General features: G+C 54.4%; 195 protein-coding genes, 3 tRNA genes and 3 pseudogenes (1 of these 201 cut by a window edge). 81 read left to right on the top strand and 120 right to left on the bottom strand.

Annotated elements, in window-relative coordinates:
* Window positions 1-488: the 5' portion of a DUF2490 domain-containing protein gene (locus tag JJL52_RS08910; protein ID WP_202052054.1), read on the bottom strand. Its footprint begins 229 nt before the window's first position; only the first 488 of its 717 coding nucleotides appear in the window; its start codon is at window positions 486-488; its stop codon lies off the left edge, out of view.
* A 302-nt stretch (window positions 489-790) separates the two neighbouring features.
* Here JJL52_RS08910 and sodC point away from each other — a divergent pair, with 302 nt between their 5' ends.
* The 4 genes from sodC to JJL52_RS08890 all read left to right on the top strand — a co-directional run bounded on the left by sodC (window position 791) and on the right by JJL52_RS08890 (window position 6,357).
* Window positions 791-1,312: a superoxide dismutase family protein gene (sodC, locus tag JJL52_RS08905; RefSeq protein WP_202052053.1), complete on the top strand. Its 522-nt coding sequence runs from the start codon at window positions 791-793 to the stop codon at window positions 1,310-1,312.
* A gap of 523 nt (window positions 1,313-1,835) precedes the next feature.
* On the top strand, window positions 1,836-3,041 hold the full coding sequence (locus JJL52_RS08900) for an efflux RND transporter periplasmic adaptor subunit (protein WP_202052052.1): 1,206 nt from the start codon (window positions 1,836-1,838) through the stop codon (window positions 3,039-3,041).
* Complete coding sequence (locus tag JJL52_RS08895) at window positions 3,038-4,990, top strand: MacB family efflux pump subunit (RefSeq protein WP_202052051.1); 1,953 nt, start codon at window positions 3,038-3,040, stop codon at window positions 4,988-4,990. The genes JJL52_RS08900 and JJL52_RS08895 overlap by 4 nt, the downstream gene beginning before the upstream one ends.
* On the top strand, window positions 4,990-6,357 hold the full coding sequence (locus JJL52_RS08890) for an efflux transporter outer membrane subunit (protein ID WP_236994145.1): 1,368 nt from the start codon (window positions 4,990-4,992) through the stop codon (window positions 6,355-6,357). Before JJL52_RS08895 ends, JJL52_RS08890 begins: the two co-directional genes overlap by 1 nt.
* A 462-nt stretch (window positions 6,358-6,819) precedes the next feature.
* Here the strand turns inward: JJL52_RS08890 and JJL52_RS08885 are convergent, their stop codons facing one another.
* Window positions 6,820-7,605: a hypothetical protein gene (locus JJL52_RS08885; RefSeq protein WP_202052049.1), complete on the bottom strand. Its 786-nt coding sequence runs from the start codon at window positions 7,603-7,605 to the stop codon at window positions 6,820-6,822.
* A 192-nt stretch (window positions 7,606-7,797) separates the two neighbouring features.
* Between JJL52_RS08885 and JJL52_RS08880 the strand changes: the two genes are divergently transcribed.
* The 4 genes from JJL52_RS08880 to JJL52_RS08865 all read left to right on the top strand — a co-directional run bounded on the left by JJL52_RS08880 (window position 7,798) and on the right by JJL52_RS08865 (window position 12,161).
* The gene (locus JJL52_RS08880; protein ID WP_336885052.1) at window positions 7,798-8,217 is read left to right on the top strand and encodes an acyl-CoA thioesterase; all 420 of its coding nucleotides are present in this window, start codon (window positions 7,798-7,800) and stop codon (window positions 8,215-8,217) included.
* Window positions 8,218-8,222: 5 nt separating this feature from the next.
* Window positions 8,223-8,804: a LolA family protein gene (locus JJL52_RS08875; protein ID WP_236994144.1), complete on the top strand. Its 582-nt coding sequence runs from the start codon at window positions 8,223-8,225 to the stop codon at window positions 8,802-8,804.
* The gene (locus tag JJL52_RS08870) at window positions 8,779-11,133 is read left to right on the top strand and encodes an MMPL family transporter (RefSeq protein WP_202052048.1); all 2,355 of its coding nucleotides are present in this window, start codon (window positions 8,779-8,781) and stop codon (window positions 11,131-11,133) included. Before JJL52_RS08875 ends, JJL52_RS08870 begins: the two co-directional genes overlap by 26 nt.
* Before the next feature lie 488 nt (window positions 11,134-11,621).
* Window positions 11,622-12,161 carry a gamma carbonic anhydrase family protein gene (locus tag JJL52_RS08865; protein ID WP_202052047.1) on the top strand — a complete coding sequence of 180 codons (540 nt, stop codon included), beginning with the start codon at window positions 11,622-11,624 and terminating at the stop codon, window positions 12,159-12,161.
* A 61-nt stretch (window positions 12,162-12,222) separates the two neighbouring features.
* On the opposite strand, the gene JJL52_RS08860 is transcribed toward JJL52_RS08865, so the two are convergent.
* From JJL52_RS08860 to metH, 6 genes are all read right to left on the bottom strand, one after another.
* Complete coding sequence (locus JJL52_RS08860; RefSeq protein WP_202052046.1) at window positions 12,223-12,705, bottom strand: PepSY domain-containing protein; 483 nt, start codon at window positions 12,703-12,705, stop codon at window positions 12,223-12,225.
* A gap of 372 nt (window positions 12,706-13,077) precedes the next feature.
* Window positions 13,078-17,346: a DEAD/DEAH box helicase gene (locus JJL52_RS08855; RefSeq protein ID WP_202052045.1), complete on the bottom strand. Its 4,269-nt coding sequence runs from the start codon at window positions 17,344-17,346 to the stop codon at window positions 13,078-13,080.
* Window positions 17,347-17,579: 233 nt separating this feature from the next.
* A complete protein-coding gene (typA, locus tag JJL52_RS08850) occupies window positions 17,580-19,394 on the bottom strand; it encodes a translational GTPase TypA (RefSeq protein WP_202052044.1) in 1,815 nt (604 codons plus the stop codon).
* Between the two features lie 232 nt (window positions 19,395-19,626).
* Complete coding sequence (locus JJL52_RS08845; RefSeq protein WP_202052043.1) at window positions 19,627-19,878, bottom strand: glutaredoxin family protein; 252 nt, start codon at window positions 19,876-19,878, stop codon at window positions 19,627-19,629.
* On the bottom strand, window positions 19,878-20,384 hold the full coding sequence (locus tag JJL52_RS08840) for a TIGR00645 family protein (protein ID WP_202052042.1): 507 nt from the start codon (window positions 20,382-20,384) through the stop codon (window positions 19,878-19,880). Before JJL52_RS08840 ends, JJL52_RS08845 begins: the two co-directional genes overlap by 1 nt.
* 90 nt (window positions 20,385-20,474) lie before the next feature.
* Window positions 20,475-24,149 carry a methionine synthase gene (gene metH / locus JJL52_RS08835; RefSeq protein WP_202052041.1) on the bottom strand — a complete coding sequence of 1,225 codons (3,675 nt, stop codon included), beginning with the start codon at window positions 24,147-24,149 and terminating at the stop codon, window positions 20,475-20,477.
* 100 nt (window positions 24,150-24,249) lie between these two features.
* Between metH and JJL52_RS08830 the strand changes: the two genes are divergently transcribed.
* A complete protein-coding gene (locus JJL52_RS08830) occupies window positions 24,250-24,438 on the top strand; it encodes a DUF2970 domain-containing protein (protein ID WP_202052040.1) in 189 nt (62 codons plus the stop codon).
* 95 nt (window positions 24,439-24,533) lie between these two features.
* On the opposite strand, the gene JJL52_RS08825 is transcribed toward JJL52_RS08830, so the two are convergent.
* Both JJL52_RS08825 and JJL52_RS08820 read right to left on the bottom strand, forming a co-directional pair.
* A complete protein-coding gene (locus JJL52_RS08825; protein ID WP_202052039.1) occupies window positions 24,534-24,959 on the bottom strand; it encodes a hypothetical protein in 426 nt (141 codons plus the stop codon).
* Between the two features lie 28 nt (window positions 24,960-24,987).
* Window positions 24,988-25,365 carry a hypothetical protein gene (locus tag JJL52_RS08820; RefSeq protein WP_202052038.1) on the bottom strand — a complete coding sequence of 126 codons (378 nt, stop codon included), beginning with the start codon at window positions 25,363-25,365 and terminating at the stop codon, window positions 24,988-24,990.
* 661 nt (window positions 25,366-26,026) lie between these two features.
* On the opposite strand from JJL52_RS08820, the gene JJL52_RS08815 reads away from it, so the two are divergent.
* The 12 genes from JJL52_RS08815 (at window position 26,027) to JJL52_RS08760 (ending at window position 41,662) form a co-directional block, all read left to right on the top strand.
* A complete protein-coding gene (locus JJL52_RS08815; RefSeq protein ID WP_202052037.1) occupies window positions 26,027-26,455 on the top strand; it encodes a hypothetical protein in 429 nt (142 codons plus the stop codon).
* 75 nt (window positions 26,456-26,530) lie between these two features.
* Complete coding sequence (locus JJL52_RS08810; protein WP_202052036.1) at window positions 26,531-27,265, top strand: tetratricopeptide repeat protein; 735 nt, start codon at window positions 26,531-26,533, stop codon at window positions 27,263-27,265.
* 106 nt (window positions 27,266-27,371) lie between these two features.
* Entirely contained in the window at window positions 27,372-30,881 is a 3,510-nt protein-coding gene (smc, locus tag JJL52_RS08805) for a chromosome segregation protein SMC (protein WP_202052035.1), read from the top strand.
* Window positions 30,881-31,621, top strand: a complete 741-nt coding sequence (locus JJL52_RS08800; protein ID WP_202052034.1) for a cell division protein ZipA C-terminal FtsZ-binding domain-containing protein — start codon at window positions 30,881-30,883, stop codon at window positions 31,619-31,621. The genes smc and JJL52_RS08800 overlap by 1 nt, the downstream gene beginning before the upstream one ends.
* Window positions 31,622-31,708: 87 nt before the next feature.
* A complete protein-coding gene (locus JJL52_RS08795) occupies window positions 31,709-33,616 on the top strand; it encodes a helix-hairpin-helix domain-containing protein (RefSeq protein ID WP_202052033.1) in 1,908 nt (635 codons plus the stop codon).
* 115 nt (window positions 33,617-33,731) lie between these two features.
* Window positions 33,732-34,865 carry a diguanylate cyclase gene (locus tag JJL52_RS08790; protein ID WP_202052032.1) on the top strand — a complete coding sequence of 378 codons (1,134 nt, stop codon included), beginning with the start codon at window positions 33,732-33,734 and terminating at the stop codon, window positions 34,863-34,865.
* Window positions 34,866-34,881: 16 nt separating this feature from the next.
* The gene (gene glpK, locus JJL52_RS08785) at window positions 34,882-36,372 is read left to right on the top strand and encodes a glycerol kinase GlpK (protein WP_236994143.1); all 1,491 of its coding nucleotides are present in this window, start codon (window positions 34,882-34,884) and stop codon (window positions 36,370-36,372) included.
* Between the two features lie 346 nt (window positions 36,373-36,718).
* Window positions 36,719-37,639 carry a glycine--tRNA ligase subunit alpha gene (gene glyQ, locus JJL52_RS08780; protein ID WP_202052030.1) on the top strand — a complete coding sequence of 307 codons (921 nt, stop codon included), beginning with the start codon at window positions 36,719-36,721 and terminating at the stop codon, window positions 37,637-37,639.
* Window positions 37,636-39,705 carry a glycine--tRNA ligase subunit beta gene (glyS, locus tag JJL52_RS08775; protein ID WP_202052029.1) on the top strand — a complete coding sequence of 690 codons (2,070 nt, stop codon included), beginning with the start codon at window positions 37,636-37,638 and terminating at the stop codon, window positions 39,703-39,705. Before glyQ ends, glyS begins: the two co-directional genes overlap by 4 nt.
* Window positions 39,706-39,807: 102 nt before the next feature.
* A complete protein-coding gene (gmhB, locus tag JJL52_RS08770; RefSeq protein ID WP_202052028.1) occupies window positions 39,808-40,359 on the top strand; it encodes a D-glycero-beta-D-manno-heptose 1,7-bisphosphate 7-phosphatase in 552 nt (183 codons plus the stop codon).
* Entirely contained in the window at window positions 40,319-41,062 is a 744-nt protein-coding gene (locus JJL52_RS08765) for a lysophospholipid acyltransferase family protein (RefSeq protein WP_202052027.1), read from the top strand. Before gmhB ends, JJL52_RS08765 begins: the two co-directional genes overlap by 41 nt.
* A gap of 105 nt (window positions 41,063-41,167) precedes the next feature.
* A complete protein-coding gene (locus JJL52_RS08760) occupies window positions 41,168-41,662 on the top strand; it encodes a hypothetical protein (protein ID WP_202052026.1) in 495 nt (164 codons plus the stop codon).
* Between the two features lie 59 nt (window positions 41,663-41,721).
* Here JJL52_RS08760 and JJL52_RS08755 read toward each other — a convergent pair whose 3' ends face one another.
* A complete protein-coding gene (locus tag JJL52_RS08755; RefSeq protein WP_202052025.1) occupies window positions 41,722-43,245 on the bottom strand; it encodes an SPOR domain-containing protein in 1,524 nt (507 codons plus the stop codon).
* Between the two features lie 181 nt (window positions 43,246-43,426).
* Between JJL52_RS08755 and JJL52_RS08750 the strand changes: the two genes are divergently transcribed.
* Window positions 43,427-43,951, top strand: coding sequence for a glycine cleavage system transcriptional repressor (locus tag JJL52_RS08750; RefSeq protein ID WP_202052024.1), 525 nt, complete (start codon window positions 43,427-43,429; stop codon window positions 43,949-43,951).
* Window positions 43,952-43,960: 9 nt separating this feature from the next.
* Window positions 43,961-44,431 carry a peroxiredoxin gene (locus tag JJL52_RS08745; RefSeq protein ID WP_202052023.1) on the top strand — a complete coding sequence of 157 codons (471 nt, stop codon included), beginning with the start codon at window positions 43,961-43,963 and terminating at the stop codon, window positions 44,429-44,431.
* Between the two features lie 32 nt (window positions 44,432-44,463).
* Here JJL52_RS08745 and JJL52_RS08740 read toward each other — a convergent pair whose 3' ends face one another.
* Window positions 44,464-46,470, bottom strand: a complete 2,007-nt coding sequence (locus tag JJL52_RS08740) for a diguanylate cyclase (protein WP_336885051.1) — start codon at window positions 46,468-46,470, stop codon at window positions 44,464-44,466.
* Window positions 46,471-46,822: 352 nt separating this feature from the next.
* On the opposite strand from JJL52_RS08740, the gene JJL52_RS08735 reads away from it, so the two are divergent.
* A complete protein-coding gene (locus tag JJL52_RS08735; protein ID WP_202052021.1) occupies window positions 46,823-48,241 on the top strand; it encodes a PhoH family protein in 1,419 nt (472 codons plus the stop codon).
* Here JJL52_RS08735 and JJL52_RS08730 read toward each other — a convergent pair.
* A complete protein-coding gene (locus JJL52_RS08730; RefSeq protein WP_202052020.1) occupies window positions 48,183-49,352 on the bottom strand; it encodes an AI-2E family transporter in 1,170 nt (389 codons plus the stop codon). The genes JJL52_RS08735 and JJL52_RS08730 overlap by 59 nt on opposite strands.
* 254 nt (window positions 49,353-49,606) lie before the next feature.
* Here JJL52_RS08730 and JJL52_RS08725 point away from each other — a divergent pair, with 254 nt between their 5' ends.
* From JJL52_RS08725 to JJL52_RS08710, 4 genes are all read left to right on the top strand, one after another.
* The gene (locus JJL52_RS08725) at window positions 49,607-50,626 is read left to right on the top strand and encodes an alpha/beta hydrolase (protein WP_202052019.1); all 1,020 of its coding nucleotides are present in this window, start codon (window positions 49,607-49,609) and stop codon (window positions 50,624-50,626) included.
* Window positions 50,627-50,804: 178 nt separating this feature from the next.
* A complete protein-coding gene (mrcB, locus tag JJL52_RS08720; RefSeq protein WP_202052018.1) occupies window positions 50,805-53,153 on the top strand; it encodes a penicillin-binding protein 1B in 2,349 nt (782 codons plus the stop codon).
* A 12-nt stretch (window positions 53,154-53,165) separates the two neighbouring features.
* A complete protein-coding gene (gene lolA / locus JJL52_RS08715) occupies window positions 53,166-53,795 on the top strand; it encodes an outer membrane lipoprotein periplasmic chaperone LolA (protein ID WP_202052017.1) in 630 nt (209 codons plus the stop codon).
* A 39-nt stretch (window positions 53,796-53,834) separates the two neighbouring features.
* Complete coding sequence (locus JJL52_RS08710) at window positions 53,835-55,142, top strand: replication-associated recombination protein A (RefSeq protein WP_202052016.1); 1,308 nt, start codon at window positions 53,835-53,837, stop codon at window positions 55,140-55,142.
* 243 nt (window positions 55,143-55,385) lie between these two features.
* Here JJL52_RS08710 and JJL52_RS08705 read toward each other — a convergent pair whose 3' ends face one another.
* The 4 genes from JJL52_RS08705 to JJL52_RS08690 form a co-directional block, all read right to left on the bottom strand.
* Complete coding sequence (locus tag JJL52_RS08705) at window positions 55,386-56,426, bottom strand: fatty acid desaturase (protein WP_202052015.1); 1,041 nt, start codon at window positions 56,424-56,426, stop codon at window positions 55,386-55,388.
* Window positions 56,419-58,608 carry an iron-containing redox enzyme family protein gene (locus tag JJL52_RS08700; RefSeq protein ID WP_202052014.1) on the bottom strand — a complete coding sequence of 730 codons (2,190 nt, stop codon included), beginning with the start codon at window positions 58,606-58,608 and terminating at the stop codon, window positions 56,419-56,421. Before JJL52_RS08700 ends, JJL52_RS08705 begins: the two co-directional genes overlap by 8 nt.
* Window positions 58,601-60,352, bottom strand: coding sequence for a carbamoyltransferase family protein (locus JJL52_RS08695; RefSeq protein WP_202052013.1), 1,752 nt, complete (start codon window positions 60,350-60,352; stop codon window positions 58,601-58,603). Before JJL52_RS08695 ends, JJL52_RS08700 begins: the two co-directional genes overlap by 8 nt.
* Before the next feature lie 261 nt (window positions 60,353-60,613).
* Entirely contained in the window at window positions 60,614-61,246 is a 633-nt protein-coding gene (locus tag JJL52_RS08690) for an HD domain-containing protein (protein ID WP_202052012.1), read from the bottom strand.
* Between the two features lie 211 nt (window positions 61,247-61,457).
* Here JJL52_RS08690 and recJ point away from each other — a divergent pair, with 211 nt between their 5' ends.
* The gene (gene recJ, locus JJL52_RS08685; protein ID WP_202052078.1) at window positions 61,458-63,200 is read left to right on the top strand and encodes a single-stranded-DNA-specific exonuclease RecJ; all 1,743 of its coding nucleotides are present in this window, start codon (window positions 61,458-61,460) and stop codon (window positions 63,198-63,200) included.
* A gap of 506 nt (window positions 63,201-63,706) precedes the next feature.
* Window positions 63,707-66,856, top strand: a complete 3,150-nt coding sequence (locus JJL52_RS08680; RefSeq protein ID WP_202052011.1) for a sensor domain-containing protein — start codon at window positions 63,707-63,709, stop codon at window positions 66,854-66,856.
* 21 nt (window positions 66,857-66,877) lie between these two features.
* Here JJL52_RS08680 and JJL52_RS08675 read toward each other — a convergent pair whose 3' ends face one another.
* From JJL52_RS08675 to JJL52_RS08650, 6 genes are all read right to left on the bottom strand, one after another.
* On the bottom strand, window positions 66,878-67,651 hold the full coding sequence (locus JJL52_RS08675) for an alpha/beta fold hydrolase (RefSeq protein WP_202052010.1): 774 nt from the start codon (window positions 67,649-67,651) through the stop codon (window positions 66,878-66,880).
* Window positions 67,644-68,660, bottom strand: coding sequence for a M14 family zinc carboxypeptidase (locus JJL52_RS08670; protein ID WP_202052009.1), 1,017 nt, complete (start codon window positions 68,658-68,660; stop codon window positions 67,644-67,646). Before JJL52_RS08670 ends, JJL52_RS08675 begins: the two co-directional genes overlap by 8 nt.
* Window positions 68,661-68,853: 193 nt before the next feature.
* Complete coding sequence (locus JJL52_RS08665; protein ID WP_202052008.1) at window positions 68,854-69,666, bottom strand: lysophospholipid acyltransferase family protein; 813 nt, start codon at window positions 69,664-69,666, stop codon at window positions 68,854-68,856.
* Window positions 69,638-70,429: a GNAT family N-acetyltransferase gene (locus JJL52_RS08660; protein WP_202052007.1), complete on the bottom strand. Its 792-nt coding sequence runs from the start codon at window positions 70,427-70,429 to the stop codon at window positions 69,638-69,640. The genes JJL52_RS08665 and JJL52_RS08660 overlap by 29 nt, the downstream gene beginning before the upstream one ends.
* Before the next feature lie 262 nt (window positions 70,430-70,691).
* The gene (locus JJL52_RS08655) at window positions 70,692-71,141 is read right to left on the bottom strand and encodes a CBS domain-containing protein (RefSeq protein WP_202052006.1); all 450 of its coding nucleotides are present in this window, start codon (window positions 71,139-71,141) and stop codon (window positions 70,692-70,694) included.
* Between the two features lie 503 nt (window positions 71,142-71,644).
* Window positions 71,645-71,824, bottom strand: a complete 180-nt coding sequence (locus tag JJL52_RS08650; protein ID WP_202052005.1) for a hypothetical protein — start codon at window positions 71,822-71,824, stop codon at window positions 71,645-71,647.
* Window positions 71,825-71,860: 36 nt separating this feature from the next.
* Between JJL52_RS08650 and glgC the strand changes: the two genes are divergently transcribed.
* Window positions 71,861-73,078 (top strand): glucose-1-phosphate adenylyltransferase, encoded by a 1,218-nt coding sequence (gene glgC, locus JJL52_RS08645; protein ID WP_202052004.1) that lies wholly within the window; start codon window positions 71,861-71,863, stop codon window positions 73,076-73,078.
* A gap of 80 nt (window positions 73,079-73,158) precedes the next feature.
* On the opposite strand, the gene JJL52_RS08640 is transcribed toward glgC, so the two are convergent.
* Window positions 73,159-73,587: a hypothetical protein gene (locus tag JJL52_RS08640; protein ID WP_202052003.1), complete on the bottom strand. Its 429-nt coding sequence runs from the start codon at window positions 73,585-73,587 to the stop codon at window positions 73,159-73,161.
* A gap of 124 nt (window positions 73,588-73,711) precedes the next feature.
* On the opposite strand from JJL52_RS08640, the gene JJL52_RS08635 reads away from it, so the two are divergent.
* The 3 genes from JJL52_RS08635 (at window position 73,712) to JJL52_RS08625 (ending at window position 78,012) form a co-directional block, all read left to right on the top strand.
* Complete coding sequence (locus JJL52_RS08635) at window positions 73,712-75,451, top strand: GTPase (protein WP_202052077.1); 1,740 nt, start codon at window positions 73,712-73,714, stop codon at window positions 75,449-75,451.
* Window positions 75,432-77,057 (top strand): GTPase, encoded by a 1,626-nt coding sequence (locus JJL52_RS08630; protein ID WP_202052002.1) that lies wholly within the window; start codon window positions 75,432-75,434, stop codon window positions 77,055-77,057. Before JJL52_RS08635 ends, JJL52_RS08630 begins: the two co-directional genes overlap by 20 nt.
* 79 nt (window positions 77,058-77,136) lie before the next feature.
* Window positions 77,137-78,012 carry a phosphate-starvation-inducible PsiE family protein gene (locus tag JJL52_RS08625; protein WP_202052001.1) on the top strand — a complete coding sequence of 292 codons (876 nt, stop codon included), beginning with the start codon at window positions 77,137-77,139 and terminating at the stop codon, window positions 78,010-78,012.
* Between the two features lie 18 nt (window positions 78,013-78,030).
* On the opposite strand, the gene JJL52_RS08620 is transcribed toward JJL52_RS08625, so the two are convergent.
* From JJL52_RS08620 to JJL52_RS08590, 7 genes are all read right to left on the bottom strand, one after another.
* Window positions 78,031-79,707: an ArnT family glycosyltransferase gene (locus JJL52_RS08620; protein WP_202052000.1), complete on the bottom strand. Its 1,677-nt coding sequence runs from the start codon at window positions 79,705-79,707 to the stop codon at window positions 78,031-78,033.
* Window positions 79,708-79,920: 213 nt separating this feature from the next.
* Window positions 79,921-81,192, bottom strand: a complete 1,272-nt coding sequence (locus JJL52_RS08615; protein WP_202051999.1) for an MgtC/SapB family protein — start codon at window positions 81,190-81,192, stop codon at window positions 79,921-79,923.
* Between the two features lie 12 nt (window positions 81,193-81,204).
* Window positions 81,205-82,152 (bottom strand): LOG family protein, encoded by a 948-nt coding sequence (locus tag JJL52_RS08610; RefSeq protein WP_202051998.1) that lies wholly within the window; start codon window positions 82,150-82,152, stop codon window positions 81,205-81,207.
* A gap of 71 nt (window positions 82,153-82,223) precedes the next feature.
* On the bottom strand, window positions 82,224-82,748 hold the full coding sequence (gene def, locus JJL52_RS08605; RefSeq protein ID WP_202051997.1) for a peptide deformylase: 525 nt from the start codon (window positions 82,746-82,748) through the stop codon (window positions 82,224-82,226).
* A gap of 84 nt (window positions 82,749-82,832) precedes the next feature.
* Window positions 82,833-84,926: a polyphosphate kinase 1 gene (gene ppk1 / locus JJL52_RS08600; protein ID WP_202051996.1), complete on the bottom strand. Its 2,094-nt coding sequence runs from the start codon at window positions 84,924-84,926 to the stop codon at window positions 82,833-82,835.
* Window positions 84,927-84,948: 22 nt separating this feature from the next.
* A complete protein-coding gene (locus JJL52_RS08595; RefSeq protein ID WP_202051995.1) occupies window positions 84,949-85,605 on the bottom strand; it encodes a class I SAM-dependent methyltransferase in 657 nt (218 codons plus the stop codon).
* A gap of 127 nt (window positions 85,606-85,732) precedes the next feature.
* Window positions 85,733-86,668, bottom strand: coding sequence for a 1-aminocyclopropane-1-carboxylate deaminase/D-cysteine desulfhydrase (locus JJL52_RS08590; protein ID WP_336885050.1), 936 nt, complete (start codon window positions 86,666-86,668; stop codon window positions 85,733-85,735).
* A gap of 36 nt (window positions 86,669-86,704) precedes the next feature.
* On the opposite strand from JJL52_RS08590, the gene JJL52_RS08585 reads away from it, so the two are divergent.
* Window positions 86,705-87,235, top strand: a complete 531-nt coding sequence (locus JJL52_RS08585) for a DUF4231 domain-containing protein (protein WP_202051994.1) — start codon at window positions 86,705-86,707, stop codon at window positions 87,233-87,235.
* Between the two features lie 131 nt (window positions 87,236-87,366).
* On the opposite strand, the gene JJL52_RS08580 is transcribed toward JJL52_RS08585, so the two are convergent.
* The 3 genes from JJL52_RS08580 to JJL52_RS08570 form a co-directional block, all read right to left on the bottom strand.
* On the bottom strand, window positions 87,367-89,784 hold the full coding sequence (locus tag JJL52_RS08580; RefSeq protein WP_202051993.1) for a DprA-like winged helix domain-containing protein: 2,418 nt from the start codon (window positions 89,782-89,784) through the stop codon (window positions 87,367-87,369).
* A gap of 428 nt (window positions 89,785-90,212) precedes the next feature.
* Window positions 90,213-91,043, bottom strand: coding sequence for a PHP domain-containing protein (locus tag JJL52_RS08575; protein ID WP_202051992.1), 831 nt, complete (start codon window positions 91,041-91,043; stop codon window positions 90,213-90,215).
* Window positions 91,044-91,109: 66 nt separating this feature from the next.
* A complete protein-coding gene (locus JJL52_RS08570; RefSeq protein WP_202051991.1) occupies window positions 91,110-92,930 on the bottom strand; it encodes an ABC transporter ATP-binding protein in 1,821 nt (606 codons plus the stop codon).
* A 115-nt stretch (window positions 92,931-93,045) separates the two neighbouring features.
* On the opposite strand from JJL52_RS08570, the gene JJL52_RS08565 reads away from it, so the two are divergent.
* The 5 genes from JJL52_RS08565 to JJL52_RS08545 all read left to right on the top strand — a co-directional run bounded on the left by JJL52_RS08565 (window position 93,046) and on the right by JJL52_RS08545 (window position 102,226).
* Window positions 93,046-94,950 (top strand): transglycosylase SLT domain-containing protein, encoded by a 1,905-nt coding sequence (locus JJL52_RS08565; protein ID WP_202051990.1) that lies wholly within the window; start codon window positions 93,046-93,048, stop codon window positions 94,948-94,950.
* Between the two features lie 79 nt (window positions 94,951-95,029).
* On the top strand, window positions 95,030-95,545 hold the full coding sequence (gene fabA / locus JJL52_RS08560) for a 3-hydroxyacyl-[acyl-carrier-protein] dehydratase FabA (RefSeq protein ID WP_005371715.1): 516 nt from the start codon (window positions 95,030-95,032) through the stop codon (window positions 95,543-95,545).
* A gap of 12 nt (window positions 95,546-95,557) precedes the next feature.
* On the top strand, window positions 95,558-96,778 hold the full coding sequence (fabB, locus tag JJL52_RS08555) for a beta-ketoacyl-ACP synthase I (protein WP_202051989.1): 1,221 nt from the start codon (window positions 95,558-95,560) through the stop codon (window positions 96,776-96,778).
* 93 nt (window positions 96,779-96,871) lie between these two features.
* Complete coding sequence (ttcA, locus tag JJL52_RS08550) at window positions 96,872-97,774, top strand: tRNA 2-thiocytidine(32) synthetase TtcA (RefSeq protein WP_202051988.1); 903 nt, start codon at window positions 96,872-96,874, stop codon at window positions 97,772-97,774.
* Between the two features lie 216 nt (window positions 97,775-97,990).
* Window positions 97,991-102,226 (top strand): DEAD/DEAH box helicase, encoded by a 4,236-nt coding sequence (locus JJL52_RS08545; RefSeq protein WP_202051987.1) that lies wholly within the window; start codon window positions 97,991-97,993, stop codon window positions 102,224-102,226.
* A 1,297-nt stretch (window positions 102,227-103,523) separates the two neighbouring features.
* On the opposite strand, the gene JJL52_RS08540 is transcribed toward JJL52_RS08545, so the two are convergent.
* From JJL52_RS08540 to cysQ, 23 genes are all read right to left on the bottom strand, one after another.
* Entirely contained in the window at window positions 103,524-103,916 is a 393-nt protein-coding gene (locus JJL52_RS08540; RefSeq protein WP_202051986.1) for a rhodanese-like domain-containing protein, read from the bottom strand.
* On the bottom strand, window positions 103,913-104,506 hold the full coding sequence (locus tag JJL52_RS08535; RefSeq protein ID WP_202051985.1) for a class I SAM-dependent methyltransferase: 594 nt from the start codon (window positions 104,504-104,506) through the stop codon (window positions 103,913-103,915). Before JJL52_RS08535 ends, JJL52_RS08540 begins: the two co-directional genes overlap by 4 nt.
* Entirely contained in the window at window positions 104,503-105,420 is a 918-nt protein-coding gene (locus tag JJL52_RS08530; RefSeq protein WP_202051984.1) for a LysR substrate-binding domain-containing protein, read from the bottom strand. The genes JJL52_RS08535 and JJL52_RS08530 overlap by 4 nt, the downstream gene beginning before the upstream one ends.
* Window positions 105,421-105,621: 201 nt before the next feature.
* Window positions 105,622-107,718, bottom strand: coding sequence for a polysaccharide biosynthesis protein (locus tag JJL52_RS08525; RefSeq protein WP_202051983.1), 2,097 nt, complete (start codon window positions 107,716-107,718; stop codon window positions 105,622-105,624).
* A complete protein-coding gene (locus tag JJL52_RS08520; RefSeq protein WP_202051982.1) occupies window positions 107,715-108,737 on the bottom strand; it encodes an MraY family glycosyltransferase in 1,023 nt (340 codons plus the stop codon). The genes JJL52_RS08525 and JJL52_RS08520 overlap by 4 nt, the downstream gene beginning before the upstream one ends.
* Window positions 108,734-109,720 (bottom strand): UDP-glucose 4-epimerase family protein, encoded by a 987-nt coding sequence (locus tag JJL52_RS08515; protein WP_202051981.1) that lies wholly within the window; start codon window positions 109,718-109,720, stop codon window positions 108,734-108,736. Before JJL52_RS08515 ends, JJL52_RS08520 begins: the two co-directional genes overlap by 4 nt.
* Window positions 109,717-110,844, bottom strand: coding sequence for a non-hydrolyzing UDP-N-acetylglucosamine 2-epimerase (gene wecB, locus JJL52_RS08510; RefSeq protein ID WP_202051980.1), 1,128 nt, complete (start codon window positions 110,842-110,844; stop codon window positions 109,717-109,719). Before wecB ends, JJL52_RS08515 begins: the two co-directional genes overlap by 4 nt.
* Window positions 110,837-111,847, bottom strand: coding sequence for a polysaccharide biosynthesis protein (locus tag JJL52_RS08505; RefSeq protein WP_202051979.1), 1,011 nt, complete (start codon window positions 111,845-111,847; stop codon window positions 110,837-110,839). The genes wecB and JJL52_RS08505 overlap by 8 nt, the downstream gene beginning before the upstream one ends.
* A gap of 21 nt (window positions 111,848-111,868) precedes the next feature.
* On the bottom strand, window positions 111,869-112,732 hold the full coding sequence (locus tag JJL52_RS08500) for a dTDP-4-dehydrorhamnose reductase family protein (RefSeq protein ID WP_202051978.1): 864 nt from the start codon (window positions 112,730-112,732) through the stop codon (window positions 111,869-111,871).
* Window positions 112,729-113,967 (bottom strand): glycosyltransferase family 4 protein, encoded by a 1,239-nt coding sequence (locus JJL52_RS08495; RefSeq protein ID WP_202051977.1) that lies wholly within the window; start codon window positions 113,965-113,967, stop codon window positions 112,729-112,731. The genes JJL52_RS08500 and JJL52_RS08495 overlap by 4 nt, the downstream gene beginning before the upstream one ends.
* Window positions 113,964-115,109 carry a glycosyltransferase gene (locus tag JJL52_RS08490; RefSeq protein ID WP_202051976.1) on the bottom strand — a complete coding sequence of 382 codons (1,146 nt, stop codon included), beginning with the start codon at window positions 115,107-115,109 and terminating at the stop codon, window positions 113,964-113,966. Before JJL52_RS08490 ends, JJL52_RS08495 begins: the two co-directional genes overlap by 4 nt.
* On the bottom strand, window positions 115,106-116,065 hold the full coding sequence (locus tag JJL52_RS08485) for an NAD-dependent epimerase/dehydratase family protein (protein WP_202051975.1): 960 nt from the start codon (window positions 116,063-116,065) through the stop codon (window positions 115,106-115,108). The genes JJL52_RS08490 and JJL52_RS08485 overlap by 4 nt, the downstream gene beginning before the upstream one ends.
* Before the next feature lie 59 nt (window positions 116,066-116,124).
* Window positions 116,125-117,150 (bottom strand): glycosyltransferase, encoded by a 1,026-nt coding sequence (locus JJL52_RS08480; protein ID WP_202051974.1) that lies wholly within the window; start codon window positions 117,148-117,150, stop codon window positions 116,125-116,127.
* A 44-nt stretch (window positions 117,151-117,194) separates the two neighbouring features.
* Window positions 117,195-117,857, bottom strand: coding sequence for a sulfotransferase (locus tag JJL52_RS08475; protein ID WP_202051973.1), 663 nt, complete (start codon window positions 117,855-117,857; stop codon window positions 117,195-117,197).
* 23 nt (window positions 117,858-117,880) lie between these two features.
* A complete protein-coding gene (locus JJL52_RS08470) occupies window positions 117,881-119,326 on the bottom strand; it encodes a lipopolysaccharide biosynthesis protein (protein WP_202051972.1) in 1,446 nt (481 codons plus the stop codon).
* A 45-nt stretch (window positions 119,327-119,371) separates the two neighbouring features.
* A complete protein-coding gene (locus JJL52_RS08465; protein ID WP_202051971.1) occupies window positions 119,372-119,611 on the bottom strand; it encodes an acyl carrier protein in 240 nt (79 codons plus the stop codon).
* A gap of 3 nt (window positions 119,612-119,614) precedes the next feature.
* Window positions 119,615-120,553: a ketoacyl-ACP synthase III gene (locus JJL52_RS08460; protein ID WP_202051970.1), complete on the bottom strand. Its 939-nt coding sequence runs from the start codon at window positions 120,551-120,553 to the stop codon at window positions 119,615-119,617.
* The gene (locus tag JJL52_RS08455) at window positions 120,550-121,152 is read right to left on the bottom strand and encodes a hypothetical protein (RefSeq protein ID WP_202051969.1); all 603 of its coding nucleotides are present in this window, start codon (window positions 121,150-121,152) and stop codon (window positions 120,550-120,552) included. Before JJL52_RS08455 ends, JJL52_RS08460 begins: the two co-directional genes overlap by 4 nt.
* Window positions 121,153-121,174: 22 nt before the next feature.
* Complete coding sequence (locus JJL52_RS08450) at window positions 121,175-122,122, bottom strand: hypothetical protein (protein WP_202051968.1); 948 nt, start codon at window positions 122,120-122,122, stop codon at window positions 121,175-121,177.
* Window positions 122,123-123,295, bottom strand: a complete 1,173-nt coding sequence (locus tag JJL52_RS08445) for a DegT/DnrJ/EryC1/StrS family aminotransferase (protein ID WP_202051967.1) — start codon at window positions 123,293-123,295, stop codon at window positions 122,123-122,125. It lies immediately after the preceding gene.
* Window positions 123,292-125,286, bottom strand: a complete 1,995-nt coding sequence (locus tag JJL52_RS08440; RefSeq protein ID WP_202051966.1) for an acyltransferase family protein — start codon at window positions 125,284-125,286, stop codon at window positions 123,292-123,294. The genes JJL52_RS08445 and JJL52_RS08440 overlap by 4 nt, the downstream gene beginning before the upstream one ends.
* A gap of 28 nt (window positions 125,287-125,314) precedes the next feature.
* On the bottom strand, window positions 125,315-125,941 hold the full coding sequence (cysC, locus tag JJL52_RS08435) for an adenylyl-sulfate kinase (protein ID WP_202051965.1): 627 nt from the start codon (window positions 125,939-125,941) through the stop codon (window positions 125,315-125,317).
* Window positions 125,938-126,741 (bottom strand): 3'(2'),5'-bisphosphate nucleotidase CysQ, encoded by an 804-nt coding sequence (gene cysQ / locus JJL52_RS08430; RefSeq protein WP_202051964.1) that lies wholly within the window; start codon window positions 126,739-126,741, stop codon window positions 125,938-125,940. The genes cysC and cysQ overlap by 4 nt, the downstream gene beginning before the upstream one ends.
* A gap of 488 nt (window positions 126,742-127,229) precedes the next feature.
* On the opposite strand from cysQ, the gene JJL52_RS08425 reads away from it, so the two are divergent.
* The 13 genes from JJL52_RS08425 to tpx all read left to right on the top strand — a co-directional run bounded on the left by JJL52_RS08425 (window position 127,230) and on the right by tpx (window position 141,526).
* Window positions 127,230-128,291 carry a hypothetical protein gene (locus tag JJL52_RS08425; RefSeq protein WP_202051963.1) on the top strand — a complete coding sequence of 354 codons (1,062 nt, stop codon included), beginning with the start codon at window positions 127,230-127,232 and terminating at the stop codon, window positions 128,289-128,291.
* A 463-nt stretch (window positions 128,292-128,754) separates the two neighbouring features.
* Window positions 128,755-129,870 (top strand): tRNA guanosine(34) transglycosylase Tgt, encoded by a 1,116-nt coding sequence (gene tgt / locus JJL52_RS08420; RefSeq protein ID WP_202051962.1) that lies wholly within the window; start codon window positions 128,755-128,757, stop codon window positions 129,868-129,870.
* Window positions 129,871-129,914: 44 nt separating this feature from the next.
* Window positions 129,915-130,271, top strand: coding sequence for a preprotein translocase subunit YajC (gene yajC / locus JJL52_RS08415; protein ID WP_202051961.1), 357 nt, complete (start codon window positions 129,915-129,917; stop codon window positions 130,269-130,271).
* Between the two features lie 70 nt (window positions 130,272-130,341).
* The gene (gene secD / locus JJL52_RS08410; RefSeq protein WP_202051960.1) at window positions 130,342-132,192 is read left to right on the top strand and encodes a protein translocase subunit SecD; all 1,851 of its coding nucleotides are present in this window, start codon (window positions 130,342-130,344) and stop codon (window positions 132,190-132,192) included.
* A 14-nt stretch (window positions 132,193-132,206) separates the two neighbouring features.
* Entirely contained in the window at window positions 132,207-133,139 is a 933-nt protein-coding gene (gene secF, locus JJL52_RS08405; RefSeq protein WP_202051959.1) for a protein translocase subunit SecF, read from the top strand.
* 225 nt (window positions 133,140-133,364) lie between these two features.
* Entirely contained in the window at window positions 133,365-133,796 is a 432-nt protein-coding gene (gene ndk, locus JJL52_RS08400; protein ID WP_202051958.1) for a nucleoside-diphosphate kinase, read from the top strand.
* A complete protein-coding gene (gene rlmN, locus JJL52_RS08395; RefSeq protein WP_202051957.1) occupies window positions 133,771-134,883 on the top strand; it encodes a dual-specificity RNA methyltransferase RlmN in 1,113 nt (370 codons plus the stop codon). Before ndk ends, rlmN begins: the two co-directional genes overlap by 26 nt.
* On the top strand, window positions 134,867-135,643 hold the full coding sequence (pilW, locus tag JJL52_RS08390; RefSeq protein ID WP_236994142.1) for a type IV pilus biogenesis/stability protein PilW: 777 nt from the start codon (window positions 134,867-134,869) through the stop codon (window positions 135,641-135,643). The genes rlmN and pilW overlap by 17 nt, the downstream gene beginning before the upstream one ends.
* A gap of 14 nt (window positions 135,644-135,657) precedes the next feature.
* Window positions 135,658-136,950, top strand: a complete 1,293-nt coding sequence (gene hisS, locus JJL52_RS08385) for a histidine--tRNA ligase (protein WP_202051956.1) — start codon at window positions 135,658-135,660, stop codon at window positions 136,948-136,950.
* 39 nt (window positions 136,951-136,989) lie between these two features.
* Entirely contained in the window at window positions 136,990-137,655 is a 666-nt protein-coding gene (locus tag JJL52_RS08380; RefSeq protein ID WP_202051955.1) for a tetratricopeptide repeat protein, read from the top strand.
* Window positions 137,655-138,842, top strand: coding sequence for an outer membrane protein assembly factor BamB (gene bamB, locus JJL52_RS08375; RefSeq protein ID WP_202051954.1), 1,188 nt, complete (start codon window positions 137,655-137,657; stop codon window positions 138,840-138,842). Before JJL52_RS08380 ends, bamB begins: the two co-directional genes overlap by 1 nt.
* Before the next feature lie 190 nt (window positions 138,843-139,032).
* The gene (der, locus tag JJL52_RS08370; RefSeq protein ID WP_202051953.1) at window positions 139,033-140,427 is read left to right on the top strand and encodes a ribosome biogenesis GTPase Der; all 1,395 of its coding nucleotides are present in this window, start codon (window positions 139,033-139,035) and stop codon (window positions 140,425-140,427) included.
* Window positions 140,428-141,001: 574 nt separating this feature from the next.
* Window positions 141,002-141,526, top strand: coding sequence for a thiol peroxidase (gene tpx, locus JJL52_RS08365; RefSeq protein WP_202051952.1), 525 nt, complete (start codon window positions 141,002-141,004; stop codon window positions 141,524-141,526).
* Between the two features lie 139 nt (window positions 141,527-141,665).
* Here the strand turns inward: tpx and JJL52_RS08360 are convergent, their stop codons facing one another.
* The 16 genes from JJL52_RS08360 to JJL52_RS21755 all read right to left on the bottom strand — a co-directional run bounded on the left by JJL52_RS08360 (window position 141,666) and on the right by JJL52_RS21755 (window position 157,379).
* Window positions 141,666-142,850 (bottom strand): CpaE/TadZ family protein, encoded by a 1,185-nt coding sequence (locus JJL52_RS08360; RefSeq protein ID WP_202051951.1) that lies wholly within the window; start codon window positions 142,848-142,850, stop codon window positions 141,666-141,668.
* Window positions 142,851-143,081: 231 nt separating this feature from the next.
* The gene (locus tag JJL52_RS08355) at window positions 143,082-143,594 is read right to left on the bottom strand and encodes a TadE/TadG family type IV pilus assembly protein (RefSeq protein WP_202051950.1); all 513 of its coding nucleotides are present in this window, start codon (window positions 143,592-143,594) and stop codon (window positions 143,082-143,084) included.
* Window positions 143,591-144,034, bottom strand: a complete 444-nt coding sequence (locus tag JJL52_RS08350) for a TadE/TadG family type IV pilus assembly protein (protein WP_202051949.1) — start codon at window positions 144,032-144,034, stop codon at window positions 143,591-143,593. The genes JJL52_RS08355 and JJL52_RS08350 overlap by 4 nt, the downstream gene beginning before the upstream one ends.
* Window positions 144,031-145,203: a pilus assembly protein TadG-related protein gene (locus tag JJL52_RS08345; RefSeq protein WP_202051948.1), complete on the bottom strand. Its 1,173-nt coding sequence runs from the start codon at window positions 145,201-145,203 to the stop codon at window positions 144,031-144,033. Before JJL52_RS08345 ends, JJL52_RS08350 begins: the two co-directional genes overlap by 4 nt.
* 211 nt (window positions 145,204-145,414) lie before the next feature.
* Entirely contained in the window at window positions 145,415-145,726 is a 312-nt protein-coding gene (locus JJL52_RS08340) for a hypothetical protein (protein WP_202051947.1), read from the bottom strand.
* The gene (locus JJL52_RS08335) at window positions 145,723-147,297 is read right to left on the bottom strand and encodes a type II and III secretion system protein family protein (protein ID WP_202051946.1); all 1,575 of its coding nucleotides are present in this window, start codon (window positions 147,295-147,297) and stop codon (window positions 145,723-145,725) included. The genes JJL52_RS08340 and JJL52_RS08335 overlap by 4 nt, the downstream gene beginning before the upstream one ends.
* Window positions 147,298-147,320: 23 nt before the next feature.
* Window positions 147,321-148,133: a Flp pilus assembly protein CpaB gene (gene cpaB / locus JJL52_RS08330; RefSeq protein ID WP_202051945.1), complete on the bottom strand. Its 813-nt coding sequence runs from the start codon at window positions 148,131-148,133 to the stop codon at window positions 147,321-147,323.
* Window positions 148,134-148,137: 4 nt separating this feature from the next.
* Window positions 148,138-149,418, bottom strand: coding sequence for a DUF8689 domain-containing protein (locus JJL52_RS08325; RefSeq protein ID WP_202051944.1), 1,281 nt, complete (start codon window positions 149,416-149,418; stop codon window positions 148,138-148,140).
* Window positions 149,406-149,972, bottom strand: a complete 567-nt coding sequence (locus JJL52_RS08320) for an A24 family peptidase (protein WP_336885049.1) — start codon at window positions 149,970-149,972, stop codon at window positions 149,406-149,408. The genes JJL52_RS08325 and JJL52_RS08320 overlap by 13 nt, the downstream gene beginning before the upstream one ends.
* 355 nt (window positions 149,973-150,327) lie before the next feature.
* Entirely contained in the window at window positions 150,328-150,513 is a 186-nt protein-coding gene (locus tag JJL52_RS08315; protein WP_202051942.1) for a Flp family type IVb pilin, read from the bottom strand.
* Between the two features lie 473 nt (window positions 150,514-150,986).
* On the bottom strand, window positions 150,987-151,748 hold the full coding sequence (locus JJL52_RS08310; RefSeq protein WP_202051941.1) for a phosphatase PAP2 family protein: 762 nt from the start codon (window positions 151,746-151,748) through the stop codon (window positions 150,987-150,989).
* Between the two features lie 402 nt (window positions 151,749-152,150).
* Window positions 152,151-153,092, bottom strand: a complete 942-nt coding sequence (locus JJL52_RS08305) for a tetratricopeptide repeat protein (RefSeq protein WP_202051940.1) — start codon at window positions 153,090-153,092, stop codon at window positions 152,151-152,153.
* A gap of 52 nt (window positions 153,093-153,144) precedes the next feature.
* Window positions 153,145-154,104, bottom strand: a complete 960-nt coding sequence (locus JJL52_RS08300) for a type II secretion system F family protein (RefSeq protein WP_202051939.1) — start codon at window positions 154,102-154,104, stop codon at window positions 153,145-153,147.
* Between the two features lie 9 nt (window positions 154,105-154,113).
* A complete protein-coding gene (locus tag JJL52_RS08295; protein WP_202051938.1) occupies window positions 154,114-155,088 on the bottom strand; it encodes a type II secretion system F family protein in 975 nt (324 codons plus the stop codon).
* Window positions 155,089-155,107: 19 nt separating this feature from the next.
* Window positions 155,108-156,511: a TadA family conjugal transfer-associated ATPase gene (locus JJL52_RS08290; protein ID WP_202051937.1), complete on the bottom strand. Its 1,404-nt coding sequence runs from the start codon at window positions 156,509-156,511 to the stop codon at window positions 155,108-155,110.
* A 733-nt stretch (window positions 156,512-157,244) separates the two neighbouring features.
* Window positions 157,245-157,379, bottom strand: coding sequence for an integrase core domain-containing protein (locus JJL52_RS21755; RefSeq protein WP_202052074.1), 135 nt, complete (start codon window positions 157,377-157,379; stop codon window positions 157,245-157,247).
* A 199-nt stretch (window positions 157,380-157,578) separates the two neighbouring features.
* On the opposite strand from JJL52_RS21755, the pseudogene JJL52_RS21330 reads away from it, so the two are divergent.
* Both JJL52_RS21330 and JJL52_RS08275 read left to right on the top strand, forming a co-directional pair.
* Window positions 157,579-157,978 (top strand): annotated as a pseudogene (locus JJL52_RS21330) (transposase domain-containing protein); the annotation flags it as partial.
* Window positions 157,979-158,045: 67 nt separating this feature from the next.
* On the top strand, window positions 158,046-159,863 hold the full coding sequence (locus JJL52_RS08275; protein WP_202051935.1) for a creatininase family protein: 1,818 nt from the start codon (window positions 158,046-158,048) through the stop codon (window positions 159,861-159,863).
* Between the two features lie 151 nt (window positions 159,864-160,014).
* On the opposite strand, the gene JJL52_RS08270 is transcribed toward JJL52_RS08275, so the two are convergent.
* The 6 genes from JJL52_RS08270 to JJL52_RS08245 all read right to left on the bottom strand — a co-directional run bounded on the left by JJL52_RS08270 (window position 160,015) and on the right by JJL52_RS08245 (window position 168,370).
* A complete protein-coding gene (locus tag JJL52_RS08270; RefSeq protein WP_202052073.1) occupies window positions 160,015-160,887 on the bottom strand; it encodes a class I SAM-dependent methyltransferase in 873 nt (290 codons plus the stop codon).
* Window positions 160,888-160,963: 76 nt separating this feature from the next.
* Window positions 160,964-162,190: an HlyD family secretion protein gene (locus JJL52_RS08265; protein ID WP_202051934.1), complete on the bottom strand. Its 1,227-nt coding sequence runs from the start codon at window positions 162,188-162,190 to the stop codon at window positions 160,964-160,966.
* 231 nt (window positions 162,191-162,421) lie between these two features.
* On the bottom strand, window positions 162,422-163,894 hold the full coding sequence (locus JJL52_RS08260) for an efflux transporter outer membrane subunit (protein WP_202051933.1): 1,473 nt from the start codon (window positions 163,892-163,894) through the stop codon (window positions 162,422-162,424).
* 2 nt (window positions 163,895-163,896) lie between these two features.
* Complete coding sequence (locus JJL52_RS08255; RefSeq protein WP_202051932.1) at window positions 163,897-165,549, bottom strand: DHA2 family efflux MFS transporter permease subunit; 1,653 nt, start codon at window positions 165,547-165,549, stop codon at window positions 163,897-163,899.
* A 363-nt stretch (window positions 165,550-165,912) separates the two neighbouring features.
* Window positions 165,913-166,476 (bottom strand): REP-associated tyrosine transposase, encoded by a 564-nt coding sequence (locus JJL52_RS08250; RefSeq protein ID WP_202051931.1) that lies wholly within the window; start codon window positions 166,474-166,476, stop codon window positions 165,913-165,915.
* Between the two features lie 82 nt (window positions 166,477-166,558).
* Entirely contained in the window at window positions 166,559-168,370 is a 1,812-nt protein-coding gene (locus JJL52_RS08245; protein WP_202051930.1) for a sigma 54-interacting transcriptional regulator, read from the bottom strand.
* 363 nt (window positions 168,371-168,733) lie between these two features.
* Between JJL52_RS08245 and JJL52_RS08240 the strand changes: the two genes are divergently transcribed.
* Genes JJL52_RS08240 through JJL52_RS08230 form a run of 3 tightly spaced genes read left to right on the top strand, consistent with a single transcriptional unit; the run spans window position 168,734 to window position 170,703 of the window.
* Window positions 168,734-169,345, top strand: a complete 612-nt coding sequence (locus JJL52_RS08240; RefSeq protein ID WP_202051929.1) for a LemA family protein — start codon at window positions 168,734-168,736, stop codon at window positions 169,343-169,345.
* A gap of 9 nt (window positions 169,346-169,354) precedes the next feature.
* A complete protein-coding gene (locus JJL52_RS21550) occupies window positions 169,355-170,203 on the top strand; it encodes a TPM domain-containing protein (protein WP_202051928.1) in 849 nt (282 codons plus the stop codon).
* 50 nt (window positions 170,204-170,253) lie between these two features.
* Window positions 170,254-170,703 (top strand): TPM domain-containing protein, encoded by a 450-nt coding sequence (locus tag JJL52_RS08230; protein WP_236994140.1) that lies wholly within the window; start codon window positions 170,254-170,256, stop codon window positions 170,701-170,703.
* 60 nt (window positions 170,704-170,763) lie between these two features.
* On the opposite strand, the gene JJL52_RS08225 is transcribed toward JJL52_RS08230, so the two are convergent.
* Entirely contained in the window at window positions 170,764-171,486 is a 723-nt protein-coding gene (locus JJL52_RS08225; RefSeq protein WP_202051926.1) for a 2'-5' RNA ligase family protein, read from the bottom strand.
* Window positions 171,487-171,720: 234 nt separating this feature from the next.
* Between JJL52_RS08225 and JJL52_RS08220 the strand changes: the two genes are divergently transcribed.
* Entirely contained in the window at window positions 171,721-172,881 is a 1,161-nt protein-coding gene (locus JJL52_RS08220) for a Fic family protein (protein WP_202051925.1), read from the top strand.
* An 83-nt stretch (window positions 172,882-172,964) separates the two neighbouring features.
* On the opposite strand, the gene JJL52_RS08215 is transcribed toward JJL52_RS08220, so the two are convergent.
* On the bottom strand, window positions 172,965-173,840 hold the full coding sequence (locus JJL52_RS08215; RefSeq protein WP_202051924.1) for a LysR substrate-binding domain-containing protein: 876 nt from the start codon (window positions 173,838-173,840) through the stop codon (window positions 172,965-172,967).
* A 596-nt stretch (window positions 173,841-174,436) separates the two neighbouring features.
* Here JJL52_RS08215 and katG point away from each other — a divergent pair.
* Window positions 174,437-176,626, top strand: a complete 2,190-nt coding sequence (katG, locus tag JJL52_RS08210; RefSeq protein WP_272901722.1) for a catalase/peroxidase HPI — start codon at window positions 174,437-174,439, stop codon at window positions 176,624-176,626.
* A 55-nt stretch (window positions 176,627-176,681) separates the two neighbouring features.
* On the opposite strand, the gene JJL52_RS08205 is transcribed toward katG, so the two are convergent.
* The gene (locus JJL52_RS08205; protein ID WP_202051922.1) at window positions 176,682-176,828 is read right to left on the bottom strand and encodes a hypothetical protein; all 147 of its coding nucleotides are present in this window, start codon (window positions 176,826-176,828) and stop codon (window positions 176,682-176,684) included.
* 623 nt (window positions 176,829-177,451) lie between these two features.
* The gene (locus tag JJL52_RS08200) at window positions 177,452-177,757 is read right to left on the bottom strand and encodes a hypothetical protein (protein ID WP_202051921.1); all 306 of its coding nucleotides are present in this window, start codon (window positions 177,755-177,757) and stop codon (window positions 177,452-177,454) included.
* Window positions 177,758-178,046: 289 nt separating this feature from the next.
* Here JJL52_RS08200 and JJL52_RS08195 point away from each other — a divergent pair, with 289 nt between their 5' ends.
* The 4 genes from JJL52_RS08195 to JJL52_RS08180 all read left to right on the top strand — a co-directional run bounded on the left by JJL52_RS08195 (window position 178,047) and on the right by JJL52_RS08180 (window position 181,093).
* Window positions 178,047-178,364, top strand: coding sequence for a VPEID-CTERM sorting domain-containing protein (locus JJL52_RS08195; protein ID WP_202051920.1), 318 nt, complete (start codon window positions 178,047-178,049; stop codon window positions 178,362-178,364).
* A gap of 472 nt (window positions 178,365-178,836) precedes the next feature.
* The gene (locus JJL52_RS08190; RefSeq protein WP_202051919.1) at window positions 178,837-179,127 is read left to right on the top strand and encodes a hypothetical protein; all 291 of its coding nucleotides are present in this window, start codon (window positions 178,837-178,839) and stop codon (window positions 179,125-179,127) included.
* A 531-nt stretch (window positions 179,128-179,658) separates the two neighbouring features.
* Entirely contained in the window at window positions 179,659-180,477 is an 819-nt protein-coding gene (locus JJL52_RS08185; RefSeq protein WP_202051918.1) for a pPIWI-associating nuclease domain-containing protein, read from the top strand.
* A gap of 79 nt (window positions 180,478-180,556) precedes the next feature.
* Entirely contained in the window at window positions 180,557-181,093 is a 537-nt protein-coding gene (locus JJL52_RS08180) for a hypothetical protein (RefSeq protein ID WP_202051917.1), read from the top strand.
* A 326-nt stretch (window positions 181,094-181,419) separates the two neighbouring features.
* Here the strand turns inward: JJL52_RS08180 and JJL52_RS08175 are convergent, their stop codons facing one another.
* Both JJL52_RS08175 and JJL52_RS08170 read right to left on the bottom strand, forming a co-directional pair.
* Window positions 181,420-182,118, bottom strand: a complete 699-nt coding sequence (locus tag JJL52_RS08175) for a hypothetical protein (RefSeq protein ID WP_202051916.1) — start codon at window positions 182,116-182,118, stop codon at window positions 181,420-181,422.
* A gap of 705 nt (window positions 182,119-182,823) precedes the next feature.
* A complete protein-coding gene (locus JJL52_RS08170) occupies window positions 182,824-183,216 on the bottom strand; it encodes a YfdX family protein (RefSeq protein ID WP_202051915.1) in 393 nt (130 codons plus the stop codon).
* A gap of 417 nt (window positions 183,217-183,633) precedes the next feature.
* On the opposite strand from JJL52_RS08170, the gene JJL52_RS08165 reads away from it, so the two are divergent.
* From JJL52_RS08165 to JJL52_RS08140, 6 genes are all read left to right on the top strand, one after another.
* Complete coding sequence (locus JJL52_RS08165) at window positions 183,634-184,575, top strand: glycosyltransferase family 2 protein (RefSeq protein WP_202051914.1); 942 nt, start codon at window positions 183,634-183,636, stop codon at window positions 184,573-184,575.
* Window positions 184,556-185,227 (top strand): GNAT family N-acetyltransferase, encoded by a 672-nt coding sequence (locus tag JJL52_RS08160; RefSeq protein WP_202051913.1) that lies wholly within the window; start codon window positions 184,556-184,558, stop codon window positions 185,225-185,227. The genes JJL52_RS08165 and JJL52_RS08160 overlap by 20 nt, the downstream gene beginning before the upstream one ends.
* On the top strand, window positions 185,224-185,586 hold the full coding sequence (locus JJL52_RS08155; RefSeq protein WP_202051912.1) for an EamA family transporter: 363 nt from the start codon (window positions 185,224-185,226) through the stop codon (window positions 185,584-185,586). Before JJL52_RS08160 ends, JJL52_RS08155 begins: the two co-directional genes overlap by 4 nt.
* A complete protein-coding gene (locus tag JJL52_RS08150) occupies window positions 185,583-186,452 on the top strand; it encodes a methyltransferase domain-containing protein (protein ID WP_202051911.1) in 870 nt (289 codons plus the stop codon). Before JJL52_RS08155 ends, JJL52_RS08150 begins: the two co-directional genes overlap by 4 nt.
* Entirely contained in the window at window positions 186,449-187,588 is a 1,140-nt protein-coding gene (gene rffA, locus JJL52_RS08145) for a dTDP-4-amino-4,6-dideoxygalactose transaminase (RefSeq protein WP_202051910.1), read from the top strand. Before JJL52_RS08150 ends, rffA begins: the two co-directional genes overlap by 4 nt.
* A 67-nt stretch (window positions 187,589-187,655) precedes the next feature.
* Window positions 187,656-189,275 (top strand): glycosyltransferase family protein, encoded by a 1,620-nt coding sequence (locus JJL52_RS08140; RefSeq protein WP_202051909.1) that lies wholly within the window; start codon window positions 187,656-187,658, stop codon window positions 189,273-189,275.
* 310 nt (window positions 189,276-189,585) lie between these two features.
* Here the strand turns inward: JJL52_RS08140 and JJL52_RS21750 are convergent.
* Window positions 189,586-189,754, bottom strand: a pseudogene (locus JJL52_RS21750) (IS630-like element ISCARN102 family transposase); the annotation flags it as partial.
* Window positions 189,755-190,359: 605 nt separating this feature from the next.
* Here JJL52_RS21750 and JJL52_RS08130 point away from each other — a divergent pair.
* Window positions 190,360-190,614, top strand: coding sequence for a hypothetical protein (locus JJL52_RS08130; RefSeq protein WP_202051907.1), 255 nt, complete (start codon window positions 190,360-190,362; stop codon window positions 190,612-190,614).
* Window positions 190,615-191,049: 435 nt separating this feature from the next.
* Here the strand turns inward: JJL52_RS08130 and JJL52_RS08125 are convergent, their stop codons facing one another.
* The 17 genes and pseudogenes from JJL52_RS08125 to csrA all read right to left on the bottom strand — a co-directional run bounded on the left by JJL52_RS08125 (window position 191,050) and on the right by csrA (window position 203,357).
* A complete protein-coding gene (locus tag JJL52_RS08125; protein ID WP_202051906.1) occupies window positions 191,050-191,397 on the bottom strand; it encodes a hypothetical protein in 348 nt (115 codons plus the stop codon).
* Window positions 191,398-191,701: 304 nt separating this feature from the next.
* A complete protein-coding gene (locus tag JJL52_RS08120) occupies window positions 191,702-192,187 on the bottom strand; it encodes a hypothetical protein (RefSeq protein WP_202051905.1) in 486 nt (161 codons plus the stop codon).
* 32 nt (window positions 192,188-192,219) lie between these two features.
* Window positions 192,220-192,996, bottom strand: a complete 777-nt coding sequence (locus tag JJL52_RS08115; protein WP_202051904.1) for a hypothetical protein — start codon at window positions 192,994-192,996, stop codon at window positions 192,220-192,222.
* Window positions 192,997-193,035: 39 nt separating this feature from the next.
* Window positions 193,036-193,398: a hypothetical protein gene (locus JJL52_RS08110; RefSeq protein ID WP_202051903.1), complete on the bottom strand. Its 363-nt coding sequence runs from the start codon at window positions 193,396-193,398 to the stop codon at window positions 193,036-193,038.
* Window positions 193,399-193,752: 354 nt separating this feature from the next.
* Entirely contained in the window at window positions 193,753-196,200 is a 2,448-nt protein-coding gene (locus JJL52_RS08105) for a phage/plasmid primase, P4 family (protein ID WP_202051902.1), read from the bottom strand.
* A gap of 126 nt (window positions 196,201-196,326) precedes the next feature.
* Window positions 196,327-196,560 (bottom strand): hypothetical protein, encoded by a 234-nt coding sequence (locus JJL52_RS08100; protein ID WP_202051901.1) that lies wholly within the window; start codon window positions 196,558-196,560, stop codon window positions 196,327-196,329.
* 135 nt (window positions 196,561-196,695) lie between these two features.
* Complete coding sequence (locus JJL52_RS08095) at window positions 196,696-197,667, bottom strand: hypothetical protein (protein ID WP_202051900.1); 972 nt, start codon at window positions 197,665-197,667, stop codon at window positions 196,696-196,698.
* The gene (locus JJL52_RS08090; protein ID WP_202051899.1) at window positions 197,664-198,734 is read right to left on the bottom strand and encodes a tyrosine-type recombinase/integrase; all 1,071 of its coding nucleotides are present in this window, start codon (window positions 198,732-198,734) and stop codon (window positions 197,664-197,666) included. The genes JJL52_RS08095 and JJL52_RS08090 overlap by 4 nt, the downstream gene beginning before the upstream one ends.
* A 449-nt stretch (window positions 198,735-199,183) precedes the next feature.
* A pseudogene (tnpA, locus tag JJL52_RS08085) lies at window positions 199,184-199,579 on the bottom strand (IS200/IS605 family transposase).
* Between the two features lie 455 nt (window positions 199,580-200,034).
* Window positions 200,035-200,421: a hypothetical protein gene (locus tag JJL52_RS08080; protein ID WP_202051898.1), complete on the bottom strand. Its 387-nt coding sequence runs from the start codon at window positions 200,419-200,421 to the stop codon at window positions 200,035-200,037.
* Between the two features lie 196 nt (window positions 200,422-200,617).
* Complete coding sequence (locus tag JJL52_RS08075; RefSeq protein ID WP_202051897.1) at window positions 200,618-201,052, bottom strand: hypothetical protein; 435 nt, start codon at window positions 201,050-201,052, stop codon at window positions 200,618-200,620.
* A gap of 214 nt (window positions 201,053-201,266) precedes the next feature.
* Window positions 201,267-201,797: a hypothetical protein gene (locus JJL52_RS08070; protein WP_202051896.1), complete on the bottom strand. Its 531-nt coding sequence runs from the start codon at window positions 201,795-201,797 to the stop codon at window positions 201,267-201,269.
* 611 nt (window positions 201,798-202,408) lie between these two features.
* Complete coding sequence (locus JJL52_RS08065) at window positions 202,409-202,618, bottom strand: hypothetical protein (protein ID WP_202051895.1); 210 nt, start codon at window positions 202,616-202,618, stop codon at window positions 202,409-202,411.
* 177 nt (window positions 202,619-202,795) lie between these two features.
* Window positions 202,796-202,871 (bottom strand) — tRNA-Asn (locus JJL52_RS08060).
* Window positions 202,872-202,895: 24 nt separating this feature from the next.
* Window positions 202,896-202,972, bottom strand: a tRNA-Arg gene (locus JJL52_RS08055).
* Between the two features lie 85 nt (window positions 202,973-203,057).
* A tRNA-Ser gene (locus JJL52_RS08050) sits at window positions 203,058-203,150 on the bottom strand.
* Between the two features lie 9 nt (window positions 203,151-203,159).
* Window positions 203,160-203,357, bottom strand: a complete 198-nt coding sequence (gene csrA / locus JJL52_RS08045) for a carbon storage regulator CsrA (protein WP_202051894.1) — start codon at window positions 203,355-203,357, stop codon at window positions 203,160-203,162.
* 331 nt (window positions 203,358-203,688) lie between these two features.
* On the opposite strand from csrA, the gene ettA reads away from it, so the two are divergent.
* Complete coding sequence (gene ettA / locus JJL52_RS08040; RefSeq protein ID WP_202051893.1) at window positions 203,689-205,356, top strand: energy-dependent translational throttle protein EttA; 1,668 nt, start codon at window positions 203,689-203,691, stop codon at window positions 205,354-205,356.
* Window positions 205,357-205,764: 408 nt separating this feature from the next.
* On the opposite strand, the gene JJL52_RS08035 is transcribed toward ettA, so the two are convergent.
* The 5 genes from JJL52_RS08035 to JJL52_RS08015 all read right to left on the bottom strand — a co-directional run bounded on the left by JJL52_RS08035 (window position 205,765) and on the right by JJL52_RS08015 (window position 211,122).
* The gene (locus tag JJL52_RS08035; protein ID WP_202051892.1) at window positions 205,765-206,178 is read right to left on the bottom strand and encodes a type IV pilin protein; all 414 of its coding nucleotides are present in this window, start codon (window positions 206,176-206,178) and stop codon (window positions 205,765-205,767) included.
* Window positions 206,179-206,296: 118 nt separating this feature from the next.
* Window positions 206,297-208,606 carry a PilV family protein gene (locus tag JJL52_RS08030; RefSeq protein ID WP_202051891.1) on the bottom strand — a complete coding sequence of 770 codons (2,310 nt, stop codon included), beginning with the start codon at window positions 208,604-208,606 and terminating at the stop codon, window positions 206,297-206,299.
* 29 nt (window positions 208,607-208,635) lie between these two features.
* Window positions 208,636-209,901: a hypothetical protein gene (locus JJL52_RS08025; protein WP_202051890.1), complete on the bottom strand. Its 1,266-nt coding sequence runs from the start codon at window positions 209,899-209,901 to the stop codon at window positions 208,636-208,638.
* A gap of 2 nt (window positions 209,902-209,903) precedes the next feature.
* On the bottom strand, window positions 209,904-210,605 hold the full coding sequence (locus tag JJL52_RS08020; RefSeq protein ID WP_202051889.1) for a prepilin-type N-terminal cleavage/methylation domain-containing protein: 702 nt from the start codon (window positions 210,603-210,605) through the stop codon (window positions 209,904-209,906).
* Between the two features lie 19 nt (window positions 210,606-210,624).
* Window positions 210,625-211,122: a GspH/FimT family pseudopilin gene (locus tag JJL52_RS08015; protein ID WP_202051888.1), complete on the bottom strand. Its 498-nt coding sequence runs from the start codon at window positions 211,120-211,122 to the stop codon at window positions 210,625-210,627.
* Between the two features lie 363 nt (window positions 211,123-211,485).
* Here JJL52_RS08015 and JJL52_RS08010 point away from each other — a divergent pair, with 363 nt between their 5' ends.
* The 4 genes from JJL52_RS08010 (at window position 211,486) to JJL52_RS07995 (ending at window position 214,766) form a co-directional block, all read left to right on the top strand.
* A complete protein-coding gene (locus JJL52_RS08010) occupies window positions 211,486-211,992 on the top strand; it encodes a YchJ family protein (protein ID WP_336885048.1) in 507 nt (168 codons plus the stop codon).
* Between the two features lie 245 nt (window positions 211,993-212,237).
* On the top strand, window positions 212,238-213,065 hold the full coding sequence (proC, locus tag JJL52_RS08005) for a pyrroline-5-carboxylate reductase (RefSeq protein ID WP_202051887.1): 828 nt from the start codon (window positions 212,238-212,240) through the stop codon (window positions 213,063-213,065).
* Entirely contained in the window at window positions 213,065-213,643 is a 579-nt protein-coding gene (locus JJL52_RS08000; protein WP_202051886.1) for a YggT family protein, read from the top strand. The genes proC and JJL52_RS08000 overlap by 1 nt, the downstream gene beginning before the upstream one ends.
* A gap of 118 nt (window positions 213,644-213,761) precedes the next feature.
* Entirely contained in the window at window positions 213,762-214,766 is a 1,005-nt protein-coding gene (locus JJL52_RS07995) for a DUF4124 domain-containing protein (RefSeq protein ID WP_202051885.1), read from the top strand.
* Here the strand turns inward: JJL52_RS07995 and argB are convergent.
* The 11 genes from argB to JJL52_RS07940 form a co-directional block, all read right to left on the bottom strand.
* A complete protein-coding gene (gene argB, locus JJL52_RS07990) occupies window positions 214,763-215,653 on the bottom strand; it encodes an acetylglutamate kinase (RefSeq protein WP_202051884.1) in 891 nt (296 codons plus the stop codon). The two genes, JJL52_RS07995 and argB, sit on opposite strands and share 4 nt — an antisense overlap.
* A gap of 20 nt (window positions 215,654-215,673) precedes the next feature.
* Entirely contained in the window at window positions 215,674-218,238 is a 2,565-nt protein-coding gene (locus JJL52_RS21315) for a phosphomannomutase/phosphoglucomutase (RefSeq protein ID WP_236994138.1), read from the bottom strand.
* Between the two features lie 221 nt (window positions 218,239-218,459).
* A complete protein-coding gene (gene dut, locus JJL52_RS07980; protein WP_202051883.1) occupies window positions 218,460-218,918 on the bottom strand; it encodes a dUTP diphosphatase in 459 nt (152 codons plus the stop codon).
* 170 nt (window positions 218,919-219,088) lie between these two features.
* Window positions 219,089-219,505, bottom strand: a complete 417-nt coding sequence (locus JJL52_RS07975; protein ID WP_202051882.1) for a DUF6691 family protein — start codon at window positions 219,503-219,505, stop codon at window positions 219,089-219,091.
* A complete protein-coding gene (locus JJL52_RS07970) occupies window positions 219,502-219,933 on the bottom strand; it encodes a YeeE/YedE family protein (RefSeq protein ID WP_202051881.1) in 432 nt (143 codons plus the stop codon). The genes JJL52_RS07975 and JJL52_RS07970 overlap by 4 nt, the downstream gene beginning before the upstream one ends.
* Window positions 219,934-220,614: 681 nt before the next feature.
* Complete coding sequence (locus JJL52_RS07965; protein ID WP_202051880.1) at window positions 220,615-220,752, bottom strand: hypothetical protein; 138 nt, start codon at window positions 220,750-220,752, stop codon at window positions 220,615-220,617.
* Between the two features lie 113 nt (window positions 220,753-220,865).
* Window positions 220,866-222,488: an alkaline phosphatase gene (locus JJL52_RS07960; RefSeq protein ID WP_202051879.1), complete on the bottom strand. Its 1,623-nt coding sequence runs from the start codon at window positions 222,486-222,488 to the stop codon at window positions 220,866-220,868.
* Between the two features lie 77 nt (window positions 222,489-222,565).
* Window positions 222,566-223,216 carry a DUF599 domain-containing protein gene (locus JJL52_RS07955; protein WP_202051878.1) on the bottom strand — a complete coding sequence of 217 codons (651 nt, stop codon included), beginning with the start codon at window positions 223,214-223,216 and terminating at the stop codon, window positions 222,566-222,568.
* A gap of 97 nt (window positions 223,217-223,313) precedes the next feature.
* Window positions 223,314-224,498, bottom strand: a complete 1,185-nt coding sequence (cfa, locus tag JJL52_RS07950; RefSeq protein WP_202051877.1) for a cyclopropane fatty acyl phospholipid synthase — start codon at window positions 224,496-224,498, stop codon at window positions 223,314-223,316.
* A 538-nt stretch (window positions 224,499-225,036) separates the two neighbouring features.
* Entirely contained in the window at window positions 225,037-226,239 is a 1,203-nt protein-coding gene (locus JJL52_RS07945; protein ID WP_202051876.1) for an exo-beta-N-acetylmuramidase NamZ family protein, read from the bottom strand.
* Window positions 226,240-226,276: 37 nt separating this feature from the next.
* Window positions 226,277-226,807: a DOMON-like domain-containing protein gene (locus JJL52_RS07940; protein ID WP_202051875.1), complete on the bottom strand. Its 531-nt coding sequence runs from the start codon at window positions 226,805-226,807 to the stop codon at window positions 226,277-226,279.
* A 148-nt stretch (window positions 226,808-226,955) separates the two neighbouring features.
* Here JJL52_RS07940 and JJL52_RS07935 point away from each other — a divergent pair, with 148 nt between their 5' ends.
* Complete coding sequence (locus JJL52_RS07935; RefSeq protein WP_202051874.1) at window positions 226,956-227,786, top strand: quinoprotein dehydrogenase-associated SoxYZ-like carrier; 831 nt, start codon at window positions 226,956-226,958, stop codon at window positions 227,784-227,786.
* Window positions 227,787-227,866: 80 nt separating this feature from the next.
* On the opposite strand, the gene JJL52_RS07930 is transcribed toward JJL52_RS07935, so the two are convergent.
* Entirely contained in the window at window positions 227,867-228,268 is a 402-nt protein-coding gene (locus JJL52_RS07930) for a hypothetical protein (RefSeq protein ID WP_202051873.1), read from the bottom strand.
* Between the two features lie 252 nt (window positions 228,269-228,520).
* On the opposite strand from JJL52_RS07930, the gene JJL52_RS07925 reads away from it, so the two are divergent.
* The 4 genes from JJL52_RS07925 to JJL52_RS07910 are packed head-to-tail and all read left to right on the top strand — an operon-like array spanning window position 228,521 to window position 230,444.
* Window positions 228,521-229,159, top strand: coding sequence for a beta-ketoacyl synthase chain length factor (locus JJL52_RS07925; protein WP_236994137.1), 639 nt, complete (start codon window positions 228,521-228,523; stop codon window positions 229,157-229,159).
* Window positions 229,144-229,941 (top strand): lysophospholipid acyltransferase family protein, encoded by a 798-nt coding sequence (locus tag JJL52_RS07920; RefSeq protein ID WP_202051871.1) that lies wholly within the window; start codon window positions 229,144-229,146, stop codon window positions 229,939-229,941. The genes JJL52_RS07925 and JJL52_RS07920 overlap by 16 nt, the downstream gene beginning before the upstream one ends.
* The gene (locus JJL52_RS07915) at window positions 229,931-230,179 is read left to right on the top strand and encodes a phosphopantetheine-binding protein (RefSeq protein ID WP_202051870.1); all 249 of its coding nucleotides are present in this window, start codon (window positions 229,931-229,933) and stop codon (window positions 230,177-230,179) included. The genes JJL52_RS07920 and JJL52_RS07915 overlap by 11 nt, the downstream gene beginning before the upstream one ends.
* A 7-nt stretch (window positions 230,180-230,186) precedes the next feature.
* Window positions 230,187-230,444: an acyl carrier protein gene (locus tag JJL52_RS07910; protein WP_202051869.1), complete on the top strand. Its 258-nt coding sequence runs from the start codon at window positions 230,187-230,189 to the stop codon at window positions 230,442-230,444.
* Window positions 230,445-230,686: the final 242 nt, after the last annotated feature.

The following is a 230,686-nucleotide window of genomic DNA, read 5'->3' as shown; positions in this document are numbered from 1 at the left end:
GGTTCAAATTCCAAAGGATGCATGAAGCGGATCATCTGACGAGGCCGGAAACGGACATCGTCGCCTTTCAGGAAATTGCTTTCGACCATCGTTCTGAACGTGAGGGTGCCGAAATCGGTCGGCAAAACGTAACGAAATGCCGGCCAGACATCCTGCTGGGATACATACTCTTTACCGACGTTTTGGGTCGGCAGCCAGGTATAGCCCGCCCAGATTGTCGCCCGGTCGCTCAGCGAATAGCCCAGGGCCGTGCGGACCATCCCTTGATACCAATGATCCCAGTTATCGTCGAAACGGGATTGTCCTTCCAGCCAGATGCGTCCCTTTTCGAGGCTCGGGTCCACCACTTTCAAACTGCCTTCGCCGACGATCTGCAGCCAACTGCCGGCATCCTGCAGCAGGTCGTCCGCTACAGCGGGGGACGGTGAAAGGCTGAGGGAACTCAAAATGATGGCCGTCAGTCCGAGAGGATTCATGGTTTTTTTCATACCGGTATTCCTGAAATTAAAAATTGCGATGATTTTTCTGTCAGCGAACGTGAAGCAGCACCGGATATTGCGGCTTTTTCGTACGGGAGCGTTTGCGAGTTAGCAAAATGCAGGCCATTTACGAAAACCTTGATTATTCAAATAATTGATTCAAACTCTCAAAAATGGGATAACCTTCGGACAGGGGATAAAAACCTATCGAAAAACAGCGATGGTGGAAAATAACCGAGTTTATTTCAGTTGATTTACCTTGATGCGGGTTTTACCATGGGAGAAATTTCGCCATTAATTCGGAGAGCCAAATGAAATCTATTCATGTCGTTGCCTTATTTGCTTTATCGGCCGGTTATGCCGCTGCGTCCGAAGTTTCGGTCCCGATGAATACGGTCAACGCGCAGGGGACGGTAAAAGCGGTCGGCAGCATCAAAATCAGCGAGTCGCCGGATGGCCTGGTTTTTACGCCGGTGCTTGAGGGATTGCCTGCGGGGGAGCACGGGTTTCATCTGCACGAGAATCCAAGCTGTGATGCGAAAGAAAAGGACGGTAAAATGACGCCGGCGCTTGCTGCGGGCGGACATTACGACCCGAAAGCCACGAAAAAGCATGCAGGCCCGGAAGGCAGCGGTCATTTAGGCGACTTACCGAAATTGGTCGTGGATGCGAACGGTAAGGCGGCCGAAAGTGTTACGGCTTCGCGCCTGAAAATGGAGGACATCAAAGGCCGTGCGTTGGTCATTCATGCCGGCGGCGATAATTATTCGGACGAACCCGAACCGCTCGGCGGCGGCAAGGGCCGGATTGCGTGCGGGATCATCGGAAACTGAATTTCAGATAGCCGGCTAAAGCCGTTCTCTGCTATCGCCCGTTGCCGGCGGCCTGCGTGATCGGCGATGCAAAAAGCAGATACCTTAATAAGCCTAAGGTTCAATGTGAGAATCCGCGACGGAAAAACTGCTCTGCAAGGGGGGCTTGGCTCAGCCTGCCGTTCCCACTTAACAGTCATAAAAATCGGCTTTTACCCTGTCGGATGAAAATGTAGTTCATATTACAACGATGCGTAGGGTGGATAAGCGGCAGCGCATCACCATGGGGCACCTAAATGAGTGGATGCGCTGCCGCTTATCCACCCTACAATTAGGCGAATTTTCACGGTAACCGGAACCGAGCCGGATCGTAGGTTATTTATCTTGTACCCGCGCCTGAGTCTTTAAAAGTCTGATTATCACCTCCCTCCCTTTTGAAAGTTGATCCGTCATCTCTCCGTAAAATAGCCTGAAACGCATGCAGCTATGCTACAATGCGGCCAATTTATGCGAATGATTCTTGTTTTCTTTTAAGTCGTTTTTAATGCAGGCAAAACCATTTATCACTCGCCGGCACCTCTACTGGCTTGCCGGCCTGCTTGCTGTGCTGATGACAGCGGGCGCGGCGTTGCGTTTTTATTTTCAGAAGGAAACCGAGTCGGCTCAGGCGGCGATGAAAGAGTCGATCGTCGAAATCGCCTACGGCGACATCGAAGAAAACGTGACCGCGCAAGGCAAACTGGAGCCGAAGGAATATGTCGATATCGGCGCCCAGGTCACCGGACAGTTGCAGAAACTGTTCGTCGAGATCGGCGATGTCGTCAAAACCGGCCAACAGTTGGCTCAAATCGACCCGCGCATTTATGCGGCCCGCGTGCAGGCGGATGAAGCCAGTATCAATAATCTGAAAGCGCAACTGGTCCAGCAAGAGGCGTTGATCCTGTTTGCCGACCGTCAGTATGCCCGCAATCGGAAATTGTACCCGACCAAGGCGGTCAGCCAGGAAACGCTGCAGAACAGTGAATCCAACAGCAAGGCCGCGCTGGCAGTTGCCGATTCGATTAGGGCGCAAATACAGCAAGTTGAGTCGACGCTTGCGGGGGACCGAACCAATCTGGGCTACACCAAGATTTTCGCCTCGATGGACGGCACCGTCGTGCAGCAGACTGCCCGCGAAGGCCAGACCCTGAACGCCAATCAGCAAACCCCGAATATCATGCAGCTTGCCAAGCTCGACAAGATGACCGTACGTTCTCAGACTGCGGAAGCCGACATTATGCGCATCAAGGTTGGCATGCCCGTCTATTTCACCACGCTCGGCTCGGATCAGCGCCGCTGGCAGGGTGTGGTGCGGCAGATCCTGCCGACCCCGGAAGTGGTGAACAATGTGGTTTTGTACAACGTGCTCGTCGATGTCGACAATGAGGACGGCCAGCTGATGAGCGGGATGAGCGCGCAGGTTTTCTTCGTGCTGGGCGAGGCCCGGCATGTGCCGGTGATCCCGGTCAATGCGCTGGGCAAACGGTTGCACGATCAGGACAGCGGAAAGGGCAGAGCCTACCAGGTCAAGACGGTCGAAGCCGATAACCGGGTAAGCGAAAAGGTGATTCATGTCGGATTGCAGAACCGGCGCTTCGCCGAGATTCGCGACGGCTTGTCGGTCGGCGACCGGGTCAGGCTGACGCTGGCTTCCCCCAAAAATAACCGGGGCCGGGATAGTTACAGACCGCCGAGCATGCCGCGGATATGAGCGCAAATCCGGCAAAAAACCAGCCGCTGCTGAACCTCGAACGCATCTCCCGCACGTTTCGCAGCGGCGACAATCTGATTCGGGCGCTGGACGATGTTTCCCTAAAAATCTGGCCCGGCGAGTTCGTCGCGATTATCGGCCAGTCGGGTTCGGGCAAATCGACGCTGATGAATATCCTGGGCTGTCTCGACCGGCCCACTTCAGGCACTTATCAGGTGGCCGGCCGGGATGTTTCGCTGTTCGACCCGGACGAACTGGCCGCATTGCGCCGGGCGACGTTCGGCTTCGTATTTCAGCGCTACAATCTGCTCGGTTCGGAAAGCGCGGAAGAAAATGTCCAGATTCCGGCGCTCTATGCCGGCGAAGATAAAAATACCCGCCTGGAACGGGCGCGCAAACTGCTTTCCGGCTTGGGTTTGGGCGACCGCTGCGATCATCGGCCTTCGCAATTGTCCGGCGGCCAGCAGCAGCGGGTCGCGATTGCCCGGGCGCTGATGAACGATCCGCCCGTCATGCTGGCCGACGAGCCGACCGGTGCGCTGGACAGCCGCAGCGGCCAGGAAGTGATGGCTCTGCTCAAGGAACTGCACCGGTCGGGGCGCACGATTCTGTTGATCACCCACGATGCGGGGGTGGCCGCGCATGCCGACAGAATCATCACGATCAGCGACGGCAGAATCGTCGAAGATTCGACGCCATCTGGCCTGAATGCTCACCAGACCAGCGTGGCAATCGATCCGGGCGGCAAGGCCGGCGTCTTCGCGGACATCGGCGAAGCGGTCAAGACCGCCTTGCGCGCCTTGCGGGTCAATCTGTTCCGGACCGCCTTGACCCTGCTCGGCATCATCATCGGCGTCGCCGCGGTGGTGACGATGCTGGCGGTCGGGGAGGGCAGCCAGCAGGACGTGCTGAACCAGATCAAGTCGATGGGCACCAATCTGCTGTCGATCCGCCCCGGCGCGCCCGGTTTGCGCGGCGCCAGCGACGTCATCACGCTGACGCCCGAAGACGCCGAAGCGATCCAGGAACTGCCGAATGTCGAAGTCGCCCAGCCCGAGCGCAGCAGCCGGCAAACGGTCCGCTTTGGCAATATCGATTATGCGACCAGTATCCAGGGCGTCGGCGCGGCGCTGCCCAGAGTCCGCGACTGGCCGGTTGCGGAAGGCGATTTTTTCAACGAGCGGGACATGCGCCGCTATGCGCCGGTCGTCGTGCTCGGCCAGACCGTCGCGCAGATCCTGTTTCCGGAGGGGATTGACCCGGTGGGGCGCTATATGCTGATCGGCAATATCCCGTTCGAAGTGATCGGCGTCATGACCCCGAAAGGCGCATCGGGCTTCGGCGGCGATCAGGACGATACGGTGTTCGTGCCGGTTACGACCGGCCTGATCCGCCTGTTCGGGCAGAATTATCTGAACGGAATTACCGTGCGCGTCAGCGATGTGGGCGCGATTGAAGACACCGAGGATGCGATTTCGAAATTATTGCTTTCGCGCCATCAGACCGAGGATTTCAGGATACGCAACATGGCTTCGATTCTCGAAACCGCCACCGCGACCCAAAATACCCTGACCGTGCTGCTCGGCACGGTGGCGGCAATCTCGCTGCTGGTCGGCGGCATCGGGGTGATGAACATCATGCTGGTCAGCGTGACCGAGCGTACCCGCGAAATCGGAATCCGGATGGCGGTCGGCGCGCGGCGGCGCGACATTCTGCTGCAATTCAATACCGAGGCCGCCGTGGTGTGTACGCTGGGCGGCCTGTTGGGCGTTCTGCTCGGCTTTGGGGCCGGCAAAGTCATTGCGATGTTCGAAATGACGGTGATTTTTTCCCCGTTCCCGGCCGTGATGGCATTTTCCTGCGCGTTCGGCACCGGCGTATTGTTCGGTTTTTTACCGGCGCGCAAGGCGGCGCTGCTCGACCCGGTGGTGGCGCTGGCGGCGGAATGATGCAGAGTAAACAAGGCTTTTTGGCCATTTGCCTGGCGCTGGCCGGCTGCTCGTTGGTGCCCGATTACCGGCGGCCGTCCGATGCCGTCCCCGAAGTCTGGAAGAATCCTGCACCGAAAACGCAGGCCGGAGACGCGGCCATTTCGCCGGTCTGGTGGACACTGTTCGGCAGCGCCGAGCTCGATCGTCTGATGAACGAAGCGCTGGTTAACAACCGCGACCTGACTGCGGCGACCCGGCGTATCGATCAGTTCCGGGCGCTCGCCAAAATCGCCGGCGCGCCGCTGCTGCCCGCCGTCAGTGCCGGGGGCAGTTATAACTACGAGGACGGCACCCGTTTCAACGGCGGCCAGAGCACCTGGCAAGGCCAATGGAACCTGTCTTATGAAGTCGATTTGTGGGGCCGTCTGCGCGCCGGCCGCGACAGTGCCAGGGCGCATCTGGACAATGTCCGCTTCTCGCTCGACGCGCTGCGGCTGACCGTGATGGGGGATGTCGCCCAAACTTACTTTACGCTGCTCGGCCTCAAGGACCGCCGGGTCATCGCCGAGGAGAATCTCAAAAACATCAGCGAGGTGCTGGCTATCATCGAGTCGCGCTTCGAAGCCGGCGCCGCGACCGCGCTGGATGTTGCCCAGCAACAGACCGAGCGCGCGAATGCCGCTGCGCAGGTGGCCCGTCTCAGTCAGGATATCGCGCAGACCGAGAACGCGCTCGCGGTGCTGCTCGGCCGTCCTCCGCAACAGTTCGAGCCGCAGGGAAAAACGCTGCAAGGGATTCGCATCCCCAACGCCGACCCGGCCCGTCCGGCCGCCTTGTTCGAGCAGCGTCCCGACGTCCGGGGCGCCGAAGCCGAGCTGATTGCCGCGCATGCGGATATCGGCGTTGCGCGTGCGGCCTTCTATCCAAAACTGGAACTCGGCGCGGACAACATTTTCACCGCCGCGATGATGTCGCAGCCGGCCGGCATCGGAGTCGCGGCAGCGGCAGCATTGAGCCAGCCGATCTTCCAGGGCGGACGTCTCGAAGGCGAACTCGAACGCACCAAGGCCCGGCGTAACGAACTGGTCGAGGTTTACCGGCAAACGCTGTTGATCGCCTACCGCGAAGTCGAGGACGCGCTTGCGCTAGGCGGTCAGGCCGCACGCCGCCGCGAACAGCTGCATCTTTCGGTTAACAGCGCCAGGCAGGCCTATGAATTGGGGCTGGAACGCTATCTGGCGGGTGCGACCGATTATCAGACCTTGCTGAACGTTCAGCGCAGCCTGCTGAATGCCCGGGATAGCGAGGTGCAGGCGCATGTGGATGTGCTGAGCGCCTCGGTGCTGTTGTACAAGGCGCTGGGCGGGGGCTGGCGGCGTTTGTAGTATTGCGAGGACTTGTTCTTGCCGGAACCGGTTGCTGTAAGGATTGGGTCGATCATAACTTCCCCTTTTCGTTTCCCTCGCCGAGCGCTTACCGTGACACATCCTTGCCGGCTTGGAACGCCTCAAAGAGTACAAACCGCGGTAGGGTACGCTGTGCGTACCTTTCCTGCGTTCGTTCCGTTCTAATCCTTGAAAAGGTACGCACAGCGTACCCTACAGCTCTACACCGTTGTCGCCCTCCGATGTGTCTCATGACGCGCCTGTCGGGAACGATCAGGCGGCATGCCGGGAGGTTATTTTTAGCTGAGATCTGGATAGAGAGTAAAATCCCTCTCCCTAATCCTCTCCGGAGTCCCGGAGGCCGCCGGATAAGCACAGCGCATCCGGTACCGTGCGGTGGATGCGCTGTGCTTATCCGGCCTGCGTATCTGAGAAACGGCGACGGCTTGTACCGGCTGCGGGTTAAATCGGTACGAAATCGACATTGCTGGCGCCGGCTCTTTGGATTTTCTCGGCCAGCGCTTCGGTCACGATCACGTACAGCGTCGTCCTGAGCAGGAAGATCGGCTGGCCGCGCCACATTTCTTCGCGCATCACCAGCTCCCGTTTTGCGTCGTCGATCGTTTCGTGTTTGCAGACCGGGCAGACCGAAACCGGCGAACCGCCCTTCGGATAATCCGATTCCGACCGGACCAGAATCTGGTAATACGGCTCGATTGCTGCCGGGCCATGAATCCGGTTCTGCGGATCGTCCGGATCGAGGGAAACGGGCAAGGGATTGCCGTTGCGCTTGCCGACTTTGCGGGGGCTGATCGGAACGATTTCGACATCGCCGGTCAGCTCGTCGAAGACGATCTGTTTCATTCTCGCCGAGACGACGAAGCTGCGAATATTCGGCCATAAAAAATCGGTATGGGGAAGCGACGGGCTGTCGTAATAGGCCGGCTGGAAATTGTCGCCCGGCCTGAAGGTCTCGAAAGCCGCGAAATCCGCATCCAGATAAGCGGCGACTTCCCGCTGCATGGCCGCATGTTCCTGCTCGGTAATCGGCCAGCGGCTTCGGAATCGCTGGTCGGTCCGGATTTGCGGCGGGGCCTCGAGGGTTAGAATCCGGCTGCCGCCGTAGGTCGCCTTACAGGCATTGCAGCTGACGCCGGGAAAGCGGTAAACGTATTCCAGATTGCCGTTGATCGATAAATCCTGGCTGTCGGAACTGTAGGGAGGGGACTGCATCCGAAAAAATTGCATAAGACATCTCCTGTATCGGTTCGGCCGCGGCGGCCGGGTTCGTTAATAACCGGAGTTCTCTGAGGGGCATTCCGGAGTCTAACGCAACGGCATCCAACATGCAAGTTGGCGCCGGGCCGTTTATTTTTCGGATAAAACCAATCTGACATAAAATAGCGGATTAGATTCCCGCTCTTAACCAGGAACAGCTCAGTGCAGAAACCCACCTACTGCGCCGAAATCGATCTTAAAATTCCCTTCCACGATGCGGATATGATGGAGATCGTGTGGCACGGACATTATGCGAAATATTTCGAAATCGCCCGCTGCGAACTGCTCGACCGGATCGACTACAACTATCTCGCGATGCGCGATTCGGGGTATGATTGGCCGATCATCGACCTGCGCATTCGCTATATCAAGCCGGCGGTGTTCGGACGGACCGTGACGGTCAGAGCCTTCCTCGCCGAATGGGAACATCGCCTGAAGATCGATTATTCGATTATCGATGCCGCGACCGGCGCGAAACTGGCCAAGGGGCATACGGTCCAGGTCGCGGTGGACAGGCGCAACCACGAAATGTGCCTGGAGTCGCCCCCGGTATTGCTGAAAAAGCTGGGGGTGGAGCCGTGAAACCATTGGCTATCCTTTTATTATTGTTGATGCCATGGCGGGCGACTCTGGCCGCCGACACGCTTGCGGAGATCGGCGCGAGGCTCGTCAAAACCGAATTGACAGAAGGCCGTTTCCGGCAGGAAAAAAACATCAAGGTCCTGAAGAAACCGCTGATTTCGACCGGAACCTTCATTTACCACCGAAGCCGCGGCGTGATCTGGCAAACGCTGACGCCGGTGCCTTCCATGCTGCTGGTCAATCGGACAAGATTATTGACGGCGCAGGGCGAACAGGCCCTGCCGCCGGCGTTCGGCCGGGTGTTTACCGCGATGTTCGGGGGCGATTTACAGTCGATGCAGGAAGGCTTCGAGATGGCCGGCACGAACGGTAAAAACGCGTGGCAGCTGCAATTGAAGCCGAAAGATCCTGTGCTGCAAAAAATCATTGCCGAGGTGCAGCTGACCGGGGACAAGGAACTCAGGCAGATCGACATCAAGGAAGCGAACGGCAATTCCACCCGCATCACTTTCGACCATATCGCCCATCCCGAGATTTTGACGCCCCCCCAGGAAGCCGACTTTGAACGCTTATCTTCCGCGCCTTAGCGCCGGGATCTGGCTGCTCGGGATGTTGCTGCTCGGCGTTCTCGGGTTTAACACGCTGAACCGCGACTGGCTCGAAACCGGCTTTCTGGCGCTGTTGCCGAAAATCGAGCAGCGTCCCGACGTTGCCGAGGCGATCGAACGCCACAACGCATTGATCAACCGCAAGGTGATCTGGTTGATCGGTGCGTCCGGCAGTGAGAGGGCCATCGCGAATGCCGAACAGCTCGAAAAGCGGGTCAGAGACAGCGGCTTGTTCGGCAGCATCATGATGAAGGTTAACCAGGAACAGGGCATCGATCAATACCGGCGGCTTTTCGCTCATCGCTATCGCTTGCTCGATCCGGAAACGCGGCGTTTATTGAAAGCGCAGCCCCAGGGACTGTTCGACAGGAACCTGGAGATGCTCTACAGCCCGGCCGGTCAGCTGCAGGCGGTGATGCTCGAACACGATCCTTTACTGCTGTTCTGGCGCTATATGAATGCGCAAAAACCGGCCAATCTGAATCTGGAGCAGGGCGTCGTGACCGTCCGGGATGGGCAAAAGGTTTGGGTGCTGCTGCAGGCCGATCTCGACAACGGCCGGCTGCCGCTGGACAAGCTCGAAAAGCTGCTGCAATTGAGTCGGAATGCGGCGGCCGAGATACAAAAGTCCGGCGGCGAACTGCGCGTTTCGGGCCTGCCGCTGTTCACCGCTGACGGGGCGGAGTCGGCCCGGCAGGAAATCTCGACGGTCGGCATCGGTTCCGGCATCGGTATTGTGCTGCTGTTTCTGTGGACGTTCCGCAGCATCCGGCCGCTGCTCCTGTCCGCGGCCGCGATCGCAAGCGGCTTGGCCGCTGCATTAGTCGTCAGTGTCTGGATGTTCGGCAAAATTCACATCATCACGCTGGTGTTCGGCGCGAGCCTGATCGGGGTGGTCGACGATTACGCGCAGCATTATCTCTGCGACAGTTTCGGCGACCGCGACTGGAATCCGCGCAAAGGGCTGGCGGCGATATTTCCGGCGCTGTTCCTGGGATTGATCAGCAACCTGCTCAGCTATGTGGGCCTCGGTTTTTCGCCGTTTCCGGGGCTGCAGGAAGTCGCGCTGTTTTCCGCGGTCGGGTTGTTCGCCGCCTGGCTGACCGTCGTGCTGCTGTTTCCGCTGCTTCTGGCCGGGTTCCGCTTCGCGCACGAGCCGGCGCTGCTGAAGCTTGCATTGATTTGGGAACGGCGCTGGCCGGACTGGGCTTTCAACAACCGCCGCTGGCTCGGCGCATCGGTGCTGATCGTGCTGGCGGGCGGGATGGTCCAATTGGCCCCGCGCGACGATGTGCGTTTGCTCCAGTCCGCATCCCCAGCATTGCTGCGGGACGCCGAAAAGATCCGGCAGCTTTTGCAGCTGCGGGACAACCAGTTTTTCCTCGTTTCGGGTAAAAATCAGCAGGAGTGGCATGTTAACGAACAGCGCCTGCTCGAAAAGCTCGATGCCCTGATTCGGCGCGATGCGCTGAAATCCTACGAAGGGCTCAGCCGCTATTGGCCCGATCCCGAAACCCAGCAGAGCGATTACCGTCTGGTGCAGCGGACGCTGTTCGATTCCGGCCTGGTCAAGCGTTATATGGCCGACCTGGGCTTCGACCGCGCCGCCATCGCCGCAGAACTGAAAACCTTTGCCGAAGCCGAACGTGGCACGCTGAAACTGGAAGACTGGCTGGCGGCGGCCGACGCAGGCAAGCGGTCGCTCTGGCTCGGCTGTACCGAAGGCCGCTGTGCCGGCATCGTGGCCTTGAGCCGGATCCGCGACGCTTCGGCATTGGCGTCCTTGGAGGCGCTGCCGGGCGTGGTCTGGGTCGATCATGTCGAAGAGCTCTCTTCGCTGTTCGCGCGCTATCGGATCAGGGCGAGCGTGCTGCTGTTTGCCGCCTTCGCGCTGGTGTCGGCAGGCCTGTGCTTCAAGTTCGGCCGCCGCGGTGCGCTGACCGTGATGTCGATTCCGCTTGTTGCGTCGCTGGCCGCGCTCGCGCTGACCGGCTGGTTTAATCAGCTGTTCAGCCTTTTCAATCTTTTTGCGCTGCTGCTGGTCTTGGGCATCGGCGTTGATTACGCGGCGTTCTTTTATTTGGCCGGCGAAAGGCGAACCAGCACCTCGCTGGCCGTCACCCTTTCCGGTTTGACGACCTTGCTGTCGTTCGGCCTGCTCTCAGTCAGCTCGACCGAGATCGTGCATGCGTTCGGATTTACCGTGGGGGTCGGGATTATGGCTGCGATGCTGGCGGCGCCTTTGATCGGGAGAGAGAATCCGCTCCAAGAGCCCAAAGCTCCCCGCAAGATCGCCGGAAACATTTAGGAAAAGCTCGCTCAATCCTCGTAAAAAGCGGACTGAAGACGCACCGACGACGTAGCCGTCCGGTTTTCTTTTATTTTCTAAAGATATCTTCCCGACCTACCGGCTGAGCCCGGAAGACGACATTCCCCCTTTGAAAAAGGGGAGCAGGGGGATTTGTCCTACAAATTTCTCGTTCCCACGCTCCAGCGTTCATCGTTATGCACAAGTCCTGCAAAGTTCAAGCATTGGAGTTCAAAGCTCGCTTTGAAAAGCTTGCTTTGAACGTGATAGAAGAGTAATCCAAAGCCAACTTTAGGCTCTTGCCGGTCCATTGATTGGAGTCTGCGGACGGGACCAGGGACGCATTTCGAAGCCCTTCGCTCCCAACAGGAGCCATTGAAGATGCGGGGCGGTTACGCCCCGGCGGAATGTTTCCGCAAATCTGGCCTAAGCGCCGGGGAACGGTTATATTAACCCCTTTCTGGGAACATTCTATTCAAGGAGCCAATGTGACAGTCAGAAGTTTTAAAGGTAAACGGCCGGTCGTCGGCGAGCGCGTCTATATCGACGAAAATGCGACCGTGATCGGCGACGTGACGCTCGGCGACGACGTTTCGATCTGGCCTTCGGTCGTGATTCGGGGCGATGTCGAGCGCATTACGATCGGCGAAGGCACCAATGTGCAGGACGGCTCGGTGCTGCATGTGACGCATTACGGCCAGTTCACCCAAAAAGGTTATCCCTTGACGATCGGCAAGGGTGTGACGATTGGGCACCGGGCGGTGGCGCATGCCTGCACGATCGGCGATTATTGCCTGGTCGGCATCGGCGCGATCGTGATGGACGATGCGGTGCTGGAAGACTATGTGATGCTGGGCGCGGGCGCCTTGGTGCCGCCGGGCAAGCGGCTGGAGGGCGGGCATCTGTACGTCGGTTCGCCCGCCCAGAAAAAGCGGCCGCTAACCGATTCCGAAAAAGAGTTTCTCGAATATTCCGCGGCGCATTATATTCAATTGAAGAATGAGCATTTGCAAGAGTCTTCGGAATAAACGGGTTGCGGCCGGCATTCTCCGTCAGTCTTATCGTTGACTTGCCGGCGCCTGTAGGCCGTTAATCTTCTTCGGTCTTGATAATCTTGCCGGTTGCGGCATCGACTTCGACTTCCATATCCTGGTCGTCGCTCGTTCTGATGCCGAATTCATACGTGGCGGTGCCGTCCTTTTCGATTTCATATTCCACTTTGGTAATCGTTCCGGGCTGGGCTTTCAAAGCGATTTGGCGGGCCTGCGCTTCATCGATTTTCTTCAACGCCGTAAAGGCAGGATGATCGGCGTTCGGCAGTTCCTGTTCCTTTTCGAGGATTTTGGCGGTGGCTTTGTCGCACTTAAATTCCCACTTGACACCGTCCGGGGATTTGACGTCGATCTCATAAAGGTCCACGCCTTTTTTATTTTCAAGCTTCATCTTGACGATTTCGCCTTTTGCGAGCTCGGCCACCGCTTTACGGCAGGCGTCCTCTTCCGGGGTTCCTTGGGCAGCGGCGCCGGAGGCGATGACGGGAAGGAATGCAGCGAAAATATATTTAGCGTTCATGATTTTCTCCTTGATCAAGAAGGACGGGAAACGCCGCCGATTCCTCCACGCGGATGGATCAGGAATCGGCCGGTCTGAAATGATAGTGTGACTGACGCTGAGTGTAACAGGGTTATTATCGATAATTTTGATTGATGGACATCAATAAAATTCGACAATTTTCTTGTTTTTTCATTGGGTTTTTCCCGGTAAAGGTGAGCCGATGCCATAAGGTTGAGGCTGTTATCGCGATAGACAGAAGCAGCGTAGGATGTGCCGACGTAAGGAGGCGCATCGGTCGCGAACGATACCCTGAAAGCACCCGATGCGCTTCACTGCGTTCAGCACATCCTACGCATCTTTCACGATAACGGTAATAGCATAAGGGCGGCATTATTTGTTCAGCAAGGCCCACTGCAATTGCCATTGATGTTCCGCGTCAAGAGTTTGCAGGTAATGCACGTTTTTGCCCGAGCCATGCGCCAGCGGCGCTCCGTCTTTGTAGACGAGGCGCTGGCTGTGCAGAGCGGGGATACGATCGCCGGGCGTAACGATACCGGTCAGGTTCAGCGGATCGGACGCATTGATCACGGTCAGCTCGGGCGTGATGGTCGGCTTGCGTAGATCCCGAAGCAGGCCGACCGCTTCGGGCAGCGCGAACTGCTCGCCCGCAAATCCCTGCACGAAGCGGCCGCCGCGCAGTTCGCCGCGCGCTTCGAGGCGCCGGTAAACGTATAACAGCTCGCGCCAGCTCGGCAGGTTTTCTTCCCGTTCCAGCACCTTCCGGAACACCACGCCGTAACGTTTGAGCAGCACGCGGGCGATATGTTCGACGGCCGGATAATGATCGCTCCCCAATTTGCGCAAGGGGCGCAGCAGCGACCAGCGCCCGGCCGCGGCGAAGGGATCGTAAATCGGATAGCGCTTGCCGCGCCGGTGCAGGATCTTTTGCGGCGTGACCAGGGTGCGCAGACCCTGGAAGCTGTCCGAGGTGATGAGTCCTCCGGCGGCCAGTTCGCCGAGCGCTTCTTCGAGCTGCGTCTTCAGCAGGCCGGTTTCGGCGGCCAGCTCCTGAAAAAAGCTTGCGCCCCACTCCTTGATCGCGGCATGGACTTTCATCGCATTGCCGGAAAGTGCCAGCGCCTCAACGTCCGAAACCGGCGCAAAGGCGCGCCAGGCTTCCAGATGCTCGCGCGCGACCAAGGCGACCGGCGTGTTTTTACCGGCCGATTTCGGCGCGCTGTCGCCCAGCGCTTTCAAGCGCAGCCAGATGAATTTGCCTGACGTGCAAAGTTGATCCAGTTCGGACGCGAAATAAGGTTTGATACGGCGGCTCAGAATGTCGTGTTCCCAGCAGAAGGCAGGGAGGTTACAGCCTTCGAGCTGATGCAGGGCCTTGGCGAGTGCGGCTTCGCCGGCGCCTGGCTCGTGCAGACCGTGCCAGTGGAACAGAAAGCGCATGTAAACGCTCGGTGCGACCGGCTCGATTTCCCGGCGCAACTGTTTCAGGGTGTAGCGGTGAATGCGCGCGAGCAGGCCGCGTTCGCACCATTCCACCGCCTCCGCATCTGGCGTGAAGCGGCCTTGCAGCACGACGCCCTGCTGTTCCAGGGCGGTTAGCGCCTGCCCGGTTTGCGCCGCGGATAAAGCAAGCGGTCTGCTCAGTTGTTCGGCGGTAACAGGCCCGAGTCCTTCCAGCCGGCTGCGGATCAGGTCGCGCAGGATGTCTTCGTCGGTCAATGTGTGGGCCAGAGGCACCGCCGGTATGTCCGGTGCGAGGGCGGCTTCCGGATAAATCTGCTGCAATTCGGCCAGGCGTTCGGCGGCGATCCAAAGCCTTTGGCCGTCGCTCATCTGCATCACCGTCGCGCGCCGGCTTGCCTGCAAGGCAGCGAATAATTCCGGCCATCGGTTCGGCGACTGGTCGGGCAAATTTAGCAAGCCTTCCTGTTCGGTGATGAAACCGAGTACGACCAGGGCATCGTGCAGTTCGTCCGGGTCGCGCGCTTCCGGCCAAGCTTCCTTACAGACTTGTCCGATTGCTTCCGGATTCAGGCGGCCGATTTCGGCCGCATCCTCGGGACTGCCGAAACGGCGCTGCTGTACGGCCAGCGTACGGCGTTCTTCCGCAGGTGCGTCGTCGAGGAATGCATAAGGGCGCGCGTTCAGGATTTCCTGCGCCATCGGCGACGGCGAGGTCAGGTCGCGGGCAAGCACCCGGATTTCCCCGCTTTCGATGCCTGCCAGCAAGGCCTCGAGGCCGTCAAGGTCCATCAGGTCGTGCAGGCAGTCCCACAACGTTTGCTCGACCAGCGGATGATCCGGAATCTCCCGGTCGCCGGCGATATTCTCGAAGCAGGCGAGCTGGTCCGGAAAAACGATCGCGATCAGGTCTTCCGCATCGTTGCGCTGGAACTGCGCCGGCACTTTTTTGCCGCTGCGGTTGCGCGGCACCGCCAGCGCGGTGTTCGCGACCCAGCGCCAGCGCGTCGGAAACATCGGCGCGGCGAGCAGCGCCTGGACCAACACGTCTTTGACCGAAGCGGCCTTCAGGTAGCCGGCCGGTTCGAGCAGCGGAAAACTGTGCGTCGGCCCGAGCGACAGCACGATGTTGTCCTCGGTCGCAGCCGCCTGCAGCTCGAAATTGAAGCGCCGGCAGAAGCGTTTCCGTAGCGCCAGCCCCCAGGCTTTGTTGATCCGCGAGCCGTAGGGCGAATGCACCACGAAATGCATGTCGCCGGTCTCGTCGAAAAAGCGTTCGAAGATAATCGTTTTGAACGAGGGCAGCGCGGTCAGCGCGGCTTTCGAGGAGGCGAGATAGTGATGCAGCTGTTCGGCGGCCGCGGAAGGCAAGCCGAGCCGGTGGAAAATGAAATCGTGCGCGGCATCGCCGCCTTGATCGAGCAGGCGGTCGATTGCCTCGGACAGATCCGACACCGCTTCGGAGAGCTCGCGGCTGCGGCCCGGCGCTTCGCCGAACCAGAACGGGATGTTCGGCGGCTGACCGTGCGCGTCCTCGACAAAGACCTTGCCCTGCTCGATCTTCAGCATTCGGTAGGAATTGTTGCCGAGCTGGAAGATGTCGCCCGGAATGCTCTCGAACGCGAAATCCTCGTTCAACGTGCCGACGAACAGGCCTTCCGGCTGCATGATCACATCGTAGTCGAACTGGTCCGGAATCGCGCCGCCGTTCATAATCGAGGTCAGCCGCGCGCCTTTGCGCGGCCTGAGCATCCCGTGCACGGCGTCGCGGTGCAGGTAGGCGCCGCGCCGGCCCCGGCGGGTGTGGTAGCCGTCCGCCAGCATTTTGACGACGTCCGTATATTGGTCCGGCGTCAGCTCCCGATATGGCCAGGCCTTGCGCAGGGCTTCGTACAGATCGCGTTCCGGCCACTCCCGGCAGGCGACTTCCGCGACGATCTGCTGGGCGAGCACGTCGAGCGGATGATCGGGAATCTGGATCGTGTCGAGCTGGTCGTGCGCGACCGCATTCAACAACGCGGTGCATTCCAGCAGATCGTCGCGCGTGAGCGGAAACAGCCGGCCTTTCGGGGTCGCGCCGAGCCGGTGCCCGGAACGTCCGACCCGTTGCAGGAACGCCGCGATCCCGTGCGGCGAGCCGAGCTGGCAGACCAGGTCCACATCGCCGATGTCGATGCCGAGTTCGAGCGAAGCGGTCGCGACCAGCGCCTTCAGCCGGCCCTGCTTGAGCCGGTTTTCCGCATCGAGCCGGTGTTCCTTCGCCAGGCTGCCGTGATGCGAGGTGACGAATTCCTCGCCAAGACGCTCGGCCAGCGCGGCGGCGGCCCGTTCGGCCAGCCGCCGGGTGTTCACGAAAATCAGCGTGGTATGGTGGTCGTTGACCAGTTCGACGAGACGGTCGTAGATTTCGGTCCAGACCTCGTTCGCCATCACCGCTTCCAGCGGCGAGCCGGTCACCTCGATTTTCAAATCGCGTTGCCGAGTGTGGCCTGTGTCGATGATCGTGCAGGTCTGGTCCCGGTCGCCGGTCAGGAAACGCGCGATCGTGGTCAACGGCTTCTGCGTCGCGGACAAGCCGATCCGGACCGGCGGCTTTTCGGTCAGCTGCGCCAGCCGTTCCAGCGACAGCATCAGATGCGCGCCGCGCTTGTTGCCGGCCAGCGCGTGAATTTCGTCGACGATCACGCTGCACACCGTTTTCAGCATCTCGCGCCCCGATTCGGAGGTCAGGAGGATGTACAGCGATTCCGGCGTGGTGACCAGGATGTGCGGCGGGGTGCGCTTCATCGCGATCCGCTCGGCCTGGCTGGTGTCGCCGGTCCGGGTCTGGGCGCGAATCACGACGCCGGGCAGGGCGGCTTCGAGCAATGCCATGCCGATCCCGGACAATGGCAGCTCGAGGTTTTTGTGGATGTCGTTCGACAATGCTTTCAGCGGCGAGACGTAAAGCACCAGTGTCTGGTCGGGCAGAAAGCCTTCGACGCCTTGCCTGACCAGTTGATCGATGACCGCAAGAAAGGCAGCCAGCGTTTTGCCGGAACCGGTCGGCGCGGCGATCAAGGTTGCCTGACCGGCCTGAATCGCGGGCCAGGCTTGGCTTTGCACATCGGTCGGCGCCTTGAAGCGGTCCAGAAACCAACGCGCGACGACTGGATGGAAGGAGTGCAGAGAGGAGGTCATGGTGTTAAGGTATTTTGATGAGTATACCGCACCTTTGATTTACCGGAGTTTAAAGTACCGGAGGAGCAAAAAGCAAAGCAGGTTGGGTTACGACTGCATAGACCGCAGGAGTTGGAGCAATGCAAGGAGCAATCCGCCCGACAGCGTAACCCAACTAACGAAATGTTGGGCTTCATTTCATTCAGCCCAACCTCTGCAACTGTTTTCTGTAGAAAAGAGAGGAGAAAACTTAATCAGCCCTTCGCCGCTCGTTTCCGCTCGTGTTCGAGCAGCAGTTTCTTGCGCAGCCGAATCGATTTCGGAGTAACTTCGACCAGTTCGTCTTCGTCGATGAATTCGAGCGCCTGTTCGAGCGTCATTTTCTGCACCGGGACCAGGATGATGTTTTCGTCGGAGCCGGCCGCGCGGATGTTGGTCAACTGCTTGGCTTTGCACGGATTGACGACCAGGTCGTTCGAGCGGGAATGGATGCCGACAATCATCCCCTCGTAGACTTCGTCCGCATGCACCACGAACAGTTCGCCGCGTTCCTGCAATGCGTACAGCGCATAAGCCAGCGCCTTGCCTTGCACCATCGAAATCAGCACGCCGCGTTTCCGGGTGCCGAGTTCGCCTTTTTTCATTGGCCCATAATGATCGAAAACATGGTAGAACAGGCCGGAACCTGAAGTCGAGGTCATGAATTCGGTCTGGAAGCCGATCAGCCCGCGTGACGGCACCATGTATTCCAAACGCACCCGGCCTTTGCCGTCCGGTACCATATTCAACAGGTCGCCCTTGCGTTCGCCGAGCTTTTCCATCACCGTACCCTGGTGAATTTCCTCGACTTCGATGGTGACCATTTCGAACGGTTCGTGCTTCTCATCATCAACGTCTTTCAGGATCACTTCCGGACGCGAGACGCCGAGTTCGAAGCCTTCGCGGCGCATGTTCTCGATCAGGATCGACAGATGCAGTTCGCCGCGGCCCGAGACCTTGAATTTGTCCGGATCGCCGGTGTCCTCGACGCGCAGCGCGACGTTGTGCTGCAATTCTTTTTCCAGACGCTCGCGGATCTGGCGTGAAGTCAGGAACTTGCCTTCCTTGCCCGCGAACGGCGAATTGTTGACCTGAAAGGTCATCGTGACGGTCGGCTCGTCGACGGTCAACGGCTTCATCGGTTCAACCGCTTCGGGATGGCAGAGCGTATCCGAGATTTCGAGCTTTTCGATGCCGGTAAAGGCGATGATGTCGCCCGCGCTGGCTTCCGGCACTTCGACCCGCTCCAGGCCGTGGAAACCGAACACCTGCAGGATGCGGCCCTTGCGCTCTTCGCCCTCGCGGCTGACGATGGTCAGCTGCATGTTGGTCTTGACGGTGCCGCGCTGGATCCGGCCGATCCCGATCACGCCGACGTAGGTGTTGTAGTCGAGGCTCGATACCTGCATCTGGAACGGGCCGTCCGGATCGACGTCCGGCGGGCTGACGTGTTCAACGATTGTTTCAAACAGTGGCGTCATGTCGCCGCCGGTGACGGTCGGCTCCAGGCCGGCAAAACCGTTTAGGGCCGAAGCATAGACGATCGGAAAATCGAGCTGTTCGTCGGTGGCGCCGAGGCGGTCGAACAGGTCGAACGTCTGATCGACGACCCAGTCCGGGCGTGCGCCGGGGCGGTCGATTTTGTTGATCACGACAATAGGGCGCAGGCCCAACGCAAATGCTTTCTGGGTCACGAAGCGAGTCTGCGGCATCGGCCCGTCGACCGCGTCGACCAACAGCAGCACCGAGTCGACCATCGACAGCACCCGCTCGACTTCGCCGCCGAAATCGGCGTGGCCTGGGGTGTCGACGATGTTGATGTGATAACCGTTCCAGTCCAGCGCAGTGTTCTTGGCCAGAATGGTAATGCCGCGTTCTTTTTCCAGGTCGTTCGAGTCCATGACCCGCTCGGCGACTTTCGCGTGTGCGGCAAACGTGCCGGATTGCTGCAGCAGTTTATCGACCAGCGTAGTTTTGCCGTGATCGACGTGCGCGATAATCGCGACGTTTCTTAATTTATTGATATCCATTGAGTCAATTTGAAAGGGTTAGCGAATGATTGAATGCAGCGCATCCTGTGCCCGCATCGCAAAAAGGGATTTCGGGGTTTAACGAGGGTTAAGGGAAGGAATTATACACAAAAGCCGGGCTGGTGTTTTTATCATTCAACGATTTACCGAAAAATTGCCGCTGGACCCCGATGGGCGGGGTTCCGGGCGAGCGGCATCCGGAACAGGGCGGAGGGTGGGCGTCCGTCCGGCTTTAACGCGACACCGCTTCACCGAATTGTTGCAGAAAATGGGCTGCCTGCGGTAGGTCGAAAGGCCAGCAGAGCGCGCGGCGGCTTTCCGGTTCCAGCAGAACCGGGATTTTCAGCGCATAATCGGGCTGCCATTCCGGATGTTCGGCAATGTCGACCGATTCGATCGGGAATTGCGGCGCGCACGCCGCGACGATTTCCCCGGCCTCTTCGCAGAGATGGCAGCCTTCGGTGCCGAGCAATAAGAGACGCATCAGTGTTTGCTCAGCTTATCCTGGACGCTCATCAGCAGGGCCGAAACGACCAGCGTCAGATGCACGGCCACGTACCAGAGGATTTTCTCGTTATGGGTGTCTTCGATCTTCATGAAGATTTTCAACAGATGGATCGACGAAATCGCGACGATGGTCGAGGCGATCTTCATCTTCAGGGAGCCGTAGTCGTGGGTGCCGAGCCAGTCGAGTTTCTCGGCGTCTTCGGCGATATCCAGACGGGAAACGAAGTTTTCGTAACCGCTGAACATCACGATTACGATCAGGCTGCCGACCATGGTCAGGTCGATCAGGGCCAGCACTTTCAGGATCAGGTCGGCTTCGTTCATCTCCAGGAGGTGCGGCAGGAAATGATAGAGTTCCTGGAAGAATTTGATGAACAGCGCGGCGACGACCAGACTCATCCCGACATAGACCGGCGCCAGGATCCACCGGCTGCCGTACATGATGCGTTCGAGAGAATGTTCGGTTTTTTCTTTTAATGACATGGAAGAATTAAAGGGCGTAAGAAACTAAAAAACGGGCAGGAGAGAGGCGCAAGGGGGATTTTTCCTTTCGCCTTGCGCCTTTCGTTTAACTTAATGATTCAGATGCGCCGACAGCCAGCGTTCGGCGATTTCCTCGGCGATACCTTTGCGTTTGGCATAGTCCTGCAGTTGGTCCCGGTTGATTTTGCCGACGTTGAAATACTGCGCTTCCGGATGCGCAAAATACCAGCCGCTGACTGCCGCAGCGGGATACATCGCATAACTTTCGGTCAGGGTGATGCCGGTACTCTCGGTAACGTTCAGGAGTTCGAACAGCCTGGCTTTTTCGGTATGATCCGGACAGGCAGGATAACCGGGGGCAGGGCGGATGCCTTGGTAGGCTTCTTCAATCAGTTGTTCGTTGTCGAGTTTTTCGTCCTTCGCATAGCCCCAGTAATCGGTTCTGACGGTCTGGTGCATGTATTCTGCCAAAGCTTCGGCCAGCCGGTCGGCCAACGCCTTCAACATGATGGAACTGTAGTCGTCGTGATCACGTTCGAATTCGGCCAGTTTCGCTTCGATACCGACGCCGGCGGTCACCGCGAACGCGCCGATGTAATCGGCAATGCCTTGCTCTTTCGGTGCGATGAAGTCGGACAGGCAATAGTTCGGCCGGCCCGGCGCCTTCACGTTCTGTTGGCGCAGGTGGTGCAGCACGGCGCGGACTTTGGTGCGCGATTCGTCTTCGTACACGATCACGTCGTCACCGTCGCTGTTGGCCGGGAAAAAGCCGATCACCGCGCGGGCGGTCAGCCATTCTTCGCTGATCATCTTGTGCAGCATTACCTGCGCATCATCGAACAGTTTGCGGGCTTCGGTGCCGACCACGCCGTCGTCCAGGATTTTCGGATAACGCCCGGCCAACTCCCAAGTCTGGAAGAACGGTGACCAGTCGATATACCAGACCAGGGTTTCCAGGGGGAAGCGGTCGATGACCCGGATGCCGAGAAACGAGGGTTTGACCGGAATATGGCCGTCCCATGCAGCTCTGTTTCGGCGGGCGGCTTCGATCGGATGCTGCAGGGTCTTCGCTTCCTTGCCTTTATGGCGCTCCCGGACTTCCCGGTATTCGGCGCGCACCGCTTCGGTATAACCGGCTTTCAGATCGGCGCTGAGCAGGCTGCCCGCGACGCCGACGCCGCGCGAGGCGTCCGGTACATAGACTGTTGCGCCTTCGTAATTCGGTTCGATCTTGACCGCGGTGTGCGCGCGCGAGGTGGTCGCGCCGCCGATCAATAAAGGAATTTCGAAACCCTGACGCTGCATTTCTTTCGCAATGTGCACCATTTCGTCGAGCGACGGCGTGATCAGGCCGCTGAGACCGATGATGTCGACGTTTTCCTTGCGCGCGGTCTGTAGAATCGTTTCGGCCGGCACCATCACGCCGAGGTCGATCACCTCGTAGTTGTTGCACTGCAGTACCACGCCGACGATGTTCTTGCCGATGTCGTGCACGTCGCCTTTGACCGTTGCCATCAGAATCTTGCCGTTGCTTTGGCGTTCTTCGGCCTGATCGTCTTCCATGAACGGCATCAGGTACGCGACCGCCTTTTTCATCACCCGCGCGGACTTGACGACCTGCGGCAGGAACATTTTGCCGGCCCCGAACAGGTCGCCGACCACGTTCATGCCGTCCATCAACGGGCCTTCGATGACGTGCAGCGGTTTGTCGGCTTGCAGGCGGGCTGCTTCGGTATCCTCGTCGATGAAATCGGCGATGCCTTTCACCAGCGCATGTTCGAGACGTTTATTGACCGGCCAACTGCGCCATTCCAGCTCTTCGGGCTTGACGGCGCCGCTTGAGCCGTCACCGCGGTAGCGTTCGGCGATTTCGAGCAGTTTTTCGGTTGCGCCGGGATGCCGATTCAGCACGACGTCCTCGACCGCATCGCGCAGCTCGGCCGGAATGTCTTCGTAAATCGCCAGTTGGCCCGCGTTCACGATGCCCATGTCCATACCGGCCTGGATCGCATGGTAGAGGAATACCGCATGGATCGCTTCGCGGACCGGATTGTTGCCGCGGAACGAGAACGACACGTTCGAGACGCCGCCGGAAATCAACGCATGCGGCAGGGTCGCCTTGATTTCATGGGTCGCTTCGATGAAATCGAGCCCGTAGTTGTTGTGCTCTTCGATGCCGGTCGCGATCGCGAAAATGTTCGGATCGAAAATAATGTCTTCGGGCGGAAAGCCGAGCTGTTCGGTCAGAATCCGGTAGGCGCGGGTGCAGATTTCGACCTTGCGGGCCTTGGTGTCGGCCTGGCCGACTTCGTCGAACGCCATCACGATCACCGCCGCGCCGTAGCGCCGGACCAGCTTCGCATGTTCGATGAATTTGGCTTCGCCCTCCTTCAGCGAAATCGAATTGACGATGCCCTTGCCCTGGATGCACTTGAGTCCGGCTTCGAGAATGTCCCATTTTGACGAGTCGAGCATGATCGGCACTTTTGCGATGTCCGGTTCGGCCGCGAGCAGCATCAGGAAACGCACCATCGCGTCTTTCGATTCGAGCATGCCTTCGTCCATGTTGATGTCGATCACCTGCGCGCCGTTTTCGACCTGCTGGCGGGCGACGTCGAGCGCGGCCTCGTAATCGCCGGCCACGATCAGCCGTTTGAAGACCGCCGAGCCGGTCACGTTGGTGCGTTCGCCGACATTCACGAACAGGCTGTCCGGGCCGATCGTCGTCGCTTCGAGGCCGGACAATCGGCAGGCTTTCGGGATGTCGGGGATGGGGCGGGGCGGGTAGGGCGAAACCGCCTCGACGATTGCCTGGATGTGCGCAGGCGTCGTGCCGCAGCAGCCGCCGATGATGTTCAGGTAACCCTGCTTCGCCCAATCGGCGATTTCCTGTGCCATCATTTCCGGCGATTCGTCGTATTCGCCGAATTCGTTCGGCAGCCCCGCGTTCGGATGCGCGGAGACATGGGTGTCCGCGATCGTCGACAGTTCGTCGATGTGCTGGCGCAGCTCTTTTGCGCCGAGCGCGCAGTTGAAACCGAACGAGATCGGTTCGATATGTTTCAAGGAATGCCAGAACGCGGCGACGGTTTGTCCGGACAGCGTTCTGCCCGAAGCATCGGTGATCGTACCGGAAATCATCACCGGCAGCTTGTGTCCGCTCTGTTCGAAGTAGGCATCGACTGCAAATGCGGCGGCTTTCGCGTTCAGCGTATCGAATACCGTTTCGATCAGGATGATGTCGGCGCCGCCGTCGATCAGGCCCCGGGTCGCTTCGGTGTAGGCCTCGACCAGTTCGTCGAACGAAATGTTACGGAAACCGGGATCGTTTACGTCGGGCGACATCGAGGCGGTCCGGTTGGTCGGCCCCAGTACACCGGCGACGAAGCGTGGCTTGCCCGGTGTAAGCTGTGTATAGTCGTCGCACGCCTGGCGGGCGAGACGCGCCGATTCGACATTGATTTCGTAAACCAAAGCTTCCATCCGGTAGTCGGCCATCGCGACCCGGGTCGAGTTGAAGGTGTTGGTTTCGATGATGTCCGCGCCGGCTTCCAGGTAGGCGCTGTGAATGGCTTTGATGATTGCCGGCTGGGTCAGCGACAAGAGGTCGTTGTTGCCTTTCAGGTCGATGTTCCAGTCGGCGAAACGCGCGCCCCGGTAGTCTTTTTCCTCCAGCTTGTAGCTTTGGATCATGGTGCCCATCGCGCCGTCGAGGAATAGGATTTTCTGGGAAAGGAGCTGTTTTAAATCGCGGGTTTTGTCCATGGGCAAAGGTAAAAGGTCGGGCTGGTCGTCGAAAAATTGCGGTTGGTAGGGCCGAATGACTACACTATTATTCTATTCGGATTTTTTTAAGGAGATACGAATGTCTAAACCGTCGATCGTCGATGTAATAAAAAGTGTTTTGTCCGCCGCAATAGGAGTTCAAAGCGAAAAAAACAGGCAAAAAGACTTTACGCAAGGCTCGTTGCCGGCCTATCTGATAGCGGGGCTGATCTTTACGGTCGTTTTTGTTTCCGCGATCATCTTTCTGGTACGGATGGTTACCGGTTGACCGTTATCAAGGAGTTCTTACGGGACCTCATGCCGCAAACTAAAAAGCTCAAGCATTGCTTGAGCTTTTTAGCGAGGCGGGGGCCTTGCGGCGTTTTATTCGGGAGTTTTGAAGCTTTGCGAAATGCTGGTAAACATTTCCTTGATGCCGCTGAACAGATTGCCGATCGAAAAGGATTCTTTGGTAATGAACTTGAGCCGTACGAAGGCCACTGCGAGTACGCCGGCCAGCGGAGGCATCAGTTCGAAAAAGACCGACAACAGGTAGCCGCCCACGCCCTGAAAGCCGCCCTGGTTTTTTCTGTCGCCGACGCTGAGCAGGTCTCTTTCGTAATCGCCGCTGGATTCGCTGCCCCGGACCGCTTCCAGGATAAAGACGTTTGCCTGAACCAGTAACATTTGTACAACGAAGAACACGCCGGCCGCGATCGCGACCCACATTAAAGGATTGCTGACTTTTGCTTTGTTGACCGACTGATAAACCCAGATGACGGCCAACACCATTAAAATTCCACCTATCATAGTTACACCTTTATTATTTTCTTAATTATTATTTTTTCAGGAAGAAGTAATTGAAAGAACATTTGAGCACCATGCTGTCTGCGGTCTTTTCGACGGCTTTGCAGGTTTCAAATTTGCCGCGTCCCGGTGATACTTCTTTTTTCAGTACTCCGTCCTCGACCATGTATTTTACTTCGATTCTCATCTCATTGGTACGGCCGAGCGAGTCGGTCGCAATTGTATTCAGAACGCCGTTGTCCGCAAAATCCCAGACGATATCGACGTTTTTCTTTTCGCCGTCCAGCTTTGCCGCTTCCGCATACAAATTCCATTTGCCTCGAATGTCGCTGTCATCCTTCAACTGCACATCGGCGTTTGCCGTGAAAGACGCCAGGAAGGCTACCGATGATAATAAATAGTGGCGCATGAATTTTCCCCTCAGTCCGAATCTATTACATAGAATTTAAACTATACCACACTCGTTATCCGAGGACATACTGGCACGGTAAAAAGAATGCCGCAGGCCGGGGCTGGGCCGTTTATCCGTCATTAATCCTTGACTTTAATGGAGCCTAAAGTATCATGTGCATTCCTTGCTACTAACCTGGCAATTTCTAAAAAATATTTACAATTATAGGTAGGACTAATATGGGGTTCATCTTAGATTTGACTGAGACTTTGAAAACGCCTGCTGGCATTGTTGGTTTGCTGGTTGTGGTTGGCGCGGTGTACGCCCTGGTAAAATGGGTTTTCGCTCCACACCCGGACGACGAGCAATAAATCTCTGTCTCAATCCGCTTAATCTTTATTAAGTATTTAGGCCGCCTGAACTGATCTCGAAATTATTGAGAATTAGTGGCGGCCTATTATTTTCAAACGTTTTTTCTTCCTTCTCGTTTGACGATTGCCCAAGGCGGCTTTTGCCTCCCGGCAGATTGTCCGTTCCCCCTCAGATTTTTCTTCTAAATCTGCCCTAGCGCTTCGCGGATCCGTCTGCCTTCGACAAATCGGTCGAGCTAGCAGAAAGCTTGTTATTTTTTAACGAGTCGGGTTAAAGTTTGTCTTTTATTCATTTCCGCTTGTTCTTCATGTCCGCAGAAACAGAACGAAAAGCCTCGGGACTTTCCTATATGGAAGTCAGCGAAAATTCTCCGCTCGTCGATCTGGCCAAAAGCCGCCGCCTGCGCGAAATACTGAACCGTGAAAATGCCGGCCGGCCGAAGCAGCCGGAGGCTGCTCCCATCGCGGTCGAACCCGATGATCCGTTTGATCTTCCCGAGGATGTAGCGAAAGACTTGCTGCGGGCGCGGCGGATTATCGATGAAGAGGTCGACCGGATCATGCGCTTTTTCCCCGAAAGTAGGAAAAAGAGCCTATTTAAGTTAAGATTCGGCGCCCTGGAGGAAGTCAGGGCTATGGAGGTCCGGGCGATTTTCAAACGGTTGAAGCTCGATTCCCGGCACGCGAATCTGAATCGATTGCAGAAAATCAATTATTACGGGCAGAAAGTTTCCTGACTGCACCGAAAAAAGTGGCCTGGATTTTACGGACGGCATATTTTTCCGCCTTACTCCGCGCTAAATGAGAAATCAATGATGCAAAAACATTTCATTATACTTTTCGTGCTGTCCGGACTTTTATCGGGCTGCGCGGGGCTTTACGTACAGCAGTATCCCGCTCCGGTCTATACAGGGCCCGCGCCGGTCTACCGGCAGCCGCGCGCACCTGTGGTGCAGCCGCCGCCGGCTCCGGCTCAGATTCCTGAACCCACAGTGAAAACGACGCCGATTCCGGAATTCAATCAGCAGGTGACCCCCATCGAGCCGACGCCGATGACCGGTGGGACGGACGGGGTTTTGCCGTCGTTGCCGGAGGCGGATGTCCCGGCCGTGGCGGGCGGTGTTGAAGCTCCGCCGGTGTCTCCGGGGGCAGCGGTCAATGTTCCGGCGCCGGAAGCGTTTGTTCCGGCTCCAACCCCTTTTCAACCGATAGAGCCGTCCGCTTCGTCTTCGCCTGCCGTCGGCGCGCTGGTGACGGCCGCCAATCAGAGCAGCCGGTTGGGGAACCTGGATTCCGCGATAGCCACGATCGAGCGCGCCCGCAACATCGAGCCGAACAATGCCGGGCTCTATTACAAGCTGGCGCTGTTACGGTTGAAGCAGTCCAAACCGAAGCAGGCCGAGGAACTGGCGAAAAAAGCCGCGCTTTTGGCCGGGGGCGACCGATATCTGAAGAAGCACAGCTGGCTGCTGATCGCCCATGCGCGCGAATTGCAGAAAGATTTCCCCGGCGCCAAGGCGGCACGCGACAAGGCCGCAGGTTTTTAGGTTGGCGTTCCGATGCGGCGGGCGGCGCTGAAAACAGTCGCCGCTCGCCCCATAATCACCGATAATACGCGCTCATTTTGTTCGCGTAGAATTTCTTATTTCCGTAATGAGACTGGAAAAAATCAAACTGGCGGGTTTCAAGTCGTTTGTGGACCCGACGACGATCCCGATCAACGGCAACCTGACCGCCATCGTCGGTCCGAACGGTTGCGGCAAATCGAATATCATCGACGCAGTGCGCTGGGTGATGGGCGAAAGTTCGGCTAAGCACCTGCGCGGCGGAAACATGGCCGATGTGATTTTCAACGGTTCCGCCACCCGCAAACCGATAGGCACTGCCTCGGTCGAGCTGATCTTCGACAATACCGAAGGCAAACTGGGCGGCGAATATGCCAATTACTCGACCATTTCGATCAAGCGCCAGGTGAGCCGCGACGGCCAGTCGCAGTTCATGCTGAACGGCTCGAAATGCCGGCGCAAGGACATCACAGACATTTTTCTGGGCACCGGCCTCGGTGCGCGCAGTTATGCGATCATCGAACAGGGCACCATTTCGCGGGTCGTCGAAGCGAAACCGGAAGACCTGCGCCTGCATATCGAAGAGGCGGCGGGCATTTCCAAATACAAGGAAAGGCGTCAGGAGACCGAATCCCGGATGCAGAATACCCGCGAAAATCTCGAGCGCCTGCAGGATCTTCGCGACGAAGTCGAAAAACAGCTAAAACACCTGCAAAAGCAGGCAGAGAAAGCCGAGAAATACACCGAATTGAAAAAACAGGAACGCCAGTTCAAACTCGAACTGCTGGCGATGCGCTGGCAATCGTACCAGGCTGCCGCGGCCGCTCTGGAGTCGGCGATGCAGGAAGCGGCGACCGAGCATAACCGGGCCTTCGTCGAATTGCGCGAGCTGGAAAGTGCGCTCGAAAGCAAGCGCGGCGACCATAAAAACCAACAGCAGAACCTGAACAAGGCGCAGGGCGATTATTACAGCGTGGTTGCGGAAGTCGGCAGCCTTGAGCAGGCAATCCGCCATAACGAGCAAACCCATCGCGAAACCGAGACCGAGATCGAACGAGTCAAGCGCCAGGCCGAACTGGCGCAGGGCGAGATCGATGCGGACCGGGAGCAGCTCGAAACCCTGAAGCAGGCGAAACTGACGGCGGAAGAGGCTTTACAGACTGCCGAACAACGCCAGGAAGAAAGCCTGCAATTACAGCAGGGCGTACAGCAGAAACAGAGCGACTGGCAGGCCGAATGGGAAGCGTACCGGACCGAAAGCGCGCGCCATCAGGAGCAGGTCGAAGTCGAACGGGTCAAATCCCAGCAATTGCAGAACCAGAATCGGCAATTGCAGACCCGGCGCGACCAATTACAGGCCGAGCGCGACGAATTGTCCGGGAGCGAACTGGAAGACGAAATCGAGGCGTTGGCCGAGGAGATCGATCTGCTCGAGTCGGACCGGGCCGAATTGCACGAAAAGATCGAGGCCGTGCAGCGGCTGAGCCGCGACCGTCGGGACGAGATCAAAAGCCTGCACGATACGCTGCACAAACAGCGCGCCGAACTGCACGGGATCCGGGGCAAAATTACTTCCCTGGAACTGCTTCAGCAGCATGCGATGGGCAAGGACAACAAGAAGCTGAACGAGTGGTTGAACGCTATGCAGCTCGGCGGCAGCCGGCGACTGGCCGAATGCCTGGACGTGCAGCCGGGCTGGGAAACCGCCGTCGAAACGGTGCTGGGCGGCTATCTGGAGGCAATCTGTGTCGAGGATGCCGATCCGGTCGTGGCGGAGTTGCCCCGTTTGCAGGGCGATTCGCTCGCCTTGTTCGAAACCGGTTTTAAAAATCGGCCGGAAGCCGAGCAGATCGGGGGGCTTTTGGCGGCTAAGGTCAAAGCGCCTTGGGATTTGAACGCGATTCTTGCCGGCATTTATTGTGCCGAAGAGACGGCCTCAGCCAGGCATCTGGCGTTATCGCTGAAGCCCTACGAATCGGTAATCACGTCGGACGGTGCCTGGTTCGGGCCGGGATGGATCCGGATCATCCGCGCGCAAGACAGCAAGGCCGGCGTTCTGCAGCGCGAACGGGAACTACGCCAGCTGAAGCAGCGTCAGGAAGAATTACAGGCCGAAATCGCCGTTTTCGAGGAGCGCCTCGAAACCGCCGAGGACGATCTGAAGACCGCCGAGCGCAGCCGAGACACCCTGCAGCAGGAAGATAAAACGCTGCAGAGCCGGCTGACCATGCGCAGCGCCGAGCATAGCGCCAAAACTGCGCGTTTCGAACAGCAGCAGCGCCGGATCGCCCAGTTGCGCCGCGAGCTGGAAGATATCGACGCGCATATCGCCGAGAATGCCGAACTGATCGCCGAGTCGGTCCAGTTGATGCAGGAGGCCGAACAGACGCTCGAAAAGCAGGGGCAGCAAAAATATCAACTCGAAAGCGCGAGCCAGGATCTCTTCAGCCAGCAAAAATCGGCCGAACAAATGGTACATGACGCCAGGCAAAAAGTTTTCGCGCTGAAAACCCAGATCGAGTCGCTGCTGGCCTCCGAAAATCATACCGCGAAACAGATCGAACGCCTGGAATTGCAATATCGGCAACTGCTTGACCGCAAAGCCGAGCTGGAGGCAAAACTGCAGGACACCTTGAAGCCGATCGACGAAGAAAAACAGCAGCTGCAGGATTTGAGGCTCGACCGGGAGCGGCTCGACAAGCAACTGAAAACCCAGCGCGAGTTACAGGAACAGATCGAAGCCGATATTTCGCGGTTTTCGCAGGAACAAATCCGCCTGCAAAACGTGCTCGAAAAACGCAAGGAAATACTCGACAAGATTCGTTACGAACTGCAGGAGAGTCGGGTGCGCCAGCAAACCGTCAACGAACAGTTAAGCGAGATCGAAGCCGATGCGAATGAGGTCCTGAAGCATTTGCCGGAAGAGGCCGAAGAATCGGCGTGGAAGCAAAAAGTCGACGAACTGGCCCGGCAGATCGAACGCCTCGGCGCGATCAATCTGACCGCGATCGAAGAGTTCAAGGCGCAGACCGAACGGATGAATTTCCTGAATGCGCAGCATGCCGACCTGATGGAGGCGCTGCAGACCCTGGAGCTGGCGATCAGCAAAATCGATAAGGAAAGCCGGCTGCGATTCAAGGAAACTTTCGATAAAATAAACGGCGGCTTGCAGGAAAAATTTCCGAAATTGTTCGGCGGCGGTCAGGCCTATCTGGAACTTAGCGACGAGGATCTGCTCGAGTCGGGTGTGAACATCATCGCGCGTCCGCCCGGCAAGCGTAACAGCTCGATCCATTTGCTGTCCGGCGGTGAAAAGGCGCTGACCGCGGTTGCGCTGGTGTTTTCGATTTTCGATCTGAATCCGGCGCCTTTCTGTCTGCTTGACGAGGTCGATGCGCCGCTCGACGATGCGAATGTCGGCCGCTTTTCGAAAATGGTCGAGGAAATGTCGTCCGCGGTGCAGTTTTTATATATTTCGCATAACAAGGCCACGATGGAGATCGCGCACCAGCTGGCCGGCGTCACGATGAAAGAACCGGGAGTATCCCGGATGGTCGCGGTCGATTTAGAAGAAGCAGTCAGTCTGGCGGAAACCTGATGGATAAAGAATTATTGAGAATTGTGATCATTGCAACCGGTTTGATCATCATTACCGGAATGCTGGCATGGGCATTCGTCAAAAGCAAGAAGTACCGGGAAAGTCTGGAGGAGGATTTCGAGGACGAAACGCCGCCGAAGTCCGGGCTTGCCTCGAGAACGGCCATGGATGACGAGGACTTTCTTGGCACGTTAGAAGAGGATGGCGATGACAGGATGGCAGTTGCGCCGGTAGCGGTTTCAGCCGGCAAAACGAGCCGCTATCATGAGCCGGAGGTCGAAGAGCCGGCTGCTGAATTGAATCCGGAAGATGAGGACTATGAAGATTATGAGGAGCCGGAGCCGCGCTTTCCCGCGCCCAGCATCATTCAGTTCAGCGTCATCGCGAACCAGGACGAAGGCTTTAACGGCCTCGACCTCGCCCATGCGTTCGACATCGCCGGCCTCGAATACGGCAATCTGAAAATTTACGAACGGCTCGATTCGAAACGCCTGGTGGATTTCGGCGTTGCCAGCATGCAACCGCCGGGAACCTTCCCCGAGCACGATCTGGAAAACTTCTATTGCCCGGGCATCATCTTTTTCATGCAGCCCGGCGAGCTGGAAGATGCGGTGCCGGTCTTCGACGACTTCGTGCAGACGGCCGTATTCATGGCAGCCGAGCTGGACGGCACCGTGCTCGACCATGAGCATAAGCCATTGAGCGAGAAAACGGTAGAATTGATTCGCCGGAGCCTGTAATACTTACCGGAAAAGTTTTGCCGTAAGACGGATTTCTCGCCTGAGGGCGATGATCCGTCTGGCCTTTTTTATTGCCGGTCAATTCCATTGAATAATAATAACACCCCACCCGAAGCCATTCTCAAAATCGCCGCCGAGGCACAGCCCGAGCGGTTGTCCGACGACGAACTGGTCGAATTTCTGAAGGTCTGCAACGCATATTACCGACGCGGGGAACCGATCATTTCGGATGCCTTGTACGATTTCGTGTTTCTCGAAGAGTTGCGCCGGCGCCACCCCGATCATCCTTATCTGGAAGCGGTCGAGCCCGAAAAAGCGTTTGTCGGCAAAACGGTCGCGCTGCCCGAGATGATGCTCTCGACCGAGAAGAGCTACTCGAAGGAAGGCATTGAAAAATGGCTGCAGCGAGTCGAAAAAGCGGCGCAGGACTTGGGCATTGCGTTTGACGGGCTGCGTTTTCGCGTGACGCCGAAGCTGGACGGCTTTGCGGCTTACGACGACGGCAAAATGCTTTATACCCGCGGCGACGGCCGCAAGGGGACCGACATTAGCCGGGTGTTCGAGCGCGGACTGATCGTCGGAGGAGACGGCCGGCGCGGGCAGGGCGCCGGCGAGATCGTGGTGAACCAGCGTTATTTCGCGACGCATCTGGCCGATTATTTTGAAAATGCGCGTAATTTTCAGGCCAGCATCATCAAGGAAAAGGAGCTCGAAGAACATGCGCTGGCGGCGATTCAGAACCACGCCGCGGTCTTCTTTCCGTTTGCGCAGCTGCCGGACTGGCAAGGTTCGGCAAAAGAGATTCTGGAGCAGTTCGAGACGATTGTGCACGCGGTGCCGGCCAAGGTCGAGTACGATGTCGACGGGGTGATTTTCGAAGTGACCGATGCAAGGATCAAGCAGCACATGGGCGCAACGCGCCACCATCACCGCTGGCAGATCGCCTATAAAAACAATATCGAGACTGCGGTTGTCAAAGTGCTGCGGATAATTCCGCAGACCTCGCGTTCCGGCCGGGTCAATCCGGTCGCCGAGCTGGAGCCGACCAAATTGAGCGGCGCGATGATCTCGCGTGCAACTGCGCACCATTACAAAATGGTGAAAGAAATGGGGATCGGCGAGGGGGCCGTAATCGAATTGATCCGTTCGGGGTTGGTGATTCCGAAGATCGAGCGGGTGATTACGCGGGCGGAGACGCCGCAAATTCCGGAAACCTGCCCGAGCTGCGGCACCGCGCTGATCTGGGACAGCGATTATCTGTATTGCCCGAATCCGGTCCAGTGTCCGGCGCAAATCGAAAATACGATCGAGCATTTTTTCAGGACGCTCGGCAATATCGACGGTTTCGGCGAGAGGACGATCGAGAAACTCCATGCGGCGGGAGTCAATTCGGTATACCAAATCTACCAACTGGATCGGAAATATTTGCAGCAGCTCGGTTTCGGGGAGAAAACCTCGCAAAATCTGCTCGATCAACTGGCCCGGAGCCGCCGGGATCCGATCGAGGACTGGCGTTTTCTCGGCGCATTCGGCATTTACCGAATGGGGCTCGGCAACTGCGAGCGGCTTTTGCAGCATTTTCCGCTGCTGGCCATTTTCGACCTGACATTGGACGATATCGTTTCGATCGAAGGCTTCGCGCAGAAAACCGGCGAAGCGGTGATTGCGAATCTGGCGAAAATCAAGAACGATTTCATACGCATTCATGCGCTCGGTTTCAATCTGGTCAGGACGCCGCTGCGCAGCGAGCAGGCGCAGCCCGCCAGTCCGATCGCCGGCAAAACGCTCGTGTTTACCGGCACGATGACGCACGGTTCGCGCGAGGAGATGACGCGCGAAGCCAAGCGGCTGGGCGCGAAAGTCGCCAGCGCAGTCAGCGGCAAGACCGATTTTCTGGTGACCGGTGAAGACGTCGGCGCAGCGAAAATCAGCGCAGCCGCGGCAAAAGGGGTGAAAGTGATCAGCGAAGTCGAATATCTGGCGATGTTCGACTAAATTTTATTTACAAATTAGTGCGATATGAAATAAACTTCTAGCGAAGCAGGAGGATAATAAAGCGTTAAGCTTGCTAGGAGAGAAACGATAACCTGCGACTTGCTGGGGAGAGGCCATGCTGGAAAACGACTTGACGACAGATTTGATTGTGTTGGAAAGCCACATCAGTGGCCTGTTCGATTCCATCAAGAAAGGCAGCTCGATGTTGAAGGACTTCCAGACTTTCGAGATGCGCCTATTCGATCAGAGCTCGTTGGGGGAAATGATCCGCTACATCCTGGACAGCGCGAAAGCCGTTTTCGATCTCGATCAGGTAACGCTCTGCCTGCTTGACGAATCCGGCGAATTGAGCCAGTTGCTCGCCGAAGAATCGTTCGATCCGGCGCATCATCAACGCCTGACTTTGTTGTGCGACAAGGAATTGTTCAGTACAAAGTTCGGCTATGTCCTGCATTCCTACCTTGGGTCTTTCGTGCAGGAGCATTTCGGGCATTTTTTCGTTTCTGACGATATTCCTTTGTCCCATATCGCAATTATTCCGTTGTATCAGCGGGGAGAATACCTCGGCACGCTGAATTTGGGCAGCAGCCGGCCCGGCCGTTTTTTCGGCTCGATTACGGACGATTTTCTCGCCCATTTGGGCGTGGTAGTCGGTATCTGTTTAGAGAATCGCCTGAATATCGAAACGATTCGCCGTACCAGTTATGTCGATACGCTGACCGGTGTCAACAACCGCCGTTTTCTCGAACAGCGGATCGGCGAGGAAGTTGCCCGCTGCCAGCGCAACAGCGATCCGTTGACCTGCCTGTTTCTGGACATCGACTATTTCAAATCGGTCAACGACAAATACGGCCACTTGGCAGGCGACAGCGTGTTATCGATCGTGGCGAAGACCATCAAAAGCCAGCTCAGGAATAATGACGTGCTTGCCCGTTACGGCGGCGAGGAATTCGTTGTTTTATTGAGCAATATCAATCAGTCGACCGGTCATGAAATCGCCGAACGGATTCGGATCAATGTGCAGGCCCTCAAAATCACTTTCAGCGAAATCACGATCCCTGTGACGCTCTCCATCGGACTGACGACCTATCGCTCCGATCGCAGGAATCCGTTGACGATCGCCGAGGCCGCTTCATGCTTGATCAACACCGCCGATTCCGCTTTGTACCAGGCCAAAAATAATGGCCGCAACCGGATCGAATACCACGACATTCCGATGGACCGGCCGTTTGCGCAGCTAAAAGCTTGAGTCGATGCGCTATTTGATGTCAATCGACCAGGGGACCAGCAGCTCGCGCTGCATTCTCTACGATCTGGAGGGCCGGCCGGCGGCGGTTGCCCAGCAGGAGTTCGGGCAGATTTTTCCACAATCGGGCTGGGTCGAACACGATCCCGAAGCGATCTGGCAGAGCCAGTCCTCGGTGTGCCGCGAAGCGATGCAGCGGCTCCAGCTGCGCCCGGAAGATATTGCCGGGATCGGTATCGCCAATCAGCGTGAAACGACGGTCATCTGGGACAGGCAGACAGGTAAGCCGATTTACAACGCGATTGTCTGGCAGGACCGGCGCACCGCCGAGCAGTGCACGCGCTTGCAGACGGCGGGCTGGGAAGACAAGGTGCGGGCCAAAACCGGCTTGCTGCTCGATCCGTATTTTTCCGCGACCAAGATCCGCTGGATTCTCGATCACGTGGACGGCGCGCTCGAGCAGGCGCGGCAGGGCAGGCTGGCATTCGGCACCGTCGATACCTGGCTGGTCTGGAAAATGACGCAGGGCCAACTGCACATTACCGATGTATCGAATGCTTCGCGTACACTGCTTTTCAATATCGAAACCCTGCGTTGGGACGAAGAATTGCTCGAACTGTTCGGGATTCCGACGGCTTTGCTGCCCGAAGTCAGAGCGTCGAGCGAATGTTACGGCCTGACGCGCAGCGATGAGATCGGTGCGGGCATTCCGATCGGCGCTGTGGTCGGCGACCAGCAGGCTTCCCTGTTCGGACAACTGTGCGTCGAGCCGGGCATGGCCAAGTGCACCTACGGCACCGGATCGTTTCTGGTGATGAATACCGGTGCCGAAAAAGTCCTCTCGAAGCATCGGCTGTTGACTACGGTCGCCTGGCAGATCGGCGCCCGGGTCGACTATGCGCTGGAGGGCAGCGTTTTTGTCGGCGGGGCGGCGATTCAGTGGCTGCGCGACGCCCTGCATCTGCTCGGCTCCGCCGCCGACAGCGAAACCCTGGCAAGCTCGGTCGGCGATAACGGCGGCGTTTATTTCGTGCCCGCCTTCACCGGACTCGGCGCACCGGATTGGGACCCGGACGCGCGCGGAGCGATCTTCGGCCTGACCCGCGGTACGAGCGCAGCGCATATTGCCCGTGCCGCGCTGGAAAGCATGGCCTTTCAGGTCGACGACATTTTACGGATTCTGTCCGAGGATAGCGGCACACCGGTCAGCCAATTACGGATCGACGGCGGCGCGGCGGCCAATCAATTTCTCGCCCAGTTTCAGAGCGATATTTCCGGACTCGAAGTGATCCGCCCGGCGCATCTCGAAACGACCGCGCTGGGCGCGGCCTATCTGGCGGGGATTGCCATGGAGGTGTGGACCTTGGATCAGCTGGCCGATAAATGGCGGGCCGACCGCTCCTTCAAGGGCCTGATGCCGGGTGGCGTGCAGGAAGCGCACAAAAAGCAATGGCGCAAGGCCGTTGAAAGAACCAGGGGCTGGGCCGGGCAGGAAGCGGTAGAGCGTTAGCCTTCTGCGACAGCTTTTTGTTCCCTCTCCCTCCGGGACGACTGCAGGGAGGCAGGAGGTAGGGCAACGCCTGGAGCTGTTGCCGAGAGGGTTAGGGTGAGGGAATTTAAATGGCTTTTCTGCGTTTTGCCCGCCTTTTACTGCTATAAAAGAGATTTTTCAGAAACGTAGGATGGGTAGAGCGTAAGCGAAACCCATCCTACACTCTCGGCAATCGCTCCTGTATTCCCCTTTCTCCTGCCTCCCCGCAGTCGTACCCATCCTGCCGTGTTTCGTCACAAACGCTCCCTCAAACCGAAATTTAAGATATAATCCCTGGATTTTTACTGCGTATCGTGAGTGTACCGTGGCGAGTTCGAATTACGATGTTTCGACATTTCAGGGATTGATTCTGGCCCTGCAGGAATACTGGGCAGGACAGGGCTGCGTGCTGTTGCAGCCTTTGGACCAGGAAGTGGGGGCGGGGACTTTTCATCCGGCGACCTTTCTTCGCGCGATCGGTCCCGAACCCTGGAATACCGCCTATGTCCAGCCTTCGCGCCGGCCCACCGACGGACGCTTCGGTGAAAATCCCAACCGCCTGCAGCATTATTACCAGTACCAGGTGATGCTGAAGCCTTCGCCCGACAACATTCAGGAACTCTATCTCGGCTCCTTGCGCTATCTGGGCTTCGATTTGCTCGAACACGACATCCGCTTCGTCGAGGACAACTGGGAGTCGCCGACGCTGGGCGCCTGGGGGCTTGGCTGGGAAGTCTGGCTGAACGGGATGGAAGTGACCCAGTTTACCTATTTCCAGCAGGTCGGCGGCCTCGAATGCCGCCCCGTGACGGGGGAAATCACCTACGGCATGGAACGGCTGGCGATGTACCTGCAGGGCGTGCAAAGCGTGTTCGATCTGGTCTGGACCCGGACCCCGCACGGCGTGGTGACTTACGGCGACGTATTCCATCAGAACGAAGTCGAAATGTCCTCGTTCAACTTTGATCATGCGAACGTCGATTTTCTGTTCAAATGCTTCGATACCTACGAACAGGAATGCCGGAAATTGATTCAGGTAAACCTGCCGCTGCCGGCTTACGAAATGGTGCTGAAGGCGTCGCATACCTTCAATTTGCTCGATGCGCGGCACGCGATCTCGGTCACCGAGCGCCAACGCTACATTTTACGGGTCAGGAATCTGGCCAAATCGGTTGCGGAGGCCTATTACCAGCGCCGTGAGTCGCTGGGCTTTCCAATGCTGGCCGGACAGGGAGAATCACGATGAGCGAAACCAGACATTTACTTTTCGAATTGGGTTCGGAAGAGCTGCCCCCGAAAACCTTGCTGAATCTGGCCCAGGCGCTGCAAAACGGCATTGTCGCCGGGCTAAGCGAGGCTGGTGTGGTGTTTTCCGGCAGCCGGTTTTATGCAACGCCGCGGCGATTGACGGTACTGGTCGAAAATCTCGAAACCGCACAGCCGGGCAAAAAGGTCGAAAAACGCGGTCCCGCGCTGCAGGCGGCCTATGCGCCGGACGGCAGCCCGAGCAAGGCGGCACTGGGGTTTGCGGCCAGCTGCGGCACTACCTTCGATCAGTTGCAGGAACTGAAGACCGACAAAGGCGCCTGGCTGTCCTATACGCAAGAGATCGAAGGCCGGGCAACCGCCGAACTGATCCCGGACATTATCCGCAAGAGTCTGGCCATGCTGCCGATCGCGAAACGGATGCGCTGGGGCAATTTTACCAGCGAATTCGTCCGCCCCGTGCACTGGGCCGTGCTGTTGTTCGGCGAACAAGTGATAGAAACCGAGATTTTGGGGCTGAATACCGGCCGTGCGACACAGGGTCACCGTTTTCATGCGCCGGTGCAGTTGCCGGTCGCGAATCCCGAGGCTTACGTCGGAATATTGCGCGAGCAGGGTAAAGTGATCGCCGATTTCGAAGCCAGAAAAACCCTCATCCGCGAGGCCGCGAACAAGGCCGCCGCCCAGGTAAACGGCATCGCGCATATCGAGGACGATCTGCTCGATGAAGTCGCTGCGCTGAACGAATGGCCGGTGCCGGTCACCGGCAGTTTTGATTCGCGTTTTCTGGAACTGCCGGCCGAAGTGCTGATCACGACGATGCAGACCAACCAGAAATATTTTCCGGTGAAAAATAAAGACGGCGCCTTGCTGCCGTACTTCATCACCTTCAGCAACATCGAGAGCAAACAGCCCGAGTCGATCCGGCGCGGCAACGAACGGGTGATCACCCCGCGCCTGACCGACGCCGAATTTTTCTGGAAGCAGGACCGGAAAATGCCGTTGGCCGAGCGCGTGCCGGGCATGGCCAATATCGTGTTTCAGGAGAAACTGGGCACCGTGGCGGATAAGACCGGACGGGCGGTCAAACTGGCCGAGGCGATCGCGAACCTCCTGCAGGCCGATGCCGGTCTGGCGAAGCGGGCCGCCTTATTGGCCAAAACCGATCTCCTGACCAATATGGTCGGCGAATTCGGCAACCTACAGGGCATCATGGGCCGTTATTATGCGCTTGCGGACGGCGAGCCGGCCGAAGTGGCTCAGGCCATCGAAGAGCATTATCTGCCGAAGCAGGCCGGCGGTCCGACTCCGGCCAGCGCAACCGGTCAGATCGTCGCGCTGGCCGACAAGATCGACACCTTGTGCGGCATTTTCAGCGCTGGCCTGATTCCGACCGGCGATAAGGATCCGTATGCGCTCCGGCGCGCGGCGATCGGCGTGCTCCGGATCATCATCGAAAACCGCCTGCCGCTGAATATCCGCGATCTGATCGACGTTGCGCTGGGCCAATTCACGCATGCGTTCGACATCGAGGCGACGCGCGCGCTGGTGAGCGATTTCGTGTTCGATCGGCTGAAAGGCTACTGCCTGGATCAGGGCTACTCCGCGGATGAGTTCGAGGCGGTGATGGCGGTCAATCCGCCCGAACCGCTCGACTTCGTTCAGCGCCTGGCCGCGGTCAAAGCGTTCAGGCAGCTTCCGGAGGCCGACAGTCTGGCGGCAGCGAACAAACGGATTCGCAATATTCTGAAAAAATCGGAGACGGCGCCTACCGCGTCGGTCGGAACGCTCGCCGAGGAGCAAGAGCAGCATTTGCTGACAGCCGCCACTGCGGCCGGCGATGCGATCAAGCCTTTGTTGGCGCAGCGCGATTATCAGGCTACGCTGAACCGGCTCGCGCAGCTGGAACCGGCGGTCAACGACTTTTTCGATCACGTGATGGTGATGTGCGACGATCCCGAATTGCGCGCGAACCGGCTGGCGTTGTTGACGCTGTTGTCCGAACAGTTTTTGACTTGCGCGGACATCTCGAAACTACAGTCTTGATCGGAGACCGGCGTCCCATCGATGAAGCAACAGGGTATCCGAGAGGTGAGAAAGTTCCGCACCGATTCTGCTGCGCCAGATCGAAGCGGTCCGGCTTGAAACATGGCGCATAACCGTTATGTACTGCTCGACCGGGACGGTGTAATCAACGAGGATTCCGACGTGTTCATCAAGTCGCCGGAGGAATGGCGGCCGATTCCGGGAAGCCTGGAGGCGATTGCGCTGCTGAATACTCACGGCTTCAAGGTTGTGGTGATCACGAACCAGTCCGGCATTGCGCGCGGCCTGTTCGAGCCCTCCATGCTGGAACGCATCCACCGGAAGATGCTCCGCCTGGCCGCCGAAAACGGCGGTACGATCGAGGCGATTTATTTTTGCCCGCACGGTCCGGAGGACGACTGCGACTGCCGTAAGCCGAAAGCGGGGCTGATTAGGGTCTTCGCGGCGGAGCATCGGGCCGACCTCTGCGATGCGGTGCTGGTCGGCGATTCGTTGCGCGACATTCAGGCCGCCGAAGCGGCCGGCATCCGGCCGATCTTGGTCAAGACCGGCAAAGGCCGGAAAACACTGGCTGCGAACCCCCATTTGAAAATCCCGGTTTTTGACAATTTATATGACGCTGCAAACTCCCTCGTTTCAGGGCAGGAACTTTAAAGTTTATTTCGGTTCGACGCTGCTGTTCATCGGCATGACGCTGTCGCTGTTCGTGATCTGTCCCTTGATCTTGCTCGCGGTTGCGCTGCCTTTCCGGACCCGCTACCGGATCGCCGGACTTTGGGTCAAATGGGTGCTGTGGCTTGCAAAGGTGTGCTGCGGGATCGACCATGAAATCGAAGGGATGGAACACATCGAACCGAGCCGTGTTTCGATCGTGCTGAGCAAGCACCAATCGGCCTGGGAGACGATCGCTTACCGTGATTTCCTGCCGATGCATTCGGTTTTGCTGAAACAGTCTCTGCTATGGCTGCCGCTCTGGGGATGGGCGATGGCAACGCTGAAGCCGATCGCGATCGACCGTAAAAATCAACGTGCGGCCTTGCGCAAATTGCTCGAAAAAGGCAGCGAAAATTTAAAAGCCGGCCTCTGGGTGATCATTTTTCCGGAAGGTACCCGTACCGCGCCCGGCGAAATCAAAAAATTCAATGGGGGCGGGGCAATGCTGGCCCAGCAATCGGGCTATCCGGTCGTGCCAATTGCGCATAATGCCGGCATTTACTGGCCGCGATACAGCTTTTTGAAATATCCGGGCACGATCAAGGTCAAAATCGGTCCGCCGATCGAAAGCAACGGCCGTAGGGCCGCCGACATCAATGCCGAGGCCGAAGCCTGGATTGCCGAGGCGATGAAGGAACTTTAAAAAGCAGGTCGAAGGCATGGGGCGAAAAAGCTGCAAGCCGCATCTTATGCCGATCTCCCTGGTTTTCCATTGGTTTTATAAAACAATTACTCAAGGTTTAACTGAATGAAAAAGATTTTACTGATCTCGATTTCTGCTTTACTCGCCGTGGGGTGCGCCGAGAAAGGCGAATATGAAGCGGCTGTTTTGGAGGAAATGAAGAAAGAACAGGAGGTAAAGGACTATCATATCGATCCGGAAAAAATGACCGATTGTGTCGTCGACACTACGACCCAGAACATGCCCGGCTTTGCCGAGTTTGATCCCGAACGCCGTACCGCCTATAAAAACTACACCAAAATGCTGACGCTGACGAAGTCGGCCGACCCGAAGAAAACGCTGGATGAGCTGCGCAAGGACTTCGGTTCACCGAAAGCCCTGGCCGATGCCCACAGCAATTTTACCGAAAGCATGATGAACTGCTATTCGGCCATTATGATTAAGTCCGAGCCCGAAGAAGAGGGAAAAGGGGCTCAGGAAGAGGCGAAACCGAATGCCGAACCGGCAAAAAGCGATGCCGAACCGGCTCAGCCGGCGCCGGTCGAACCCGGGAAAAAATAAATCCTGCCTGGAAATCGGTTTGACGGTATTCAGCCGTCATCGGAGGGATAAGCTCCGGCTTAAATCGCTGCGACCCAAATCGAGTTCAAACGCAGCAATTTCTTAAGCCGTGCCGAGTGGGCGCTGGCTGCCTCCTTGGTAGCGAAGCCGGGCACGCTGAGCCGGTACCAAATGGAATGCTTGATATCGATTTTCCTTACTTTGACCGAGATCCCTTTTTGCTTCAATTCTGCGGCTTTTTTTCTGGCATCGTCCATCTGTCTGAAGGCGGCCAGGTTAACCGACCATTGGCCGCCGGTGGTCCCTATCGCGGGTTTGTCTGGATAGCTTTCCGAAGCTTTTTGCAATGCGGCGCTTTTGGCCGGTTGAACCGGTAAAACCTGGATTTTGCGAACGGAAGGTTCGGAAATTTTTCGGGTCTCGCTGGCGACCGGCGGGGCGGTGACCTGAAGCGGCCCGGTTTCCGGAGAAGCCGATGCATGGACCGCGGTCGATTGGCTTCCCGGTTTTTGCGGGCTTTCATTGATAAAAGCACTGGGCGTATCGGCGCTATCCTCGATCGCCTGCTTACCGTTTTCGAGCTTTTCGCTCAAGCCGTCGAGATCTTCTTTCATGATCGACTGCAGGTCTTTCAGTTTGGCCAGTTCGGCATGTGTCTGAACGGCTAGGTAGCCGAGGTACGAAGCCGCACACAAAGCGGCGAGCGACAGGAACATCGCCGCATAGGAAAGGCGGAGGGCATTTGAGGCTTTGGCTTCAAGCCGTGCGATACGTTGCCCGAAGTCTTCCGGTGCCGAGTGCAGACGGCTCCGTTCGCCGGCATGCAGAGGCGCGTCGGGGACGATGCCGTGTTCCGGGATGAAGGCGTCTGCTTTAGGTTGGGGGAAAAGAGCCTTGACAGACGGATTCGCATCGCCCAAGGCCGTAGTTTCACTTCCGTTTGGATGATGCGGAATGCCGTCGGATTCCGGCTCTCGGTCAAGCGGGGAGCGGTCTTTGAATACGGCGCTGTCGGCAAAGGGCATTTTTTCAGGGCCTGATTCGGGAATTAGAAGTGCCGGGGCGTCCGGCGCGAAAATTTTATCCTTTCCGGCGGGCAAGGCGAAAGCATCATGAATCCTGTCGGTAGATTCGGGTTTCGGATTGCGCAAGGCGGAGAATGTGTGCTCGTCAGCAACGGACGCAAGCGCATCCTGGCTCGGAAGCGGTTCGATATTTACGGATGCCGCTGCGTATGGCGGCGGTTCCGGGGCTAGCTCGACGTCGGCGAGGGGCGAGCCGATATCCACCGGTTCGACATATTCATCATCGTCGGCTTGCAGTACGGTCAGCGCCTCGTCTTCACCCAGCGCATCGAAGGGCGGGACAGCGTCCTGACGGATCGGTAACGTCCGGTCATCGGCTACCGGCCGTGCGGAAACGTTCTCATCGGCGTCGAAACCCGTATTGATCAGCAGCCGGTCGATCGCATCCTCGTCATCATCCAGATCGGTCAACGGCTCAATGACCGGATCGACTTCGGCGATATTCGGCTCGACGCGGTAGCGTCTTTCTTTAGACTTTTTGTTTAAAAGCTCTGTCATTGGGGGGCTCTTTGGTAGTAATATAACGCTCATTTTTCCGGCTAGTTTATTGCCTGGCGAGGAAAAAATCCAATATCTTTCATTTGTTTAATTAATAGGAGTTTAAAGCTAAGCGGATGTATTTTTTGCCACAGTATTTTTGCCCCTTATCGCCCTCAGCCGATAAACCGAAGAGAAAAATATGCAATTAGCCGTTACCGTATTGGGACATAACCGGAGCTTATTCATCAGCGAAATATTATCCGCAGTCAGCGATTGCAGATGCGGTATTGTGGAAATTCGCTACAGCAAACTGGAACAGGCGCATGCAGCCTATTTGCTGATCCAGGGTAACTGGAATCAAATCGCCAAGATCGAAAATGCTCTGGAAGCGGTCGAGAAGCGTCTGGATATCAAAGTTCATATGCTGAGGCCCGAACATCAGCACAGGGAGAAAGATTTCCTTCCTTATTCCCTCGAAACGTTATCGGTCGACCGCGACAATATTATCGAAGCGGTATCGTCCTTTCTGGCCTCGCACGGAATCGAAATCGAGGAGGTGTCGGGCAGTTCGTATCAGGCGCCGTACATTTCGACTTCGGTGTTCACCACCAAATTCATCGTTCTGATCCCGCCGGAAGTCCGCTTGCTGTCGTTGCGCGAGGAATTCCTGGATTTCTGCGATCAATTGAATATCGACGCCATTCTCGAACCGATTAAACGTTAGGAGCCGGATATGACACCTTTAACGCTCGGCAACGCCGCGCCCGATCTCGAAATTCAGTCTACCGGGGGCAAAACGGTTAGATTGACCGATTACGCGGGGCAGAACGTCGTGCTGTATTTTTATCCGAAGGACAATACGCCGGGCTGCACGCAGGAAGGCTGCGATTTTCGCGATCTGAGCGAGCGCTTCGCGGCGCTGAATACGGTCGTTTTCGGCGTGTCGCGCGATTCGGTCAAGATGCATGAAGGCTTCAAGTCCAAGCAGGCGTTTCCGTTCGAGCTGCTGTCCGACCCTGAGGAGATGCTCTGCGGCCTGTTCGACGTGATCAGGATGAAAAACATGTATGGAAAGCAGGTTCGCGGCATCGAGCGCAGCACGTTTTTGTTCGACAGCCGTGGAATACTGGTGCGCGAATGGCGTAAGGTGAAGGTTAAGGATCATGTACGGGAAGTATTGCTGGCGGTGGAAGGACTGAACTAAATCCAGCCCGCGGAAATCTGCTAGCTGCGCTTTTACCGGCAGGTCGTGCGGCTGCATGGCGTATCGGTATGGATCCGGTTACGCCCCATCGACTTGGCTTTGTAAAGCGATTGATCGGCCTTCTGAAGCAGGGCGTCGAGATGCGCGTAACGTTCGTCGAGCCCGGCGATCCCGATCGAAACGGTAAAATACAAAGGCTGTCCGTCTTCCAAGAGCACGAATACTTCTTCCGTTATTTTTCGCAGCCGTTCGGCTACGCTGATGGCATCCGGAACACCGGTTTCCGGCAGCATGATTACAAACTCCTCTCCCCCCAGGCGCCCGACCAGATCCGATTGGCGCAGAATTGACCGGCAAAGCGAGCTGAACGTCTGCAAGACCTTGTCGCCGGCCCGATGGCCGTGGTTGTCGTTGATCTGTTTGAAATGATCCAGATCGAGCATCAGGAGCGACAAGGCACTGCCGTAGCGTAGAGTACGCGTCAGCTCGGTTTCGGCCTGCTGCATGAAATGACGGCGATTCGACAGTCCGGTGAGATAATCGGTCTGCGCCATCTGCTCATAATTGCGCTGCAGCAGTTTACGTTCGGTGATGTTTTCGATCACTGTAATGAAACAATGAGCGTCGGTATCGGCATGGTAGGCCGAGACGGAAAACCAGAGATTGAGCGGAGGCATGAAAATCTCGAATTTCTCGGGAAGGCCGCCTGCCGCAACGCGCCCGTAAATTTCGAAGATTTCCGGATTGGACTCTTTGATGCCCGGCACGACTTCGGTTACCTTTTTGCCGGCTACGGCCGGCAAGCCAGTCAAGGTTTCAAATGCCGGATTCACTTCGATGTACTGGATATCGTCGGGTTGATCGTTGCGGTAAAGCATCCGGCAAAACGCAAAGCCTTCAACCATGTTCCCGAACAGCGAATGGTAGCGCTTTTCGCTGATACGCAAATTAGCCTCGATCGTTTTACGTTCGTCGATTTCTTCCGAGAGAATCCTGTTGACTGCGTGCAGTTGATGCTGCGCCGATGCGAGGCGCCGGTTTAACTGCATCAGGTAGTAGGCTGAGGCCAGGATGAAGGCGATAACCGCCAGGCCGGCCCCCAGCACCGGAATGACCCAAGCGGGTAGGTGTTTGTTGGATTTGGCGCTGTAGAGGAAGCCGTCGAGATAATTATCCGAGCTGACCAAACCGGCTTTCACGAAAGCGTCGGCCATATGCTGCCACCGTTCCGGATTCATATGGCCGATTTCGATCAGATCCGGAAAAATCAGCTTGCGCATCTCCGCCGCTTCGAATTCGAGATGCGCCCGGGTTTTGTCGATCGGGTAGCGGCGGATCAGCAAATCGATGATCTCGTCCGGATGATCCATTGCGTAGCGCCAGCCTTTCAGTGTGGCGCGAAGCATTTTTTCGACGCGCTCGGGGCGGCTGCGTAATTCTTTCTCGGAAGTGAAAAAAATGTCGCTATAAAAATCGACCCGATAATTGCCGGGAGCGATGATATTGTAAGGAATTCCGCGCTGTTTCAGGAAAAACGGTTCGTTGCTCGAATAGGCATTGAAAGCGTCCACTTTGCGGGTTATCAAATCGTCGATCTGGTAACTGCTCGGAATAATGTCGATTTGGGAAAGCGAAATCCCTTCATTCACGAACATGGTCAGGAAATCGGCATCTTCGGTCCGATTCATCAGCATCACCTTTTTTCCGGCCAGGTCATGTACCGAATCGATGCCCGAATCCTTGCGCACCAGCAGTATCGACGGCGAGTGTTGAAAAATGGCCGCCAATGCAACCAGCGGCTCGCCCCGCAGTCTTTGGAAAAGGATTTCGCTGTTGCCTTCGGCATATTGGACGCGTCCGGACAGGACTTCCTGCACGGGTTGATGCGCGGGATCGCCGGGATGCAGCCTGACTTCCAGTCCTTCCTCGCGGTAAAAGCCTTTTTCGACGGCTGCATAGTAACCGGCAAACTGGAATTGATGGTGCCAGCGCAGTTGAATATCGATGATGTCCTGTTGCGGAGCTGGAAATGCAAACACTGGGACTGTACTGCATAAAGCCGACAGGATAAACAAAAAAGCGCGAGTAGGGTTCATGGCTCCTGATTATTGCCGTTAAAACTATCGGCGATCGAAAACGCTTACTTGTGAATATAGTTCAGATGCCGAAAGATGGAAACTTTTCCGTGAAAGCGGTCGCAATATTGCGATTTGGCCGGAGAGGCCGGGAAGGTTAAAGGCCGTCCTAGGGACTTTCCGGGAACGGTATCCCATCTCACGGTGCTTTATAAATCCGCTCAAAGCGATTATTCTTACAATAGCGCCGGTCGGTATCGGAAGCGGAAGACAAGCGCGCATCGATTACTTTTGAATCTCACAGCTCAAGGATTTCATGAATATTCAAACCAGTCCCGAAAAAAAACTGTTTGTGCTCGATACGAATGTGCTGATGCATGACCCCGGCTGTATTTTCAGGTTTCAGGAGCATGACATTTTCATTCCGATGATCGTTCTGGAGGAACTGGACCGGGCCAAAAGAGGCATGACCGAGGTGGCGCGCAACGTACGCCAGGCCAGCCGTTTTCTCGACGAGCTGATCCGGGACGTGAATCCCGAGCATATCAAGGACGGATTGCCGTTAGCGCGTCTGGAAGCGAACGGGGGAGGCGGCGTTATCGGCAGGGCCGGCCGTTTGTATTTCCAGACCAGCATCATGAGCGAACTGCTGCCCGAAACCATGCCGGGCAGTCTTGCCGACAATTCGATTTTGAGTGTGGTGCTGGCGCTGACCCGACAATTGCCGGAAATCAAAGTGATCCTGGTCTCGAAAGACATTAACATGCGTCTCAAGGCGGCAACGCTGGAACTGCCGGCCGAGGATTACCACAACGACCAGGTGCTCGACGATATCGAACTTTTGTACAGCGGTGCGATGGCGCTCGAAGGCGATTTCTGGGACCGGCACGGCAGCAGGATGGATTCGTGGCAGGAAAAGGGCAGAACCTTTTATAAGCTTGAAGATCCGCTGGTCGCGGAATGGTATCCGAACCAATACCTGTACATGGAAGACGACTCGAATTTCGAGGCGATCGTGCGTTCCTGCGACGGCCGCACCGCGATACTGGAACTGGCCCGGGATTACCGGAGCAAACACAACAGTGTCTGGGGCATCGCCGCGAAGAACCGCGAGCAGAATTTCGCGTTCAATGTCCTGCTCGATCCGGACATCGATTTCGTAACGCTGCTCGGCACGGCCGGCACCGGTAAAACCTTGCTGGCGCTCGCGGCCGGTTTGACGTTGACGATGGAGCGCAAACTCTATAACGAAATCATCATGACGCGCGAAACGGTGCCGATCGGCGAGGATATCGGCTTTCTGCCCGGCACCGAGGAAGAGAAGATGGCGCCGTGGATGGGCGCGCTGATGGACAATCTCGAACTGCTGGGCAACCGGTCCGGCAATACCGAATGGGAGCAGGGGGCGACGCAGAACCTGCTGATGAACCGGGTCAAGATCCGTTCGTTGAACTTCATGCGCGGCAGGACTTTTCTGAACCGCTACCTGATCATCGACGAGGCCCAGAACCTGACCTCCAAGCAGTTGAAAACGCTGATTACCCGCGCCGGCCCCGGCACCAAGATCATCTGTATCGGCAACCTTTCACAGATCGATACCCCTTATTTGACCGCGACGACCTCGGGGCTCACCTATGTGGTGGACCGCTTCAAAGGTTGGGAACACGCGGCGCATATCACCTTGCGCCGCGGCGAGCGCTCGCGTTTGGCGGATTTTGGGTCGGAGTATCTATAGGACAGTAAAACGGACTGTCGTGATTCGGATCGCCCAGACGGGGCCAGGCCGACAGCACCGCTTTGACTACGGTAGCCAGGGGAATCGCGAAAAATACCCCCCAAAAGCCCCATAAGCCGCCGAAAAACAGGATCGCCACGATGATCGCAATCGCATGCAGATTGACCGCTTCGGAGAACAGGATCGGCACCAGCAGGACGCCGTCGAGGGCCTGGATGATCGCATAAGCGACCGCGACGTACACGAATTCGTCGCTGCCCCAGCCCCATTGAAAATAGGCGACGCCGAGCACCGGGAAGGTGACCAGCGTCGCTCCGATATAGGGAATGATCACCTGCAGGCCCATGAACACCGCCAGCAGCATCGCATAGTTCAGGTCGAAAAAGCGGAAAGTAATGAAGCTGGCCGCCCAAAGGATGAACACTTCGGCAAACTTGCCGCGAATATAGTTGCCGATCTGAATATCGACTTCTTCCCAGACGCGTGCGGTCAGATACCGGTCGCTCGGGATGAATTGCAGAAACCAGTCGATCAGCAGCTTTTTGTCTTTCAGAAAGAAAAACACCATCATCGGCACCAGGAACAGATAGACGATCGCGCTGACCACGCTGACCAGCGACGCGGCCGACATCGACAGCATGTTCTGCCCGTAGGTCCACACCTCCCGTTGCAGTACCAGCATGATTTCCTGGATACGGTTCTGCGAAATCAGTTTCGGATACAGTTTCGGCAGCCGCAGGATGCTCATTTCGAGGCGGTACACCATTGCGGGAATCTGTTGGACAAACTCGACGGCTTGCTGCGATACGATCGGCAGCAGATAAAAACATAAAAAGACGACGCCGGCCATGAAGATCGAGAACACCAGATAGACGCTCGTCCATCTCGGCAGACCTGCCGCTTCGGCTTTCGCCACGATTCCCTCCAGGAGGTAGGCCAGCACGACCGAAGCGAATACCGGCATCAGGAGGCCTGACAGCGAATAGATCAGCACCGAAATCACGATCAGTATCAACGCCAGCGAAACGGCTTGTGCGTTCGGTAAGATCCGGTTGACGAAGGTACGGAAGACGAGTGCAATAACGGTTCGGTTTGAGTTTGCCGCAGGCATGACAGACGAATTTTGGTTTGAATGATCTTTATTCTAACGCTATTCTGAAACTGAAACGCTATGAACTTTTATTCGTATTGGCGATCATTATTGATTGGATGGAAACAATTTTCTGAACCACGGACACATCGCCTTTCTAGGGTAGGAAGCATGAGAATTGTTTGCGATTCAGTTCCTGAGATAACGGTTCGGATAGCAGTTGCCAAGCCGTCTGCAGCTCTGTTTATCCCGGCCTCCTGCCGGGTCAAAGGTATATGAAAACGCTTATCTCGCTCCTCTCATTGTTCACTTTCTTGCTCACCGGCTGCATGCCGTCGATTTATCCTTCCGGCGCGAAAACGACTGTAGCGCATCTCGATACGCTGGCTTTCATTACCGAAGACGGCGCACGCTTGCCGCTTCGAAGCTGGTTACCTCAGGGCGAACCGAAAGCGGTGATCATCGCGGTACACGGTTTTAACGACTACAGCCGTTTTTTCGACCAGCCAGCCCACTATTTCAGCGAACACGGTATCGCCAGTTTTGCCTATGACCAGCGCGGCTTCGGCGCCGCGCCGAAGCGAGGGCTTTGGGCCGGCTGCGCCTCCTATGCAGACGATTTACTGACGCTGGCGCGTCTGGTCAAAGAGCGCTACCCCAGAAGCCCGATCTTCCTGCTCGGCGAAAGCATGGGCGGTGCAGTGGTCATGACCGCAGCTAAACACGATACTACCGAGCTCGTCGACGGGATTATTCTGGCCGCACCTGCGCTCTGGGCGCGCAAGACGATGCCCTGGTACCAGAACAGCCTGTTGTGGATACTCGCCCATACGACGCCCTGGTTGAGGCTGACCGGCAAAGGCGTCGTGAAGGTGACGCCGTCAGACAATATCGAAATGCTCCGCGAATTAGGCCGCGATCCTTGGGTGATCAAGGGTGCCCGGGTCGAAACGCTGTACGGCCTGGCCAACCTGATGGATCTGGCGTTCAACAGCGCCGATTCGCTGACTGAAGATACGCTGCTGCTGTATGGGGAAAAAGACGATATTATTCCAAAAAAGCCCACTTACGCCTTTCTGCAACGGTTCCTGAAGCATAAGAATCCTGTCGGCGAAAAAGAAAAAACCGTCGCGTTTTATCAGCAAGGCTACCATATGCTGCTTAGGGATTTGCAGGCAAACAAAACCTGGCAGGATATTGCCGCCTGGATAGATTCCCGCAAGGTCCATTTACCGTCCGGCGCCGACCGACGCGCCGAAATCGTGCTGAAGCCGGTATTGACTTCCTTCAATTGAGGCGGCGTCCGAATGCATTGCCGGGCTTTCAGCGTCCGGCAGTTCTTTTGGTTTCATTCATGATGGGTTCATTCAAGGCTTGCTAATGTCACGGATTCTGACGCCGGCATGCCTGAACTGGGTATAATAGCCGGTTCATACGACGGACGCATTTATCCCATCACTGCTTAAAAAGGCCATGACAGACAGATCGACCAGGCGAAGTTCCCGGTACAACAAGAATCCCCAAAGCAGAAAATCTACATCCCATTGGTTTAGAAACAGCTTTATTATCCTGATCGGCCTCGGCGCCTTCTTTCTTTTTACTTATCTAGGTTATCTCGATTACCACGTACGCACCCAGTTTGAAGGCAAACGCTGGGCGATTCCTGCGCGCGTCTATGGAAATCCTGTCGAACTGTATGCCGGCTACGGGATCAGCGCGGAAAAATTCGAGAATCTGCTGGAAATGCTGCATTACCGGAAGGATTCGGAGCTCGCTGCGGAGGGGACCTACTTCCGCAATGGCGGGCGGATTTCGGTCAAAACCCGCACCTTTACCTTTTCGGATCAGCCGGAACCGCAGCCCGGTGTGGCGATGCGGGTCGATTTTTCCGAAGCCGGGATCGCGAGCATTACCGATCTGACCAATGAACAAAGCCTGGCGATTGTCCGGATGGACCCGGTCCAGATCGGCAGTTTTTATCCGACCATCAAGGAAGACCGGATACTGATCAAGCTCGAAGAAGCGCCGGATATGCTGATCAAAGGTTTGCTCGCGTCGGAAGACAGGGATTTTTATGACCACTTCGGAATTTCCTTGCGCGGTATCCTGCGGGCGATGGTCGCAAATATCCAGGCCGGCGACATGGTGCAGGGCGGCAGCACGATCACCCAACAGTTGGTTAAAAACTTCTATTTGACTTCGGAACGGAAGCTGGCCCGCAAAATCAAGGAAGCGCTGATGGCGCTGATCCTGGAGTACCGTTACAGCAAGAATGAAATTCTCGAAGCTTACCTGAACGAAATCTATCTGGGCCAGGATGGCGCCAGCGCGGTGCATGGCTTCGGGTTGGCCAGCCAGTTTTATTTCGGCACGCCGTTGAAGGATCTGTCGCTGGAACAGCTGGCTTCACTGGTGGCGCTGGTGCGCGGGCCGTCCGAATACAATCCCCGCCGTTTCCCCGAACGGGCGCTGCAGCGCCGCAATCTGGTGCTCGAAGAAATGGTTGCGCAGGAATATATCACGCCGGAAGAAGCCGCCGCCGCGAAGGCGCGGCCGTTGGCGGTGATTGCGAATACGCACCGTTCGGCCAACCGCTATCCGGCTTTCCTGGATTTGGTCAAGCGCCAGCTGAAGCAGGACTACCATGAAGAAGACCTGACTTCCGAAGGTCTGCGAATCTTTACCACGCTCGATACGCAAATTCAGGATAAGCTTGAAGAGACGATCAAGCGCAAGCTGCCGCAATTGGAAAAACTGTCCAAGGCAAAAGCGCTCGAGTCGGCCGTCGTGGTCACGCGCCGGGACAGCGGCGAAATTGCAGCGCTGGCAGGCGGGCGGGACGATTCTTCCGCCGGCTTCAACCGGGCGCTGGATGCGGTGCGGCCGATCGGCTCGCTGATCAAGCCGGTGATCTATCTGACCGCGCTGCAGAATCCGAGAAGATACACGATCACGACGCCGGTCAATGACAGCGCGATCTTCATCAAGGGCGACAACGGCAACGACTGGAGCCCGAAGAATTACGACCATAAAGAGCACGGCACGATCGGGCTGCATACCGCGCTTGCCAAATCGTATAATCTGGCGACCGTTCGGGTCGGCATGGACGTCGGCATCGGGCGGGTGGCGAAAACGCTGAAAGATTTGGGCGTGAACCGCCAGGTCGACCTGTATCCCTCCTTCCTGCTAGGAGCTGCGCAATTGACTCCGCTCGAAGTGACCCAGATGTATCAGACATTTGCCGGCGACGGTTTCCTGACTCCGATCAAGGCGATCAAGGCGGTCGTTTCCGCCTCGGGAGAGAGGCTGCAAAGCTATCCGTACACGGTCCGGCAGACGGTCGATCCGTCCGCTACTTACATTCTGAACACCATGCTGCAGGAAGTGATGTATTCAGGCACCGGTTCCTCGGCGTATTCGGTTTTCCCGCAGAATTACGGACTGATCGGTAAAACCGGCACGACCAACGATGCGAAGGACAGCTGGTTCGCTGGCTTTACCGGCGATTATCTTTCGGTGGTCTGGGTCGGCCGCGACGATAACAAACCGGCCGGCTTGACCGGAGCGACCGGTGCGTTACCGGTTTGGACCGCGTTCATGCGGCAGATTTCGAGGCAACCCGTGAGTCTGACGCCGCCCGACAATATCAAAATGGTGAGGGTCGATCCTTATTCCGGTCTGGTCGCCGGGTCGGATTGCCCGTACGGCAAGGGTTATCCATATGTCACCGGTTCCGAGCCGACCGCCTATTCGGCCTGCGGCAATCCGGTTATCGAACAGGATCGGCCATGGTTTGAGGAGTTTTTTCCTCAAAGTGAATAATCAGGAGTTTTAATGAACAGACAAATATGGTTGGGCTTTATTCTATTGATATCGGTTTTCGGCAGTTGGCCGCTGCAGGCGAATGACGAGCCGGTACGGCAGTTAAGAGCCTTCCTGACCTCTTCCAGGTCGCTGTCGGCCGATTTCAAGCAAGTCCTGCTGAACGAGCAGGGGCTGCCGGCCAAGACCAGTTATGGGGTTTTTTACCTGCAGCGGCCGGGCAAATTCCGCTGGGATTACCAGAAACCTTTTTCTCAGCAGATCGTCGCCGACAAAGGCAAGGTCTGGTTCTACGACAAGGATCTGGACCAGGTTACCGTCAAAAAGCTCGACCAATCGCTCGGTTCGACGCCGGCGCTGCTCTTGAGCGGCGAAGTGTCTCTGGAAGACAATTTCATCATCGAAGGCCAGGGCAAGGACGGCGACATGCAGTGGATCAAGTTGTCGCCGAAAAGCGAAGAGACGACCTTCAAATACATCCTGATCGGCTTGACCAAGGGATCCCTCGGCGGCATGGAGCTCAGCGATAATTTCGGTCAGCTGACCCGTATTTATTTTTCGAACGTATTGATCAATCCGCCGCTCAAGCAGACCTTATTCCAGTTTGAAGTCCCGAAAGGCGCGGATGTGTTCGAGGAATAATCCGCAAGGGCAAGGTGCGAGGCGCAAGGAAAACGCAAAATGTCCGATGATTTGACGAGACCTTTGGCCGACAGAATGCGGCCGCAAAGCCTGGACGAGTATGCGGGACAGAAGCATATCCTCAAGCCGGGCAAACCCCTCTACGAAAGCATCATGGCGGGGCGCCTACATTCGATGATTTTCTGGGGGCCGCCCGGCGCCGGTAAAACCACGCTCGCGCGGCTGATTGCCCGCCATGCCGATGCCGAATTCGCCCCGATCTCGGCGGTGCTGGCGGGCGTGAAAGAAATCCGCGCGGCGGTTGCCGAGGCGCAGTTTTTGTTAGAGCAGAAGCAGCGCCGGACGATTCTATTCGTCGATGAGGTGCATCGATTCAACAAGGCGCAGCAGGATGCGTTTTTGCCGCACGTCGAGGACGGGACGGTCTATTTCATCGGCGCGACCACCGAAAATCCGTCGTTTGCGTTGAACAATGCGTTATTGTCCAGGGCCCGCGTGTACGTGCTGAATCCCTTGGCTGCGGAAGACTTGTCGGCGGTGGCGGAACGCGCCTTGACCGACAGGGAACGCGGTCTGGGGCGATTGGAAATCGCGATGGAGGCGGAGATCCGGGCGCAATTCGTGCAGGCGGCCGACGGCGATGCGCGCAGGCTGTTGAACCTGCTCGAATTGGCCGTCGAACTGGCCGCCGCGAACGACGAGAAAACCATCGGCGAGGCGCTGGCCCGCGAAGTGCTGAGCGGCGGCGTCAGGCGCTTCGATAAACAGGGCGAGGAGTTTTATAACCAGATTTCGGCGCTGCACAAGTCGGTGCGCGGCAGCGCGCCGGATGCGGCGCTGTACTGGCTGTGCCGGATGCTCGACGCGGGCTGCGACCTGGCCTATATTGCCCGCCGGATCGTTCGGATGGCATCCGAGGACATTGGCAATGCCGACCCCCGCGGTCTACAGATTGCTTTGGATGCCTGGCAGGCGCAGGAGCGCCTGGGCAGCCCCGAAGGCGAGCTGGCGCTGGCGCAGGCGGTCGTTTATTTGGCCTGCGCACCGAAAAGCAATGCGGTGTATCGGGCTTACAATGCCGCGATGCAGGACGCGAAACGCAGCGGCAGCCTGGGCGTGCCGGTGCACCTGCGCAATGCGCCCACCAAACTGATGCAGGCGCTGGATTACGGTAAGGCGTACCGTTATGCGCACGACGAACCTGAGGCTTATGCGGCGGGCGAGAACTATTTTCCTGACGAACTCCGGGGGACTACCTATTATCAGCCGGTGAGCAGGGGCCTGGAAATCAAAATCGCCGAAAAGCTGAAACATCTGCAGGCGCTCGACGAGCAGTCCCGGCGCTGACGGTCCGCCGTCCTGCGCTCACTTCGTAAAGTGGGCCGACCCGAGTGCGCATGCTGATTCGGGGTCTTCGAGCCCTGTGTTCGGGCTTGAACCGCGGCAGGGATACGGGAAATACCGGGTAAATTCAGTTGTAGGGTACGCTGTGCGTACCTTTTCACCCCCAATGGTACGCACAGCGTACCCTACGTTTGTGCTTTTTGGGGGTAACCCAAGCCGGCAAAGGGGGGCATCATGATAAGCGCTTCAACAGTCAAAGTGGAGCAGCTTATTTTCCGCCATCTTCCGGAATGACGCATTGTGCAGTTTTACCCAGAGATTCATCACGAAATAGCCGTAGGGCATTTTCGGCCCCCGGTCGGAATAGGCGATTTCGTGATAGCGGCTTTTGGCGTTGAGATGATGGCCGATGTGATTCGACAGGCCGATCAGCGCATAGCGGGACAGCCATGAGCCTGTGACCCAGCCGTAGGTTTTGCCGAACCGGCCTTCGCCGAGCCCCCAGTGCTGGAAATAATTGACGGCTTCCAGTATTCGGACCGCGGCGAATGCCTGGTAAAGAAACATCAGCGCTGCCAGCCAGCCGTAATACGCAACAATCCCGGCGACGAACACGCATTCGACCGCCAAACCCTGCAGCACCTGATTCTTCAGCAATCCGGCTTGCCAGAAATGCCTCTCGATGCCGAGCCGCTCCCTTTCCGACCGCCAGGCATAGCGGAAATAACCTTTGGAAGTCCGGTGCCAGTAAGCGGCAAAACTCTCTCCGAAATGCGCTGTGGCGATATCCTCCGGCATGCCGAGGTGGTGATGGTGGCCGCGTTGATGCGCGATTACGAAATGGTCGTAACAGACGGTGCACAGCAGAAGATGCCCCAATAGGCGCTGCAGCTTCGAGTCGCGGTGGATCAGTTCGTGCGCGACGACGATGCCCGATGTGCCCGAACTGGTGCCGACCAGAAACCGGATCAGAAGCAGATTGATCAGATTAGCGCCGAGATCGCCCGGCCCCTGCCAGGACAGTTTCGACACGAATTCGAGCATCAGGATGATGTTGAGGCACTGCAGCAAGGCCAGCCCATACAGAATTCCGTCATAGTACAGCTCCGGCATTTTGTTGTCCGAATGACTCGGCAAATCGGGCGTTTTCCAGTCCAGCAGCAGCATGAGCCAGAAGGGCGATGTCCAGGCCAGCGCTGTTTCCGGTGGGTGAGGCCCGCCCAGCAAAAACAGAAAGCTGCCGAGCGGCAAGACGAAAGCGAGCAGATAGCTGAATCGGCTAACCATGTTGATCGGAGTGACGGACAAAAGGGTATTGGCCGGTACAGCGGCTCTGGAATTGCCTGCATAAATAACGAACGGCCAGCGCGATTTTGAAGGTCCGTCCGGCCGCTGCCAGCGAGCAGTAGCCGCGGTAAGTCCGGCGCCAATGGGCGTTTTGGGCGGCACTGCCCTGGCCGGCGGCAATTCGGTCCAAATAATGTTGAACCGCGTTTCCGGCAAGTGCCGCATGCCCCGACGCCGGATTATCGATCGAAATATGCACTTTCACGATCTTCGGGTCGATGCCCCAAAACTCCAGTTCCTCGGCCAGGCGCAGGTAGACTTTGCCGAGGCCGCTCAGTTCGATCGCCAGGTTCAGGCCCAGGAGTTCCGGCAGAAAACTGGCCGGAAACTGCGAAATCGCCAGCAGATAAGCCGGAATGTCGAAGGCGCTGTCGATAAAACCGGGATGATGGCAGAACGCCGGATCGTGAATCGGCGGCAGATCGATGTGTAGGCTGTCGAGCAGACGTCGGTAAATGGCCGGATGGTTCTGCGCTTCGATCCCGTTACCGGTTTCGTCGTCGTAGATTTTGGATAAGGACGCGCCGACGGCTGCATACGCAGTGAATTCGAGGCGGCTTGCATGCTGCAGCCAGCAGCCGTCGGCTAGAATCGCCGGCGCCAATTGTTCGATGCCCCAGACATAGGCCTGCCTCGATAACCGGGGCTTTCTTTTCAACGGTTCATAAGCCTGAATCTCGCGTCGATAAAGCGTATCGATATGGTTTGTAAAGGCCTGGTGCGTATAGTTTGTGAACGGCAAGCGGCTGAATCGGCCCGATGCGCGCAGCACGCGCTCGACGAGGCGGTGGGCGGCGGGTAATACGTCCGGATAAAGCTCGGCATTGACCAAATAATGGTAGAGTTCTCGCCTGTTCATTTTGCCGAATGCGGGCGTATCGTCTCCGCCTTCCGCCGGCAGCCAGCCCGTTTCGGGCGGAGTTTCGTCGGGGCAGGGCGCTTCCTCTAAGCCGGCATTTCCCCCGCTTAGCCAGCGTTTCAGGCAATCCCTGTCGGCTTCGGTCAATACGCCGAACATCGGTCCTTCGAATTCGAAAAGCTTCAGCAATGGGCTGGCGGCGGGTTTTTGCCGGTCGACGTAGGCCGAGCGGTGCAAGGCGGCAAGAAAGCCTTTCGCGTCGAAAGGCTGTTCGGCGAACCAGTCGTCCAGCGAGCGTCCTTCCAGTCTGACATGACGGTGATGCCCGCACGCGGCCGGGGCTTTCTCCTTGAACAGCTTTACCGCTGCCTGCGCGGCGGTTTCCGGATTTTCCAATCGATTCCGCAGCTTTTGCCGACAACGGTCGACATTCTCCCGGTAGAGGTCGAAGCCGGCTTTTATCCGCTGCCAAAGCGCTTTTTTACGGTTATCGTCGAGCCGCATCAGGTTATCCCGGATCGTCTCGATTACCATAGGCTTGGCCGACGACAGCCGAACTTGCCTGAGGCGCAGGTAGGATGCCTGTTCCGGATGATCGTCGGACGAAAATCCTTCGAGCAGGCTACGCGAATCGCACCACGCAACCGTAAAGCCGAGAATTTCGGGAAAAAAGACGCGCGGAAATTGCCCAAGCGCCAGCTGCAGCGCCGCGAAATCGAAAAACCGGGAATCGATCGTTTCGTTCCTGGCAAAAGCGCTGCTGCCGGGATCGGGAATTTCCAGGCCGGCGTTCAAGAGCAACGCTTGAAATGCTTTGTTCGGCGCAGCCATTGCGCCGGACGAGGCATACACGGCCGACAGGGCAATCGCGGCGGGTGCGTGATTCGTCGCAGTCTGCAGGATGTTCTGAAGCCAGCACGGTTCGGTCAGAAGCACCGGTTGAACCTGGACTAGGGCATTTCGCAGTTGGGCGCGCGTGGCCGTTATTGGCGGAAAGGTCGATTCTTGCAATGTCAACGCCTGTAAAATATCCTCGCAATCCCATCCGGAAGGCAGTACGGTTGAATCGGACGACGCCTTTCCGGCCAGGCGGCTCTCAACAAAATGGTAGGCGAAAGGGTACAGCGCGGGCTCTTCACCATCCTGGATCAGCGCATGGAACAGTGCTCTGCCTTTTTGACGGTATTGCCGAGCCGTCCGGTAAACCGCCTTCGAAAAGGTCGGCTTTAGGCGAAGAGCGAAAGGGTCGGCGGGTTCATGCATCGCGGGGCTTGCCGATCAGATAGTCGTTGACGACCAGGATGTCCAGCCCGGTGGTCAGAAACAGCGCGATCGCGTCTTCGAGCGAATGGGCCAGGGGCTTTCCCATCACGTTGAAGCTGGTGTTCAGCAGCACCGGAATGCCGGTTAACTGCCGGAAGCAGTCGATCAGCCGGTAAAAACGCGGGTTCCATTCCTGCTTGACCGTTTGCAGCCGTCCCGTGCCGTCCACGTGGCAGACGGCGGCAATCCGCCCGCGCATCGTTTCGCGAATTTTCAGGGTTTTGTCCATATACGGCGACTCTTGGTAATGTTCGAAATAGTCGGTGCCGAACTCATGCAAAATGGACGGTGCGAACGGACGAAAGGTTTCGCGGAATTTAATTTTTTCGTTGATCAGGTCCTGTGTTGCGGCAAAGCGCGGGTCGGCCAGGATCGAACGGTTGCCGAGCGCGCGCGGTCCGAACTCGGCGCGCCCTTGCAGCCAGCCGACCAGTTTTCCTTCGGCCAGCTGTTGGGCGGTCGCCTCGCAGATCGACTCCGGCAGATGCTCGATCGTCAGCGAGCGGTTGAAGCGCAGCAGGCGGTCGATCGCCTCCTCGGCGATTTCCGAACCGGTATAAGGCGTTTGTATCGCTCTTGGGAAGCGGGGAGCGGGATGCGCGTCATGATGCGCCAGCCAGGCCGCGCCAAGCGCGCAGCCGTCGTCGGCCGGGGCGGAAGGCACGTAGACCTGACTGAACGGAGTTTCCTGGGTGATCCGGCCGTTATTCGAGGAGTTCAGCGCGCAGCCGCCGGCCAGCGCCAGATTGTCGGATTGGGTGATATGCTGCAGATGAATCAGCAGCCGGTTCACCGTCTCCGTAAAAAAAAATTGTCCGGTATAAGCCAGATCGGCGGCAAGTTCGATGGGGGCTGGCCGCTTGTGTTTGAAGGCGTCCAGCCGGTCGATCCGGTCGAAAATTTCCTTGCCCTGATGCCGGGCCTCGAAGCCGTCGAGCGTAATCGTCGATTGCAGCAGCGCATACAGTTCTTCGTTCAGCCGGCCGTAAGGCGCCAGACCCATCACCTTCCATTCTTCGCCTTTCAGCCAGTCGAAGCCGCACAGTTCAGTGATCTTCATGTAATACAGTCCAAGGCTTGCGGTGCCTGCGCCGCGGGCCTCGTAAAGCGGTTCCAGCCTGCCGTTCCGGTAGCGGTAAAAGGCCATTGCGCCGTGCTCGCCGAACGAGTCGATCACCGCACAGGCGGATTCTTCGAACGGGCTGCCGTAGCAAGCGGCCGCGGCATGCGTCAGGTGATGGTCGTAGTCGGCGAAGCGGATTCTGCAGTGCGGATAGCGTTCGCGGAGGATCCGGACCAGATTCAGGCCGGCACTGCGGATACTGTTGTGCTGGCAGGCCATCATGTGGTGCAGCTGATAATTGCCGAGCGGCGAACGCAGCCGTTTGATGCCGTCTTTCAGCAGGCCCGGCGCCGACAGCAGGCCGAGCCGCGACATGATCGATTCGTAGAGCGGCCGCTGCCGCCGCCAGTTGCTGGCAATCGTGATTTCGCCCGGATCGGGACAATAAGTTTCGAGCAGCTCCGATATCCGGAACAACTGGTCCGGCTCGGCATTCAACGCACGCTTATTCTGCAGGAAGCGCTCGGTCGCTTCGGCGAACAGTACATCGCCCGCCGCGTCGACAATTGCCAGGGCCGAGTCGTGATAAGTGACCGACAGGCCGATACAGTAGGTTTTCATTCCGCTCCAGGCATGGTTCGGGTGGATGTTTTATTGTTATTATCGAGGACTCCAACCGATCGAGATCATCGATCCCGGCGATCGGTAATGTATATACCACAATCACGCCAGGAATCCAGATTAAAATCGGGAATTCCTGAATGAGAGGACCGGGATATTTTGTAATTTGCTGTTTTAAATTCGGAATTTCCCGCTTTGACGGCGACCGGGAGAGGGATGAGGGCTTGGGCTGCGAGGTGGAGGCTTGAGTCGGGGGCGGGCTTACGCGCCTTCCGTCAACCGGCGAACGGACGCCTGCAGATTGGCGCGCGCCCGGGCTTCGTAACGGCTGCGGAAGCGCTCCGTCGAGAAAATATGCGGCCGGTTCAACAGGCGGGCCAGGAACTCGGCGCGCCCGGCCCTATAGTCAGGCTCGGAAACCCAGGCATATTCCTGCCGGATTTGCGCTTCGTACTCGAAGAAGCGCTCGGCGTCGGCGCCTAAGATGCCCAGGTCGGCGTCAGTCACGGCCTCGGCATCGTTTCCCTCGGGTTCTGTATCGTGGCGGGTGGTCAAAATCAGCCGGGCGATACGCCGGGCCGCGGATTCAGCAACGCCCAAGGCGCGTGCCGAGTCGACCGCCCAAGCTGCGCTGAGCGCTTCATTGTCGGTGCGTTGCGGGTCGTAAACGGCGTCGTGGAACCACAGCGCCAGCTCGGACTCCGGTTTATGCGAAAGATACGGCGCCAATTCGGACAAATGGCCGAAACACTCCGCCAGATGCCGCAGCGTATGGTAATGCCGATGCAGCTCGCAGTAGCGCCGCGTCAAGTCGGCATGCAGCCGTTCGAGCCCGGGGCTGCGGGGAACTCCGAGGTCTGCCCAGGCTTCAAACCACCGCTCAGCCAGAAACATGGTGTTATAAGGTGCTCTATAAGTTATCGATAAGTTTGCGTCTATCTTCCCCGTTGCCAATTCAGCTTGCAACAAAATATTAAAAACCGTCTCTTGTCATTGCCCGGTCAACTGCTCGATGCGGGATATTATCCGGATCGGAGTTACGCTGTTTGGCGCTATAATGGCTCATCTTTATCAGCTCTGGAAGCAACTTAATTTCTCCCCGCGCATGTACCCTCAAGGCGTCAAAAAAATCATTACTTCCCGGCCATTGGTTCAACAGCATCTACCTATGGACGGCCTGCATCCGATACTGGAACGCATCTTTTTAGCCCGGGGTGTCAGTTCACCGGACGATCTGGACCGCTCTCTGGCTAAATTGCCGCCGCCCTGGTTGTTATCGGGCATCGAGAAGATGGTGGCGCACCTGATCGCGGCGCTGGAACAGGATCAAAAAATCGTGATCGTGGCCGATTTCGACGCGGACGGCGCGACCAGCTGCGCGGTGGCGATCAAGGGCCTGCAGCTGTTCGGCGCCAAACGCGTCGGTTTCGTGGTGCCCAACCGCTTCGAGTACGGCTATGGATTGACGCCTGAAATCGTCGAGCTGGTCAAGCGGGAACAGCCCGACCTGATCATCACGGTCGATAACGGCATTTCCAGCCTCGACGGTGTATTGGCCGCGAAACAGGCCGGCATCAAAGTGCTGGTCACCGATCATCATTTGCCGGGCCACGAGTTGCCGGCCGCCGATGCGATCGTGAACCCGAACCTGTCCGGCGATAAGTTTCCGAGCCGCGCGCTGGCCGGTGTCGGGGTCATGTTTTATTGCCTGCTGGCGCTCAGAAGCCGGCTCCGGGAAACCGGCTGGTTCCAGGCCAAAGGCTTGCCCGACCCGAATCTCGGCCAACTGCTCGATTATGTCGCGCTGGGAACGGTTGCGGATGTGGTCGAACTCGATCGGATCAACCGGATACTGGTACACCAGGGCCTGCTTAGGATTCGGATGGGCAAGGCGCATCCGGGCATCCGGGCGCTGATCGATGTTTCCGGCCGCAAACCGGCCTCGCTCCAGGCTGCCGATCTGGGGTTCGCGCTCGGGCCGCGTTTGAATGCGGCCGGCCGGCTGGACGATATGACGCTGGGGATTCAGTGCCTGCTCAGCGACGATCCGGAGGAAGCCAGGCAAATGGCCCTGCAGCTGGACGATCTGAACAACGGCCGCAAGGAAATCGAAGGCCAGATGAAACACGAGGCGCTAACGCTGCTGAAAGAGATGCGGGCGCTCGATGAGCGCCATTTACCCGCCGGCGTGTGCTTGTTCGACCCCAACTGGCATCAGGGTGTGATCGGGATTCTGGCGTCTCGGATCAAGGACCGCCTGCACCGGCCGGTCATCGCATTCGCGCCGGCGGGCAAGGATCAGATCAAAGGCTCGGCCCGCTCGATTCCGGGAGTGCATATCCGCGACGTGCTCAGCGACATTGCGGCCGCGCATCCGAAGTTACTGAGCAAATTCGGCGGCCATGCGATGGCGGCCGGCATGAGCATTGCGATGCACGATTATCCGCCGTTCGCGCTGGCGTTCGACGAAATGGTGCGCAAACGTCTGGACGAGGTCGATCTGGAGCAGAAAGTGCTTTCGGACGGCGAACTTAGCGAACTGGAAATGACGGTCGAATTTGCCGAACTGCTGCAGAATGCCGCGACCTGGGGGCAGGGTTTTCCTGAACCGGTTTTCCAGGGCGAGTTCGAAGTCGTGCAGGCCAGCATCGTCGGCCAAAAACATCTGAAGCTGGTGTTGAGAAACGCCAATGGTTTATTAATCGATGCGATCGCGTTTTTTATCGATCATCCCGAACGGTGGCTCGGCCTTCGCGCCTGCCGGGCGGCTTATAAGCTCGACATCAACGAATTCAGAAACAACCGCAATGTGCAACTGATTGTGCAGTATCTTGAAAAGACGTTATAAGCCTTTGAAAGCTGTTCGGTAATGTCGGGAGAGCAGACCAAACGAATAGTTAGAAAGAAAAAGTATTTTGCAAATAAAGTTCCGATTGGATCCGACTTTCTGGAAAAGCTGACTATACTAAATCGGACATTCACCGACCTGATTACCTTTTATCATAGCCTCTTGCCGGTTCGGCAATGCCATTAAGTTAAGCCGTCATCTCGGCAGGATTGCCGAGATCCACAACTGCAAGGACGCAGGAGGTAGGCAATGCAGGAGCGATTGCCGAGACTCCAAGGATGCAATCAAATCCCGCCATCCTTGGCTTCTGGATTCGGCAGCTGCTCCTGCGTTGCCCTACCTCCTGCATAAACGCCAGGGAGGGCGTGAATGCAGAGATTGCAGGAGCAAATCTCTGCCCATGCAGTCGTCCGGCAATCCATGCCGTAATGGCGAGCTTGCCTTAACTTAACGGCATTGGCCGGTTCGGCATGGCCTATGTCCTATGTCCCGCTTGCCAGTAGAAGATGATCCAAATCATTACGCCCAGCTTGTATGTTCTCTCCGGTCTCTGCATTTATGCCGGTTTGATTCATTTTTCCGTGGGTTTCAGCCGGCCCTTCAATTCCGCTCAGATTGCATTCGGCTCGGCGAGTTTGGCTGTATCGCTGGTTGCCCTATTCGAATGCCAGTCGTTAAAAGCCGAAAATCTCGATGAATGCATTACGGCCCTCAAGTGGAGCCTCGGCCTCAGCATCGTGTTTTTTATTATCTTCCTTTGGTTTATCGCACTCTTTTCCAAAAGCCGGCCGCTGCGATTTCTGAAAGGATTGACCCTGCTCTACGTTTTACTGTTATGGGTGAATGTAAGCCAGCCTTTCGGTTTGTTATACGACCGGCTCGATGGTTTCAAAACTGTGCATTCGCGATGGGGAGAAGCGGTTACCCTGGTAGTGGGCCAACCGGGGAGATGGTTTTATTTCGCCCTTGTTACGGTTATGGCGAACTTTGGCTATGTGCTGTATGCGCTGAGCGATTTCTATCGCCATAGCGGCCATCGCAATCTCTTGGGTATGATCGTCGCCGTCGGCTTTTTCATGATGTTCTTGATCGAAGGGCTTCTGGTGAGGCTGTTCGCCATCGATTTTGTCCCTTTGCGGTCTTACGGCTATTTGGGCCTGATGATTGCGATGAGCTTGATTCTCAACCGCGAATATTCTCAACATTTGAAAGAAAATGAAGAAAAATTGCGTGGGCTTTACGAGTTGTCGCCGCTCGGCATCGCCCTGACCGATATGAAAGGCCGTTTTATCGAATTCAACGAAGCCTTTCGCCGCATTTGCGGTTATTCGGCGGACGAACTCAAAAACCTGGATTACTGGGCTTTGACGCCTCAAGAATACGAGTCCCAGGAAGCGGAGCAGCTGGAGTCGCTGCTCCGCGTCGGCTACTATGGACCGTACGAGAAAGAATACCGGAATAAAAGCGGCCAACGCATTCCGCTCCGTCTAAACGGCATGCTGGTATCCGGCCCGCATGGGCAGCGCTATATCTGGTCGATTATGGAAGACATCTCCAAATGGCGTCAAGCCTTAAAAGCTTTAAGCGAAAGCGAAGAGCGCTATCGGCTCATCGTCGAGACCAGCAATGAGGGCATTTGCTCGATCGACAAGCGCTTTCGTATAGTCTTCGTCAACTCGGCCATGGCTTTGATGCTGGGTTATGCGCCCGAACAGATGCTCGGACGATTGCTGGAGGAATTTGTTTTTGAAGCAGACATTCCGCATTTTCGGCGCGAAATGCAGCAAAGAAGCCGAGGAGAAAGTACCTATTACGAACTGCGGCTGCGCCGCCGGGACGGTAAAATCCGTTGGTGTTCGATTGCCGGTTCCGCACTGACAGACAGCGACGGCAGCTTTGCCGGCGCATTCGCCATGTTCACTGACATTACGGATCGCAGACTCGCAGCCGAAGAGATGGAACTTGCCGCTCTGGTATATCAAGCCAGCAGCCAAGCAATGATGGTAACCGACGCAGATAACCTCATCATTACCGTCAACCCCGCCTTCACCGAAATTACGGGCTACGGATTCGAGGAAGTTTTGGGTAAACAGCCGAATTTTCTCTTTTCAGTTTCCCATGACGGCACTTCCGCTCGGGAGATGGATTGGTCGATTTCCACTTCCGGCAAGTGGCAAGGAGAGGTCTGGAGCCGTCGCAAGGGTGGCGAAATCTATCCTGCGCGGTTGATTGCCGATACGATTTGCCGGGATGAAGGTTCGACGTACCGCCGGGTAGCGCTGTTTTCCGACATTACCGAAGAGAAAAAAAGCGAAGAACTGATCTGGCGCCAGGCCAATTTCGATTTTTTGACGAATCTGCCGAACCGCCGAATGGTTCATGATCGGTTAATGGAGGAGATCAAGCGGGCGCGCCGGGATAACAAACGATTTGCGGTGCTGTTGATCGATCTGGACCGTTTCAAAGACGTCAACGATACGCTAGGGCACGAGGTCGGGGATTCGCTGCTTCAGGAAGCGGCAGAGCGTATGACCGAATGTGTACGGGAATCCGACATCACCGGGCGTCTGGGCGGGGATGAATTCATCATCGTTCTGGACGATTTGCAGGACGTCGGCAATGTCGGCCGAGTTGCCAATGGTCTTCTCGATAAACTGGCAATGCCCTATCGGTTAAAGAACGAGTTGGCCTATGTTTCGGCCAGTATCGGCATCACCTTCTATCCCGACGATGCCCGGGATATTACGACGCTGCTTAAAAACGCCGATCAAGCCATGTATGCGGCCAAACGCCAAGGACGCAATCGTTTTCATTATTACACGCCGGCCATGCAGGAGGAGTCCAGTGCCCGCATGCGGTTGACCAACGACCTGTACAGCGCCTTGGCAAACGATCAGTTTATTTTGCACTACCAACCCATCGTGGATTTGGAAACCGGCGCTATTCACAAGGCCGAGGCGCTGATCCGCTGGCAGCATCCCCAAAGGGGGCTGGTGAGTCCATCCGATTTTATTCCGATTGCCGAAGACACCGGCCAAATCATCGGAATAGGTAACTGGGTCTGCCGCCAAGCGGCTGCCCAAGTGGCTCGGTGGCGTGCCATACATCATCCCGCATTTCAGGTCAGCGTTAACATGTCTCCCGCCCAGTTCAGGGCGAATGCCGACAGTCGGATACCTTGCTTTAATGCTTTAGCGGAAGCCGATTTGTCGGGCCAAAGCCTTGTTGTTGAAATCACCGAGAATCTGCTGATGGAAGCCCGGGAGGAAATCAGCAGCCAATTGTTGGTCTTCAGGGACATGGGGATCCAAGTGGCGCTGGATGACTTTGGGACAGGCTATTCGTCGCTTTCCTATCTGAAAAAATTCGATATCGACTATCTCAAGATCGACCAATCCTTCGTGCGCAATCTCGCCGCCGGGGCCAGTGATCTGGCGCTTTGCGAAGCGATGATCGGCATGGCTCACAAGTTGGGCATCCAGGTGATCGCCGAAGGCATAGAAACTCAAGACCAGTACGAGATACTCAAAGAGATGGGCTGCGATTACGGGCAGGGCTACTTTTTTTCAAAACCCCTTCCCGCCGATCGGTTTGATGCCCTGTTAGCGAAGCATTCGGCATTGCGCCCGGCCGTTTCGGAGGTGACGCTTTCGTAAATCGCCGCGCGTGGGTATTCTTCAGTACGCCGCGTTTTTGATCCAGGCGCGGATTTCCGCCACGACCCACCTGCTGTCGTCGACCGTCAAGTCATGCCCGCCCCAGGAGTGGGTATGGAGTTCGAGTTGCCATTTTCGAGCGATGGCTTCGGAACACTGCGGATCGACCAGTTGATCGCCGCGGCTGTTCAGCAACAGGATCGGCGGTTTCGGTTTGATGGCTTCGGGGCAGTAAGTTGCAGCTGCCGTCAACTGGCGGAAAGCGGTTCCGGCGCCGACCGGACGCGCTTTTTGAATTGCGATCCAGTCGGCGGCAATTTTCGGATAGTTTTCTTTGTGGTTGCTGAGCAATTCGAGCAGCGCCGGTTCTCTTTTTTCGACATCCCGATTCCCTGCCGCGGCAAACAGTCTGCCATAGTTTTGCCAGCGCAGGCGCCGATAAAAAGGACTCAAACTGCCCAGGCTGGTATTGATCAGAATCCCGCCGCCGATTTCCTGAGGGTGCGTGAGCATCCATTCCCAGGCCACCATGCCGCCCAGCGAGACGGCGATCAACACGGCCGGTTCGCTGAGAGAATCTTGTTCGAGCGCTTGCATTCGGACTTTTTCCAGAATGCCGCGGATCGAGGCCGGCGAAGTGTCTCGAAAGAAAAGGCCTGCGCCGGGCAAATCGAGCAGGGTCAGTCGTGCATTCGGAAACGCGGCCTGCAGCTGCGGGACGAAATCTCCCCAGTGCGCCGATTCGCGGGTCAGGCCGCGCAGCAAAATGAAATGGGGGGCAGTCGGTTCAGGCATACCACAGCTCCATCGCTTTCCGGGTGTATTGGTGTTTTTGCCGTTCGCCCAGTGTTGCCCAGGCCGCCGGGTAAAGCAGGCTGCGATGCAGAAAATCGAACAGCAGGAAGTGACGCCGATAGATGCGCTGCTGGCGGTGCGGCAGGATCGGATGAAACAGGCCGTGACGCGAAAACAGATGCAAAGGGTTTTTGCGCAGCCAGAGCCAAGAACCCATTTCGAGCGTCAGCGGCAGAAACAGCCGCGCTTCCTGGGCCTGCCCGACGAAGCGGTCGAACAGATAATCCCATAAATCGCCGTTGATCAGGTATTCGGTGCAAGTCGGTTCGATTTTGTAAATATGGTAGGGGTAGCAGCGGTCGAAGTTTTCCTTTAGCGCCAGCATTTCGGCTAAATGGCCGAACGGGGTCTTGCGCGAAGCATAGGGAAACCATAAGCGGTCGCGAATGCCGAAACCCGAATGAAGATCCAGCGCGATCGACAGCTTCGATCCGAACAAATGTTTTTCGACCACGCGGCACAAGGCCAGCGCTTCCTTCTCCATTTCGAGCTCGCTGCCCCGGTACCAGGGAAGGCGGGGGCTGATACGCTGTCCGCAATACAGCCGGGTGGCACCTTCGGCTTCGACAGGCGCGTTGCGCATCAGATCGACGCCGTTGCCGTTCGCGCGCGTGCCGACATACACGCCGACCGGATTGACCAGAGGCACGAAGACCAGGCGCGATTTCTGCAACCGTGCGGCGAATTCTTCGTCCCAGTCGAGCAGGCCGGTGATCGTTTGGATAAACGACAGGATCACTTCCGAGCCGATTTTTTCGAGGCCGTGCACACCGCCGAAAAATGCCAGTGTCGGCGCCTCCGGCCGGTTCGAGCCGAGCGTGATGCAGTGAATCGGGAATTGATGCCCCTCATAAGGAATGTACTCGACGATTTCGCACTGCGCGCGGTCGCCGAGTTGTTCGATGAGGCGTTCGAGTCGGTCGAGTTCCGGTAAGACAAAATCCGCCATCCAATTCTTGTTATTTCCGTGATGAATTAAGCGCTGTTCCGCCGGTAAGGCGGGTACGGGGTGAGATGCGGCCGATTTTACTCAATCTTTTCCGGGAAAGACAGCAGGTTAGGCTTCGGGCGAATTACTTTCGGTTACAAGACCTGTCAGGTTTAAAAAACCTGGCAGGTCTATGACGCCTGAAAAGAAGCCGCTAAGCCGTCAATTTGCTTGCCTGATTTTCCGGTTTGCGGGGGGTAAAAACGCCGACAGAATCATCGGCCCGCAAAGCTTCCCGGATCAGGCTTCTGGCTTCGCGGCTGATGCCGTTGCGGGTTTTGTCTTCGCTCTCGATCGGCGGCAGAAAATCGAGTTTGACGTCGATTTTATCGAGCGCCAGCATCTTGAACAAATGCGTAACGAATGCTTCGTCGCCGACGAACGGCGCGCTTTCTTCGGCAGTGTTCAAATAACGGATCGCTGCGGGTTGGATCGCGGCATGGGTCATCAGGGCGGGTTGAAACAGCGACGCATGAAAATCCAGGACATCGCCTCCGTCGGTGGTCGTGCCTTCCGGAAAAACCAGCATATTGCCGTTCCGTCGCAATTGCCAGGCCATCCTTTCGGCGGTCTGCAGTATCTGTGTCCTGTCGCCCCGGCGGATAAACACGGTGCCGGCCTGCCGCGACAGATAGCCGATGACCGGCCAGCCGGCGATATCGTCCTTGGCGGCGAAACAACCGGGAACAATTCCGCCCAGAACGATGATGTCCAGCCAGGAGACGTGGTTGCTGACGACCAGAACCGGGTGCGTGGCAATGCTGCCGCTCTTGTCGATCCGCAGGTTCAGTATGCGGCCGAACCGCTGCAGCCAGCGGAGTTTGATCGCATCCCGGATTTGCCTGGCTCCGGCGGGCGGACGAACCAACCCGATGGCCGGGAACAGGCCGGTGGCGATCAGAAAGCCGGCCATAAACAGCAGAATGAGTCCGGCTGCTTTAGAGTAGAGCCGAAGTTTCGCTTTCATTGGCGCTCTGGCTGTCTCTCAGGTAGTGCTTGCTGTAACGCTGCTCCAGCTGTTCGAGCGGCAGCAGCATCAGAAGATCCATACAGTTGAAGCTTTCGTCCCAAAACGGTTCGGCGCAGACCAATGCGCCGAAACGCAGATAGGCTTTCAGTAGCGGCGGAATGCCCGATTCGTCGCGCTGGCAGCGCAAATGCGCCGGCACCGGGATGGCCGGGACGGTTTTCAAAGATGCCGGCGCGATGTTTTTCCGGTCGATATGCCGAAAGACGGCATCCACCGCATACCCGCTCGGGCCCGGCGTGATGCTGGCGCAGCCCAGTAAATAGCGATAACCGCCTTCGCTCGCATACTGCGCGAGCGCCGACCACAGGGTCGTCAACACTGCGCCGCCCCGGTAATCCGGATCGACGCAGGTACGGCCGATTTCGAGGAACCGGCCGGGCAGTGCCAGAATCGGGCTCAGGTCGAATTCATCCTGAGAATAAAAGCGGCCGAGCAATTGCGCCTGTTCATGATTCAACAGGCGCGTATAACCGGCGATCTTGTTTTTCTGGTTGTCGTAAACGATCAGGTGATCGCAGTACGTATCGATTTCGTCATAATCCAGTTCTTCGGCAGCGGACTTGAGCCGGGCGCCCATTTCCCGCGCGAAGACACGGTAGCGAAGTGCCTGCGCGGCTTTAATCATTGCTTCCGAATCCGCAATAAAACTGCTGAAGCGTTTGGCGGCGGGTTGGCAAGTCTCCTGATTGAGATTTTTCATCGGCTTTGCTCGGGCTATTAAGAGATACCGATAAATTACGGGAGCAAGATGTCAGTTCCGTGTCGAAAGCGTTAACGCTGTGTGACAGACGGATGACACTTCGATGACAGAAAAAAGGAAAACTAAGAACTGGATCTGCCCGCTGTCGAAGCGGTTTATTTTGGCGGTATCCGGATTAACCGCAGGCAGGCTTTCGGATGCCCCGGAAAGCAGGCCGGTTTTGCCGCGAAAACTTCGATAAGAAAAACGTAGGAGGCGTGTATCAATATCGGTACTGTTTTTCCTGTGCTTGTTCCTTGCCGATTAACCCGGCCATGGCTTGTAACTGTTCCGCGATCAACTCGATCAGATCGTCGGCAGCAAAGATGCCCACGAGAACGCCGCTTTTATTGACGACCGGCAGCCGCCTGACGCCCTTTTGACGCATCAATCGAATCGCGTCGAGCAGGTCGTCGTCTTCCTGCGCCAGTACCAGTTCGCGGCACATCAGATCCCCTACCGTAATCGCATCGATTGCGAGTTCTTTTGCGATCACTTCGATTACGATATCCCTGTCCGTCACGATTCCGACCGGATAGCGCAAGCCGTCGCGTTCTTCCACTATAATTACATCGCCGACATGATATTGACGCATCAGCGCGGCGGCATCGAAGAGGGTGTCGTCCTTATACGCCACCAGAACCTCACGATTGCATAAGGTTTTAAGCGTCATAATGAAAGCCGGTTTTGAGTAGGGAACGGTAATAATTGACTCTGAAGGGCGCGTTTGATTCAAAACCAAAGCTATTTGCCGTTGCGGCAGGACAAATTGCTTTCGGTATGCGCTCCCTTTCACACATCAAACGTTTCGGGTGAACTATTCTGAAACAGCGGATAACTAAAAAATAAGGAAATTTTGAAGCAGGCGGCCCGGAGGGGCCATCTGCCGGATCTAAAACCCGTGCAGTGGCGCACTGATATAATGCTGCTTCATAAGGGAAATCACCGTTTTGGTGCTGAAGCTCCAGGCGGTTTGAACTGCTTTGAAATGATTTCGGTTCCTGGGGCTAAATCAAGCCGGTAATCGAAATGGCATAGTTAATGCTTGATATCCTTAGGGTGAAGAATGCTTCTTGGGCAATTTTCTGTTATTAGCTACGAAGGAGATTGAGATGGCTGCTTTTGTATTTTTTTGCCTGTTTTTGGTGCTGATGGAAGTGCATCGGCGTGAACTGGCTACACGTCAAAAAAGCCTGGCAATGGCCCGTTGCCGTCCGCTACGGAAACACGGCGGTCGCGGTTGATTTTTAGTTTCGGAAACACGGCTGTTTCCACACTTCCAGCCTCCTTGCCAAGTTTCGTTTGAAGTTTGGTAAGGAGAAAAGCTTTACGCATTAATAAAGCTTGCGCGTTCATATTATCCAGGTTAGGTTTTGGCTGAAAGGACACTTCATGCTCGACAAGACCCTGTCCATTATTCTGGCCGGCGGCGCCGGCTCCAGACTGTACCCTTTAACCGCCGAGCGGGCCAAGCCGAGTGTACCTTTCGGCGGCAAATACCGGATCATCGATTTTACCTTGTCGAACTGCCTGCATTCCGGACTGCGGCGTATTCTGGTGCTGACGCAATACAAATCGCATTCCCTGCAAAAGCATCTGCGCGACGGATGGTCGATTTTCAATCCGGAAGTTTCGGAGTATATCACCCCGGTGCCGCCGCAGATGCGCACCGGTAATTCCTGGTATGCGGGCACCGCCGATGCGATCATGCAAAACCTGTATCTGCTCGAGCGCAGCCGCGCCGCTTATGTGGCGGTATTGTCGGGGGATCATATTTACCGGATGGATTACGCCGCCCTGCTGCATTTTCACCAGGAGCAGGGAGCGGAACTGACGATTGCCTGCATGCAGGTGCCGCTGGAGGAAGCCCGCGGTTTCGGCGTCATGTCGATCGATTCGTCTCAGCGCGTTGTGGGGTTTCGGGAGAAACCTTCCTGTCCCCAGGCGCTGCCCGACGATTCGCAACATACGCTGGTTTCGATGGGGATTTATGTATTCGATATGGATTTGCTCTGCCGGGAGTTGAAATTCGATCACGAGCTTGCCGAATCGAGCCATGATTTCGGCAAAGACATCATTCCGCGCCTGATCGGCCGGCAACGCGTTTTCGCCTACCGTTTCGGCGGCGAGAAGGGGCGAGTGACGCCTGACCGTTACTGGCGCGATGTAGGCACGGTCGATTCGTATTACATGGCGAATATGGATTTGCTGCTGCCGGTGCCGCCGATCAATCTGTATCAGAGCGATTGGCCGATCCGGACTTATCCCGGCCAATATCCCCCGGCCAGGATGGCGCCCGGTCTCTCGGGCCGCCCAGGTCAATTCGATAATTCGCTGATCTGCGGCGGAGCGGTGATCATGGGCGGCACGGTCAGGCATTCCATTCTCTCGGCGCAGGTTCGCGTCGATGATGATGCGCTGGTCGAGGATTCAATCCTATTCAAAGGCGTGCAGGTCGGTGCCGGCGCAATGCTGAAACGCTGCATCATCGACAAGTATGTAAGCGTACCGCCCGGCGAGAAAATCGGCATCGATCCGGTGGCCGATGCGGCCCGTTTCACGGTTTCGGAAAGCGGGGTGACGGTGGTGCCGAAAGGCTACCGTTTTTGACCCGCATCGGGTCAGGTTGAAGCGGGAATACGGGCCGGATGGACCGGAAACGGTCCATCCGCAAGCGGTTTGTTTTTTAGTTAGCGCTTCAGGTTATAAAGTACGTCGTTTGCTTTATCCCTGGCGTCTTCCTTCTTGATTGCGCCCTGTTGCGATCTTTCCTGGCCGAACTTGTTGATCATGTCTTCCCAGCTCGAATATTGCTCATAGCCCTTGAAGCCGGCATTCTTCCGCTGCTGGTAGATCTCTTGCCCCATGCCGATGATTTCCAGCGGGGTTTTTCCGTCGACCGCATTCAAAAACTCGGCGTCGGCTTTTTGGGCGTCGCGAATGGTCCAGAAGGAAACTTCGAATTCGATGCGCTTCTCGGCCGGCAACCGTTCCTTCAACACTTTGACGGACTTATACGCAGTCCGGATATTTTGCCCGTTGACTTTGTCGCTTCTGCCGCAGGCGGACAAAAGGACACAACTCAGAATAAAAATCAGGAATAGGGAAATTTTTTTCATTAGGTTGCCTCGATGGAATTACGGATCGATGTTAAGGATATTGGCTTTTTATTGTTTATTTATAACGTCCGATCTTCAAAAAACTCGGTAAAATGATCGGCAATTATAACCCATGCAATCCCTTATGCTGGAATTTATCCAACTACTGAAGCAGCGTTACCAGACGATTTTACAGCAGGCCCATCTCGAATCCGCCAAGGCGGTTTACCGGCACCGCATCGATCAGCTGCTGCTGGCGGAAGCCTTTTTACGCAAAGGCGCGCTGATCGATTCCAAGCCGTTGCCGCCTCTGCAGATTGCCGTGGTAGGGCCGACGCAGGCGGGCAAGAGCTCGCTGGTGAACGTGCTGCTTCAGTCCGATGCCGCCGGGGTGAGCCCCCTGGCGGGCTATACGGTGCATCCGCAAGGCTTCTGCCACCGGGTCAGGCGCGAGGATTGCAGCGGCTTGCAGCGCTACTTCGGGCGTTTCCAGCAACTCTTGCCCGAGCAATTGAGCAAAGATCGGCATGACTGCTTTGCGCTATCCGAACCGGGAGCGCATTCTTTGCTGCTGCCCGAATGCGTGCTGTGGGATACGCCCGATTTCGATTCGATCGATTCGTCGACCTACCGCGAAGGTGTAATCCGGACCATGGCGCTGGCCGATGTAATCGTGCTGGTGGTCAGCAAGGAAAAATACGCGGATCAGTCGGTCTGGGACATGATGTCCGTTCTGGAAGTTTTACGCCAGCCGACCGTGATCTGCCTGAACAAGCTCAGCGAGGGCTCGGAAGCGCTGATCGTGCATTCCTTGAAGGAAAAGTGGCTGCTGGCCCGAAAGGACGAATTTCCGGAAGTCGTACCGCTGTACTATGACAAGCAATCGGGCCTGCCGGTCTGGCCGGAGGCGCAGCGATCGCTGCTGTCGCAGCTCGCTGCTCAGGTGTCCTACAAGAAACATGCCCGCTACGAGCAGGAATTGCTCCAATATTACTGGCCGCAATGGCTGGAGCCCGTTACGCAGGAGCATCAGGCGCTGAGAGACTGGCATCAGTTGCTCGACCAAACGATCAAACAGGCGCTGGACAATTATCAGCGCGACTATCTGAACCATCCGCACCACTACGAAACCTTTCAGGTCGCGATGGCCGAACTGCTGACCCTGCTCGAAATTCCGGGGCTGGCGGGGATATTGGCCGGCACGCGCCGGGCGTTGACCTGGCCGGTCAGGCAGTTGATGAAGCTCGGCCGCAAGAAGACTTTGCTGACCGATGCCAGCCATGAGGTTGCGCTTCTAAACCAGATCGCCGAGCACGCCTTGCTGCAGATGACCGACAAACTGCGCGACAAGGCCGAGGAGCATCAGCAACGCCTGTGGTGGAAGGATATGGGCGCACTTCTGCGCAGCCGGCGCCAGGAACTGTTGGCCGGCTTCGACGGGGCGGTCAAACATTATCACCAGACTTTCCAGCAGGATGTCGAAAGCGCCGCGCACCGATTGTACCGTAAGCTGCAGGAGCAGCCTTTACTACTGAACAGCCTGCGCGCGACCCGGGCAACGACCGATGCGGCGGTGATTGCGTTGACCTTGCATACCGGCGGGATCGGGGTCCACGATCTGGTGATCGCCCCCTCGATGCTGACAGTGACATCGCTGCTGGCCGAAAGCGCGATCGGCAGTTATATGCACAGCGTCGAGGCCGATCTGAAAAGAAACCAGTTGCACCAAGTCAAACAGGCGCTGTTCGTCGAAGCGCTGCGTGACAAATTGGTGGCTTTGCCGCAGCAATTGTCCGCCCTGGCGCACTTCAACATTACGCCCGAGCAATTACAGGAAGCGGAAAACCATCTGAAGGAAAAACGTCATGGCTTACGATTACTCTGATTTGGTGGATCATACCCGCCAGTGGGCCGCGCAGGCGGTGGAGGCAGGCTGGATCGCCCGGGAAATGCTGGAACAGGGAAGTCTTCCGCAGGCCGGTACGCCGAGCGCCTTGTTCGGCCAAGGGCAGGGCAGACCTTTGCTGGTCGCGTTCATGGGCGGTACCGGCGTCGGCAAAAGTTCATTGTTGAATCGGCTGGCCGGCAAGGCCATCGCCAAAACCGGCATCGAGCGGCCGACGTCGCGCGAAGTGACTCTGTTTCATCACCGTTCGGTCGCGCTCCGGCATTTGCCCGAGAATCTGCCGATCGCCAGCGTAAAGGTCGCGCAGCACGACGACGAGGCGAAACGGCATATCATCTGGATCGACATGCCCGATTTCGACAGTATCGACCAGACCAACCGGCATCTGGTGCTGGAATGGTTGCCGCATATCGATATACTGATCTATGTAGTTAGCCCGGAACGCTACCGCGACGAAAAGGCCTGGCGGCTGCTGCTGGCGGAAGGAGCGCGGCACGCTTGGTTGTTCGTTTTGAATCAGTGGGACCGCGGCCAACCGGAACAATTCGAGGACTTCAAACGCCAGCTGAGCAAGGCCGGTTTCGTCGAGCCGATCATTTTCAAGACGATCTGCGCGGAAGACGGGCAGGAAGACGAATTCAGCGCCTTGGCAAAGATGCTCACCGAGCTGGCCAACGAACATACCGTACAGCAGCTCGAACAACGCGGGCTTAAGGCCCGCCTCGACGAGCTTCGCTACACGCTGGAACAATACCGGCAGGCTTTGGGTGGCGGCGATGCGGCATCCCGGGAGCTTTCTCCGCTTTGGCAGCAGCAATGGCAGCGTACCGGGCAATTGCTGCAGGAAGGCTTCGCCTGGCCGGTCAGGCAATTGGCCGATTATTATGCGGAACATGCGGTCGGCTTGCTGACCAATCCGACGAGCGGAAAATATCCTTCAACTCAGGCCGATGCGCTATTATGGGACTCCTGGGCGAAAGCCCGGTTCGACGATGCTCTCGACGAGTTCGTGCTGCAGGCCGAACAGCGCGGCATTCCGGCGCTGCCGCTCAAGCGGCAGTTGGCTCCGCTCCGCGAAAAAGCGCCGAAAATCATCGAAACCCAGAGCGAACTGGCGGTGAGACAATCTCTCGCCAATCCCGGCAATGCCCTGCAGCGGACTTTGCTGAGCGGGGCGCGCATCGCCGAAATCCTGCTGCCGCTGGCGGCCCTGAGCTGGGTCGGTTATCAGGTATTTACCGGTTATCGGCACAGCAACGAAACCCATCTGGCGTATCTGGGCGTCGACTTTCTGATTCACAGCAGCCTGGTAGTCGCGATCAGCTGGCTGACGCCCTGGTTCATCGCCAAAAAACTGAAGCCCTCGCTGCAGGCCAGCGCACTGCGCGGCTTGCAAAAAGGGCTGGCGCAGGCGTTTGCGTCGATCGGTTCCGAAGCCTTGGCGGCGATCGATCGGATGAAAGGTTTGCAGGCCGAACAGCAAGGGCAGGTCGCCGATTTGCTCGGCCAATGCGCCGCGCTCGAAAGCCGGCAGCAGATCACGATCGACAGCGGCAGTCCGCTGCAACGAATGTTGATCCGTTAAGCCTGATCTGGAAGAAGACGGGGACCGGCTTGAGCCATATTAGAGTTTGAAAATCAGACTAAAGAGAGAGTGATTCGTCATGCTGCAGTTGTCTTATATCAGTACCGCGACCCGCCCGATGACCACGGACGATCTGGCGGATATTTTGCGGGTCGCCCGTGCCCGGAATGCGGATAAGGGCATCACCGGTATGTTATTGTATAACAATGGTATTTTTGTCCAGGTGCTGGAAGGCGAAGAGCATGACTTAAATGCGCTTCTGGAAGTGATCAAACGCGATGGCCGCCATAGCGCCCTGCACGTGCTGGAGAGAAAACAGATTGACCGGCGCGAATATGCGGACTGGACCATGGGCTTTAAGCACTTAGGACGTGAAGATCTTGCGGAAGTCCCCGGCATCAATCAATTTTTCGACGAAGGCTACAAGGATGGCGAATTCGGCGGCAAGGCCAATCTATTCAGCCATCTGCTGAGCCATATCCGGCAGGTCGAACAAAAGCGCCTTTCGCATGAGGAACTGTCGCTCGAGGACGAGGACCGGTTCATCGTGGTGATGCACAGGGTGATCCGATACAGCGTCAAATTGCTGGCGATACTGATGGTATTCACGATACTCTGGAGCGTGCTCGACGTGATCGTTGTGATCTACGAGAAGTTTTTGCGGCATCCTTTTCAAGACCTGGACAAGGAACAAATCCTGCAGGTTTTCGGTTCGTTCATGATCGTCTTGATTGCGATAGAAATTTTCATCAATATCACGCTGTATATCCGGAGTCATGTGATTCCGGTCAAACTGGTCGTCGCGACGGCGCTGATGGCGGTGGCGCGAAAGATCATCGTGTTCGATTTTCACGATGTCGGCGCTTTTCACGTATTCGCCACCGGCTTGCTGATCGCCGCCCTGGGCGGCACTTATTGGCTTCTGGAAAGGGAATTCAATCCGCATGCGGATTGAATTCCTTGTACTGGCTCGCTAAAGCGATTGAACGATCAACCACTCTTCGCGGTAGGGCTGGATATAATCGATCTTCATCTTGAGCTTTTTGCCGAGGGGCATCGGTGCAGCATTGAGCGAGATCAGATGGCCTTTGGGGTGGTCCGTGAGCCATTGCCGAATTTCGCTGTATTGGAGCACCGGCATTGGCTCTTTTAGACGCAACAGGAATAAAAATTGCCCGTCATAATCCCCCACCCAGGCTATCGCTTCCCCTGCCTTCAGGTATTTTTGCAACTGGGCCGCTGCGTCGTTCAAATGGAAGGCATTGCCTGTCGAGCTGAAAAATCCGGCCAGACTCGAAGCCAAAAGCACAACGACCGAAACGGACAGCGAATACGGCGTCAGGCGGCGAGTTTTGGTTTTGAGCAGGATGCCGGCGATGCCGGTCGCAAGGATTAACAGCGGCCACCACAATTTCCGGTTGAGCACCCAGTTGTAGAGTTTCAGGCCCGGAATTGCCGGCAGCGCCAGCAGCAGGATCCCTGTCAGGCATATTACGATGAACGGCAAGAAATCCCCGATTCGCAGATCGGCCGGCGCGCGGGCAGTCAAGGCCCGGCTCATCAGTAGCGCCAGCGCCGGCATCAACGGCAACAGGTAATGCACTTGCTTGCCGCTGATCGCGGAGAAACCGATGATTCCTGCAAAAAACCAGATCGCGCAAAAACGCACGGCGGGATCGCGGAACAGTTCCCGGCGGCAGACGGCCTGCCAGCACCGGGGCCAGAAACACCAGGGAAACAGAATGACCGGCGCCCATTCCAAATACCACCATAGCGGACGCCGATGCGCGAAACTGTTCACGACCCGGTCGGCGGTCTGATGCCAGAGCAGGGTTCCACCGAAGGCGTCGCCGGCACATAATGCGGCGGGCACCGCCCAGGCCAGCCCGATCAAAAGGCCGGCGGTCAGCGCCGCTCCGCCTTGCAGATACCATTTAGCCGGATTCTTCCGGGCCGTTTCGCTCCAAAGCATGCCCAACAAAAAAGGCGGCAGAATGTGCAGCAAGACTACCGGGCCTTTCGCGAGCAGCCCCAGTCCGCAGCCCAACGCATACGGTGCCCAGTGCCTCCAGGTCAAGCGCTTGGCGGATTTGACCAGGCCTGTCAGTGCGAGCAGCACGCACAGGCCCAGCAGCATGTCGAACATCGATCCGTTCAAATACGTGCCCCAGATCAGACTGCCGAGCAACAGCCAGGGCGCCTTGCGCATCGCGTCGTAATTTCCCGGCCACAACTGGCCGCTCAGATATCTGATCGCATACAGGCTGGCCAGCGCGCACAGCGGCGAAACCAGAAGCAGCCAGATTTCGTTCACGCCGAACAGCGTCCAGCCTAGATTATCTATCCAGAAGAGCAGCGGCGGCTTGTGATGATAAGGAACACCGTTCAGATGGGGCACGAGAAAATCGTGCCGGATCCGCATTTCCCAAGCGACCGATGCGTAGCGGGTTTCGTCGAGAGGAATCAGGCGATGGAAACACAGATTGACTGCGGTCAAAAATAGCCAGGCGATGAAAATATCCGCCTGCCATAGTGTGGCGAGTTTCAGAAAGGCCCCGGCGGTCGCGCCGGGAAACTGTGAGGTGTTATCGAGCGGGCAACGATCCTGAAAAGCGGCAAAAGAAGGGACCTTTACCTTGGCAGTTTTCATCGAGCGGGAATCCGGAAAATTAGCGTTTATTGATTTAATCAAAAGTTATGCCAGATCCCTTTGCTTTTTTGAGGTTTAATAAACTATTGAAAACACAATTAAAAAATCGTGGAGTTTCGATGGAGGGAGCAGAAACTGGGAAATCGAAGTGGTTAAATCCACCGCAAGAGGTTTAAATGAACCTTAGCGGCCCCGTATCGGCGGGAAATCGGCTCAGGTAATCAACGCGTACGCATAGGCGATGGATGCCAAAAACAGGATAATGAGCCAGACGGCTCCGAATCGTACCGACGCATTGCGGGCGAAGAAGATCGCATAGGCGGCTTTCAGGAGATTGTTGCTGCCGCTGGCCAATACGACCGCAGCCACGATCGCCGATTCGGAAACCTCAAATTTCCCGCTCAACAACGACAGGATGAACGGATAGATATCCGTCAATCCCACCGCAATTGCCAGGAAATTCAGCCCGGAGCGTCCGAAATGGCTGATCACGTATTGGGTGACGAAGGTAAATACCATAAACAGTGCCGCAAACAGAACGGCGGTGGAAAGCTCCAGCGGATGGCCGACATCGACCGTATCCGCTTCGGAGGGGTATCCGTTTTTATAATGGACCAAAGCCGCCACGGCAATCACCGACAGTACGATGATCGGGACGAAAGGCAGCAACAGCCGGAGGCCCGCCTGCGGGTCGAACAGAAAAATGATCGCCAGAAGGCGCAGGTACATCATTGTGGTCGCGGTGATCAACGCGGCCGAGACATAACTTTCCGCCGCCCCCGAACCGCGGGCGCGCCGGCCGATCATGATGGTGGCAACCGTGCTTGAATACAGCCCGGCCATCACGGCGGTAACCATCAAACCGCGGCTTTTGTAAAAATAACTGTGGATCAGATAGCTGAGATACGAAAAGCCGGAAACGATGATCACCGCCAGCCAGACTTTGTAATAAGTGACCGGCAGTGCAGGTGCAATTGGCTGGTCCGGCAACAGGGGTAGAATCACGCCGGAAATGATCAGGAATTTGGCGAGTGTGACGACTTCGTCGTTCGCGAGCTGATCCGAAAAACGGTGAATGACCGGTTTTGCCCCGAGCATCAGGATCAGCACCACCGCAAACAGCACCAGAAACCAGTTCGGAAAAGTGATCGCGATCGGGCCGATCAGATAGATCAAGAGTCCCAGTAAGGGACTGAAGATCGAAAGGATGCCTTTTGAGGCAAGGTGCCAATAGTATATCAGCAGAACAGTCCCGAACAGTAAAAACCCGGAGGCAAACAGGAGTTTGTCCGAATCGAGCGAAAACAGCATGAAGCCCAGGATCGCAATCAATACAAAGGTTCGGGTACTGCCGAAATGAAGCTGATATTGATTGATTCGATGATAACGGCGGAATTCGAGCCCGACTACAAAGGCAAAAGCGACCGTCATCCCGAACTGGATCAGGATGGGGGGAATGGTAGCGATCAGATCGGCGAATTCCATAAGCTTGCTGTCTTAGATGAGCGGCTCGCCGTTGATATTGTACCAGTCCAGGATGCTTTGCCAGATTTCCTCGGCGGTTTCCGCATACCAGAACAACTCGCGGTCTTCCGGGTCGATGACGCCTTCGCAGATCAGGAAATCGACATTGAACGCCTTTTTCCAAAAGCTTTCGCCGACCAGGACGACCGGTGTTTGCTTGATTTTGCGGGTCTGCATCAGGGTCAGGGTTTCGAACAGTTCGTCGAACGTGCCGTAACCGCCGGGAAATACCACCAGTGCCTTGGCGCGAAGCAGGAAATGCAGCTTGCGCATCGCAAAATAATGAAAGCGGAAGCACAACTCAGGCGTGATGTACGGATTCGGAAACTGTTCGTAGGGCAGGTTGATGTTCAGGCCGACCGTCAGCGCGCCGCTGTCGTAAGCCCCGCGGTTGGCCGCTTCCATCAGGCCGGGGCCGCCGCCGGTCATGATTACGCAGGGATGTTCGGGCGCCTGGCGCCGGGATTCGCCGACCAGGCGGCCGAATTCCCGGGCGATATTGTAATAGTGGCTTTTCGCATACACCCGTTCGGCGACCTCGAGTTTTCTGAGCAGCACAGGATCGTTCGGTTTGCTTTCGAGCGCGGCCTTCAGACCGTCCACCTTGCGTTTGGATTCGCCGGGTTCCTTGATACGCGTGCCGCCGAATACTACGATCGTATTGTCGACACGGTTTTCCTTGAGCGTCTGCTCCGCTTTTAAAAAATCGACCTGCAAACGAAACGAACGCAGTTCGTCCTGATTGAGAAAGTCGACGTCCTGGTCGGCCTGGCGATAACTGGCGCTGGACAGGATTTTTTTCAGCCTTAACGGCGCTTCAGGGTCTTCTTCGGCGGGTTTGGGGATTTGGAAAGGTAAGGGCTCGGATCGTTCTTCTTTCAGGGGATGGGCGCAGGAGAGGATATCTTTGTTTTGCTTCATGGTTTCCGTAACAAGCATCAAATGGATTTCTCGAAGAGGGCCGGTATGTGCCCGAGAAAGCGCATCCGTGCTCAGCTGAATAATTTAAGATACTCGCTTTCGGAAAAAATGTCCCGGTTGTTTTCGACGCGGTCCAGAAAGACCAGGCCGTTCAGATGGTCGAATTCGTGCTGAAAAACGCGGGCGATGAAGTCCTGCAGGCGGATTCGGACCGGATGCCCTTGCTCGTCGGTATAATCGACCCGGATGTCTTTGAAGCGCGGAACCAAGGCGCGGATGCCGGGAATGCTCAGGCAGCCCTCCCAACCTTTTTCGGTGGTTTCCGAAAGGGTTTCGAAGGAGGGATTGATCATCACGGTCGGCTCCATCAGCGGCGCGTCCGGATAGCGCGGGGTGGGGCGGGAGGCGACGATCACGATGCGCAGGGATTCGCCGATCTGCGGCGCGGCAAGGCCGACGCCTTGGGTGTTGGCCAGGGTCGCTTTCATCGCCGCGATCACGGCACGGCTTTCGGCGCTGTGCGCTTCAGCGACGAGTTGGGCTTGGCAACGCAACACTTCGGCACCCAGTTGGGCAATTTCTCTTATCTGGTTCATAAAATGCCTCTCAGCGTTACGCGGATGAATTCGAGCTTATCATCCCGGTCGGGGCGAAAAGGATTATTTTCCCTATGGATTAGGTTAACCCTGTAGTTCATTCAACAATTGGATCTGTGCCTGGACGGGATACTGATCCTCTATTCGATTCGCGCGCCGGTAATGGCCGTCCGGCTGCATCAGCCAGGCCTCGGTATTATCCGTCAGGTACAGTTCCAGGTCGCGCAGGATCCGGTTTTGCAGTTTCTTGCTGCTGATCGGAAAAAAGACTTCGACGCGGCGGAACATGTTCCGATTCATTATGTCGGCGCTCGAGGCATAGACTTCCTGGCTGCCGTCGTTCAAAAAGGCGTAGATCCGCTCGTGTTCGAGGAAGCGGCCGATGATCGAACGCACCTCGATATTTTCGGAAGCACCGGGAATACCGGGTCGCAGGGAGCAGATGCCGCGTACGATCAGTTTGACTTCGACGCCGGCCTGCGAGGCGCGGTACAAGGACTGGATCAATATCTCTTCCACGACCGCATTGACCTTGATTACGATTTTCGCTGCTTTGCCTTTGTGGGCAAAAGCGATCTCGCGCTCGATTTTGTCCAGCAGTCCGCTGTGCAGCGTGAACGGCGACTGCAGCAGTTTGTTCAGCTTGGTGACCTTGCCGAGGCTGGTCAATTGGGCGAAAACCTTGCGGACGTCTTCACCCAGTTCCTTGTCGCAGGTAAACAGCCCGTAATCGGTGTAGAGCTGGGTCGTCTTCGGATGATAGTTGCCGGTGCCGAGATGCACGTAATTGACCAGTTCCTTGCCTTCGCGGCGGAGCACCAGGCACATCTTCGCGTGCGTCTTGTAGCCGACCACCCCGTACACGACATGCACCGCGGCTTCCTGGAGCTTCGCGGCCAAATCGATGTTGGCCTTCTCGTCGAAACGGGCGCGCAGCTCGATCACCACGGTTACTTCCTTGCCGGCCCGGGCAGCCTTGATCAAGGCGTTCACGATCGGTGAGTCGGCGCCGGTCCGGTACAGGGTCTGCTTGATCGCCAGCACTTCCGGCGACGCCGCAGCCTGGCGCAGGAATTCGACGACCGGCGCGAACGAGTCGAACGGATGATGCAGCAGAATGTCCTGCCGGCGGATGGCAGCGAACATGTCCTTGTTGCGCGCGAATTGCGCCGGAATGCTTTGCTTGAAAGGTACAAACTTCAGGTCGGGGCGGTCTACCAGGCGGATGATTTCCTGAAGCCGGTTCAGATTGACCGGGCCGTCGACCAGAAACAGGTGCTGGCGGGTCATTTCGAAGCGGGCCAGCAGAAAGGCGACCGTTTCGTCCGGGCAGTTCGCGTCGATTTCGAGGCGGACCTCGTCGCCGTAATTACGCATCGCCAGTTCGCCTTCGACCGCAAGCAACAAGTCGTCGATCGCATCGTCGTCGACAAAGAAATCGCTGTTGCGGGTCACCCGGAATTGGTAGCAGCCCTTGATGTTCATGCCGTTGAACAACTGGTCGGCGAAGGCGTGGATGATCGACGACAGGAACACGAAATCGTACGGGCCGCTTTGCGTGTCCTCGGCGGGCAACTGCACGATGCGCGGCAGCGCGCGGGGGGCCTGCAACATCGCGCGGCCGCTGTTGCGCCCGAACGCATCCTTGCCGGTCAGCGAGATGATGAAGTTCAAACTCTTGTTCAGAATGCGCGGAAAAGGATGCGCCGAATCCAGCCCGACCGGCGTCAGGATCGGCAGCACTTCCTCGTTGAAGTAATTCTGCAGCCATTTCAGCTGGGTTTCGCTCCAGTCCTTGCGGCGGATAAAGTTGATGTTCTGTGCCTGCAGTTTCGGAATCAGGATCTCGTTCAGCACTTGGTATTGCTCGGTAACCAGTTCGTGCGCTTTGACCGAAATCAGTTCCAGCTGCTCGCTCGGGGTCAGGCCATCGGAGCCGGTGACCTTGGGGTCGATCGCCGCCATCTGGATTACGGAGGCGACCCGGACTTCGTAAAATTCGTCCAGGTTCGAGCAGGAAATGCACAGGTAGTTGAGTCTTTCCAGCAGCGGGACGTCTTCGTTGCGGGCTTGCGCCAGCACCCGTTTGTTGAATTCGAGAAGGCTGGCGTCTCGGTTGATGTAAAATTCCGGCTTTTGCAGGTCGGCGGCGGAGATGACTTCGGTGATGGCGTCCATAACTATTTTGAGCGGTTGGCGATTAAGGCATTACGCCTGCGATGAAAACGTGGCGGTCGCTGATTTGTTCGACGTTTAGCGGGAGTTCGGCTTTTTTGAGTTGATCCCGGATTTCTTCAAGGGTAAAAGCGGCCAACAGAGAACGGTAAAAATCGCGCCGTAAAATCTCCGGTTCCCCGGCGGCATGGGTTTCGACCAGCGCCATTGCCGCCTCAAGCGAGGCGGGACGGAGCAAATCCATCACCGCGATGCGGGTGCCTGGCCGGGCGGCTTTTTTTATCGTTTGCCACAATATCTGCGGGTCGGGCAAATGGTGCAGCAGGCTGTTGCTGAATATGATCGCATAAAATTGTTCGGGAAATGTGACAAAAGGCAGACGGCCATGGATCAGCCGGATGCGGTCCCTGATGGACGACGTCCGGATGGCCGCATAATCGAGCATCGCGCGCGAACCGTCGACCGCGTCGATGCGGCATCGCGGAAAGCTCCTGGCGAAACGCAGGCCGATGTCGCATGGCCCGCAGCCCAGGTCGAGCGCGATGCCGCTGAATTCCGGATCGCCGACGAAGACCTGCAGGCGGTCGACGAATTGCTGGTGCGGGACCGCAAAATCGGCTTTGGCATAGGCCTTGACCTGTTCGGGATCTTCCATCAGTTCGGGTTCCGGCTGTCTATTCATCGCATTCTCTCGAATTTAACGTGGGTGAATTAAGGGAAGAAATGTACCCATGCCATCGGGGCCGAGGAAAGCGCGCTGCCGGCCTAATGAAGGTTAATGCCATGGAGTAACGGCGCTACTTTCCGTCTTATCCGGCGTTGACGGCGTCAAATCCGCGCCTGCCCTGCAGGCCTCCGGTGTGGACGGCGACGATGCGTTGGCCGGGTGCGAAACAGCCCTTGGCGATCATGTCGTAGAGTCCGTACATCATTTTTCCGGTATAGACCGGTTCGAGCGGAATTTGCTGCGTCAGTTCAAAGCGGCGGATGAATTCGAGCAATTCGGGCTTCGTTTTCGCAAAGCCGCCGAAATGGTAATCGTGAACGATCCGCCAGCGAGGGTGAGTTTTCGGCAACAGGCCTTCCACATCGGCGGTCAAAAACTCCCCATGCTTGAGCACCGCAAAGCCGAGCACGGTTTTTGTGCCGCCGAGGGCGGCGATGCAGCCGGCCAGCGTCGTGCCGGTGCCGCAGGGCAAACAAAGTACGTCGAAAGGCATCTCGATTTCTTCGACCAGTTCGGCGACGCCCTTCAGCGCAAGGGGCTGAGCGCCGCCTTCCGGCAGCCAGTATTGGCCGGGCCGGCTGCCGGGGAGGTTGTCAGGTTTACGGTATTGCCTGAGCTGCCGGTATTCCGACCGCGAAACGAAACGCAGTTCCATTCCCCAATTGCGGCAGTCCTCAAGGGTGGGCGTCAGCGGCTCCGTCCGCTCGCCGCGGATATAGCCGATCGTCTGCAAACCCAGTCGTTTGCCGGCATAAGCCAGCGCATGCAGATGATTCGAGTAGATACCGCCCATGCTGATCAGGGTGCGGGCTCCGGATAAGAGTGCGTCTTCGACGATATGGCTTAACTTCCGCCATTTGTTGCCGGATATGATAGGATGCAGCCTATCGTCCCGCTTGAGCCACAATTCGATCTCCCGGGGCAGATCGGGATCGACGATACGGACCAGCGGTGAGGGATGAAAACCGGCTTTCAGGGCTGACAGGGCGGGATGCATCTGGATTTTATCGTAAAACAATGACAATACGCCGGACTATTTAGCAGAGAAAAAGCCATGACTGAACAAACGAATGAAGCACGCCTTGCGTCACCCTGGAAGTCGGTGATCGAGAGCCGTAAGGAAAGGGCGGCATACTATTTCGAAAACATTCTCGAAGATCAGCGGAGTTGGTACGAAAGCAAGGCTGGACAGTATAAATACAAGCATTTGTTTTTCGCAATAGCCGTGATCGTGACGGGCGCGCTGATTTCGGTCATCCAGGTGTTTGCCGATCAACCCTGGACAGCCGGAGCCACTGCCTTATTAGGCGCTGCCGTAACGGTATTCCGCGCGGTGGATACACTGCTGCGTCCGAACGAAACCTGGCAGGCTTACCGGAAAGCGGCAGAAGGGATGAAACGGGAATACCGTCTGTACATCAACAATGCCGGTGATTATGCCCCGGTGAGCGATGAGGAGGCCGCCTACCGGCTGTTGGTCGAGCGTGTCGAAACGGTGATTGCGGAGGAACAGCAATTATTCTGGCAGTACCGCAACAGTGCCGCCGGCGAAACCGATGATCAACATGCCAAAAATAACGCTTAATACGATTTTTACGAAAGGAGCGGATGCCTGTTTGCCGGGCTCGGCGTCCGGTTTGCCATAGGGGCCGAAAAAGCCCGATATGACCCGCGAGCGCTAAAGATTTGAAGGATTAAGGTATTCCGGCCAGTTTTTCAAGCTTTCAGGGCAGATAAAATATTACTTGCCGGCTCCCTTATTTCCGGTGCGATTCCGTTCAGATAATAAGGATTGTCGCCGGCGATGGCCACCAGGGCTTCGCGTAACGGCCGCCAGCGTTGCCCCACTTTTCCGCTGTCGAATAAAGCCAGCAATAACCGTTTCCACGTTTCACCCTTATGCAGGGCTTGCTTTAACAGGCTCAGCGTATTGCTCCAGAACGATTTGTGAAAATCGTCGTTTCCTTCTTCGAAATAACGGCGCAGATGCGTTTCGAAGTCTGCGATCCGGTCTGTGCTCAGGAGCAGTCCCAGCAGGGTGTACAAGGCATGGAAGTTTTTAGAGTCCAACAGCACGGCGCGTTCCGCGAGGCCCACGGCTTCCATCAGGTTTTCTTCGCGCTGCAGCAGGAGTCTGGCCAGATTGTTGTAGTATTCGGCATTGTCCGAGTTTAGGACAAGCGCCTGGCGGAAAGCATTTTCGGCTTCTTGGAAATTTCCGGGATCGAGCTGCAGAAAAGTCCCGAAACTGTTCCAGAGCGTCGCCGACTGATGGCTTTTCAGGATCTGATGGTAAGCATTTCTGCAGGCTTCCATCGTTACGGATTCGGGCCAGGATTCGCAAGGAAAGTTAAAGTAAGCCGCAATCGCCAACAATTCCGGGAAATCGTATCGGAGAGCTGCGGCCTGGGCTCCCGCCATATCGCTGCAGCCGGCAATTTCGCCGACCGCGACGGCGCCGTAAAAACGCTCGATGCTCGGCCCGAATACCGCCAGATGCTGCTGATATTCGCTGTTCAAAATGATATACAAATACTTCCATTGAGTCTTCGACAAGGTGGCCGACAGGCGGGCGGTCGCGTCCTTTTCTTCTTTCAATAGTGCCAGGCTGCCGCAGAATAGTTCCACGCAGCGTTGTCTGTCGAAGTCGGCCTCCTGTGCGGCTAAGGCGGTCTGGAAGAGCTGACGGATTTCCCTCATATGCATCATGCGCTTCAGCCGGGGGCCGAGTTCGGTGTCATGATAACCCATCAAATCGAAATCCAGCAGTTCCTGAATTTTGCTATGGGTTTCCTGGATCGTCAGCAGTGCCGCGAGCGCCTGATTCTCGAGCGCCATCCGAAGGCCTGCGTCATCGATCGCATGCGCAAGCATTATGTTGTACCCGGCTTCCGAACTTTTTCGGATACCTTGGCTCAGGCAGTGGCCGGCATGGCTTTGCAGTTCGGAAGCATGGCAGAAAATGCGCAGAAAGCGGACCAGCCAGAGCAGTTTTTGCCTCGACCGAAGGCGGCCGTAGCGCATCAGATACCAGATATTGAAAAAACGTTCGGTAAGCTGAAAGGCCACGCGTTTGCCCGTGGAAGGGGGCTGTTTCTCGATCACGCCTTGCTGTTCCAGGCGGCTTAACTGCGCCGATACCTGATTGACGGGCCAGTCCAGTATTTTTGCCAGCTGGTGCGCGGTAATCGGGTCCCAGTGCAATGCCAAAGCATCGACCAGTTGCTGCGCTTGTTGGGGAAAATCTTCGAAACGGGTTTTGTATACGGGCGTTACACGGTCCAGCAAGCCGTCCAGATCGTTGAGGATGTTCCCGTTCTCCAGGTTTTGTTTAAGGACTTTGTATAACAGCACAATCGTGCGCGGATTGCCGCCGATAAGCGTATGGAGCGCCTTGATGCGGCCCGGATCATGTTCGATCAGGGCCGGAATATGCGCCGCATGGTTGCTTTCCGCCAGTTTCCGCAGCATCTCGACGGTTTCTTCCAGACTCAATCCCTTCAGGACATCGGTTTTAAAAATTTCGGCGATCCTTTCGGAGTCTGCGTCACCGGGCACGATCGTAGAGGCACAGGTGCCGATGATGATAATACGGGATTCGGTCCTGAGCGTTTCCCAGAGGAGCCGACGTTCGTCTTTGAGCCGCCGGAGGATCAGATCGATGTTGTCGACCAACATCAACAGACGTTTATGGTTTTTGTCGGCTTCTTCGAGCAACAGGTTCAAGGCGCCGATGTGGTCGTGCTTGGGCAATAGGGCAATTTTGCTTTCCAATTGCCGTGCGGCTTCATTCTTGCCGCTTTGATCCATCATTTCGATCAGCGAGTAGAGCGAATTGCTCCACAGATCCGCCAGATGCGCGATGTTGTATTGCTCTTCGGGGAAGGTGAGCGGTTGCCAGCCGCTATTCAATGCGTGCTCCTCCTCGATAGCGACCGCGATACGGCGCAGCAACGTGGTTTTCCCCATGCCGTGCAGGCCGGAAAGCAGCCGGTGGGAAGGATTTTCGAGTTGCAGGTCGGCAAGGATGGATTGCAGTAAATCCTGTCTTTCAACAAAGCAGTACTTCAGGCTTTGGCGGCAGAGCAGTCCCGAATTGTAAACGGCGAAGACACTCCCTAAATCGTCTTTCATTCTATCGTTCGCATAAATTATTATGAGAAGAAGCAGGAGATATTTAATTGCTTATCAGACAATATTATGTCCTTATTTTACGAATAAAAATACTGTATGGAAAGAAGGGTAAATGCACACTAAGGCGGAGGTTAATTCATTTCTTTTTCGGGAATAACCCCAATGCCGTTAAGCTAAGCTTCGCCGATACTGCCGCCTGGGCTTGGATGTGATAAGGCTTTTGGGCCTAGGTATTTTCGATCGGCTCGTCTACGCTCCAGCGTTCGGGTATAGGGGGCAAACCCAGTTCCCGGCGTAAGGGCACGACAGGGACGGTTGAGTTAAGCCCCCGCTTCATCGTCACTCTGGGGAACGGCGGCGGAAATTGGGCGATTGCGCCATTTTCCGCGAAATGTCTCCCATTGGCTCCCGGTTGGCAGCGAGAAACCCTACAGCCAGTCCCAAACCGGCCGGACAGCCGGCGGCAAAGGCGCCAGGCGGCCCAGTTCGACATATTGATTGTCGGGGCTGTGAAAGTCCGAGCCTGCGGAGCCTGCAAGTCCGAAGCGATTCGCATGGTCGGCCATGTTTTTGATTTCTTCCTGATTGTAGCGTCCGGTCACGACTTCGACGGCCTGTCCGCCGGCTTCCTTGAAGGCGTTCAGCAGGCGCCTGAGCCAGCTGGCGGTCAACTGGTAGCGCAACGGGTGCGCGAGGACGGCGACGCCGCCGGATTTGACGATCCAGTCGATAGCCACACTCATTTCCGCCCAGGGGGTGGCTACATAGGCAGCCTTGCCTTTCGCCAGATAACGGTCGAAGGCTTCCTGCTGGCTGGTCACATGGCCCTGCGAGAGCAGGAAATCGGCGAAGTGCGTGCGCGTGATCATGCTCTCGCCGGCCATTTTTTTGACCGCCTCGAGAGCGCCCGGAATGCGTTTCTTTTCGAGTTTCTGCGCCATCTGTTCCGCGCGGTGCAGCCGTACGTTACGCAGATTATGCGTCGCCTCGGCGAGAGGGGCATAGGCGGGGTCGATTCCGAGCCCGACGACATGCAGGCATTTGCCTTGCCATTGGCAGGACAGTTCGATGCCGGGAATGAAGCGGAGGCCTTCGGTTTTCGCAGCGCGCTGCGCTTCATCGAGTCCCGCGGTCGTATCGTGGTCGGTCAGGGCCAGGGCGGTCACGCCCTGCCGATGCGCGCGCCTGACCAGTTCCGCCGGAGACAGCGCGCCGTCTGAAGCGGTGGAATGGCAATGCAGATCGTAAATTTCGGACATGGATTTTTTTATTATCGTTATAGTTTAGAGGTATCTGCCCATCTGTTTTTTGTCTTACGCCTGCCGTTATTGGTATTCTCCATAGAGTTTCGCATAGAGTCCGTTCTGGGCAATCAGCGTCTCATGCCGTCCCTGCTCGCAGATTTTGCCTTCTTCGAATACATAGACATGATCGGCCTGTTTGACCGCGCTCAGCCGGTGCGCGATGATGATGGTGGTGCGGCCCGCCAGAAAACCGGCGAGTGCCTGGTGCAGTTTGTATTCGGTTTCGCTGTCGAGTGCGGAGGTGGCCTCGTCCAGAATCACGACTTTGGGTTGGGCGACAATCATCCGGGCAATTGCGAGACGTTGCCGTTGGCCGCCCGACAGACGCATGCCGTGGCGGCCGACAACCGTATCCAGGCCGGTCGGCAGGTCTTTGACAATGTCGCCGAGCTGGGCTGTTTCCAGGGCATTCCATAATTCCGCGTCGTTCGCGGTACGCCCGAGGGTCAGGTTCGCGCGGATCGTGTCGTTGAACAGGATCGGCTGCTGCAGAACGGTTACCACGTTTTCTCTGACTACTTCCAGACCTATCCGTTCCATCGGCACATCGTTGAAACAAATCGTTCCGCTCTCGGCAGGATACAGGCCGATCAAGGTTTGGATCAAGGTCGATTTGCCGCCGCCGCTGGCCCCGACCAGCGCGACTTTGTCGCCGGCATGGATCGTCAGGTTGATCCCGTTCAGCACTTTCGCTTCGCCGTAGCCGAAATGCAGGTTTTCGATCCGGATCGCGACAGTCTTCTTGTTCAGGAACGGATTCTCAAGATGCGGGTAATGCGGCTCCTGCTTGAGCGCCTTCAATTTATTGATCCGGGCCAGGGCCGCTTTCGCCGCGTAAAAGGCGTACTGGATATTCAGGATCTCCTGGACGGGCCCCATCATGAACCAGAGGTAGCCGAAGACTGCGAGCATCTGGCCGATCGTCAGGTCCGAATAGAATACCATCAGCATCGCCAGGGCACGGAAGACATCGAAGCCGAACAGGAAAATCAAAAAGCTCAGCCGGTTCGCTGCATCGCTTTTCCAGGCGTAGGCGGCCGAATAATCCTTTACATAGCGCGCCGCGTCGATCAGTTCGCGGCAGTAGTGCTTTTCTCGGTTGCTGGCGCGGATCTGATGGATCGCTTCCAGCGTTTCGGTCAGCGATTCCTGAAAAATGCCATAGGCACTGTTTTCCTTGTTTTTCAGATCCTTGACCTTGCCTCCGACCACGCGCGTAAAATAGATCACGACCGGATTCAGCAATAAAATGAACAGGCCCAGCCGCCAGTTCATCCAGAGCAGGATCGCGGCGGTGCCGAAAATGGTCAAGCTCGCGACTAACAATTTACTGATCGTATTGCCGATGAAATTGTCGATCGTATCGAGATCGGTGACCAGGTGCGTGACGATCGAGCCGGTCCCGAGGCTCTCGTATTCGGCCATCGAAATCGTCTGCAGGTGGCCGATCAGGTTTTTACGAATGCGGAAGATGATGTCTTTCGCGATACAGGAAAACTCGCGCGCCTGGATGATGTTGAAAACGATTGCGATGATCCGGAGCAGCAGGCTTGCCAACAGCACGGCCGTGATATAAAAGATCGGCACCCGCCACGCGGCGGGTACGAGCGGATTCAGCGTTTCGATAATCAGGCCGGGTTTATGGAGCAGGATTTCATCGACCAGGAGCGGCATGAACAGCGGCACCGGCACGCTCGCGATCATCGCCAGGAGAGCGATGACATGAGAATAAATCAGAGCTTTTTTATGTTCGCCGGCAATTTGAAAGATATAATTCCAGCTGAAAGGCGCCGCCTGGGATGGGAAGGGCTTGAAGTGCACGTTTCGGGTTGAAGTCGTCATATTTTCCGCGCCATTATAGCATAGCGAAGCCTTGAATTTAGTCATAGCCGCCGTTCGGCGGCGCTTCTTCGAATATTTCGTTCAGACCCTCGTATCACTCAATTTCTCAACTAGAATGCAATCCCTGCGAGTCATTCTCCTGGCTATAGTCCTGGCGTCAGGTATCGATGCCTGCGCGCGCGACCGGCAGCGCGAGCGCAGCGATTTCGTGCTGGCCGAGCAGGCGGTCGAGCGCGGCGATGCGGCCGCTTTTCAGGCACTGGCCGATGTTCTGTCCGAGTATCCGCTTTATCCTTATCTTCTGTATCAGTGGTTGAAGAAAGATTTGGGACAAACCGACAAGGTCCGTGCGTTTCTGGCGGATTATAAAAATACGCGCTACGCTTCGCTGCTGCGGGAGAAATGGCTCGAATCGATGGCCGCGCAAAACCTATGGCGGGCTTATACCGAAAATTACGTAGCCGACGGCAATGTGGCGCTCGAATGCCTATACCATTGGGCCCGCTTTCAAACCGGTTTTCAGGAACAGGCCCTGCTGAATGCCAAACGCTTGTGGATGAGCGGCAGTTCGCAGCCGGGCGAATGCGGACCGCTATTTGACGAGTTGGCGAGATCCGCGCTGATGAGCCGCGAAATGATATGGCAGCGTTTCGAAATGGCGTTGAAGGAAAACCACCGGCAGTTGGCCGAATCGCTTGCGCGCCGGCTGCCGGAGCCGGACCGTGACGCCGCTGAGTCATGGCTCAAAGTCGATAAGAACCCCGAACTGATCATTGAACCGAAGAACCGTTCGGACATCAATGCATTGTCCGCCCGAATTTTTGCGCATGGTATCGATCGGATCGCCAAGTCGGACCCGGACAGGGCCGTGCAGCTTTGGGATGCCGAGAAACAAGGCTTGCCGCTGGAAGACCGCCTCAAGCAAATGACCGAGCGCCGGCTGGCGCTGGCTTTGGCCTTTCAAAGGAAGACGGCAGCCTACGACCGGTTGACCGGCTTGAGTATCTATGATGGTGAGGTGAGGGAGTGGCGGGTCAGGGCCGCTTTGTTGGAACAGAACTGGGAGCATATCGCAGCGGCCGTGTCGAGTTTGACGCTCGAAGAACTCAAGGAAGCGCGCTGGCAGTATTGGCAGGCGCGTGTGTTCGCGGTTACCGGCCACGCCGCGGAGGCGCGATCGCTGTATATGCAGGCCGCCAAGGACCGGAGTTTTTACGGCTTTCTGGCGGCCGATGCGGTATCGCAGCCATACTTCCTGGCCGATACCCCTGTGCCGCTGGCCGCGAACGATCTGGCGGAATTGGCGGCCGAAAAAGATTTTCAGGCCGTGAACGAGCTTAGGGCTTTGAATCGCGAAATGGAAGCGCAGCGGCAATGGTGGTTCGCCACGGGCAAACTGACTCAAGAAAAACGCGCCCAGGCCGCCAAGCTGGCAGAATCCTGGGGCTGGCATCCAATCGCGATCAAGACGCTGGTCAAGGCGGATTATTGGGACGATCTGGCCTTGCGTTTTCCGCTCCGTTATCTGGAGCAGGTGCAGGAGCATGCGTTCCGGCAGCACCTCGACCCGGCCGTCGTGTTGGGCGTGATCCGCCAGGAAAGCATGCTCGACAGCCATGCCGAGTCAGCTGTCGGGGCGCTGGGACTGATGCAGGTGATGCCGAAAACGGGCAGGCAGATTGCACGGGAGATTCAGCAAAATCTGGTAACGAACTCCAGTCTGTTCGATCCGAATGTAAATATTCAACTGGGGTCTTATTATTTCAAAAAACTGCTGCAGCGCTTCAATGGTCATGTGGCGTTAGCGGCCGCGGCGTACAATGCGGGGCCTGCCAGAGCAACGAAATGGCTGCCGAATGCCGGAACGATGCCTGCCGATATCTGGATCGAAACGATACCGTTTCGGGAAACACGGAAGTATGTGGCGGCGGTTTTGTCGTATGCGATCATTTATCAGCATCGGCTCAACAAACCCGCTTTAAAGATCACCGACCTGATGCCCGCCGTTCCGCCCGGGTAAAAATGAGCTGATTTTTTTCGGTGCCTGATAGATAATATGCGGAACCAATTTAATGAAAATTTGCCAAGGTAAACACAGAATGGAGAAAAAGCATAGCCTGACGCGCGACGAATTGTTGATGTCCGGGAGGGGTGAACTTTACGGCCCCAAAAATGCCCAATTGCCGTTGCCGCCTATGCTGATGATGGACCGCATCACGTTGATTACCGATGAAGGCGGATTGTACGGCAAAGGCGAGATCATCGCCGAACTCGACATTAGGCCTGACCTTTGGTTTTTCGACTGTCATTTTCAGGGCGATCCGGTCATGCCGGGCTGCCTGGGGCTTGATGCGATGTGGCAGCTGGTCGGATTCTTTCTCTGCTGGATGGGCGGACCAGGCAAAGGGCGCGCGCTGGGCGTCGGCGAGGTCAAATTTACCGGTCAGGTGTTACCGACTGCCAAAAAAGTCGTTTACCATATTCACATGAAACGTCTGATCATGCGCAAGCTGGTGATGGGCATTGCTGACGCGACGATGGAAGTGGACGGCAAAAAGATTTACGAAGCGACCGATTTGCGCGTCGGTCTGTTTACTTCTACAGAAGATTTCTAAGGTTTAAAGGTAATGAAAAGAGTTGTGGTAACCGGTTTAGGTATCGTTTCGAGTATCGGCAATAACCGGAATGAAGTCGTCGAATCGTTGAGGCTCGGACGGTCCGGCATCGGTTTTGCCGACATTTATCGGGAACTCGGTTTCCGCAGCCATATTCACGGCGCGGTCAAGATCGACCTGGATGCGCATATCGACCGCAAGATCAAGCGTTTCATGGGCGACGGTGCCGCCTTCAACTACATTGCGATGCAGCAGGCGATCGACGATTCGGGGCTGGAAGAAAGCGATATTTCGAACGAAAGGACCGGCCTTGTGATGGGATCCGGCGGGCCTTCCACTTCGAACCTGGTCGAGGCAGCCGACCTGTTGCGCGAGAAAGGCATCAAAAAAGTCGGCCCCTACATGGTGCCGCGCACGATGTCCAGCACCAACACGGCCTGCCTTGCGACGCCATTCAAGATTAAGGGCGTCAATTATTCGATCAGTTCGGCCTGCGCGACCAGCGCGCACTGCATCGGTCATGCGATGGAACTGATCCAGATGGGCAAGCAGGATATCGTATTCGCCGGCGGCGGCGAAGAAGTGCATTGGACGATGTCGCTCTTGTTCGATGCGATGGGCGCATTGTCGTCGAAATACAACGATACCCCGGAAACGGCGTCCCGGCCTTATGACGAAACCCGCGACGGCTTCGTGATTTCCGGCGGCGGCGGCGTGCTGGTGGTCGAAGAGCTGGAGCACGCGAAAGCGCGCGGCGCGAAAATTTATGGGGAATTGACCGGTTACGGCGCCACTTCCGACGGTTACGACATGGTCCAGCCGTCGGGCGAAGGCGCCGTGCGCTGTATGCGCCAGGCCTTGGCGACGGTGCGGGGCAAGGTCGATTACATCAACGCGCACGGCACCAGTACGCCGGTTGGCGATACCCGCGAACTGGAAGCCTTGCGTACCGTCTTCGGCGTCGGTAACGTGCCGAAGGTCAGCTCGACCAAATCCCTGACCGGCCATGCCCTGGGCGCGGCCGGCGTGAACGAGGCGATTTATTCGCTTTTGATGATGGAAGAAAGCTTCCTGAGCGCCTCGGCAAACATATCGCAGCTCGACCCGGGCGCGGAAGGCATTCCGATCGTGCGCGAATGCGAGGATAACGTGACACTGAATACGATCATGTCGAACAGCTTCGGTTTCGGAGGGACGAACGCCACCCTGGTCTTCGAACGCTACAGCGGTTAAATCTGTTTTCGGGGGCCGTAAGGCCCCTTTTTCATTGATCCGCCATAAAACTCTCTTTTTTCGTTACCTTCTTTTAGCATTGATTCGCTGCGCATGTCCGAAACCCGTTCGAAAACCCGCACCCAATTCAACAAACTGCAAAAGCGCCTGCGCCACAACGTAGGGGATGCGATCGCCGATTACAATATGATCGAGGACGGCGACAAGGTGATGGTCTGCCTGTCCGGCGGCAAGGATTCGTTTACCCTGCTCGACATCCTGATGAATCTGCAGAAAACCGCGCCGGTCCGGTTCGAGATCATCGCGGTGAATCTGGACCAGAAGCAGCCGGGCTTTCCCGAGCACGTGCTGCCCGAATACCTCGAATCAATCGGCGTGCCGTATCACATCATCGAGCGCGATACTTACAGCGTGGTCAAACGGGTGATCCCGGAGGGCGCGACGACCTGCGGGCTCTGCTCGCGGCTGCGCCGCGGCATCCTGTACGGCTTCGCCGAAGAACATGGCGTCACCAAAATCGCGCTCGGTCATCACCGCGACGACATTCTCGAAACCTTCTTCCTGAACATCTTTTACGGCGGTAAACTGAAGGCGATGCCGCCCAAGCTGCTCAGCGACGACAAGAAGAATATCGTGATCCGGCCTTTAGCGTATTGCCGCGAAAAGGACATCGAACGCTTTTCCGCTTTCAAAAACTTTCCGATCATTCCGTGCAACCTGTGCGGTTCGCAGGAAAACCTGCAGCGCAAGGCGATGAAACAGATGCTCCGAGGCTGGGACAAACAGTTTCCGGGCCGCCTCGAAACGATTTTCACCAGTTTACAGAATGTGGCGCCGTCGCAGTTGGCCGATGCGGCGCTGTTCGACTTTGTCGGCCTGCAGCGCGGCGGCGTGGCCGATGACGAGCCGCTGGCAATTTCCGTCGAACAGCCGCTGGTTTTCGATCGTACTTTCGCGAAAGCACGCACGGCCGCGATCCTGGGCACGGCGGAATAAAGAGCGTCCCGGCCTGGTCAAACGTAGGGCGGGTTCGGCGCGCTTCGCTTTTGAGTTTCGGGTTCGACAAAGCTTTCCGTGTGGCGAACCCGCCTTTTGCGGCAGCCTGGGCGGGTTACGATGCTGCCGTTGCCCTTCCTAAATTTTTTCTTCGGCTAACTACAGTCGTAATCGTCTTCAGTCCGTTCCGAATCCTTACACGAGTCAGCATAGTCGATGACTTCCGATACGCTTTCCGAACAGTTCAAACAGTACGATCAACTGCCTCCCGAACAACGCGCCGTCCTTGACGTGCTGGCCGTGCATTACGGCTACGCCGGCCCGACGCTGATCGGCAAATGCTTGTTCGATCTCGGGTTTAAAGACAAGGACGGCAAGGCATTCAAGCCGGTTACTCTGGCGCCGCTGCTGGAAGCGTTGCAGGACTTGCGGTTGGCCGAAAAAGCGCCTAAACAAACGATCTACCGATGCGCACGACGGTTTGTCGAGCCGCTGACCCGAAAACTGGCGGAAGAAACGCGCACCTTCCGAAAGGTCGCCGACAGCATCGGGCGCCATGCACCGGTGCGCGGCGGCTATTACCGTTACGATAAGGCGGACGACTGCCTGCGCGAAGCGCGGATCCGCTTTCACCTCCGTGAGTATAAGGAAGCCGGCGAATGCTTGAAAATCGGCCGTCATGTCTTGAATTTGCCGCCCGATTACGACCTTTATTTGCGCTGGATCTTAAACCCGTTCGATGCCGTTTGGCTGAGGGCTCGCCATCCGGTCATCCTGCACGACATTGCCGGTTACATTGCCTTACATCAATTGAACCATCTCTATGCCGACCCGGCCATTGACGATTTTTTACGCCGGTGCGCGCTCGAACCGGGGCTCGTCAAAGCGCCGCTGGCGACGCGCGTGTTTGCCGAATTGCAATGGCTGCGCGGCGATTGGGACGAGCTCGAGCGTTGGATAACGCCACGCGCCGAGCCCGAATTGCAGGCCGTCGCCGCCGCGCTGGCCTTTATGAAAGGCGATTCGGCGCAGGCAATTGTCGGCTTCGAAAAGGCGCTGCAGGCGCTCAGAAAGGAAACCGGCAAACGCACGGCGTATTTTTACGGCTTGGCCGGGGTATTCTATCCGCTTGCGATCATGAAACAGCGTGATAGCGAACGCCTCACGAAGCTGCCGAACCTGCTCGCCCAAGGGGGCAGGATGGGCGGGATCTGGACCGATGTTTACCGCTATCTCGCGCTGTTCCACGAGTTTCAGCAAGGCGAACTGCAGCGACGGACCGAACTCCTGGCGATGACGCTGCCGGTCAAACTCACCTCCGGTTTCGGTAAAGACGGGCGTCCGGAAGCCGCGATGGTGACTCCGAATGCATTACAGCATGTGTTTTTATGGCTGATCCAGTGGTGGGTCGATGCCGGGCATGTTACGGAAGTGAGCAAAAATCAGCAGGCCTTATACGCCCATTTGCAGAGCAACGGCTATCGCTGGCCGGCCGCCGAACTGGCGAAGGTGTTCGCTAAAATTAACCCTGCCGAGGCCGGGCGCTGGGATGCCGGTTTTCTGGCCGAGCGCCCCCTTAGGCTCGCCGAGCTGTTCGTCAGCCGGCCCGATTGGGACCTGGCCCTGGACGCCTTGCTGAATATCGCGCCGTCGGCCGGCAAAAGCGCCGAACGGCCGGCGGCCCCGGACCAGAAGTCGGTCCGCCTGATCTGGCTGGTGTCCTATCATGAGTACGGCCATACCGTGGCCATCGAGCCCCGCGAACAGAAACAGCAGGCCAAGGGCGGTTGGAGCAAGGGCCGTCCGGTTGCTTTGAAGCGCCTTTACGAGGAGCGGGACAGTTTGGATTATTTAAGTGAACACGATCTGAAACTGTGCAAGACGATCAAGGAGTTCCGCGGCAGCAGCTGGTATGGGTCGGTCTCTTACGAATTCAGCAGCCGAATGCCGCTCGCTCTGGCCGGCCATCCGTTGCTGTTTTGGGCGGATTCGCCCGAAGTGCGCGTCGAAGCAGTCAAGGGCGAGCCCGAGTTGCGGGTCAGCCGGGGAAAAGGCGGCGACAAGATACGGATCGAACTGCATCCTGTACCGTGGCACGACCTCAAAATCCATGTCGGCAAGGAAAGCCCGACACGCCTGAAAGTCGTCGAATTCGCGTCCGAGCACCAAAAAATTTATTCGGTGCTGGGCCCCCAAGGCCTGGAAGTGCCGATGTCGGCGCAGGAACGCGTACTGCAGACCCTGATCGGCATTTCGGGCCTGTTGACCGTGCATTCGGACGTCGGCGGCAGTTCGAGCGGCGCCGAACAGGTCGCCGCCGACGCCACGCCGTGCGTGCATTTGCTGCCGTTTGGCGAAGGCTTGAAGGCCGCGCTGTTGATCAGGCCGTTTGCGACCGGCGGGGCGTATTATGCGCCCGGGCAGGGCGGCGCCAGCGTCTTCGCCGAAATCGACGGCCGGCGGCTGCAGGCGAAGCGCGATTTGCCGCTTGAAACGAAGCGCGCCGCCGAACTGCTCAAAGCGTGTCCGGCTTTGGCCCTGGCGGAGCAGGACGCGGCCGGCGAGCGGCTGCTCGAAGAGCCCGAGCAATGCCTCGAACTGTTGCTGCAACTGCAGTCGCTCCCGGAAGGTCGAGCAATTGTCGAATGGCCGGAAGGCGTCAAATTCCGGGTGCTGGGCCAGGCCGGAAGTGCGAATTTCAGCATGAACGTCAAACGCGCTAACGACTGGTTCGCGCTGGACGGCGAATTGAAGATCGACGACCGCACCGTCATCGAAATGCAGGAACTGCTGTCCCTGCTCGGCAGCGGCAAGGGCCGTTTCCTGCAACTGAAGGACGGCCAGTTCGTCGCCTTGACCGAAGCGTTCCGCCGTCGCCTGGAAGACTTGCAGGCCTATGCCGACATCAGCGGCAGAAAGGTCCGCCTCAATCCGCTAGCCGCTCTGGCTCTGGAAGACTGGAACGAAGACGGCGGCGTATTCACGGCGGACAAGCATTGGCAGGCGCATATCGAGCGGTTAAAGTCTGCGCGCGAGTTCCGGCCGGTGCTGCCGTCGACTTTCCAGGCGGAACTGCGTGATTACCAGATGGACGGTTATGTCTGGCTTTCGCGGCTGGCGCACTGGGGTGTCGGGGCGTGTCTGGCCGACGACATGGGCCTCGGCAAAACGATTCAGGGCCTCGCGCTGTTGGTCGAGCGCGCGCCCGACGGCCCGGCACTGATCGTGGCGCCGACCTCGGTGTGCCTGAATTGGGAAAACGAGGCGAATCGCTTCGCGCCGACCCTGAAGCCCCGGCAACTGGGCGGCGGCGACCGCCAAAGCATGCTGGAGAGTTTGGGACCGTACGACCTGTTGATCTGCAGCTACGGCCTGTTGCAGCAGGAGCCGGTCGCCGAGATGCTGGCGAAAATCCGCTTTCGGACAGTGATCCTCGACGAGGCGCAGGCGATCAAGAATGCCGCAACCCGCCGCTCGCAAGGTGCAATGGATCTGCAGGGCGATTTCCGGATCATTATGACCGGCACGCCGCTCGAAAACCACCTCGGCGAGCTCTGGAACCTGTTCCGCTTCATTAACCCGGGCCTGTTGGGTTCGCAGGAGCAATTCAACCGGCGCTTTGCAGGTCCGATCGAACGCGACCGCGACGCCCAGGCCCGCCAGCGCCTGAAGAAGCTGATCCAGCCGTTCATTCTGCGCCGTACCAAGACCCAGGTCTTGCAGGAACTGCCGCCGCGCATCGAAATTCCGGTGTATGTCGAACTCAGCTGCGAAGAAATGGCGTTTTACGAAGCGATCCGCCGCGACAGTCTGAACGAACTTGCGAGTAGCGACGGCCCGCCGGGACACAAACACCTGCAAATCCTCGCCGCGATCACCAAGCTGCGCCGCAGCTGCTGCAACAGCCGGCTCGCAAACGCCGAAATCAGCCTGCCGAGCAGCAAGCTGGCCGCGTTCGGCGAGATCGCCGAGGAACTGCTCGACAACAAACACAAAGCATTGGTATTCAGCCAGTTCGTCGACCATTTGCAGCTCATCCGGGACTATGTCGAAGGGCGCGGCATTCCGTATCAATATCTGGACGGTTCGACGCCGGCGAAGGAACGCCAGCAGCGCGTCGATGCTTTCCAGCGCGGCGACGGCGAGCTGTTCCTGATCAGCCTGAAAGCCGGCGGCGTCGGCCTGAACCTGACCGCGGCCGACTACGTGATCCATATGGACCCGTGGTGGAATCCTGCTGTCGAAGACCAGGCCTCCGACCGCGCGCACCGGATGGGTCAAAAGCGTCCGGTTACGATCTACCGGATGATCGCCAAACAGACGATCGAAGAAAAAATCGTCGCGCTGCACAGCCACAAGCGCGATCTTGCCGACAGCCTGCTCGAAGGCGCGGACGTCAGCGGCAAGGTTTCGGCGGACGATTTGCTGAGCCTGATGCGCAGCGATGATTGACGAGAGTCCGCAATCCTTTTGGGGCCACAGCCAGCTCTCAGCTCGGAGCGTTTTTGAAATTAGGTTCCGGTCCCGCTTCCGGATTCAAAAAACGAAGACGGCTCGAGCCGAATAATGAGGTGTCCACGCTACCGTAATTTCCCGGGCAGGGCATAAGAAATCGAAATTTATTTTCATTAATAATAATTATAAAACAATTATTTACAAAATATTATTAATGTAATTTAGATGCAGAAGTTAATGTAACTTAGGGGCGATAGTTAAGGTCGCGTCAAGTGATTTATTAAGAGTTCCGCGTGGAACAAACGGCGTAATTTCTGCTTGGGTTTTTTCTTCCGGGCCACTTTGAAATCGTCTTCATCCGCTTGAAGGTATTTGGACGGCGAAGTTTCGGCCGAACCTGCGTAGGTCCGATTCGCGTAGCGTAATCGGACCTACGCGAACTGTGAGTAACGGCCTGCTTTTTTGGGGCGAAGCGTAAGTGGCCGTTCACGGGCCAATGCCGTTAGGTTCTGCCTCGCGGAGTTGTAAAGCTCGCTTTGCAAATAGTCAAACCGATCGGCAAAGCCGGCTTTGTCAATCTATGCAAGCGGCTTGGTTTAGCCCGCGTAGGTCCGATTAGCGTAGCGTAATCGGACGCACGTCATCCGCCTCCGCTTCGGCAAAACGACCCATGCGTCGATTTTGAAAAAGATGGCGCTTACGAACCCGCCGCACTGTCTCGCGCAGTAAGCCGATCGCGCGGATCAACAGATCGTTCTGATAGCGTTGCCGCAGGTTTACCGTAAAAAAACCGGTTCCTGTTGGGATGAAGACACACCTGTAATTTTCGTCATGACTTTGTTCGCATTATGAAAAATGCGGCGAAGAGAGCATTGGCTTCGGGAGCATGCGTCCGATTACGCTACGCTAATCGGACCTACGCGAATTAGTCAAGCCCATTGACAAAGTCGGCTTTGTCACTCCCTTAAGCGCCTTGGTTCCGGCTTATCGTGTTAGGAATGTGCCTGAAAATGCAATATCAATCCAATAAAACTAGTTAAAACAATAATTTATGATAACTTGTTAAGGTTTATTAAAAGAACTGGCTAAACCTATTAAAATTTATTAAGAATTTTTCTTAAAACAATGAATTAATTGTTTTTTATTTCGGTTTTGGTGGGACGGAAAGTTGGCGTGCCGGAGGAAAATGGCAGGGGGAGGCATGCGGAAAAAGAGCGAAGACCCATGCGGGTCTACGCGAAGCGCGCGGTATCCTTCTATGCACGGAGCGGTGTAGAAGGGGGACGGTTCAGGTTCAGCTTTGCTCCCAGGGTAGGCCGTGAAAGCGCCAGCCGCCGAGATTGCCGCGGTGCTTGTTCTCGTCGAGCGGTCCCTCGAAGCCTTCCAGGATGTTGATCAGATGCTTATAACCGGCCTGTTCGAGCAGCTTGGCTGCATCCAGCGAACGCTGGCCGCTGCGGCAGAGCAGCAGGATCGGGGCGTCTTTATTCGGGACGGCGGCTTCAACCTCGGCGGCAAAGTTCGGATTCAATTGCCAGTCCGGCGCTTCCTTCCAGGGGATATGGATGGCGCCGGTCGGATGGCCGACGAAGGTGTGTTCCATCTTAGTGCGAACATCGACAAGGACGGCATTCGGATCGTGCTGGAGCAAATCCCAGCATTGTTGCGGAGTCAGATTTTCGATCATGGTTTTATTTCTTGCTCAGGTTTTCGGCCGATAAATTGGGCTTCGCTGCGGAGTCCCTGCCTGAGGTCGCCGATCGCGCCATTTTCCCGGTAAAAAACCGGGCGCAACGGCAGAAACAGGGTCAGCAGTTCATTGTCGTCCAGCAGATAGGCCGGATTTTTCGGACCTTCGTCGCCGATTTTCAGGCGGGTGAATGTTTGATAGAACAATAAGCCGCCGGGTTTCAGGGCCTCCATTATCGCATCCTTCAAACTGCGGTCAAGAAAACGTCCGACCACGATGACATCGAAGGCGGAAGAGGGCAGCGAAGCGGGGCAGAGGGCTGTCCGGCGCGCCTTAATTGCCAGCCGGCGGGAGTCGGCATAAGCCTGCAACTTTCCGACCGCGACGGCGGAAATATCGAGGGCGACGACCTTCAGTCCGTGCTCGGCAAGAAAAATCGCGTTGGCGCCGAGTCCGCACGCAAGATCGAGCGCATGCCCGGCGGACGGCAACAGGAACACGTTTTCGGTCAGCACCGGAACCGGGGCCTGGCTGCCGGGCTCGTCCAGGCTGTAGAGCCGGTCCCATTTTTCCTGGAGTCCGTTCATGTTTCGGGATCGTCGCCCGGCTTGCTGACGCGGGGCTCCAGCCAAGTCTGCAGAAATTCCATGAACACGCGGACTTTCGCGGACAAATATTTCCGATGCGGATAAACCGCATGCACATCCAGCGGCGGCGAAGGGTAGTTTTGCAGGACGGGCTGGAGCCTGCCGCGTTCGATATCCCAGCCGACAATGTAAATCGGCAGCATCACCAGCCCCATATCGTTGATCGCCGCGATACGGATCGCATCCGCGACGTTGGCCTGCAGGCGGCCCGAAACGGTAATGATCTGGGAACCCGATTCGCTTTTGAACGGCCATTTGTTTTTAGGATGAATGGACCAGTTGATCAGGCAGCTGTGGTGCACGAGATCCTGCGGGGTTTCGGGAATGCCGTGTTTGGCGAAATAGGCCGGCGAGCCGCAGACCACGAGCGAAGAACTGGCCAGTTTGCGCGCGACCATGCTGGTATCGTTCAATGCGCCCAGATAGATCGCCAGGTCGATGCCGTCTTCGATCATGTCGCCGGGGCCGCTTTGAATGATCAATTCGATGTTCAGGTCGGGATGCAGTTTCAGGAATTCGGAGATCGCGCGGGCGATATGGGTGGCGCCGATCACCGGCGGGGCACTGATCCGCAGCGAACCGCGCGGCTCGGTCTGCAGGTGGGTGACCTGCGATTCCATTTCCTCGATATCGAGCAGGACCTGCTGGCAGCGCTCGAAATAGGCCGCGCCGACTTCGGTCAGGCTCAGGCTGCGCGTGGTGCGGTTGAACAGGCGGGTGCCGAGGTTGCTTTCCAGATGCATGATATGTTTGGTTGCCATTGCCCGCGAAATATCCAGGTCGCGGGCGCCGCCGGCAAAACTTCCCGCTTTTGCGACACGGACGAAAACGTTCATGCTGGTCAATTTGTCCACGGGCTTTTCCTGCAATCGAGCTTGATTCGAGGGGGAAGGCAAAATGCGTAGAATCGCAGGATGGGTTTTTCCTTAACTCTATGCGGTCCAAGTCAGGATGACTATAAGATCGTAGTTATTATATTTTGTTTCAAAATAAGAAACAATTAATTTATTAGATGCGTCATTGTATCCTATTTTAAAGCCTGTATAGTATGACTGTCACAGATTTTTCTCTGTTTCATCGGGCAGTGCCTCCTCAAATTTATTCTCTGCCTGATTTTCGAGCCTCTCCTTGTAATTGCCGGGGAGAGGTTTTTTTTTGCCTGCTTCCTCCCTATTATCCATCCCGGCTGTGGCCTGGGCCTGTTTCCAGAGCAGGTCTTCGATTCCGCATTGCGGCGCAAAACCCGACACTGCGCCAAGCAGGATTTCCCGGATTTGCCCGTGGTCGTCTTGCTCCGCCGCTTTTTCCAGGTAAGCCAGGCGTCCGGACAGATCGTCCCATGCAATCACATGCTCTTCGGCGCGCATGATGCGCGGATGATCGGTTTCGGCCACGTTGTCGCCGATCAGCAGTTCTTCATAAAGCTTCTCGCCGGGCCGAAGCCCGGTAAAGCAGATTTCGATTTCGCCGTCCGGATGCTCCTGATCCTTGATTTCGAGGCCGCTCAGATGAATCATCCGCTTGGCCAGATCGAGAATGCGGACCGGTTCGCCCATGTCGAGCACGAAGACGTCGCCGCCGCCGCCCATCGCGCCGGCCTGAATGACCAGTTGCGCGGCTTCGGGTATCGTCATGAAATAACGAATGATATTCGGATCGGTGACGGTGACCGGACCGCCGCGTTTGATTTGTTCCTTGAACAACGGCACGACCGAGCCGGACGAGCCGAGAACGTTGCCGAAGCGGACCATTGTGAAGCGGGTGGACTGCCGAACGGAGGGGGCGGCGCTGAAGGCCTGCAAGATCAGTTCGGCGAAGCGTTTGGTCGCGCCCATCGTGTTGGTCGGGCGCACCGCCTTATCGGTTGAGATCAGCACGAAGGTTTCGACCTTTGCCGTTACGGCCGCTTCGGCCGCGCGCAGCGTGCCGAATATATTGTTGCGTATCGCGGCGATCGGGTTATGCTCGACGATCGGTACGTGCTTATAGGCGGCGGCATGGTAGATTGTCTGTACCTTGAAAGTTTCGCAGACTTTGGTTAGGCGCGGCGCATCGGTTACAGAGCCTAGGATCGCATAGATCGGCGTTCTTTCGTCCTCGCCGTCGCGGGAGGCCAGCAGTTGCAGCTCCCGTTCGATTGCGTACAAGGCATATTCGCTCAGTTCGAATAATACCAGCGCGGAGGGATTCAGCGCGACGATCTGCCGGCACAGCTCGGAACCGATCGAACCGCCTGCGCCGGTCACCATGACCGTTTTGCCGGCGATATTCGCGTGCAACAGAGCGGGGTTGGGCGTCACCGGATCCCTGCCCAACAAATCCTCGATGCCGACTTCGCGGAGGGTATCGAAAGTGATCTTGCCTTCGGCGATTTCGGATAAACCCGGCATCGACATCACATGTACCGCATAGGGTTCGAGCTTCCGGATCAATTCGCTTTGGTGTGATTTTTTAACGGACGGTATCGCCAGCAGGACGCTCGAAACTTCGTAGCGGCCGATCAGGTAACTTAGCGCCGAAAACGGATAAATTTTGAGTCCGTGGATTTTGTGCTTGTGCAGCGACGGATCGTCATCGATGAAGGCGACCGGTTCGAATTCGCGGCCCAGCGCCAGGGCCGAGGCCAGTTGCACGCCGCCGCTGCCGGCGCCGTATATCAGCACCTTTTTTTTCGGCTGCGGGGGGAAGTGATGCCCGCCGCTGAGCCGGGTATACGTGTCGCCGAGCCACCAGCGTGCGAAAAACCGGCTGCTGCCGACCAGCAGGGCCATGATCAGCCAGTTCAAGATAGGCACCGTGCGCGGCAGGTTGCGGATGCCGCTCTCGTAAAAAACGAAAGGCAGAGAATAAATGACCGCGAAGGCGCCGGCATAGAGCGTGACCGCCTGCACGATTGTCCATAACGCCTTCATTTCGATATAACGGATGATCGCCCGGTACAGGCCGAGGCGAATGAAAATCGGAACGGCCAGCACGGGTGCGACCGCGATCAGCATCCACTCGATATTGCGAGGGACGAACAGCACGCCCCAGCGCAGCGAAAAAGCCGACCATAAAGCCAGCATCGCGAACACAACGTCTGCGCAAATTAGGATCAGGGCTTTCCGGGAGCGGGGTTGCCCGATAAACCAATGTGCCAGCCGGGATTTCATCGGGATTTCTCCTCCCCGCCCGCGTTGAATTTGATCGCGGCCATAAGCAGCGGCAGGTAGGCCAGGGCGACGCCCACGATGCCGTTCAATAAACCGAGGCCGATCAAAGTCGCCAGCGGCAGAAGCCAGAATAAATTGACCGTGCCGACGAATAAACTCACGGTTTTGTGCGAGCCGTAACGGCGCGCCGCGAATTGATAGGCGTGGCTGCGGTGCGCCTCATGCAGTCTTTCGCCGCGTTGGAAGCGCCGCCATAAGGTCCAGGTTGCGTCGACGATGAACACGCCCAGAAGGCACAGCCAGCTCCAGAAAAGGGCTGGATTCAGCCAGGCGGCTTGCAGCGAGATCAGGCCCAGGACGATGCCTAAAAAACCGCTGCCTGCATCGCCCATGAAGATCCGGGCGGGCGGAAAATTCCAGAACAGGAAGCCGGCGGCTGCCGCCGCGAGCAAGGCCGGTTCCAGCCAGGCGCCGTCAGGGCCGGTCAACAGGAACAACAGCGTTCCGCCCAGGCAGGCCGTGATCGCTTCGATGCCCGCGATGCCGTCGATGCCGTCCATGAAGTTGTATAGGTTCAGCAGCCAGACCAGATAGAGAAGCCCGAAGAGGTGGCCGAATCGGCCGAGATCGACCGATTGCCCGAACAGTTGCAGCGGCGGAAAGCCGCCCAGCCAGTAAAGGCCCCAGCCCGCGCCGGCAAAATGCGCCAACAGCCGCCAGCCGGCCGGGATATGGCGATGATCGTCCAGAAAACCGATGAAGGCGACCCAGACGCCGGCGCCGGTCAGGGCGAGGCTCTGGTTTACGGTCAACACGCCGAGTGCTGACAGGACTCCGGTGCCGATTAAAAAAACCGCCACGATCGCCATGCCGCCGCCGCGCGGCGTCGGCAGTGTATGCGAGCTGCGCCGGTTCGGAATATCGATCAGGTTCGTGCGCAGGGCGTAACGGCGAATCAGTCCGGTGAACAGGAACGCGGCCGCGAGAGCTGCGAAAAGTAAACCGCCGGTTTCTATCAATTTCGGGCTCCCAAATAATGCCGGGCAGTGTCCTGCAGGGCCTGGTCGATAGCTACCGGGGGGTGCCAGCCGAGCTGTTCGCGCGTTTTGCCGATGTCCAATTGCAATGAGCCGCAAAGCTTCTGGATTGCCGCGGTTTTGCCGGCGCATTGGGCGGCAAAATGCAATAATCCGACCGGTACGCCCAATAAGTACGCTTTTTTGCCTATCGCCGCCGCGGTGCGTTTCAACAGTTCGGGCGTGGAAAGATCCTCGCCGTCGCTGGCCAGAAATGTCTGGTTGGCGGCCGAAGGGTGGTCGATGCAGGTCATGATCAAATCGACCAGATTGTCCACCGCGACCAGGCTGCGTTTGTTCCGGATGGAAGCCAGCGGCAGCGGCAGACCTTTATCGAGCCAGCGCAACAGCGTCAAAAAATTTCCCTTGACCCCGGGGCCGTAAACCAGGGGAGGGCGGATAATCACGAAATCCATGCCGGAGTGCCTGCAAGCTTCGCGCAGGCCGTCTTCGGCTTCGCGTTTGGAAATGCCGTAAGGGTCTGCCGGAGACGGATGGTCCTCCGCACGAAACGGGCGTCCCAAGAGCGTCTGCTCGCCGTTGACCTTGATCGAGCTGATGAAAATGAAGCGTTTGATACCCGCCTCTAGCGCCTGTCCGGCCAGATTCAATGTGCCGTCGACGTTGACTTTGCGGTATTCGGCCAAGGAATCGGCCACGGTATCCTGCATCACATGGGCGCGTGCGGCAAGATGGACGACCGCGTCGATGCCTTGTAATGCGTCCCGCCAATCGGTGTCTGCCGCCAGATTGCCGGTTTCGAACACTTCGGCGCCGCCCGTCCGGTCGAGTTCCGCCGTGCGCCGCACCGCAGCCCGGACGGAAAACCGCCGATCGGACTGCAGTCGCTTGATCAAAGCGCTGCCGATAAAACCGTTGGCGCCGGTAATCAAAATGTTCGATTTGTCTGCGCGAGAGGTTCTCATGGTTTCGACCAGACGGTACGGTTGACGTAACCTGTGTAGCTTAACACCACTCTGACGATCTGTTTCGAGACTTCGCCCGCCTGGTAATCGGCTACCTCGGGAATGATCCGGCGCGTCCGGTCATGCTGGCCGGTTACGGTCCGGACGGCGTCCAGCACGTTTTCTTTCTTCAGGCCGCACATCACCAATGTGCCGACATCCATCCCTTCCGGCCGTTCGTGCGTCTGGCGGAGCGTCACGGCAGGCAGGTTCAGCAGCGAGGCTTCTTCGGTGATCGTGCCGCTGTCGGACAATACGCAGAACGCCGCCATCTGCAGGCGGATGTAGTCCAGAAAACCGAACGGCTTCAGCGTGCGGATCAACGGATGCTCCAGCGACTCGCCGAGCGCTTCCAGGCGCTTGCGGGTGCGCGGATGCGTCGACACGATGACCGGCAGTTGATAGGCCTCGGCCAGCGCCTTTAGCGTTTCGAGCAGATCGCGCAGGTTTTCCGGGCTGTCGACGTTTTCTTCCCGGTGCGCGCTGACGATGAAGAATTCGCCTTCCTGGAGCCTCTCGCGCGCCAGCACGTCGGATTGCAGGATCTTCGGCCGGTAATAATCCAGCACTTCTCGCATGTGCGAGCCGGTTTTGATGATCGTCTCGGGCCGGATGCCCTCGGCGATCAGGTAGCGGCGGGCGTGCTCGGTCAGCACCAGGTTGATATCGCTCAGATGGTCGAGCACCTTGCGGTTCAGCTCTTCCGGCACGCGCTGATCGAAGCAGCGGTTGCCCGCTTCCATGTGGAAGACCGGGATTTTGCGCCGTTTCGCGGCGATTACCGCGAGGCAGGTATTGGTGTCGCCGTACAGCAGCAGGGCGTCGGGCATTTCCTTCGCGAACACCTCGTCCGCTTTCGCGATCACGTCCGCAATTGCCTGGGCGGCGGTGTCGCCCGCAACCCCGAGAAAATAGTCCGGTTTCCGGATTTCCAGGTCGTCGAAAAACACCTGGTTCAATTCGTAATCGTAATTTTGCCCGGAATGCACGAGGATATGGTGCGTATACCGGTCGAGTTCGGCGATCACCCGGCTCATCTTGATCAGTTCCGGGCGCGTGCCGATCAGGGTCATCACTTTAAGCATCGAGTTCCTTCCTGATGTAGTCCAGCGTCATCAGCAGATGTTTGATTTCGGCTACGTTCAGACGCCGGGTGTTATGCGAGGTATAGTCGTCCAGTTCCGAAATATGGGCCTCGCCTTCGACGAAATATTTGTTGTAGTTCAGGTCGCGGTTGTCCGCGGGAATCCGGAAGTAGCGCGCCATGTCTTCGGCCTTGGCCATTTCCTCGCGCGAGATCAGCGACTCGTACAATTTTTCGCCGTGGCGCGTGCCGATCACTTTCACCGGTGAGGCGCTGCCGAACAGTTCCTTTAGTGCCTGGGCCAGATCCGCGACCGTCGAGGCGGGGGCCTTCTGCACGAAAATGTCGCCCTGCCGGGCGTGCTCGAACGCATGCAGAACCAGATCGACCGAGTCTTCCAACGACATCAGGAAGCGGGTCATGTTCGGGTCGGTCACGGTAATCGGCTCGCCTTTCCTGATCTGGCTGACGAACAGCGGAATCACCGAGCCGCGCGAGGCCATCACGTTGCCGTAGCGGGTTGCGCAGACCACCGTGCCCGTCTCCGGAATCATCCGCGAGCGGGCGACCATGATTTTTTCGGCCATCGCCTTCGAGATGCCCATCGCATTGATCGGATAGACCGCCTTATCGGTGCTGAGTACGACCACGCGTTTGACGCCGTTGGCGATCGCCGCATTCAACACGTTCTCGGTACCGATCACATTGGTTTTGACCGCTTCCATCGGATAAAACTCACAGGACGGCACCTGTTTCAGGGCCGCGGCATGGAAGATGTAATCGACGCCGGTCAAGGCCTCGGAAACGCTGGTGTAATCGCGGACATCGCCGATATAAAACTTGACCTTGTCGTTCGCCAGCGCGATGCGCATGTCTTCCTGTTTTTTCTCGTCGCGGCTGAAAATGCGGATTTCCCGGACGTTCGTGTCCAGAAAGCGGTTCAGCACAGTATGCCCGAAAGAGCCGGTGCCGCCGGTAATCATCAAGACTTTATCATCAAACATCGGTGTGCCCGGTAAACTCCGTCATCCAAAATTCTTCATCATCATAATCAGTTCCGGCCAGGCGGGCGGGGCATAGCCCGCGGCTTGCCGGAAGCGCGTCGAGTCCAGCGAACGGTCGATGCGTACGGCGTCGTCCGGTACGATTTCGATCGTTTTCCCATAGGCCTCGGCGACCCCTTTCAGCAACGCATATTTGTCGATCGGCGCGGCCGAAACGTGATACAGGCCGGACAATTCCGGATTCGGAATCACGAAATCGCGCATTATCCTGGCCAGTTCGACGGTCGGCAAGCCCGAAAAGACGGCATTCCGATAACCTTTCACGCGGCCTTCCTGAGACAGGAACCAGTCGACCAGGCCGACATGGCCGGACAGTTCGCGGCCGATGATCGAGGTGCGTAGGGTAACTGCATCCGGCACATCATGCAGTTCGCCGATGTATTTGGATTTGCCGTACAGGTCCTCCGCATCGGAAGGATCGGTTTCAAGGTACATGCCTTGGCGGCCGGAAAAGACGCAGTCGGTGCTGACATGGATCAGGCGCGCGCCGGACAATGCGCACAATTTCGCCAGCCGGTGCGGCAGCATCGCGTTGATCGGCAGGGCCGCCAGCGGGTCTTTCGCATCCGCCAGTTGCTTGATCAGGCCGATGCAATTGATCACCACGTTTGGGCGGATTTTCTCGAAAGCGCCGACCAGGGTGTCGAAATCGAGCACATTCACGTTCGCGAGCAGATAAGGCTGCAACGCCTCCGCAAAAAAACGCCTGCCCGCAGGGCTCTGGAGCGTACCCCAGACCTGCAGCCCGGGATCGCCCGACAAATACCTGAATACCGCATTGCCGAGCATGCCGGTGGCGCCGAGCACCAGGACTTTCCCGCTCATTTCCGTATTTCCTTTATTCTTTGATTAAAAATTTCGACCAACCGCTGCGTTTGCGCCGCCATTTCGAACTGTTCGAGAAAATAAGCGCGCCCGGAGCGGCCCAGCGCGTCGCGCTCGGCATCGTTCATCGCATACAGTTTCCGGATGCGCTCTGCCAGCGCTTCGGCATCTTCGGCCGGGCAGGTAAGCCCTGCGCGGGCTTCTTCCACCACTTTCGCGCCTTCGCCGTCCAGCGCGGCGATGATCGGCCGGCCGGCGGCGAGATACGCTTGAATTTTGCTCGGAATCACGCAGGAAAAAATCTCGTCGTGCTTCAACGTAACTAAGAGGCCTTTGGCGCGGCGGAAGATCGGTCCCATCGCTTCCGGCGGAAAGCGGCCCGCCAGCAGCAGATTGTCTAGCGCTTTTTCGGTTTTTTGCCGTTCCAGCCAGGATTGCATGCTGCCGCTGCCGACGATGACCAGCTTCAGGTCCGGAAGATGCCGAAGGCGTTCCGCGGCGCCGACCAGCGTGCCGAGCGACTGCGCGGTGCCGAGATTGCCGGCAAAGACCAGACAAAAATCGCTTTCGAGCGTATCGAGCAGACGTTCGGGCACGAGTGCCTCATCGGCAACCGTTTCGCTTTTATCCTCGAAAGAGTTGGGATAATAAACGATTTTGTCTCTCCGTGCATAACGTGCGACCGGTTCGGTAAAAGCGCGCGACTGTATCAAAAGCGTGTCCGATCCCGCATAAATGCCTTTTACGAGCCAGCCGATCATCTTCAACAGCCACGGATTGCGGATAAATCCGGTGGCGCTGACGCTTTCCGGCCACAAATCCTGTATCCAGACCGCCAGATGCCCTCTTTTCAGCCATTTCAGCAGAATCGCCGGAATCGCCTGGGTAATCGGCGAAATCGCAAACACCAGGATCGCATCGAAGGACCTGCCGCGCAGCAGCCAGGGTGCATGGACCAGTCCGGATACCACGAACGACAGGTAATTGGCCGCCAGGCGCAGGCCGCCGCCTTTGCCGCGCGGCAACAGCGGCACGCGGATCACTTCGACCGCTTCGGCGTAGCGTTCGCGCTGAATGCCTCCAAGCCGGTAACCGTCATAAATCTTTCCCTGCGGATAATTGGGCTTGCCGGTCAGCACGGTCACCTGGTGGCCTAGATCATTCAGGTGCCGGACCAGATCGTTGATGATGAAGGCTTCCGGGAAGAAGTATTGGCTGACGAGCAGTATCTTCATGGGCCGGCTGGTGTCGGTAAGATCATGCGGTACAGATTCACGTACTCCTGTACGATATAGGGCCAGGTGTATTTTTGCCGGACCAGTTTCTGCAGTTCCGCGGCACTCCGGTCGAGCAGGCCCGGAGTCAGCAGCAGGCGTTCCAGGCCGGCGGCGATGCCTTCGGCGGTGGCGGGCGTTTCCAGGCCCGGATCGATCGCGGCGATTTCGGAAAACCCGCACTGGTCGGTCAGCATGGCCGGAACGCCGCAGATGCCCGCTTCCAAAACGACGATCGACATCGCTTCCTGGCGGGACGGCACCGCGAGCAGGCGGGCCGCCCGGTAGGCCGCCGCCTTGTCCCGGCCGCCGACCAGCCCCAGAAAATGCACCCGTTCCGCGATCCCGGCCTGACGCGCCGCGTCTTCAAGCCCGGCCTGCATGCCCTCGTCGGGACCGGCGAAAACCAGATGGTAATCGGGAATCCGCTCCTTCAGCGAAGCGAACGCCTGCAGCAGCAGGTCGGGGCCTTTGATCGGGCTGAGCCGGCCCATAAACAGAATGAACGGTACGTCCGGTAATTTTTTTGCGCGCCGGAATTCGGCGGTATCGACAGTCGGAAAGTCCTCCGGACAAACCCCGTTCGGAATCACCGTGATCCGTTCGGACGGCACGCCGTAGCTTTCGAACTGGGCGAATTCGGCCGCCGTGACCGCGATCCAGCCGGCGGCATGACGGACGATCGCCCGGCCGACGAGCAGATTGTAGAGCCGCTTCAACGGCTTCGAGCGCCCGAATAGAGGCAGCGCCCCGGCCGGACAGACCACATAAGGTTTCCGGGCGCGGCGGGCGGCCCAATAAACCATCGCATTCAGCACGCCCCAATGGTTCATCAGGTGTACGATGTCCGCCTCGTCGACCACTGCCTTGATTGTCCGCCAGCGTATCCGCGGCAGATGGAACCGTGGCCAGAGCAGGGGAATAGCCACCAGGCGAGCCGGTTTCAGCGCTTCGATACGGGCCGCATCCAGACCGCTGTCGAGGGTCAGCACCGTGCAGTCGATGCCTTCCAGCGCCAGGAAGCGGCTCATCTGGAAGGTGCGTTCGGCGGTGCCGCCGCCTGTCCCGGAGCTCAGGGATGAGTTGACGTTCAGGATCTTCATGATCGGCTATGCGCCTGCGTTCGGTACCAGGCCGCGTAATTCGCCAGACCCGTTTCGAAATCGACCGGACTGTTGAAGCCGAAGGCTTCGAGCTTGTTTTGCGAATAATTGCAGCGCGGATTGATATTGTTTCTGCCCAGGGCTCGCAGCAGCAGGCTCAGCAAGCCCAGCGGCAGCGGCAGCCTCGGCAGCGGATAATCGGGTACCCGGAGAGAATCGATCAAGTAGCGCTCCACGTCGGCAAAGTTATTGTTCGGGGCGGCGTCGTCCGACACGATGAAGACCTCGTCCTTGAGCGGTTTTTCGCACCGGATTAGATAATCCAAGGCCGCAACCGCGTTGTCGATATGGACCAGATTCATCCGCCGCCGTCCGAAAAGGCAGGACTTCAGGTAATTGCGCGACCGGCTCCCGTGCAGCAGATCGGCGGCCAGTTTTTTCAACGGTTCCGCGCCGGGGCCGAAAACGGCGGTCGGGCGGATAACGGCCGCGTCGAAACGGCCTTTCGCCGAGGCCAGAATCGCCTGTTCGACCTTCAGCTTGGTAATCCCGTATTCGGTGATCGGCCGGCAAGGCGTCTCCTCGGTAATCCGGTCGTCCGCGACGCGGCCGGAAACCGCGGCGGTGCTGCAATGGATCAGCCGGCCGATGCCGGCGGCAACGCAGGTATCGAGCAGATTGCGGATGACTTGGAGATTGCCTTGTTCGCCGGCATCCCATAGATAAACCAGGTTGACCACCGTACAGCCGGGCTCGAGCAGGTCTTGCAGAGAGTCCGCATCGTTCAGATCGCCTTGAACGACCTCGACCTTTTCGGGCCATTCTACAGCGGTCGGCTTTTCGGATTGCGGCCTGGCAAGCACCTTGATCCGAATGTCTTCGGAGGATGCCAGCGAGGCAATCAGATGTCTTCCGATGTAGCCGCTCGCGCCTGTGATGGCGATGGTCTTGTTCATCTATAAAAGCGTGGTTCCAATGATTGAGATGGCCGCAGGCCCGTCCTTTTGCCGTTTCCTTACCGGTTGAAAACGGCTCGACGGATCCGGTTTTTCAGTAAAACGCACAGTTGGCCGACAAAAAGCGCGCGGCTTAACGACCAACTGATTTTCATAAAGCCGAAGGCGTCCTGCAGATATTTCTGTTTGAGAAATAACACAGCAACGGAGAAGGCTTGACGCGCTTTGGCCTTATCGATGCTGGCGGAATAGCGATGACCGGTGCAGCGGTCCAGCTCGGAAAGGCAGCCCAGCGTTCTTTCGGCATGAGCAATAATCTCGTTTCTGTCTTTCCGGGCGAGAGAGGAGCTCCAGGAGCCCGCGGTAAAACACCGGTAAACGGCCATTGCGGTGGGCAAATACAGGGCTCCCCCGGATAAGGCGCCGAAAACCTGATAATAATAATCGCCTACCGGCGCGCTTCGGTAAAACCAGTCAGGCAATTGCTCGAATAGTGTACGCTTTAAAACCAGGGAGGCCGTCGGGCAAAAAGCCCCGTCCGCGGCAATAAGGGTTTCCGCCGGAATGATCGATAGCTGGTCCGCGTAATCGGCAACGGGCGTTAATTCTCCGCCGGGATGCAATACCCGTGCGGCGTGAAAACTGATCCCGCATTCCGGGCGCTTGCGCATTTCGTCCAGCTGGCTTTGCAGTTTCGCGTCGTCGGTCCAGAAATCATCGCCTTCGCAGATGGCGATATACGGCGCCTTCGCGTAGCCGACCGCCAAAGGAATGGGCTTCTTGCCCAGCCGGTACTGGTTGACGCTTTGGAATACCGGTTTGATCAATTCCGGATACGCAACGGCATAACGTTCGATCAGACGGCGCGTGTTATCGGTAGAGGCATCGTCGTGAATGACGATTTCGAACGGGAAATCGGTCTTTTGCAGCAAAAATCCCCGGATCGCGTCCTCGATGTAGCGTTCGTGGTTGAACGCCGTGCACACGATACTGACGAGCGGCTGATCCGATGTCCACGATGAGCGGATTTCGGATTCGCCGGGCAGCTTTTTTTCTCTGAATTCGGCAATGCTGAAAGGGTTCACGAATAAATCATTATCGATGGGATGGAGAGAGCCGCGGCGCTTTTTTATTTCGAAGAGTTGGCATGGGGCATCGTTTGCCCGTTATAAGGGTAGCCCAAAAAGTTCAGCAATTTTTCCATCGCATCGGCTTGGGAAATATCCAACACCAACAGGTCGTCCGGCCTGTCTTTGAAATAATCGATCACCGCCCGGTTATGTTCTTCATAGCAGCGGGTGTACAGTTCGCGGTCGTACAGCGACGATTCGTTTGCACCATAGCGGAGTTTCTGTGCATCCCAGAGAAAGCCGGGATAGCGGTAATCGTATTCCCGAAGGTCCGCGGCGGTCGGAATGCGGCTTTTACCGACCAATTTGCTGTGAAAACGCACTAAAGACTCGTACCACTCGTCGGCATTATTGCGTACGGTCAAAATAAATTTCGAGCCGGGATAGGCGGCATCGAGCGCGCGATAGGTATCCGGATAACTGAAAGGGATATCCTGGAAAGCTTCCGCCCGGCGGCAGTAGCGGATAATTTTTCGAAAATCCCGTTTCGCCCAGTCGTGTAGCAGCAGCTCCGCCTTTCCCTGGTCGCCGACCCTGAGTCCGAGTGAGCGAAAAACTTCGGCGATCGAGGTCGTGCCTGTTTTGTTCGCACCGATGCAGAATATCTTTTTTCTTGTGAAAAAAAGACATTTCCCCAGTTGAGTCTTTAAAAAACCTGTCATATTCATCCGGTCATTTTTTCCGGTCAGCTTTGCTCGCTGCGTCTTCTGACCAAGCCGATAATTTCGGAAAGGGTATTAATACGGGCCGCATAAGCGATGGCGGTATAAATCAGGCCGCCCAGCGAAATGCCGAGTATCAGGTCGAGATAATAAACCAAGTCGGAGTGACGCAACGCCAGCCATACCGAGGCACCCGCGAATGCGCCGAGGCTCAGGCTGGGCAGCAGGTCCCGTACCTGTTTCAATACGCCGTAATTCAGAAAAACCCGGCTGTAATAGGCATTGACGACCAATGAAAACAGGGAGGCCGCGACTTGCGCCCAAGCGATCGCGATAATCCCGTAAAAACTGCCGATCACGGTCAGGCTGATCGACACGGTTTTTTTTATCAGCATGATATTAAAAAACAGATCGGACCTTCCCTGCGCCATCAGTACGTTCGTATTCAGGATATGCATGGGCCATAGCAGGGCGCTGATGCCGAGTACCTGCAGAATTGGGGCGCTGGCCAGCCATTTTTCCCCGAACAGGGTCTGGATGATCGGTTCCGCCAGCACGATCATCATCAGCGCCAGCGGAATATTGACGAACATGACCAGACGCTGGGCTTTGCGGAACGCCCGGGCCAGTTTTTCCTTATCTTCCGCCAGGGAAGAAAAAGTCGAAAAAGCCACCCGATTGATCACCAGCATGATGAAATTGACCGGCAGTAACTGGGTTTTTTGCGCCCGGTCGTAAAAACCCACTTCACGAATCTGGTAAAACTTGCCGATCAGCAGTGAATACAGATTCGTGTGAAGAATGTCGACGAAAGAAACGATCAGCAGGTAGCCGCCGAAGCGGAAATACGAACGCAGGGAGCTCAGACTGAACGTCCGCAGCGGCCGCCAGGCATGCCATTTCCACAGCAGAAGAACCGATAACAGGCTGGTTGTAACCGTCTGGATCGCCAGGCTCCACACGCCGAATCCCTGAAGCGCCAGGTAAACGGCCAGCCCTCCCGACAAGGTGGAGGCTATCCCGCCTATCTTCGCGACCAGTTTGAGGTTCAGTTCCTTGGTCAGCAAAGTGGTATGGATCGACCCGAACGCATTGATAAACACATTGGCCGCCATTACGTAGGTGAGCGGGCGCAGGATCGGCTTATCGAAGAGCAGCGCGATATAAGGCGCGAGCGCGCACAGCGTCAGCAGCACGATAAGCCCCATGCCCAAATTGAAAAAGAAGACGGTCGACTCGTCGGTATGCGTAATACGTTGCCTCTGGATCAATGCCGAACCGAATCCTCCGTCGACGAAAACGTTGGCCAGGCCGACGAATAGGGCGAGCAAAGCCATTGTGCCGAAATCCTCGGGCGACAAAATCCGCGCCATCACGATCAGGATAACGAATTGCGACCCTTGCCGCAGCAGTACGTCGACGGCGCTCCACAGCACGCCGCGCGTTATTTTTTGCTCGAATGCCGACATCCGGGAAGATCGAGGGGAAAACAGATGAATCGGTGGGCAGTGAAGTTATTCAGGCAGCTTCTGCAGGTATTGGATAATGTTGTCTATCGTATCGAGCCGGTCCAGATCCTGATCCGGAATATGAATGCCGAATTTTTCCTCGATGCCGAGATACACGCTCATCATTTCCAGGGAATCGATACCGGCTTCCTTGATTAAGTCCGTGTTTCCTTGAATCGCCGAAACGTCGGCCGACAAGCCGGCATTTTCCAAGATCGAGATAATGTCCTGTTGAGTTGCATGCATGGATTATTTTCCTTTATTCACTTTAAATAAAACCGTACTGGCCCACGACAAGCCGACGCCGAAGCCGGCAATCACGACCGTGCTGCAGGAAGCGTTGCCAGGGTCGCTTAAAATCAGCGGAATCGAGGACGATACGGTATTCCCGTAGTCGGCCGCGACAAACGGCGCTTTGCGGTCTTCGACGGCGAGTTTCTTTTTGATCGTATCGACGATATATCGGCTGCCCTGATGCAGCGCAAACAGGTCGATATCCTCTACAGTCAAGCGGTTGGATTCAAGCATCGCCAGAATATTTTTCGGCACGACCGTGGCGGAAAACGAAAAGACCGCCCTGCCGTTCATCTCCAATTTGCCGTCCGGGGTGCCGATTCGAATGGAAGCGTGTTCCTTGCCTTGCGAGCCGAATAAAAACTTGCCGGTGGTCCAGACCGGGTCGTTACCGATCAGCGTCGCCGCGGCGCCGTCCCCGAACAGCAGACTGGTATTCTTATCCTCCGGATTCACGATTTTCGAGTAGGGGTCGGCCGTAAACAGGACGCCCGTGGTAAAACCGTTGGCCTGCATGAAGGCCTGGATCACCGATAGGCCGTACACGAAACCGGAGCAGCCGAGCGATATGTCGAACACCGCGCACGACTCGGGCAGGCCCAGTTTGCCGTGCACGATGGCCGAGGTATGCGGCAGGCCCCGGTTGTCCGGATTTTGGGTGCAGACGACCGCGCATTCGATCCGGCCGGGCTGAAGTCCGGTTTTCTGCTGCAGATCGTAGAAGGCTTTGCAGCATAAATCGGAAGTATCCTCGTCTTCGGCTTTGACTGCGCTGCGCAGCGCGCCGGTTTTTTCGGTCAGAAAGGTTTCGTCGATTTCGAATTTTGCGGTTTTCAGCCGGTTGTCGATCCGTCCGGAGGGAATATAGGTGCCGATCGCCTGTATGCCAATCATGATTTCACCAGGGAAAAATAAAGATTGCCGAGTTTTTGCCCGTTCGCCAGGATTTCGCTTTTGGTCAGGCGGTAGTTCATGTTGTGTTTGAAGTGCAATTCCAGATGTTGGCGCTCCGCACAGCCCACATCGAGGTCGATGCGCGTGAAGATCCATTTGCCCGCCGCATCGGGAAACAATCGCTGATGCATGTGCTTGTTCATCGACACGACGGTTTCGATGAAGGTGAAAGGGCTGGGCCGGGTCAGGCTGATCGTCTCTCCCTGCCATCGGCATAAGGCGATCAGGCTGTCTTCATCATAATCGCCGCGTTTGCCGGAGTCCTCGGCCGTGAGCGGCTTGAGCGCTATCCAGTAGGGGACGCCGCCGGCTTCAAGCTGGCAGCGTGCATGGATGTCCGGAATGCGGCTCAATTCCTCCTTATCGTTCGTCGAATAAAGCGCGCAAACCGGCGAGCTGACGAATTGATGGGCGAGAAAACGAATATTCCGCAAATCTTCGGGCGGATACCCCAGATCCACCATCGCATTGAAAAGGTCGGGCCCCTGGATATAGTTCCGGGCGCCTTTGAATTGAAATTCGACTTGTCTGATCTGCATGATAAATGCTTCCGGATGAGGTTTATCGATCGGGGCCCGCTTTAACGTCGGGCAGGCGGCGCGCCGGGTTCCCGAAAACCGAATGGTTGTCGGGCATGTCGTTCACTACGACCGATCCCATGCCGATCGAGCAGTCCCTGCCCACATCTAAGTTATCGCGGACGCAGACGCCCAGGCCCAAGGTGCTCCGCTCGCCGATGGCCGTATTGCCTCCTATCATGCAGCCGACCGACATCCAAACCTTGTCTCCGATTTGCGCGGCATGGCCTACATTGGACAGGTTGCCGATCACCGCGTCCCGCCCGACCCGGGTGGCATTCAATACGCCCCGCGAGATCACGCAGGAAGCGCCGATTTCGGCATGGTCCCCGATGATGACGCCCGCAAGATGCGGAAAGCGGAGTACGCGGCCGTCTTCCGCCTTGTACAGGGCAATGCCGTCGGTGCCGATTACCGTATTTTCGCGGATCGTGACCGCGTTGCCGATGGACGCGCCTTGCTTGATCACGCAACCGGCGGCGACTTGGGTTCCGTCGCCGATAGAGACGCCTTCTTCGATCACCGCGCCGGGATGGATACGGGCATTGGGATGAATGCCGGGAGCCGCCTCGATGAGGGACGAAAACGGCGCAAAGCCCCGGGCCGTGCGGATGCGTTCGAGGCAGTCGATAAACATCGCGCGCGGATCTTCGGTGACGATCAACGGGCAGCCGGGTAATAACGGGGCAATTTGCCGATTGGTCATCACGACGGCCGATTCCAGTTTAGCCAGCGACTCGGGCGGCGGAGGCCGGTCTACGAAGCACAAAGCGCCGGATGCGGCGCTGCGCCCGTTGGTGACGCCCAAAACCGGCCGATCGTCCTCACTGCCGGTCCGGGTTTCGAACAGAACATCCGGGCCTACGGTCTTTTTTGCCAGCGCGATGAGCTCGTTCAGTAAAAAAGTCTTGGTAAATCGTATCAATTCCATTTATTGGCCCGCTATCAATATCCGTATGATCGCGCAGATGGCGATGATGTCTTGTTCGTCGACCGCGGTGCCGGTCGGCAGCACAATGACTTTGTCCGCCACGGTGATCGTATTCGGCAGCGACAAGCCGGCATCCGGGTAAAGATCGCGGTAAGGCTTCATTTGATGGCAGCCCGGCCAGAAATATTTGCGTGCCAGGACATTTTCGGCATGAAGCGTTTCGATGATTCTATCACGATTGACGGGGCAGCCCGTGCCGACTTCGATGACCACGTATTGAAAATTCCTCCGTTCGCTCTCGTCGAAACCGAGCAGAGTGATGCCCGGCAGTCCGGCGAGTTCCTGCCGGTAATGTTCATAATTACGGCGGTTGATTTCGATGACTCCCTCGATCGCATCCAGATTGACCAGTCCCATCGCCGCGGCGATTTCGATCATCTTGCCGTTGGTGCCGGAATAGACGACATTGTCGAAACCGGCAAAACCGAAATTGCGCATCAGCCGCATCGTTTCGGCCAGCGCATCGTCGTTCGTGGCCACCGCGCCGCCTTCGAAGGTATTGAAGAATTTGGTCGCATGGAAGCTGAATACTTCGCAGCGTCCGAAATTGCCGATCATTTGCCCGCGGTGCGAACAGGCAAAGGCATGCGCCGCATCGAACAGCAGGTTGAGCCTGAACTCGTCGGCGATTTCTTGAAGTTCTTCAATCGGCGCGGTATTGCCCCAGAGATGGACGCCGATGATGCCCGTCGTCTTCGGCGTGATCATCCGTCGCACCGCTGCTGGATCCAGCGCATGGGTTTTCGGATCGATATCGGCGAAAACCGGGGTGATGGCCTGCCATTGCAACGCATGCGCGGTCGCGATGAAGGTATAGGACGGCACGATCACTTCGCCTTCAAGCTCTAGCGCCCTGATTGCGATTTCCAGCGCGACGGTGCCGTTGCAGATCGCGACGCAGTGCTTTACGCCCAGGAAATCGGCAATCCGCTTTTCCAGTTCCTGCACCAGCGGGCCGTTATTGCTGAGCCAGCGGCGTTCGAAAATGTCCGACGCCAATTTCATAAAATCTTCCCGACTGCCGATGTTCGGGCGCCCCACATGCAGGGGGGCGGTAAAACAGGGAGGTGCGCCGTTGATTGCCAGGTCTTTTGAAGAGGTGAGCGTTTTCATCCAGGGAGGCCGGGAGGGATTTCTTGAAAAAAGTCTGAGAACAGGTCGGACAGGAAGGAGGCACCGTAGATGCTCAAGTGGTCGTCATCCTTGTACAGCGAATAGCCGTCTTTCTCCATCAGGCAACGCGTCCGGGCGCAGAGCGCGGAGGCGACGTCCACGACTTTGAACGAATAAAGCGGATCCAGTTCGTCAACGATCCTGCTCATCTTGAACTGCCGTTTTCGGTAATCTTCGAGGGTAGGCGCCGCCCCGGATACGTTATGTCCGAATAAGCGCTCTCTTGCCAGCGTCGACGGTACATTCCAGCCGATTTCGGGGACTTGGTTGACGAAAACCGCCCGGATCCCTCGATCGGTTAAAAAACGCAGGGTTTTTTCCAGACCGTTCTTCAAAGTCCGCGGGTTGCCTTTGATGCCCTCCGGAGAGATTACGACCGGCCGGCCCTGCTCGGTTCCGTATCTTGTCCCTTCCGCCGATATGGCCCAGCGCGCGACCAGGAAAACGGTGCGGATATTCGGGTTTTTTTCCAGCCACTGTTTGACCGACTCGTTAAACTCGCGGCAGCCGCGTTCGAAGGCATTGAAACGTTCGACATCGAGCAGAGGCGGACAACTGCTGTGCGAATATAATAAGCCTGTCAGCCCTTTTTTTTCGGCGGCGAGGTGTATCGATTCGGCCATCGAGAATGCATGCGAATCGCCCCAGACGATGAAGCTGATATTATCCGAAGCGATTTTGCCGATTTTACAGGTTTGTCCGCTGGCGAGCCGTTTTGACGAAACGTCGATGCAACTGCCGTCCACTTGTCTGACTTGATATGCCGCTTCGGCCAATCTGACGATGTCTTCCGGCAGCCGCCCCGGAAAACCTTTGTTGAGATGGCCGGCTAATCCGATGGAAACGAAGCCTGTCATCATGGCTCCGGCGCCCCCGAAAAGCTGTTTTTGGGAGAAGAGGCCGCTTTTTCCTCGAAATGGCCTTTCGATATATTTCCACGACAAACCTGCCAACACACATGAAGTTAGCAATAGCACAAGTTTTTCATGAATGGTGAATGGCCGTATTGCGTAATATTTTGCAAAGACGATGAGAGGCCAATGCCAAAGGTATAAGGAATAGGAGACCAATCCGACGGCTACCGCCGGTTTGCTGCCCAGCAAACGGCCGACGACGGTTCGGCCGTGCGAATCGGCATAAATGATCAAGGCCGTACCGAGGCAGGGAAACAGCGCCTTGGCTCCGGGAAAGAGCGTCTGGTCGTTGAATGCGAAGATGCCGTAGCCGATCGCGCTTAATCCCATAAGCGAAAATGCCTCTTTTACGGGCCGCGAACCGAGAGGCGGGATGACTTCGAGCGCCAGCAAAGCCCCCGTCAACAGTTCCCAGGCGCGAAAGTGCAGCAGGTAAAAGACCGAAGGCGATTGTCCATGCAGAAAATATTCGCTCAGGAAGAGGGAAATGCAGGTTGCCGCGACTAAAACGGCAAAGGCCCATCGCAAGGAAAGCCGGGTAACGAGAAAGAGCAGGAACGGATAAAACAGGTAAAACTGCTCTTCGATCGATAACGACCAGGTATGCAGCAGAGGCTTCAATTCCGCCGCTGCATCGAAATAGCCGGCCGTTTTCCAGAATAACAGGTTCGATGCGAACAGGGTGGCGGCGACCAGGCTTTGGAAAAAAGTCTGGAAATCCTTGGGCAGGAAAATGCAATAAGCAAACGCCGACGAAAAGAAGAAAACGGCGAACAAGGCGGGAAAAATCCGGCGAATCCTTCTTTCGTAAAAATCGACGTACGAAAAAGACCGGTTCCGGATGTCCCGGTAAATAATCCGGGTAATCAGGTAACCTGAAATGACGAAAAAGACGTCGACGCCGACGTAACCGCCGCCGAAGGGACTGATGTCGAGGTGATAGGCCGTGACGGAAAGTATCGCAATCGCTCGCAAGCCGTCTATATCCGGACGATAGGTGGCTGTTTTTAAGGCCATAGCTGATGATTATCCTGAAACCGGAAAATCAATGACCGGTGATCATTCGCCGCTGCAACATCGCTTCAATCACGTATTGCACCGAGGTGTCCAAATCGAGCTTGCCGGTATCGAGCGTCAGTTCGGGATTTACCGGCGTTTCATACGGGGACGAAATGCCGGTAAATTCCGCAATCTGGCCGGCGCGGGCTTTTTGATAGAGGCCTTTCACGTCTCTGGCCTCGCAAACCTCTATCGGACTGTCGCAAAAGATTTCCATGAAACCACCGCGTTCGACCATGCCGCGTACGCGCTCACGGTCGGCCTTGTACGGCGAGATGAATGCAGTCAGCACGATCACGCCGGCTTCCAGGAACAGCTTTGCCACTTCGCCGACCCGGCGGATATTTTCCTCCCGGTCTTTTGCGGAAAAGCCCAGATCACCGCAGAGCCCGTGGCGGACGTTGTCGCCGTCCAGCACGAAGGTCCGGCAGCCCATCTGATGCAGTTTTTCCTCGACCGCGTGAGCCAGGGTCGATTTGCCGGCGCCGGACAGTCCGGTAAACCAGATGATCGCGCCGCGGTGGCCGTTCAACTGCTCGCGGCGGGCGCGGGTAACGGTGGCATGGTGCCAGACCACATTGGTTGAAGCTTGCGGTTGCCGGGATTCGCTCATAAACAGTTCTGAACGGCGCTGAGGAGGGCGCGGTCGGTGTCAGCCAATACGAAAAACTCCGGGTTGTGCAAATCGGCCTTGTTGTAACGCAGCGGGGTACCGGAGAGGTCGCAGACTTTTCCGCCGGCCGCATCGACCACCGCGTGCGCGGCGGCGGTGTCCCATTCCATGGTCGGGCCCAGGCGCGGGTAGAAATGCGCGCTGCCTTCGGCGACCAGGCAGAACTTCAACGAACTGCCCATCGTGATGCATTCGTGCGGTCCCAAATGGTCGAGCAGGGCGGTCGTGCGGGCGTCGCGGTGCGAACGGCTGGCGACGATTTTCAGAGTGTCTTGCGCGCTGCGGAGGCAGACCTGAATGGGTTTCGCCCGATGCTGTCCGCGTTCGACAAATGCGCCCGTGCCGGCGGCGCCCGCATAACACACGTCCAGCGCCGGCGCATGCACGACGCCGAGTATCGGCCGGCCCTGTTCGACCAGGGCGATATTGACGGTAAATTCGCCGTTGCGCTTGATGAATTCCTTGGTGCCGTCGAGCGGATCGACCAGCCAGAAACGCTGCCAGGCGGCGCGCTGTTGATACGGAATCTCCGCGGATTCCTCGGAAAGTACCGGGATATCGGGCGTCAGCCGCGCCAATCCGTCGACAATGATCCGATTCGACAGCAGGTCGGCTTCGGTTAGCGGTGACTGGTCGGCTTTCAGTACGATTTCACCGCCCGGCTGGTTGTAGACGGTCATAATGCCTTGACCGGCAGCTTTGGCGATTGCGATGATTTGATGTAAAAATGGTTCGGACACTGAATAGGGAATCTTCGAGCAGGAATGTTACTGTTCTGCGGCGCTGCAGCGAGGGTTGGCGCGAACGCCGTCACTGTAAAAAAATCTTCGAATTTCGCAAAAGACAGGGTTGCCGGATTCGGCGCATCCTTCCGGCTTGCTTTAATAAAGACGTGATTATTGCATATTCTTTCCCCAAAAGTCATGCTCTGCCCGAATATTAAAGTCTTGACAGGTCATTTCCACGGCGATTAGATTTTTGTTATGTCGACTAATTTTATGCGCTAGCTGCGGGCGGCAATTCCTGCGCGCTAGGCATCCGTTCAATGTCGTTACGTTTAGCCGTCATCTCGGCAGGGATTGCCGAGATCCAGGGTACAAGGATGTATTAGCGCTTGCCATCCCTGGCTTCTGGATTCCGGCAGTCCCTGCCGGAATGACGTTTTGGTCTTAACTTAATGACATTGGGCATCCGTTCCCGCAACCGTAAACATAGAAGGAGAATTTTTATGCTGGTATCGATCGATATTCTACTCGGCCTATCGGAAATCATGTTGCTCGCCAGCATGGCGGTAACCGTGCTGGCGCAATTCGTGACCGGCATATTGAACAGCCGGGGTCGGCACCTGTTATTCGGTCTGGCGCATCTGCTCCAGCAGATCGATCCCGATATCAAGGAAGAAGTCGCGCGCCAAATCGCCGGAACGATTTTGATGCATCCGATGATCCGCAACGGCATGCGGCGCTACGGTTCCACCATACACCGCGAAGAATTCACCAAGATGCTGATGGATCTGGCGTCCGGGAATGCGCCGAAAGAAATCCTCGAACGCCTGGGCGGCGAGGCGCGGGGAAGGCTGACCGCCTTGCTGGAGAAAAACGGTATCAGCGATCCGAAGGCGGTACTCGAAAATACCCGCCTGCTCGCGCTGCAACTGGAGATCGATAAACCCGAACTGGCAGCGAATGTCCGGCAGAGCATCGCGTTGCTGGAAACCGCGAAAGGGCAACTCGTCGCCAAGATCAATACCTGGTTCGACCAGACGATCGACCGCGTCGGCGAGCGCTTTACGGTTTCCACGCGGATCATCACCGTGACTTGCTCGCTGGTCGTGGCCTGTGCCGTTCAACTGGATACGATTCAGCTGATCAATCGCCTGTCGATCGATGCCGACCTCAGAAATTCGCTGGTGCAACAGGCCATGCAGTCGGGCGAGGGGATGGGCGAGGCTCCGGATGCGCTGCATCAGCTTTCCGGGCAGAATAAAGAAGACATCCGTCAGTTGTTGCAGCTCGGCATTCTGAATATTCCGAAATCGTGGGGCGACTGGAAAAACAATTGGGCCTCGGTCAGTCCGTTCGGTATCGCCTTTACGGTAATGCTGTTGAGTCTCGGCGCGCCGTTTTGGTACAACGCATTGAAGAACCTGCTCAAACTGCGGAGTACGCTGGCCAGCCGCGATGACGAGCAGCGCAGGGAGCGGCAAACGACTCAGCTGGTGGAAGCCGGTCCGGCCGAAAAGGTCGTATTGCTCGGATCCTTGCCGGCTGAAAAGAGCGGCGGTTCGTGATTTCCGCCGGGTTGCGGGGCCTGCCCGCCGGACGAGGCATGTTGCCCCGTCCGCAGCATTCTACGTTTGAATCCAGTCTCGCCGTCAAAAAGGGTTAAGGACGGGCTTGCCAACCCCGTTCCGGCTAAGGGAGGGAGGGGGGGCGGAATTTGCCAGGGCGATCGCGCTATGCACTGAATGCTCGTCATTCCGGCAGGGATTGCCGGAATCCAGATGCCACGGATGGCATTCCAGAGCAGTTTGGGGTGTTTTTAAGCTAACAATCCCCCGTATTGTGGGTAGATTTTACTTCCCTGTAAACTGGATTCCGGCAATCCCTGCCGGAATGACGGTTTTTATATATAGCGCGATCGCCCTGCGGAATTTGCTTATTCTCCATCAAGAATGGAGCGAATTCCGATATACTGGCGGGTTTTCTTCATTGGGGGAATCCCCCGCTATTCATTCGCACCCGTCTTTTTTCATGGAATTCAATTTAATCGCTACCAACGGCGCGGCCCGCCGCGGTCAATTGACCTTTGCGCGCGGCGCGGTCGAAACGCCGATCTTCATGCCGGTCGGCACCTACGGCGCCGTCAAATCGCTCACCCCGGAAGATCTGGCCGGACTCGGCGCACAGATCATTCTCGGCAATACTTTCCACCTGATGCTCCGGCCCGGCATGGACGTAATCAAGACGCACGGCAGCCTGCACGAATTCATGCGCTGGGATAGGCCGATCCTGACCGATTCCGGCGGCTTTCAGGTATTCAGCCTCGGCGCGTTGCGCAAGATCACCGAGCAGGGCGTGACGTTCCGTTCGCCGGTCGACGGCAGCAAGATTTTCATGGGTCCGGAAGAGTCGATGCGGGTGCAGATGGACCTGGGCTCCGATATCGTGATGATCTTCGATGAATGCACGCCATATCCCGCGACCGTGCAGCAGGCGGCCGATTCGATGCGGTTGTCGCTGCGCTGGGCCGCACGCAGCAAGCAGGCGCACGGCGACAATCCGTCCGCCTTGTTCGGGATCGTGCAAGGCGGCATGTACGAGCATCTGCGCCGCGAATCGCTGGCCGGGTTGGTCGATATCGGCTTCGACGGCTATGCGATCGGCGGCCTGTCGGTCGGCGAGCCCAAGGAAGAAATGCTGGCGACGCTGGATTTTATTGCGCCGCAGATGCCGGTTGACAAGCCGCGTTACCTGATGGGCGTCGGTACCCCCGAAGATCTGGTCGAAGCGGTCCGGCGGGGTGTCGACATGTTCGATTGCGTGATGCCGACCCGCAATGCGCGGAACGGTCATCTGTTTACCCGTTTCGGCGTGATCAAGATCCGCAACAGCCAGTATCAGGCCGATACCCGGCCGCTCGACGAAGCCTGCGGTTGCTACACCTGCCGGAACTATTCGCGCGCGTATCTGCGCCATCTCGACAAATGCGGGGAAATGCTCGGTTCCAGGCTGAATACGATCCACAACCTTTATTATTACCTGAGCCTGATGCGCGAAATCCGCGAGGCGATCGAAAATCGGGATTTCGATCGTTTTATCCGCGAATTTTACCGCCAACGAGGCAAAGTGGCGCCGGATATGGCATAATACGGCGATTTATCATTAATATAATAATTTTTTCGAGGAAAATCATGAGTTTCTTTATTTCCGACGCGATGGCCGCCGCCCCCGCCGCGCAGCAGGCGCCCGGCATCGAGGGCATGCTGTTTCCGCTGGCCATCCTGGTGTTTTTCTATTTCATGTTTCTGCGTCCTCAATCGAAACGGGCTAAGGAAAAGAAAGAAATGCTCGCCAAAATGCAGAAAGGCGCCGAAGTGGTCACTGCCGGCGGCATTTTGGGCAAGGTTGTCGATCTGGACGAGAATTTCGTCAAGATCGAGGTTTCCGAGAATACGTTCATTCAGGTGCAACGGCAAAGTATTGAAAGCATCATGCCGAAGGGCACCTATAAGGCGATTACCAAAAAGATTTCCACCAATAAGCCCTAATTGGGTGCGCCCCGGCGTGTCGGTTCCTTTCGACTAGCAAGAGGCGATTCAATAACTGGAATGATTCAGCATGCAAAACCATTATCCGCTCTGGAAAAATATTTTAATCCTGGCCGTATTCTTCGTTTCGGCGATTTACGCGTTGCCGAACCTGTACGGCAACGATCCTTCCGTGCAGGTTTCGCCGCAGCATTCGGAGAAACTGGACCTGGAGCAGGCCAATAAGATCGAGTCCGCAATCAAGGCGGCCGGTGTGGCGGTCAAGGCGTTCGAATACAAGAACGACCGGGTGCTCGCGCGGTTCGGCAATACCGACGACCAGATCAAGGTCGCGGATTTGCTGAGGGATCAAATGGGCGACAATTACACGGTTGCGCTGAATCTGGCGCCCGCGACGCCGACTTGGCTCGACGCATTGGGCGCAAAGGCGATGTATCTCGGCCTCGACTTGCGCGGCGGGGTGCATTTCCTGATGGAAGTGGATATGGATGCGGCGGTCAAGCAGGCCGAAGACCGTTATAACGACGACGTGCGCCAGGCGCTCAGGGAAGCAAAAATACGTTATCAAGCGGTCAGTAAGGAAGGTGTTCGGATCAAGGTGAAATTGAATTCGGCGGATGACCGCGCCGCGGCTGCGGGTTTGTTGGCGCGTGATTTTCCGGGACTGGATATCATGGATACCGATGCTCAGGATCAAATCCTGCTGGCAATGTCCGAAAAAGAAGTGCGTGAAATCAAAAAGAATGCGGTCGGCCAGAACATTACAACCCTGCGTAACCGGGTCAATGAACTGGGCGTTGCGGAGCCCGTGATCCAGCAGCAGGGGGAAAACCGGATCGTCGTGCAGTTGCCCGGCGTGCAGGATACCGCCCGCGCGAAGGAAATTCTCGGCACGACCGCCACGCTGGAATACCGCCTGGTCGATACCGAGCATGACGTGCAGAATGCGGTCGAAGGCCATGTGCCGGCCGGCAGCCGTTTGTATTACGAGAAGAGCGGCAATCCGATCCTGCTGGATCGCAGGATCATCGTGACCGGCGACCAGATTGTCGATGCGTCTTCCGGTATGGACCAGGACGGCCGCCCTGCAGTATTTATTACCCTGAACGGCGCCGGTGCGTCGAAGATGGGCAAGGTGACTCAGGACAACGTCGGCAAGCCGATGGCGGTCGTGTTCATCGAATATAAGGTTGATACCAAAGTGGTCGACGGCCAGAAAATCCGGACTAAACAAAAGGTCGAAAAAGTGATCAGCGTCGCGACGATCCAGGGCGTGTTCAGCAAGCGCTTCCAAACCACCGGCCTCGACGGCCCGGGCGAGGCGCGCAATTTGGCGTTGCTGCTCAGAGCGGGATCCTTGGCTGCGCCGGTCGACATCGTCGAAGAGCGTACGGTCGGCCCCAGCCTGGGTCAGGAAAATATCAGCAAGGGTATCAATTCCAATGTCTACGGCTTCATAGCGATCATGCTGTTCATGATTGCCTATTACCGTTTGTTCGGAGTTTTTTCCGTCGTCGCCTTGGGGGTGAACGTGTTGCTGCTGGTTGCGGTGCTGTCCTTGCTGCAGGCCACGCTGACGCTGCCGGGCATGGCGGGGATTGCGCTGACGGTGGGCATGGCCATCGACGCCAATGTGCTGATCAACGAACGGATTCGCGAGGAGCTTAGAATCGGGATGTCGCCGCATGCCGCCATTTATGCCGGCTATGAGCGAGCGTTTGCGACCATTTTGGATTCCAATATCACCACCTTGATTGCCGGCATCGCGTTGTTCATGCTGGGCTCGGGCCCCATCCGCGGTTTTGCGCTGGTGCTGTGCATCGGTATTTTGACCTCCATGTTCAGCGCGGTTCTGATATCGAGAGCGTTGGTCAACGGCGTCTACGGTTGGCGGCGTAAGCTGGATAAATTGGCTATCTAATTAGGTGCGATTCAATGGAATTATTTAAAATTAAACGCGATATCCCGTTTATGCGTTATGGTCGGGTGACGACGACCATTTCGCTGGTGACCTTTATTTTGGCGATACTCGCATTAAGCTTTAAAGGGCTTAATTTGGGATTGGACTTTACCGGCGGCATCCAAATCGAAGTCGGTTACAGTCAGCCCGCTAACCTCGACACAGTTCGAAAAATTCTGGAAGATCAGAAACTGACCGAATTTTCGGTGCAGAATATCGGCAGCGTGAAAGAGGTGCTGATCCGTTTGCCCATGAAGCCCGAAACCAACAACGCCAGATTGAGCGAGATGGTATTGGCGAAGTTGAAAGAGCAAGATGCCGGTGTGGTGTTGCGCAGCGTCGAGTTTGTGGGGCCGCAAGTCGGCCAGGAATTGTTCGAAAGCGGTGGCTTGGCGTTGATGCTGGTTGTGGCGGGAATTATGGCTTATTTGGCCGTCCGCTTCGAGTGGCGCTTCGCGTTGGCGGCCATCATCGCCAACATGCATGACATCGTGATTATTCTCGGTATGTTCGCGTTTTTTCAATGGGAATTCACGCTGCCGGTGTTGGCCGGCGTTTTAGCGATATTGGGCTATTCGGTCAACGAGTCGGTTGTGGTATTCGACCGGGTACGGGAAAATTTCCATTTGATGCGCAATACGAGCGTGGCCGACATGATCGATAACGCCATCACGGTAACCATGTCGCGCACCGTGATTACGCATTTCATGACTCAGTTGATGGTGTTGGCGATGTTTTTCTTCGGCGGCGAAGCGCTGCATAATTTTGCGCTGGCGCTGACTATCGGCATCGTGTTCGGCATTTACTCGTCCGTTCTGGTCGCAAGCCCTATCCTGCTGTGGCTGGGCGTATCGAGACAAGATCTGATGGTAAAAAAGGAAAGTGCCGAAATCGACGATTTGCCTTAACGGTAACGGCCGAGCTTTAAAAGGCCGTAGCTGTAGGGTACGCTGTGCGTACCTTATTTAGAAATGGTACACGCAGTTCGTAGGATACACTGCGCGTACCTTTTTCCTGTTGGTTGCCAAATGCCCAAAAACGGTACGCACAGCGTACCCTACATTTTCGATATAGGCCCTTATTCGGGTATAATAGGCGATTAATTTTTCATTATTACGGGAGTTGTAATCCTCATGGCGATAGAACGCACTTTTTCCATCATTAAACCTGACGCGGTAGCCAAAAACGTGATCGGCGAAATCTACAGCCGTTTCGAAAAGAACGGCCTCAGAATCGTCGCAGCGAAAATGGTTCACCTGACCCAGGCGCAGGCCGAAGGTTTTTATGCGGTGCACAAAGAGCGTCCGTTTTTCAAGGACTTGGTGTCGTTCATGATTACCGGCCCGGTGATGATGCAGGTGCTGGAAGGCGAAAATGCGATCGCGCTTAACCGTGAGATCATGGGCGCCACCAACCCCAAAGATGCCGCTCCCGGCACGATTCGCGCCGATTTCGCGAACAGCATCGACGAAAACGCGGTGCACGGTTCCGACGGTCCGGATACCGCGAAAGAAGAAATCGCTTTCTTTTTCTCCGACAATGAACTCTGCGCCCGCACCCGCTAACGCGGCTTTGATCAATCTGCTCGATTTCGACAGAAAAGGTCTGGCGGCCTTTTTTGTCGAACACGGCGAAAAGCCGTTCCGCGCGACTCAATTGTTGAAATGGATCTATCAGGAAGGCGTCGACGATTTCGAGGCGATGACCAACCTGAGCAAGCCTTTGCGCGCCTGGCTGAAGGAGCATTGCCGGATCGAAGCGCCGGAAATCGTGCTCGAACAGCAGGCGTCCGACGGCACCTGCAAATGGGTGCTCGAAACGCATTGCGGCAACCGGGTCGAAACCGTTTTCATTCCGGAAGAGAGCCGCGGAACCTTGTGCGTGTCTTCGCAAATCGGCTGCGCGCTGGCCTGCTCGTTCTGTTCGACCGCACAGCAGGGCTTTAACCGCAATCTGGCGACTTCCGAAATCATCGGACAGGTGCTGGCCGCGCAAAAGCGGCTCGGCTCCGAACGCAAAATCACGAACGTCGTAATGATGGGAATGGGCGAACCGCTGCTGAATTTCGACAACGTGGTTGCGGCGATGAATCTGATGATGGACGACTTCGCCTTCGGATTGTCCAAGCGGCGCGTTACGCTGAGCACCTCCGGCGTGGTACCGGCGATGTACCGGCTGACCGAGGCCTGCGACGTGAGCCTCGCGGTTTCGTTGCATGCGGTTCGGGACGAACTGCGCGATCAACTGGTGCCGATCAACAAGAAATATCCGTTGCAGGAGCTGATGGAAGCCTGCCGCGACAATGCGAAGCTTGCGCCCCGGCGCACGATCACGTTCGAATACGTGATGCTCGACGGCGTCAACGATTCGCTGGAGGATGCGAAAGGCCTGATCGAATTGTTGTCGACGGTGCCGTCCAAACTGAATCTGATTCCGTTCAACCCGTTTCCGAACTCGCCGTACCGTTGCTCCAGCAATAACCGGATCAATCTGTTCAAGACGATGCTGAACGAAGCCGGTATCGTAACCACGGTCAGGAAAACGCGCGGCGAAGACATTGACGCGGCGTGCGGCCAGCTGGTCGGCAAGGTGAAGGATAGAAGCCGCCGGCATTTGAAGTTGAAAACCGCGGAAAATGAGCGGGCCGCTTGAGATGAATCCGCCTGTGTTCCGGATTTTGGTCTGTTGTGCGGTGCTGAGCCTGGGGGCCTGTTCCTGGTTCGGCGGCGAGTCGCCCGAACGCGACTCGAAACGGACTTCGGAAACCTATTACCAGCTCGGCATCCGCTATATGGATCTGAACAAGCTGGAAGAAGCAAGGGAAAATCTGGAACGCGCGATCGATGAAGATTCCGATAACGCCAAGGCGCATAATGCGTTGGCTTTTCTTTACGAAAAGTTGAGGCAATATGACGAGGCGGAAGACGAATACGAGACCGCGCTGAACATCAATCCCGACGATTTCGGCACCCAGAACAATCTCGGACGCTTCCGGTGCGAGCATGAACAGGTCGGGAAAGGCCTGGCGCTGCTGGTCAAGGCGGCCGACAATCCGCTGAACGACCGCCAATGGCTGGCGCTGACCAATGCCGGACGCTGCGAAATGGCGCAGGGCCATATGGCGGAGGCGGAGGCTTTTTTCAGAAAAGCGCTGGACCTGAACAATTCGTATGCGCCGGCGTTGGCCGCGATGCAGAAAATCAGTTATCAGAAAAACGATCTTTGGCCGGCGAAAGCGTTTCTGGCGCGCTACCTGAGTGTGGCTCAGCATACGCCGGAAACCTTGTTCATCGGTTATTACACCGAGCGCGCCCTGGGTAACCGGGCATCCGCGGAAGAATACCGCACTTTATTGCTGGAAAAGTTCCCCAACTCCAGCGAAGCGAAAAAAATCCGGTCTGCTCAAAAATAACAGACTCTTAATTCATGGCAAATCATATACAAGCAATCCGCGGCATGCATGACGTGCTTCCCGATCAGGCACCGCTTTGGCAGTATGCCGAACAGGTGATCCGGGAAGTGCTGGGTGCTTACGGGTATAACGAAATCCGTACGCCTATCGTTGAAAAAACCGAACTGTTCAAGCGCTCGATCGGCGAAGTGACCGATATCGTCGAGAAAGAAATGTATACGTTCGACGACCGGAACGGCGATTCGCTGACGCTGCGTCCGGAAGGCACCGCCGGCTGCCTGCGCGCCTGCCTCGAACACGGCCTGCTGGCGAATCAGGCGCATCGCCTCTGGTACTACGGCCCGATGTACCGCCATGAGCGCCCCCAGAAAGGACGCTACCGGCAGTTTTACCAATTGGGTGTCGAAACCTACGGGATGGCGGGGCCGGACATCGACGCCGAACTGATCCTGATCATGCACCGTTTGTGGCAGCGGTTGGGCATCCGCGAGAAAATTCGCCTGGAAATCAACTCGCTCGGCACGATCGCGGAAAGAAGCGCTTATCGGGAAAGCCTGGTCGGCTATTTCAAGGCCCATCTCGACCAGTTGGATGCGGACAGCCTGAGACGCCTGGAGACCAATCCACTCCGTATTCTCGATACCAAAAATCCGGCCATGAAAGACGTCGTGAGCGGCGCGCCGGCGCTGATGGATTATCTGGGCGAAGCCAGCCGCGCGCATTTCGACGGCTTCCGGCAGATTCTCGACGATTTGGGCGTCGCTTACGAAATCAACATGCGCCTGGTGCGCGGGCTCGACTATTACTGCAATACCGTGTTCGAATGGGTGACCGACGAACTGGGCTCGCAAGGCACCGTTTGCGCCGGCGGCCGCTATGACGGCCTGATCGAGCAGTTGGGCGGCAAAGCCAGTCATGCGGTCGGTTTTGCGATGGGGATCGAACGGGTATTGGCGCTGGTCGAATCGCTGGCGGATGTGCCGGTCTCCCGGACGGTCGATGCTTACCTGATTCGAGTTGGGGAACAGGCCGAACGCGCCGGCATGCGGTTTGCGGAATCGCTGCGCACCGAAGTGCCCGAATTGAAGCTCCAGGTCCATTGCGGCGGCGGCAGCTTCAAGAGCCAGTTCAAGAAAGCCGATAAATCGGGTGCCGAGTTCGCGGTCATCCTTGGCGATGACGAAGTCAGCCGCGGCGAGATTGCGGTCAAGCCGCTCCGGCTCGAAAATGCGGCCGAGACGTCACAGGCGAGCATGAGCGAACGGCAGGCGGTGGATTTTTTCCGCCAGCGCTACGGCAAGAATTAACTAACTTATTGATTTTGAATTTTTAGAGCGGGAAATAGCGTGGCAATCTACGATTCGGAAGAAGAACAGCTCGAGGCCGTGAAGGCTTGGTGGAAAGAAAACGGCACTTCGACGATTGTCGGGGTAGCGGTCGGCATTGCCTTGATCGCCGGCTGGAATTACTGGCGCACCCATCAGCAGGAAAAAACGTCCGAGGCTTCCAATATCTACAGCCAGTTGGTCAAGTCGGTCGAAGCGAACAATCCGGGGGCGGTCGAGCCGTTGAGCAAGCGTCTGCAGGCTGAGTTCGGCGGCACCAGCTACGCCGCTTATTCCGGCCTGCAACAAGCCAAACTGAAGGTGCAGAAAGGCGATCTGGCGGGAGCGAAAGCCGTACTGCAGGAAGTGATCGGCCAGTCGAACAAGGAACTGAGCCATATCGCCCGCCTGCGCCTGGTCCGGCTGATGCTGGCGACTGGCGAATACGAGCAGGGGCTGCAGTTGATCAATGAAGTCGATCCGGCGGTCAAAGCCGGTTTTTCGGCAAGCTATGACGAATTGGCCGGTGATTTGTATGTGGCAATGGACCGTATCGATGAGGCCCGTACCGCTTATCAGAATGCCTTGAACAGCGGCGGTCAATCCCCCTTGCTGAAGATCAAGCTCGACGATTTGACCGTTCCGGAACCCGTTCCTGTCGCCCAACCGGTGAAAGATTCTAAATAATGCGTTTCATCTGGGCTTTATTGATCGCGATCGGTTTAAGTGGCTGCGCCTCGATGGAGTCCACGGGCGAAGCGTTGGAAGGAATCAAGGATTATTTTCTGGGGGGCGAAGATAATGCCGAGCCTCCGACTCCGCTGGCCGAATATACCCCGGAAAGGGATGTCGAGATTCTCTGGAAGGAATCGGTTGACGAGGGTGCCGGCGAAAAAGCACTGAAGCTTGTTCCTGCGGTAGGCGGCGGAAAAGTGGTCGCCGCCGCTATCGATGGGCTGGTCGAGGCGCATCGCCTAGCCGATGGCGAGCTGAGTTGGGAAGCGGAAACCGAATACCATTTTTCCGGCGGACCCAGTATCGGTGAGGGGACCGTCATATTAGGTACTTCCGATGCCGAAGTTGTTGCACTGAGGCTCGAGAACGGCGAGAAATTGTGGGCGGCTTCGGTTCCGGGCGAGGTTTTATCCGTTCCGGCTGTTGTGCGGGGCGCCGTGATCGTGCGCTGCACGGACGGTTCGATCACTGCGCTGAACGAAAAAACCGGCGCAAAAATGTGGAGCTACGAACGCAGTGTGCCGACATTGAGCGTCCGCGGCACCGGTGCGCCGATCGTGGTCGAGGATAATGTCGTTTTCGGCGAGGACAACGGCAAATTGATCGCGTTGGCCTTGTCTGACGGCAAATTTTCCTGGGAAGCCAGCATTTCGATGGCGAAGGGCCGCTCCGAAATCGAACGGTTGGTCGACCTCGACGTCGATCCCGTTGCCGAAGGCGGCGTCATCTATGTCGCCAGTTATCATGGCGGTGTCGGCGCGGTAGCCGAGCTAGACGGCTATCTGCTCTGGCGTAACGAACAGTTGTCTTCGAGTTCCGGCTTGAGTATCTCGGACCGCCGCTTGTTTCTGACCGACTCCGACAGCAATGTGCTGCAATTGGACGACCGTTCCGGGGTTGCGTTATGGAAGCAGAAGGAATTGCAGTACCGGAAGCTGACCGCTCCGGCGGCGTTCGATAATTATGTCGCCGTCGGCGATCTGGAAGGTTATGTGCATTTATTGTCCAACAGCGACGGCAGGCAAATGGGCCGGGTTCAAGTCACCGACGGACCGATCGACGCCCGGCCGGTGGTTGCGGACGGTACCGTATTTGTTTATGCCAGAGACGGCACATTGGCCGCGTTAAAGGTTCGCTGATCTGTGTAGGGTACGCTGCGCGTACCTTTGGGGAATTTGATTTATGAAATGCTCCGTATAAGGTACGCACAGCGTACCCTACATTAACCTTATTTCAGTCTGTCCGGCGGATGCGCTGCGCATCCGCCTTACGACGCGGCATTCCCACTCGGCCTCCATCACGCTTCAATCACTCACCATTTTCAATACTATGCTACCCGTTATCGCCTTGGTCGGCCGACCGAACGTCGGCAAATCGACCTTATTCAATTATCTGACCCGCACCCGCGAGGCGCTGGTTGCCGATTATCCGGGACTGACCCGCGATCGCCAGTACGGACGCGTCAGGCACGGCGATATGGCCTGCCTTGTCGTCGATACGGGCGGCATTGCGGACGATGCGGAAGGCATCGACAGTTTTTCCAGAAAGCAGGTCCGGATTGCGCTGGAAGAAGCCGATGTGGTGTTTTTTCTGGTCGATGCCCGGGAGGGACTCAGCGCGTCGGATGAAGTGATCGCGAAGGATTTGCGCAAGCTCGGCAAACCGGTCGTGCTGGTCGTGAACAAGACCGACGGCATCGATGCGCACACGGTTGCCGCGGATTTTCATGCACTGGCGCTGGGTGAACCCGTTTATATCGCGGCCGCGCACGGGCGCGGGGTCGCCGATCTGCTGGCGGGCAGCCGTCATTTGCTGCCATCCGTTCAGGAGGAGCCCGAAGCGGGGCCGAAAGGAATCAGCATTGCAGTTGTCGGCCGGCCGAACGTCGGCAAATCGACTTTGGTCAACCGGTTGCTCGGCGAAGAGCGCGTCGTGGTATTCGACGAGCCCGGCACGACCCGCGACAGCATCTATATTCCGTTCGAACGGGGCGGCAAGCGCTTCACGTTGATCGACACCGCCGGCATGCGGCGCCGGGCAAGGATTGCGGAAACGATCGAAAAATTCAGTGTGATCAAATCGCTGCAGGCAATTGAAAAGTCGAACGTGGTAATCTACCTGATCGATGCCAGCGAAGGGGTGACCGATCAGGATGCGCATCTTTTGGGTCTGGTGCTGGAGACCGGTAAGGCATTGATCATTGGCCTAAACAAATGGGACGGTCTTTCGGTAGAACAGAAAGAGCTGGTCAGGCGTCAGCTCGACCTCAAACTGCCGTTTGTCGATTTCGCCGAAAAACACCCGATTTCGGCACTGCACGGCAGCGGCGTGGGTAAACTGTTCGACGTGGTGCACAGTCTTTATCAAGCCGCGATGGTCGACTTGTCGACGCCGCTTTTGACCCGGCTGCTGAAAGAAGCGACCGACGCGCATCAGCCGCCGATGGTGAACAATCGGCGCATCAAGCTCAAATATGCGCACCAGGGCGGACGCAACCCGCCGGTCGTGGTGATTCATGGGATTCAAACCGATGCGCTGCCGAATGCGTACAAACGCTTTTTGATGAATTATTTACGCGAACGCCTGCAGTTGAAAGGAACGCCGATCCGGCTCGAATTCAGATCGCCGGCCAACCCGTTCCAGGGCCAGAAAAACAAACTGAGCGATCGCCAACTGGAAAAACGCAAGCGCTTGGTCAAGCACCGTAAAAGCGAAAAAAAGTAGGCGAAATATAAGACCCGCTGCCAAAGTGCTGAGGGATTTCTCTTCCTGAACGCGCAGTGCCGGGACGGTGAAAAATCGAAAGGCTAAGGGCAGGGGGCGTCGTGATCGAAGCCTCAAGTTGCGACGGGGCATTGCCTCTGCAGCCGATTTTCATGGTTCGGGCTTGGGTGGGGGACGCGGGTTTATGTTTGTTAAGCGGAGAAGTATTGTTTGAAAATCCCCCCTAACCCCCCTTTTTCAAAGGGGGGATACGCTTCCCTTTTTTAAGGGGAGAATGATACGCTTTTTCCTCTTTTTAAAGAGGGAAACGATACGCTCCCTGTTCAAAAGGGAGACTATAGCCTTTTCCCTTTTCAAAGAAGGAAACGATACATTTTCTCCTTTTTCAAAGAGAGAACGAGACGCTTCCCCCTTTGAAAAAGGGGGATCGAGGGGGATTTTATAAAGGTTATCTTCCTTAACTTAACAGCCACGAAAACGGTTTATCGCCCTCTTTCGGATGAAAATGTATTTTTCATGGTAACGGAATTGCCCCATTCCTAAGTCTTAGCTTAATCAGGAACCATCGAGCATTATGGCAACCATCGCATTTCAAGGTAAACCTATACATACTTCCGGCGAACTTCCCGCTGTGGGCAGCAAGGCGCCCGATTTTTCATTGGTGAACGGCAAATTGAAGGATGTCGGACTGGCGAACTTCGCCGGCAAGCGAAAGGTTCTGCATATCGTACCGAGCCTGGACACTCCCACCTGCGCGATCTCGACCCGTAAATTCAACCACAAAGCCTCAAACCTTCCGAATACGGTGGTGCTGGTGATTTCCGCCGATCTGCCGTTCGCGCAATGCCGTTTTTGCGAAACCGAAGGGCTTAAAAATGTGATTCCTTTATCGACCTTCCGTTCGAGCTTTGCGGACGATTACGGGATCAAGCTGACCGACAGCCTTTTGGCGGGACTGACCGCCAGGGCCGTGATGATTCTCGACGAGAACGATCGGGTAATTTACAGCCAGTTGGTGGACGAACTGGCCAGCGAGCCGGATTATGAGAGCGCTCTCGCTGCGCTTGCCGCTCAGGATCAAAGAAAGTATTCTCAATAAACTTCCAACTTTGCCGGTTATTGGTCCACGCTGGCGATATCAGTAACGAATACAGCGCTGTGCTCAGGGAGCCGGAGAGGGCTGGAAATACAGCGGATCGTAAAGCCGGCTTACACCAGATTCGACTATTTTCCTGGTTTCATACAAATAAGCCTTTTAAACGATTTACAATAGAGTTTTTTTTTGGGGTTTCGTGCTCCTCGCCTAGAAACATTGCCAATCTTTTTAGATCTTCGGCTATTTTTGAATTTGGCGAGGTCTTGCAAAAAGGTTCACCTAAATTACTGGCGGATGACACTTTTTCGAAGTCATTGGCAATTGTAAACACATTTTGGTGATTGACCATTTCGACCAGGTCCGACTTTTTTAGGCTGTTTTTCGGATCGTAGCGATTAATTATAATGACGATTTTGTCTAACGGAATATCCAGATCCTTATTTAATATCTGTATTAATCTTTTACTGTCTCTGAATTGGGCTAAGGTTTGTTGTACGACAATAGCTACATTGTCAGCCTGTTCTACTATGGTGGTTGTCAAAGGATCGATTATACGGGGCAAATCGATTACGATTTGATTGTAGTTGCGTTGCAGCATGCTTAATAATGCTTTAATCGCTGTGGACGGTATTTCTCCGGGCAATATAATGTCGTTCGAAGACGGCAACAGCAATTTTAAGCGATCACTGTAATTGACCATATAGGCTTCCAACGATACGACATCGATATCGCTGATGGAATTAAATACGTCAACAATCGTATATTTGGGCGCCAAATCGAAATTCAGGCCAAGCGTCCCGAATTGCAGGTCCATATCCAGTAAAGCCACTTTCGAGTCCTTGAATGTTGAAAGGACATAGGCAATATTACTGGCAATCACACTGCCGCCGCTGCCTCCTTTGGCATTGACGATGGCGTTCAGTTTTCTTTTTTTGGAGCCTCGGTAAGCTTCCGTTCTATTAAAAATGATTTTATTGATAATTTTGAATAAATTATCCTGATAGCTGCGTTGATCAATAAATTCGGTTACGCCGACACTGATGGCAACGGACAGCAGGTTGACGTTACTTTTGTCGCCGATAACAACAAGGGATTTACCCGCTGTGTCTGTATTTTCAAGACTTTTCAGCTCCAGCAAGGCATGTTCGGATAAATTGAGGATGATGATATCCGAACCTGCCGATTGTTTATCCAGAGCGCCCGTAAAATTCGAATCGACTGTTCTCTTTAATGAGACATGCGGTAGATCGTGCAAAATGTTAAATTGATTTTCAACAACAGCGTGATTGTTGCCGAAGATGTGTATATTGATCAATCTATAATCCATACTGAAATTTTGTCATAAAAACAGAATCATATAGGATTAAGGATAGGCCTGCCCTCAAGTTTTTTCAAGGTTTCAGATAAAAAAGATCTTCGCAAGCTTCACTTAACATCCTACATTTCAACCATGAGGCTATTTTTCTTAATCAAGTAAAAAGCTTTTTTCGGAAGGAGAGCAATGTTTCAAGGTTTCGCGTCAAACCTTTTGCTCCAGCACAAGCAATTTGATTATCGTTTAAAAATTGCAGGTTGGGTCAACTTTCGCTTCACCCGGATAAGTCGGGACAGCCCCTTTGCTCTCGGCATAAAGCGTTGTTTTGAATGCTGGGACATCGATAAGGGTATTGCTGACGAAAGGGATCAAAAATTGAAATTGATAATTGTCATTGAGCGAAACCTCTACAAATTTTATTAAATCTGGATCGGCTTCAGCGGCTCCCGCTTCGTTATAATAACGGATATCTATGGCATCGGTAGTCAAATCTTTTACTATCGGGCTGGTTCCCAAGGTTCCTTCGAATGTATCGAATACGGCAACGTTTTTAACAAGCGTTTGCGAGGCCGCATCGGTGGGGCAAATCACGGCCATACGCGCGCCGCGTCGTGTCGCTTCGGTCAAGGCATTCCACACATACAGTGCGCGGCCAAAATCGAACACGGTCAGTATCAGCATCATGAACATCCCGAACACCACCATGAACTCCAGGGTTTCGGCGCCATTCTGTCTTTTCCTGCGTATGATATTCATTGCACATACCTCATGACGCTAGACGCTGTAAGGTCAAGCGAGAGATCGATTCCGCTTCCGCCGATGAGCTGTAACAAATTGCTCAGCGCCTCTCCCATGATCGAAGTATGGTGATAGACTACCGAAACGCTGACATGTTCCCCTCCGACAGTCTGTATGACAGGTGCTTCAAAGGTGCCCGGCAAAATTTGCGTGCCGGCGCTGACGCTGCCGTATTGGATCAAATTGGCGGCGATGGTCTTTTGGGCGGCCGTATTGCTTTTGGCTACCGATGTCGCTGATAAATAGCGGGCCGCATCCTGAACCGATTTGTGAATTGTATTCAGCCGAACGAAAACAGCCCCAAACTCGATCGCGGTGAACGCAAGGATCAGCAAAACCGGAATTACAATCAGAAATTCGAATAGGGAGGCGCCTTGCTGGTGATTGATACGCTTCATGAGTCGCCGCTCCCTTCGGTCTTGAAAATAACGATGTCATACGGCCCGTTCAACACGGCGTTAGTCGGACTCCAAGCGCCGGCTGCCTCGCAGGCGTTGAAAAATTCCGCCAAGACTTGCTTGCAGGAGCCAGTTGTACCTGGCGGACAATTTGCTTTCTTTGATGCATCTGAGGCGTTCATCAATAGAAACATACAGGCAACGCCTATTTTGGGTACAATGTCGGTGCCGTGTTGTATGCCACTGCAATCCGCGATGGGTACCGCCATTATTCTCCGGTTATTTCCGGTACCCTTACTGGCGTATTGAGAGTAAGTCAGATTATTGGCCTGCTCTGTATCAGATTCATATCTGCCATCAATACCTTTCTCTACATTTCCCCATGTATATCCAGGTTTAGTTTCAACCAAATTACCAGCGGAACAAAGATTTAGGGTCTTATTTGTTAGCGCTTCTCTAATATCCTTACCGCCTTGCAATCCGTCTAAATTGATCAAATTAAAATTTCCCGATTCCAGGCTGGTATTAGTGTTTTCAAGCGTGCAACTATTTCCGGTACACGAAGGCATGAGCAAACTTACCTTTGTTCCCATGTTATAGCCAAAACATTCCTTGATGCCATCACCATTATTATCAGTCTCGCAATGGGTATCCGTCGTCTCATTTGCGCAAAGGACAAAAGGCGTTAAGGTGCAGTTCTGCCCGACCGCGCCGGCGGTCGAAATGGCGGCAATGTCGATCGGGTCCTTGAAGGTATCCAAGACTTGAAGCAAAATGGCTGGCATCTCCAGCGGTTTGTTCATGGAGACCCTGACAAACGCGGGCGGTGTCGATTTGGGATCAAAGGGCTTCAAGGTTTTGGAATATTCAAAGGTCAAATCGGTATCTTGAACGCCAGACAGTTCATGGTTGCCCGTAGCGGCCTTGAATGTATTGAAAGTGTCCCGGCCCTTTTGGGTAGCAGTCGCGGTTTTCTTGGCTGGGTCGCCGTTTACCGTAATGGCGGCGCTCAAGGCCGCCGCATCCAGGGCATTTTGCAATGTGGTTTTATCGGTAACCAAGCGGCCGGTCGTGGTTGCCAAGCCGATCATGGCGACCATGCCCAGCATGAACACCAGCGAAAGAAACATCGTGGTGCCGCATTGCTTCTTCATGTTTTTAAATTCCATATCGCACCCCTTGTGGTAAGGACGAAAACGAAAGAATAAGTTCCTCTTTCCAGCCTCTGAGGGCTTATATTTATCGAATGTAAATTATAGGTTTACTTCATCTGGGGAACGCACATGCTCCGTTGGACAGGTTAGGTAGGCTTTTGCAATTCAGTCCGCCTAACTTGTCCATGTGCTTTATGACTTCTAAATAAAACGCACACTTAGTTTATTAGTTTCCGCTTCCTTCGTCACGTATATCAAGACTTTCCCGCTTTTTTCCTTGGCGCAAATCGGTAGCCGGCATTCGGTAAGAACGAATAATGCCGGATGATTTTTGCCCGTCAAGCCCCCACACTTGTTGTGACTGCTGCGTATGTTCCGGATACATGGTCTGGTCGGCAAGGGTATGCCTGACTGCTTCGCCGAAATGTTTATCGACATTTTTGGGCGTCGTTTGAAAATCCGCGCAGCCAGCCAATATCAATGTTCCGCCGATTAATGCCGAGGTCATCAAATAGTTTATGATATTGTTTTGATTCATTGCGCATCCTCGATCAAGGCATGTCCGAATTGACCGTCCAAGCCGCCGCTTTTGGGGGCAACTGGCGGGGTTGTTTTAAGGTTTTCCATGCTGCCGAAAATGTAAAAATCCCGATCGCCCGGTTCCACAAAACTGTCAGTCGGCAATCGAACTTGGCTTTGCAGTACCGATTTGGCCAATTTAGGCGTCACAAAAATTACCAGTTCGGTTTGTTTTTTCTGAAACTTCGAACTGCGGAAAAGTGCGCCAAATACTGGCAGATCGCCCAGGCCCGGAAATTTATTGATATTTTCGCGTAAGGAATCGCTGATCAGTCCGGCAATGCTCATCGTTTGCCCGTCGGCAAGCTCAAGAGTACTGCTGGCTTCGCGTTTCGTCAATGACGGAATAGTGAACTTCAAATCCGTGCCGGCAATATCGCTTACTACCGCGGCATCCTGAGAAAGCTCACTGACGCTGACGTTCATGTTCAAGTTGATCCGGCCGCTGTCAAGCACTACCGGGAGGCACTTTAACGATATCCCGAATTCTTTGAATTCAACTGTAATGCTGCCGGTTCCGCCGGAATTGGCCTGGGCGACAGGAATCGGAAATTCGCCTCCTGATATGAATTTCGCTTCCTGGCCAGACAATGTGGTTAGCGTAGGTTCGGCCAATATTTTCGCCAGATCCTGGTCTTTCGCGGCATCAACAGTCAGGTTGAATAAAAAGTCGCCGCTGACCGCGCTTAGAAATAAGCCTGCCGCATTGATGCTATGGGAATTGGGGGACAATATGTTGAATAGTGGCGTTATAGAGCCGCCGCCGTTTAAAGCGCCGAACGCGAAATTATCACTGGGATGCAGCGCAACAAAATGCACATCCAATTGGCGTGCAAGCGTGCGGTCGATTTCAGCGACTTTGACTTCCAGCATGACTTGCTGGGCACCGGAAACGCTGAGTAAGTTAATGACTTGCAGCCCTTGCCGCTGCGAAGTGTTCTGGTTGCCGCTGGTCACGTTAATTGCAGTGCCGCCTTGTCCCGCACTTTGGGGCGCAGGGGTTTGGGAGCTGGGTAATACCTGTCCGGAGCGATTCGAGGGCGGTAAAAAGCTTTGGGCAATATCCACCGCCGCCTGCATCTTATCAAGGCTGCTGACTTGGCCGCTGAGAATGATGTTGCGCTGTGAGGAGCGAACCTCGATTTTTTCTCCGGGAAGCAGTTCATGCAGTTTCAATTTCAATGTGTCCAAGTCATGGGTAACTTCGACATTGATGATTTGCATCAGGCGGTCGCCTTTGTCCCAGATATAGATATTGGTGGTACCGAGGAAATTGCCCTGCACCAATATCTGATTCGGCGTAAAAACGGTTAAACCGGCAATCTGTTCGTTACTCTGGGAAATGGTTTCAATATTGGAATGGATACGGACCAGTTTGGACTTGTTGAGAGGCACTTGCACGTTCAACATTTTGACGCTGGTTACATTCGCTACCGGAACCGGGGCCGCATACGCCGGATTTAAGATGGACGCTCCGGAAATTAATCCTAACCACAAGGTCAGATGGATAATTTGTTGTTTCCTTTTCATGATTAATCTGCCTGTTTATGAATTTATTGTGGTCGATCTTTATTCAAATGCTCCAGATGAATCTGGAGCGGGTCGCCCTTCCCGCCGTTCCAAGGCAGTAAAAGAACTGTCCGATCAAGTTTCGGTGCATTTTCGGCGTCGGCAGCTACCTGAGGAATTGGCTGCGTTTCTTTTAATTTATTCGAATCGACCGGATTTCTTAAGGTTAGCTGGATTTTTCCTTCCTGCATCGCGGCGACCAGGATTTCCGCTTCCTCCGGTTTGAGCTCCAGGGTCACGGCTCGAACCACGGCCGGCTTTTCTTTGTCGGGCGAGGCCTCCTGGTCTACCGCCAGTACCTTGATGTTCTCGAGAATTGTGTGGGTTTCCGCATTACTCTCGCCGTTTCTTCTAACGGCCTGGGTTGCCAGGACATCGACTCTGTTGCCGGGTAAAACGAAACCGGCTACGCCTACCACATCATCAACGCGGATCGAGATTGCTCTTGAATTTTCGCTGACCAAAGAGGATAAGGTGCTGCCGCCTAAGTGTTCCGCGATCCGTTTTGCGGTAATAGGTTCGTTTGGATAAAAATTATTTTTCGCGATTTTTCCGATGACATCTTCCGTTTTGCGGAATGAGCCTTCCGGAATATCGGCGTCCGGCCACTGCATGATTTTGACATGCATCGGCTCCACCTTAACGCCAAAAGGAATTTCCATCGCGCCTACTACCACGGGGGTAGTTGCGGGGCCTTTGCTGTTAATCTGCTTATCTATCCAGGATTTTGCGATCAGCGCGGCGAGCGATGCAAATACGAGTGCCAAAAACAGCATGAAAATAAATCGGCCTTTCATGAAATCAACCTTCTTTCAAATTTATGAAATATGTGTCCCAGGCAAGCATCACTGTGCGTTGAGTGATAGTGCCGGCATTATTCAGATACGCGCCGATATCGAGCGCTATTTCCATTAAATCGCGTGGGTGGCACGGCAGCAAGTCTCGATCGGTAGCCCGAAAACGATCGAATAAACTAGGCAGCACGTTTTCCTCAACCGTTACTTGGTGTTGAGAAACCAAATCTTGCCAGATTTGGGTAAAGTGTTCCTTTGATATAGGGGTAAAATGAATTTTATATCCTAAGCGACGTAAAAAAGCCTCATCCGCTAAGTCTAGCGGATGCAAATTAGTCGAAAAGATCAGAACTGAATCGAACGGAACTGAAAAATGCAGGCCGGTTGAGAGCGTTAAATAGTCGACCCGTTCTTCCATCGGAATAATCCAGCGGTTGAATAATTCAAGCGGCGGCATACGTTGGCGCCCCATGTCGTCGATGATATAAATTCCGTTATTCGTTTTCATCTGGATTGGGGCATAACTGATGCGCACGGCTGGGTCGTATTTGACTTCCAGGCGGTCCATCGTTAATTCTCCTCCGCTTACCGCTACCGGGCGATGGCAACGCAGTAAACGCGGATCGCTGGCTTCATTGAATCTTACCAGGCTATGATTGGTTTCGGTATCGACTGGGGAATGCACTAAAGGGTCGAAATATTGAATTATTTCACGACCTACTACAATAGCGTAAGGAAGATAAACGTTGCCGCCCAGTAAGGCCGACATTTTTTTACAAATATAGGTTTTACCCGTGCCCGCTTGACCATAGATGAGAATCGGCCGGCCCGAATGCAATGCAGGGCCTAGTACATCCAAAAGATTTTCGTCAATTACAATGCGCTCAAATGCCTTTCTGATTTCTTCACGGGTAATGGTGGAATGAAAAAACGATTGCGCCGCCACCAAATTGCGGTAGTGTTCTAGCGTAATGGGGGCTGGGCCGAGATAGCCGTTTTTCAATAATGCATTGGACGCGTCCGCCATGCCCAGTTCGGTCAGTTGGTAACGAACTGCAGCCGAGCTTTCTAAAGGGGTGTTAGCCAGTACGCGTTGGTTTTTCCGCAGCGTATCCAGGATAGGTTCGAGAACAGCGCCGGGTAACTTTAACCGGTTATGCAGCTGATGTATATCGAGCATGCTGCCATCGTAGAGATGTTTTAACAGCAGTTCCTTAATTAAATCTTCCGACAGGCCAGCTTCAGCGAGCGTGCGGGGAGGGCGTGTCAGCGTAATTACATCATCCATTGCGCAATGCCTGTAAAAATGTTATCGAAAGAGCGTTTGTCCGCGACATACGGCAGTAACTGGTACGCGGAGGCTAAGCCAATCGCGGGAGCCAGGGGCATTTGAAAAGCGGCAGGCGAGCCGGATGCGGGCTTACTATAGTGTAGACGACCTTTCCTTAGTGCGCTAAAAAACACGCGATAACGCCAATAGATATCCTTCCATCCCCCGGAAAAAAGCAGAAAAAAAACGGCGAAAAGACCGGATAGAAGAAAAGTATGGTAAAAAATGATAAGAATGGGTTTGATGCCGACGACGCTGCCGGTTGCGGCCATCAGCTTGACATCACCGGCGCCGAGGCCAGTTAGGGCATGGAGCAGAAACATGACAATGAAACCTACTGATAAACCGAGTAGGCTGGCATAAAAGCCGATACCGGAAGCTAGGAAGACATTGCTTCCGATTCCCATCAAGGTAATAGCGGCGCAAAGACCGTTCGGAATTCTGCGCTGGTATATATCGACAGCCGCGGCATAAGTCAACATGGCAATGAGGAGACAATAAACGGAAACCATTCATTTCCTTATGCAAAAAAATTAATCAATCACAATTTCCAGAAAATCTATAAGGCATACTAGTTTTCCGTTATTTTAAACTTGATGAAAAATTCGGACTATTAGGCTGGTGAGAAACTCATTTTGAAGCTAATTTTATAATCTATATTATTGCAATGTTTAACAAGCACTAACGAAAATATGGACTGGGCTTTGATGTTTTTTAGTCTCATGATTGAGTTTCTCCCCAGTCTGCTCATAATGTATCGAAATCCATCTCCATTTACAAACTGCCTATAACCAGCGCCACCGAAGATATAATCTGTTAAATTTTACCATCGATGGGCTGGATCTAGCGTTTAAATACCGACTTTTTTCAACCTGAAGATGGGTTTGCTATAGCACCAGATATCGCTTGCATACCTGTTGTTATCATACCGGAAACACCAGAATTAAAATATGCCGCAGCGCCTAATGTAATAATAACAGCCGCAATTGCGATATATTCTAGGGTTTCAGCGCCTTTTTCGTCTTTTAAAAAATTTTTAATTTTGTTAAGCATTATGAGTCTCCTGATAAGATAATTGAGAAAATTGGATGGGTTCTTGCTAATTTATTGACTTCAATCAAATACCTTGAGTGTTGTTGTCAATACAGGCTCTAAACAAAATGTAAATCCAACATCTCAACATTCGACGGAAAGTGATTGCTGATGTTAAACATTTTCTCACCCCTTTTAGGTCCTGTAATCTATATTCTCGACGAAATTTATGATCTGTCAAGCAAGTTTTAAGGTTTTCAGAGATATCTTTAAGCTATTTTAAAGACTGATTTCCAGCATCATTAAATGCGGGATAACCTTTTTTATGCGTTATAAAATAAATATAGCGCATAATAAAATTATTTCACGAAACCAGCCCGTTGAGCATCCTGTTTTGGTACTACCTCGTGCTAGTAATTTCAAGGGAGGCGGGAGCGCTAACGTTGGGGTATGAGTCGTGAAAGTCGCGACGCCCGGTCCCGCAATTTTTTATTTCAACGTTCAGTCAGGCATATGCCTGATCGGTTTATTGACTTTTTTGCAATGATACCCGCGAGCTTCCAGTACAGCCCGGTCGAGATAATGGAAACATAGCCGTCGACGGCGTAATGCCAGCCCAAATGGACTGAACCGAGCAAAATGAAAAGGCAATACAGCCCAAAAACTCGGCCTACTTTCTTGTTCAGCCTGGCCGTTAACAGATAAAACAAAAACGCTGTAGCGACGTGCATGCTTGGCATGGCCGAGATACCGACGCCGATCATGATCTTATTTTTTTGATACATATCTCTGAGCATTTCCTGTGTCGTCACCGACCAAAGCCCGTATTGTCTGTTCACTTCGTGCAGGTAATTCATTTGCTCGGCGAAATAATGGCTCCCTGTCAGCATTTCAAAATAGCATGGCCCTCCGGAGGCAAATAAAATGGCCACCAAGGTGCCGTTAACGCCCCACACAATAAAGAAGGTAAAGAAAAACTGCATCCGTAAGCCGGGATCTCTGTGGCTGACCAACTGCCAATAGAGAAAAAAAATCAGCATCGGCAGCCAGAAATTGTACAGAATATTGATTGCTTTGGTGATGTATGGAAAACCCAGTAACGGTTGCAGCAAGCGCCAGGGATCGACGCCGAAATGCAGCTTGCGGTCTGTTTCGGCCCAAATAGGATCCCATGAATAGGTGCCGTAGTAAGAAATTAATCCTTTCATATTGGTGAACAACGATAAAAAGATAAACAGCGAAATGAACAGCGGCACCGCCTTGACAAACCGATCTTTTATCTGGAGATTTTTAAACAGCATAGGCCACCAGTCGCGAAAAAGCGGCCTGGGCCGAAGCGTCGCTTTCCACCAGAGGACTTTGAAACAGCCGTACATGATGAATACTTGTGCGATTGCTAAAAGCGTTTCGGCGGCGCTGGAGGCATATATGAAAAAATCGATCCGGTTGAGTATGCCGTTGTGATAAGCCGCTACGCAACACAGCAAGGCATAGGTGATGACCATCTGAAACAGCAGTCTTTCGGCGGGCGAAAAGGCAGGTAATTCCGGTTTTCGGATCAGAGCCACCATGGATTGGGCAGTTTTGGCGCCATTAAAAAAATTTTCCATTTCCATCAGCTCGTATTGATTTTGTGAAAAAGATCCTTTTTCTGTTCGTTAATCTAGCTGCATATTTTGTTTTTTTGTGTTCAATTCATCCAGATTGTCATGCGCTTTGGGATAAAAATGGGAGGATAATATTTGCGCCTGGTTCAGATAAAACTCTGCTTCCTCGAGATCGCCGTTTTTCATCGCGATATAACCGGTATCATTGTTGGCTTCCGGCGGGCTCAACACTTTCGAGAATGAGGCCAGCGCTTCTGGGTAGCGAGCGTGGCGCGCTTCCACAAGCGCAAAATTGTAGAGGGCTTTTTTGAAATCGGGCTGGATTTTTAGCGCCCTGAGAAACAATTCGCGCGCTTCCAGCAGCTTTCCCTGCATATACAGGGAAAAGCCATAGTTATTCAATAATTCCGGATTATTCGGTTGCAATGCATATGCTTGTTCGAAAAATTTTCCGGCTTCAGCATGCTTGCCCCCGATGTCGGCAATAATGCCGAGACCGTTATAGGATTTCCAGCTCTGGTTGTCCGCAGCAATGACTTGTTGCAGCGATTGTTCGGCGTCAGCCAGTTTATTGAGCTGGATCAGTAATAGGCCGTAGCGTTCGCGGATAAGCAGGTTTGTCTTTTTCTGTTCCAGAATCAAACGGTAACAGACTTCGACCAGGTCAAGTTTATTTAGGCGACGATAGATATCCGCCATTTCCTCCAGAATTTTTATATTTTGGGGTGCGAAGTTATACGCCTTCACGTAGTAAGTCTGCGCAAGGTCGACCTTGCCCTCCTGCCAGGCCTTTCTGGCTTTGTCGAGTGCTTCGTCGGCATTTGCTACGGGCAGCAGTTTGTTTTGATTGATTACAGACTTGGCGTCATTCGAGGCCTCATCGAATTCCAGTTTTTCTTTTAGGTTTTCATTAAGACTTTGGCAGCCGCTCGTCAGCAGGGCAGCAGTGATAACAAGACAATTCAGTCTCGACGAAGTATCTGTTCTTTTCATGGGAATTCCTCTATTTATTACCTTACGTTTGCGATCGGCAGCGTTAAAAAATCTACATATTTTTAAAAACCTTGGTCAAACTTAAGGCAAATGGGACGAGAACGATCAGGATGAAGCACGGCAACAAGCAGACAGCAATCGGAAAAATCAGCTTGGCCCCGATTTTTGCCGCCTTTTCCTCGGCGGCCTGCATCCGTTTATCGCGGAAATCCTCCGAATACACTCTTAACGTTTCTGCGATGCTGGAGCCGAAACGCATCGATTGATTGATGGCCGACATCAGGCCGCGAATGTCATCGACGCCGGTACGTTCAGCCAGACCATTAAAGGCTTTCTTGCGATCCACGCCGGCGCGGACTTCGGCGATGACCAGCGACAGTTCCTGTGCCAGCACCGGCTGGCTGAAGCTGATTTCGGACGTCACCTTTTGCAGCGCCGCATCGAGACTCAAACCCGCCTCCGAACAAACCACCAATAAATCCAGCGCATCGGGGAATGCCCGTTGGATGGTTTTTTGCCGGTTTTTGACCATCCTGTCCAGAACTAAGCTGGGGCCGACGAACCCTACAACAAAAGCCAAGCCAGCGGCCTGTAAGAAATAATTGAGCGGCACTTTCGGGATCATCGTTAGAATCACCAGCACAGCGACAGGCAAGGCGATCATTAACACAAACCGCAAGGCGTAGTATTGGTATAGGTTTTTCCGGAAATGAAAACCGGCGTGGTGAAGACGCTGAATGGTACGACCAATTAATTGCTCGTCGGACGGCAGCAAAATACGCTGGTATTTCAAATACACGTTGATGGTGTTGTCGCGGTCTGCGGTCGTCGTAAAATTGGCGTTGCTGTCCTTTAGAAAGCGCGAGCGCACCGGATCGAAGTAGCTGTTGGCCAGCAACAAAAGTCCGAAAACGACGAAAAAAACGGCACCCGCAATAAAAAACAGCGCGAAATGCTCGGCGGTCTGCCGGTCGGTCACATAGCTCAAAAAAAGCTGAGTCAATGTCTCCATAGTGTCACCTTAAGCGTCGATATTAACGATTTTGCGCATCCAGAAAATGGCGAGCACTTCCAGGAAGGCAATGACATAGAACAGCATCATCCCGTTCGGATGCTCATATAATGCCTTGAAGTGATCCGGATTGATCAGGGTCAACATCGCAAACATAAAAAATGGCGTCAGACAGAGTACCCAGGCGGCGAAAATCCCCTCCGCCGAAAGCGTTTTGACCCGCCGTTTCAGTTTAACACGGCTGCGCATGACCTGGCTGATCTTCAATAAGATTTCCGCCATGTTGCCGCCGGTTTCCTTTTGGATCAGCACGGACGTGGCCATCGCACTCAGGCTAAGGCAGGGCATTCGCTCCATCATCAAAGCGAAAGCGACCTCCAGGTCTCTCCCGTAATTGACCTCGTCGAATACTAGACCGAACTCTTTGCCGATGGGATAAGGCATTTCTTCAGCAACAATTTTTAAGCATTCGATAAACGGATAGCCTGTCCTTAGCGATCGAGCCATCATCTCCAACGCTTCAGGCAATTGTTCTTCGAATATTTCCAGGTTTTTATTTCTTTTTTTCTTTAGCCATAAAAACGGCAAATAAAATGCGATGGGTAGCGCGGCGACGGCAAATCCTATATCGTGGGTATAGTGTAATACCGCAAAAGCCATAACAAAGCTTATAACACTATTTATTAAGACGAAACGATAGGCTGGAGTATCTCGTCCGGCACTTTCCAATAAGGCTTTTAAGTCCATCATTGGCGCAAGACTTTCAATCCATCGAGCTAGAGGAGACAATTGATCAAGGTATTTTTTCTTGATTAATTGATGGTAGGTACTGTCTTTCGTTGACAGTAGTTTATCGAAGCGCGTCTTGAGTTTTTTTCGATTTGCGCCATCAGTGCCGAAAGTCGGCAAGATTAACACCTGGGAAAGCAGGAATACTGTAAGAAATACAGACCCGAGAAACAGTAATAAAACAGTCTCATTCATAGCAAGCGTATCCCGTTATTTAAAGATTATTGGTAAAGCAGGAAAGATTCAGATTACTGCCCATCTTATTAATACGATCCAGGCATTTGGGTACAATGCCCGTTGATGAATGATTGCCTCTGACACTGCCGTCGTCATTGACTCCTTGCCGGTTGAAGCGGAATATTTCCGCCAGAGTAATAATATCACCTTCCATTCCGTCCACTTCCTGAATACTGAGCACACGACGGCTACCATCCTCCAGGCGGTTCAACTGAATGATGATGTTTATCGCCGAAGAAATCTGTTTGCGTACTGCCACCATCGGTAGTTCTAGCCCGGCCATGGAAACCATGTTTTCCAGTCTCGCTAGAGCATCCCGAGAGTTGTTTGCATGCACGGTCGTTAATGACCCTTCATGACCGGTATTCATGGCCTGCAGCATGTCAAAAGCTTCTCCGCTTCTGACTTCGCCAATGACGATGCGGTCCGGGCGCATACGCAGGCTGTTACGCACCAGGTCGCGCAACGACACTTCACCCCGGCCTTCCGTATTAGGGGGGCGGGTTTCCAGGCGGAGCACGTGGGGAATTTGAAGCTGCAGTTCGGCTGAATCTTCCAGCGTGATAACTCGCTCTCTTGCGGGAATATAATTCGATATCGCGTTCAGCATCGTCGTTTTACCCGAACCCGTACCGCCGGAAATCAAAATGTTTAATTTTGATTTGGCGGCGGCTTTTAGGAATTCTGCCATATAAACTGTCAATGCGCCTCTCTCGACTAAATCATCGAGTTTCATTTTGTCAGCCGAGAAACGTCTGATCGATAGAGAAGGGCCATCCAGCGCCAAAGGCGGGATGATGGCATTCACCCGCGAACCGTCGGGCAGACGGGCGTCGACCATGGGAGAAGACTCATCGATTCTTCGGCCAACCCGAGAAACGATGCGATCGATGATTTTCATCAAATGATTGTTATCTTTAAACCGGACTGGCGATAATTCCAGGCGTCCAAATCGTTCCACGTACACTTTTTGGCTCCCGTTAACGAGGATATCGGAAACCGTCGGCTCATGAAGCAATGGTTCTAACGGGCCGTAACCTAGAACTTCGTCGCAGATTTCTTTAATAATTTGTTTCTTTGCTGGTGCGTTTAACGGAAAAGATTCTTTATCTATCAGTCGATGGATGATATCGACAATCTGTTTGCGAGCCTCGACTTCCGGAATGCTGCTAAGTAACGTCAGATCTAAAGTGTCGAGTAATTTTTCGTAGACGACATCTTTAAATTCCATCTCAACCTGCGATAAAGCTTTTATATCGAGAGAAGAATTTGTGTTTTCTTTGGTAGGGGCTACCGGTTCCGTAATTACGGCTACTTCTTTCGGTTCATGTTCAACAGCAAAGTTTTTACCGAAATTTTTTATTCTATTTTTTAGTTCCATTATATTTTCCTATTACTATAATTAATTACTCATGGAAAATTTCTAATATTTCACGAGAGATTTTTCCAGATTGGAAGATAAGGCTTACGTTATATCGATTTATGATTTTAATCTGGTTCATCTCTCCACCGAGAAGGACGAAAATAATTAGTAATTCGAATTTTAAAACCACAAATCTTCCAATATTTAAGAATAATCTGTGTTAAACCAATTAACATTGAATCTTTTACAAGATCCTCTAAAGGAAAGAAGGATTAAATTCCTAACTTCGCCTCATTGTATAATCATAGCAATTCCGTTGGTAAATATGTTGGCTAGAGGCTGATTTTGAAGACAATTTATTAGCGTTGATACCCTTATTCAATCAAGTACGGGTAACTGTATTTTAAGGTTGTTGATCGTAAAACTTATCCATTGATCCATTTTAGCCAAGAACAACCGCGTCATTCCTGCAAGGAATGCTGGAACTCAGGCGCGAGGGATGGCAAACTTTAATATATTCGTGCTCTCGGCACTCGCTCTTGCATTGCCTCGATCGCGTGTTCCATACCCGATTCTACCTCCCCCATCCCGCGATGCCATTAACTTAACGGTATTGCCTCATCCTTGGGGTCGTACGGTATCTCCGCTTTTAAGCGAGCAGAAAAGTAGAGGTGAGGAGGCCTGGGCTAATTTTTGTTTAGGGGGATGCTCCCCGATGACCATATTGGGCCGTTCATGAGTGTATGTCCATTCAGTTGCCGGCAAAATCCTGAACCTGCGAAATCGAACCAAACAGATACTGAGCTGGCCATTGGTAAAGCCCTGTTCGGTTATAGCGTTTGATATAGGCATTCTGTTGTGGATTTCCCGGTCGGTTGCAGTCGATCTAAATTTCCTTTAGTTTAGCCCAGGTTTTCAATATGCTGCTGATGTATTCAGGCCCCTTGTCGCAGCGAATCGTCTGGAGGAGTTCCGCGCCCTTCGATAGGTCGATCCAACGTGGGGGTGACACGAAGGGCCTGCAACGAGAAATCCTTTTAATGCCAAAAACTTCCCGGTTAAAGTCATTGATTACGTTAGTATTTTCCGCGCAGGCTGACTTTGTCTTGGATGCCTTGCAGCAGGCTTTGTATGATCATCGGTCAGCAAGGGATGGCGGTCTGGTTCACCATGGTAACCGCGGCGCACAGTATGTGTCGATCCCCTATAGCGAGCGTTTGGCAGAAGCCGGTGTTTGAGGCTGCGGCGGGTAGCGCGGGCAACTTCTAATGAGGATGCCCTGGCCGAAACCATCAATGGGCTGTAAAAGCCGAGGTGATCCATCGACGATCCTGGAAAAACCGTGAAACCGTCAAACCGAGGAGCTGGTGGCGTTGACTTGGATCGGGGTTTAATCGGCGACGTTTGCGGGGACCGATGGGTAATATTACTCCGGCTGAAGCGGAAACAAGACATTATCAGCAATTTTCGAGTCCGCTCTGGTAGCATGACTCACAACTCAGCCTCCTCCGGGATAACCCGGGGCAGCTCACTTTTCATTAGCGAGGCATTCTTGAACCAATTTGAATCAATATGGGAGCTGGCTGTTAAGCTGGCAGCGCCTTTCGAATTGTTTTTCGCCAATAACGATAGGGTCTACTGGCTTTATTTATGGTCCGCGTTCACGATAGCCTTTTTCCTATACCTTGTCCACAAGAAAAGCTACGCAAAAGCCGGGATCAGGACGTTGGAGTTCTTTTTTCCACAACGCATCCTTTTTCACCGTTCGGCGGTGAACGACTATCTGTTTTTCTATGCGGATAGATTGTTCCAGACCGCTTTTGTCAGTTTATTGTTCGCCTCGGTGTTTTTCGAGCTTTCCCGAAGCGCGGAAAATTATCTCGGCTCGTGGTTTCCCGGTTTGCGCGGGCAACTGAGAAATGTCGAGAACATCGGATGGGCGACGACCCTTTTTATGGCGCTGATCGCCGATTTCGGACTGTTTCTGGCCCATTACCTAGAGCATAAGATCCCCTGGCTGTGGGAGTTTCATAAGGTTCACCATTCGGCCGAGGTGATGACGCCGATCACGGTCTTTCGAATGCATCCGGTAGACAACCTCTTCACTTACAGCCTGGTCGGCATTCTTTCGGGGCTTGGGGCGGGCGGCGCGCTGTTTTTATATGGCGGCGATTTTCCCTTTTACAACGTGGCCGGCGTTAATATCGTTTTGATTTTTTTCTATTTCGCCGGCTACAATCTCCGGCATTCCCACTTCTGGTGGAGTTGGGGGCCGGTGTTGAGCCGGATTTTCATCAGCCCGGCGCAGCATCAGATTCATCACAGCGACGAGCCCCGGCATTTCGACAAAAACATGGGGTTTACGTTTGCGATTTGGGACGGTTTGTTCGGCACCTTGTACGTGCCGAAAGAAAAGGAAGCGCTGACGTTCGGTCTGGGGCCGAAAGAAAACGAAAAATTCTCCACCTTCTGGAGCCTGTATCTGATGCCCTTCATTAATCTCGCGCAAAATTTCCGTCCGGGCATGCTGCTGCAGCCTAGACGCTATTTGTCGGTGCTGGTCTTTCTGGGCGTGGTCGGGCCGGCTCTCTATTGGGGAAGTGCCGGCAGCTCGACGGCAGAGATTCCCGCCGGTGTTTATCTGGAGGATATGACCTGGCAGGAAGTACGCGATGCGATCAAGGCCGGTTCGACGATTGCGATCGTCCCGACCGGGGGTACGGAGCAGAACGGGCCGCATGCGGTACTCGGAAAGCACAACTATATCGTGAAGTATGCGGTCGGGAAAATCGCCGAAAAACTGGGCCATGCCTTGGTTGCGCCGGTGGTGACGTATGTGCCGGAAGGTGTCATTTCTCCGCCGGAAGGCCATATGCGATTCCCTGGAACGCTTTCGGTTTCCGATGCGACGTTTGAGGCGGTGTTGGAGGCAACCGCGGAAAGCCTGAAGCAGCACGGATTCAAAACGATCGCGTTCGTAGGCGACAGCGGCGGCAATCAGGCGGCGCAGCAGCGCGTAGCCGAAAGGCTGAACCGCTTATGGCAGGATTCGGGCGCCCTTGTGATCCAAGTCAACGATTATTATCAGAATAACGGGCAGGTTGGATATCTGGCGAGTCAGGGCTTTTCCGCTCTCCAAATCGGCGGCCATGCCGGCATTCGGGATACGTCCGAATTGATGTTTGTGCAGACGACAGGCGTCAGAAGGCGGTTCAAAGAAGATCATAGCGGTGCTGATTTCTCGCTGATCGGCGCGGACGGAGACGCCGGCAAGGCGAGCCCGGCTTTAGGGCGTATTCTGCTGGATTTAAAGATCGATGCGGCGGTTCGGCAGATACGGAACGTTTTGCATGGGGAGTCTCTTCGATAAAATATCCGCAGAAGAGCTGGGCGGATTTGTAACACTTCCCCTCTTTGAAAAAGAGGGGTTAGGGGAGATTTTTTAAATAAATCCCCCTCAATCCCCCTTTTTTCAAAGGGGGAAGCCGTGATGAATCCTGCCGGAATGAGAATTTCTTAACTCAAGTCAACGGCTTCGTGGCGACTGCATAAATCACATTCGCTTCAATTTCGCAGACCGATTTTGTTTCCAGTTCCGCCAGATTGACCTGTTTTACCCGCTGCAACTGGTCCGGCTCCAATTGATCGAGCGTTCCCCGGTAACCGCTGCCCATCGCCAGGGTCCACCAGTCCTCGGGACTCGATAACGGATGTACGGCGGGTTCGGCAACGATATTGACATCGACATTGTGCAGTCCGGCTTCGGCAAGCATCTCGGCGAGCCCTTCGGGACTGGAAATGCGGTCCCACGGATTGAAGCCCTTGTAAAGTTCGGGGCGCTCCCTCTGCACGGCCTGCCAGAACAGGCTGTTCGCCGGTTCGAACAAATCCGGTCCCCAAGTGGTAATCGCAAGCCGGCCGCCGGGCCTCACGTTCCGCCATAATTCCTCGACCGCTGCCGCCATGTCGGGCACGAAGAAGATCCCGAAAATGCAGATCACCGCATCGAAGTGCCCGTCGGGATAGCCGAGCGCGAGCATGTCGCCCGCCCGGAATTCCAGGTTCTTCAGGCGCTTCGCTTCCGCTTTCGTTTTAGCTTCGGCCAGCAGTTTATCCGCCAGGTCGACGGCGAGCACGCTGCCGCGGGGGCCAACTTTGATCGCCGCCGGCAATGCGGAAGCGCCGGTTCCGGAGCAGACATCCAGAACCCGTTCTCCGGGCAACAGGTTGAGGCGTTCTACCGTGTTGCTTCCGAAACGGTTCCAGAAGGTATTGGCGGGATGGTCGAACAAGTCGGCCGCCGCATTGTAAGCCTGAGCGGTTTTAGCCTTGGCTTCCTCGAATGCATTCATTGAAACTTCCTTAAAAATGGGTCGGGCCGGTGCGCCCGATATAAATCGGTTGAGCTTGCTCTGACGACTATATCAGGAAATGATCCGTTTTCGCATCGAAAAGCTTCGTTTGACGGTTTCACGAGTGCCGGGTATCGGGTGCGCTGTCTTTTGGGCTTTTATGGACCCGATTCGCTTCAATGATTTGGCGGATCAGCACTTCGGCGCCTTCCAGCTGGCGGTCGTAAACCTCGGTTTTATAAGCTGACGGCGTTGTGGTCAAAGGTTTCAGAACGGAACGGCCAGGATGGCGGGTATCGATGCGGACCACGGCGGACAAACCCGGGCGCAACGGCTTGGCCTGTAGCTCATCGGCGCGCAGGCCGATTCGGACCGGCACCCGTTCGACGATATGGATATAGTTGCCGGTGGCGTTATTGGGCGGGAGAAGGCCGAATACGCTGCCGGTGCCGGCTCCAAGCCCCAGCACTTCGCCGTGATAGACGGTATCGGAGCCGTACAAATCCACCGTGATTTCGACCGGTTGGCCGGGCCGCACGTGGGTCAGCTCGTTTTCGAGAAAGTTCGCCTCGATCCATAAATAATCCAGCGGCACGATCGCCATCAGCGGCGTTTCCGGACGCACCTGTTCGCCCGGCTGGATGCTGCGTTTGGCGACGAAGCCCGACACCGGCGCGACGATCTCCTGGCGGACCTTGTCCAAATACGCCTGCTTGAAGGCGGCGATTGTTTGTAATACTTTCGGATTGTCTGCCGGAGTGGTATTCCGGACCAGCGCTTCGGCGCCTTCCAGTTCGGCGCGCGTTTGCCGCGCGTCGGCCTCCTGCTCGCGCACCTGAAATTCGCTGTCTTCGATCTGTTGTGCCGACACCGCGCCGTCGGCGGCCACGCTATGGAAGCGGGCCAAGTCACGCCGGCTGCGCTGAAGTTTGGCTTCCTTCGCGGCCAGTTTCTGGCGCAGGGTTTCGGCTTGGCTAAACTGCGTTTCGATCTGGCGCACGCTGTCGGCCAGGTTCGCGGCCGCCTTTTCGAACGCGACTTCTGCCTCCAGGCCGTCGAGCCGGACCAGTACGTCGCCCCGCTGTACGAACTGGGTGTCATCGACCCGCACGTCCGCCACGGTGCCTCCGGTCTGTGCTTTCAGCGGCGTTAAATTGCCGGTCACATAGGCATCGTTGGTGACCGCGAAACGGTGGGAATAACCCCGCCAGTAGGCCAGATAAGCCAGTCCGAGCACCAATGCGGTCACCGTGACCAGCCTAAGCCGGCGGCCGCGGCTTTGCCGGCGTTCACGGAAGCCGGCGCGGGGTTTGAGTTTGTTCAAGACGGTTTGAGTATCGTTCATTACTGTCTGCCTCTCTGGGCGATTAAAAAATCATTTGTCGTTAAAGTCTTTGAAGGGTGGATGCGCTGCGCTTGTCCACCCTACCTTAACCTGAGTTCGGGACAAGAAATCCAGGGCGCACCTTTTTGCGTAATAAATCTGTTTTAGCCAACCTATCTGAAGGGAACCGGCAGGCTCTGAGGGAGCGCTTCTCGTAGGGTACGCTGTGCGTACCTTTTGCGGCTAACGGTACTACTTGACTACCTTATAACTAACGCGGCTTTTCAACGCCGCGGCTTCGCCGTTTTCATAACCGCCGCCCAGGGCTTCGATCAGGCTCACGGCGGCCAGAAGATGGGCGTTATGCAGTTCGCTGGCGGTCAGACGCTGCTCGATCAGTGCCGTTTCGGCATCGATCATGCCGTCACGATCGCTGAGTCCTGCCTGAAAACGCTTACGGGCCAGCTCGGATTCGGCCTCGGCAGCTTTCAGCGCACGTGCCTCGGACATCTCGTGCTCGGAACTCTGCCGCCATTCGGCCAAGCTGTCGGCGACCTGCTGAACGGCGGTCAGCAGGGTGTCGTTATAGCTTTCGACTGCGGCATCAAAACCGGCCTCCTGGCTCTTCAATTCCGCCTCCAGGCGCCCGCCTTCGAAGATCGGCAGGGTCAAGGTCGGTCCCATACCGTAGGCGACGCTGGCGCCGTGCGAGAGAAACAAATCCTTCAGATTCAGGCTGCGCAGGCCGGCAAAACCCACCAGATCGACGTCGGGATAAAAATTGGTCTTCGCGACTTTGATCATTTGGGCGGCCGATTCTACCCGCCATAGCGCTGCCGCCACGTCCGGACGATGCGCCAGCAGGCCCAAGGCCACTGTTTCCGGCTTCGGCAGGTAGCCGAGGATTTCGATGCGGGCGGCTCGAACGGATTTTCCCCAATCAGGCCCTTGCCCGGCCAGCGTTGCCAGCCGGTTCCGCAATACCTGGGTGTCGTGACGTGCGCGGGTCTCCCGCTGGCGCGCCGCTTCCAGTTGCTGCCGATTGGCGTAAACCGGATCCTGATTGCTTAATCCGCGTTGCCAGCGCAGTTCCGCCAGTTGACGTTTTTCTTCGATTTTCCCGCTCAAATCCCGGGCCAGCTCGGCATCCTCCTCGGTTGCGCGCAAGCTGAAATAGCTGCGGGCGATTGCGGCGCTCAGCAGCAGTCGCGCCATCGCCAACTCTGACGCTTGCGCTTTTTCCTTGCCGAGCGCCGCCTCCAGCGCAGCTTTGTCCTTGCCCCACAGGTCGAGGTGATAATGGAAGACCATGGGGTCGATGTAGGCGCCGGTAAAGGTTTTACCGCCGTTGGGGCCGTAAAAATCGGTAGCCGAAAAACGGCGGTGATGCAATTCGACGCTGGCATGGATGCTCGGCAGCATTTCGGCAGCCTGAAAATCCGCGGCGGCTTCCGCCTGGGTCAGGCGCGCGGAAACCACGCGCAGGCTGGGATTATCCCGCAGTGCCGTTTCGATCAGACGGGTCAGTTCGGGATTTTGGAATGCCTGCCACCATTGCGCCCGGGGCCACTCCTGTACGATCTTCTCGGCCTGCGGATCGGTGGCGAGCGTTTGGGTCAGTTTGGGCGGTGCGATCGGTTTGGCGCGTACGCCGTCTTCCGGCAACAGGGCGCAGCCGTTCAAAGAGAAAGCGGCCGCGAGCAGGGTGATTTTAACCAGCCTCATCGTTACGGTTCCTCTACCAAGTCTTCTAAAGCTTCCAGACGCCTGTCTTCTTTCGGGGGCACGGCAGATCTCGGTCCGACCGGGGCGGCAAACCAGACCAGTCCCGCAAGGCCTACGAAGAGCCAGGCCGACAGCCTGAACGTGTCGTTCAGCCCCAGGATTGAGGCATGCTGGCCGGCGAGAGCGGCAAGCCTTGCGGTAGCCAACGTGCCGTGCAGGCCGGCGTCGTGCAGGCGGTCGATCGTGTGCGCCGACCAGCCGTCGTACAGTGAAAAGCTTTCGATCAGGCGGCTTTGATGGAAGGCGGTACGCCGTTCCCAGAATACGCCGAATAAGGGGGAGGCTATGCTGCCGCCCATTACCCGCAGCAGGCCGCCCAGTTCGACGGCTTGGGTTTGCCGTTTCGGCGCCAATCCGGAAAGGAACAACGTGGTCAACGGTACGAACAGGCCGCCCAGGCAGAAGCCTTCCAGTACCTGCGTCCATAACGGCTGAGTAAACCAGCCGCCGCGGCCGAAGAAGTCGTACCGGCTGGTCCAGCCGCAAAACAGCGCGAACAGCAGCATGTTGATGCAGACCAGTAGGCGGGCGTCGAAACAGTGCACGATCCGGTGCATGACGCTCGCCATCGGTTTGGCCAGGAACACTAAAGGCAGCAGCACGCTGCCGGCCAGAAACGAGGTGTAGCCGGCGACTGTCTGCAAACGCACCAGCAGCACCGACAGCAAGCCGTACATGATCATGAAGCCGAGGCTCAGCAGCAGGCTGCCGATCGCGAAATTGCGCTGGCTGAACAAGCGCAAGTCGAGCAGCGGCGAGCGTTCCGCCAGTTCCCAAACGATGAAATAACCCAGCATTGCCGTGCCCGCCAGCGCGGTAGCGATCAATCCGGGCGAGTTGAACCAGTCGGCGTCCTGTCCCTGGTTCAGTACGGTCTGCAGGCAGAACAGCGCGGCGGCCAGCAGCAGAAAGCCGGTCTTGTCGAACGGCTTTTTCCGCCCAGGCGCGTGCCGGTCGAACAACAAGGCCCAGACCAGAGTCGAAGACAACAAGGGCAGGGGGATGTTCAGGTAGAACAGCCAGCGCCATCCCCATTGGTCCGCGATCCAGCCGCCGGCCGCAGGCCCCAGCGTAAACGGGCTCAGCGCGGCAATACTCCACAGCGAGACTGCGAAAGACTTGGCCGATTCAGGATACTCGCGCATCAGCAGTGTCTGCGACAGCGGAATGGTCAGTCCTCCGAAAAAGCCTTGCAGCGCCCGCCCGGTTAAAAACCAGGACAGGTCGGAAGTCGCGGCGCAGAGCAGCGAAGCCAGCGCCACCCCGGCCATCGCTGCCAGATAAAGGCGGACTTCGCCGACAGCGGCCGACAGCGAGGAACTGACCGGCAGAGCCAAGGCCAGACTGACGAAATAATAGCTTTGCATCCAGCCGGCATGGCTCGGGCTGACGCCGAGACCGCCGGTTGCATGCAGGCTGATCGAGGCAAAAGCGCCGGTATTGAACAGCACCAGGATATTGCCGAGCAGCAGGGCGACGTTCAGGAAGAAAAATTGCGTTCGGGTCAGGGCGCGTTCGTTTGTTTCAGCGCTGGTGAGGCTGTCGTGAGTCAAGGTCGCCCAGGCGGCCCGGGCGGTGTTATCGTTTTCGGTCATGGTTTGGTATTTTCGGAAATCACCTCGAGGTGAGATTATCCGTAGTACAGCAAGAGCCATGCCGGAAATGAAAAAATCCTTGTTAAGTATATTTAAATCAGTAGTTTAATGAAGAATTCGGGAGAAGAGCGAAGGCTATAAAAATTACGGTTTCGCTAAATATCGTAAATTTAACGAAATATCGTGATTCCATTATCGTGATTCCATTGTAGGGTACGCTGCGCGTACCGTTTTTTTAGTTTTTCGTGTTCTTCCGGAATATAAATTTATGAAAAAAGGTACGCACAGCGTACCCTACGGCACAATATCAGTCGTAGGGTACGCTGTGCGTACCATGAAACGTTAAAGAGGTGCAACGTGCCTTTATTCCATGGCGGTAATATCCAGATCATCAAACTCCATGACTCCGTATACTGTATTGCCCCAATGCGGCGGATAAACGCCCTGCTTAACCCAGCGGTGAAAAGTCGAATAAGGCCAATCCTGCACCGATTCCACATACCCATGTTTTACCGGGTTATAGTGGATATAATCGAAATGCCGCGCATAATCGTCTTCGTCCCGGATCGTATGTTCCCAAAACCGGCGTTGGAAAACGCCATGCCGTCTTTGACGAATCCGTGAATCGCTAAGGGCTTGCTCGCTGCCGCCGGCAGCCAGATACGCTTTGGTAAATTCTTTTTTGATCCATCCCCAACGCGCCGAATAACGGGAGTCGCCTTCCGGCAGAGTCAAAAGGACGTGTAGATGATCGTCGAGTAAAACCAGCGCATCGATCCGAAACGGCCAATGCCGTTGGCATTCTCGAATGGCAGTGCGCAGGATGGAGCGCGAGGTATCGGTGCAGAGAATCGGGGCTCGCTTTTCGGTTACCACAGTAAAGAAGAACGAGCCGCCGGGAACATAAGCACGTCGAAAGTATGACATAAATGACACCAAGAGATGAGTTAAGTAGGGTACGCTGTGCGTACCTTATTGGCATTTAATGGTACGCACAGCGTACCCTACGTCAGTCGGTTCGGGAAATTCCTAGTTTTAGCATTCGGGAGCGCAAGGTATTCGGATTTATGCCGAGAATCGCGGCGGCTCCTTTCGGGCCGGAAATTACCCAGCCGGTTTCTTTCAATGTGCGCAGGATATGTTCTTTCTCCAGTGATTCGAGCGTTTGCGGTTTTATTGGCAGGGGAGGGCTCTTGTCTCGAGAAGGCTGCAAAGGGGGGATTTCCAGCAGCGAGCCCCGCGACAGAATCACCGCCCGCTCGATCACGTTCTGCAATTCGCGGACATTGCCGGGCCAGACGTAGCATTTTAACTGGTCAAGGCCGGCAGGCTCGATGTCGTCGAAATGCTTGCCGAATTTTTTCGCATATTTGGTCAGGAAAAAACGCGCGAGCAGCGGAATATCTGCGCTCCGCTGCCGTAGCGCCGGTACTTCGACCGGGAACACGTTCAGCCGGTAATAGAGGTCGGCTCGGAATCGGCCCGCCGCGATCTCTTCGGGCAAATTGCGGTTCGTGGCCGCGATGATCCGTACGTCTACCCGGATCGACTCGCTGCCGCCCACGCGCTCGAACTCCTGTTCCTGCAGCACCCGGAGCAGTTTGGCCTGTGCCGGCTGGGACAGTTCGCCCACCTCGTCCAGGAACAGCGTGCCGCCGTCGGCCAGTTCGAAGCGGCCTTTGCGCTGTTGAATCGCGCCGGTGAAGGCGCCTTTTTCATGGCCGAACAGTTCGCTTTCGATCAGCTCGGCAGGGAGCGCTGCGCAGTTGACCTTGACCAGGATTGCCGCGTTGCGGCTACTGTATTCGTGGATCGCCCGCGCCAGGAGTTCCTTGCCGGTACCGGTTTCGCCGAGCAGCAGCACCGGGGTATCGGTGCGGGCGACCATCCTGACCTGTTCCATCACGGTCCGCATCACCTTGGAACCGCTGATGAAATCGCCCGGATTGTGCTCGTCGTTGATCACTTCCTGCAGATAGCCTTTTTCCTGCTGCAGCCGTTCCAATTTCTGTTCGGCAAGGCGGCGGTCGTTGACGTCGCGCAGGATGATCGTAAAGAGTTTTTGACCGCCGGCTTCCAGCGGCGAAAAGGTCGCTTCGATCGGAAATTCCTCACCGTCCGCGCGGCGGGCACTGAGCCCTTCCGGTACCCAGGCGGGCGTTTTAGTGGCGCTGTCGAAAGCGATGAATTGTTTGAATAATGGGTTGCACCGCGGGGCGATAAAGCGCTCGAACGGCTGACCGATCGCGAAGTCGGCGGCGCAGCGAAAGATGCGCGCGGCCGCCGCATTGAATAAAGTGATATTGTGGCGTTCGTCGACCGTCACAATCGCGTCCATCGCCGAACCGAGAATCGATGAAATCCGTTGTTCGCTTTCGCCGAGCGCCTGCATCATCAGGCGCTGCTCGGTGCGGTCGCGCTGGGTTTCGACGACTGCCACGACTTCGCCGTTTTCGTCATGAATCGCGCAGGCATCGATCACCAGATACAGCCGGCGTCCGTCAGGCATCGGGCACCAGTTTTCGGTATGGTAAATATCGGTCCGGGATGCGGGGGCGCCGGCCCATTCATACAGTCCCTTGACGTCGCCGAGACTATCGTCGAGCAGCAAGTCCGCCAGACAGGGGCGTTTTTCGGTATAAAAGCCCTGCCAATGCCGATCGCTGCCTGTCATTTCTTCCGCTTTTAGGCCGGTCAGTTGCTCGCAGGCCTTGTTCCAGATCACGACCTGATGCTGGGAGTTCAGCACGAAAGCCGATACGGGCAGGTGCTGGAGTAAATGCTCTGCCGATAAATTTTGCGATGAAGAATATTCTTTCATTGTATAGGCGAGTTGAAGGAGACGGTAAGAACTTACTGCAACGGTGGTTTCAAGTCACGATATTTCGTAAGAGATCACTCTCAAACTCCCTCTATTTATTTTGGATAGAAATAATTGGCCGGAATTGTTGCAGGATACTTTAAGTCATAGAATACGGACGATTCTGAACGAGTTGCTTTTTTAGGCGGCCCTTAAAATAAAGTCAGGGAAATTATAACTGTCGATTTTTTACGGCGCACACACCTGCTTGATACGCAAGCCGCTTTAATTGCCAACTGAATCGTACCGCATAGGCAATTGGATTTGTTCGTGTTTTGACGTTAAAGCTGGACGACTTTCAAAATAAAAATGAGGAAAACCGAAATGTTTAAATGGCTATTGGCTTCATTCATTGCGATGATGTTGTCCGGTTGCGGCTATAACACGCTGCAGTCGGGCGATGAGAACATCAAAGCCGCATGGAGCGAGGTATTGAACCAGTACCAGCGCCGCGCCGACTTGGTGCCTAACCTAGTTAACGTGGTTAAAGGGTATGCCTCGCACGAAAAGGACGTGCTGACGGAGGTGACGCAGGCACGGGCCCGAGTGGGATCGATCCAGGCCACCCCGGAGCTGGTCGACGACGAGGAGGCCTTCCGAAAATTCATTGCGGCCCAGGGAGAAATGACCAGCGCGATTTCGCGCTTGCTGGGAGTGGCGGAAAATTATCCGCAATTGAAGGCCGATAGCTTGTTCCGCGATTTGCAGGCGCAACTGGAAGGCACCGAAAATCGCATTGCGGTCGCCCGCAACCGCTATATCGATGCGGTAAAAGAATACAACCTGACCGTACGGTCTTTTCCTACCAATCTAACCGCGATGCTGTTCGGCTATAAGACCAAGCCGAGCTTTACCGTAGAAAATGAGCGCGCCATTTCGCAGCCGCCCAAAGTCGATTTCGGAGCTCCTGCGCCGGCAGGGGCTCCCGCTCGATAGGAGGTGTCGATGCTGACGTTCATGCGCTTCGGTATCGGGTTGATTCTGCTGCTGTTTATCACCGCAGCGGAAGCGCTCGTTGCGATTCCCGACCTGTCGCACCGCGTCACTGATCTGACCTCCACGCTGAGTGCAACACAAGCGAACGCGCTGGAAAATGAATTGGCCGCCTTCGAAGCCAAACAGGGCAGCCAGATTGCGGTCCTGATCGTCCCGACTACGCAGCCTGAAGATATCGCCCAATTCGGGATACGGGTGGCGGACGCCTGGAAGATCGGCCGCAAGAAGGTCGATGACGGGGTGATTCTGATCGTGGCGAAAGACGATCGAAAAATGCGGCTGGAAGTGGGTTACGGTCTGGAAGGGGCGATTCCGGACGCGATCGCCAAACGCGTGATCGCCGAAACGATCACCCCGTATTTCAAAGCCGGCGATTTTGCCGGCGGCATCGAGGCGGGAGTTACCCAACTGATGCGCCTGATCGAAGGCGAGCGTCTGCCGCCGCCGCAGGAAGCGCCGGCTGGGGAGCAGAACGGCGGGGCTTTTATGTTCGTTCTGTTCGGCGGAATCGTCGCGGGCTGGATATTGTCCGCGATGCTGGGGCGGGTCATGGGCGGAATGCTGGCAGGTTTGGGCAGCGGCGCGGTAGGAGCGCTGTTGTTCGGCTTAGGTTTCGCGGCGTTCCTGATCGGGCTGATGGTGTTTTTCATTGTCGGCATTCGCCAGAGAAATTACGGCGGCTGGTCCAGCGGCGGCGGTTTCGGAGGCGGCTATGGCGGCGGGTACGGCGGAGGAAGTTCTTGGGGGGGCGGCGGTGGCGGCCGATTCGGCGGCGGGGGCGCGTCCGGTTCATGGTAAACATCAAGCGTTGGCTCATCCATACTTTCATGCCGCCTTGGCGTTGGCGTTTGGCATTTTCCGCTGCTTTACTCAATGATGTGGAAGCGGCGGTGCATCAATCCGAACGCCTCCACCGCGGCGAGCTGCGTTTCGCTGTCGAAAATGCGTTGGCGCCCGCCTGGGTTTGGCGCGGCCTGTCGGCGCAGCAGCGGGCGACCGAAGTATTTGCGAATCTACGGGTATGGGATACCGAAGAAAACAGCGGCGTATTGATCTATCTGTTACTGGCCGACCGGGAAGTGCATATCGTTGCGGACCGAGGCATCGCCAAGCGCGTGCCGCAATCCGAATGGGATAGCCTGGCTCAGGTCATGCAGGAAGCATTTCGCGGCGGCGACTTCCGGAAAGGTTCGCTGGACGGTATCGAACGCATCTCGAAGATTCTGATAACCCATTTCCCCTCCGGAGAACGCAATCCGGACGAGCTTTCCGACAAGCCGGTTATCGTTCGGCGTTAGAAATTCGGAAGATAAAAAAGGGCGATTTCGCCTATCGGTTCCATTTACCGGCAGGCACTTTCAAGGTTCCCCTGGCCAGGTTTTCAGTTGCTTTCGCGCCGTCCCGAAATTGCCGAGTTGATAGACCGATACCCCGGCCGGCGAAAACGTGAACGCTTTAAAAGGTTCGGCGATTATTTTCTTCAGATAATCCGGCGAGGCCATGCCGAGGGTGACATGGGGATGGTAATTGTCGCCGGTGTGCTTGGGTATAAAGGTCTCAACGTAATCGGCAGTCGTCGGGTTTATGTCGGGCTCGGCGGGGGTGATAAAGAAAGCGGCAGCCGTTCCTGTTTTCACCGTAAAAGGGGCGGCCGCCTCGATCAATTGTTGCTGCAGAGCGCGGAGCGCCGGAGTCGGCTCGACAACCAGGATTCCAATCCCCTTATTTTTCCAGGGGGTGTAATCGTACCGGGAGGCCTGCAGCTTTAAATCGATGCCCTTCCGGTTGGCGAGGACTCTGTCGACCGCAGCGTAAAGGCCGTCGAGGTGTTCGGTCAGCACGTAGCGCTGCAGGAGCGTAATGTGAGGCTTGTGGGTAGCATCGAAGGCGAATCCCTTCGGCGTGTCCCGCAGCAGGCGGGCATTGGCGGCTTTTACGTTCTGCATTAGCGCCGCATCCGGATCCAGGGCGATATTAATGGCCGTGACGGCTTTGGGCTTGCCGCGGGCCGTCTTGGCCCATCCGGGCAGCGAGGCGAGGCAAATACCCAGTACGGCTAACAGTTTCATGGCTTTCAGCATATCGGCTCTCCTTACATTCACACGTGAATATACCTGTTCGATAGGTATACGGGCTAAAAATTGCCTGGGATGCGCTCCGTAATTCAGCTTAACTCCGGACGGCTTTATTACCAATTAATCAAAAGCCTTGCAAAAGTGCTTTCATAAACTTTGAAAATAACTTATATTCATTTTATAAAACAAATATTTACATTTTCATAAATCATTGCGGAAACGCTCGAAAAATTTGATGCCATGTTATTGATAGTCGAAACCCATCGCTCCGGCATCTTTATCTTTCAAGCGGGATTTGATTTAGCCCGGCTTCAACCGCTGATAGACAAAGTCAATTATGGGCATCGGTTATTTTCATCGCTGCCGTTATTGCCGGACATCGCTTCCCAGTTGGAGAAAGAGACGCTGTTATCCAGCATACACGGCACCGACACGATTGAAGGCGGAACGCTAACGGAAGACGAAATTTTGCAGGTGATCGAATCCACCCCAGGAATTACCCAGGAAGAACACAAACGTCGTATCAGCAATCTGACCCAAGCCTATCGGTTTGCGGAAACTGCCGCCATACAAGCGCAGGAAACCGGTCGGCCTCGGTTTATGGTGTCCGAAACCTTTATCTTATCGTTGCACCGGCTCATTAGTAAGGAAATTAACGATGAGCGCTATCGTCCCGGAGAATATCGCGATAATCCCAAAGGCAAAATAACAAAAGTCGGTGACGGCGAACATGGCGGTGTCTATAAGCCTCCGCAAGCACACGCCGATATTAAATTGCTCATGAGCAAGTTGATCGAATGGCTGAATAGCGACGAAATCATCGGCTTGCCGAGTCTGCTTCGCGCTCCGCTCGCCCATTATTATTTCGAACGGATACATCCTTTCCAGGACGGTAACGGACGCGTGGGACGGCTGTTGGAAAAGACCATTCTGCTGGCATCCGGCGACAAATACGCAGGGCGGGGTATCGATCGCTACTATCTGGAAAACATCGATGCCTATTTTTCAGCTTTCAATCTCGCGCGTAAACAGGAAAAGACCCATCCGGACTTCTGCAATCAATGCTTTATTGAGTTTGTCTTAAAAGGTTTTGCAGTCACTCTCGAAAGATTGCACCACCGTGCCAATCATCTGGTGCAGCATTTTCTGGTATTGGCTTGGTTGGGCGACTTGCTCCGCGATAAGCGTATCAACCACCGCGAACACGTTATTCTCGATTATCTTGGCGGCAAACAAGAAACTGTCTCCTTATACCAGCTAAAAAAAATACCGTGGTATAAAGAACTCTATCGCCGCTACTCACCCGCGACCGAAAGCCGGGACTGGGCCGATCTGATCAATCAAGGCTTCATTACCAAATCCGACGAAGGCTTGATTCAGCTAAATGCCTTTCGCCGTTAGGCTTCGAGCATCCTTCGCAGATTCGCCAATGCCGGCTTCGCTGTCCGCATTGGGGGCGTAGTCAGGAAGCGGTTTGGCGAGGCTCAGGGCAACGGTTTATAGGCCAGCAGTTTGGCCAAGGTTTCCAGCAACGCGCTGCGAGGATGAGTTCGCAGCCAGATGAGCGCAATGGTGCGGCTCGGCCGCTGGCGGATGTTGATATAGCGAATGTCGTTATCCTCGGGCTGGACGGCGACGGAGGGCATCAGCGTAACTCCGACGCCGTTCTTAACCATGAAACGCAGGGTTTCCAGGCTGGAAGCCCGGAAATCATGCTCAACGAACCGGGAAGGGTCGCACAGCTTCAGCGTCTGATCCCGCAAACAATGCCCTTCATCCAACAACAGCAGATTCTCCTTGGCCACACTGTTCAAGTCTACTTCCTCCAGGTGGGCCAGAGGATGGTCGGCACATACGGCCAAGGTAAACGGATCTTCAAAAAGCGGCCGGCATTCCAGCGCCTCATGTTCCACGGGCAAGGCCAGCAAGGCCGCATCCAGCTTTTTGCCGAGCAGCAACGCGATGAGCGCATCGGTCTTTTCTTCGACCAGTTGAAGCTTGAGATCCGGATAGTATTGCTTGATGCGGAATACATATTCCGGCAGCACGTAGCTTGCCAGAGAGGGAAAGGCTCCCAGCGACAGCATGTTGCGGTAACGGTCGCCGGCATGGGCGGCGATTTGCCGAATGGTCTGAATGTCAGCCAGAATTCTGCGGGCGATCGGCAAAATTTGTTCGCAAGCTTCCGTAACTTCCACACTGTTTTTCTCGCGCACGAATAAGTTGACGCCCAGATAATCTTCGAGTTTCTTAATCTGTGTGCTCAAGGTTGGCTGGCTGATCGAGCATTGCTCAGCCGCTTGACTGAAGTTTCTTAAGTCCGCTACCGCCACGAGGTAGCTCAAATCACGCAAGTTCATAATTTCTTATACCACTTTGGAGTAGGGTATCCGCTAAGAAAGCCGGTCGAGAAGATATTCGGCTAAGGATTTCGTCAAAAATAACTTCCGCCTTTGAAAAAGGGGACTTCGTTAAAAAACACTTCCCCCTTTGAAAAAGGGGGATCGAGGGGGATTTATTAAAAAATCTCCCCCGGCCCCTCGGCAATATAGCTCCTGCATTGCCTACCTCCTGCATCCCTGCAGTCGTCGGTAACTGCTCCCTGCGTTACTCTATCTCTGTCCATAGACCACCCTTTAGTGGTGGCATCCCTGCAGTCGTCTTTTTCAAAGAGGGGAGTAATAACAATCAACTTCGGAAAGTTATCTCCCACCAGATCCTAAACGGCCGGACATAATATCATCTTACGGCTGCACCTTATTGATTCCGCCTATGGGTTTATCGACGAAATCAATTTCAAAATAACTGCGTTATCGGGTTGAATATGTTTGCCGAATTATCGCTTACCGGAGACGTAATCCATAGGTTTAAATTCTCCGGCATATTTTTTCTCATTACCCCTAACAAAAAATAAAGGTGCTTTATGAAAACGAGACAAATATTCCTGGTCTCCGTAATGGCAGTTGCCATATCCGCCGTGCTGGCGGTCGATCCGGTCCGGGCCGAGCCGCAACCGACGATGAACAGTTTTTGGTGGCCGGATCAGCTGGACCTGAAACCGCTCCGCCAGAACTCGGTTGAGTCCAACCCGTTGGGTAAAGCGTTCAACTATGCCGAACAATTTAAAACGCTCGACCTGAAAGCGGTGAAAAATGATATCGCCGGCGTGCTGCATACCTCCCAACCCTGGTGGCCGGCGGACTACGGCAATTACGGACCGTTTTTCATCCGTATGGCCTGGCATAGTGCCGGCGTATACCGTATCTTTGACGGGCGCGGCGGCGCCTCCGGCGGCCAACAACGTTTCGAACCGCTGAACAGCTGGCCGGACAACGTCAACCTGGACAAAGCCCGGCGCTTGCTGTGGCCGGTCAAACAGAAATACGGCAGCAAGCTGTCCTGGGCCGACCTGATGGTGCTGGCCGGCAACGTGGCGTTGGAGGAGATGGGGTTCAAAACCATGGGTTTCGCGGGCGGCAGGACAGACGACTGGGAAGCCGAGAATGTCAATTGGGGAGCGGAAAAGAAATTTCTCGCCGACGAACGCCACGACGCCAAGGGCGAACTGGCGAAACCGCTGGCTGCCGTGCAAATGGGGCTGATCTACGTCAATCCGGAAGGGCCGGGCGGCAACCCCGATCCGTTGGCGGCCGGCAAGCATATCCGCGAAGCCTTTGGCCGCATGGCGATGAATGACGAAGAGACGGTGGCTTTGATCGCGGGCGGGCATACTTTCGGCAAGGCGCACGGGGCGCACAAGCCGTCCGATTGCGTCGGCAAAGAACCGGCCGCCGCCGGTATTGAAGAGCAGAACCTGGGCTGGGCCAACAAATGCGGCAGCGGTCATGGCGCCGACACTGTCTCCAGTGGCCTGGAAGGCGCCTGGTCGACCAACCCGACGCGCTGGACCCACGATTACTTAACATGGCTGTATACCTTTGACTGGGAAACCACCAAGAGTCCGGCCGGCGCGACGCAATGGGTTCCCAAAAACGGCCAGGGCGCCAACTTTGTGCCGGACGCGCACGACCCTAAAAAACGCCATGTGCCGATCATGTTTACGACCGATATCGCTTTGAAAACGGACCCCGAGTATCAAAAAATCTCCAAGCGCTTTCTCGATAATCCCAAGGAGTTTGAAGTCGCCTTCGCCAAGGCTTGGTTCAAGCTGACCCATCGCGACATGGGGCCCAAGGCGCGCTACGCCGGTGCCGAAGTGCCTGCCGAGGATTTCATCTGGCAAGATCCGATTCCCAAGGCCGGTCATAAACTGATCGACGCCAAGGATGCCGCCAAGCTGAAGTCGGCCATTCTGGCCTCGGAGTTGACGATTCCAGAGCTGGTCAGGACGGCCTGGGCTTCCGCGGCAACCTTCCGCGGCACCGACATGCGCGGCGGCGCCAATGGCGCGAGGATTCGGCTGGCCCCGCAGAAAGATTGGGAAGTCAACGATCCGGCCGAACTGGCCAAAGTGCTGGCTCGTCTGGAATCCATCCGGAACGACTTTAACCGCTCATTGAAAGGCGGCAAGAAAGTATCGCTCGCCGACGTGATCGTGCTGGGCGGATCCGCGGCTGTGGAAGACGCCGCCAAAAAAGCCGGCTACAAGGCGCAGGTGCCCTTCAAACCGGGCCGTACGGATGCCGCGCAGGAACAAACCGATGCCAAGTCGTTCGCTGTGTTGGAGCCCAAAGCCGACGGCTTCCGCAATTACTTCGGTAAGGATAATGCGCACTCGCCTGCGGAAATGCTGGTCGAGCGGGCAAACTTCCTGACCTTGAGCGTTCCCGAAATGACGGTGCTGGTCGGCGGCATGCGGGCGCTGAATGCCAACGCCGGCCATTCGAAGCACGGCGTGTTCACCAGCCGGCCGGGCGTATTGAGTAACGACTTCTTCGTGAACCTGCTCGATATGTCGACCCAATGGGCCAAATCGTCATCCGAAGCTATTTACGAAGGGCGGGACCGTGATACCGGTCAGGTTAAATGGACGGCTACGCCGGTCGATCTGATCTTCGGTTCCAACGCGGAGCTGCGTGCAGTTGCCGAAGTTTATGCCTCGGACGATGCCCAAGAGAAGTTCGTGCAGGACTTTGCCCAAGCATGGGCAAAGGTGATGGACCTGGATCGTTTTGACGCGCGCTGATTTTACTTTGCCATGCGCCCAACTTGACTGCAATTAAGTCAAGTTGGGCGCCATTCTAGACAATAGCCCGATATTGCGATGCGGCGGCGTGCGCGAGGTCTCCGATCACCGCCTGAATCGGCTTGCGCGCTGAAGTGCCGCCCGCGCGCGTCGTTTCGGCGTCGACCTGCGCCTGCCAATGGGCGACCTCGTCCCGCAACATTTTAATGTCGTGCTGTCCGAGCCATTGGCCGTTGAAATTTGGTCATTTTGCCCTTCAGCGCGTTGGTGTAAGGCGTTCGCACCTGGGCGAGCATGTCGGTAGCGAAACTCATGGGGATAGGCTACCGATTTAAATTCTCATTTTTTAGGGGAAAAATGAGAATATTTTTCAGGGGGAGTTTTGAAAGTGGGTCGCGTTTCAAACGCGACCCTTTAAATACACTCTATAGAGTGATTGGTTTAGCTTGAAGTAAATGTCGACTCCGTAAAATGCGTGCAATCAGCCGACAAACAGAAACACAGAAAACCCCAGCATGATGTAGATCATTGACTGCGTATAGGCATCGTATTGACCAATGCGCCAGAATACCTGGAAAATTTTACTGGCTAACTTGTACATATTAACCTCCTGCCAAAATTTTTAGCAGAATCGATGTTTCGCCCAATAACACCCTCTTTTGTAGGCTTATCATTTCTGACTTTGTTGAGTGTTAATGGTGCTGCGGCATATTTACGCAGGCCAGATCCCCCTTACTTTAAAAGGAATTACCAGCCAAAACCTTTCACAGGAACAATATTTTTTTGACACATGCCATCCAAAAAACCGCGCGATCCGGCTACGGCTTAGGAGGGGGCAGGCGGTGAGAATTTCGTTTTGCGCCGATAATAGCGGATGAACGCTTTGGCGCGTACTCGACTCAGCCTGCAATAACGATAAAGTGCAGAAGATTCCTGGTTTTGGGTAATTTCCTGGACGGTGATTTCACTGAGTTTACAGTACAGCCTATAAGCCTGATCAATAAGGTTTTTAGTGACGTCTATCTCCTCGCCTTTGGGTTTTTTGAAGGACCAATCAGAATAAGAAAGTTTGAAGCCTAATAAATCGGCACTCAAAGCTTGATAGATTAATACAAAGTTTTGGTAATGCATATTACCCACCCTTAAAACCATGTGTTACTGAATATAGTTAGGTTAATTCCCGACTATTGATGAGCTCGAGTTTATCGCAAAGTCTGAAGGGATCATAATGAAATTATTAGATACAATGACTATCCATTCCGGATAATTGGCGATTTAGTCTAGGTGAATGGATCTAGGTGAGGTGCCGAACAGAAATGTACGCGGAAATGCGGCAAGCTTTAAGTCAGGGCTTCGGCCAGCTTTTGTATTCGAAAGGATGACAGAAGAGGCCATAGGGAAGTAAAAACAGAGGTGTGTTATGAATAGACGACAAATCGTTCCGGCCTTGCTGATTGCCTTGATGATGACCAGTAATGTTTACGCCGAACAGGAAAAAAGCCGTCCTCATTCCGGGAGTGATATTAGCCTCGGTAAAATAAAGGCGAGAGGCAACAATGGCCACGGACATAATGGTAATGGAAATCACGGGGGGCCCCATGAAGCCTCCGAGATCGATGCCGGATCAGGCGGTAGTGCGATCGCATTCTTGACTGGGATTCTGCTACTGGCCGGCGAGAGGATGCGCTCTAAGCGCAGAGCAAAAGATGAAAGCACAGAAGATTGGGGTACAGATTGATTAAATACTTCACCCCGAGAGATTGGCCGCTCATCGCACTATCTGGCGGGGATGCTCACCCGTGCCGCCAGGATGCTCGGCACGGAGGCCGGGCGCGGGCTAAGGAGGTGGTTCGCCTTCCTGGTGGCCATGCCGCCGCTAGATAAGCCTACCTACATAATATGGCTATCTTAAGAAAGGGAAGACTGCCGCTTATATTAAATCAAGCTTTGAGTATTTTTTCCGCCGGAGAGAGCTGCGTAGGTGAGGTTGCATTTTTCGCAACCCAACAGTTGATGCATTGAAGTGTTGGGTTAACGATAAATATTTTAACTCAATTTGAACGTTAGCTAATAATTCGTTAGACAATGTCCGACACAGGAGGTGAGCAGATGGAACGTGGACCACCTCAAGTTGATCTCTTTCTACAAAGCCAGGATAACTTGCTCATTTCTCAGACAACGCGCGGCAGATGCCGTGGAAGGAGGTAGCGATGTATGCAACAGTTCGAAGATACGAAGGCGTGACCAATCCGAGTGAGGCAGGACTTCGGGTGAGCGAAGATTTTGTGCCAGTCATTTCTCAGATCCCAGGGTTTGTGGCGTACTATTGGGTCGATGCCGGCGGTAGTGTAATGATTTCCACTAGCGTCTTTCAGGATAAAGCCGGCGCCGAAGAGTCCAGCAGAAAGGCTGTGGACTGGGTACGGCAGAATTTAGCTTCTTTGCTCCCAAACCCGCCTCAGGTCACGTCTGGCGAAGTTGTCGCGCACCAAGCAAAATAGGGTAGATAGTGCACAAGGAGCTCCAAGATAACTGGCACGATGTACAACTCGAAACGGGTGCTGTGGAGTTCTTCGTCTGAATCGAGGAAGTGGCCAATCAGGCGGTGATTCAGCCAAATGCCGCATAACATGCCAATGAACCCGACCGGCCAACAGAGGTGCTCCGTTTGTTGTCTGACCGGTTATTGGCAATGTTGAGCGGCGTCTTTAAAGCATACATTTGCCATTGCTGCGAAATTCCTGATTGTCTCTTTATGGCTTGGCGGAAGTATATCGAGCTGAATAAGACCGTGGAATGGGCTGACGAAGGAGGCCCATCGTTCGCGATGGATGGTCTCTATGCCTCAGGACCGTAGAATTTGGAAATTAACGTACCTCCGGTTACGCTTCGCTAACCGGGGTACGGTACGGGGTGCGGTGTCAAGGATTTAACAGTCCAATATAAGATCGGGCAAGATTTTATCTTGACTTAGAAGGAAGCCTAGTCTAATTTCTTGAAGCTCTAAATCTAGTTATGCTCTTAGGAAGTAGATGTTTACCGAAATAGAAAAAGAGCTATGTGACGGCTTTGAGAAGCATCTTTTCGCTGCTGCACAGAAGAACCTTGCGGACAAGTCAAACCCATTGCGCTTGAATAACTATTCATATGCAATGCGTGAGTTGACAAGGCTTGTATTGCATCGGCTAGCGCCTGACGAAAATGTCATTCAGTGTTCCTGGTATAAAAACGAGACAGATAAGGAAGAGGGAATTACTAGAAAGCAAAAGGCATACTACGCGGTTCAAGGAGGACTAGAAGATTCATATGTGAAAAATACTCTTGGCCTAGATGTCGACAATATTCACAAAGATCTAATTAGAGTAATCAATAAGTTAAATAAGTTTACGCATATTGAACCAAATGTATTTGATCTGCCTGAGGTAGAGGTTGAAGTCTTAGTCGATGAAACAGACGAAGCGGTATACGCCTTTTTGTCTACTGTTAATATTTGCCGAAGGCTAGTCATAGATGGCTTATGGGAACATATTGATTCTGCTGTTATTGACGAGGCCCTGAGAGAAACAATAGACGCTATCGATGAACTGGCTACCCATCATTTTATAGACGAAGTTTATACTGACAAAGTAACAATTTATGAAATCAACCATGAGTCGATTATGTTTCGCATAGACGGCTCGATCGAGTGTGAGCTTCAATGGGGTTCAAATTCAGATTTGCGTGGTGGAGAGGGTGCCATATTGCCACAAACGTTTCCTTTTACGTGCGAGTTGTCGAGCCCTGTCGATACCCCAGAATCCGTAGAAACTGTCGAAGATTCTTTAGGCGTAGATACAAGTTCATGGTATTAGGGACAATATGACGAATAAGTCAGGGCTGTAGGATGGGCTGCATTTATAAACTTTTGTTTAAGAAAGAGAGTTTGCAATATTGAATAATTTATTAAAAATCATTGGATTAGGAGTGATCTTGCCGGCAAATACAGCCTTTGCCAATAATAGATTGAGTATTGAATGGTATCAATGGATGCTTTCCATTCCGCCCTACTATAATCCCATGTTTGATAATAGCGGAGAAAAGTGTGCTATTGGGCAACATGGCTCAGTTTGGTTTTTAGCCGATGATTGGAGCGGAAGCCCGGCCACTACTCGACCATGTTCAATTCCTGCCGGTAAGACAGTTTATTTTCCAGTAATGAGTACCGTATATTTCGATGCGCCTAATGTGTGTGGGCAAGGTCCGGATAACATTTCTGTTAATGTTATGTATGCTCTAAATGCTTCTTTCATTGCTGGAGTTGCCAATTTATCGGTTGAAATCGATGGCAAAGCAATTAAGGAACTACAGCATGTTAGATCAAAAGTATTTGCAATCACTCTTCCTGAAGATAACATATTTGATGTGTCGTGCGCTGATGCCGGGCTTGGTGATGTTCCGGGCGGTATTTATTCCGCCGGCAGTGAATGAGGGATTCTATGTGAAGCTTAATCCACTAAAGATTGGACAGCACATTTTGCATCTACATGCGGAAATTCCAAACGTAGATTTGATACAAGACGTCACATATCATCTTAATGTTGTTCCGGTAAAAAAATAGCCAGGTAAAGTACGCACCGCGTACCTTTTCTGATGGTTGATTCATGATTAAAATTTGAAAATGGTATGCGGCAGGTGCCCTTGGCTAAAGGTTATTTTCCAGCCAGGAAGAGTGGGCAGCGCTTTTTTGCAGATCTGAGTCAACCGGTGAGTCAGCGCGTATCCCGCCTTTCCATTGATCCCGGAATGATTCAGCCTTAGGCAGTGGTTTGGAAAATAGTACCCGAACCGGATGAGGTGCTGCCGCTATGGCTCAAATTGCTTGCTAACTTGGTTAAAAAATCTTGCAAAGTGGGAGGGGTTTGGCCTGAGCCGGTGTTTCCACCTAAGGCGGTTAGCAAATTGGAGAAGTCCGTCTGTAAAGTCGAATCGGCTCCGTTAACGTTATTATCGGAGTTGGAACCGAGACTATTGATCAAATTCTGCAGATTGGTGCCGAAGTCATTATAGCCGTTATTTACACCGGAGGCCGTCGGCCCGCTGTCGTTGTTATCGCCGTCGGCATCGGTTGTACCGCTCGATGGAACGCCGGCCGGGGATGCTGCGCCGTTTTGATGGACAGCGTGGCGCAAATCGTGGAGAAATATATGCAGTGCCTGTTTTATATCGGATGATGATACAGGCGTGTTTTGAGAGGTGCTGCTTGTACCGTCGGTTGTCGAACCCGTATTGGTGCCGGTCGTGTTGGCTGCTGGTAAATTCAGGCCCAGACTTTGCAAGGTTTGCACGACATCCTGCATAAACGCACCGTCGCCATGGCGACGGTGACCGCCTCTTGCCCCAGATACACTGCCGGAGCCATCTTTATCCTCGTTGTTGTCCCGAACAGGGCTGGAACTATTAATAGTTTGCCTTGAGCAGGCTGAAGCTGCTGAGCCAAGGGATGAAATACTCATGGGAAGGTACTCCTTAATAATTACGATGCTTAAATTGTGATATTCGGCAGATTTAGCCGCCGGCAATTTCGAACCGATTTAATCCAAAAGAGGTTAGGTTTGGCCTATTTATCGGCATCAGCCACAGCATCTTTAGCCCAAAAAGCGAAAATCAATTGAGAATAAATATAGCTCGTAGATACTGTTAGTACAAATTCGAAAATTTGCATTCCTACGATTTTGATTCACTAATTCGAGCTACGCAAGCTTACTGTAATTGATGGCGGCCTACCATATATGAAATTGATGTAGTCTGCATGGCGGTATAGTACAAGTAAACCGCCACTTCCCCAAAATTATAAGGGTTTTTCTTTCGGCTAATCTTGTTTACGTGTTGAATTGTTTTATCAGGTGAATTGCCTTGTTTTTGAGATCTGACAGCGTATTTTTGACCTTATCCCGGGCGGTTGAGGATTTTTGAAATGAATAACATCTTTTATACCGTCGGCTGTATAAAGCAGCTTGTAATCATCCGTCACCATAACCCCATATTTCTGCTAGCAACAATTGATTCTTTGTATTATCGGTCAATTTTAGAATGGCTTCCTTCCCGGCTGGCTTATTGGGATAAACGGTCTTTATGGTCCATTTCTGACGCCTCCCGTTTATATCGATTCCGCTTACAGTAGTGGCAAGGGAATATTTCAGTAGTATTAACAAGCGTGTTCAACACATCATATAACGCAGCTTTGGCATCCCATTTTGCCTTTGTCTGTGGGCGGCGTCTTTGATAGTTAGAGGATATATATCTAATGGGATGCTTGTCGTAGTAATCCGCACCTCGGTGGCCTGTTGATCCAAAATTTTGCGGGCATCCTGGACTCTGTGTTTTGTCAGAAGTGCATCAGTTTGGCCGAGCAGGATCTGCACTTGCTTGGCGCCAATACTCTTGCCCTTCACTTCGAAATCATTTACATCGGCTTCGGCATTAGCCGGAATTAGATTAAGGTTGGGATATCTTGGGCTTTGTTGCATAAATCGAGAACCGAGCAAATAAATACCGTTGCCACTATAGGCATTGGGCTGGTCGGTAAAGGTCTGCTTGAGGAAATGGGTCAAGCTCGGTTGGGTGAGTTTTTCAAATGCAGCGAGCGAATATGACTTGGATGAAAACCCAATTAGCCAAGAGCGTCGCTAACTTTACCAGTGGTCGGGCTAAAATGAGAATTGCTGTAGAAGGGAGCTCTTGCGCAAATTGTTCAAAAAGTGTATCAATTCAAGGTAGCTGCTTCATACGCGGACTTTTCACGTTCGCCGTTAAAAAATTCTCTATGTAGCGGCTGTGCCTCTTTTTTCAATATTTAAGCAATAGGTTATACCTTAAGTTGGAGCATATGGGTAAAAATCGGTGGTAAGTGTTTCGCGCGGAGTTCGTTTGTAATCGTCATTCGGTAAATCAACGGTTTGCGCTATCAAGATAACACAAACTGACTTTCTGATGCTCACTTAATATCTGTACCGTTAATAAGAAGCTATATGGCACATATTTCAGTCGTAATACCAGTTTACAAAGCCGAAGACTGCATGGAGGAGTTATACCGGCGCCTTGTAGCAACATTGGAAGCTGTCACGGACGATTTCGAAATAATACTCGTGGAAGACTGCGGAGGCGACAACTCTTGGCCGATGATTAGTGATATGGCGCAAAGGGATCAACGGGTGAAAGGTATACAATTCAGCCGTAATTTCGGTCAGCACTACGGCATTACGGCCGGCCTGGATTATTGTGATGGCGATTGGGTCGTTGTCATGGACTGCGATCTACAAGATCGTCCCGAGGAAATTCCCAGGCTGTATCAGAAAGCTCAGGAAGGCTTCGATGTGGTGATGGCAAAACGTCGGCGACGCAACGATCCCGCCTTGAAGCGCTTTAATTCCTGGTTATTCTATAAAGTATTCCGCTTTCTTGCTGAAATGGATTACGATGGCGAGACTAGCAATTTTCGCATCATTTCGCGCAAGGTGGTTATCAGCTTTCGTACGATGCGCGAACGTCTACGTTTTTTCGGCGGTTTAGTTGCTTGGATGGGGTTTCCGACCGCCAGTATCGATGTTCAGCACGATGAGCGCTTCGCAGGCCAGACAACATATACGTTTCGCAAACTCTGGAAGCTGGCAAGCGAAACTATCGTAGCCTATTCTGATAAACCGTTGCGTCTGGCAATTCGCTTCGGTTTCTTAATCTCTGCACTGGCTTTTGGGTATGGAGGTTACATTATCTATTTGGCATTAGAATATGGCACACCCATCATGGGTTGGAGCAGCCTGATCGTATCAATATATTTTCTTGGCGGCATCATCATCAGTATTCTCGGCATATTAGGCGTCTATCTAGGCAATGCCTTCGATGAAACGAAAAGACGGCCGCTTTATATCATCAGCCAGACGACTTTCAAAGATGTTTCCACCAAATTTTAAGCTCTCACCTTGGGACAGTGTAATATTCGATATAAATACCTATGAAATTGCCGATCCTACGCCGGAGTCGTTGGATCTGGCTGCCAGAATTTCTGGACATTATACGGTTCGAGCCGATCCTACGGTCTCGAAGGAGTCGTTACATGAATTCGGTTTTTATTACTGCGACACATTAATCGAGCCTTATTGTACTGCGGAAAAATTTATCGCTTTTGAAGCGCCTATAGTCGGTATAAGCAAGAATATTGAACTGGAACCCCTATTGGCAATTTGCCACGGCGCTTTTACTCATGGCCGTTTTCATCGCGATTTCAAGCTGCCCAGGGATGGGGCCGACAGGCGCTATGATGACTGGCTCAGACAACTTCACTATTCTGGCAAGGTCTATGGTTTGCTATTCCACGGCGAATTAGTCGGATTCATCGCAGTAGATGGCAATCGGTTGGTGCTTCATGCCATTACCCGCTCATTACGCGGACGAGGGCTAGCCAAATTACTCTGGACGCCGGTCTGCAGAACCTTGTTCAAAAACGGTTGTAACGAATTGGTGAGTTCTGTTTCTGCAACAAATTTAGCAGTGGTGAATCTTTATGCTTCCTTAGGATTTCGCTTTCGTAATCCCGTAGATCTTTATCATCGGCTAACCCAATGAGTTATTTTTATATCCTATGCACTATATTATTGACTGTATACGGCCAGCTAGCCATCAAGTGGCAAGTCCTAGAGGCGGGACTCTTTCCCAAGACCAATAAAGAAAAGATTTGGTTTCTGCTGAATTTGTTAATCAATCCGTGGGTAATTAGCGCTTTTCTGGCCGCATTGCTTGCCTCGGTAACTTGGATGGCGGCGATGACCAAACTGCAATTGAGTCATGCTTACCCTTTCATGAGCTTGGCTTTCGTTCTGGTGATGTTGTTTAGTGCTCTGTTATTCAATGAGCCAATCACTGCACCAAAGTTAGCCGGATTGCTTCTGGTCATACTGGGGCTAGCCATAGGAAGCCAAGGGTGAAGCTTTGTTTGCGGTGCAGAAAGACTTTTACTGATTCTATTTGGATGTGCCCCTATTGTGGTAACGAGCCTGAGAAAAAGGGTGGTTTTCTGACTTTTGCCCCGGAACTGTCTGCCGATACGGGTTTCAAGGATGTTCATTTTCAGGAATTGGTTGAACTCGAAGCGGGCAGCTTCTGGTTCCGATCCAGAAATAGTCTGATATTATGGGCAATGGCGAACTATTTTTCAGGTATTGAGACCTTTCTGGAGATCGGCTGCGGGACCGGTTTTGTCTTGAAAGGCATAGCGAAAAGATTTCCCGAAGTCAGAATATCGGGCAGTGAAATCTCGAGCACTGGCTTGACACATTCTGCCTGTCGTGTCCCCGATGCTCAACTTTTTCAGATGGATGCCAGACATATTCCTTATGTCGACGAGTTTGATGTGATCGGCGCGTTCGATGTGCTTGAGCATATCAAGGAAGACGAAAGAGTTCTGTCCCAGATGAATCAGGCGGTTCGACCCGGCGGTGGGGTTTTGTTGACTGTTCCCCAGCACGATTTTCTTTGGAGTGGAATGGATGATTTTGCCTGCCATGTCCGCCGCTATAATGCGCGCGATCTGCGAGCTAAAATCACCGGTGCTGGATTCCGAATAGAACGCATGACATCTTTCGTGTCTCTTCTGTTACCGTTGATGCTGGTTTCCCGTACATTACGGAAGACTGGAGATGACATACACGATCCGTTGACCGAACTTAAAATTGGCAAGTTAGCCGATCGGCTACTGGCAAAAATAATGGACATAGAGGCACTGGCAATACGCCATCAGATTAATTTTCCTGCCGGCGGCTCTCTATTGATTATTGCAAGGAAGGTATCATGACCATATCCTTCAACAAGCCATTTATGACCGGTAAAGAGTTGTCTCTGATTGCCGAAGCGCATTTCAATGGCATGCTGGCTGGCGACGGTCCATTCACGAAGCGTTGTCATGCCTGGCTTGAAGAAAGAACGGGGACAAAAAAAGCATTATTAACCCATTCGTGTACGGCTGCGTTGGAAATGGCGGCGTTGTTGCTGGATATTCAACCGGGCGATGAGATCATCATGCCATCGTATACGTTTGTTTCTACCGCCAATGCTTTTGTTTTGAGAGGCGGCATTCCTGTGTTTGTGGATATTGTGGAGGATACTCTAAATCTTGATCAGAATCTGATCGAGTCAGCCATTACGCCTCGTACTAGAGTGATAGTACCCGTTCATTATGCTGGCGTCGCCTGTGAAATGGACTCAATCATAACTATCGCTAAACATCATGGTTTAAAAGTGGTAGAGGACGCCGCTCAAGGGGTGATGGCGTATTATCAGGACCGTGCATTGGGCACAATCGGAGACCTTGGCGCCTACAGTTTTCATGAGACAAAGAATGTGATCTCGGGTGAGGGAGGAGCATTGTTAGTCAACGATCCTGAATTAGCCTTGCGTGCCGAGATCATTCGGGAAAAAGGGACTGACCGCAGCCGATTTTTCCGTGGCGAAGTAGATAAATATACCTGGCAGGAGGTTGGATCTTCGTTTCTGCCTGGCGAATTAATTGCCGCTTTTCTCTGGGCTCAACTAGAAGAAGCCGATCAAATCACCCAACAACGAATGCTAAGTTGGAATCTTTACCATCAGTTGCTTGAGGGCATGGAATCCAGCGGCTACATTCGACGCCCCATTTTACCAAATAACTGTCACCACAACGCTCACATGTATTATGTGCTTCTTGCGCCAGGAATTGATCGGAAGAAGGTACTGGACGAGTTCAAACGGCATAATATTGGGGCTGTATTTCATTATGTTCCGCTGCATTCGTCCCCAGGCGGCCTGCGTTATGGACGGGCGCATGGTTCTCTTGCTGTAACTATCAGTCAATCAGAACGTCTAATCCGGTTGCCTCTTTGGGTTGGAATAACTGAGCAGCAGCAAATTAAGGTTGTTGAAGTTCTTAACGCTTCAATTAACGGTCGAAGTTGATTTTTCGGGCAGACTTTCCCTGTATTAACCTTAACCTTCTTGATATTCTTATTATTAGTCTGAATTAATGACCTTGCTGACTAATCAAGTATTTGACTTGTTTAATCGATTTAGACTGTCGATTATTGTTTTTATAAGTTTTTTCGCAATGGTCATGGTACTCAATATGGCGTTAATAAACATGCCGCCAGTATGGGATAGTGTTGCAGTTTTTTCCTCAGCGATTTACTTATATGAACATGATTTCGATATTTTCGGCCTTTTGAGACAGGACGGCTATGTCAATGGCGGGCCGAATATTCATAGTTTGAGTATCATCAGTTTTATAACGTATCTTTTTATTTTACTGGGTAAAGGTAAGCAGGAGTTTTTTTTTCCCGCGCTTCATATTGTGCAGTTTTTCTTTGTAGCTTTGGTACTCACGTGTACATTCTTTGCTGCATCAAAGATATTTGGACGGTTACTTGGCATTTTAATTACGCTTACCGTTCTTTTTTATCCGTTATTTCTTGTCCAGGCAGGTTATCTTTATACAGAGATTCCGGGGGCAGCATTCTTCATGTGTGCGCTTTGTGCCTGGGCATCGCGTTACATGCTGATTTCTCTAATTATGGCTGCATTAGCCTGCATGGTAAAAAGCTTTGGCATCGTCTTAATAAGTTCTCTGGTTATTCTCATACTTTTTGATAAATTCATATCCAGAAAGGATAAAATGATATGGGTTACCAGTTTAATTGCAGTCGTTATCGGTATTGAGCTGTTTAAGTTTATATTCTCCTCGACATTAAAATATACTCTTGGACTAAAAGGCTATTTTTACTATTTTATTTCCATTTTTTCTACTCTGAATGTTGTACCTGATTTGAAGTTACTCGTGACGGTTGCGCTGGTCATGCCGTGGGTATTTAGCTTAAATTGGAAGTCCGGCAAACAAGTCAATGCTATTAGCGCAATTTCGAATATGGTCAGTGGCGATATATCGCAGCGATTACTTGTTTCGGTTTATCTAGTCCCGATCATTTTTGTAGGATTTATTGCAGCGATTCCCTTGAGCGGCACCCTGTTTTTCCCATTGCTTCGGTATTACATTTGGATTTTACCGTTATTATTGATGGGTGCGCTTTATGCCGGCTTATTGGCTATTAGAGCTTATCGTCAGAATTTGCCCATCGCTAGCGAGAATAAAGTATTGGTTGTGTTTCTGGTTGGGTTGATTTTCTTTTTTTCAGCTAATCGAGACGGACGCTATTATCCTTCATTATTGGAAAGTGAGATGTATTCTTTTAGTTTGGTAGAACGAAGCTACGAGTATATCGATTTTTATAAAATCCAGCATGATAGTGTTGTCAGTCTTGCCCAATTGCAAAAGGAATTACCGGTATTTGTAACCCGTGGTGAGTACTACTTCATGTCGAGTCCACTCATGGGTTATTTAAAAAAGAAGCCCAGAAAGATTTTTTTGTTAGTCAATAAACCTTATATAGATTCCAATCCATCTGATTTTCCTGATGATTTTTTAATGCTCGATATTCCAACACGGATACTCCATGGTGGTGGTGTCGTTAAACAAATTTTGGAAAAAGTTCGATCAGATTCCAATTACGCAGTTGAAGAATTAGCTCATCATCAGGTAGGTCCTTATAAAAGTACCATTTATCATATTTCAAAAATCACAAATCCGATCTAGTACTCTGCCACCACCTCGAAGGTGGGGTAAAGCTTGCGGAGTTTGATCCGAGCATCCGCCGCCGTGAACTGCCAGTTGGCTTTTACTTGGGCTTGGTTACGGCGCTGGGTCCACGCGACCAAGTGCCGAATTAAGTCAGCCCGCTCCCCGACGCGCTCCGGCAGATCGCGAGTCAGCGCGCTTAACTCGATTTCGGTTCTATCCCAGCCAATTGCCATGCTTTGGGGTATGGTGGATCTCCGGCGTTCGGCGATCCGCCGGGCTTCTGTCGGCGCGAAAGCGTCATACAGGCTGGCTACACCCTGGCGGACATAGACGCTATCGTAACGTTCCACCTGGCCCGGCGCCGCCGGCAGCGGTTTCCGCCCCTCACCGATCAATTGGGTGAAAGTCCCGTCCAGACAGACCACCGGGCGCGCGGCCTGGTAGGGCCGCTGATAAACTTCCAGAACATCTTCCATGTAAGCGACAAAGTCAGCGGAATGATCCACATTTTCCGAAGATGCGGTTTGAGTTCGTTTTTTTAAGCACACGCCGGCCGTTTTGTAGGAGAGAGTATCTGCATACCGACACCTTTTATTTTAGAGTTGACATAGGAGAAGTGAGTTATTGTCAAATCCATCTCATAAACGCTGGCTAGATTATGACGGATAACAAACGTTAAGCATTCTTGTCATTAAAAGCTATCTCTCCCGGCGGGTTTTTTGCCTTTTGTCAGGCAGAATGGAGAGTAAAGCTATGACCATCCTAATTCTGCACCTTAACTCCTATCATACCCGCTCGGCATCAGCCAGGAAGAGGTTGGTTTGTCGTGCTTTGCATAATCCGCCACCGGAATGGTTGCTCCGTTATCCGCTTGTCTCGACTATGACCAGATAACGGTCAAGGCCCCGCTTCAAAGAGACCGACGGCATGAGAAAGTTGCACGTTGCATTGCCATGACGGTGCAACGTGCAACATTTCAGCATTTTGGCGCAACATTACCCGCAACAGCTAACGCAACGCACAGCCTGAAAGCCGCGAAACTCAAGGCTTTCATGCTCAACGCAGAGCGCAATCGATACGCAATCACATCCGAAAAACAGTGCAACTTTTTGCTCGTTTTTTAATGCAAAAGTTGCGTTCGAGTTGCGGTCAAAACTGGGGGATTTTGGCAGTAGTCAGAGTGGCAAATCCTGAAAATAGCAGAAGCAAGAATAGCAAGGGCTTGCTTGAAAAATTCGGCGCAGTGCTGCCGAGAAATAGCGGGATAGCAAAAATAGCAGGATACTTGCTACTGAAAATCGCCACAATAATGCCAAGTAATGGCGGAATTGCAGGAATAGCAGCCGGCCCTTGATCCTCTCTAGGCTATCGATGTCGCGAAAGACAGGGGATGAAGCAAAGATGGAATAGCAGAATAGCGAGAATAGCAGGGGCGAACAGCTAAAAGTTTGCGTGGTTAGCCAGGGCAAGGGCAGGGTGGGCGTCCTGCTGATTACTATTGCTTTCTATTTCTCGCGGTGACCTATTGGTGACTCAGAAATAAAAAAGGCCTAGCGATTTCTCGCTAAGCCTTTGATTTATTTGGCTCCCCCGGACGGGCTCGAACCGCCGACCCGGTGATTAACAGTCAAATAAAATCAATAACCTATAAAGCTCTACAACAAACAATAACAAGTAATTCAAAAAGTTAATCCACATAATCGTTTGCTGATTGTTGCCGACTATTGCCTTTGTTTGCCTGCAAGTGTCCCATCAGTGCCCCATAAAATCTCTATAAAAACAGATAGGTTTAATCGTAGCTTTCATTTTCTGGAACCTCATAATTGGGTTCGGGGGGAGCATAAATGTCACCATCTCCGTCATTTACTTTTCTTCTATTGTTTGTATCATAGCTTGGAACTTCAAACGATTGACCAGTTTGAGTGTCAATGACATTGTTTCCACCAATGGATTCATAACGTTTCCCTGTCCTGGCATCATTAAATCCGCTCTCTCCCGTATTAACGCCACCTGAACACCCATAATAGACGCCCGCTTTATTACGCCAGCAGTGCATACCATTAGTCATACCAATGGATTCATCAGCGTTGGCAACAAGTGTGAATGACATTCCAGCTATCAATATAGCTCTATACATTTTATACTCCTATCGATAACCACTAAATATTAAGCTAATTCGAATGCAACTCCTGGCTTTTTCCCTAGTTGGTGCAATAGGTGATATTTTAGCGTCTTCAACATACGTTGATACAGAGGGAAATAACGCCAGCAAAAAAGAAAGAAATTATTTCACATTGTTATCCCGAGTCTACTCAATAATCTATATAAGCAGATAGCTTGAAGCGGAAAAGTGAATATAAAAAGCTTGATCTACACAGGATTTATGCAACAACACCTGTTTTCATCAGAAAAGGATAGCCGAATTGTTCAGTTTATGATGATCAATGGCAGGCTTGATAGGCTTTTTCGATTGCACTCCCATTACCAGGAATTGGAAATATAAAAGCTGGTCCATTTGGCGACATATAAGCCTTTAAAAATCTACCGATTTTCAATCTTTCTATCATTTCATCACTTCCCATAAAACCAGCTGCGAATCCATTATCATATTTAGTTCCAATCGTTTTCTCCGAATATGAATACTTATCATCAATAATAACTACCATATTATCTTTTGTCTCTTCATGCCTTTTCGGTATTTGGGGTCCAGCACCCTCAAAAAACATAGTTTCAATCTCTGGCCTACAGCCAAGCTTGGGATTAAAGTTAATCAAAAAAACACTATGGACATTGGGTCGTAGCGCTTTTGGGTGATCCATTAAGATCGAAACCATAGTGCCATTTTCTCTCCAGTAAATTGAAGACTGAGAAAAAACAGAGGGAATACAAAAAAATAATAGAACGATCAATAATAGTATTCTTTTCATGCAAAATTATTGTTATTTAGATTTATGAATAATCATTTTTTATGTGATTTATTAAAATTAGGTTTGCAAGCTTGCCAGCCGTCTGGAAAATATCCTGTAACGTTAAATTCTGTTAAATAAATTGATTTTTTTGTATCTATGATTTTCAAAATTAATTTTTTTGATTTATTTATTTTTTTCAATAAATATTCAGGATTTGGTGCCTCTAACACATAATGAGAAAAATCAGTAGATTCATTCCAATAGTCTATTTTATATGGTGCCTCGTCTATTTTATACTCAACCTTGATTTTATTATTTATGTATTTGTCAAGCTCTTCCCATGAATCTGTTGATGGGGATGATAGATACCCAGTATATTTACCATTGTAAATGGTTAAGCTAACAGAAAGGGCATGCTCGACCATGTTACAGCCAATAAATAACCTAAATCCGTTAGTGCCTTCAACAATTTTATAATCATCACTCAAATATTTCTCCATACAATAAGAAGTTGCTTGAGTAATGGTATTCGAAATATTACTGGACTTTATTTTGCCTAGAAGCTGTTCAGAAAACTTGTTATTTTTTTCTGAGGCATTTACTTCTTTCAATATTTCATATTCTTCTGTACTTAATCTTGAAGTTGCTTGCTTCGATATACACAAACAATATGTCTCTCTGAATAAAGTCGGGATTTTGCTTTCCTTATTAAAGCTGGCTAAACATAATTCTTTAACTACATTATCTTTGGCTTGCACTCCTGTGCTAAAAAGTGTAGTTAGAAGAGGCCATAAACAAAAAAATGTAAAGGCACTTTTTGAAGTCATTACGATTTTTTTAATTTTTTAAGATATTAGTACAAAAGCTTATTTCACCTCAGTTGATCGTTTTCGCCTTTTCCTCTGATAATCAGCCTGATAAAACCGTTTCTTCCGCAGCATCGGATTATCTCCCCGTAAATTCCGATAAATTTGCCCATACACTTCTTCGAACGTACAACGGCTTCGATGATCGGCAGGCAGAAGGTAGCCCACGCGAAATACACTGAAAGCAGGTATATACTCCGGTTCGGCATTTAGCCTGCAAGCTTTATACCCCGCGCCATCCAGCCAATCGGTTATAGCCTGGAGTTCTTTCAATGTCACATGAACAATTGAAAACAACCTGCCATTGAGCGGAACTGTCGGACGGCCGCGTTTATTTCCTGTCGGATGGGCAATCAATCGCATCGGGATAAATTCCTATTCAAAATACAATTCACATATAGCGGGTTGTGTGTGAACATTGACGAGCCCTAATCTTATTCGTTTTTTACGCTATAAATAGGTAAAAATCACGCATTATTTTTCAACTCGCAGAATATGCGCCTTCGCGCTATGATCGCTTAGCCAAGCTGGGGTGTGTTGAGTTCACTCCAGGCCTATACCCCTTTCTCCTCTCGGCCGGGGCCTTTTCTCCCCCAGCCCCTAGATTGCCCGTCCCCCAGTCTTGATGTTGTGTCGCGGGGAGGATGGGGAGGATAAACGCTATTTTTATAAAAGTCCGTATAGAAACTTTACATAGAAAAGTTTATAAAACGGCCTTCAATCCTCCCCATCCTCCCTCGCTTGGCTAAGAACGGTGCTGCAATCATGCAGGTCTGCCGTTAAATCGATACCGAGGCCCAACCAGATAGAACGGCCGCGAGATTTCCGCTGCTGAAATCCTCGTTCTCCCAGTCGTCGACCGAGACTAATATTCGCGCCCGCCCTTAAACCGTTATCTATACACCATTGCTGGTAACTCCGATAAAGCTCCTGTGCCGAGGTTTCGGCCTGATCTGATTCTCGGCAGCACTCGGCCAGCCAACGCCCGATTAAATCCTGTTCTTCCTGATAATCCGCCGTCGCATTGCGGATGACTGCCGGCACCTCGGCGAGCCCGTGCTGTTGCCACTCCAAGCAGCCCTCCACCATCCAGGCCAAAATGTGGGAGGCTTCGGCTTTCAGCTTTTCCAATAGGTTAGGATCACGCTCCTTGTCTTTGAATATGCGCCTAAACGGGATAAGCCGCAGACGGCGCCAGATACCGACATCGTTCCCCTTGATGATGGGCTTATGGTTGCCCAAGATCATCAATTTGAACTGCGGAGTAAACTGGACCGGGCTCGTATAAAGCTTGCGCACACTGATTGTATCGCCTGCCGTCAAGCTCTTGATCAGCGATTCCGCCAGTGCAGCACCATCTTCCGTTTCCGAGCTCAGCGCCAGCCGAGCGCCGATTAAATCCGCCAGATCAGGACTGGCCGCCCCGGCCTGTCTTTTCGATTCGGTCAGGGTTTCGGTAGGTATGGCGCGCGCATAGTCGCCCATGATAAAGCGGAGCGTATCGGCCAGCACGCTTTTGCCATTTGCGCCCAAACCGTACAAAAACAGCAGGATTTGTTCACAGGTGGAACCGGTCATCAAATACCCGCACCAGCGCTTAAACCAGTCGATCAGCTCCGTATCGCCTTCGAATATCTGATCGAGAAAGGCAAGCCAGCGCTCCGCTTTGGTGGATTCGCCTATCGAATCGACTTGCAGCGATTTAGTCACGAAATCTCCAGGCAAAGCGGCTCGTGCTGTGCCGGTTCTTAAATCCAGTACCTGCCGGCCTTGGTCCAGCCCAACCAGAAACTCATCGGCATCGATGCACGCCAGCGTTATACGGAAAGGGTTGAAATCCTTCAATAGCGAAACAGCGGCATTGATCGTTTTTTCTTGCTGGCTCGTCCGCGCCCATTTCGCATAAAGCTCAGCGTCGGCAAGATATAAGCCGCCTTCTTGGTAAATCTGTTCGGGCAGTGTCCCGGCAAGACGGCGTATAGCAGCGCCGTCAATATCCCAATGCCAAGCAGCATCATGCCAATATAACCAAGCTTTCGCGTCGTACACATAATAAATGCGGCCTTCATGCGCATCGCTTAATCGCAAGGCATTCCCGTGTTCGGTCAAAGGCCGGGAGTGGGGAGTTCCGTCGCGTGCGTCGGTACCGGGCAATGCCGGCGGAGAAAAACGCGCTTGTTCCGAATTGGCTAAGCGGTTTTGGCAATGAAATAGGCGCCGGTTATGCTGGGTAATATCCGAACTCCAGTTCAGCGCTTTGTTCTGATCGCCGCCACATTCCAATAGCCTAAAACAATCGAACGGATCATGAGGCTTACCGTCGCTGAGCACATCGCCGCCATGCGAATAGACCCTCTCCCTGCCGTCCTTGCATTGCCGCAAGACCACAACGCCTGGCGCACCGGAGGCACTGCCGGGACGGAGATACCGGTCTTTGCCATAGGGCGTATAACCGTTACGAGTCAGAATATCCGATAAAGTATAAGCCTGATTAAACTCGGCGATAGGATCGCGGCTACTTGCAAAGGATTCGTATGGCTGGAGCTGACGCGGTAAGGGTTCCGATCTGTCCAGCGCCGACTCTGGAACCGGCTGAAAGCAGACCTTCCAGTCATCCCAGTGCCTCAGCATCTCCAGCAGAACCGGAGGCGCCTCGGGGATCGCCGCGGGATCGCCTATCAACTGATACGCACCGCCTTCCGGGTGGTGCCCGATAATTACATCCTGACAGCCATTTCCGGTGCGCAATTCGAAAATAGTCTGATTAGCCAACACCAGCTTTTTAGCCCCCTCACTAACAAAGCCATCCGGCAGCCGGAAAATCAGCTTTCCTTTATTCGCTTTCGGGCTCTGAATCTCGAAGCGGTAAGGATCGCTCAGCCACTCGGCAAGATCGACTCCCGCGACATCCGAGAACAATGCACGGGTTTGTTCAAGGTCATCGATATCAAGCGCCAGCGTACCGGAGGCGCCATGATAGAGGCCGAAATTGTAGCCCTCGCACTCGACGAAATCGGCCGGATTGTTGCTGTAGCCGTTCTTATTAACCTCACTGCGAGGCTGATTCCAACCCTTGCCCGGACCTTTCGTAGGGTTGCCGTCGCGGGATGGGATAGGGACAAGGCATAAGCCTGCGCTGCAAAGCGTTGAAATTGTATTATTCATTCAATCTGTTCCTGTTGCTTTGCCGGGTGCGTCCATTGCCAAAAACAGCTATAATAATCAGTCGTTTAAATTGCTTTGCTGTTTTAGGCAAGTCAGCCCCGGCTTCAGTAAGCGGTCGGGGCTTTTTTATTGGCCGTTGGATTGGCAGGCTTCCAACCACGCAAAATACTTCGGCTCATTGATCAGAACGCGCCGTCCATTGCGTACAATCGCGCCAGCGCGTTTTAAGCCGTTAGTTTCCTCATGGAAGATTTGATGGCGCACTCCGCCCACGGTAAATGCGGGATGGCGCTGGCAGAATTGCTTGACGGTGGAATAAATCCAGGCAGGGGTTATGGGGTCGAGTGTGGTCTGTGTCATCGGGATTGCCCTGATTCGTAGTTGAACAAGAATCGCCCGGACGTGCTGTTCGGGCTTGCGGCAATTCTCCAACCTAACCGAAAGAACAAACGGTGACGAGAGTTAAAATCCGTTATTGGGGCTTAAAATCTTCTATCAGGTTTTTTTCTGCCTTTTCTTTTTCTCTACTGAGGTATAGCTTTTCCACCGCTTCGTGAACGCGCTATGAGCTAAATGAGTAACGCCCGGCATCTCCAGCACGTCCTCGCCCTTTATTTTATTAGATGTGATTTCATAACCCTTTGGCGGATTGCGGCTTAATCTACCCCATGCTTGCGTCAGATTGGGCAAATGGTTGTGCTCATCATAGAATTCTCTCGTCATGTCGTCTATAACATCGAACCACGCATCTTTTTTGGCTGGTAGGTTCAGAAGCCCCGAATATCCAATATCGTTCTGTTCATCCCTCTCTTCAAATTTTGCAGTGAGAGTTTGTTCTTTTGAGTCCTGCGAATCGCCTAACCAGTCACTAATTAGTGAGTTTTCCGGGATTGGTACGCATTCGGCGAGACAGAAGTTCCGGTATTGTTCCGCTGTGACCATCGGATAACCTACGAAAGCTAATTCAAATTTAAATCCGTCTTGATGAATACCGTTAATACTCCATAGATAAGGAAATCCATTATGAAAGGCTTTGTGAACAAAACATTGCGTATCGCATCCGCAAGCATGCTGCGATAACTGTGTATATTCTCGCGAATTTACGCGGGATAAAAAGTCGATCCATCCACATGACGGAGTATGGGCTATTAAAAACTCATTCTCTCGGTCTACCTGAGATTTTCTCAGGCCTGAGTCAAGATGAGGATAACGTTTTATTTGCCGATTAATAACGCTTCCAGAAGAAGCCAAAAAACCCCTGTCACAACCAAATTTAAGCTTATCGAAGTCGAGCCCTCCTTCTTTTGCGGCGTCGTATAGATGCTCTATAAGTCCATTCCTTTTGAGTTCATCGTCGGCAAAATGCAGTTTGGCGGCTTGCGCCAAGGTCAAGCTCTCCGGCCAGTGATCGCCTTGCAAGTTTTTAACGATTTGTTGCGCCTTATGGAATGAGGCCAGGGATTTCATTGCGTCCCACCAAAAATCTTAGCGTTCATGCTGGCAACTACATTACTGACGTGCCCATCGCTCAAATGGGCATAGCGCTTCACCATTTGCAGGGTTTTATGGCCCAGAATCTCGGCGATTTCGGCCAAGCTGGCGCCGTCCATGGCTAGATAACTGGCAGTGCAATGCCTTAGGTCATGCCAGTGAAAATCGGTTATCTCAGCCTGTTTTAAGGCGGTTTCAAAGGGCTTTCTTAAATCGATGGGCTTATCTTTGTGTGTTTTGCCGGGGAACAGTAAATCGGTATCTAGCCGTCTTACCTTGGCATGCTCATGTAACAAATCCAGCCCATGACCGGCTAAAGGGACCCGCCGCCGCTCACCGTTCTTGGTTTCGTGCAGAATAATAAAGCCATCTTTTAAATTCACATCCTGCCACTTCAACCCCATTAATTCGCGTTGCCGCATTCCGGTTGAAAGAGCCAGGATTACGCATAAATACAGCCAGTCATTTGTTGATTGCTGGCAAGCAGTTAAAAAGCGTTCGCGTTCGTCATCATCCAAGAACCGAATCCTCCCTCGTGATTCCTTAGGTTTTTTAACTTTACGCATTGGTGAATCTTCAAGCCATTGCCATTCATTCACGGCAACAGTGAAAGCATGGGATAGCGCCGCCATATATCGAACAACGGTAGCGGGGCTGCGGGTTGTCCCGCGATTTGTCTCTCCGCTGGCAAGTTCATCCCGGTATTGAACAACCATGGCCGGAGTTACGTCGCTTAGGATATAAGCACCCATTTTATCTTTCCACCATTCGAGCTGTTGCTTTTGCTTGTCAACTTGCTTGGGCTTAGTGGGCAAAACCTCTTTTATATATCTGTCCACCAACTCGCCTAAGGTGTGCTTTTTGGCTTCGGCGGTTTTGAAGTGTCGGCCTTCCCGGATGGCTGATTCGGTAGCTGATGCCCATTTCTTAGCATCAGTTAGCCGGTCAAAAGTTGCTGATTGTGCCGGATAGCCTTTCAGTCTGACTTTAACCCGGAAGGAAATATCGCCATTCTCGGCGGTGCGTTTTTCGATGGTTGCCATATAAACCCCTAGGGGGCAATGGCGGTATAATTAGTAGTAGCCATTGCTTAACCCGATTCGTTAAGTGGTGGTTAGGGTCTGGCAGTGTTGGTGGCACTTCCAGGCCCGTTTTTTTGGTGTAAGGATATACTATAACAAAGCGCAAAAAATGGCACCAGGGGATAAGTAATCACATGTTCTTTTATCTATATAGTCTTATACGAAGCTAATAAGAATAGTAGTCTGCTTTGTATGGGACACTGTTGGGACTGCTAAAAATAGAAATAGGCCGAATTGGCTATTTTTTAGCCGGTCAATGGGGTGATTTTTTTGGAAGAATTTAGCTGTTTTAGCTAAGTGCTCTAGAGAGATGATTTTTGAATTCGACTACTAAACAACCACCGGCTAAAAGCCGGTGGGTTTGATTGACGGACTGAAAGTCCGGATACGCGTCGGCTCAACGACGCGTCTCAATCGGGTTCCATCTTAAAGTTATCGTTCGGATTAGGCTCAAAGTGATGTTCCAAATACTGCTGGATCATTTCTTCCGTCATCTGCCCAACAGTGGCGCAGAAATAGCCCCGTGCCCCAAAGTGTCGTCCCCAATAACGCTTTTTCAAGTGCGGAAACTCTTCGAACAGATAGCTCGAGGTTCGTCCTTTGATCCGTCTCATGATCTCGCTCGGCGCCAGATTCGGCGGCGCACTGACCAAAATATGCACGTGGTCTTTGCTCACCACACCTCGGATAATCCGAATCTCAAACGCTTCACAGGTTTGGCGAACCACTTCCCTAACCCGCTCCGCAATCTCGCCCCTGAGAACCTGATAACGCTATTTGGTTACCCAAACAAAATGATACTCAATCTAGAAAACCGTATGACTCCCGTATCTGTAATCCATCTCACACCTCATTGTGCTCTATTTTCGCAGCTAAAGCTGACCGGCTAAAGCCGGTGGTTTAAACCTGATGATGGAAAATTAAGCGGAGTATTTCAGTCAAGAGGGGTAGATATTCCCAGGGTCGGGTGCGCTAGGAAAAAAATTTCACACCTCGGCTGGATTTAAAAATGCAGCCAAATTTGGCTTACCGGATTTGTAAAAGTTTGGATTCAAGATGACAAACAACTGTAGGTATGGAATTGGCGCTTTCGGCCATTACCTGTCTATCAGGATAATTTAGATAATGGCGGGTAACGGCAACATTTTATCATTCGAGAAGACAGTAACTAAAAACATTCGACAGATCGTATCGAAATGTCGAATGTTGAATTTTTGCAACGTACTACCGCATGCCGCATATAGTGGACATGTAAGAATCTTTAAAAATCTCTTTGCAATACAGGCAGAATTTCAATTTCAAAGTTAGGAAATAAAACATCTAAAGAGTTAAGATCGTGATTTGGAATACTTAACCACTTCCTTAGCAACTCAAAATATGACTTTGCAATTTCAAACGCTTTGTCGAGGCTAGGAACCTTGTCGTCATTAGGATTTACACTTCTATGCGCAGCGTAATTGTTACGAAAATCTACAATTTCTTTCCAATATTTTCCCCAATCATCACCTGTAAGACCTGCTGCAGAACGTATTTCTAGCTCAATTGTTGACATATCATAATCAGATATTTTTTTCCAGTGAGACTCGTTGTTATCAGCACCAAAAACAATACACCAATCGGTGATTGCTTTGTAATAATATGTATTCATAGAATATACCCAAAAATCATTATTTCTCTGAATTCTCTGCCGATCCTGTTTAATGGTTCGATAATATGCAAGTGATTTTGTAAAGTCCAAAAGAATGTTTATTTGTAAATTTACGATATCTTGATTCAACTCGGAATTTTTCGTTGTTATCATTGCCTTTTTTATTTTGTGTGAAACAGCGTGCAATATTAATAAATCATTTCATTAATTCTTCAGCTGCTTGCATAAAAGCGTTTTGAAATTGTTCTTCCGTCATTATTCCTGGTGGTTTCTCAATAGTAAGTCTATACCAACAATACATTGGAATTGCCCCACCTGCTTCATGAGCTGGGCCACTTGCTATTTTTAATATATTCAATAATTCATTTCTATCTTGCCCTAATATCTTTCTATGATCTTCAATTGATTCAATAATATCTTTTATAATAAGTCCTTTTTTCTGAAGTTTAATTACAGTTCCAATTATGGTAACAATATCCCCTTCAGGTGTACCAATTAGTTGCATATTACTTAATTCTTTTACTTTTAACCTGTATTCCATATCGTCAAAACCAACGTCTCTCATCCTCTGTTCTAACAACTCCCTAATTAATTCAATTTTTCTCTTCCCGCCAAATACAAAATCAAACATAAAATAACTCCGAATTAATAATAATAAATTCTCAAGCATAGATTACAACAAACATACTAACATATTGCTGTCTCTTGTTTAGCATTCTGACTGCTGATTCTGTAAGCCTAAGAAAAAGAAAACCTAAAATTACTTTGGTCGTGGTGGAGGCGGCGGCGGGGGTTTTGGTGCATCGCGCTTTTTATCGTAAGCCATTTACTTAGTCTCCATTAGGCTATGTAGTTGTAGTGGTTATACGTCGATTTAACTCGGCCTGGCAGGTTTCTCTTAACCCATCTGTTAAAAAAGAATCAATTCTAAGTCTACGATATTCCTCACTGTATCGCTTCCGAAATTCTTCAAACGTCTTCTTAAACTCGTCAATTGGAAATTCAGGTTCAATCTGAATAAGTGAGCGGAATGTCTCTAGATCAAGACGCAGTGATGAAAATGCTTTCATATTATCGCTATGATCACGCAGTCTATATTGAACTGCCATTTCTTTATGGCATATGGCAAATAGCGCGGCTATTCCAGAAAGTACCGGCCAGAGCCATGTAATATTTAAATTGTTGTTGGTTGAAAAGTAGGCAACAAGGCCAGCGACTGCTGAACTACTGGCAGTCAGAGCAACAATCAGTTTTGTGAGATCATCAAAGCGTTGCCAGCGAGTGAGAAGCGCATCAGAAAGGATTTCTTGGTAGTATGATTGGTAATAAGTTTCATATACAGCGATCCATAGCTGATCTCTCGGATCTACAGGCATACTATCTCTCCACAGTCTTCTATGTTTTCACTTGAAAGGATACTAAAATTTTGTAATGCCTAACAAGTTATTATCCAGGACGGGCTAACATACGTCCTTTTCCACTTTACTATCAAGAATGAGCTTGAGTACTAAATTTTCCGAACGGAATAACCTACATTTTATGCATGAAAAAGATCGGGATAATTCCAAAGCCAAATTTTGAGTGGCCGAAATATTGCCCTGAAACGCCATTAAAAAAACAATATCAATAGACCGGTTAGGGTCGAAGCAGCTAGTGGACTTTTTCAACACAATCAGGAGACAAACAGCCATTCAGTCCAACTATATCTCTCTATAGTGAATGCCTACTCCTGGGCCGATATTGCCCATGTCCAAAGTCGGTCACTAGTGCCCGCTTTGTAGTAGGTTGTATTAGGAAAGCTGGCCAATTTATATAATTTTAGACAGCGGCATTGAGAAAGAACGCTCAGTCATGATTTTATGTCTTTCCCATACACGTTCGCAATCGTTCGAATAAACCATACTGGGCGACTGAAAAATGATCAGGACGGCCATGATGGGCGTCGTCGGGAATGGCGCAATATCAATAATGAACAAACCGAGCAAACTCAGAAAACACTAAAGTCTGGTTTGCTTTTCACCAAGTCTTTCTTGAAAATGAGGCTGGTTGTCATATAAATCACAGGCCAAGTTGAAGAACCGGCGGTCGCACCATGATAATGTACATGCCTATCAAGCAACCAGGGGAGACAGGCCCAAAAACCGATGAGGGCAAAGAGAGAGAAAACTAAAAGGCATTTCAATTGCGCTGCATTCATCGTTTAGAGCTTAAATGATAAATTGAGCAGGCGCGTGCAGTATAAAACGGTTTGTCTAGAACTGAACTATCCTTAATTTGTTGGGATTTGTTGAGAGTTTTTATCTTAAATTGTCCCGCTATTGTCCCTCAAGCATAAAAAAAGGGCTTAGGTTTTAGCCTAAGCCCTTGATTTATTTGGCTCCCCCGGACGGGCTCGAACCGCCGACCCGGTGATTAACAGTCACCTGCTCTACCGACTGAGCTACAGGGGAATGAATGTCGATAAAATTGCTAATTGGCGCGCCCGGAGAGATTCGAACTCCCGACCGCTCGGTTCGTAGCCGAGTACTCTATCCAGCTGAGCTACGGGCGCCTAATTGATCCGCTTATTATCCCTGGTTTTTATCTCTTTGTCAACAATCCCTTTTAATTTATTTTTTTATGAGTAGTTTAAAACGTGGCGGAGAGAGAGGGATTCGAACCCTCGATGGGCTTTATAGGCCCATACTCCCTTAGCAGGGGAGCGCCTTCAGCCTCTCGGCCATCCCTCCAGATCAGTTTTAATTTGAGCTGTCTGTATCAGTAGATTCAGCTTGCTCTTTTTTGATGCGTTCGTAGATTTCTTCCCTGTGAACAGAGACTTCTTTCGGCGCATTAACTCCGATGCGTACTTGATTGCCTTTGACTCCAAGCACTGTGACGGTTACGTCATCACCTATCATTAATGTCTCACCTACCCGACGAGTCAAGATAAGCATAGCCTCTCTCCCTAATCACATTGAAAACTCACTGTTCTTCACAGCATCCAACTCATAAGCGAAAATTATAACATCAATTTTTAATAATTGAAAATCTAATCGGACATCTTTTCATTGTGGCGGGTTTTTTGCATACAATCTTCCCCGCACTTTTTTCGGTTTACTTTTTTACGTTTTTTCTTAAGACCTTGAAAAAACGAAAGTATCCCAATAGTATGTATTTGGGAGATAGGCAATGCTTTAGCGGGCTGCCGGGTTACCTCTCTGCAAGAAACATGGGATAATTCGCCCTCATCGAACCCCTTTTCCTCACTTGCACTTTAATAACAAAATGGCGCAATACATCTATTCAATGAATCGGGTCGGAAAAATCGTTCCGCCCAAGAAATATATCCTGAAGGACATCTCGCTATCATTCTTTCCCGGCGCGAAGATCGGCGTTTTGGGTTTGAACGGTTCCGGTAAATCGACGTTGTTAAAAATCATGGCCGGCATCGACAAGGAAATCGAAGGCGAAGCGGTTCCCCAAAAGGGCATTTATATCGGTTATCTTCCGCAGGAACCGCAACTGGACCCGAACAAGAGTGTGCGGGGCAACGTCGAAGAAGCGGTCGCGGACATCAAAGCCGTTCTGGACCGCTTCAATGAAGTGAACAATGCGTTTGCGGATCCGGATGCGGATTTCGATGCCTTGCTGGCCGAACAGGCCGAGCTGCAGGAAAAAATCGAGGCGGCCGGCGCGTGGGAACTGGAGAGAAAGCTCGAAATCGCCGCGGATGCGTTGCGCTTGCCGGATTGGGATGCCGATGTGACGAAATTGTCGGGCGGTGAAAAACGCCGGGTTGCGCTTTGCCGATTGCTGCTTTCGAATCCGGATATGCTGCTGCTGGACGAGCCGACCAACCACCTGGACGCCGAATCGGTCGCTTGGCTGGAGCGTTTCCTGCACGATTATCCGGGCACCGTCGTGGCGGTGACGCACGACCGCTACTTCCTGGACAATGTCGCCGGCTGGATTCTGGAGCTCGACCGCGGCGCGGGCATTCCGTGGGAAGGCAATTATTCGAGCTGGCTGGAGCAGAAGGAAAAACGCCTGGAGCAGGAAGAAAGGCAGGAAACTTCTCGCCAGAAAGCCATGAAGGCCGAATTGGAATGGGTGCGCTCGAATCCGAAAGGGCGCCATGCGAAAAGCAAGGCCCGCCTTGCGCGTTTCGAAGAATTGTCGTCGGTTGAGGTGCAAAAGCGTAACGAGACCCAGGAAATCTATATTCCGCCTGGACCTCGTCTCGGCGATGTAGTGATTCATGCCGACAATATCGGCAAAGGGTTCGGCGACCGGTTGTTGATCAGCGATTTGAGCTTCAAACTGCCTCCCGGCGGCATTGTCGGCATCATCGGCCCGAACGGGGCCGGTAAAACGACTTTGTTTAGAATGATGGCGGGGCTGGAAAAGCCGGATTCGGGGACTTTGACGATCGGCCAGACCGTGCAGTTGTCGTATGTCGATCAGCTGCGCGACGACATGAATCCGAACAATACGGTCTTCGAAGAAATCTCGGACGGGCTCGACGTTATCACCGTCGGCAAATACGAAACGCCGTCGCGCGCGTATGTGGGGCGTTTCAATTTTAAAGGCGCGGATCAGCAGAAACGGATAGGGGACTTGTCCGGCGGCGAGCGCAACCGGGTTCACTTGGCTAAACTGTTGAAAAGCGGCGGCAACGTGTTGCTGCTGGACGAGCCGACCAACGATTTGGACGTCGAAACGCTGCGTGCGCTCGAAGAAGCTTTACTGGCTTTCCCCGGCTGTGCGGTGGTCATCTCGCACGACCGCTGGTTTCTGGACCGGATCGCGACGCATATTCTGGCGTTCGAAGGTGACAGCCAGGTGGTCTGGTTCGAAGGCAACTATCAGGACTACGAAGCCGACCGGCACCGCCGCTTGGGCAGCGACGCGGACAATCCGCACCGGATCAAATACAAGAAGTTGAGCCAGTGAGCGCTTTGTAATAGCTGAAGCTTGATTCTGCATGGTTCCCAAGCCTGAATACGGAGTTTTACAGGACGGGTGTATAACGATGAACGCCCAGCTTGGGAACCGGCTGAAAAGCCAGGCGTTTCGAGCTGCCGGCGCAGCTCAGGCGGTATTCCCATATTTATGCCCTTTGGGTACGTGGAGCGTGGGAATGATGATAAATAGTCATTTTTTCGGAGAGGCCGCTTTTTGTGATAGTGTAAAAATTGCAGCGGATTATTAAATCCGCTGCAGATAGCGAGTTTCTTAATTTCGAATGGAGAAACGCTCAAAAAGCGGAATAAAAATTTTATGCCTATCTGATCCCCATACAAACCGGATGAGGCAAGCCGTTTCATCCGCATGATTCGGAAGAACGTTATTATATGATTGTTATTTACCCCAGCAGTTGGAAACCGATTCGCTGCCAGTAACGGTTTTGACTCCTGCCTGATTGATGCCGAGCGTGCCGCAGTTGGCATCGGTAAATTTAGGCGTTGCGGTAACCGTGTAAGTGGTTGCTGTTGAATCTGCGGCAGTTACCGCTAGAGTGTAATGTTTATCGGGAGAATCACTGTCCGTTATACCTAGGTCGGAGAGAGCGGCGGCATAGGAGGTATGGTTCGCCCGATATTTTTCCTGCGTCAGTTGCAGGCTTAACAAGCCAGCCTTGCCATCTGCGCGTTTGGCGCGTTTCGCATATTCGGTATATGAAGGATAGGCTATTGCGGACAGAATGCCGATTACCGCAACAGCTGTCATCAACTCAATTAGAGTGAATCCTGAAGACTGCTTAAGAAAGCACATAGAATTACCTATAGAATTTGGCTAATTGGTTATTGTAACAGCCTGATTTCGATTGATCCGGGAAATCAGCCGCGACGGTAAAGGAAGGTTTGCCGATTAGGCAAGCCTTCCTATTGGCTTAGTTTGTCGTCAACAGCGATGGGCCGATAATGGATACACTGCTGTTTGTGCAGGAAACCGTTACCGGATTGGTACTTCCTGCGCTAACAACAACCTTGCTGCCGCCGATAGTCACCGTGCCGGCATTTCCAACAGTTCCCGCAGCACACGAGTAGCTGTAATTGCCGGAAGCATTGGTAATCGGACAATTACTTGGAGACGTTGCAGTCGGCGAAGAAGTCACTTTGACTGCGTTATGCGTGACTGCTTTGCCTCCCACGCCCTGAGCGATATTGCCTATTACGGTAACGGAGCAGGAAGCCTGGATGTCCGTACTGAAACTGGGCCCTGTTATCGCCGTTACGCCTACGAGCGTTACGGTGGCGCTTGACGGTTGCACATTGCCGCCCGTTGCATTAATGATTACGTCGCCAGGCGATGAGGTGATCGTACAGGTATAAGTATAATTGTTGTTATTGCTGCAACTACCGTTAGTCAAAGTGAAAACCACGGAGTTTGCTTGAGCGCCCGTTACTGCGCCGGTAATCGTGTAGTTAGTGGATGTCGGTGTTGCCGCAATGAAGTTCGGCCCAGCTACCGAAACGGCATTCGCGAGGCTGACTGTATTGGTACTGCCTGTAGCCAGCGTGACATTTCCGCCGCTTGCGTTAATAGTCACTGTGGTTGGCGTTGTTGTAATCACGCAATCATAGCCATAGGTACCGTCATTGCCATTCGGAGTTGTGCTGCAGCTTCCGTTTGATAAGGTAAGGGTTACTGAATTTGCTTGATTGCCGGATATCGTGCCTGTAATGTGATACTGGGTTGGCGTAATGTTAGCATCATCGGCGACCAGGGTTGGGCCTGCCATAGTCGGCTGGGACGTGGAGACATTCAGGACAGTGGAATCGGGTGTAACATTGCCATCGGTTGCGGTAATGGTGACCGAGGTGGTTGTATTCACGACCGTAATTGTGCATTGGTAAGTATAGGCTCCGTTATTGGAAGTAATCGTACAGCCATTACCGTTGACGAATACCTGCACCAGATTCGCCTCATTGCCGGATATGGTGCCGTTAATCGTATAGGTTATAATCGAACCGCAGCTAGATACATTTTCGGCGAGCGACATGTTGCTGTCATTGGGGCCTAAAACCCGCTTAACGGAGGAGCTGGGTACGCTCAAACCGCTGTAATTTTGAAACAGATTGCAGTCGTTGCTGTTTCCGTTTTGATCCACAACCAAAAAATCCTGACAGGCAAAGGATTGGTTGATGCCTTCCGATCCCACCACATTATTACTTGCATTCAGCCGCTGGGTAGAGTAGAAGCGGGCGGTTGTGGTGGCCGTTTCTATGCCCGTCCCGGCAATATCTTCGGCGAAACAGACTTTCTTGTTATGTAAAGCGCCTTTACTGGTTTCAATTAAGCCCACTTTACCATACCATCCGCCTGAAACCGCTTCATAGGAAACGGAATCATCTTGGGCGACACAGCCGCTTCCTTGATTGGTGCAGTCGCCGCCAAAATAACAGATATAGTCGGATTGGCCTTGCGTAACAGGAAATACGCAATAGGCCAAGTCAGAGAAAGTCACAGGAAAATCGGTAAGCGGTTGTATTGATACCGTGGCGTTTTTTCCTTTTCCAGCCGTGCCTTGCCAGACCTGGCCTTTGATGGTGTGGATGACTCCCCCGTTGAACTGGATCAGGGCCTTGCCGGTATCATCCAATAGGTAAATATGGCCGCTGTTGTCTTTATATTGAATCAGCCCGCTGCCGTCGTTTAAGGTCGTTTCTCCTTCGATTTTTTCAAGGTCGAATTGCTGGCCAGGGGTGGCCGAGGAGTTATTATTAGGACTGGGGGCTTTGGCGGAAAGGCCGTTGCCATCGGTCGCAAAATCGACGGCTTTTCCAGGATCGGCCCAAACCACTTGACTGGTCATATTGACTGTCTCGTCAGCACCGGCCTCACCCCAGGTTACTTGTACACTGATATTTTTTCGGTCAGGGCTGGAGGCGTTCGTAATGATCCAGCTTCTGGCAAAGGTGGCGTTCGTTCCATCGATAGAATCCGAACCAGCCGGTTCACCGATTGCAAGATCAGTGTCAAAAGCCGATTTACTGATATTGTTGCGAAATGTTTCCAGTGTGGCTTCTGCAAGCTTGACGGCTTCCGAACGGGCTTTGCTTTCCCCGCTGCTACGCATCAATCCACCCTGCAAAGTTCCCAATGCCATCAACCCGACGGCAACTGTGACGGCGGCAATCAAAACCTCGATTAAACCAACGCCGCGCTGCGCTTTGATTTTATGTGTGTACTTAGTCATATAAGCTACCAGATGAATTGCCTGAAACCTTACCAGTCGCGCCACGAGCCGCTGATAACCGTTGTTGTGCCGATGATCGGATTGGCCGCTCTATCCAGGGTATAGGGGGTGTAGATCAAATCGACGCCGCCATGGCCGACTACGGGATCTTCGCCTGCCGGAACCATACTGGGGTCGCCTTCGACGATGACCGAACCGAGTACCTTAACTGTCCCTGCGGCATCCAGTTGGCCGGTGACATAAAGCAGTCCATTGACCACAGGGTTACCTTGTACCTCTAAATTACCGTTAATGATCATGACGACAGGATTGGCTGGCGTGCCGTAGGTTCCTCCGTTCATGCTCGTGTTACCTTCGATCCAGACAACACCCGATTTGTCTTTTGCTGAGCCTATACTACCGGCGCTATATACTTGGTTCAGGCTTGTAGCGAGTCCTCTGATCGTCGCTCGATCGCCGTAAAAGAAGTTGTTGAAGAACTGGTCGCCGGTGAGCGAACTCAGGCGAGGGTCGCTTGCTATCGTGTCTACGCCGTTACCTTTATTGCGATCGGAGATGGGTTCTGATGTGTAGTCATTAGTGGTGTCGTCGTCTTCCAGTTCGGCTTGGGTGAAGTCGCTTTCGCTGGTGCCGATAGGCCGTATGTAAGTCGAAGCGCTGGCGGACTCGCCGATGTTCACCGCATTTCCCGACCATGCCGTCGTGTTATAGAATCGGTTAATGATCTGGTAATTTCCCGTTAGGCCGACTCCGCCCCGCGAAATTAATGACTGTTTGGGACCGTTGCCGCCGAATATGTCGATGGTACCCACGCATTGCGATAGGGTCCTGACCGCCAGTCCGTCATCGCTGCGGCCTACGGCTGTTATCAGGCCGCCTTTCATGTTGGGTGTCGCGCCGGCGGCGACACAGCGTGTTCCGGCAGCATTATTGAAGGTCAGGCTGGCGGTGGTCGTTTGCGTCCCGTCGGCCGAGGGATAGGTCTGATCGGGGATAATATCAACGATGCTGTCGTTGCCCGCAGCGCCGGTAGCATTGATTTTTTGATCGAAGCCGCCGTTATCAAAATAACCGACCCCAAAATCCATCGCGGCGTTGGCGGCAGCCACGGCTTGCGCCATGCGGTAGTTATCCGCCGATATCTGGGTCTCCACCAGTACGGTTTTCGAAGCGAGCAACGTTACCAACGTGATGCAGATCAATAAAATCAGCGCCGTCAATAATGTGGCTGCGCCTCGTTGCCTTAAGGAAATGCTGGAATTCATCATGATATTTTCGCCGCCCTGGATTTGCATCTTTAACTTTGCGTAAAAATACGGTCGTTTCTTATTTTTACGCGATCGCTGAGGGTTTTGGTGACCGTAGCGTCATTCTTGGCGCGTCCGGTCATCGTAATGGAAATTTCGCGAGTTTCGATCACGCGGTCATCAGTCGCCAGATTGCCAGCGGCTGCGGCATCAGCGCACGGAGTGTCATAACTTGCATCTGCTGCGTCTAACCGTTTTCTTAGGCATTTAAAGGACTGGGCCAGTGTCAAGCCGGTAATCTCAACCTGTTCTCTGCCCTCACTGATATTGAGGGAATTCCAACCGCCGGCCTCACAAGCTATATTGGAAGACCTCATCTGAATATTTCCAGCATTAAGTCTGAAACCATAATATTCATCCGGATCAACGGTTCCATCCTCATCTGCATCGTAGGTATACAAAACGCAACTGGCGGAAGGTATTTGTAGATCGGTCGTTCCCGAAACAGTAAACGGATTATCCCGGCTGTCAGCGTCCATATTTGCCCCTCCCCAATAGCCTGCTCGGCGTATATCATTAACCATCAGGGCCAGCGCGGAATCCATATCATGGTTTAAACGTGCCGACTTGGCTATGTCCGCACTGCCTTTGACCGATGTGATATAGATGGTGATAGCCGCAGCGATAATAATCAAACCGATCGATAGACTAATCATGATTTCAATCAGGCTAATACCGTGCTGTTTCGTCATTGTGATTCTCGTTATTGGTTTAACAGGCCGGATAACCCTGCAATCCGGTTGCGCCGGCAGGCGTACAGATCTTTACCCTTCCAACATCCGCAACCACGACCCTGGCCTGGTAATTGGCTGAGCTCAATGTTGTCCCCATGGCATTAGCCGTTCCCCGCCTAAAGGTAAAAGTTACGCTGTTATTGTTATCTAATGTAATGCCTTGAAATTGAGTGCCATCGACGGCTTTGATGGCGCAATCTCCGGGTGTTCCGCAGTTACATGCCGTATTGCCGTCGTCAATTCCGTAACACCAGGTTGCGGCGACCAGCGTTAATCTTAAATCCTTACTTTTTTTAATGGCTTCGGTTCTTGCAAATCGCATATCGGAAGCCAAAGACTCGGCTGCTTCTTTCAATCGATTTTTTTCGATCATGGCCCGATAGGAAGGAACCGCCAGCGCAGCTATAATTCCGACAATGGCGATGACGATCATTAGTTCGATAAGCGTAAAGCCGGCATTGAGCGTTTTCTTCATGAATGTTCACCTTATAGCTTTGCGGTCGAGTATAGTTCAGATGTGCCCACTAGTTAATGCTAATCAAAAGCAAAAATTCATTATTGAGTATTAAGTCGCATCAAGATTCAGCATCGCTATTAGCTTGAATTTTACGGCGGCGGTAACAGCTGGTCGACTTGCATCCCCATCGGTGCGGTACGGCCGCTTCAGCAGCGCAGAAAAAACAATTTCTTCCAGTGTTCAAGTCGCAGATGAAAAGGATCGGAAGTGTGAGTGTTAATAATTTTTTGGGGCCCTCTAAAAATACGCCATGCACGGTAAAATACAGCACCGCCAGCCAGCCCTGGAATAAGCCAGGGCCCGAATTTTAGTAGTTCTTTTTTGAGGAGAATTGGATTGATAGATAATTTAGCGCCTTGTTTGTGTGGATCTGGTCGCAGCTATGATGAATGCTGTGGGATTTACATTTGTGCAAAGGCAATGCCTTTCACCGCCGAAGCCTTGATGCGCTCGCGCTTTACCGCTTACGCACAGCGTAACGCCGATTACCTACGTGAGACCTGGGACAGCGACAAATGCCCGGACAGCATTGATTTTTCCCGCGAGACGGCGGTCTGGCAGCATCTTGAAATAGTCGATACCAAAAAGGGCGGACCTCAGGACGACAAGGGACTCGTCGAATTCAAAGCTTACTATCTGCAGGATGGGGAAGCCTGTGTTCTGCATGAGGTGAGCCGATTCGTCAAAAAGGAAGGCCGCTGGCTTTATCTGGACGGCGTGATCAAGTCGCTCGGCAAGATCGGCTCGACCGTCAATCTGGGCAAAAATGCGCCTTGCCCTTGCGGCAGCGGCAAAAAGTTCAAGCGATGCTGCGGTGCGGGGAAATAAGATTTTCCGGGGTCAAGGTGCCGGGCTTCCGGTTTGCTCCAATCATCAGTATGCCTATTTTTATTAGGCTGCTTTCATCCGGTCCGTATTGATTGAATGATGAGACGGCAAAAAGCCGTTGCCGGCAGTACCCGATCGACGCCGGCCGGCATTTTTTCCAAGGAATTCTCGCCATAACCTTGTGATTGATGTTCCAAACCTTATATAGGGTAAAATATTTCCGCAATCATCAAAGCAAGGTGAAAATGAAAACACAAAAAATTGGATTTATCGGCGGCGGCAATATGGCGACGAGCCTGATCAGCGGCCTGATCGCTTCCGGTCATGAGCCTTCCAGCATCCGGGTTTCCGACATCAATTCCGAGCAGCTCAAGTCGCTGGCGGAGCGCCTGAAAGTCAACGTGACGGCATCGAACGAAACGGCGGTCGACGAGGCGGATGTCGTCGTGCTGGCGGTGAAGCCGCAGATCATGCGCGATGTGGCGAGACAGATCGCGCCGGCGATTCAGCAGCGTAAACCGCTGGTCGTCTCGATTGCCGCCGGCATCGGCGAACGCAGCCTCAGCGCCTGGCTGGGGGCGGACATCGCGATCGTCCGCTGCATGCCGAATACGCCGGCGTTGGTACTGACCGGCGCCACGGCCCTGCATGCGAACGACAATGTCGGCGCCGAGCAGCGCAGCATGGCCGAAAACATTTTGCGTTCGGTCGGTATTGCGCTTTGGGTCAAGGATGAAAAAGAGCTGGATGCGGTAACGGCCGTATCGGGCAGCGGACCGGCTTATTACTTCCTGCTGATGGAAGCGATGGAGAAAGCGGCGGCGGAACTGGGACTGACCGAGGAAACGGCGCGCCTGCTGGTGCTGCAGACCGCATTGGGCGCGGCAAAAATTGCGCTGGAATCGAGCGAAACCCCTGAGTTGTTGCGCAAGCGCGTGACCTCGCCGGGCGGCACGACCCAGCGTGCGATCGAAACTTTTCAGCAAGGCGGTTTCGAGGAACTGGTTTCGAAAGCGCTCCATGCGGCACGCGACCGTTCGGTCGAAATGTCCAACCAACCGGAGTTCAATTAATGAATGCAAGTTATTTTACCGATCCGCTCGTTTTGGTTATCGAGGCGCTGTCCTCGCTTTACATTCTGGCGGTATTGATGCGTTTCCTGCTGCAGTGGTGCGGCGCCGATTTTTATAATCCGATTTCGCAGTTTCTGGTCAGGGCGACCCAGCCTCCGCTGCGTCTGATGCGCCGGTACATTCCGCCGATCGGCAAGATCGACACGTCTTCGTTGATTCTGATGCTGTTCCTGCAGATGCTGGCGAATTTTCTGATCGGCCTGCTGCAGGGTGCGACGCTCGGAATCGGAGCCCTGACTTTGATCGCGATCATGGAGCTGATCAATTTATTGTTCAATGTCTTTATCTTCTCGATCATCGCCCGTGCGTTATTGAGCTGGCTGAATCCGGGCCGGTTCGACGCGGCTTCGTCGATTCTTTACAGTCTGACCGAGCCCGTGCTCAATATTTTCAGAAGAATCATTCCCGATTTGGGCGGCATCGACCTGTCGCCGCTCGCCGCGTTACTGTTTCTGCAGGTCGCCCGGATGATTATCCTGCCGCCTTTGAGCCAGCTGGCTGCTCTGATCGCCTGGTAATAGCCCTCCCCCCTGCGGGAACATACGTGCCCGCAGGGAGAAACAAACCTCGACAGCCGTTTGAAGATGCGGAACTTTCGCTATACTTTAGAAGGCTTTTTCTATTTCTTTTAACGTCATGCAAGACCGCGCTTTTTTTATCAGCCTGTTGTTTGCCGTACTTTGTCTGACCGCGGGGCAGGCTCATGCCAAGAAAATGTACCGCTGGGTGGACGAGAACGGTAAAACGTTTTTGTCCGATCAGGTGCCGCCGGAACAGGTTCAACATCGGCGCGAGGAACTGAGTGAAAAGGGCCGCGTCGTCCAAATTACGGAGAAGGCAAAAACCAAGGAGCAGATCGAGCTTGACCGGCGCCTGGAAGCCTTGAAAAAGCAGCAGGAAAGCATCATCGCCCGGCAAAAGGCTAACGACAAGGTCTTATTGAGTACGTTCCGCAATTTAAGGGATATGGAGGATACGTTAAAGAAAAAAATGCATGCGATCGAGGGGCGGATCGGACTTTTGGGCAACAATAAACATCGGGCGGAGACCGAACTGGAAAATCATCTTCAGCATGCGGCCAATCTTGAGCGCAGCGGCGAGAAGATCCCGGCGGTGTTAACCCAGAATATCGATAAGGCGAAGGCGCAAATCAAAGCGGTACAGGCAGAGATCGAAAATCAGGAAAGCAAAAAAAGGCAGGAAGAAAGCGCGTTCGAAGCGGATATCGAACGCTATAAATTTCTGACGCATTCCGATACCGAGGCGCCGCAGGAGTTGAGCGACAAAACGGCTGAAATGAAAGCCGCGGTTGAACTGGGCTTGTACCTTTGCAATAGCTCCAGCCAATGCGCGAAGGCCTGGGAAAGTGCGCATCAGTTCGTGCGCCGCTTTTCGACGACGCCCATCGACATCGACAACGATAAGCTGCTGATGACGGCCGAACCGGCGGCAGACTCCGATTTAAGCCTGTCCGTGTCGAAGATCGACATGGGCAACAATCAGCAGCAGTTGTTTCTCGACATCCGCTGCCGGCAGTCGTCGCTGGGCATGGAACTCTGCGCCGGCGACAAAGTGCGCGACATCCGGACGTCTTTCCGATCGTATATCGAAAACGCCGTAACGGACGCGAAGGCCGATTAACGGCTCAACAGCAAGGTGCCGACGCCCTGATCGGTGAATAATTCGAGCAGTACCGCATGCTCCACGCGGCCGTCGATGATATGCACCTTGCCGACGCCGCCGCGCAGCGCATCGGTTCCGCAGCGGGTCTTCGGAATCATCCCGCCCGAAATCGTACCGTCCGCGATCAGATCGTCGATGTTTTTCAACGTCAAGCCGGTTAACAGCTTGCCCTCCTTATCCAGAATTCCGGCGGTATTGGTCAAAAGAATCAGCTTTTCCGCCTTCAACACTTCCGCGACCTTGCCCGCAACCAGATCGGCGTTGATATTGTACGAGTGGCCGTCCGCGCCGACGCCGATCGGAGCGATCACCGGAATGAAATCGCTTTGGCCGAGCATTTCGACGACCGATGGATCGATGCTGCTGACTTCGCCGACATGGCCTAGATCGATGATTTCAGGCGACTGCGCATTCGAGTCCGCTTTGGTCAGATGAATCTTTTTCGCCCGGATGAAGTCGCCGTCCTTGCCGGTCAGGCCGATTGCCTTGCCGCCGTGGATGTTGATCAGGTTCACGATCTCTTTGTTTACCAGTCCGCCGAGCACCATCTCGACCACGTCCATGGTTTCGCTGTCGGTAATCCGCATCCCGTCGATAAAGCCGGTCGTCTTGCCCAGTTTTTCGAGCAATCGGCCGATTTGCGGGCCGCCGCCGTGCACCACGATCGGATTGATTCCGACCAGTTTCATCAAGACGATGTCGCGGGCGAAACTGTGTTTGAGCGCTTCATCGACCATCGCGTTACCGCCATACTTGACGACTACGGTTTTTCCCTTGAAGCGTTGAATATAAGGCAGGGCTTCGATCAGGACATCGGCGATCTGGTGGGCTTTTCGGTTTTGCATCGTTTTTGGGGATTCCATAATTAAAAGGGAAGGACTAAATCAGAATCTACGGTTTTAATCATCTGTCTGAAGTGCTGCTGAATTCTTGTCAATGACTCGCGGGTATCGGCCTCGAAGCGGATCACCAGCGAAGGCGTCGTGTTCGAGGCCCGCACCAGGCCAAAGCCATCCGGATAGTCGATTCTGATTCCGTCAATGGTGGTGACTTCGGCGTCGGAAAACGCGGCGACCAGCTTCAGCTTTTCGATGAATTGGAAATTTTCGCCTTCTTTCAGCATGATGTTCAATTCCGGCGTATTGAAGCTGTCAGGCAGCCCAGCAAAAACTTCCGCGCTGGTGCGGCTGTCTTCGGACAGGATTTCGATCAAACGGGCCGCCGTGTATAGGGCGTCGTCGAAGCCGAACCAGCGGTCATTGAAGAATATATGCCCGCTCATCTCGCCGGCCAGCGCAGCGCCGGTTTCCTGAAGTTTTGCCTTCATCAGCGCGTGGCCCGTTTTCCAGAGTGTCGGGCGCCCGCCGCGGTCTTTGATCTGGCTGGCCAAATGGCGGCTGCATTTGATGTCGAAAATGATTTCGGCTCCGGGGCGCGCGGCCAGCACGTTTTGCGCATACAACATCATCTGCCGGTCCGGCCAGATGATTTTGCCGTTCGAGTCGATCACGCCAAGCCGGTCGCCGTCGAAGGCCAGGCCCAGGTCGGCCTGGTAATGCGCGACCGCCATGATCAGTTCTTGCAGATTGGCGGGTTTGCTCGGGTCGGGATGATGATTCGGAAAGTTTCCGTCCACCTCGCAGTTCAATTCGATCACTTCACAGCCGATTGTCTTGAGCAATTTGGGTGCGATCTCGCCGGCTACTCCGTTGCCGCAATCGATGACGATTTTCATCGGCCTGCCCAAGTGGACGTCCTCGGATACGGTGCCGATGTATTCGTTGGCGAAGCGGCCGTTTTTCTCGATCGCGCCGGGCTCACCAACCGTATAGGCCTGGCTGTCGATACATTTTTTCAGGTTCCGAATACGTTCTTCCGCCAGCGTTTCGCCTTTGATCACCATTTTAATGCCGTTATATTCGGCCGGATTGTGGCTGCCGGTGATCATCACGCCTGAACGGTCTTTGGAGTGGTGAGCAACAAAATAGAGTACCGGAGTCGGCACCATCCCAATATCGAGCACGTTGCAGCCGGTGGAAAGGATCCCCTTGGCGACCGCGGCCGCCAGGCCGGGGCTTGTTTTCCGTCCGTCGCGGCCCAGTACGATCGTGCGGCAGCCCTGCGATTTGGCTTCGGTCCCGAGCGCCCGACCGATATCGTACACGATGTCTTGAGTTAGGGATTCGCCGACAATGCCCCGAATGTCGTAGGCGCGAAAAATGGCATTTTTGGGATCCTCGCCGATTTCGGCCGGAGCCGCGGTTTTTGGGACGGGCGGTTTCTCTAGAACAGGGGGAATGCTGGCGGCCTGCTGCTCCGGTTTCTGGCCGGCTGCCGGTTTTTTGAAGATATTGGAGCTCGCCGGCGTCTTGGGGGCGGCTTTCGCGGCCGGTTCGATGTCGAACCCGAAATCGGTGTGGGTTGAAAAGTCGGTAAATCCGAGGCCGGAGTCTATCGCCTGCTTCGGGGGGACGGCCACTTCGTTGCCGTCGTGGTCCATGACTCGCTTGTACTGGGACAAAATCGATATGAAACCTTTCATTTCGCTGAGCCGGGTCACGTAGTTGCCCTGAAAATTGTTTTTCATCAGATCCTTGAAAGCGCGCATTGTACTGCCCAGGTCTTCGGCCAGCATCTTGGACAGTCGACGGTAGCTCAGCAGGAATAAAACCGTCATCAGCCCCAGCGGAACCAAGATAAAGCCGAGCATCAGGCCGGAGTCGAGCGTGACTGGCACATCTTCATTGACATGCCCGTAATGGAGAATCCAATCGGTGTTCGCAACCGGAATTTGCAGGCGGCCGTCTCCTTTTTCCCCTGGCGTATGACCGGCCGCCCCTAACAGCAGCTTGCCTTGGTGCAGGCGGATATAGCCGTCGTCGATCTTGGCCAGTGCGATGCTTTTGCGGATAATGTCGTCGTCGAAGCCGACTAACAGCACGCCGATCGCCTGTTCTCCCTGGACGATTTTTCTGGCTATCGCCAGATGCCGGTCATTCGGGGTTTCGCCTTGTACAGCCGGTAGCGGGTTGTGGTTGTTCGAAAACGTTTCGCGGACCATATTCAGATCGGCGTAAGTCATCGGCGGCGAGCCCTTGTCGTCCAGTTCGGTGGTGCCAGGCAGCAGGAGCCTGACGCTGAGAGCGTTCGGGAGCAGCGGCAGCATTCGGTCAGCCGCTTGCCGCAGCGTTGCGGGATTTTGGCTGGCGATGGCCTGTATCGTTTCGGGAGTTTGCGCCAATTTGTCCAGACTTTTATCCAGCAGTTCGATCTGTACGGATATCGACAGGCCGATGCCTTTGGCGAGGGCGCCGAGCGCTGCCTCCTCGGATTGCTTTATTGCGTGGGATGCGATCCAGAAAACGCCTGCATTCGAACTGAGAAGCAGCAAGAGGGAAGCGGCGGCCAAATAAGAGAAAAGTCGAAACATCCTCTATATCCTAAAATGAATAAAAATCAGACGGGTGGGTTTTAAGCGCGGGGCGCCAACCGGTCGCGATCGGGCCACCCCCGCTTTTCCCGTCGCGCCGGGGCGGCGCCGAAACACGCGGTACGGCGCTTGGGAAAGCGATTTCGGGAGCGCGTCTTCCGGCGGCATCTGTGCAGGCGCTTTCGAATCCGCTTAAGAATAACCGGTAACAGGAAAAAACATTAGGCTTTCCCCGTCGAGCCGAAGCCGCCGGTTCCGCGGTCGGTAACAGTCGTAAATTCGGAAACGAGTTTAAGCGCCACTTGGACGACCGGCATGAAAAGCAGCTGCGCGATCCGCTCGCCCGGGTTGACGGTGTAATCGTTTTCGCCGTCATTGTGCAGGATCACACCGATTTCGCCATGGTAATCGGAATCGATGATACCGACGCCTTGACCGACCCTGATCTGGTGATTCAGGCACAGCCCGCTTCGGCTCGCGACGACCGCGACCAGTCCGGGGTCCTGGATATTGATCGCCAGGCCGGTGCCGATCAGCCGGTTTTGCCGGCCGCCGATCACGACGGACTCCGGAATGCACGCTATCAGATCGATTCCCGCGGAGCCGACGGTTTTATAGGACGGAACGCCGTATTGTTCGAGCAGCGGGTTCACTATTCTGGTTTCGATCAGTCGTTTCATGGATACGGGGACGTTTTCCTAGACAAAAAAGACACTGCGCCGAGGCAGCGTGCAAAAAGGAAAATTTTAACATTCCTGTTCCCTTCGGACACCTGATAAATCGAAGGAAAATCGAGGCGCCGAAAGAGGCGGCAACGTCCGGACCAGGGGCGTTGCCGAATTGGCGGGGGCTAGGGCTTGTCCAGCAGGCGGTGGGTGACGAAAAAGCCGGAATAAATTGCGAGGATCATGATCATCGACTCCCGAGACAACAGGCTCAGGCCGGTGACCGAAGGGCCGGGACAGTAACCGCTCATGCCCCAGCCGATGCCGAAAATGGCCGCGCCAAAGATCAGTTTCGGATCGATGGCGGCCTTTTGAGGAAGTTGAAAAGACCCGGACCAGAGTGGCACGCGACGTTTCAGAATGATTCGGAAGGCAGTCATCGCAACGGCCAGCGCTCCGATCATCACAAGCAGCAGGCTGGGGTCCCAGCGGCCAGTCACATCGAGAAAGTTCAACACTTTGTTCGGATCGATCATGTGCGAAAGCGCCAGACCCGTGCCGAATAAAATCCCACTCAGAAATGCGATTGCATCAGTCTTCATGCGGTTAGCTCCAACAGGTGGCGGATTACGTAGACGGTGAGCATGCCGGCGACGATAAAGGTCAGCGTCGCCGCGATCGAGCGAATTGACAGGCGAGCGATTCCGCAGACGCCGTGGCCGCTGACACAGCCGTTTGCGATCCGGGTCCCGACGCCTACCAGAAAACCGCCGATTGCCAGCAATTCGACCGGATAACCTTGACGCGGGACATTGAAGCCGGGCATGAGCCATTGAAGGAGTCCTCCGCCGGCAACGAGGCCGGCCAGAAACAGCAGCCGCCAGGCCCGGTCGTTTTTCGGCGCGAAAAACACGCCGTTCATGATCCCGCTGATGCCGGCAATCCGCCCGTTGAAAAACAACAGCATCGCGCTGGCGATCCCGATCAGGGCGCCGCCCGCCAAGGCGGAATAGGGAGTGAAATTTTCCATGATTTGCAGCCTCTTCAGAGTAAAAAACGGGGATAAATAAAGCCTATAAAAATAACATTAGCATATTATAAATAATTAATCATTTGCTTTTCTAAAGACTGATGACCCAAGGGCAGGCTCGCTATCTTTACAATAGAGGCGCGACTCCGGCTAGGCCTTGTCAAATCAGGATGATAGAGATTATGGCGCGATTGCTCCGGCTCATGGCCCGGTTTTTCTTGAAATCCCTCTAATGGATTTGCTTCCTTCGGTAACCGCTCGAAGCCTGATTTTAGACCGTTTGCAACTATAAAGAGAATGAAGGAGAAATGGGGGAGCCGTTTCCGAAACGAAAATTGCAGGGATGCGGAGAAGAAGGGAGAAGGCCCCAAGCCGTTCATCGATTTTGACGTTAATGGCGGGTGTCGAGCATTGGGACTGGCCGAACACCCCCTAGGGGGATGGCGGCAGGCAGTTGTAGGGTACGCTATGCGTACCATGAGGATGAAAAGGTACGCACAGCGTATCTTACAACGGGGGGAACCCAAGCTGGGCAAAGGAGGCATCACGATGAATGCCGGCGGGGGAACGCCGATCGAACCACTCTGCGGTTATGGCATGCAGAGCGAGAGCATACCGTCCTGACCGCGGCATCGGCGAGGGGAGTATCGCCCGTAATTTATACGGGACAAGAACGTGGAGCTACCACTTCAGGAATAAAGCCTCGGCGAGCAGTTCGACCGACCAGGCGACCAGCAGGCTGAGCGCCGGCAGCCCCAGCGCCGAATAGAGCAGGTTGAGGCGGACGTTTTGCCAAGGGTTGCGTTTGAGCGTTTGCATGACAATGCTCCTATCGAGTTTCGAAGGACTACATTGTGCGGCAGTTTCGTTACAATCGTGCGGCGATTCGGTGACAGTTTGATGAACTGTGCCTGAATGGATGTAAGAAAGCCTTAGTCTGCGGCATCCTTCGGCCGTAACGCCTCGATCATCAGGCGGCCGACGTCCGTATGATGCAAAATGTTCGCGAACGGCTCGACGGCTTGCCCGGCCCCTTTCGCAAATACAAAAACCGGCGTGCTGGTATGCGTGCCGCTGGCCCAGACGACCTGTTGCCGGGCGCCGACAAGTTCGGCGAGAAGATTTTCGCGGTTGTCCTTTTTATAGACGAAAAACGCGGTTTTGGCCGCCAGCTTGGGAACAGTCTTTTCGTTCAGCGAAGGATGATCGGGACGGTAATCTGCATTCGCCTCGGTTGCCAAGATTCTTTCGGCTTCGTGGGTGCCGATTTCGAATTCGGTATGGCGGTTGATGCGTTCGGCCAGCGCGGCAGCCGTTCTTCGATTGGACGGCAGGGTGTCGAATTCGGCAAAGATGGCGTGATAGCTGAGCTTTTGCGCGTACAGTTTATCGAGAATTTCGGGATTGCCGAAATTGAAATTCGGCTTGAAAACATGCCCGCTCGCCAGGGTTTCGGGGGCAGGAATGTTTTTGCCCGAGTAGCTGAAGCCGAAGCCGCCCGTTTCGTGATCGGCGGTCACGATTAGCAACGTATCTTCGCGCTCGCCCATCCAGTCCAAAACCTTGTGGAGCATCGCATCGAAACGGAGCATTTCATGCAGCAGGAGCCCCGTATCGTTCCGGTGCGCCGCCCAATCGATCTGGCCCGCTTCGATCATCAAAAAAAAGCCGCGTTCGTTCCGTTCCAGGATTTTCAACGCCTGATCACTCATTTCTGCCAGCGTCGGTTCGGCATGGCCGGCGTCCAAGCGGTTTCGGTTTTCGACGATGCCGTTGCTCATCCCAGAGCCGGCAAACAGCCCCAGGGTTTTTCCGGATGCCTGCCGCAATTGGCGGGCGTTGAAAACCAGGCGGTAGCCTTGTTTGCGGGCCGCATCCAGCAGGTTTTTCCCGTCCTTGCGCGCCGAATCGATTCGAAACGCATGCTCGATACTTGCCTCCATTTCCTGATGAATGGGCGAATTCTTTTCGGCGGCGGCTTGGGGCAGCCAATAATCGAGTCCGCCGGACAGCATCACGTCGGCGTTCGCGGCCAGCAAGTCTTCGGGAATGTTGGTTTCGTGGCTGCGGTGGGTTTCGTGTGCGGCGAACGCGGCAGGCGTTGCGTGGGTGATGCGCGTATCCGAGACCAGGCCGGTCGCCTTGCCCCAGCGTCTGGCTTTTTCGATGACGTTCTCCGCTGGGTGTCCGTCCGTATCCAGGCCGACCATTTCAGCCTTGGCGAATTTACCGGATGCCAGTTGCGTCGCGGACGCCGCCGAATCGGTGACCAGCGCCCCGTCGGGATAGGTCAGCGAAATGCCGATACGCCCGCTTTCGGCCAGCCTGTCCAACGCGGTTTTACGGTTCTTCAGTACGCCGTGCGGCGCCTGCCGCGCATAAGACAGCAGCAGGCCGACCTGCTGCGGTCCCATCCCGTCGCCGATGATCATGATCACGTTTTTGATTTCGGATCGCGCGGGCGTTTTTTCGACCAGTGTCGAACAGCCGGTCAGCAACAGCCCGGCGATTCCGAAAACAAAGGCTTTCGGTAAAGCGGATGATTTACTTTTCATTGACTTCCTGTAAATGAAAGATTGTAGCGCAGTCCCCGCAACAAAATGTTAAGGATTGATGACAAGCGCAATGCCTGTCAGGGCGCCCGGTCCATTTTGTACAGCGCCGCAATCAGAACGATCGTCGCGAGAATCAGGGGATAAGGGCCGAAAAACCAGAGGATCAGCGGCAGGCTGAAAAAAAAACTGCGCGTGCCGTAGCTATAGTAGGCGCCTGCCCGGTTCAAGTAGGTGCAGACTTGCGCGTGCGAAATGTCGGTTTCGGGCAGCCCCGCCAGCAAATTGATCATATAGCCGACATGATTGAAAAAGCGGATTGCCATTGTAAAACAGTAAAAGGCGATGAAAAAAACGAGCAGCAACAGGCCGAGCTTGATCAGCCATAACTCGCCCGCCCAGCTTGCGGCGGCTGTATCCGGATGCCAGGCGCCGGCCCACTTTTCGATCCTGTCGCTCAGATTCAGCGTACCGACGATCAGCAGCACCGAGGTCGATGCCATGAAATTGGCCGCCATGACCGAATTGCGGAGCGTCTGCACGGCTAGGACATCCATTTTGCCGCTTCGTGCCACCATCTCGACCCAGGCTGTGCGCACTTTTCGGTTAAACCCGTGTACGCTGAAATCGGGATCGCGGTGGGCGCGAAGCCGCAAAAAAAGATAGTAGATCAGTATCAGGCCGCTGCTGCCGGCGAACGCGAGCAGGTCGAACGGTAATGGGATCGGCATGGCGGAGGCTGAGTTCGTGGAAAACCGCGCCAGTATACGCCGAAGGCCGGATTTTGACGATCGGATAGCGCCTTCCAGGCGTATCAATAGGGTAAGGTTACCGGATGCTGGTATAGCCGCCGTTATGGCCGGACTTGGAGAGTACGATTTGCCACAACTGTACGCGCCGGGCCTTGAAATAGCCCGAGCAGGACAACAGGTAATAGGTCCACATCCGGAAGAAAGGATCGTTTTTGTCGCCGGACCAGGCCTCGGCGAAGTTTTTGTACCAGTTGTTCAGCGTCAGTGCGTAGTCGTAGCCGAAATTATGCCAGTCTTCCATTACGAAGACGTTCTCGATCGCCGCGCCGATTTGCTTGATCGACGGCAACAGGCCGCCGGGGAAAATGTATTTTTCGAACCAGGGATCGTTATGGTGCAGCGAGACGTTCGAACCGATCGTATGCAGCAGGAAGAGGCCGTCGTCTTTCAGGCCACGGTTGGCGATTTGAAAATAAGTGCGGAAGTTTTTATTGCCGACATGTTCGAACATGCCGATCGAAACGAGTTTGTCGAATTTTCTGTCGGACAAATAGCGTCGGGTGTCGCGATAGTCGCAAGTCACGATGTCGACCGGCAGCCCCTTGCAGCTGCTGCGCGCGCGCTCGGCCTGCTGGGGGGAGATATTGATTCCGGTTACGCTGCAGCCGTATCTTTCCGAAGCGAACTTGGCAAACGAACCGAAACCGCAGCCGATGTCGAGCACGCGGTCGTGCCGGCTGATGTTGAGCTTTCGGCAAATCAGGTCGAATTTGGCTTCCTGGGCTTCGTCCAGCGTCTTTGCCGATTTCCAGTAGCCGCAGCTCAATGCCTGCCATTTACCGGTCATGCATTCGTAAGCGTCCAGCGTCTGATCGTAGTGCTCGCAGCCGACTATAGGAGAGCGGCTCCGGGATTGCAGATTGATCAGGCGGGCGCGAAGGACTCCCCACAACAGTTTCCAGGAGAGTTTCAGGTTTTTTTCGATGTCGTGACGGGTAATGCGGGCGATCATTTCGGCCATGTCGTGGCAGTCCCACCACCCTTCGGTGTAAGCTTCGCCGAAACCGAGCGGCCCGTCCGCCAGCACGCGTTCGTAAAATCGAGGATCGCGCACTTGGATGTCGAAAGGCCTGTGGCCGTTGAGGCGGATATCGGCTTCTTCAAACAAACGGTGAACAAATTCCTGCGTCGAGCTTCTCTTGCGTCTTGGCCGCGGCGCGATTAATGCGCGGTCAATGGCAATTTTTTGGTCTTCTGTCATTTGCGAACTCCCGGTCCGGTTTAAGAGCTCCGGACTCATCTTCAAAGTCAGACGGCTGTTTTATTATGGGTTCGGTTCGGCGAAGCGTATTGTCCGGCTCTATGACGGCCTCATCGTTAAATTGAAGGTTTCGGCTGATTTCGTTAAGCAAATCGCGGTGATTCGATATTTCCGGTTAAGCGAAAATGAGAGCAAGAGGCTTCTGCGCCGCCGGCTTGAGAAAATATCGTAAACATGATTTATGACAGTTGTTCAATCCCGGCGTTCATCGGCTTTGAGAGCAAAACCATGCGCCTGGAAAATGGCGGCACGGAGTTTCCGGAATTTAGTATGCGGTTAAAAATAACTTCCCGGCATGCCGCCTGATCGTTTCTCAGCTGTAGGGTACGCTGTGCGTACCATTGGTGGGGGTGAAAAGGTACGCACAGCGTACCCTACAGCGGTTTGTGTGCTTTGGAGGGTGACCCAAGCCGGTAAAGGGGGGCACGATAGGTGCTCGGCAAGGGAACCAGAGGGGAGGTTATGATCGACCAACTCCTTAGTAAAGCAGGAACTCCAGCCTGTCAGCCAGCCAGGCGTTTTCGTCCAGGCGCGCCAGTTTTTCCAGATCCTCGGGTTCCGCGCCGGCATCATCGACCCATTCGCGCAACAGCGGCGAGCCGTTGATCACATCGATCGCCAGACGGTCGAGTTCGTATTCGTAGGGGAAATTGCGCCACAGCGGATAGTCCGGCTGTAGGCGGCGCAAGGCCTTGAAGGCCAACGCCTGCAGGCGCCAGGAGCGGAACCGCTCATGGCTGTAGGACGGGTCCTCGACATGGATTTGCAGGCCGGCGCACAGTTTGCCGGCATGTTTGTGAAAAGTCGGCTCGAACCAGCATGCGCGCAAACGGCAGCCTTCGAGCCAGGCCGGGGCGAGCGAATACATCGTTTCGATCAAACGGCGCGCATCGAGATCGGGCGCGCCGAACAACTCCAGCGGCCGTGTCGTGCCGCGGCCTTCGGAGAGGGTGGTGCCCTCCAGCATCACGGTGCCGGCATAGCAGCGGGTCATCCAGAGATTCGGTGCGTTCGGGCTTGGATTGATCCAGGTGCGCTCGCCGAGCGGCCAGCCGTAGCCGGGGGCAGCCTCGGGATTCCAGCCTTCCATCGCGATCACTTGGCAATCCACGTCAAGCTTGAACGTGGCGACAAACCAGCGCGCCATCTCGCCCATCGTCAGGCCGTGGCGCATCGGCATCGGGCCCGCGCCGACGAAACTTTCCCAGCCGGGCCGGAGGGCCAATCCTTCGACGGGACGTCCTGCCGGGTTCGGGCGGTCGAGAATCCAGACCGCTTTCCGATGCCTGGCCGCGGCTTCGAGTACGTAGCGCAGGGTGGTGATGAAGGTGTAAATCCGGCAACCCAGATCCTGCAAGTCGACCAGCAGTACGTCGAACGTGTCCATCATCGCCTCGGTCGGCCGGCGAACTTCTCCATACAGGCTGAACACCGGAATGCCGTGCACCGGATCGACGAAATCGGGCGATTCGATCATGTTGTCCTGCTTGTCGCCCCGCAGGCCGTGCTGCGGGCCGAAGGCGGCGCTGACCTTCAGATCCGGAAGGCAGGCGAGGGCGTCCAGGCTGTGTGTTAAATCAGCGGTCACCGAGGCGGGATGGGCGAGCAGGGCGATGCGTTGGCCGGCCAGCGGCGCGCGCAGGCGGCGGTCTTCGAGTAAGCGGTCTATGCCGAATTTCATGGGCGGGTCGTTATTTTAAAAGGTTGTCGGAAGGCGTTCAGTCGAGCGGATAGACGAAGCCGGCACAGTCGTGAAAATCGGGTTTTTCGGCCGGATGATGCAAGGCCCAATAGGAGATATTGCCGTCGATCGATTCGATAACCGCGGTCAGCCCCAGATGCAGGCGGGCGCCTGCCGGAAGATCGTCTGCCGCGATGCGGGCGGTCAACAGCAATTGATCCTGTGGCTGCGAAACTTCAATGACGGGAGGCGTGCCGATGCTCCAGGGCATGCGCTCGCGGTAATCGCCGAATGCATAGGCGGCCCATTCTCCCGAAGGCGAAAAATTGAATTCGCGATAAGCGGAAGTTCCGGCAGCGGTGGCAAAGGCTTCGAAACAGGTATGCTGCCATAAGCCGTCGCCGACAGCGGACGGTTTTGCTGCGGGAATCAGAATTTTTTCCAGGTTGCCGGCGAGCCGGTAGCGCAGCGTCAGGCAAGTTCCCGCGTCGCGTTCAATCTCGACGCTCAAGGAGCCTATCGAGTCGTTCGGCGTTGCGGGATGGCAATGCAGGATTTTTATCGTCATGGAAACAGGAAACCGGGTAAAAATGGCGGTATTTTAAAGCAAATATGGAATAGCGGTTCGGCTGGATTGGAGCTACGCACCGGCGAGGTTGCTCTCGTTTGCCTCAAGGCCCATAATGGGGAAGTTACTGAACCATCGGATATAGAAAATGAAAATATCAAGACTCCTGTCTATCGTGCTGTTGCTGGCCTTGCCGTTGACCGCAATGGCCGAGGGTGATGAAAACGAGTGGAACGCGACGCTGAGAAATCAGTATTTTTCCGGTAAAACGATCACCGAAAGCAGCGACGTGATCGAACTGGAAGCGCCCTACCGGGCCGAGGACCCGGCGCTGGTGCCGCTGAAAATCGTCAGCAAGATTCCGCAGACGCAGGACATTTATATCAGGAAAATTCTCGTGCTGGTCGACAAGAACCCGTTTCCGTTCGTCGGCGAGTTCGAACTGACGCCCGACAGCGGCAAGGCCGATCTGGCGATGCGGGTCCGGGTCAATACCTACAGTTACATCCGTGCGATCGCGGAAATGAACGACGGTAGGCTGATCATGACGAAAAAATTCGTGAAAGCCAGCGGCGGTTGCTCCGCTCCGATCGGGGCCGATCTGGACGCGTCGATGAAACGGCTCGGCAAAATGAAATTCAGGCTGGACGGCGGCGTGAAAGCCGGCGAGCCGAATCTGGCGCAACTGTTGATCAGTCATCCGAACATTACCGGGATGCAGATGGATCAGCTGACGCGTTTCGTGAAGAAGTCGCATTTCATCGAGCAGCTGAAAGTTACCTTCAACGGCAAGCCGGTATTGACCGCGAAAACCGACATCGCGATCAGTTCCGACCCGAATTTCCGCTTTTATTTCGTGCCGCAGTCGGCTGGAGTTCTGAAGGCGGAAATCAGCGACACCTCCTGCGAAAGCCCGACTGCGCGGGATGCGTGCACGAAAGGCTCGACCTACAGCGAATCTTACCAAGTCGAATTGTAGGGCGGAATAGCGAAGCGAATTCCGCCGAATGTAGGCCTCCATGCGGCGCAATACGGCTTTGCCTATTGCGCCCTATGACCTTATTTCACAAAGCACTGTTTTTCGGCATACGTTTCGGTTTCCTTCAGCAATTTTCTTAAATCCTTCGATTGCTGGGGGTCGCGGAAGAGGCCGCCTGCATCGCCGGGTGTACTGCGCAGATAGGTGAAGGTATTGGCTGCTTCATACTCTGCGAAAGTCATTTTTTCGGCGATTTTGTCGATTTTGCAGCCGCAGGCGTATTGCGTGATGTAGGTCAGGCCGCCGTGTTTGGCTACGCAGTTCAGCACATACTCGACCCGGTCGCGGGTCGGAAAGTCGTTGACGCGCGCCGCGGGCGCGGCTTCTGCAGGCTTGGTTTCGGGCGCGGTGGCCGCGCAGCCGTTCAATAGCGCCGGCAGAACGATGCCGGCGCATGAAAAGAATGTTTTAGTCAGGTTCATCGATCGCTTTCTCTAATACTCAAATGTTGCGGTCTTTTAGTTTAACATTTAGAGGAATAATTTTGCCAAAATGCGCTCGGCGCGCGTTTGTGGTATAAACGCGCCTTTTTAATCGAATTTGTCGGTCTTGTTTTTCGCCCTTCTTTCGCGCTTTTTTGATCCGTCATGCCCTCCGCCTTGAAAGTTGCCGATTTTGTACTGAATGATTGGGGTGTATGGGCGTCGGATTCGGAGAGCCGGGAGACTTCGTGCATGCATTCCAGCCCAAATCTCGCCGAGATTCCCGGCTTTATTCCGAAGCTGCAGCAGCGCCGCTTGAGTCCCTTGGCACGGGCGGTATTCAATGCGATCGACCGGTGTATCAAGCCGGGAGAAAACCTTCCGACCGTGTTCAGCTCCGCTCACGGCGAGGTCGGGAAGGCGTTGGCAATGCTCGAAACGATCCGGGACGGCGAGGAACTGTCGCCGACCGCATTCAGCTTGTCGGTACATAATGCGATCGCGGGACTGTATTCGATCGCCTATCGTAATCAACAGGAAATTACCGTGATTGCGCCGGGCGGCGAAGCGATCGGGCCGGCTTTTGCCGAGGCGCTCGGGATGCTGCAGGAAGGCGCGGCCGAGGTGCTGGTGGTGCTCTACGACGAACCGATCGCCGGATTCTATCCGGTTGCGCCGTTCGCACTGAACGGCGAGTTTACTTGCGCTTTGGCGATGCGCCTGGCCTTGGCGGGCAAGGGAATGCCGCTGCGCCTGAGCCGTGTGCCGAAGAACGGGGACGCGGGCGAGCAGCCCGTGCAATTGCCGTTGTTCGTCGATTTTTTACGCCGCGGCGACGGCGGAGCGGCCGTTGACTTTTGGGGGCGCGGCTGGCGATGGGAAAAAATTTAGCGTACAAGCTGAATTACGTCTGGCGTCTTTTCGGAACCGCGGTCAGTTTCACGACCTTCGGAGTCGGCGGTTTTTTACTTTGGGTGCTGGTCTTTCCGGTCTTGTCGATCCTGCCCGGCAGCCGCAGGGAGAAAATCAAACGCGGCCAGCATGTCGTCCATTACGGTTTTTTCGCATTCATCGGCCTGATGCACCGGATTGGGATCATGACCTACGAGATCGTCGGGCTGGAAAAACTGAACCGGCCCGGCCAGTTGATTTTGGCAAACCATCCGACCCTGGTCGACATCGTGTTTCTGATCAGCCGAGTCCGGGAGGCGAGCTGCATCGTGAAGGCATCGCTCTGGCGCAATCCCGCCATGCGCGGGCCGATTCTGAACGCGGGCTACATCAGCAACGGCGACCCGGAGCAGATGATCGAGGAATGCGTGGATTGGCTGCAGGCGGGCGGTTCGATGATCATTTTTCCGGAAGGCACCCGTTCGGTGCCGGGCAAGCCTTACCGTTTCCAGCGCGGCGCCGCCGCGATCGCCCTGCAGGCCGGCGCGGTCGTCACGCCGGTGACGCTGTCCTGCTATCCGAGCACGCTGACCAAGGCCGAACCGTGGTACAGCATTCCGTACCGGCGGCGTTTCCATTTGGCGATGCATGTCGGCGAGGATATTCCGCTGGCCGAATTTCAACGGATCGAGCCCAAATCGATCGCGGTACGGCGCCTGAACCGGTTTTTACAAGATTATTTCACTCAGCAAAGAGATATTTATCAGTACCATGGAAAATGAATTGAAACAATTGATCATCGAGACGCTGGATCTGGAGGATATCGGCATCGATGACATCGACAGCGGGGCGGCGCTGTTCAATGAAGGATTGGGGCTCGATTCGATCGACGCGCTCGAGTTAGGGCTTGCGATCCGGAAAAAATACAATGTCAAAATCAATGCCGAAAAAGAGGACGTGGCGAAGATCTTCGCTTCGGTTTCCGCTCTGGCGAACTATATCCAATCCGCCCGCACTTGAGAAAATAATGGAAAATCGCGAACAAATTTTGGCGGCCATCCGTGAACTGATGGTCGAGATGTTTGAGCTGAATCCGGACGATATTACCCCGGAGGCACGGCTTTATGAAGACCTCGATTTCGACAGCATCGATGCGGTCGACATGATCGTCCGGCTGAAGGAAATGACCGGGAAGGCGGTCAAGCCGGAGGATTTCAAATCGGCGCGTTCGATCGGGGACGTGGTCGAGGCGGTTTACCGGATGATGAACGAGCCGCAGGGCTAAAGGCGCCGGAACAAGAACAGTTAGGATCTGGTGGAAAATAACTTCCCGAATGTTGATTGTTGCGAAAAGCGGATGATTCACTCCCCTCTTTGAAAAAGACGACTGCAGGGATGCCGCCACTAAAGGGTGGTCTATGGACAGAGGTACGAGCCCAAGGAAGGGCGAGGTAGATCGCGTCGGGAACACGCGATCGACGACCCCACGGATGGGGGAGGTAGATCGCGTCGGGAACAAGCGATCGA

It is taken from the genome of Candidatus Methylomicrobium oryzae (genome assembly GCF_016745425.1).
In the GTDB taxonomy this organism is placed as follows: Bacteria; Pseudomonadota; Gammaproteobacteria; order Methylococcales; family Methylomonadaceae; genus Methylomicrobium; species Methylomicrobium oryzae.
This window is presented reverse-complemented; position numbering and strand designations above follow the sequence as displayed.

Coding starts and splice junctions, on each gene's coding strand:
- JJL52_RS08120 (WP_202051905.1), bottom strand. CDS start 192,187: ATGAAAAGAATACTATTATTGATCGTTCTATTATTTTTTTGTATTCCC.
- JJL52_RS08360 (WP_202051951.1), bottom strand. CDS start 142,850: ATGGATTATAGATTGATCAATATACACATCTTCGGCAACAATCACGCT.
- mrcB (WP_202052018.1), top strand. CDS start 50,805: ATGACAGACAGATCGACCAGGCGAAGTTCCCGGTACAACAAGAATCCC.
- JJL52_RS07945 (WP_202051876.1), bottom strand. CDS start 226,239: ATGAAATTCGGCATAGACCGCTTACTCGAAGACCGCCGCCTGCGCGCG.
- JJL52_RS07970 (WP_202051881.1), bottom strand. CDS start 219,933: ATGGAAAATTTCACTCCCTATTCCGCCTTGGCGGGCGGCGCCCTGATC.
- JJL52_RS08090 (WP_202051899.1), bottom strand. CDS start 198,734: ATGGCAACCATCGAAAAACGCACCGCCGAGAATGGCGATATTTCCTTC.
- JJL52_RS08140 (WP_202051909.1), top strand. CDS start 187,656: ATGACCTTGCTGACTAATCAAGTATTTGACTTGTTTAATCGATTTAGA.
- JJL52_RS08355 (WP_202051950.1), bottom strand. CDS start 143,594: ATGAATATCATACGCAGGAAAAGACAGAATGGCGCCGAAACCCTGGAG.
- JJL52_RS08175 (WP_202051916.1), bottom strand. CDS start 182,118: ATGAGTATTTCATCCCTTGGCTCAGCAGCTTCAGCCTGCTCAAGGCAA.
- JJL52_RS08810 (WP_202052036.1), top strand. CDS start 26,531: ATGATGCAAAAACATTTCATTATACTTTTCGTGCTGTCCGGACTTTTA.
- JJL52_RS08820 (WP_202052038.1), bottom strand. CDS start 25,365: ATGCGCCACTATTTATTATCATCGGTAGCCTTCCTGGCGTCTTTCACG.
- JJL52_RS08855 (WP_202052045.1), bottom strand. CDS start 17,346: ATGACCTCCTCTCTGCACTCCTTCCATCCAGTCGTCGCGCGTTGGTTT.
- cpaB (WP_202051945.1), bottom strand. CDS start 148,133: ATGAAAGGCCGATTTATTTTCATGCTGTTTTTGGCACTCGTATTTGCA.
- JJL52_RS08895 (WP_202052051.1), top strand. CDS start 3,038: ATGAGCGCAAATCCGGCAAAAAACCAGCCGCTGCTGAACCTCGAACGC.
- JJL52_RS08575 (WP_202051992.1), bottom strand. CDS start 91,043: ATGTCCGAAATTTACGATCTGCATTGCCATTCCACCGCTTCAGACGGC.
- JJL52_RS07910 (WP_202051869.1), top strand. CDS start 230,187: ATGGAAAATCGCGAACAAATTTTGGCGGCCATCCGTGAACTGATGGTC.
- JJL52_RS07995 (WP_202051885.1), top strand. CDS start 213,762: ATGCAAGACCGCGCTTTTTTTATCAGCCTGTTGTTTGCCGTACTTTGT.
- JJL52_RS08465 (WP_202051971.1), bottom strand. CDS start 119,611: ATGCATGCAACTCAACAGGACATTATCTCGATCTTGGAAAATGCCGGC.
- ttcA (WP_202051988.1), top strand. CDS start 96,872: ATGTCCGAAACCCGTTCGAAAACCCGCACCCAATTCAACAAACTGCAA.
- JJL52_RS08105 (WP_202051902.1), bottom strand. CDS start 196,200: ATGAATAATACAATTTCAACGCTTTGCAGCGCAGGCTTATGCCTTGTC.
- yajC (WP_202051961.1), top strand. CDS start 129,915: ATGAGTTTCTTTATTTCCGACGCGATGGCCGCCGCCCCCGCCGCGCAG.
- JJL52_RS08545 (WP_202051987.1), top strand. CDS start 97,991: ATGACTTCCGATACGCTTTCCGAACAGTTCAAACAGTACGATCAACTG.
- JJL52_RS08155 (WP_202051912.1), top strand. CDS start 185,224: ATGAGTTATTTTTATATCCTATGCACTATATTATTGACTGTATACGGC.
- JJL52_RS08190 (WP_202051919.1), top strand. CDS start 178,837: ATGTATGCAACAGTTCGAAGATACGAAGGCGTGACCAATCCGAGTGAG.
- JJL52_RS08765 (WP_202052027.1), top strand. CDS start 40,319: ATGACGCTGCAAACTCCCTCGTTTCAGGGCAGGAACTTTAAAGTTTAT.
- JJL52_RS08115 (WP_202051904.1), bottom strand. CDS start 192,996: ATGACTTCAAAAAGTGCCTTTACATTTTTTTGTTTATGGCCTCTTCTA.
- JJL52_RS08630 (WP_202052002.1), top strand. CDS start 75,432: ATGGCTTACGATTACTCTGATTTGGTGGATCATACCCGCCAGTGGGCC.
- JJL52_RS08675 (WP_202052010.1), bottom strand. CDS start 67,651: ATGCCTGAACCGACTGCCCCCCATTTCATTTTGCTGCGCGGCCTGACC.
- ettA (WP_202051893.1), top strand. CDS start 203,689: ATGGCGCAATACATCTATTCAATGAATCGGGTCGGAAAAATCGTTCCG.
- der (WP_202051953.1), top strand. CDS start 139,033: ATGCTACCCGTTATCGCCTTGGTCGGCCGACCGAACGTCGGCAAATCG.
- JJL52_RS08660 (WP_202052007.1), bottom strand. CDS start 70,429: ATGAAAAATCTCAATCAGGAGACTTGCCAACCCGCCGCCAAACGCTTC.
- gmhB (WP_202052028.1), top strand. CDS start 39,808: ATGGCGCATAACCGTTATGTACTGCTCGACCGGGACGGTGTAATCAAC.
- sodC (WP_202052053.1), top strand. CDS start 791: ATGAAATCTATTCATGTCGTTGCCTTATTTGCTTTATCGGCCGGTTAT.
- JJL52_RS08495 (WP_202051977.1), bottom strand. CDS start 113,967: ATGAAGATACTGCTCGTCAGCCAATACTTCTTCCCGGAAGCCTTCATC.
- glgC (WP_202052004.1), top strand. CDS start 71,861: ATGCTCGACAAGACCCTGTCCATTATTCTGGCCGGCGGCGCCGGCTCC.
- JJL52_RS08225 (WP_202051926.1), bottom strand. CDS start 171,486: ATGCTGAAAGCCATGAAACTGTTAGCCGTACTGGGTATTTGCCTCGCC.
- JJL52_RS08440 (WP_202051966.1), bottom strand. CDS start 125,286: ATGGCCTTAAAAACAGCCACCTATCGTCCGGATATAGACGGCTTGCGA.
- tgt (WP_202051962.1), top strand. CDS start 128,755: ATGGAATTCAATTTAATCGCTACCAACGGCGCGGCCCGCCGCGGTCAA.
- JJL52_RS21550 (WP_202051928.1), top strand. CDS start 169,355: ATGCTGACGTTCATGCGCTTCGGTATCGGGTTGATTCTGCTGCTGTTT.
- JJL52_RS08625 (WP_202052001.1), top strand. CDS start 77,137: ATGCTGCAGTTGTCTTATATCAGTACCGCGACCCGCCCGATGACCACG.
- JJL52_RS08455 (WP_202051969.1), bottom strand. CDS start 121,152: ATGCAGATCAGACAAGTCGAATTTCAATTCAAAGGCGCCCGGAACTAT.
- cfa (WP_202051877.1), bottom strand. CDS start 224,498: ATGACAGAAGACCAAAAAATTGCCATTGACCGCGCATTAATCGCGCCG.
- JJL52_RS08325 (WP_202051944.1), bottom strand. CDS start 149,418: ATGGATGATGTAATTACGCTGACACGCCCTCCCCGCACGCTCGCTGAA.
- JJL52_RS08020 (WP_202051889.1), bottom strand. CDS start 210,605: ATGACGAAACAGCACGGTATTAGCCTGATTGAAATCATGATTAGTCTA.
- JJL52_RS08075 (WP_202051897.1), bottom strand. CDS start 201,052: ATGTTTGATTTTGTATTTGGCGGGAAGAGAAAAATTGAATTAATTAGG.
- metH (WP_202052041.1), bottom strand. CDS start 24,149: ATGGACAAAACCCGCGATTTAAAACAGCTCCTTTCCCAGAAAATCCTA.
- JJL52_RS08505 (WP_202051979.1), bottom strand. CDS start 111,847: ATGTTTGATGATAAAGTCTTGATGATTACCGGCGGCACCGGCTCTTTC.
- JJL52_RS08825 (WP_202052039.1), bottom strand. CDS start 24,959: ATGATAGGTGGAATTTTAATGGTGTTGGCCGTCATCTGGGTTTATCAG.
- JJL52_RS08250 (WP_202051931.1), bottom strand. CDS start 166,476: ATGTCATACTTTCGACGTGCTTATGTTCCCGGCGGCTCGTTCTTCTTT.
- JJL52_RS08220 (WP_202051925.1), top strand. CDS start 171,721: ATGTTATTGATAGTCGAAACCCATCGCTCCGGCATCTTTATCTTTCAA.
- pilW (WP_236994142.1), top strand. CDS start 134,867: ATGAGCGGGCCGCTTGAGATGAATCCGCCTGTGTTCCGGATTTTGGTC.
- JJL52_RS08445 (WP_202051967.1), bottom strand. CDS start 123,295: ATGAAAACGCTCACCTCTTCAAAAGACCTGGCAATCAACGGCGCACCT.
- JJL52_RS08125 (WP_202051906.1), bottom strand. CDS start 191,397: ATGTATAGAGCTATATTGATAGCTGGAATGTCATTCACACTTGTTGCC.
- JJL52_RS07930 (WP_202051873.1), bottom strand. CDS start 228,268: ATGAACCTGACTAAAACATTCTTTTCATGCGCCGGCATCGTTCTGCCG.
- JJL52_RS07940 (WP_202051875.1), bottom strand. CDS start 226,807: ATGACGATAAAAATCCTGCATTGCCATCCCGCAACGCCGAACGACTCG.
- JJL52_RS08665 (WP_202052008.1), bottom strand. CDS start 69,666: ATGAAAGCGAAACTTCGGCTCTACTCTAAAGCAGCCGGACTCATTCTG.
- JJL52_RS08200 (WP_202051921.1), bottom strand. CDS start 177,757: ATGCATTACCAAAACTTTGTATTAATCTATCAAGCTTTGAGTGCCGAT.
- def (WP_202051997.1), bottom strand. CDS start 82,748: ATGAACCAGATAAGAGAAATTGCCCAACTGGGTGCCGAAGTGTTGCGT.
- JJL52_RS08345 (WP_202051948.1), bottom strand. CDS start 145,203: ATGGAATTTAAAAACATGAAGAAGCAATGCGGCACCACGATGTTTCTT.
- JJL52_RS08475 (WP_202051973.1), bottom strand. CDS start 117,857: ATGACAGGTTTTTTAAAGACTCAACTGGGGAAATGTCTTTTTTTCACA.
- tpx (WP_202051952.1), top strand. CDS start 141,002: ATGGCAACCATCGCATTTCAAGGTAAACCTATACATACTTCCGGCGAA.
- JJL52_RS08245 (WP_202051930.1), bottom strand. CDS start 168,370: ATGAAAGAATATTCTTCATCGCAAAATTTATCGGCAGAGCATTTACTC.
- JJL52_RS07955 (WP_202051878.1), bottom strand. CDS start 223,216: ATGCCGATCCCATTACCGTTCGACCTGCTCGCGTTCGCCGGCAGCAGC.
- JJL52_RS08595 (WP_202051995.1), bottom strand. CDS start 85,605: ATGAATAGACAGCCGGAACCCGAACTGATGGAAGATCCCGAACAGGTC.
- JJL52_RS08900 (WP_202052052.1), top strand. CDS start 1,836: ATGCAGGCAAAACCATTTATCACTCGCCGGCACCTCTACTGGCTTGCC.
- rffA (WP_202051910.1), top strand. CDS start 186,449: ATGACCATATCCTTCAACAAGCCATTTATGACCGGTAAAGAGTTGTCT.
- JJL52_RS08300 (WP_202051939.1), bottom strand. CDS start 154,104: ATGGAGACATTGACTCAGCTTTTTTTGAGCTATGTGACCGACCGGCAG.
- JJL52_RS08585 (WP_202051994.1), top strand. CDS start 86,705: ATGACTGAACAAACGAATGAAGCACGCCTTGCGTCACCCTGGAAGTCG.
- JJL52_RS08065 (WP_202051895.1), bottom strand. CDS start 202,618: ATGAATGCAGCGCAATTGAAATGCCTTTTAGTTTTCTCTCTCTTTGCC.
- JJL52_RS08700 (WP_202052014.1), bottom strand. CDS start 58,608: ATGCATGAACCCGCCGACCCTTTCGCTCTTCGCCTAAAGCCGACCTTT.
- JJL52_RS08540 (WP_202051986.1), bottom strand. CDS start 103,916: ATGATCGAAAATCTGACTCCGCAACAATGCTGGGATTTGCTCCAGCAC.
- JJL52_RS08680 (WP_202052011.1), top strand. CDS start 63,707: ATGATCCAAATCATTACGCCCAGCTTGTATGTTCTCTCCGGTCTCTGC.
- JJL52_RS08070 (WP_202051896.1), bottom strand. CDS start 201,797: ATGCCTGTAGATCCGAGAGATCAGCTATGGATCGCTGTATATGAAACT.
- JJL52_RS08260 (WP_202051933.1), bottom strand. CDS start 163,894: ATGAGGCTGGTTAAAATCACCCTGCTCGCGGCCGCTTTCTCTTTGAAC.
- hisS (WP_202051956.1), top strand. CDS start 135,658: ATGGCAAATCATATACAAGCAATCCGCGGCATGCATGACGTGCTTCCC.
- JJL52_RS07915 (WP_202051870.1), top strand. CDS start 229,931: ATGGAAAATGAATTGAAACAATTGATCATCGAGACGCTGGATCTGGAG.
- JJL52_RS08165 (WP_202051914.1), top strand. CDS start 183,634: ATGGCACATATTTCAGTCGTAATACCAGTTTACAAAGCCGAAGACTGC.
- JJL52_RS08425 (WP_202051963.1), top strand. CDS start 127,230: ATGCTGGTATCGATCGATATTCTACTCGGCCTATCGGAAATCATGTTG.
- JJL52_RS08535 (WP_202051985.1), bottom strand. CDS start 104,506: ATGAACGGACTCCAGGAAAAATGGGACCGGCTCTACAGCCTGGACGAG.
- JJL52_RS08615 (WP_202051999.1), bottom strand. CDS start 81,192: ATGGAATTCGCCGATCTGATCGCTACCATTCCCCCCATCCTGATCCAG.
- JJL52_RS08725 (WP_202052019.1), top strand. CDS start 49,607: ATGAAAACGCTTATCTCGCTCCTCTCATTGTTCACTTTCTTGCTCACC.
- JJL52_RS08290 (WP_202051937.1), bottom strand. CDS start 156,511: ATGGAACTAAAAAATAGAATAAAAAATTTCGGTAAAAACTTTGCTGTT.
- cysC (WP_202051965.1), bottom strand. CDS start 125,941: ATGAGCGAATCCCGGCAACCGCAAGCTTCAACCAATGTGGTCTGGCAC.
- JJL52_RS08800 (WP_202052034.1), top strand. CDS start 30,881: ATGGATAAAGAATTATTGAGAATTGTGATCATTGCAACCGGTTTGATC.
- JJL52_RS08730 (WP_202052020.1), bottom strand. CDS start 49,352: ATGCCTGCGGCAAACTCAAACCGAACCGTTATTGCACTCGTCTTCCGT.
- JJL52_RS08690 (WP_202052012.1), bottom strand. CDS start 61,246: ATGTTTCTGGCTGAGCGGTGGTTTGAAGCCTGGGCAGACCTCGGAGTT.
- JJL52_RS08460 (WP_202051970.1), bottom strand. CDS start 120,553: ATGATTGGCATACAGGCGATCGGCACCTATATTCCCTCCGGACGGATC.
- JJL52_RS08635 (WP_202052077.1), top strand. CDS start 73,712: ATGCTGGAATTTATCCAACTACTGAAGCAGCGTTACCAGACGATTTTA.
- JJL52_RS07960 (WP_202051879.1), bottom strand. CDS start 222,488: ATGAAAAGTAAATCATCCGCTTTACCGAAAGCCTTTGTTTTCGGAATC.
- JJL52_RS08695 (WP_202052013.1), bottom strand. CDS start 60,352: ATGAAAACCTACTGTATCGGCCTGTCGGTCACTTATCACGACTCGGCC.
- JJL52_RS08315 (WP_202051942.1), bottom strand. CDS start 150,513: ATGCTTAACAAAATTAAAAATTTTTTAAAAGACGAAAAAGGCGCTGAA.
- katG (WP_272901722.1), top strand. CDS start 174,437: ATGGCAGTTGCCATATCCGCCGTGCTGGCGGTCGATCCGGTCCGGGCC.
- dut (WP_202051883.1), bottom strand. CDS start 218,918: ATGAAACGACTGATCGAAACCAGAATAGTGAACCCGCTGCTCGAACAA.
- ppk1 (WP_202051996.1), bottom strand. CDS start 84,926: ATGGACGCCATCACCGAAGTCATCTCCGCCGCCGACCTGCAAAAGCCG.
- JJL52_RS08470 (WP_202051972.1), bottom strand. CDS start 119,326: ATGTCGGCATTCGAGCAAAAAATAACGCGCGGCGTGCTGTGGAGCGCC.
- JJL52_RS08030 (WP_202051891.1), bottom strand. CDS start 208,606: ATGACTAAGTACACACATAAAATCAAAGCGCAGCGCGGCGTTGGTTTA.
- JJL52_RS07965 (WP_202051880.1), bottom strand. CDS start 220,752: ATGCAAACGCTCAAACGCAACCCTTGGCAAAACGTCCGCCTCAACCTG.
- JJL52_RS08860 (WP_202052046.1), bottom strand. CDS start 12,705: ATGAACGCTAAATATATTTTCGCTGCATTCCTTCCCGTCATCGCCTCC.
- JJL52_RS08525 (WP_202051983.1), bottom strand. CDS start 107,718: ATGAAATCCCGGCTGGCACATTGGTTTATCGGGCAACCCCGCTCCCGG.
- JJL52_RS08485 (WP_202051975.1), bottom strand. CDS start 116,065: ATGAACAAGACCATCGCCATCACAGGCGCGAGCGGCTACATCGGAAGA.
- JJL52_RS08185 (WP_202051918.1), top strand. CDS start 179,659: ATGTTTACCGAAATAGAAAAAGAGCTATGTGACGGCTTTGAGAAGCAT.
- JJL52_RS08100 (WP_202051901.1), bottom strand. CDS start 196,560: ATGACACAGACCACACTCGACCCCATAACCCCTGCCTGGATTTATTCC.
- JJL52_RS08515 (WP_202051981.1), bottom strand. CDS start 109,720: ATGAGAACCTCTCGCGCAGACAAATCGAACATTTTGATTACCGGCGCC.
- JJL52_RS08830 (WP_202052040.1), top strand. CDS start 24,250: ATGTCTAAACCGTCGATCGTCGATGTAATAAAAAGTGTTTTGTCCGCC.
- JJL52_RS08255 (WP_202051932.1), bottom strand. CDS start 165,549: ATGACCGAAAACGATAACACCGCCCGGGCCGCCTGGGCGACCTTGACT.
- JJL52_RS07925 (WP_236994137.1), top strand. CDS start 228,521: ATGCATTCCAGCCCAAATCTCGCCGAGATTCCCGGCTTTATTCCGAAG.
- JJL52_RS08620 (WP_202052000.1), bottom strand. CDS start 79,707: ATGAAAACTGCCAAGGTAAAGGTCCCTTCTTTTGCCGCTTTTCAGGAT.
- JJL52_RS08640 (WP_202052003.1), bottom strand. CDS start 73,587: ATGAAAAAAATTTCCCTATTCCTGATTTTTATTCTGAGTTGTGTCCTT.
- smc (WP_202052035.1), top strand. CDS start 27,372: ATGAGACTGGAAAAAATCAAACTGGCGGGTTTCAAGTCGTTTGTGGAC.
- glyS (WP_202052029.1), top strand. CDS start 37,636: ATGAGCGAAACCAGACATTTACTTTTCGAATTGGGTTCGGAAGAGCTG.
- JJL52_RS08350 (WP_202051949.1), bottom strand. CDS start 144,034: ATGAAGCGTATCAATCACCAGCAAGGCGCCTCCCTATTCGAATTTCTG.
- JJL52_RS08295 (WP_202051938.1), bottom strand. CDS start 155,088: ATGAATGAGACTGTTTTATTACTGTTTCTCGGGTCTGTATTTCTTACA.
- JJL52_RS08610 (WP_202051998.1), bottom strand. CDS start 82,152: ATGAAGCAAAACAAAGATATCCTCTCCTGCGCCCATCCCCTGAAAGAA.
- fabB (WP_202051989.1), top strand. CDS start 95,558: ATGAAAAGAGTTGTGGTAACCGGTTTAGGTATCGTTTCGAGTATCGGC.
- JJL52_RS08655 (WP_202052006.1), bottom strand. CDS start 71,141: ATGACGCTTAAAACCTTATGCAATCGTGAGGTTCTGGTGGCGTATAAG.
- glpK (WP_236994143.1), top strand. CDS start 34,882: ATGTCAATCGACCAGGGGACCAGCAGCTCGCGCTGCATTCTCTACGAT.
- JJL52_RS08205 (WP_202051922.1), bottom strand. CDS start 176,828: ATGTTGCGGGACGAGGTCGCCCATTGGCAGGCGCAGGTCGACGCCGAA.
- JJL52_RS08735 (WP_202052021.1), top strand. CDS start 46,823: ATGAATATTCAAACCAGTCCCGAAAAAAAACTGTTTGTGCTCGATACG.
- JJL52_RS08015 (WP_202051888.1), bottom strand. CDS start 211,122: ATGAAGAAAACGCTCAATGCCGGCTTTACGCTTATCGAACTAATGATC.
- JJL52_RS08490 (WP_202051976.1), bottom strand. CDS start 115,109: ATGAAGATCCTGAACGTCAACTCATCCCTGAGCTCCGGGACAGGCGGC.
- JJL52_RS08335 (WP_202051946.1), bottom strand. CDS start 147,297: ATGAAAAGGAAACAACAAATTATCCATCTGACCTTGTGGTTAGGATTA.
- JJL52_RS08160 (WP_202051913.1), top strand. CDS start 184,556: ATGTTTCCACCAAATTTTAAGCTCTCACCTTGGGACAGTGTAATATTC.
- JJL52_RS08215 (WP_202051924.1), bottom strand. CDS start 173,840: ATGAACTTGCGTGATTTGAGCTACCTCGTGGCGGTAGCGGACTTAAGA.
- JJL52_RS08650 (WP_202052005.1), bottom strand. CDS start 71,824: ATGAACGCGCAAGCTTTATTAATGCGTAAAGCTTTTCTCCTTACCAAA.
- JJL52_RS08320 (WP_336885049.1), bottom strand. CDS start 149,972: ATGGTTTCCGTTTATTGTCTCCTCATTGCCATGTTGACTTATGCCGCG.
- JJL52_RS08750 (WP_202052024.1), top strand. CDS start 43,427: ATGCAATTAGCCGTTACCGTATTGGGACATAACCGGAGCTTATTCATC.
- JJL52_RS08570 (WP_202051991.1), bottom strand. CDS start 92,930: ATGACGACTTCAACCCGAAACGTGCACTTCAAGCCCTTCCCATCCCAG.
- JJL52_RS07920 (WP_202051871.1), top strand. CDS start 229,144: ATGGGAAAAAATTTAGCGTACAAGCTGAATTACGTCTGGCGTCTTTTC.
- JJL52_RS08815 (WP_202052037.1), top strand. CDS start 26,027: ATGTCCGCAGAAACAGAACGAAAAGCCTCGGGACTTTCCTATATGGAA.
- rlmN (WP_202051957.1), top strand. CDS start 133,771: ATGAACTCTGCGCCCGCACCCGCTAACGCGGCTTTGATCAATCTGCTC.
- JJL52_RS08035 (WP_202051892.1), bottom strand. CDS start 206,178: ATGTGCTTTCTTAAGCAGTCTTCAGGATTCACTCTAATTGAGTTGATG.
- secD (WP_202051960.1), top strand. CDS start 130,342: ATGCAAAACCATTATCCGCTCTGGAAAAATATTTTAATCCTGGCCGTA.
- JJL52_RS08845 (WP_202052043.1), bottom strand. CDS start 19,878: ATGCGTCTCTTATTGCTCGGCACCGAAGGCTGCCATCTCTGCGAAGAG.
- JJL52_RS07975 (WP_202051882.1), bottom strand. CDS start 219,505: ATGAAGACTGATGCAATCGCATTTCTGAGTGGGATTTTATTCGGCACG.
- JJL52_RS08095 (WP_202051900.1), bottom strand. CDS start 197,667: ATGAAATCCCTGGCCTCATTCCATAAGGCGCAACAAATCGTTAAAAAC.
- typA (WP_202052044.1), bottom strand. CDS start 19,394: ATGGATATCAATAAATTAAGAAACGTCGCGATTATCGCGCACGTCGAT.
- JJL52_RS21315 (WP_236994138.1), bottom strand. CDS start 218,238: ATGTTTCGACTTTTCTCTTATTTGGCCGCCGCTTCCCTCTTGCTGCTT.
- JJL52_RS08790 (WP_202052032.1), top strand. CDS start 33,732: ATGCTGGAAAACGACTTGACGACAGATTTGATTGTGTTGGAAAGCCAC.
- wecB (WP_202051980.1), bottom strand. CDS start 110,844: ATGCTTAAAGTGATGACCCTGATCGGCACGCGCCCGGAACTGATCAAG.
- ndk (WP_202051958.1), top strand. CDS start 133,365: ATGGCGATAGAACGCACTTTTTCCATCATTAAACCTGACGCGGTAGCC.
- JJL52_RS08500 (WP_202051978.1), bottom strand. CDS start 112,732: ATGAGCGGGAAAGTCCTGGTGCTCGGCGCCACCGGCATGCTCGGCAAT.
- JJL52_RS08670 (WP_202052009.1), bottom strand. CDS start 68,660: ATGGCGGATTTTGTCTTACCGGAACTCGACCGACTCGAACGCCTCATC.
- recJ (WP_202052078.1), top strand. CDS start 61,458: ATGTACCCTCAAGGCGTCAAAAAAATCATTACTTCCCGGCCATTGGTT.
- JJL52_RS08755 (WP_202052025.1), bottom strand. CDS start 43,245: ATGACAGAGCTTTTAAACAAAAAGTCTAAAGAAAGACGCTACCGCGTC.
- secF (WP_202051959.1), top strand. CDS start 132,207: ATGGAATTATTTAAAATTAAACGCGATATCCCGTTTATGCGTTATGGT.
- JJL52_RS08745 (WP_202052023.1), top strand. CDS start 43,961: ATGACACCTTTAACGCTCGGCAACGCCGCGCCCGATCTCGAAATTCAG.
- JJL52_RS08240 (WP_202051929.1), top strand. CDS start 168,734: ATGTTTAAATGGCTATTGGCTTCATTCATTGCGATGATGTTGTCCGGT.
- JJL52_RS08760 (WP_202052026.1), top strand. CDS start 41,168: ATGAAAAAGATTTTACTGATCTCGATTTCTGCTTTACTCGCCGTGGGG.
- JJL52_RS08195 (WP_202051920.1), top strand. CDS start 178,047: ATGAATAGACGACAAATCGTTCCGGCCTTGCTGATTGCCTTGATGATG.
- bamB (WP_202051954.1), top strand. CDS start 137,655: ATGCGTTTCATCTGGGCTTTATTGATCGCGATCGGTTTAAGTGGCTGC.
- JJL52_RS08265 (WP_202051934.1), bottom strand. CDS start 162,190: ATGAACGATACTCAAACCGTCTTGAACAAACTCAAACCCCGCGCCGGC.
- JJL52_RS08340 (WP_202051947.1), bottom strand. CDS start 145,726: ATGAATCAAAACAATATCATAAACTATTTGATGACCTCGGCATTAATC.
- JJL52_RS07935 (WP_202051874.1), top strand. CDS start 226,956: ATGAAAATATCAAGACTCCTGTCTATCGTGCTGTTGCTGGCCTTGCCG.
- csrA (WP_202051894.1), bottom strand. CDS start 203,357: ATGCTTATCTTGACTCGTCGGGTAGGTGAGACATTAATGATAGGTGAT.
- JJL52_RS08885 (WP_202052049.1), bottom strand. CDS start 7,605: ATGCAATTTTTTCGGATGCAGTCCCCTCCCTACAGTTCCGACAGCCAG.
- JJL52_RS08080 (WP_202051898.1), bottom strand. CDS start 200,421: ATGAATACATATTATTACAAAGCAATCACCGATTGGTGTATTGTTTTT.
- fabA (WP_005371715.1), top strand. CDS start 95,030: ATGGAGAAAAAGCATAGCCTGACGCGCGACGAATTGTTGATGTCCGGG.
- JJL52_RS08890 (WP_236994145.1), top strand. CDS start 4,990: ATGCAGAGTAAACAAGGCTTTTTGGCCATTTGCCTGGCGCTGGCCGGC.
- JJL52_RS08565 (WP_202051990.1), top strand. CDS start 93,046: ATGCAATCCCTGCGAGTCATTCTCCTGGCTATAGTCCTGGCGTCAGGT.
- JJL52_RS08305 (WP_202051940.1), bottom strand. CDS start 153,092: ATGAAAAGAACAGATACTTCGTCGAGACTGAATTGTCTTGTTATCACT.
- proC (WP_202051887.1), top strand. CDS start 212,238: ATGAAAACACAAAAAATTGGATTTATCGGCGGCGGCAATATGGCGACG.
- argB (WP_202051884.1), bottom strand. CDS start 215,653: ATGCAAAACCGAAAAGCCCACCAGATCGCCGATGTCCTGATCGAAGCC.
- lolA (WP_202052017.1), top strand. CDS start 53,166: ATGAACAGACAAATATGGTTGGGCTTTATTCTATTGATATCGGTTTTC.
- JJL52_RS08840 (WP_202052042.1), bottom strand. CDS start 20,384: ATGTCATTAAAAGAAAAAACCGAACATTCTCTCGAACGCATCATGTAC.
- JJL52_RS08000 (WP_202051886.1), top strand. CDS start 213,065: ATGAATGCAAGTTATTTTACCGATCCGCTCGTTTTGGTTATCGAGGCG.
- JJL52_RS08025 (WP_202051890.1), bottom strand. CDS start 209,901: ATGCAAATCCAGGGCGGCGAAAATATCATGATGAATTCCAGCATTTCC.
- JJL52_RS08450 (WP_202051968.1), bottom strand. CDS start 122,122: ATGGAATTGATACGATTTACCAAGACTTTTTTACTGAACGAGCTCATC.
- JJL52_RS08705 (WP_202052015.1), bottom strand. CDS start 56,426: ATGGTTAGCCGATTCAGCTATCTGCTCGCTTTCGTCTTGCCGCTCGGC.
- JJL52_RS08710 (WP_202052016.1), top strand. CDS start 53,835: ATGTCCGATGATTTGACGAGACCTTTGGCCGACAGAATGCGGCCGCAA.
- JJL52_RS08110 (WP_202051903.1), bottom strand. CDS start 193,398: ATGCGATTGATTGCCCATCCGACAGGAAATAAACGCGGCCGTCCGACA.
- JJL52_RS08580 (WP_202051993.1), bottom strand. CDS start 89,784: ATGAAAGACGATTTAGGGAGTGTCTTCGCCGTTTACAATTCGGGACTG.